This window comes from Burkholderia sp. MSMB1835 (assembly GCF_001526365.1).
Taxonomy (GTDB): domain Bacteria; phylum Pseudomonadota; class Gammaproteobacteria; order Burkholderiales; family Burkholderiaceae; genus Burkholderia.
This window is the reverse complement of sequence record NZ_LOYP01000042.1, coordinates 1-230,686: the sequence shown is the minus strand read 5'-3', so window position 1 is coordinate 230,686 and position 230,686 is coordinate 1. Positions and strand designations below refer to the sequence as shown.

General features: G+C 64.8%; 197 protein-coding genes and 3 pseudogenes (1 of these 200 cut by a window edge). 107 read left to right on the top strand and 93 right to left on the bottom strand.

What is annotated here, in order from left to right:
- The 4 genes from shc to WS96_RS17315 all read right to left on the bottom strand — a co-directional run.
- On the bottom strand, positions 1-933 hold the 5' portion of the coding sequence (shc, locus tag WS96_RS17330; RefSeq protein WP_059834063.1) for a squalene--hopene cyclase. Its footprint begins 1,041 nt before the window's first position; 933 of the gene's 1,974 nt are visible here — the first part of the coding sequence; the start codon lies at positions 931-933; its stop codon lies beyond the left edge, outside the window.
- Positions 934-945: 12 nt separating this feature from the next.
- Positions 946-2,199, bottom strand: coding sequence for a hydroxysqualene dehydroxylase HpnE (gene hpnE / locus WS96_RS17325; RefSeq protein WP_059834061.1), 1,254 nt, complete (start codon positions 2,197-2,199; stop codon positions 946-948).
- A gap of 13 nt (positions 2,200-2,212) precedes the next feature.
- Positions 2,213-3,061: a presqualene diphosphate synthase HpnD gene (gene hpnD / locus WS96_RS17320; protein ID WP_059834059.1), complete on the bottom strand. Its 849-nt coding sequence runs from the start codon at positions 3,059-3,061 to the stop codon at positions 2,213-2,215.
- Between the two features lie 257 nt (positions 3,062-3,318).
- Positions 3,319-3,651 (bottom strand): hypothetical protein, encoded by a 333-nt coding sequence (locus WS96_RS17315; RefSeq protein ID WP_059786237.1) that lies wholly within the window; start codon positions 3,649-3,651, stop codon positions 3,319-3,321.
- Positions 3,652-3,842: 191 nt separating this feature from the next.
- Between WS96_RS17315 and WS96_RS17310 the strand changes: the two genes are divergently transcribed.
- Positions 3,843-4,727, top strand: a complete 885-nt coding sequence (locus WS96_RS17310) for an alpha/beta fold hydrolase (protein WP_059834057.1) — start codon at positions 3,843-3,845, stop codon at positions 4,725-4,727.
- 19 nt (positions 4,728-4,746) lie between these two features.
- Here the strand turns inward: WS96_RS17310 and WS96_RS17305 are convergent, their stop codons facing one another.
- The 3 genes from WS96_RS17305 to WS96_RS17295 are packed head-to-tail and all read right to left on the bottom strand — an operon-like array spanning position 4,747 to position 6,669.
- Complete coding sequence (locus WS96_RS17305) at positions 4,747-5,685, bottom strand: GGDEF domain-containing protein (RefSeq protein ID WP_059499602.1); 939 nt, start codon at positions 5,683-5,685, stop codon at positions 4,747-4,749.
- A complete protein-coding gene (locus WS96_RS17300) occupies positions 5,682-6,308 on the bottom strand; it encodes a chemotaxis protein CheC (RefSeq protein ID WP_034205817.1) in 627 nt (208 codons plus the stop codon). Before WS96_RS17300 ends, WS96_RS17305 begins: the two co-directional genes overlap by 4 nt.
- A complete protein-coding gene (locus WS96_RS17295) occupies positions 6,301-6,669 on the bottom strand; it encodes a response regulator (RefSeq protein WP_011548759.1) in 369 nt (122 codons plus the stop codon). Before WS96_RS17295 ends, WS96_RS17300 begins: the two co-directional genes overlap by 8 nt.
- A gap of 482 nt (positions 6,670-7,151) precedes the next feature.
- On the opposite strand from WS96_RS17295, the gene WS96_RS17290 reads away from it, so the two are divergent.
- A complete protein-coding gene (locus tag WS96_RS17290) occupies positions 7,152-9,401 on the top strand; it encodes a hybrid sensor histidine kinase/response regulator (protein WP_034205816.1) in 2,250 nt (749 codons plus the stop codon).
- A 58-nt stretch (positions 9,402-9,459) separates the two neighbouring features.
- Here the strand turns inward: WS96_RS17290 and WS96_RS17285 are convergent, their stop codons facing one another.
- Positions 9,460-10,014 (bottom strand): NADPH-dependent FMN reductase, encoded by a 555-nt coding sequence (locus WS96_RS17285; protein WP_034205815.1) that lies wholly within the window; start codon positions 10,012-10,014, stop codon positions 9,460-9,462.
- A gap of 378 nt (positions 10,015-10,392) precedes the next feature.
- Here WS96_RS17285 and WS96_RS17280 point away from each other — a divergent pair, with 378 nt between their 5' ends.
- Together WS96_RS17280 and WS96_RS17275 are read left to right on the top strand one after the other, a co-directional pair.
- Complete coding sequence (locus tag WS96_RS17280; RefSeq protein WP_059834055.1) at positions 10,393-10,992, top strand: RNA polymerase factor sigma-70; 600 nt, start codon at positions 10,393-10,395, stop codon at positions 10,990-10,992.
- On the top strand, positions 10,970-11,185 hold the full coding sequence (locus tag WS96_RS17275) for a zf-HC2 domain-containing protein (protein ID WP_034205813.1): 216 nt from the start codon (positions 10,970-10,972) through the stop codon (positions 11,183-11,185). The genes WS96_RS17280 and WS96_RS17275 overlap by 23 nt, the downstream gene beginning before the upstream one ends.
- A 136-nt stretch (positions 11,186-11,321) precedes the next feature.
- On the opposite strand, the gene arsC is transcribed toward WS96_RS17275, so the two are convergent.
- Positions 11,322-11,678, bottom strand: a complete 357-nt coding sequence (gene arsC / locus WS96_RS17270) for an arsenate reductase (glutaredoxin) (protein WP_034206293.1) — start codon at positions 11,676-11,678, stop codon at positions 11,322-11,324.
- Positions 11,679-12,662: 984 nt separating this feature from the next.
- Here arsC and parA point away from each other — a divergent pair.
- The gene (gene parA / locus WS96_RS17260; protein ID WP_006480195.1) at positions 12,663-13,325 is read left to right on the top strand and encodes a ParA family partition ATPase; all 663 of its coding nucleotides are present in this window, start codon (positions 12,663-12,665) and stop codon (positions 13,323-13,325) included.
- 23 nt (positions 13,326-13,348) lie between these two features.
- Entirely contained in the window at positions 13,349-14,410 is a 1,062-nt protein-coding gene (locus WS96_RS17255) for a ParB/RepB/Spo0J family partition protein (RefSeq protein ID WP_034205811.1), read from the top strand.
- 91 nt (positions 14,411-14,501) lie between these two features.
- Here WS96_RS17255 and WS96_RS17250 read toward each other — a convergent pair whose 3' ends face one another.
- Complete coding sequence (locus tag WS96_RS17250; protein ID WP_034205810.1) at positions 14,502-15,869, bottom strand: replication initiation protein; 1,368 nt, start codon at positions 15,867-15,869, stop codon at positions 14,502-14,504.
- A gap of 1,819 nt (positions 15,870-17,688) precedes the next feature.
- Here WS96_RS17250 and WS96_RS17245 point away from each other — a divergent pair.
- Positions 17,689-18,870, top strand: coding sequence for a DNA-binding protein (locus WS96_RS17245; protein ID WP_059834052.1), 1,182 nt, complete (start codon positions 17,689-17,691; stop codon positions 18,868-18,870).
- A gap of 135 nt (positions 18,871-19,005) precedes the next feature.
- On the opposite strand, the gene WS96_RS17240 is transcribed toward WS96_RS17245, so the two are convergent.
- From WS96_RS17240 to WS96_RS17230, 3 genes are all read right to left on the bottom strand, one after another.
- Positions 19,006-20,025, bottom strand: a complete 1,020-nt coding sequence (locus tag WS96_RS17240; protein WP_034205809.1) for a tyrosine-type recombinase/integrase — start codon at positions 20,023-20,025, stop codon at positions 19,006-19,008.
- A gap of 102 nt (positions 20,026-20,127) precedes the next feature.
- Positions 20,128-20,505, bottom strand: coding sequence for a DUF2471 family protein (locus tag WS96_RS17235; RefSeq protein WP_059834050.1), 378 nt, complete (start codon positions 20,503-20,505; stop codon positions 20,128-20,130).
- A gap of 141 nt (positions 20,506-20,646) precedes the next feature.
- Complete coding sequence (locus WS96_RS17230; RefSeq protein ID WP_034205807.1) at positions 20,647-21,258, bottom strand: helix-turn-helix domain-containing protein; 612 nt, start codon at positions 21,256-21,258, stop codon at positions 20,647-20,649.
- Positions 21,259-21,416: 158 nt separating this feature from the next.
- Between WS96_RS17230 and WS96_RS17225 the strand changes: the two genes are divergently transcribed.
- The 4 genes from WS96_RS17225 to WS96_RS17210 all read left to right on the top strand — a co-directional run bounded on the left by WS96_RS17225 (position 21,417) and on the right by WS96_RS17210 (position 25,360).
- Positions 21,417-22,616, top strand: coding sequence for a glycine C-acetyltransferase (locus WS96_RS17225; protein WP_059834048.1), 1,200 nt, complete (start codon positions 21,417-21,419; stop codon positions 22,614-22,616).
- A 13-nt stretch (positions 22,617-22,629) separates the two neighbouring features.
- Entirely contained in the window at positions 22,630-23,658 is a 1,029-nt protein-coding gene (gene tdh, locus WS96_RS17220; RefSeq protein WP_059786253.1) for an L-threonine 3-dehydrogenase, read from the top strand.
- Positions 23,659-24,211: 553 nt separating this feature from the next.
- On the top strand, positions 24,212-24,817 hold the full coding sequence (locus WS96_RS17215) for a TetR/AcrR family transcriptional regulator (protein ID WP_059834046.1): 606 nt from the start codon (positions 24,212-24,214) through the stop codon (positions 24,815-24,817).
- Between the two features lie 63 nt (positions 24,818-24,880).
- A complete protein-coding gene (locus WS96_RS17210) occupies positions 24,881-25,360 on the top strand; it encodes a nuclear transport factor 2 family protein (protein WP_034205803.1) in 480 nt (159 codons plus the stop codon).
- A gap of 478 nt (positions 25,361-25,838) precedes the next feature.
- On the opposite strand, the gene WS96_RS17205 is transcribed toward WS96_RS17210, so the two are convergent.
- Positions 25,839-26,924, bottom strand: a complete 1,086-nt coding sequence (locus WS96_RS17205) for a tartrate dehydrogenase (RefSeq protein ID WP_059786257.1) — start codon at positions 26,922-26,924, stop codon at positions 25,839-25,841.
- Positions 26,925-27,039: 115 nt separating this feature from the next.
- Here WS96_RS17205 and WS96_RS17200 point away from each other — a divergent pair, with 115 nt between their 5' ends.
- Positions 27,040-27,963, top strand: coding sequence for a LysR substrate-binding domain-containing protein (locus WS96_RS17200; RefSeq protein ID WP_059834044.1), 924 nt, complete (start codon positions 27,040-27,042; stop codon positions 27,961-27,963).
- Positions 27,964-28,028: 65 nt separating this feature from the next.
- Here the strand turns inward: WS96_RS17200 and argC are convergent, their stop codons facing one another.
- On the bottom strand, positions 28,029-28,970 hold the full coding sequence (gene argC, locus WS96_RS17195; RefSeq protein ID WP_059834042.1) for an N-acetyl-gamma-glutamyl-phosphate reductase: 942 nt from the start codon (positions 28,968-28,970) through the stop codon (positions 28,029-28,031).
- 121 nt (positions 28,971-29,091) lie between these two features.
- Between argC and WS96_RS17190 the strand changes: the two genes are divergently transcribed.
- Positions 29,092-29,976 carry a LysR family transcriptional regulator gene (locus tag WS96_RS17190; protein WP_034205799.1) on the top strand — a complete coding sequence of 295 codons (885 nt, stop codon included), beginning with the start codon at positions 29,092-29,094 and terminating at the stop codon, positions 29,974-29,976.
- Positions 29,977-30,017: 41 nt separating this feature from the next.
- On the opposite strand, the gene WS96_RS17185 is transcribed toward WS96_RS17190, so the two are convergent.
- The 4 genes from WS96_RS17185 to WS96_RS17170 all read right to left on the bottom strand — a co-directional run bounded on the left by WS96_RS17185 (position 30,018) and on the right by WS96_RS17170 (position 33,465).
- On the bottom strand, positions 30,018-30,482 hold the full coding sequence (locus tag WS96_RS17185) for a hypothetical protein (protein ID WP_059786260.1): 465 nt from the start codon (positions 30,480-30,482) through the stop codon (positions 30,018-30,020).
- A 60-nt stretch (positions 30,483-30,542) separates the two neighbouring features.
- Positions 30,543-31,760: a patatin-like phospholipase family protein gene (locus WS96_RS17180; protein ID WP_034205797.1), complete on the bottom strand. Its 1,218-nt coding sequence runs from the start codon at positions 31,758-31,760 to the stop codon at positions 30,543-30,545.
- A 126-nt stretch (positions 31,761-31,886) separates the two neighbouring features.
- The gene (locus tag WS96_RS17175; RefSeq protein WP_059786261.1) at positions 31,887-32,672 is read right to left on the bottom strand and encodes a 3-hydroxybutyrate dehydrogenase; all 786 of its coding nucleotides are present in this window, start codon (positions 32,670-32,672) and stop codon (positions 31,887-31,889) included.
- 52 nt (positions 32,673-32,724) lie between these two features.
- Complete coding sequence (locus WS96_RS17170; RefSeq protein WP_006485181.1) at positions 32,725-33,465, bottom strand: acetoacetate decarboxylase; 741 nt, start codon at positions 33,463-33,465, stop codon at positions 32,725-32,727.
- A 432-nt stretch (positions 33,466-33,897) separates the two neighbouring features.
- On the opposite strand from WS96_RS17170, the gene WS96_RS17165 reads away from it, so the two are divergent.
- Entirely contained in the window at positions 33,898-34,479 is a 582-nt protein-coding gene (locus tag WS96_RS17165; RefSeq protein WP_059834040.1) for an undecaprenyl-diphosphatase, read from the top strand.
- Positions 34,480-34,503: 24 nt separating this feature from the next.
- Here WS96_RS17165 and WS96_RS17160 read toward each other — a convergent pair whose 3' ends face one another.
- The 3 genes from WS96_RS17160 to WS96_RS17150 all read right to left on the bottom strand — a co-directional run bounded on the left by WS96_RS17160 (position 34,504) and on the right by WS96_RS17150 (position 36,462).
- Positions 34,504-34,737 carry a hypothetical protein gene (locus WS96_RS17160; RefSeq protein WP_034205794.1) on the bottom strand — a complete coding sequence of 78 codons (234 nt, stop codon included), beginning with the start codon at positions 34,735-34,737 and terminating at the stop codon, positions 34,504-34,506.
- Positions 34,738-34,891: 154 nt separating this feature from the next.
- Positions 34,892-35,713: a siderophore-interacting protein gene (locus WS96_RS17155; protein ID WP_059834522.1), complete on the bottom strand. Its 822-nt coding sequence runs from the start codon at positions 35,711-35,713 to the stop codon at positions 34,892-34,894.
- A gap of 38 nt (positions 35,714-35,751) precedes the next feature.
- Positions 35,752-36,462 (bottom strand): PadR family transcriptional regulator, encoded by a 711-nt coding sequence (locus WS96_RS17150; RefSeq protein WP_059827881.1) that lies wholly within the window; start codon positions 36,460-36,462, stop codon positions 35,752-35,754.
- A gap of 279 nt (positions 36,463-36,741) precedes the next feature.
- On the opposite strand from WS96_RS17150, the gene WS96_RS17145 reads away from it, so the two are divergent.
- From WS96_RS17145 to WS96_RS17115, 8 genes and pseudogenes are all read left to right on the top strand, one after another.
- Complete coding sequence (locus tag WS96_RS17145) at positions 36,742-39,399, top strand: AAA family ATPase (RefSeq protein ID WP_156443654.1); 2,658 nt, start codon at positions 36,742-36,744, stop codon at positions 39,397-39,399.
- A 431-nt stretch (positions 39,400-39,830) separates the two neighbouring features.
- Positions 39,831-40,256, top strand: a complete 426-nt coding sequence (locus WS96_RS17140) for a helix-turn-helix domain-containing protein (protein ID WP_063906183.1) — start codon at positions 39,831-39,833, stop codon at positions 40,254-40,256.
- Between the two features lie 225 nt (positions 40,257-40,481).
- On the top strand, positions 40,482-41,120 hold the full coding sequence (locus tag WS96_RS17135; protein ID WP_082720283.1) for a TnsA endonuclease N-terminal domain-containing protein: 639 nt from the start codon (positions 40,482-40,484) through the stop codon (positions 41,118-41,120).
- Complete coding sequence (locus WS96_RS17130; RefSeq protein WP_059834034.1) at positions 41,117-43,108, top strand: Mu transposase C-terminal domain-containing protein; 1,992 nt, start codon at positions 41,117-41,119, stop codon at positions 43,106-43,108. Before WS96_RS17135 ends, WS96_RS17130 begins: the two co-directional genes overlap by 4 nt.
- Positions 43,098-44,132: a TniB family NTP-binding protein gene (locus tag WS96_RS17125; RefSeq protein ID WP_175824234.1), complete on the top strand. Its 1,035-nt coding sequence runs from the start codon at positions 43,098-43,100 to the stop codon at positions 44,130-44,132. Before WS96_RS17130 ends, WS96_RS17125 begins: the two co-directional genes overlap by 11 nt.
- Positions 44,113-44,496 (top strand): annotated as a pseudogene (locus tag WS96_RS34900) (hypothetical protein); the annotation flags it as partial. The gene WS96_RS17125 and the pseudogene WS96_RS34900, both read left to right, overlap by 20 nt.
- A 120-nt stretch (positions 44,497-44,616) precedes the next feature.
- The gene (locus WS96_RS32530; RefSeq protein WP_257128011.1) at positions 44,617-45,720 is read left to right on the top strand and encodes a hypothetical protein; all 1,104 of its coding nucleotides are present in this window, start codon (positions 44,617-44,619) and stop codon (positions 45,718-45,720) included.
- A complete protein-coding gene (locus WS96_RS17115) occupies positions 45,717-45,911 on the top strand; it encodes a hypothetical protein (protein WP_059834028.1) in 195 nt (64 codons plus the stop codon). The genes WS96_RS32530 and WS96_RS17115 overlap by 4 nt, the downstream gene beginning before the upstream one ends.
- Positions 45,912-46,135: 224 nt before the next feature.
- Here WS96_RS17115 and WS96_RS17110 read toward each other — a convergent pair whose 3' ends face one another.
- Positions 46,136-46,423 (bottom strand): helix-turn-helix domain-containing protein, encoded by a 288-nt coding sequence (locus WS96_RS17110; protein WP_059834517.1) that lies wholly within the window; start codon positions 46,421-46,423, stop codon positions 46,136-46,138.
- A gap of 154 nt (positions 46,424-46,577) precedes the next feature.
- Here WS96_RS17110 and WS96_RS33725 point away from each other — a divergent pair, with 154 nt between their 5' ends.
- A complete protein-coding gene (locus WS96_RS33725; protein WP_156443653.1) occupies positions 46,578-46,940 on the top strand; it encodes a hypothetical protein in 363 nt (120 codons plus the stop codon).
- 124 nt (positions 46,941-47,064) lie between these two features.
- Positions 47,065-48,147: a type VI immunity family protein gene (locus tag WS96_RS17105; RefSeq protein ID WP_059834515.1), complete on the top strand. Its 1,083-nt coding sequence runs from the start codon at positions 47,065-47,067 to the stop codon at positions 48,145-48,147.
- A 111-nt stretch (positions 48,148-48,258) separates the two neighbouring features.
- Here the strand turns inward: WS96_RS17105 and WS96_RS33720 are convergent, their stop codons facing one another.
- The 3 genes from WS96_RS33720 to WS96_RS32525 all read right to left on the bottom strand — a co-directional run bounded on the left by WS96_RS33720 (position 48,259) and on the right by WS96_RS32525 (position 50,928).
- The gene (locus WS96_RS33720) at positions 48,259-48,834 is read right to left on the bottom strand and encodes a hypothetical protein (protein ID WP_156443652.1); all 576 of its coding nucleotides are present in this window, start codon (positions 48,832-48,834) and stop codon (positions 48,259-48,261) included.
- 109 nt (positions 48,835-48,943) lie between these two features.
- On the bottom strand, positions 48,944-49,666 hold the full coding sequence (locus WS96_RS33715; RefSeq protein ID WP_179949951.1) for a DUF4436 family protein: 723 nt from the start codon (positions 49,664-49,666) through the stop codon (positions 48,944-48,946).
- A gap of 953 nt (positions 49,667-50,619) precedes the next feature.
- Positions 50,620-50,928, bottom strand: a complete 309-nt coding sequence (locus WS96_RS32525) for an H-NS histone family protein (RefSeq protein ID WP_082720280.1) — start codon at positions 50,926-50,928, stop codon at positions 50,620-50,622.
- A gap of 1,431 nt (positions 50,929-52,359) precedes the next feature.
- Here WS96_RS32525 and WS96_RS17095 point away from each other — a divergent pair.
- Both WS96_RS17095 and WS96_RS17090 read left to right on the top strand, forming a co-directional pair.
- Positions 52,360-52,737, top strand: coding sequence for a DUF3592 domain-containing protein (locus tag WS96_RS17095; RefSeq protein WP_059834025.1), 378 nt, complete (start codon positions 52,360-52,362; stop codon positions 52,735-52,737).
- Between the two features lie 18 nt (positions 52,738-52,755).
- Positions 52,756-53,328 carry a hypothetical protein gene (locus WS96_RS17090; RefSeq protein WP_059834023.1) on the top strand — a complete coding sequence of 191 codons (573 nt, stop codon included), beginning with the start codon at positions 52,756-52,758 and terminating at the stop codon, positions 53,326-53,328.
- Here the strand turns inward: WS96_RS17090 and tssF are convergent, their stop codons facing one another.
- Positions 53,329-55,206 (bottom strand): type VI secretion system baseplate subunit TssF, encoded by a 1,878-nt coding sequence (gene tssF, locus WS96_RS17085; protein WP_059834020.1) that lies wholly within the window; start codon positions 55,204-55,206, stop codon positions 53,329-53,331.
- Positions 55,207-55,339: 133 nt separating this feature from the next.
- Here tssF and WS96_RS17080 point away from each other — a divergent pair, with 133 nt between their 5' ends.
- The 9 genes and pseudogenes from WS96_RS17080 (at position 55,340) to WS96_RS17055 (ending at position 71,328) form a co-directional block, all read left to right on the top strand.
- Positions 55,340-57,475, top strand: a complete 2,136-nt coding sequence (locus WS96_RS17080; protein ID WP_059834513.1) for a type VI secretion system Vgr family protein — start codon at positions 55,340-55,342, stop codon at positions 57,473-57,475.
- A 2-nt stretch (positions 57,476-57,477) separates the two neighbouring features.
- Positions 57,478-57,981 (top strand): DUF6484 domain-containing protein, encoded by a 504-nt coding sequence (locus WS96_RS33710; protein WP_156443650.1) that lies wholly within the window; start codon positions 57,478-57,480, stop codon positions 57,979-57,981.
- Positions 57,982-58,001: 20 nt separating this feature from the next.
- Positions 58,002-59,141 (top strand): DUF2169 family type VI secretion system accessory protein, encoded by a 1,140-nt coding sequence (locus tag WS96_RS32515; RefSeq protein WP_082720278.1) that lies wholly within the window; start codon positions 58,002-58,004, stop codon positions 59,139-59,141.
- Positions 59,138-60,214, top strand: coding sequence for a hypothetical protein (locus WS96_RS33705; protein ID WP_156443649.1), 1,077 nt, complete (start codon positions 59,138-59,140; stop codon positions 60,212-60,214). The genes WS96_RS32515 and WS96_RS33705 overlap by 4 nt, the downstream gene beginning before the upstream one ends.
- A gap of 14 nt (positions 60,215-60,228) precedes the next feature.
- Positions 60,229-61,797, top strand: a complete 1,569-nt coding sequence (locus WS96_RS17070; protein ID WP_257128010.1) for a PAAR-like domain-containing protein — start codon at positions 60,229-60,231, stop codon at positions 61,795-61,797.
- The gene (locus WS96_RS17065) at positions 61,794-62,822 is read left to right on the top strand and encodes a WD40/YVTN/BNR-like repeat-containing protein (RefSeq protein WP_218920984.1); all 1,029 of its coding nucleotides are present in this window, start codon (positions 61,794-61,796) and stop codon (positions 62,820-62,822) included. Before WS96_RS17070 ends, WS96_RS17065 begins: the two co-directional genes overlap by 4 nt.
- A gap of 47 nt (positions 62,823-62,869) precedes the next feature.
- Positions 62,870-64,120 (top strand): HEAT repeat domain-containing protein, encoded by a 1,251-nt coding sequence (locus WS96_RS17060; protein WP_156443648.1) that lies wholly within the window; start codon positions 62,870-62,872, stop codon positions 64,118-64,120.
- A 271-nt stretch (positions 64,121-64,391) separates the two neighbouring features.
- A pseudogene (locus WS96_RS32510) lies at positions 64,392-64,787 on the top strand (IS5 family transposase); the annotation flags it as partial.
- A 76-nt stretch (positions 64,788-64,863) separates the two neighbouring features.
- Positions 64,864-71,328 (top strand): NACHT domain-containing protein, encoded by a 6,465-nt coding sequence (locus tag WS96_RS17055; protein WP_059834010.1) that lies wholly within the window; start codon positions 64,864-64,866, stop codon positions 71,326-71,328.
- 331 nt (positions 71,329-71,659) lie between these two features.
- On the opposite strand, the gene WS96_RS33700 is transcribed toward WS96_RS17055, so the two are convergent.
- The 4 genes from WS96_RS33700 to WS96_RS17040 form a co-directional block, all read right to left on the bottom strand.
- Positions 71,660-71,827 carry a hypothetical protein gene (locus WS96_RS33700; RefSeq protein WP_156443647.1) on the bottom strand — a complete coding sequence of 56 codons (168 nt, stop codon included), beginning with the start codon at positions 71,825-71,827 and terminating at the stop codon, positions 71,660-71,662.
- 13 nt (positions 71,828-71,840) lie between these two features.
- Positions 71,841-73,394, bottom strand: a complete 1,554-nt coding sequence (locus tag WS96_RS32505) for an anti-phage dCTP deaminase (RefSeq protein ID WP_082720276.1) — start codon at positions 73,392-73,394, stop codon at positions 71,841-71,843.
- Positions 73,395-73,896: 502 nt separating this feature from the next.
- On the bottom strand, positions 73,897-74,292 hold the full coding sequence (locus tag WS96_RS17045; protein ID WP_059834511.1) for a hypothetical protein: 396 nt from the start codon (positions 74,290-74,292) through the stop codon (positions 73,897-73,899).
- Positions 74,293-74,923: 631 nt separating this feature from the next.
- A complete protein-coding gene (locus WS96_RS17040) occupies positions 74,924-75,880 on the bottom strand; it encodes a LysR family transcriptional regulator (protein WP_059834006.1) in 957 nt (318 codons plus the stop codon).
- A gap of 258 nt (positions 75,881-76,138) precedes the next feature.
- On the opposite strand from WS96_RS17040, the gene WS96_RS17035 reads away from it, so the two are divergent.
- From WS96_RS17035 to WS96_RS17025, 3 genes are all read left to right on the top strand, one after another.
- Positions 76,139-77,050 (top strand): DMT family transporter, encoded by a 912-nt coding sequence (locus tag WS96_RS17035; protein ID WP_059834004.1) that lies wholly within the window; start codon positions 76,139-76,141, stop codon positions 77,048-77,050.
- A gap of 62 nt (positions 77,051-77,112) precedes the next feature.
- Positions 77,113-78,138, top strand: a complete 1,026-nt coding sequence (locus WS96_RS17030) for an alpha/beta hydrolase (protein WP_059834002.1) — start codon at positions 77,113-77,115, stop codon at positions 78,136-78,138.
- 100 nt (positions 78,139-78,238) lie between these two features.
- Entirely contained in the window at positions 78,239-78,601 is a 363-nt protein-coding gene (locus tag WS96_RS17025; RefSeq protein WP_059834000.1) for a hypothetical protein, read from the top strand.
- A gap of 106 nt (positions 78,602-78,707) precedes the next feature.
- On the opposite strand, the gene WS96_RS17020 is transcribed toward WS96_RS17025, so the two are convergent.
- Both WS96_RS17020 and WS96_RS17015 read right to left on the bottom strand, forming a co-directional pair.
- Positions 78,708-79,229: a DUF2867 domain-containing protein gene (locus tag WS96_RS17020; protein WP_059834509.1), complete on the bottom strand. Its 522-nt coding sequence runs from the start codon at positions 79,227-79,229 to the stop codon at positions 78,708-78,710.
- 140 nt (positions 79,230-79,369) lie between these two features.
- Entirely contained in the window at positions 79,370-79,951 is a 582-nt protein-coding gene (locus WS96_RS17015) for a TetR/AcrR family transcriptional regulator (protein ID WP_059833998.1), read from the bottom strand.
- A gap of 255 nt (positions 79,952-80,206) precedes the next feature.
- On the opposite strand from WS96_RS17015, the gene WS96_RS17010 reads away from it, so the two are divergent.
- Positions 80,207-81,337, top strand: a complete 1,131-nt coding sequence (locus WS96_RS17010) for an alpha/beta fold hydrolase (RefSeq protein ID WP_059833996.1) — start codon at positions 80,207-80,209, stop codon at positions 81,335-81,337.
- Positions 81,338-81,494: 157 nt separating this feature from the next.
- On the opposite strand, the gene WS96_RS17005 is transcribed toward WS96_RS17010, so the two are convergent.
- The 5 genes from WS96_RS17005 to WS96_RS16985 all read right to left on the bottom strand — a co-directional run bounded on the left by WS96_RS17005 (position 81,495) and on the right by WS96_RS16985 (position 86,427).
- Positions 81,495-82,586: a porin gene (locus tag WS96_RS17005; RefSeq protein ID WP_059833993.1), complete on the bottom strand. Its 1,092-nt coding sequence runs from the start codon at positions 82,584-82,586 to the stop codon at positions 81,495-81,497.
- A gap of 161 nt (positions 82,587-82,747) precedes the next feature.
- Positions 82,748-83,470, bottom strand: a complete 723-nt coding sequence (locus tag WS96_RS17000) for an SDR family NAD(P)-dependent oxidoreductase (RefSeq protein WP_059833992.1) — start codon at positions 83,468-83,470, stop codon at positions 82,748-82,750.
- Positions 83,448-84,569 (bottom strand): 2,3-butanediol dehydrogenase, encoded by a 1,122-nt coding sequence (locus tag WS96_RS16995; protein ID WP_059833990.1) that lies wholly within the window; start codon positions 84,567-84,569, stop codon positions 83,448-83,450. The genes WS96_RS17000 and WS96_RS16995 overlap by 23 nt, the downstream gene beginning before the upstream one ends.
- Position 84,570: 1 nt before the next feature.
- Positions 84,571-85,875 carry an MFS transporter gene (locus WS96_RS16990; RefSeq protein ID WP_059833988.1) on the bottom strand — a complete coding sequence of 435 codons (1,305 nt, stop codon included), beginning with the start codon at positions 85,873-85,875 and terminating at the stop codon, positions 84,571-84,573.
- Between the two features lie 18 nt (positions 85,876-85,893).
- Positions 85,894-86,427, bottom strand: a complete 534-nt coding sequence (locus WS96_RS16985) for a 2,4'-dihydroxyacetophenone dioxygenase family protein (protein ID WP_034205782.1) — start codon at positions 86,425-86,427, stop codon at positions 85,894-85,896.
- Between the two features lie 177 nt (positions 86,428-86,604).
- Here WS96_RS16985 and WS96_RS16980 point away from each other — a divergent pair, with 177 nt between their 5' ends.
- Positions 86,605-87,585: a helix-turn-helix domain-containing protein gene (locus tag WS96_RS16980; protein WP_059833987.1), complete on the top strand. Its 981-nt coding sequence runs from the start codon at positions 86,605-86,607 to the stop codon at positions 87,583-87,585.
- Between the two features lie 138 nt (positions 87,586-87,723).
- On the opposite strand, the gene WS96_RS16975 is transcribed toward WS96_RS16980, so the two are convergent.
- Positions 87,724-88,671, bottom strand: a complete 948-nt coding sequence (locus WS96_RS16975; RefSeq protein WP_059833985.1) for an aldo/keto reductase — start codon at positions 88,669-88,671, stop codon at positions 87,724-87,726.
- Positions 88,672-89,034: 363 nt separating this feature from the next.
- On the opposite strand from WS96_RS16975, the gene WS96_RS16970 reads away from it, so the two are divergent.
- Positions 89,035-89,280: a hypothetical protein gene (locus WS96_RS16970; RefSeq protein WP_257128009.1), complete on the top strand. Its 246-nt coding sequence runs from the start codon at positions 89,035-89,037 to the stop codon at positions 89,278-89,280.
- Positions 89,281-89,487: 207 nt separating this feature from the next.
- Here the strand turns inward: WS96_RS16970 and WS96_RS16965 are convergent, their stop codons facing one another.
- Positions 89,488-90,108 (bottom strand): LysE/ArgO family amino acid transporter, encoded by a 621-nt coding sequence (locus tag WS96_RS16965; protein ID WP_059833983.1) that lies wholly within the window; start codon positions 90,106-90,108, stop codon positions 89,488-89,490.
- Between the two features lie 111 nt (positions 90,109-90,219).
- On the opposite strand from WS96_RS16965, the gene WS96_RS16960 reads away from it, so the two are divergent.
- Entirely contained in the window at positions 90,220-91,113 is an 894-nt protein-coding gene (locus WS96_RS16960; protein ID WP_034205777.1) for a LysR family transcriptional regulator ArgP, read from the top strand.
- 46 nt (positions 91,114-91,159) lie between these two features.
- Here the strand turns inward: WS96_RS16960 and fnr are convergent, their stop codons facing one another.
- From fnr to WS96_RS16940, 3 genes are all read right to left on the bottom strand, one after another.
- Positions 91,160-91,906, bottom strand: coding sequence for a fumarate/nitrate reduction transcriptional regulator Fnr (gene fnr / locus WS96_RS16955; protein WP_027809557.1), 747 nt, complete (start codon positions 91,904-91,906; stop codon positions 91,160-91,162).
- Positions 91,907-92,009: 103 nt separating this feature from the next.
- On the bottom strand, positions 92,010-92,477 hold the full coding sequence (locus tag WS96_RS16950) for a universal stress protein (RefSeq protein ID WP_034205776.1): 468 nt from the start codon (positions 92,475-92,477) through the stop codon (positions 92,010-92,012).
- A gap of 513 nt (positions 92,478-92,990) precedes the next feature.
- On the bottom strand, positions 92,991-93,398 hold the full coding sequence (locus WS96_RS16940; protein WP_059833979.1) for a DUF3005 domain-containing protein: 408 nt from the start codon (positions 93,396-93,398) through the stop codon (positions 92,991-92,993).
- A 278-nt stretch (positions 93,399-93,676) separates the two neighbouring features.
- Here WS96_RS16940 and WS96_RS16935 point away from each other — a divergent pair, with 278 nt between their 5' ends.
- A complete protein-coding gene (locus tag WS96_RS16935) occupies positions 93,677-93,910 on the top strand; it encodes a hypothetical protein (protein ID WP_006480138.1) in 234 nt (77 codons plus the stop codon).
- A gap of 137 nt (positions 93,911-94,047) precedes the next feature.
- On the top strand, positions 94,048-94,968 hold the full coding sequence (epsC, locus tag WS96_RS16930) for a serine O-acetyltransferase EpsC (protein ID WP_059833977.1): 921 nt from the start codon (positions 94,048-94,050) through the stop codon (positions 94,966-94,968).
- A gap of 36 nt (positions 94,969-95,004) precedes the next feature.
- Here epsC and WS96_RS16925 read toward each other — a convergent pair whose 3' ends face one another.
- The 3 genes from WS96_RS16925 to WS96_RS16915 all read right to left on the bottom strand — a co-directional run bounded on the left by WS96_RS16925 (position 95,005) and on the right by WS96_RS16915 (position 97,465).
- On the bottom strand, positions 95,005-95,808 hold the full coding sequence (locus WS96_RS16925; RefSeq protein ID WP_059786327.1) for an SDR family oxidoreductase: 804 nt from the start codon (positions 95,806-95,808) through the stop codon (positions 95,005-95,007).
- Positions 95,808-96,443 (bottom strand): GTP cyclohydrolase I FolE, encoded by a 636-nt coding sequence (gene folE, locus WS96_RS16920; protein ID WP_034205773.1) that lies wholly within the window; start codon positions 96,441-96,443, stop codon positions 95,808-95,810. Before folE ends, WS96_RS16925 begins: the two co-directional genes overlap by 1 nt.
- Before the next feature lie 95 nt (positions 96,444-96,538).
- Positions 96,539-97,465 (bottom strand): LysR family transcriptional regulator, encoded by a 927-nt coding sequence (locus WS96_RS16915; protein ID WP_059833975.1) that lies wholly within the window; start codon positions 97,463-97,465, stop codon positions 96,539-96,541.
- A 163-nt stretch (positions 97,466-97,628) separates the two neighbouring features.
- Here WS96_RS16915 and pobA point away from each other — a divergent pair, with 163 nt between their 5' ends.
- The 7 genes from pobA to WS96_RS16880 all read left to right on the top strand — a co-directional run bounded on the left by pobA (position 97,629) and on the right by WS96_RS16880 (position 104,592).
- Positions 97,629-98,861 (top strand): 4-hydroxybenzoate 3-monooxygenase, encoded by a 1,233-nt coding sequence (pobA, locus tag WS96_RS16910; protein WP_059833973.1) that lies wholly within the window; start codon positions 97,629-97,631, stop codon positions 98,859-98,861.
- 142 nt (positions 98,862-99,003) lie between these two features.
- On the top strand, positions 99,004-99,720 hold the full coding sequence (locus tag WS96_RS16905) for a 3-oxoacid CoA-transferase subunit A (protein ID WP_034205770.1): 717 nt from the start codon (positions 99,004-99,006) through the stop codon (positions 99,718-99,720).
- A 20-nt stretch (positions 99,721-99,740) separates the two neighbouring features.
- Positions 99,741-100,397 (top strand): CoA transferase subunit B, encoded by a 657-nt coding sequence (locus WS96_RS16900; protein WP_059833972.1) that lies wholly within the window; start codon positions 99,741-99,743, stop codon positions 100,395-100,397.
- 88 nt (positions 100,398-100,485) lie between these two features.
- Positions 100,486-101,859: a 3-carboxy-cis,cis-muconate cycloisomerase gene (locus tag WS96_RS16895; RefSeq protein ID WP_059833970.1), complete on the top strand. Its 1,374-nt coding sequence runs from the start codon at positions 100,486-100,488 to the stop codon at positions 101,857-101,859.
- Positions 101,859-102,644 (top strand): 3-oxoadipate enol-lactonase, encoded by a 786-nt coding sequence (gene pcaD, locus WS96_RS16890; RefSeq protein ID WP_059833968.1) that lies wholly within the window; start codon positions 101,859-101,861, stop codon positions 102,642-102,644. Before WS96_RS16895 ends, pcaD begins: the two co-directional genes overlap by 1 nt.
- A gap of 10 nt (positions 102,645-102,654) precedes the next feature.
- Complete coding sequence (pcaC, locus tag WS96_RS16885; RefSeq protein ID WP_006480129.1) at positions 102,655-103,041, top strand: 4-carboxymuconolactone decarboxylase; 387 nt, start codon at positions 102,655-102,657, stop codon at positions 103,039-103,041.
- A gap of 192 nt (positions 103,042-103,233) precedes the next feature.
- Positions 103,234-104,592 carry an MFS transporter gene (locus WS96_RS16880; protein WP_059833966.1) on the top strand — a complete coding sequence of 453 codons (1,359 nt, stop codon included), beginning with the start codon at positions 103,234-103,236 and terminating at the stop codon, positions 104,590-104,592.
- 131 nt (positions 104,593-104,723) lie between these two features.
- Here the strand turns inward: WS96_RS16880 and WS96_RS16875 are convergent, their stop codons facing one another.
- The 3 genes from WS96_RS16875 to WS96_RS16865 all read right to left on the bottom strand — a co-directional run bounded on the left by WS96_RS16875 (position 104,724) and on the right by WS96_RS16865 (position 106,666).
- A complete protein-coding gene (locus tag WS96_RS16875) occupies positions 104,724-104,972 on the bottom strand; it encodes a hypothetical protein (protein WP_034205765.1) in 249 nt (82 codons plus the stop codon).
- 110 nt (positions 104,973-105,082) lie between these two features.
- The gene (locus WS96_RS16870) at positions 105,083-105,700 is read right to left on the bottom strand and encodes a LysE family translocator (RefSeq protein WP_059833964.1); all 618 of its coding nucleotides are present in this window, start codon (positions 105,698-105,700) and stop codon (positions 105,083-105,085) included.
- Positions 105,701-105,883: 183 nt separating this feature from the next.
- Positions 105,884-106,666 (bottom strand): TetR/AcrR family transcriptional regulator, encoded by a 783-nt coding sequence (locus WS96_RS16865; RefSeq protein WP_059833962.1) that lies wholly within the window; start codon positions 106,664-106,666, stop codon positions 105,884-105,886.
- Positions 106,667-106,784: 118 nt separating this feature from the next.
- On the opposite strand from WS96_RS16865, the gene WS96_RS16860 reads away from it, so the two are divergent.
- The 7 genes from WS96_RS16860 to WS96_RS16830 all read left to right on the top strand — a co-directional run bounded on the left by WS96_RS16860 (position 106,785) and on the right by WS96_RS16830 (position 115,597).
- Complete coding sequence (locus WS96_RS16860) at positions 106,785-108,479, top strand: bifunctional 3-(3-hydroxy-phenyl)propionate/3-hydroxycinnamic acid hydroxylase (RefSeq protein ID WP_059833960.1); 1,695 nt, start codon at positions 106,785-106,787, stop codon at positions 108,477-108,479.
- Positions 108,480-108,486: 7 nt separating this feature from the next.
- The gene (locus WS96_RS16855; RefSeq protein WP_059503573.1) at positions 108,487-109,557 is read left to right on the top strand and encodes a VOC family protein; all 1,071 of its coding nucleotides are present in this window, start codon (positions 108,487-108,489) and stop codon (positions 109,555-109,557) included.
- A 36-nt stretch (positions 109,558-109,593) separates the two neighbouring features.
- Entirely contained in the window at positions 109,594-110,550 is a 957-nt protein-coding gene (locus WS96_RS16850; protein WP_034205760.1) for a fumarylacetoacetate hydrolase family protein, read from the top strand.
- Positions 110,547-112,508 (top strand): acyl-CoA synthetase, encoded by a 1,962-nt coding sequence (locus WS96_RS16845; RefSeq protein WP_059833958.1) that lies wholly within the window; start codon positions 110,547-110,549, stop codon positions 112,506-112,508. The genes WS96_RS16850 and WS96_RS16845 overlap by 4 nt, the downstream gene beginning before the upstream one ends.
- A 215-nt stretch (positions 112,509-112,723) precedes the next feature.
- Positions 112,724-113,449, top strand: coding sequence for an OmpW/AlkL family protein (locus WS96_RS16840; protein ID WP_059786345.1), 726 nt, complete (start codon positions 112,724-112,726; stop codon positions 113,447-113,449).
- Positions 113,450-113,852: 403 nt separating this feature from the next.
- The gene (locus tag WS96_RS16835; RefSeq protein WP_034205757.1) at positions 113,853-114,344 is read left to right on the top strand and encodes a DUF2844 domain-containing protein; all 492 of its coding nucleotides are present in this window, start codon (positions 113,853-113,855) and stop codon (positions 114,342-114,344) included.
- A 5-nt stretch (positions 114,345-114,349) separates the two neighbouring features.
- Positions 114,350-115,597 (top strand): DUF3443 domain-containing protein, encoded by a 1,248-nt coding sequence (locus WS96_RS16830; protein WP_082720274.1) that lies wholly within the window; start codon positions 114,350-114,352, stop codon positions 115,595-115,597.
- Between the two features lie 132 nt (positions 115,598-115,729).
- Here the strand turns inward: WS96_RS16830 and WS96_RS16825 are convergent, their stop codons facing one another.
- The 3 genes from WS96_RS16825 to WS96_RS16815 are packed head-to-tail and all read right to left on the bottom strand — an operon-like array spanning position 115,730 to position 118,200.
- On the bottom strand, positions 115,730-116,464 hold the full coding sequence (locus WS96_RS16825; RefSeq protein ID WP_059833956.1) for a polysaccharide deacetylase family protein: 735 nt from the start codon (positions 116,462-116,464) through the stop codon (positions 115,730-115,732).
- A gap of 24 nt (positions 116,465-116,488) precedes the next feature.
- Entirely contained in the window at positions 116,489-117,049 is a 561-nt protein-coding gene (locus WS96_RS16820; protein ID WP_059834505.1) for a hypothetical protein, read from the bottom strand.
- A complete protein-coding gene (locus WS96_RS16815; protein ID WP_059833954.1) occupies positions 117,046-118,200 on the bottom strand; it encodes a glycosyltransferase in 1,155 nt (384 codons plus the stop codon). Before WS96_RS16815 ends, WS96_RS16820 begins: the two co-directional genes overlap by 4 nt.
- Before the next feature lie 580 nt (positions 118,201-118,780).
- Between WS96_RS16815 and WS96_RS16810 the strand changes: the two genes are divergently transcribed.
- From WS96_RS16810 to WS96_RS16800, 3 genes are all read left to right on the top strand, one after another.
- Positions 118,781-120,088 (top strand): dicarboxylate/amino acid:cation symporter, encoded by a 1,308-nt coding sequence (locus WS96_RS16810; RefSeq protein ID WP_034205754.1) that lies wholly within the window; start codon positions 118,781-118,783, stop codon positions 120,086-120,088.
- Between the two features lie 452 nt (positions 120,089-120,540).
- Positions 120,541-122,475 (top strand): SMP-30/gluconolactonase/LRE family protein, encoded by a 1,935-nt coding sequence (locus tag WS96_RS16805; protein WP_059833952.1) that lies wholly within the window; start codon positions 120,541-120,543, stop codon positions 122,473-122,475.
- 270 nt (positions 122,476-122,745) lie between these two features.
- On the top strand, positions 122,746-125,631 hold the full coding sequence (locus WS96_RS16800) for a beta-propeller fold lactonase family protein (protein ID WP_059833950.1): 2,886 nt from the start codon (positions 122,746-122,748) through the stop codon (positions 125,629-125,631).
- A 235-nt stretch (positions 125,632-125,866) separates the two neighbouring features.
- Here the strand turns inward: WS96_RS16800 and WS96_RS16795 are convergent, their stop codons facing one another.
- The 14 genes from WS96_RS16795 to WS96_RS16730 form a co-directional block, all read right to left on the bottom strand.
- Positions 125,867-126,943, bottom strand: a complete 1,077-nt coding sequence (locus WS96_RS16795) for a MerR family transcriptional regulator (protein ID WP_059833948.1) — start codon at positions 126,941-126,943, stop codon at positions 125,867-125,869.
- A gap of 119 nt (positions 126,944-127,062) precedes the next feature.
- A complete protein-coding gene (gene xylB, locus WS96_RS16790) occupies positions 127,063-128,529 on the bottom strand; it encodes a xylulokinase (RefSeq protein ID WP_059833946.1) in 1,467 nt (488 codons plus the stop codon).
- Entirely contained in the window at positions 128,526-129,461 is a 936-nt protein-coding gene (locus WS96_RS16785) for an AraC family transcriptional regulator (protein WP_034205746.1), read from the bottom strand. The genes xylB and WS96_RS16785 overlap by 4 nt, the downstream gene beginning before the upstream one ends.
- Positions 129,462-129,490: 29 nt before the next feature.
- Positions 129,491-130,684: an ABC transporter ATP-binding protein gene (locus WS96_RS16780; protein WP_059833944.1), complete on the bottom strand. Its 1,194-nt coding sequence runs from the start codon at positions 130,682-130,684 to the stop codon at positions 129,491-129,493.
- Positions 130,685-130,687: 3 nt separating this feature from the next.
- Entirely contained in the window at positions 130,688-131,722 is a 1,035-nt protein-coding gene (locus tag WS96_RS16775) for an NAD(P)-dependent alcohol dehydrogenase (protein WP_059833942.1), read from the bottom strand.
- 10 nt (positions 131,723-131,732) lie between these two features.
- Complete coding sequence (locus tag WS96_RS16770; protein WP_059833941.1) at positions 131,733-132,563, bottom strand: carbohydrate ABC transporter permease; 831 nt, start codon at positions 132,561-132,563, stop codon at positions 131,733-131,735.
- 11 nt (positions 132,564-132,574) lie between these two features.
- Positions 132,575-133,534, bottom strand: a complete 960-nt coding sequence (locus WS96_RS16765; RefSeq protein WP_257128008.1) for a carbohydrate ABC transporter permease — start codon at positions 133,532-133,534, stop codon at positions 132,575-132,577.
- A complete protein-coding gene (locus WS96_RS16760; protein WP_373557901.1) occupies positions 133,518-134,783 on the bottom strand; it encodes an ABC transporter substrate-binding protein in 1,266 nt (421 codons plus the stop codon). The genes WS96_RS16765 and WS96_RS16760 overlap by 17 nt, the downstream gene beginning before the upstream one ends.
- 210 nt (positions 134,784-134,993) lie before the next feature.
- Complete coding sequence (locus WS96_RS16755; protein ID WP_059833937.1) at positions 134,994-135,956, bottom strand: amidohydrolase family protein; 963 nt, start codon at positions 135,954-135,956, stop codon at positions 134,994-134,996.
- Between the two features lies 1 nt (position 135,957).
- Entirely contained in the window at positions 135,958-136,905 is a 948-nt protein-coding gene (locus WS96_RS16750) for a YncE family protein (RefSeq protein ID WP_059833935.1), read from the bottom strand.
- Between the two features lie 51 nt (positions 136,906-136,956).
- The gene (locus tag WS96_RS16745) at positions 136,957-138,249 is read right to left on the bottom strand and encodes an MFS transporter (protein WP_059833933.1); all 1,293 of its coding nucleotides are present in this window, start codon (positions 138,247-138,249) and stop codon (positions 136,957-136,959) included.
- 97 nt (positions 138,250-138,346) lie between these two features.
- Positions 138,347-139,264 carry a dihydrodipicolinate synthase family protein gene (locus tag WS96_RS16740; protein WP_059833931.1) on the bottom strand — a complete coding sequence of 306 codons (918 nt, stop codon included), beginning with the start codon at positions 139,262-139,264 and terminating at the stop codon, positions 138,347-138,349.
- 8 nt (positions 139,265-139,272) lie between these two features.
- Positions 139,273-140,445: an L-rhamnonate dehydratase gene (locus WS96_RS16735; protein WP_059792118.1), complete on the bottom strand. Its 1,173-nt coding sequence runs from the start codon at positions 140,443-140,445 to the stop codon at positions 139,273-139,275.
- 48 nt (positions 140,446-140,493) lie between these two features.
- Positions 140,494-141,549, bottom strand: coding sequence for a 4-hydroxythreonine-4-phosphate dehydrogenase PdxA (locus tag WS96_RS16730; protein WP_059833929.1), 1,056 nt, complete (start codon positions 141,547-141,549; stop codon positions 140,494-140,496).
- 115 nt (positions 141,550-141,664) lie between these two features.
- Between WS96_RS16730 and WS96_RS16725 the strand changes: the two genes are divergently transcribed.
- On the top strand, positions 141,665-142,612 hold the full coding sequence (locus tag WS96_RS16725) for a LysR family transcriptional regulator (protein ID WP_059833927.1): 948 nt from the start codon (positions 141,665-141,667) through the stop codon (positions 142,610-142,612).
- 95 nt (positions 142,613-142,707) lie between these two features.
- Here WS96_RS16725 and WS96_RS16720 read toward each other — a convergent pair whose 3' ends face one another.
- The 3 genes from WS96_RS16720 to WS96_RS16710 form a co-directional block, all read right to left on the bottom strand.
- Positions 142,708-143,979, bottom strand: a complete 1,272-nt coding sequence (locus WS96_RS16720) for an MFS transporter (protein WP_059833925.1) — start codon at positions 143,977-143,979, stop codon at positions 142,708-142,710.
- 384 nt (positions 143,980-144,363) lie between these two features.
- The gene (locus WS96_RS16715) at positions 144,364-145,449 is read right to left on the bottom strand and encodes an ATP-binding protein (protein ID WP_059833923.1); all 1,086 of its coding nucleotides are present in this window, start codon (positions 145,447-145,449) and stop codon (positions 144,364-144,366) included.
- A complete protein-coding gene (locus WS96_RS16710; protein ID WP_059833921.1) occupies positions 145,446-146,183 on the bottom strand; it encodes a response regulator in 738 nt (245 codons plus the stop codon). Before WS96_RS16710 ends, WS96_RS16715 begins: the two co-directional genes overlap by 4 nt.
- Before the next feature lie 443 nt (positions 146,184-146,626).
- On the opposite strand from WS96_RS16710, the gene WS96_RS16705 reads away from it, so the two are divergent.
- From WS96_RS16705 to WS96_RS16615, 19 genes are all read left to right on the top strand, one after another.
- Positions 146,627-148,111, top strand: coding sequence for a flavin monoamine oxidase family protein (locus WS96_RS16705; RefSeq protein WP_059833919.1), 1,485 nt, complete (start codon positions 146,627-146,629; stop codon positions 148,109-148,111).
- A gap of 10 nt (positions 148,112-148,121) precedes the next feature.
- The gene (locus WS96_RS16700; RefSeq protein WP_059833917.1) at positions 148,122-148,781 is read left to right on the top strand and encodes a c-type cytochrome; all 660 of its coding nucleotides are present in this window, start codon (positions 148,122-148,124) and stop codon (positions 148,779-148,781) included.
- Positions 148,782-148,816: 35 nt separating this feature from the next.
- The gene (locus tag WS96_RS16695; RefSeq protein ID WP_059833915.1) at positions 148,817-149,491 is read left to right on the top strand and encodes a hypothetical protein; all 675 of its coding nucleotides are present in this window, start codon (positions 148,817-148,819) and stop codon (positions 149,489-149,491) included.
- A 73-nt stretch (positions 149,492-149,564) separates the two neighbouring features.
- Positions 149,565-150,185 carry a TetR/AcrR family transcriptional regulator gene (locus tag WS96_RS16690; protein WP_059833913.1) on the top strand — a complete coding sequence of 207 codons (621 nt, stop codon included), beginning with the start codon at positions 149,565-149,567 and terminating at the stop codon, positions 150,183-150,185.
- 243 nt (positions 150,186-150,428) lie between these two features.
- Positions 150,429-151,262, top strand: a complete 834-nt coding sequence (locus tag WS96_RS16685; protein ID WP_059833911.1) for a phytanoyl-CoA dioxygenase family protein — start codon at positions 150,429-150,431, stop codon at positions 151,260-151,262.
- Positions 151,263-151,279: 17 nt separating this feature from the next.
- Positions 151,280-151,693, top strand: a complete 414-nt coding sequence (locus WS96_RS16680) for a RidA family protein (RefSeq protein WP_059833908.1) — start codon at positions 151,280-151,282, stop codon at positions 151,691-151,693.
- Positions 151,694-151,908: 215 nt separating this feature from the next.
- A complete protein-coding gene (locus tag WS96_RS16675; RefSeq protein ID WP_059833907.1) occupies positions 151,909-153,276 on the top strand; it encodes a DUF1329 domain-containing protein in 1,368 nt (455 codons plus the stop codon).
- Positions 153,277-153,354: 78 nt separating this feature from the next.
- A complete protein-coding gene (locus tag WS96_RS16670) occupies positions 153,355-155,199 on the top strand; it encodes a DUF1302 domain-containing protein (RefSeq protein WP_059833905.1) in 1,845 nt (614 codons plus the stop codon).
- Between the two features lie 54 nt (positions 155,200-155,253).
- Positions 155,254-157,614: an efflux RND transporter permease subunit gene (locus WS96_RS16665; protein ID WP_059833903.1), complete on the top strand. Its 2,361-nt coding sequence runs from the start codon at positions 155,254-155,256 to the stop codon at positions 157,612-157,614.
- Positions 157,615-157,645: 31 nt separating this feature from the next.
- On the top strand, positions 157,646-157,930 hold the full coding sequence (locus WS96_RS16660) for a hypothetical protein (RefSeq protein ID WP_059833901.1): 285 nt from the start codon (positions 157,646-157,648) through the stop codon (positions 157,928-157,930).
- Between the two features lie 31 nt (positions 157,931-157,961).
- On the top strand, positions 157,962-158,930 hold the full coding sequence (locus WS96_RS16655; RefSeq protein WP_059833899.1) for a WD40/YVTN/BNR-like repeat-containing protein: 969 nt from the start codon (positions 157,962-157,964) through the stop codon (positions 158,928-158,930).
- A 43-nt stretch (positions 158,931-158,973) separates the two neighbouring features.
- Complete coding sequence (locus WS96_RS16650; RefSeq protein WP_059833897.1) at positions 158,974-160,452, top strand: flavin monoamine oxidase family protein; 1,479 nt, start codon at positions 158,974-158,976, stop codon at positions 160,450-160,452.
- Positions 160,453-161,124: a c-type cytochrome gene (locus WS96_RS16645; protein WP_059833895.1), complete on the top strand. Its 672-nt coding sequence runs from the start codon at positions 160,453-160,455 to the stop codon at positions 161,122-161,124.
- A 173-nt stretch (positions 161,125-161,297) separates the two neighbouring features.
- Entirely contained in the window at positions 161,298-162,428 is a 1,131-nt protein-coding gene (locus WS96_RS16640) for a saccharopine dehydrogenase family protein (protein WP_059833893.1), read from the top strand.
- Between the two features lie 42 nt (positions 162,429-162,470).
- Positions 162,471-164,024 carry an AMP-binding protein gene (locus tag WS96_RS16635; RefSeq protein ID WP_059833888.1) on the top strand — a complete coding sequence of 518 codons (1,554 nt, stop codon included), beginning with the start codon at positions 162,471-162,473 and terminating at the stop codon, positions 164,022-164,024.
- 25 nt (positions 164,025-164,049) lie between these two features.
- Positions 164,050-165,291 (top strand): thiolase family protein, encoded by a 1,242-nt coding sequence (locus WS96_RS16630; protein WP_059833886.1) that lies wholly within the window; start codon positions 164,050-164,052, stop codon positions 165,289-165,291.
- A gap of 11 nt (positions 165,292-165,302) precedes the next feature.
- The gene (locus WS96_RS16625; protein ID WP_059833885.1) at positions 165,303-166,787 is read left to right on the top strand and encodes an NAD(P)/FAD-dependent oxidoreductase; all 1,485 of its coding nucleotides are present in this window, start codon (positions 165,303-165,305) and stop codon (positions 166,785-166,787) included.
- 168 nt (positions 166,788-166,955) lie between these two features.
- Complete coding sequence (locus WS96_RS16620) at positions 166,956-167,630, top strand: TetR/AcrR family transcriptional regulator (protein WP_179949056.1); 675 nt, start codon at positions 166,956-166,958, stop codon at positions 167,628-167,630.
- Positions 167,631-167,801: 171 nt separating this feature from the next.
- Positions 167,802-169,091, top strand: coding sequence for an acyl-CoA dehydrogenase family protein (locus WS96_RS16615; RefSeq protein ID WP_034205721.1), 1,290 nt, complete (start codon positions 167,802-167,804; stop codon positions 169,089-169,091).
- Positions 169,092-169,223: 132 nt separating this feature from the next.
- Here the strand turns inward: WS96_RS16615 and WS96_RS32485 are convergent, their stop codons facing one another.
- Positions 169,224-169,379, bottom strand: coding sequence for a DUF3309 family protein (locus tag WS96_RS32485; protein WP_034185249.1), 156 nt, complete (start codon positions 169,377-169,379; stop codon positions 169,224-169,226).
- Positions 169,380-169,582: 203 nt separating this feature from the next.
- Here WS96_RS32485 and WS96_RS16610 point away from each other — a divergent pair, with 203 nt between their 5' ends.
- The 8 genes from WS96_RS16610 (at position 169,583) to WS96_RS16575 (ending at position 181,999) form a co-directional block, all read left to right on the top strand.
- A complete protein-coding gene (locus WS96_RS16610) occupies positions 169,583-170,257 on the top strand; it encodes a histidine phosphatase family protein (protein ID WP_059786423.1) in 675 nt (224 codons plus the stop codon).
- A gap of 19 nt (positions 170,258-170,276) precedes the next feature.
- Positions 170,277-171,308: a phosphotransferase gene (locus WS96_RS16605; RefSeq protein ID WP_059833883.1), complete on the top strand. Its 1,032-nt coding sequence runs from the start codon at positions 170,277-170,279 to the stop codon at positions 171,306-171,308.
- Positions 171,309-171,388: 80 nt separating this feature from the next.
- Entirely contained in the window at positions 171,389-172,153 is a 765-nt protein-coding gene (locus tag WS96_RS16600) for an SDR family oxidoreductase (protein WP_059833881.1), read from the top strand.
- 7 nt (positions 172,154-172,160) lie between these two features.
- Positions 172,161-172,919, top strand: a complete 759-nt coding sequence (locus tag WS96_RS16595) for an SDR family NAD(P)-dependent oxidoreductase (RefSeq protein ID WP_059833879.1) — start codon at positions 172,161-172,163, stop codon at positions 172,917-172,919.
- Positions 172,920-172,958: 39 nt separating this feature from the next.
- Entirely contained in the window at positions 172,959-174,203 is a 1,245-nt protein-coding gene (locus WS96_RS16590) for an acyl-CoA dehydrogenase family protein (protein ID WP_059833877.1), read from the top strand.
- A gap of 61 nt (positions 174,204-174,264) precedes the next feature.
- Positions 174,265-175,170, top strand: a complete 906-nt coding sequence (locus WS96_RS16585) for a LysR family transcriptional regulator (RefSeq protein WP_059833874.1) — start codon at positions 174,265-174,267, stop codon at positions 175,168-175,170.
- A gap of 146 nt (positions 175,171-175,316) precedes the next feature.
- On the top strand, positions 175,317-176,513 hold the full coding sequence (locus tag WS96_RS16580; RefSeq protein WP_059833872.1) for a M48 family metalloprotease: 1,197 nt from the start codon (positions 175,317-175,319) through the stop codon (positions 176,511-176,513).
- Positions 176,510-181,999 carry an AAA domain-containing protein gene (locus tag WS96_RS16575; RefSeq protein WP_059833871.1) on the top strand — a complete coding sequence of 1,830 codons (5,490 nt, stop codon included), beginning with the start codon at positions 176,510-176,512 and terminating at the stop codon, positions 181,997-181,999. The genes WS96_RS16580 and WS96_RS16575 overlap by 4 nt, the downstream gene beginning before the upstream one ends.
- A 200-nt stretch (positions 182,000-182,199) precedes the next feature.
- Here WS96_RS16575 and WS96_RS16570 read toward each other — a convergent pair whose 3' ends face one another.
- The 4 genes from WS96_RS16570 to WS96_RS16555 form a co-directional block, all read right to left on the bottom strand.
- Entirely contained in the window at positions 182,200-183,327 is a 1,128-nt protein-coding gene (locus WS96_RS16570) for a J domain-containing protein (protein WP_059833869.1), read from the bottom strand.
- A gap of 86 nt (positions 183,328-183,413) precedes the next feature.
- The gene (locus tag WS96_RS16565; protein ID WP_034205712.1) at positions 183,414-183,731 is read right to left on the bottom strand and encodes a DUF4148 domain-containing protein; all 318 of its coding nucleotides are present in this window, start codon (positions 183,729-183,731) and stop codon (positions 183,414-183,416) included.
- A gap of 210 nt (positions 183,732-183,941) precedes the next feature.
- Positions 183,942-186,320, bottom strand: coding sequence for a DNA polymerase II (locus WS96_RS16560; RefSeq protein WP_059833867.1), 2,379 nt, complete (start codon positions 186,318-186,320; stop codon positions 183,942-183,944).
- 184 nt (positions 186,321-186,504) lie between these two features.
- Positions 186,505-187,488, bottom strand: a complete 984-nt coding sequence (locus WS96_RS16555) for a LysR family transcriptional regulator (protein WP_230624855.1) — start codon at positions 187,486-187,488, stop codon at positions 186,505-186,507.
- A 100-nt stretch (positions 187,489-187,588) separates the two neighbouring features.
- On the opposite strand from WS96_RS16555, the gene WS96_RS16550 reads away from it, so the two are divergent.
- A complete protein-coding gene (locus tag WS96_RS16550; protein ID WP_059833865.1) occupies positions 187,589-187,963 on the top strand; it encodes a nuclear transport factor 2 family protein in 375 nt (124 codons plus the stop codon).
- 164 nt (positions 187,964-188,127) lie between these two features.
- On the opposite strand, the gene kdgT is transcribed toward WS96_RS16550, so the two are convergent.
- A complete protein-coding gene (gene kdgT, locus WS96_RS16545; RefSeq protein WP_059833863.1) occupies positions 188,128-189,150 on the bottom strand; it encodes a 2-keto-3-deoxygluconate transporter in 1,023 nt (340 codons plus the stop codon).
- A 215-nt stretch (positions 189,151-189,365) separates the two neighbouring features.
- Between kdgT and WS96_RS16540 the strand changes: the two genes are divergently transcribed.
- Complete coding sequence (locus WS96_RS16540) at positions 189,366-189,746, top strand: hypothetical protein (protein ID WP_059833861.1); 381 nt, start codon at positions 189,366-189,368, stop codon at positions 189,744-189,746.
- An 18-nt stretch (positions 189,747-189,764) separates the two neighbouring features.
- Here WS96_RS16540 and WS96_RS16535 read toward each other — a convergent pair whose 3' ends face one another.
- Positions 189,765-191,369, bottom strand: a complete 1,605-nt coding sequence (locus WS96_RS16535; RefSeq protein WP_059834503.1) for an EAL domain-containing protein — start codon at positions 191,367-191,369, stop codon at positions 189,765-189,767.
- A gap of 350 nt (positions 191,370-191,719) precedes the next feature.
- On the opposite strand from WS96_RS16535, the gene WS96_RS16530 reads away from it, so the two are divergent.
- Positions 191,720-192,091, top strand: a complete 372-nt coding sequence (locus WS96_RS16530; protein WP_230624854.1) for a hypothetical protein — start codon at positions 191,720-191,722, stop codon at positions 192,089-192,091.
- 22 nt (positions 192,092-192,113) lie between these two features.
- Here WS96_RS16530 and WS96_RS16525 read toward each other — a convergent pair whose 3' ends face one another.
- The 4 genes from WS96_RS16525 to WS96_RS16510 all read right to left on the bottom strand — a co-directional run bounded on the left by WS96_RS16525 (position 192,114) and on the right by WS96_RS16510 (position 196,457).
- Positions 192,114-192,419: a hypothetical protein gene (locus WS96_RS16525; RefSeq protein ID WP_034205704.1), complete on the bottom strand. Its 306-nt coding sequence runs from the start codon at positions 192,417-192,419 to the stop codon at positions 192,114-192,116.
- A gap of 111 nt (positions 192,420-192,530) precedes the next feature.
- The gene (locus WS96_RS16520; RefSeq protein WP_059833859.1) at positions 192,531-194,156 is read right to left on the bottom strand and encodes a histidine-type phosphatase; all 1,626 of its coding nucleotides are present in this window, start codon (positions 194,154-194,156) and stop codon (positions 192,531-192,533) included.
- Between the two features lie 182 nt (positions 194,157-194,338).
- Positions 194,339-194,773: a phosphatase gene (locus tag WS96_RS16515; RefSeq protein ID WP_059833857.1), complete on the bottom strand. Its 435-nt coding sequence runs from the start codon at positions 194,771-194,773 to the stop codon at positions 194,339-194,341.
- A 325-nt stretch (positions 194,774-195,098) separates the two neighbouring features.
- The gene (locus WS96_RS16510; RefSeq protein ID WP_059833855.1) at positions 195,099-196,457 is read right to left on the bottom strand and encodes an NAD(P)/FAD-dependent oxidoreductase; all 1,359 of its coding nucleotides are present in this window, start codon (positions 196,455-196,457) and stop codon (positions 195,099-195,101) included.
- 100 nt (positions 196,458-196,557) lie between these two features.
- On the opposite strand from WS96_RS16510, the gene WS96_RS16505 reads away from it, so the two are divergent.
- The gene (locus WS96_RS16505) at positions 196,558-197,511 is read left to right on the top strand and encodes a LysR family transcriptional regulator (RefSeq protein WP_059786465.1); all 954 of its coding nucleotides are present in this window, start codon (positions 196,558-196,560) and stop codon (positions 197,509-197,511) included.
- Positions 197,512-197,558: 47 nt separating this feature from the next.
- On the opposite strand, the gene WS96_RS16500 is transcribed toward WS96_RS16505, so the two are convergent.
- On the bottom strand, positions 197,559-197,753 hold the full coding sequence (locus WS96_RS16500) for a hypothetical protein (protein ID WP_034205699.1): 195 nt from the start codon (positions 197,751-197,753) through the stop codon (positions 197,559-197,561).
- Between the two features lie 192 nt (positions 197,754-197,945).
- On the opposite strand from WS96_RS16500, the gene WS96_RS16495 reads away from it, so the two are divergent.
- A complete protein-coding gene (locus tag WS96_RS16495) occupies positions 197,946-198,863 on the top strand; it encodes an AraC family transcriptional regulator (RefSeq protein WP_059833853.1) in 918 nt (305 codons plus the stop codon).
- Between the two features lie 324 nt (positions 198,864-199,187).
- Positions 199,188-200,075 carry an NAD(P)H-binding protein gene (locus WS96_RS16490; protein WP_059833851.1) on the top strand — a complete coding sequence of 296 codons (888 nt, stop codon included), beginning with the start codon at positions 199,188-199,190 and terminating at the stop codon, positions 200,073-200,075.
- Between the two features lie 23 nt (positions 200,076-200,098).
- Here WS96_RS16490 and WS96_RS16485 read toward each other — a convergent pair whose 3' ends face one another.
- Entirely contained in the window at positions 200,099-201,301 is a 1,203-nt protein-coding gene (locus tag WS96_RS16485) for a benzoate/H(+) symporter BenE family transporter (protein WP_059827745.1), read from the bottom strand.
- Between the two features lie 190 nt (positions 201,302-201,491).
- Positions 201,492-202,517, bottom strand: a complete 1,026-nt coding sequence (locus WS96_RS16480; protein ID WP_059833849.1) for a fatty acid desaturase — start codon at positions 202,515-202,517, stop codon at positions 201,492-201,494.
- A 244-nt stretch (positions 202,518-202,761) separates the two neighbouring features.
- On the opposite strand from WS96_RS16480, the gene WS96_RS16475 reads away from it, so the two are divergent.
- Positions 202,762-203,586 carry a phosphate/phosphite/phosphonate ABC transporter substrate-binding protein gene (locus WS96_RS16475; RefSeq protein WP_059833847.1) on the top strand — a complete coding sequence of 275 codons (825 nt, stop codon included), beginning with the start codon at positions 202,762-202,764 and terminating at the stop codon, positions 203,584-203,586.
- Positions 203,587-203,631: 45 nt separating this feature from the next.
- Here WS96_RS16475 and dbpA read toward each other — a convergent pair whose 3' ends face one another.
- The 6 genes from dbpA to WS96_RS34530 all read right to left on the bottom strand — a co-directional run bounded on the left by dbpA (position 203,632) and on the right by WS96_RS34530 (position 209,989).
- Positions 203,632-205,029: an ATP-dependent RNA helicase DbpA gene (dbpA, locus tag WS96_RS16470; protein WP_059786486.1), complete on the bottom strand. Its 1,398-nt coding sequence runs from the start codon at positions 205,027-205,029 to the stop codon at positions 203,632-203,634.
- On the bottom strand, positions 205,026-205,223 hold the full coding sequence (locus tag WS96_RS16465; RefSeq protein ID WP_006483193.1) for a hypothetical protein: 198 nt from the start codon (positions 205,221-205,223) through the stop codon (positions 205,026-205,028). Before WS96_RS16465 ends, dbpA begins: the two co-directional genes overlap by 4 nt.
- A 450-nt stretch (positions 205,224-205,673) precedes the next feature.
- Positions 205,674-207,320: a malate dehydrogenase (quinone) gene (gene mqo, locus WS96_RS16460; RefSeq protein ID WP_059833845.1), complete on the bottom strand. Its 1,647-nt coding sequence runs from the start codon at positions 207,318-207,320 to the stop codon at positions 205,674-205,676.
- A gap of 631 nt (positions 207,321-207,951) precedes the next feature.
- Positions 207,952-208,374, bottom strand: a complete 423-nt coding sequence (locus WS96_RS16455; protein ID WP_059833843.1) for an NUDIX hydrolase — start codon at positions 208,372-208,374, stop codon at positions 207,952-207,954.
- A 286-nt stretch (positions 208,375-208,660) separates the two neighbouring features.
- Positions 208,661-209,530, bottom strand: coding sequence for a mechanosensitive ion channel family protein (locus WS96_RS16450; RefSeq protein ID WP_059833841.1), 870 nt, complete (start codon positions 209,528-209,530; stop codon positions 208,661-208,663).
- Between the two features lie 186 nt (positions 209,531-209,716).
- Positions 209,717-209,989 carry a hypothetical protein gene (locus WS96_RS34530; protein WP_257128007.1) on the bottom strand — a complete coding sequence of 91 codons (273 nt, stop codon included), beginning with the start codon at positions 209,987-209,989 and terminating at the stop codon, positions 209,717-209,719.
- Between the two features lie 24 nt (positions 209,990-210,013).
- Here WS96_RS34530 and WS96_RS16445 point away from each other — a divergent pair, with 24 nt between their 5' ends.
- From WS96_RS16445 to WS96_RS16430, 4 genes are all read left to right on the top strand, one after another.
- Positions 210,014-211,204 (top strand): M23 family metallopeptidase, encoded by a 1,191-nt coding sequence (locus WS96_RS16445; RefSeq protein ID WP_257128006.1) that lies wholly within the window; start codon positions 210,014-210,016, stop codon positions 211,202-211,204.
- Positions 211,205-211,689: 485 nt separating this feature from the next.
- Positions 211,690-214,989 carry an autotransporter outer membrane beta-barrel domain-containing protein gene (locus WS96_RS16440; RefSeq protein WP_059833837.1) on the top strand — a complete coding sequence of 1,100 codons (3,300 nt, stop codon included), beginning with the start codon at positions 211,690-211,692 and terminating at the stop codon, positions 214,987-214,989.
- A 667-nt stretch (positions 214,990-215,656) separates the two neighbouring features.
- Complete coding sequence (locus WS96_RS16435; protein ID WP_082720273.1) at positions 215,657-218,482, top strand: two-partner secretion domain-containing protein; 2,826 nt, start codon at positions 215,657-215,659, stop codon at positions 218,480-218,482.
- 323 nt (positions 218,483-218,805) lie between these two features.
- On the top strand, positions 218,806-220,560 hold the full coding sequence (locus tag WS96_RS16430; protein WP_179949949.1) for a ShlB/FhaC/HecB family hemolysin secretion/activation protein: 1,755 nt from the start codon (positions 218,806-218,808) through the stop codon (positions 220,558-220,560).
- A gap of 74 nt (positions 220,561-220,634) precedes the next feature.
- Here WS96_RS16430 and WS96_RS16425 read toward each other — a convergent pair whose 3' ends face one another.
- Together WS96_RS16425 and WS96_RS16420 are read right to left on the bottom strand one after the other, a co-directional pair.
- Positions 220,635-221,462: a fucose-binding lectin II gene (locus WS96_RS16425; protein WP_059833831.1), complete on the bottom strand. Its 828-nt coding sequence runs from the start codon at positions 221,460-221,462 to the stop codon at positions 220,635-220,637.
- Positions 221,463-221,586: 124 nt separating this feature from the next.
- Positions 221,587-221,976 carry a fucose-binding lectin II gene (locus tag WS96_RS16420; RefSeq protein WP_059833828.1) on the bottom strand — a complete coding sequence of 130 codons (390 nt, stop codon included), beginning with the start codon at positions 221,974-221,976 and terminating at the stop codon, positions 221,587-221,589.
- Positions 221,977-222,845: 869 nt separating this feature from the next.
- Between WS96_RS16420 and WS96_RS16415 the strand changes: the two genes are divergently transcribed.
- The 7 genes from WS96_RS16415 (at position 222,846) to WS96_RS16385 (ending at position 229,805) form a co-directional block, all read left to right on the top strand.
- Positions 222,846-223,361 (top strand): hypothetical protein, encoded by a 516-nt coding sequence (locus WS96_RS16415; protein ID WP_155294398.1) that lies wholly within the window; start codon positions 222,846-222,848, stop codon positions 223,359-223,361.
- Positions 223,362-223,479: 118 nt separating this feature from the next.
- Positions 223,480-224,889 carry a circularly permuted type 2 ATP-grasp protein gene (locus tag WS96_RS16410; protein ID WP_059833826.1) on the top strand — a complete coding sequence of 470 codons (1,410 nt, stop codon included), beginning with the start codon at positions 223,480-223,482 and terminating at the stop codon, positions 224,887-224,889.
- A gap of 61 nt (positions 224,890-224,950) precedes the next feature.
- Positions 224,951-225,898, top strand: a complete 948-nt coding sequence (locus WS96_RS16405) for an alpha-E domain-containing protein (RefSeq protein ID WP_034205681.1) — start codon at positions 224,951-224,953, stop codon at positions 225,896-225,898.
- 12 nt (positions 225,899-225,910) lie between these two features.
- Positions 225,911-226,711 carry a transglutaminase family protein gene (locus WS96_RS16400; RefSeq protein WP_059833824.1) on the top strand — a complete coding sequence of 267 codons (801 nt, stop codon included), beginning with the start codon at positions 225,911-225,913 and terminating at the stop codon, positions 226,709-226,711.
- Positions 226,708-227,535, top strand: coding sequence for a peptidase (locus WS96_RS16395; RefSeq protein ID WP_059833822.1), 828 nt, complete (start codon positions 226,708-226,710; stop codon positions 227,533-227,535). Before WS96_RS16400 ends, WS96_RS16395 begins: the two co-directional genes overlap by 4 nt.
- A gap of 251 nt (positions 227,536-227,786) precedes the next feature.
- The gene (locus WS96_RS16390) at positions 227,787-228,455 is read left to right on the top strand and encodes a MarC family protein (protein ID WP_034206280.1); all 669 of its coding nucleotides are present in this window, start codon (positions 227,787-227,789) and stop codon (positions 228,453-228,455) included.
- 309 nt (positions 228,456-228,764) lie between these two features.
- Complete coding sequence (locus WS96_RS16385) at positions 228,765-229,805, top strand: hypothetical protein (protein WP_257128004.1); 1,041 nt, start codon at positions 228,765-228,767, stop codon at positions 229,803-229,805.
- A gap of 57 nt (positions 229,806-229,862) precedes the next feature.
- Here WS96_RS16385 and WS96_RS16380 read toward each other — a convergent pair whose 3' ends face one another.
- Together WS96_RS16380 and WS96_RS16375 are read right to left on the bottom strand one after the other, a co-directional pair.
- Positions 229,863-230,081 (bottom strand): hypothetical protein, encoded by a 219-nt coding sequence (locus WS96_RS16380; protein ID WP_059833818.1) that lies wholly within the window; start codon positions 230,079-230,081, stop codon positions 229,863-229,865.
- A 324-nt stretch (positions 230,082-230,405) separates the two neighbouring features.
- Positions 230,406-230,686: pseudogene (locus WS96_RS16375) on the bottom strand (amino acid permease); the annotation flags it as partial.

Genomic DNA, 230,686 nt, shown 5'->3' with positions numbered 1-230,686 from the left:
CACGACGAGCAGCTTCTCGACCGACTTGCGCGCGAGCGCGCGGTTCGGATGGTCTTCCGCATAGCCGAGCACGTCGTACATCATCACCGCGTTGGCCATCGCCGGATAGATCGCGCCGAGGCCATCCTCGCCGTTCAGGCGCTCGTCGACGAACGACACGGCCTGACGAATCGCGCGTTCGCGCGTATAGCTCGGGAACAGGCCGTCGACCGCGCGCAGCGCATGGTCGACCACGCGGAAGAACGCGAACCAGCCGGCGCTCTGGTGCCCCTGGCGCGGCAGCAGCCCGGCGTTGACGGGCGGATCGATGAACAGCTCGTCGATGCGCACGCCGCGCGGGTTCTTCGCGAGCGGACGCTTCGCGTTCAGCACCAGCAGCGGCACGATCACGGTGCGCGCCCAGTACGACACTTTCGACAGGTGGAACGGGAACCACTGCGGCAGCAGCATGATCTCGACCGGCATCATCGGCACCGCGCGCCACGGAATCGCACCGTACAGCGCGAGCTGGATGCGCGTGAACACGTTCGACATCTCCGCGCCGCCCATCGCATGGATGGCCTTGCGCGCGCGCTGCATGTGCTCGGCGTTCTCGTCGTCGCCGATCACCTTCAGCGCGAAATACGCCTTCACGCTCGCGCTGATGTTCGGCGCGCCATCGGTGAACAGCGGCCAGCCGCCGTCGGCCTGCTGGATGCGGCGCAGATATTTGCCGATCTTCTGTTCGAGCTCGAGGTTCGGCGTCTCGCCAAGATAGTGGACGAGCAGCACGTATTCGGCGGGAATCGTCGAATCGGCTTCGAGTTCGTAGACCCAGTGCCCGTCCGGTTGCTGCGCGGCCAGCAGCGCGTCGGTCGCACGCGCGACAGCCGTGTCGACGCCGGCCGGCACGGCGCCGGCGGACAAGGTAGCCATTTCGGTGAGATCGTTCATCGGTCCCTCTGTTTATTGCGTCTGGAGCACGTCCGCGGCCAACTGGCCGGAACGGATCGCGCCCTCGATCGTGGCGGGCAAGCCGGTGGCAATCCAGTCGCCCGCGAGTACAAGATTGGTCCAGCGCGTGCGCACGGCCGGACGCTTCATTTCCTGCGACGGCACCGCCGCAAAGCCCGCGCGCGGCTCGACGACGAGCTGCCACGCGGGAATGGTTTCCGGGTTCGCGCCGCTCACGCGCGCGACGTCTTCCCAGATGCGTCGCGCGAGTGTGTCGCGCGGCAGGTCGAGCCAGCGGCCCGCATCGCGGATCGTCGCCGCGAGCAGACCGTCGCCGGTCCGCACCGCATCGACGACACCGTTGACGACGGTCGTCTGCAGCGAATCGCCGGCCGGCTTCCCGAGCGCGAAATACGCGGTCACGACCGCGCTGAACGTATCGGGCGCGGCGAGTTCGGGCACGAGCGGCTGCGCGACTTCGGGCGGCACGGCCAGCACGACCGCGTCGCCCGGCGCGAGATCGATGCGCTCGCCGCCGACCGACACCGCATCCACCGCATTGCCGTGCGCGCCGAATTCGAACGCGTCGAGCCGCGAATTCAGGCGGATCTGCGCACCGCCGTGCTGCAGCATCCGCAGCGCCGGTTCGACGAACGCGCTGCCGAGCCCGCGGCGCGCGACGAGCGGACGGCAGCCGGGCCCGCCCGCCGCAAACGTGCCGCACAGCGCGGCGCGCGCGAGTTCGGCGCTCGCGTGGCGCGGCTCGATATTCAGCACCCCGACGAAAAACGGCCGCAGCCAGCGATCCCACAGCACGCCGTCGCATCGCATCGTCTGCGCGAGCGAGCGGCCCGTGCGCGCGAACGCGAGCGGGGCGAGCGCGAGGTAGTCGAGCGGCGTCGTGCCCGGCGCGCGCGATGCGGCATCGAACAGCCACGACGGCCAGCGGCCGTTGCCGAAACGCAGCGTCCAGCGCTGCTGCGACGCGATGTCCACAACCGGGCATTCAGCCAGCGCGGGCCCCGCGAGCTGATCGGCCGCGCCGATCGCGCGCAGGTAGCGCTGCGTCGCGGGCTGTCCCGCGAAAACCGTGTGCAGCCCGCTGTCGAGCGTCGTGTTCAGCGTCCCGTCGAACCACGAGCGGCAGCGGCCGCCCGCGTGTGCGTGCGCGTCGTGCAGCACGATGCGCCGCCCGCGACGTTGCAGTTCGACCGCGGCCGACAGGCCCGCGAGTCCTGCGCCGATCACGTGGACGGTTCTGGGCATCGCGTCGGCCGACTCAGAACAGCGCGTAGCGCGCGGCGATCATCAGCATGCGCGCCTTCGGCTTGCGCAGCGGCGCGCGCGGCGCGGCAAAGCCGCGTGCGATCGCGGCGTCGAGAATGCAGCGATAGGCGCCCGACATGATGCGCGGCGCCTTCACCTGCGCACGCAGGCACGTGTCCATCACCGCGTCGGCCTGACGGAAGTGCTCGAGCGCGCGCTCGACGAGCGTCGCGCACACGCGCGGCAGCGCCGGATCGCGCACGATCGTCGCCGGATCGGTGATCGCGATGCCTTCGCGCGCGAGCAGTTCGCGCGGCAGGTAGCACCGGTTGATCGCCGCGTCGTCGTCGATGTCGCGCAGGATGTTCGTCAGTTGCAGCGCGCGGCCGAGGTGGTGCGACAGCGCGATCCCTTCGGCTTCCGGCATCCCGAAAATGCGCACCGACAGCCGGCCGGCCGCGCTCGCCACGCGATCGCAGAAGAGGTCGAGCGTCGGCTCGTCGGGCGCGCAGATGTCTTGCTCCGCGTCCATCGCCATTCCGTCGATCATCGCGTGGAAATCGGCGCGCTGCAGGTTGAACGCGCGGATCTCGCGATCGAGCGCGGCCAGATGGCGCGGGGGGCGCCCGGCGAAGCATGCGTCGATGTCCGCGCGCCAGCGATCGAGGCCCGCGTTGCGCTCGGCGCGCGGCAGGTCGCTGTCGGCGATATCGTCGACCGCGCGGCAAAACGCGTAGACCTGGAACATCGCATCGCGCTGCGCGGCCGGCAGGATGCGCATCGCCAGATAGAAGGAGCTGCCCGATGTGACGGCAGCGGCGTCGGTTTCTTGTTCGTCCACGACGGAATGGGAAACGGCCAAGACGAGCTCCACGGAGACACCCACGCGGGGCGATTGAAGAAGCCATGCCCGGCTGGGATGGTCAGGGCGTCAAATGCGTGCGAGATATGCGAACGATCGACGCAGACAGGCACAAATTACCGGCCGGAAGCCGGAATTGGCCGAAAGTATAGCAATCTTTGAAGTTCGATGGCGGACACGCGCCATGTGGGGCGGGGTGTCGAGCGCCGTCTGGCGCGCGTGCGGCCCGCTTTGGCGAACGGACGCCGCGCGGCGCGTCAGCCGTACACGATGTCGCGCTGCAGATCGAGCGCGATGAGCCCCATTTCGCGGGTGAGCTGCAGCATCGAGCGGCGCTCGAGGCGCGAGCCCATGAAGCTCGTCACGCGGCCGTCGGGCTCGGCGGTGAACTGGAAAACCGCGCCGCCAGTGCCGAACCACGCGCCCGGCACGTCGGGCGATTCCTGCCAGTCGATCTGTTCGAACACCCGCGCGATGCCCGCGCGCACCTGGTCGCCCGGGCCGATCGGCGGCGCGACGTCGCCCAGATCGTCGAGCGAATAGGGGCCGGGTTTGTTCGGCTTCCGGTAGAAGAGATAGTCGACGTTCATGGGGCGCAATCGCAGGCAAAGCAACAAATTAGCGCGCTTCGGCACAAATTCAAATCGGATCCGGACGAATTGTCGCCTGCGCGACACAACGGGACGGTTCGTTGCCGGTCGGGAAACGCGGGCGCGCGATCGCGTCTCGATGCCGGCGGGTTCGTCTAAGATGACACCTTTCTCGAAAAAATACGGACACCATGGAGACGAACGACACCGCCACCCCGCAGTCCGATCATCCCGTTTTCGTGCTCGTGCACGGCGCGTGGCATGGCGCGTGGTGCTACGCCCACGTGGCGGCCGCGCTCGCCGCGCGCGGCTACCTGTCGATCGCGCGCGACCTGCCCGCGCACGGCATCCATGCCCGCTTTCCCGCGTCGTATCTCGCACGGCCGCTCGACAAGGATGCCTTCGGCGCCGAGCCGTCGCCGGTCGCGAACACGACGCTCGACGACTACGCGACGCAGGTGATGCAGGCCGTCGACGACGCGTACGCGCTCGGCCGCGGCAAGGTCGTGCTGGTCGGGCACAGCATGGGCGGCCTCGCGATCACGGCGGCCGCCGAACGCGCGCCGGAGAAGATCGCGAAGCTCGTCTATCTCGCGGCGTTCATGCCCGCGTCGGGCGTGCCGGGCCTCGACTACGTGCGCGCGCCGGAAAACCGGGGCGAGCTGCTCGGCCCGCTGATGCTCGCGAGCCCGCGCGCGGCCGGTGCGCTGCGCATCGATCCGCACAGCGGCGACGCCGCGTATCGCGAATCGATGCAGCGCGCGCTGTTCGAAGACGTGTCGCAGGCCGACTTCGACGCGGTCGCGAACCTGATGAGCTGCGACGTGCCGGCCACGCCGTTCGCGACCGCGATCCCGACGAGCGCCGCACGCTGGGGCGCGATCGACCGCCACTACATCAAGTGCCTGCAGGATCGCGTGATCCTGCCCGCGCTGCAGCAGCGCTTCATCGACGAAGCCGACGCGTTCGCGCCCGGCAACCCGACCCACGTGCACCAGCTCGACAGCAGTCATTCGCCGTTCGTGTCGCAGCCGGCCGTGCTGGCCGGCGTGCTCGCCGACATCGCGAAAAGCTGAGCGGGACGGGCGCGCTCGGTCACGCGTACGCGACCGACCGATCGCGCCCGAGCCGCTTCGCACGATAGAGCGCGGCGTCGGCTTCGTTGACGAGCACGTCGCAGCTCAGCGCGCCGGCTTTCGCGCACGCGGCGCCGACGCTCGCCGTGACCGGCACGCCGACGCCCTCGGCATCGACCGGCATGCTGCCGATCGCCTCGCGGACCTTGTCGGCCACCCGCATCGCCTCGTCGAGATTCGTGCACGGCAGCAGCAGCGCGAATTCCTCGCCGCCGAAGCGGCCGAACGTATCCTGCGCGCGCACGATCGACGCGACCCGGCGCGCCGTCTCGCGCAGCACGGCGTCGCCCGCCGCATGCCCGAAGCGGTCGTTGATCGTCTTGAAGTGGTCGAGGTCGAACAGCAGCACCGACAGGTCGCCGCCGTAGCGCTGCCAGCGCAAGAATTCGTCGCCGAGCCGCGCCTCGAAGAAGCGCCGGTTCGCGATGCCGGTCAGCCCGTCGCGATTCGCGTGTTCGCGCAGCTTCGCGACCGCTTCCTCGCGCTCTCTTTGCATCACGCTCACGTGCGTGACGTCCGAGATCGTCACGCACACGGCCTCGACGTCGCGGCCGCGCGTGAGCGGCATGAACGTGCAGTCCTGCTGCATGTAGTCGACGCCGCCCGTGATCGGCCGGTCGTGCTCGAAGCGGAACAGGTAGGGCCGCTGCTCCCACGAGCTGAAGGCGAAACTGCCGAGCTGAAACACGCTCTCGAGCTTGCGCGACAGCCATGCGCGCGGCAGGTCCGGAAAGCAGTCGAACAGGTTGCGGCCGATCACGTCGGCGGCCGGGATGCCGCTGTGGTCCTGCATGAAGCGATTCCACATCAGGACGGTCATCGAACGGTCGAGCACGAACAGGCCGAAGCCGACCCGCTCGATCACGAGGTCGCTCAGCGACGGGGCGGCGGCCGTCATAGCGCGGACAGCAACGCGTCGAGCGCGTCGCCCATCAGCCGGATCGAATCCTCGGCCATCAACATCACGAAATGCGCGCGGAACGTGTGATCCTCGAGCCCGAAGTTCACCTCGAGCAGCAGCGCGACGCTCCACCCCAGTTCGTTCGGCTGGAAGACGTCGTCGAACGACACGTTCGCGCCGAGCAGCCCCGGCGGAAAGAACACCGGCTTGCGGCCGAGTTCGTCGAGGATCGACGCGACGCAGGCGCCCATCAGCACGTTCGCGACGTCGAACACGAGCTCGTCCGGCGTCGCCATCCCGCCGTACACGCCGTCGCCGAACGTGCGGTCGACGACCGACATGAGCCGCGCGACGCCCGCCGTGCGGCACAGCACGATCGCCTCGCCCTTGATGTCGGAACGGAAGCCCTGGCGCACCGCGGTCACGTTGTCGTGGATGCCCGTCATCTCGCGCAGCGCGGCGCCCGCGTCGGCCGCTTTCACGACGCGCACGCGCGGCACCGACAGCTCGATGAAGTGCCCGAGCAGCAACGCAAGCCGCGCGGCGGCGCGGCCCATTGCAAGATTGGCGATTTCCTGCAACGCGTCGCGTTGCTCCGCCGTGAACACCGATTCAGGCATACAACCCATACTCCTTGAGAATGGGCAGCAATGCCTCCGACGTCACGGGCTTGGCAACGAATGCGATCGCGCCCAATTCGCGCACGCGTGCTTGCGCCTGCGGCTGGATATCGGCGGATACCACGATCACGAACGTGTTCAGATCTTCGTGGCGCAGTGTTTCCAGGACCTGATATCCGCTCATGTCGGGCATCGTCAGGTCCAGAAACATCACGGAAGCTTTGCCGTCACGATAGAGCGCCAAGGCCTCGCGACCATTCGCTGCATACGCGACGTCAACGTCCCAATCTCCCGGCAGCGCCTTTGTCAGAAGTTTGCGAGCGAGCAGCGAATCGTCGGCAATTACAATCGGCAAAGGCATGGGGCGATGCGGTATACGGAATGGTCTCTCTCGCGTTAACGACCGCGCGGCGCATTTCTTGAGTGCCATGCGTTTCGGGCGCGGGGCAACCGCCTTGCGGCCGCGCACGGGCGCCGCGACGCAGGTGCGCGCGACGCACCGCGCGGCAATCGCCGGCGGGCGCATGTATCTGTCATAGGGGAAAGCAAGGCGCGATTCTCGGAGTAAACCGGAGGCGATGCAACTCGCCATTTTCACCATTTCGAACAGAATCGGTCCGATCGCGCGCCATTCCGAAAACAGCCGCGACCATTTTCGAGATAAGCACGCAAAATTTTTCCTTGTGTACGTTTGCGCTGCCGGATTCGTCGCGTTTTCAATCTGACGGAATCTGACGGTTTCCGGCGGGCGGATTCGGCGGATCGCGTGCGTACGGCGCCGCACGGCGGGCCACCGCAACTCGTTTATGATGGCAGGCACCTCTGCTTCACCCCCTTTCCTCGATGACGTCCGAACGGCCTGCCGCTCCCCAAGCTTCCGCCCCCCCTCCCGCCGACGACTGGCAGGACGACGGCAGCTACGCGTCCGGCGCCCCCGAGCACGATTTCGCGGTGCGCCGCGTGACGCTGATCGTGCTGCTCGTCGCGGCCATCGTGCTGCCGTGCATCTACGTGGTGGTGATGGCGTACAACGACCTGAAGGCGCGCGAGGCCGCCGCGAGCGACGTGACGATGCGCACGGTGCGCGTCGCCGAGGAGCATGCGCTCAAGGTGTTCGACCTGAGCGAAACGCTCGATGCGCGCATCGTCGACCTCGTGCAGGACATGGACGACGCGACCGTGCGCAGCAAGGAATCCGACATCCACGAAGCGCTGAACACGATCGGCGGCGGTTATCCGCAGGTGGCGGCCGTGTCGATCTTCGGCGCGAGCGGCATGCTGCTCGCCAACAGCCTCTACTATCCGGCGCCGTACGCGTCGATCGCGAACCGCGACGACTTCGCCGGCATCCGCGACGGCAAGGTCATCGAACACATCTCGCGGCTGATGATGGGGCCGCTCAAGCTCGAGAACATTCCCGTGTTCAACACGGGCGTCGCGCGACGCCATAGCGACGGTTCGTTCGCCGGCATGGTGTCGATCGCGCTGAAGTCGTCGTATTTCAACGCGTTCTACCGCGACCTGCTCGGCGGCGCGAACACGCCGATGACGATGGCGCTCGCGCGCTCCGACGGCGCGGTGATCGCGTCGTATCCGCCGCCGCCGTCGCTTGCGCACACCGACCGCTCGGTCACGTTCGGCAATACGCACAACGATCCGCGCGCGGGTGTCGTGCGCGTGCGCCACGACGGCGCGAGCAGCGAGATCGTCGCGTATCGCCAGGTCGGCAGCTATCCCGTCTACGTGAGCTGCGCGTACCGCACGTCGGCGATCTGGCATGAATGGTACGAACACCTGAGCGTGCTGTTCCTCTCGATGTTCGCGCCGTCGGTCGCGCTGTGGTCCGTGATCTGGCTATCGCTCAAGCGGCTGAAGGCGGAAGAGCAGGCGTGGGACCGCTGGCAGGCCGAAGCGTCGATGCGGCGCTCGATCGAATCGGCCTACCGGCAGTCGCGCAAGATGCAGGCGCTCGGCAATCTCGTCGGCAGCGTCGCGCACGACTTCAACAATCTGCTGATGATCATCTCGAGCAACGTGCAGATCGCGCGGCGGCGCGGCGTGCAGCATCTCGACAAGGAGCTCGACGCGATCGAACGCGCACTGAAGAACGGGCAATCGCTCACGCGCCAGTTGCTCGGCGTCGCGCGCAAGCAGCCGCTGCACAACGAAACGATCGACGTCGGGCAATGGGTCGGCACGTGCCGCGAACTGCTGAAGACGTCGCTCGGATCGAAGTCGTCGCTGGTCGTCTCGATCGAGCCGGGCGTCTGGCCGATCCGCGTCGACGTCGCGGAGCTCGAGCTCGCGGTGATCAATCTCGCGGTCAACGCGCGCGATGCGATGACGACCGGCGGACGCTTCACGGTCGGCGCGCGCAACGTCACGCTGCGCCGCGAGGACGGCTTTCCGCTGACCGGCGATTTCGTGCAGATCTCGCTCGACGACACGGGTTCGGGCATGGCGCCCGACGTCCTCGCCCGCGCATTCGAACCGCTGTTCACGACGAAGCCGCAGGGGATGGGGACGGGGCTGGGCCTGCCGCAGGTATTCGCGTTCTGCGAACGCTCAGGCGGCCTCGCGACGATCGACAGCGCGGTCGGCGCGGGTACGTCGGTGCGTCTGTACCTGCCGCGCGCGCGCGCCGAGGATGTCGTCGCGCGGCCGGCGGCCGGCGCGCACGACGCGGGGGGCGGCGCACACGCGGGCTTGCACGTGCTGCTCGTCGAGGACAACGGCGAAGTCGCGGCCGGCACGGAAGCGCTGCTGTCGCTGCTCGGGCATCGCGTGACCTATGCGCCCACCGCCGACGACGCGTTGCGCCTGATCGAAAGCGCCGCGGCGAACGACGCGTTCGATCTTGTGATTTCGGACATCCACATGCCGGGACGCCTGAACGGCATCGACCTGGCCGAAGCGATCGAAAAGCGGCCGGGGAAGCTGCCCGTGATTCTCGTCACGGGTTACGCGGAGGAACTCGACCGCACGCGCACCGTCAACGTCCGCGTGCTGTCGAAGCCGTTCGACATCGCGCTGCTCGACGAGATCCTGCTGGGCATCCGCGAAGCGCGCGACGCACGACACACCGGCGCGTGACCGACTGCGTGCGGCCGGCGCGACGGCGTGAACGGGCGCGTCGATCGGCCCGCCGACGTCAGGCCGATTTCAGCAGGCGCACCCAGCCCGCATAGCGATCGACGAAGGCCTGCAGGAACTTGCGGGTGTCCTCGCTGACGATCTGCCCCTGGTCGTCGATGCGCGCCGGATCGTGCTTGATGAACATCTCGGGCTGACCGAGCGTCTTCACGTCGAGGTACGCGAGCACGTTGCGCAGGTGCTGCTGCGCGAGCGCGGTACCGACTGCGCCCGGCGACGTGCCGAGCACCGCGCCCGGCTTGCCCGACCACGAGTTGGAACCCCACGGGCGCGAGCCCCAGTCGAGCGCATTCTTCAGCACGCCCGGAATCGACCGGTTGTATTCGGGCGTGACGAACAGCAGCGCGTCGGCGGCCTCGATCGATTGCTTGAAGCGTTTCGCGACTTCGGGGAAATCCGCGTCGTAGTCCTGGCTGTACAGCGGCAGCTCGCCGATCTCGACGAACTCGAACGAAAAATCGGCGGGGGCGAGCGAGATCACGGCGTGCGCGAGCGCGCGGTTCGTCGAAGCGCTGCGCAGGCTGCCGACGACGACCGCAATACGATAGGACATGGCATTCTCCTTCCGGTGAGTGAGGAATCGGATCGATTGCTTCCGAACGGGCGACAAAGGTCTGTTTATAGGCAAGCCAGCCCGCGAGCCGTCCCACGGGGCCGTCCGGCCGACTTTCCACAAGGTTTTCCACAGAAATTGTGGATAACTCGACCGTTATGTTCCGACGTTACAGATTGCCGCCGCGCGGCGATGTCGACGCGCGCGACAACGCGCGACACGGTTCGGCAAGCATAGCGCAGCGCGGGGGCCGGTTTCGTGAATTCGTGACGGAACATTGCGTTGCAGGCCGGCACCGCGCCCAGTAAGCTGCTCGCACCGCGACGCGCCCGCTGCGCGACGCTCGCGCGATTCGCTTCGAGACACTGCCAACCAGACATGCCGTCCGCATACGACGACCCCACCTATCTCGCGCAACTGCGGCGCGACCTGCTGCGCTTCGCGCGACTCCAGCTCCGCGATGCCGACGCGGCCGAAGACGCCGTGCAGGAAGCGCTGGCCGCCGCGTGGTCGCATGCCGGCGATTTCGCCGGGCTGTCGGCGCACAAGACCTGGGTATTCGGCATCCTGCGCAACAAGCTGATCGACGTGCTGCGCGCACGGCAGCGGATGGTGAGCCTGAGCGCGCTCGATGCGGAGCTCGACGGCGAATCGGTACTCGATCGCGAACTGTTCAAGGAGAACGGGCACTGGGCCGCGGATGCGAAACCGCGACCGTGGCCGAAACCCGAAACGCTGTTGCAGCAACAGCAGTTCTGGACGCTGTTCCAGGTCTGCCTCGACCATCTGCCCGAGCAGATCGGCCGCGTGTTCATGATGCGCGAATTCCTCGACGTCGAGATCGCGGACATCTGCAGCGAGTTGACGTTGACGACGAATCACTGCAGCGTGCTGCTGTACCGGGCGCGTACGCGCCTGCGAACCTGCCTGAGCGAAAAGGGAATGACGACCGAAGATGCTGCCGGGGAAATGTACTGACGTGACACGACTGCTGTCGGATGCGCTCGACCGGCATCTGACGCTGCACGAGCGCCTGCAGGTGCGCGTGCATTTGCCGACCTGCAGCGGATGCCGCGCCTATCGCGGACAGATCGCGCTGTTGCGGACGGCCGCGAAAGCGGCGGCGGGGCAAGGCCCGGACGATGACGATGGGTCGCCCGGTGGAGCGTAGGCGCCGCGGTGTCGACGTAGCGTTCCGGCGGCGGCGAGCAGATTACCCGGCGATCGCGTCGGCCTGGACTGCCGTTGCGTGTGCCGGGTTGGACCCGGCCACGTTGACGCAATAAGAAAAATACGCCGGGCAAGAATTATTCGAACAGCGCTTTCACCGACTCGGGCGGGCGACCGATGGCCGCCTTGCCTCGGTACACGACGATCGGGCGTTGCAGCAAAATCGGATGAGCGACGATCGCCGCGTAGGCTTCGGCGTCGGTCAAATCTGCGCGGGCCAGATTCAACGTCTGGTACGGCTCCTCGCCGTCGCGCAGCATGTCGCGAACCGGACGGCCGAGCTGCCGATGCAGCGTTTCCAGTTCCTCGACCGTCGGCGGCGTCTTCAAGTACTCGACGACGTTCAGCGGCGCGCCGGCGGTATTCAGCGACTCGACCAACGTCAGCGTCTCGCGGGACTTCGAGCATCGGGGGTTGTGGTAGATCGTGATCATCATTCAAGCCTGGATGGTGGAGCCCTGTATTGTAGCCAGTCTGCATCGGGCGCTCGGTGGGGTGGTTCGACCGAGATCGGGGTGGCTTTCCTTTCGACAGGTCGCTGAGACGGTTCGGTTTGGCGATGCGCGGTGATCGGGAGAGGGACGTGCGTCAGGTCCGGGAAGACGCCTCAAAGAGTGGTTCTGTTTATGCGCATAAAGTCGGGGCGGCGTGCTTCGCGGACGAGGAATCGCGGTTAGCCCAGCCAATGCTTCGTGGGCGCTGCCTTTTCGGAAGGCATGCATGATGGCGAGCAAGGCGGTTGGTTTATGCGCATAAAGCCCGTGAGCGTCGAGCGAGGTACTGGCGCGACGCTGGGTCGGGTCGGGACACATGTCGAAGCGATACAGCACCCGGCAATCGCTGTATCGATAGGCCGGCCTGCCACGGCATCGTCGCGCGACCGACCCGAGCGAGGTTTCCGTGTGCGGGCACTTCGTCGCGAGCACCCGTCGCGTCCGGTTTATGCGCATAAACACTGCGGCCCGACCGGACGTTGCCTCGATGCGTGTCATTCCTCTCAACCACACCCCTTGTGGGCACGCATCGCACTCGGGCTCGCAGATCACTCCTCTCCCTTGCAAATGTCGGGTGCTCCCGCGACGGCGTTACTCGCCTCGGCCCTCCGGCGACTTTATGCGCACAAACTCCCGGCTTGCAGGTAACGCCGCTCGTCCAGCGAAAGGGCAGCGCACCGAGGCATCTTCGCGACGAGCGGCGCTCCGACACAGTAGTCGCGAGGGTCAACATCGAGCGGTCTGCCTTCGGCATCCGCCTCGTCGTCGCCAGCACAACACTCAACCGCGCCACCCATCGCCATCACCTCGTTTATGCGCATAAACCGATAGTCCGAATGGCCAACGCGTAGTTGTTGAACGACAATTTCATTGAAATTCAAATATCGTCCTGTAGAATTCCAACGACCCAAACAGGAGTGAAAATTGGCCGCGGAAATCATTGCAGTCACTCAACAAAAAGGCGGCGTCGGCAAAAGCACGATTGCCATGCATCTCGGCGCCGCGTTCCATGAAAAGGGGAAGCGCGTCCTCGTCATCGACGCAGACCGCCAAAACACGCTGGTGCACTGGTCGAGCGCATCCGGCGACAGCGACAACGGCATCCCGTTTCCGGTCGTCAATCTTGCCGAAGCCGACGGCCAGATCCATCGCGAGATCAAGAAGTTCATCAACGACTACGACATCATCGTCGTGGACTGCCCGCCGTCGATCACCGAGAAAGTCTCCGGCGTCGTGCTGCTGGCCGCATCGATTGCCGTGATCCCGACATCGTCGTCGCCGGCCGATTACTGGTCGAGCGTCGGGCTGGTCAAGCTGATTCAGCAGGCGCAGGTGATGAACGAAGACCTCCGCGCGGTCTTCCTGCTGAACAAGACCGAAGAGAAGCGCATGCTGACCCGCGAGCTCAAGCGTGCACTCGAGGAACTCGGCTTCCCGCTGCTGAAGACGCAGATTCCGACTCGGGAAGCGTACAAGCAGGCGATGGCGCTCGGTCAGACCGTCCTGCAGATGAACGATCGCGGCGGCAAGCTGGCCGCCGCCGAAATTCGCGCATGTGCCGACGAAATCGTCGCCATGCTGCCCTGACTTTATGCGCATAAAGGAGTCACATGAAACCTTCCCAATTTGCCAAAGGATTCCAAGCGCGCCCGGATATCACGACGAGCGAAAAGCGCACGGCGCTTGATCGGCTCAATGCGATCGACGGCATCGTCAAGTCCGAGACGCCCGCCGCCGCGCCGACCAAATCCGCGAAGAAAGACATCGCACCGCCGCCTGCTCCGGAATTCACGATCGATCCGTCGATCGACGAATCGCAGCAATATCGCGCGTGGCGCCTCGAGAATCGCTATGCGCCGGGGCAAGTGATCGAGCTCCCGCTGAAGGCGATCAAGCACAGTCCGTTCAACCCGCGTCACTTCTACCTGAAGTCGTCGATTGCCGAACTCGCGGTCAACCTCGCAAAGCAGGGGCAGCAGCAGGCGATCCACGTGATCCCCGATTACGACAATCCGGGCACGTATTTCGTGAGCGACGGCGGCCGTCGCGTGCGGGCGCTGAAGGAGGCGAACAAGGAGTCGGTCAAGGCAATCGTGATCGACGTGCCGATCGGCATCCAGAGCTACAAGCTCGGCTACGATCTCAACGTTCAGCGCGATTCGCAGACGGTGTTCGACAACGCTGTCGTGTGGCGCCGCTTCCTCGACGAAAAGCATTTCCAGAGCCAGAAAGAACTCTCCGAGCATCTGGGTCTCGACGAGTCGACGGTGGCCGTCGCGCTGTCGATCGGCAAGTTGCCGGAAGCGATCATGCAGGAAATGGTCGCGCGCCCGGATCGCTTCGGATCGAACATGGCCTATCAGGTCGGCCGCTATCACAATGCGCGCGGCACCGAGGCGACGCTGCGGCTGATCAACAAGATCGTGTCGGACGATCTCAGCACGCGCCAGGTGTCGGACATCGTCAAGGGCCGCGTCGCGGCACAGGAGACGCCGAAGGCCGCGGGCCGTCAGCGCTATGCGCAGCGTCTCGAGATCAAGCTCGGCGGCAAGTCGGTCGGCGACCTGAAGTCGTATGGCGAAGACCGCATCGAACTGCGCCTGCGCGGCCTGCCGAAAGACAAGCGTGACGCGATCCTCGAGCAGCTCGAGCGGATGCTGTTGTCGGAATGATGGAAGCGGCCGGCAGGGCCCGATGAGGACGCCGGCCCCACCCAGGCAGGGTTAGGACCGGCGGCGGCCCGTCAGCGGGCCTGAGCGGGCCTCAAGCGGCCCGCGACTGGTTCAGCGTGAACGACAGCAGATCGCCATCCGTCGGCTCGCCCCAGGTCTTCTGCGCCAGCCAGTCGAAAAAGGCCGTCTCGGCCAGCTTGGAATCGAGGCCGCGCTTGCGCCAGTCGTCGCGCAGATGCGAGCCCATCGTCGGCAATGCCTCCGACTCGAACGACTCGCGCGCCACTTCACGCTCCGCGTCGCCCTGCTCCTCGTACAGCACCTTCGCTTCCTTGCGACGGAACGCCGCGAACTCGCTCAGCAAGCGAGCCTTCAGATCGTCCGGTTGCGCCGCCGCGACCTTCGCGGACGGCATGCCGGCCGGCAGCGCGTCGACCGACTCGACCGGCGGCGCATACCCCTTCTTCAGCGCATCCTTGAACAGCGCCGGCGCGCTGCGCACCGGCGGCAGCGTCGTGCTGCGCATCCGCTGCTCGGTCATCTGCAGTGCGGCGCGAATCCGGTTTTCCTCGCTGTCCGCATAGAGCGTCTGCGCTTCCTTCAGCGGAATCCCGAGCTTCACCATCCGGTCGACCAGCGTGCTGTCGAACACGTTCGGGTGTTCGTCGAGCGCGAGCATCGGCTGCTTGCGCTCGGTCACGCGGAACTGGATCTCGGCAACCCGACGCCCTTCGCGATGCTCGATCAGCTCGACGAAGATGTTGGTGACCGCGTTGACTTCCGCGATCGCGGGCCGCAGGTAGTCGCGCTTGAAGTACTTGTACTCGCGCTTCGCTTCGTCGCCGGCTTCCGTGTCGGGCGTGCCCGACAGGATCGGCCGCCACCATTCCCACGGCTCGCGCATCGTCAGGTGGCTCGGGTTAGTCAGGTAGCGCACGCAGATCTCGTACAGCGCGAGACCGGCGCTGCTGCGCAGCTGGCTCTGGAACTGCAGGCTCAGGCGCGCATACTGGACCGGGTCGAGCAGTTTCTTCTTGATCTTCGGTGCGAACGAGAATTCGACCCACACGCGGCGGGTCGTCGGATCCTCGAGAATTTCCGCATCGGCGATCAGCGTGGAGATCCCCCACTTGCGGCCCGGCTTCTGGCTCGAGGTGCCCGTGCTCCATTCGACCTGCACCGACACCATGCGGCGCAGGTGTTCCTTCACCAGCGCGGTGTCGTTCGAATCGAAAGCGGAGTTGGCGACGATGTCCGACAGCAGCGCGCGATACGTGTCGCCCGAGTCGTCGGCCTGCTGCGCGACGGCCAGCAGGACATTGAACAGCTTGCGAGTGAGGAGCGTGATCTTGCCGCTCTTCGGCTGAATGGCGATCGCCTCGACGGCCTTTCGCAATTCGGCTGAACTGGCACTCACCACATCCACATCGGTTTTCTTGGCGCGCTTCGTCGTGGCCATACGTCGGGTCGGAGGAGAAGTTTCCCGGAAGGATAGCGCCTGCGGTGATGTGCGTCCAGAACGACATGCTCACCATAGCCGGTGAAGCGTGCCGGCAAAACGGCGCTCACCCGAACCGCTCCCGAAAAGGCTCACCGGTCCGCCAGTGCGGCGTTCCGGACTCTTCCAGACGTGCCGCGGCATGCGCCGATTCACAGAATTTCACCTGTGCACGACACGTGCGAAATTGGCTCCCGTATCGGCTCACCTTTCGATTTGTCGTAATTTTGCGACTTCACAACCCGTGAGTCCGACACAGGGTCGCAATTGCTCAGCCGTTCCTCGCCCCGCGCCGCACATCGGCCTGTATGCATGTACAGGCGCGGCTCCCCGGGAGACCGGTTCGGCTTCGACACGCGGAAAACCGCCGGCGAAACCGGCACGTGCGGCCCGATCGGCGGGCGCTCGGCCAGTCCGGGCGCGCATTGTACAGTGCCGAATCGTGTCCGGTCCCGAAAATGCTCACCTCAGGCACAGTCTGTTGATTCGACCGGATGCCGACGAAGGCCCGACACACGCGGGACTGGCTGCCAACAGCTCCCGAAAACGCTCACCTTTCGGAGAAAATGCGGCACAGCAGCGGGCACGGAAATGGCTCCCGAAAAACCTCACCGTAACCGGCGCGGTATCAAAAATCCCAATCGGTTCCGATACTTATGCATGGAAGGCATTTGGCTGTGCAGCGCAGGGTTCCCCCGAAAAGTCTCACCTTTCGACCGAGATCCTTCATACGACAACCGTATGTCGGCCCCCGAAAAATCTCACCTGTGCCAAAAGGTGGCACAGCAAAAACGGGATTTCTTCCAGTCCTGGCGGGCTTTTCGGCGAATTCGGCCGGTCACGTCTCCCGAAAAGCCTCACCTTTGACCATTTTTTCAGCAAATCCGGCTCCTGAAAAATCTCACCTGTGAGTCGAGTCGCGGCCTGTGGTCCATGCCCCGAAAAAGCTCACCTTAAGGAGATCGGAGCAGGAAAACCCGGATTTCCCTCCCGAAAAACCTCACCTTTGGGGCATCACAGGCTCTGGAGCGCACTTTTGCTGTGCAAAATGGCGTTCGCGTCCCGGAAATCCTCACAGCAAATTCCCGTGGAGTCCCGTGAAACCTCACCTTTCGTCAAATCTGCCCAAAAGATGGGCAGAATCGGGGCGCGAAGCAGGTCCTGCAAATTCTCACCTATGTCTGCACAGGCAGAAAACTGTGCAGACAGGCGCCGCGCGGCTTTCGTGGCTGTGTGGCCCCGAAAACCCTCACCTGTGGGAAAACTCGTGTTTTACTGTGATCCCGAATCCGCTCACGACCTTTCCTGCAACGGCTCACGCAGCTCCCTGAACCCCATCACGTCAGCTCCCGCAGAAGATCACCTTGGCTCCCGTAAAACTTCACCTTGTCGGCCGGAAAGCCTTACCCCATAAGGCTGTGCCGTGGCGTTAACGTTTTTAACTAAGGGTTCAAGGGTGTTTACTTCTAATACTCTCAAGACATCGGCCGACGAGTTTTCCACAGACACCCCAACCCCTGAACACCCACGGGCAACCGGATTCGCCGTCATGTGAAACAAATGCCCAAATTGGGGGCCTGCTGGAAATTGCTTGTAGAACAAGGGTTTGGCCGACTTTCTTCGCTTTGTTTCACGGAATCCCGGGCCTCCTTCAGCAAGATCGGCTCGCAAACCCGATTTCCGTGCAAAGCGACGTAAATTCACAACGGACCCTCGAAACAAGTATCAACAAATACGTATTTCGTTATGATTGCCACATTCATTGTCTGTGAGTGTTGCCATGACCCTGGACGAAATGCGTCAAGTCATTCGGGAAGAACTGGAGTCGCTGCGCGCAAGCGGTGCACGGCGCCAGGAATTGTCGCTGCACGCGTGCAAGCGCTTGTTCTTCGATCTCGGTATCCGGCCGTCGGCCGCCAACGTCCGCGATCTCACCCAGACCGGCAGCGCCAGCGATATCCCGAAAGACATCGACCATTTCTGGGAACGCATCCGTTCCGCGTCCAAAATCAGACTCGACGGCGCGGCGATTCCTAAAGCCGTCGAGGAAAAGGCCGGCGCGTTGCTCGGCGCACTCTACGAAGAGGCATTGAAAGCCGCCCGCGACAGCCTCGATGGAGACCGGGAACAGGTTCGCGCCGACATGGCGGACGCCGAGCAGCGATTGCGGGACGCAACCGTCCGCCAGGAAACGCTCGAGGGAGCGCTCGCGCGCGGTGAAGCGAGAAACGAGCAATTGCAGGCACGGGTGACCGAACTCGAGGTGCAGCTCGCGTCGCAAACCACCCACGGTTCGGCAAGCGAAGCCACGTTGCTCACCACAGTCGCCCGACTGGAAAAGGAACTGGCCGCGGCTGCCAGCCGGATCGATGCCGAACAGGCACAGAACGCCGCGCTGCGCGACCGCATCGATGCGCTGCAAGCCGAATTGCAGCAGCGCACCGAGCACTACGCGCAACAAATCAAGGATGCGGTGGCCGAAGCCGAACGCCGTGTCAAGCCGATGCTGGTCGAACTGGACTCGTTGCGCAGCATGGCGTCGACCTACCAGAGCGGGTTGCGCGACGTTCAGCGCAAGGAGTTCGATTTCCTGCAGCAATTGAGTTCGGCGAAGGCGCGTGCCGATCGGCTCGAAGAACAGTTGCGCGCTCAGAGCGACGAACTGGACCGCGCAACGCGCGACATGAGCTCGTTGCGTGCGAACCGCGGAATGAATCCGGAAATCGCCGGGTTGCTGCGGCGCCTGGCCGACGCCGGACAACTGGATGCGGATGCGTATGCCGCGATCGGCACCTCGTTGGATCACGAGATTCCGGCGCCGACCCGGTGCCCGCATTGCGATGGCGAGCCGGAACTGTCACATGGCGACGAGGGTTTCGAAGTCACGTGCCCCGAGTGCGAGCACGCGTCGGGCGCATGGCCGTCCCGCTTCGAAGCCGCCGCACGTTTCGCGCATACCTGACCCGAAGGCCGGCAACGCTGCACAGGTGAGAGGATCCGGGAAGCCAGCGGTGAGGATTTTCGGGAGCTGTGAAAGGGTGAGGCTGCGCCACGCAAGGCTGCTCACGGATCGATCCGCGTGAGCAGCCGTTTCCGATCAGTGAGTTTCGTCGCGGTCGGACGCATCACCGCTGCTATCGGCCAGCCCGTCGCGCCAGTTTTTCCATGCGCGATGCAGGCGATTCGACGAGATCGGCCGCATGAAGCCCAGCCATTTGCCGACGCGCTCGGGCGGCACGTCGTGCTCGAACAGTTCGGCCGCGTAGGTGTTGCGCAAGGTTTGCGGGCTTGCACGCGCGGTGCGTGACGACGTGAGCCCGGCCGACTCGACGATCGCGTCGATCGCGCGCAGCATCGTCGCCTTGTGCATCGGCCGCCCGGCATGCGATGCGGGGAACACGAGCTCTCCCGGAATCTGCTGGCGTTTGCGTTCGGTGAGCCAGGCTTCGAGCAACGCGATCGCGAACGAGGCCAGATGAGTGTCGCGCGCGTAATCCGGATGCGTCGACTCGATCCGCAGCGACGTCGTGCTCGTATTGATGCAACTAATCGTAAGTGCGCGCGCTTCTCCGGTTTTGATGCCGGCACCGAGAAACGCGGCGACGAGCGCCCGGTCGCGACGTTCCTTCCAGTACGCGGAACCCGATACGCCGATCGGCGAAAACAGATACGCGAGCAACGTCGCGCGCTCCGCCGGTGTGAGGAAACCGGTCGGCTCGTTGTCGCGGGCCTTGCGCCAGTTCGCTTCGCCATCCTGAGCAATGAAGCGGGCCGGATTGGTCGATGCGTACTCGGTGCGGCGGACATGATCGAGCACACGCTCGATCAGTCGAAGATAGCGCATCCGCTGCGTTTTCTTGATCGGCAACTCGCCGACGAAGTTCGCGATGGTCGGCGTATCGACCGTCGCCAGGTTCTTTTGATGTGCACGCATCCACGCGAGAAACGCGCCCCATTGCGCGCGATAGACATCGGCCGACGAGCGGCGATAGTCCTGCATGGCCAGCCACGCGTCGAACGCGGCTTCGGGCGAGACGACCCAGTCGGACGCATCGCGGTCGAACAGATCCTTTTCTTCCGGCGGGGCAGTGGTGTCGGGAGAGGCGGGAAGGGACATGGTATTAATTCCGTTAGTTGCGTATATGGTAGCCCTTTCCGCAACGTATCGGGCAGCAAGCGGGTGAGCCGGCCGCGGTGCGCCGCGGCCGGGGCTGGGCCATCAGTCGCCCCACGCCTTGGTTTGGCGGTGAGCGCGCGCGGGACGCGGGGTATCGTGCGTCGTTGCCGCGGCTTCGTACGCGAGAACGGCGAACGAAAAGACCGCGGGCAACGCATTCGAACGCCCGAAGTCGATCGGATCGTCCGTTTCGGGAAACGTCATGTCCGACGGCCGTTCGAACAGTTGACGCATGCCGGCGTCGTGCCGGCTGGCGAAGCCGAGATCGGCGAGCGCTTCGGCTTCGATCGCGTGCAGCAGGCGCCACGTCAGCGGCACGCGCTGGCGGATGTAGCGCCCGGCGATATGGCGAACGATCAATTCGAGGTCGTGCGCGGCAGCCTTGAAGCTGAGCGCGGCCAAGTCTTGTTCTTCTGTCATTGCAGGCTCCTGTCGACCGGGGCGGGCGCCTCGGTGCGCCCGTTCCGGCCCTTGCATGGCGGAATGTCCGTTTACTGTACAAACATACAGTACTTTCCGCAACTGGCCTGCGATTGACCTTTTGGCCGGCTATACGCGCCGTCAGCGATGTATCACGATCAACAAGGCCCGCGCTTCGGTCTTGCCGGGATTGCGGATCGCATGCGGCTCGTCGGCCGGGTAGCGCGCGGTGTCGCCCGCCTTCAGGCGCCGGCTGGCCGCGGCGGCTTCGATTTCCATCGCGCCCTGCAGCACGGTGAGGTGCTCGCGCGTGCCGGGTTCGTGCGCGTTCGATACCAGTGCGCCGCCGCCCGGCAGCGTCAGTTCATACCACTCGAACTTGCCGGCGAGGTCGATCGGGCCCCATACGCGCAACTGGTACCGGCCGTCGTGGCCCGCGAGCGTCGGAATGTCGTGCGGGCCGTCCACGCGGATCGTCTCGGGCGCCTTCGGTTGCGAGAACAGTTCGTCGAGCGTGATGCCGAGCGCGTTTGTCAGCCGCCACGCGACGGCGATCGTCGGGTTGGCCTTGTCGCGTTCGATCTCGGAGAGCATCGATTTCGATACGCCGGCTGCGCGCGACAGGTCGTCGAGCGTCAGCTTGCGCTCGTTGCGCAGCCGCTGGATCTGCTCGCCCACGCGCGGCGGGGTCGCGGCCGGCGGCTGCGGGGCGGCGTCGGCACGCGTGCGCCGCGATCCGGAGGAACTTGCCATTTGGATTCCGTTCGCTTAGAGTTGTTCGATATTTCGAATTCTAGTTCGGAATATCGGATAAATGCGGTCAACCGAACGACCGACTATAACAGTAGCAGGCCGCAGCGCCGCCACGAGCCGTGCGCTGCGGAATGCGAATCCCTGTCAGGAGCTTTGCGATGCGTGATGCCTTTCTCGCCCAGGTGCGCGGGACGCTCGACCAGATCCGCGCGGACGGTTTTTACAAGACCGAGCGCGAGATCGCGAGTCCCCAGGCGGCAGCCGTGCGGCTCGCCGGCGGCGCCGGCGTGCTCAATTTCTGCGCGAACAACTATCTGGGTCTGGCGAACGATTCGCGCCTGATCGACGCGGCGAAAGCCGGCCTCGACCAGGACGGCTTCGGCATGGCATCGGTGCGCTTCATCTGCGGCACGCAAACCGTCCACAAGCAACTGGAAAGCGCGCTGGCCGCGTTTCTCGGCACCGAGGACAGCATCCTCTATTCGAGCTGCTTCGACGCGAACGGCGGGCTGTTCGAGACGCTGCTCGACGAGAACGACGCCGTGATCAGCGACGAGCTGAATCACGCGAGCATCATCGACGGCATTCGCCTGTGCAAGGCGAAGCGTCTGCGCTACAAGAACAACGATCTTTCCGACCTCGAGGCGAAGCTCAAGGAAGCCGACGCCGCGGGCGCGCGCCACAAGCTGATCGCGACCGACGGCGTGTTCTCGATGGACGGCATCATCGCCGATCTCAAAGGCATCTGCGATCTCGCCGATCGCTACGGCGCGCTCGTGATGGTCGACGATTCGCACGCGGTCGGCTTCATCGGCACGCACGGCCGCGGCACGCCCGAGCACTGCGGCGTCGAAGGCCGCGTCGACATCGTCACGGGCACGCTCGGCAAGGCGCTCGGCGGCGCGTCGGGCGGCTATGTCGCCGCGCGTCGCGAGGTGATCGAGCTGCTGCGCCAGCGCTCGCGCCCATATCTGTTCTCGAACACGCTCACGCCGAGCATCGCCGCGGCGTCGCTGAAGGTGCTGGAGCTGCTCGGCAGCGACGAGGGCGCGACGCTGCGCGAGCGTGTGCGCGAGAACGGCGCGCGGTTCCGCAAGCAGATGACCGAAGCCGGCTTCACGCTCGTGCCCGGCGCGCATCCGATCATCCCGGTGATGCTCGGCGATGCCCAGCTCGCGACGAACATGGCCGACAAGCTGCTCGGCGAGGGCGTCTACGTGATCGGCTTCTCGTTCCCCGTCGTGCCGCGCGGCCGCGCGCGCATCCGCACGCAGATGAGCGCCGCGCATACGCCCGAACAGATCGACCAGGCGGTTGCCGCGTTCGTGCGCGTCGGCCAGTCGCTCGGCATCGTCTGACGGAGGCGCGACCATGAAAGCACTGGCAAAGCTCGAACGCGGCCCCGGCCTCACGCTCACGCGCGTGAAGCGCCCCGAAGTCGGCCACAACGACGTGTTGATCAAGATCCGCCGCACGGCGATCTGCGGCACCGATATCCATATCTGGAAGTGGGACGACTGGGCGCAGAAGACGATTCCGGTGCCGATGCACGTCGGCCACGAATACGTCGGCGAGATCGTCGAGATGGGGCAGGAAGTGCGCGGTTTCGCGATCGGCGATCGCGTGTCGGGCGAAGGCCACATCACGTGCGGTTTTTGCCGCAACTGTCGCGCCGGGCGCCGGCATCTGTGCCGCAACACGGTGGGCGTCGGCGTGAACCGCGAAGGCGCGTTCGCCGAATACCTGGCGATTCCGGCGTTCAACGCGTTCAAGATTCCGCCGGAGATCTCCGACGATCTCGCGTCGATCTTCGATCCGTTCGGCAACGCGACGCATACGGCGCTGTCGTTCAATCTGGTCGGCGAAGACGTGCTGATCACCGGCGCGGGCCCGATCGGCATCATGGCCGTCGCGATCGCGAAGCATGTCGGCGCGCGCAACGTCGTCATCACCGACATCAACGACTATCGGCTTTCGCTCGCGCGCAAGATGGGCGCGACGCGCGCGGTCAACGTCGCGCGCGAGTCGCTGCGCGACGTGATGGCCGACCTGCACATGACCGAAGGCTTCGACGTCGGTCTCGAGATGTCCGGCGTGCCGAGCGCGTTCACGAGCCTGCTCGAGGCGATGAATCACGGCGGCAAGGTCGCGCTGCTCGGCATCCCGCCCGCGCAGACGGCGATCGACTGGAATCAGGTGATCTTCAAGGGGCTCGAGATCAAGGGCATCTACGGCCGCGAAATGTTCGAGACCTGGTACAAGATGGTCGCGATGCTGCAGAGCGGCCTCGACCTGTCGCCGATCATTACGCATCGCTTCGCGGCCGACGACTACGAGCAAGGCTTCGCCGCGATGCTGTCCGGCGAAAGCGGCAAGGTGATTCTCGACTGGACGGTCTGAGTCGCGTGTCGAGACGGGGCAGCGCGGCGCATTCGCCGCCTGCCCCGTGTTCGTTCGTACGCGCACCGTCGAACCTCGGAAGCGCGATTCGACGGTTGAGGTGAGATTATTCGGGAGCCGTGTCTGCGCGCCGAATCGCCACACGATCCCGCGCCGGTGACGGGCAATGGCACGTTCGCTTCACCTGTCGACACGCGCGCCGCTTCTTTCCGTCACGCCATTCGGCGCCCGTTTCCCCTCTTCCATACCCTCCCCCGCTTCGCTTGGCGGGCGAGCGCTCGCACGCACACCGTGTGCGATATCGTGCCGATCCGGCATATTAACCGTGAGTCGCACGCAGCGTCGCGACTCACTGATGCACGATGCGATCGACATCGGTCGATCTCGATCGGTGCGTAGACCGCTACCTGATCCGTTCACCCTTCGATCCGCCGGGTCGGGCCGAAGGCTCGACGTCACGCGCCGGCGCGTCGGCCACGATTCGGCCCTCCCACCGGCAGGGCCATTTCATCCGGTTATTGACGAAGGAGAACGATCGTTCTACCGTAAACCCATGAACACATTTCCCGACACCTCCGGCGAACCCGGCGTTCGCGACCGGCTGCTCGACGCGGCCGAAGCGCTGATCTATTCGGGTGGCATCCATGCGACCGGCGTCGATGCGATCGTCAAGCGATCCGGTGCGGCACGAAAGAGCTTTTATTCGCATTTCGAATCGAAGGAGGCGCTGGTCGTCGCCGCGCTCGAACGTCGCGACGAGCGCTGGATGCGCTGGTTCGTCGACGCCACGCTGGCGCGCGGCAAGACGCCGCGCGCGCAACTGCTCGGCATGTTCGACGTGCTGCGCGACTGGTTCGGGCAACCCGACTTTCACGGTTGCGCGTTCCTGAATGCGTCGGGCGAGATCCCCGACGCCGACGATCCCGTGCGCGTCGTCGCCCGCATGCACAAGGCGCGCCTGCTGGCGTTCGTGCGCGAGCGCTTCGACGCCCTTGCCGACGAAACCGGCATCGAGCGCCGCGGGCTCGCCCGCATCGCGCGTCAGTGGCTCGTGTTGATCGACGGCGCGATCGGCGTGGCGCTCGTCAGTGGCGATGCAAACGCCGCGCGCGATACGCGCGCGACGGCTGAACTGCTGCTCGATACCGTGTCGCGGTAGTCGGCGCAGCGAATCCACCCGGCTGCGTGCATGCGCAGCCCGAACCCTGAACAGGAGCAACCCATGTCCGCTTCCCCCGAAGTTCGTCCGCCCGTTCCGCCGTTCACGCTCGAAACGGCGCGCCAGAAGGTGCGCGCCGCCGAGGACGCATGGAACACGCGCGACCCGCAACGCGTGTCGCTCGCCTATACGCCGCAAAGCCGCTGGCGCAATCGCGCGGAGTTCGTGACGGGCCGCGACGAGATCGTCGGGCTGCTGCAGCGGAAGTGGACGCGCGAACTCGATTACCGCCTGATCAAGGAGCTGTGGGCGTTCGGCGGCAACCGCATCGCGGTGCGCTTTGCGTACGAGTGGCATGACGATGCGGGCAACTGGTTCCGTTCGTACGGCAACGAGAACTGGGAGTTCGATGAAAACGGCCTGATGGCGCATCGTCACGCGAGCATCAACGATCTGCCGATTCGCGAGGCGGACCGTCTTTATCGCTGGCCGCTCGGCCGTCGTCCGGACGATCATCCGGGACTGTCCGACCTCGGGCTGTGATGCGCGTCTGCGTTCGACGGATCGGCGAACGCATCGGCCAGGTTCAATGGTGAGGAAATTCGGGAGCCGGCCGCTGAAGGTGAGATTTTTCGGGACGAGGTGAAATGTCGCGTCGAGCTGTGTGCGTTGAACAGATCGACGCGACATCGCACGAGTCAAGCGATGCATGCGTCGAAGTGCTGCGGTGTGCTTCCCTGCGTGATGCATCTCACCGATCGCGCCGATGCGATCGTGCATCGACGATCGGTGTGGGCGAGCGCGCAGTGCAACTCACCGATCGGATCGTCTTTCGACTTTCAAGGAACAACCTCACGAGCCGTGCGCGTTGCGAGGTGCCGTGGCTCACCGTTCGATGTCGCCGCCGACGCATCGGCGGCGTCCGCACAAGTGCGTAACGGCATCGCGTGTCGCTCACCGCAGACGGATGCTCGAGCGCAGCGCAGCGCAGCCCGGCGCGAACGTCGGGCACGACCTTCACTCACCCCGCAATCCGCGCGGCGATCGCCTCGCCCACTTCCTGCGTGCCCGCGTGGCCGCCGAGATCGCGCGTCCGCGGCCCCGTGCGCAGCACGTCCTCGATCGCGGCGACGATCGCATCGTGCGCGTCGCGCTCGCGGCCCGTGCCGTTACCGAGGAAGTCGAGCATCATCGCGGCCGACCAGATCATCGCGATCGGGTTCGCGATGTACTGCCCCGCGATGTCGGGCGCCGAACCGTGTACGGGTTCGAACAGCGACGGGAACGTACGGTCGGGGTTCAGGTTCGCCGACGGCGCGATGCCGATCGTGCCCGTACAGGCCGGCCCGAGATCCGACAGGATGTCGCCGAACAGATTCGATGCGACGACGACGTCGAAGCGATCCGGCTGCAGGACGAACCGCGCGCACAGGATGTCGATGTGCTGCTTGTCGACCGCGATCTCCGGATAGCGTTCGGCCATCTCGGCCGCGCGCGCGTCCCACCACGGCATGCTGATCGCGATGCCGTTGCTTTTCGTCGCGACGGTGACGCGCTTCGCGCGCCGCTGCGCGAGCTCGAACGCGAATTTCAGCACGCGCTCGGTGCCGTGCCGCGTGAAGATCGACTGCTGCATCACGACTTCGCGCTCGGTGCCTTCGAACATCGTGCCGCCGACCGACGAATATTCGCCCTCGGTGTTCTCGCGCACGATCATGAAATCGATGTCGCCCGCGCGGCGGCCGGCGAGCGGCGACGGTACGCCGTCGAACAGGCGCGCGGGCCGCAGGTTGATGTACTGGTCGAATTCGCGGCGGAATTTCAGCAGCGAGCCCCACAGCGAAATGTGATCGGGCACCGTCGCCGGCCAGCCGACCGCGCCGAACAGGATCGCGTCCATGCCCGACAGCTGCGCTTTCCAGTCGTCCGGCATCATCGTGCCGTGCTGCGCGTAGTAGTCGCAGCTCGCCCAGTCGATCTCGACGAAGTCGAAACGCACGCCGAAGCGCGCGGTCACGGCGTCGAGCACGCGCAGGCCCTCGGGCATCACTTCGCGGCCGATGCCGTCGCCGGGGATCACGGCAATCCTGTAAGTCCTGTCGGTCATGCAAATCTCCTTGGCTGTTCGGCCGGCTGCCGGGAAGACAGCGGCCCGTCACGTCATTCTATTTATTTCCATATGGATTAAAATCGCGCAAAAGTTAATCGACTTTCCACGAATCGTGAACAAATCGCCGAACCTCGACGATCTGCGCGTGTTCAGCGTGGTCGTCCGCCTCGCGAGCTTCAGCGCGGCCGCCGAGCAGCTCGCGGTGTCGCCCGCGTACGTCAGCAAGCGCGTCGCGATGCTCGAGGCGCAGCTCGGCACGCGCCTGCTGCATCGCTCGACACGCCGCATGACGGTCACCGAAGCCGGCGAACGCGTGCTCGCGCGCGCCGAAAAGATTCTCGACGACGTCGATCATCTCGTCGAGGACGTGTCGACCACGCGCACGGTGCCGCGCGGCACGCTGCGCATGTCGAGCAGCTTCGGCTTCGGCCGGCACGTCGTCGCGCCGGCGCTGCTCGACTTCAGCGCGCGCTATCCGCAACTGAACGTGCGGCTCGATCTGTTCGACCGGCTCGTCGATGTTGCCGGCGAAGGCTATGACCTCGACGTGCGCATCGGCGACGAGATCGCCGATCATCTGATCGCGCGCCGCCTTGCCGCGAACCATCGCGTGCTGTGTGCGTCGCCCGACTATCTCGCTCGCCGCGGGATGCCGCGCTCGCTCGCGGATCTGGCCTCGCACGACTGTCTCGCGATCAAGGAGCGCGATCATCCGTTCGGCGTATGGCGACTGAACGTGCGCGGCGAAACGGCGACGGTGAAGGTCGGCGGCGCGCTGTCGACGAACCATGGCGAGGTGGCCGTGCAATGGGCGCTGGCCGGGCGCGGCATCGTGCTGCGCTCGATCTGGGAGGCCCGGCCGCTGATCGAGGGCGGCGCATTGTGCCGCGTGCTGCCGGATGCGATCCAGCCCGCGAACATCTGGGCCGTGTATCCGGAACGCGTCGCGGCATCGGCGAAGGTGCGCGTGTGCGTGGATTTTCTGGTGGAGGCGCTGGCCGGCCTGGATGCCGCCGCGGGTCACGATACGGCCTGAAATCGGCTAAAGGTGAGCTTTTACGGGGACGTGCGCAGGCACCGTCGACGGTGCCTGCGGGCGCGTCACGCCGCGTGTCGCGCGCCGAGCATCAAGTCGAGATTCTGCACGGCGGCGCCGGATGCCCCTTTGCCGAGATTGTCGAACACGGCGGACAGCAGCACCTGGGTGCCGTCTGCGTTGACGAACACGCCGAGCCGCAGATCATTGGTGCCGTTCAACGCTTGCGGATCGAGATGCGTTGCCGCGCGTGCGTCCGCGAGCGGCATCACGTCGACGTGACGCGCATCCGCGTAGTGATGCGCGAGACAGGCATGCAACCGCTCGCCCGTCACCCCGGCCGGCAGCAGGCGCAGCTCGATCGGGATGGTGAGCACGATGCCTTGCCGATAGGCACCGTAGGCCGGCACGAAGAACGGGCGGTGCGCGAGCCCCGCGTGTTGCCGGATCTCGGGCACGTGCTTGTGCTCGAGTGCGAGGCCGTAGACCTGCAGCGGCAACGCGCGTGCGGCGGCGTCGCCCGATTCGAATGCATCGACGGCGGCCCGCCCGCCGCCCGAATAACCGGACACCGCATGGATGCTCACCGGGTAGTCGCGCGGCAGCAGCCCGGCCTGCAGGAGCGGACGAAGCAGGCCGATCGCGCCCGTCGGATAGCAGCCCGGATTGGTCACGCGCTTTGCCTGCGCAATGTGTCGCGCCTGTCCGTCGGCCATCTCGGGAAAGCCGTAGATCCATTCGGGCTGCGTGCGATGGGCCGAACTGGCGTCGATCACGCGTACCGCCGGATTCCGGATGAAGCCGACCGCTTCGCGCGCGGCCGCGTCGGGCAGGCACAGGATCGCGATATCGCACGCGTTGAGTGCGTCGGCGCGCCGCGCGGGGTCCTTGCGTTCGGCGGCGGGAAGCGTGAGCAGCCGCACGTCGGTGCGCTCGCGCAGACGCGCGTGAATCTGCAACCCGGTCGTGCCCTGGTCGCCGTCGATGAAGACAGTGGGGAAGCTCATGATGGTCGTGTTCGTCGCGTTCGGTCGTCGGGGGAAGCCGTATCGTCCACCGAACGCCTAGAATAGGAAAAGTTGAATTTGCTGATCGTCCGATTCAGCTTTTCTGAACGAGAGGTGTGTGATGCGCGAGATCAGTCTGGACCGCCTGCGTACGCTGGTCGCGATCGCGGACCAGGGCTCCTTCGTGGCGGCGGCGCAATGGCTTCATCTCGCCCCGCCGACCGTCAGCCTGCATGTCGCCGAGCTGGAAAGCCGCGTCGGCGCGCCGCTGCTGTCGCGTACCCGCGGCAACGTGCGCCCGTCCGTGATCGGCGAAGTGCTGGTGGAGCGGGCGCGGCGTCTGCTGGCCGAAGTCGAATCCACGCTGGACGACGTGCAGCGACAGGTGCAGGGATTGACCGGGCGCGTACGCCTCGGCGCATCGACCGGGGCGATCGCGCATCTGTTGCCGCAGGCGGTGGCCGGATTGCGCGCGCAGCATCCGGATATCGATGTGCAGATCGCGGTGCTCACGTCGCACGACACGCTGTCGCGCATCGCACAAGGCACGCTCGATGTCGGGTTGGTCGCGCTGCCGCAAGCGCCGGTCGCGGGACTGACGATCCGCCCGTGGCGCCGCGATCCGGTGATGGCTTTCCTGCCCGCGGACTGGCCGCTTCCGGCCCGGGTGACGCCGGCGTATCTGGCCGCGCGGCCGCTGATTCTCAACGATGCGACGACGCGCCTGTCGCGGCTCACGACCGAATGGTTCGCGCTCGGCGGCCACCGGCCCGAGCCGCGGATCGCGCTCAACTACAACGATGCGATCAAGAGCCTGGTTGCCGCAGGTTACGGCGCGACGCTGCTGCCGCACGAGGCGGGCGCCCCGTTGCCGGATGCGCGCATCGTCATGCGGCCCCTACGCCCGGCGTTGTGGCGCGAGCTGGGGATTGCCCATCGAGCCGGCCCGGTCGAACGGGCGACGCAGCATGTGCTCGATGCGCTGCGGGCGCTCGGCGCGCGATAGCGGGCCGTCGCGCGGCCGGGCCGTGCGGCCCGCACGCGCGTTCAGAGCCGGTTGTCCTTCGCGAGCATCAGCACGCGCGCCCAGCGCTGCGCATCGCGCTTGTCCATCATCGGCAGCTTCCATTCACCGCGCACGGCGTCGCGCACGCGCACGACGAGATGCCAGCGGCCGTCGATCGGTGCGGCCTCGCAACCGTCGAGCTGCGACAGCGTATAGCGGCCGTCCGCGCCGTCATGCGACAGCCACAGCAGCCCTTGCGTCGCGGACACGCGCAACTCGCCCCATGCGCGATGCACGATATGCGTCCAGCCTTGTTCCTTCGTGTTCGGTGCGATGTCGCGGCGGCGCTTGAGCCACCACGCGATCAGTGCGATCAGGAGCGCGGCGGCCAGCACGGCGGCCGCGATCGCGACCGGCTGGCCGAACTGCGCGGCGATGACGTGAAACAGGTGAACGGCGCCCCATCCCAGGGCGATGAGCGCGAATAGCGCAATGAAAATCGGCATGTCGAATCGGAAAGGAGGACGGGCCGGCGCATGCAGCGCGCCGGCCCGTTGCACACGGCATTACCGGCGGCGGTGAATGTCGTGCGTGACGAAGCCCGCGTCGTTGACGGGCAGCGCGAGGCCGTCCTTCACCGCGAGCGTCTTGCGGATGTCGTCGAGACCCGCGGACCAGTGGTCGCGCATCGTCGACAGACCGAACTGATAGTCCTTGTAGTGATGCTCGTACGCTTTCTGCTGATAGATCAGGTGCTGGATGTTGTACTTCTTCCCGCTCGACATCTCTTCGGCCTCGACGCACCACGGGTCGTTCTTCCGTTGCTCTTCCGGCACCTGGTCGAGCACGTGGCGCAGCACGTTGCGGTAGCGCTGTTCGCGTTGCAGCGTATCGGTGACGAAACGCGTGCGGCTCGAATACTGCACGTCCTTCGTGCGCTCGGCGACGTCGGCCATCGTGCGCGGCAGCGGCCCGCGCGCGCTCCACAGATCGACCTGGAACGCGAGCGTGTCGCGGCGCGGCCGGGCGCGGAGCACTTCCATCAGCGGCGTGTTCGACACGACGCCGCCGTCCCAGTAGTACTCGCCGTCGATCTCGACGGGCGGGAACGCGGGCGGCAACGCACCGGACGCCATGAAATGCTCGGGCGCGAGACGGATGCGCGAGTTGTCGAAGTACACGAAGTTGCCGGTGCCGACGTTGACCGCGCCGACCGACACGCGCGTCTCGCCCGAATTGATCCGGTCGAAGTCGCACAGTTTCAGCAACGTCGTGCGCAGCGCCGACGTGTCGTACCAGCTGATTTTTTCCGGATGGTCGGACACGCCGGGCAGCGGCGGCGGAAAGCGCGGCACGAAGAAGCCCTGCTGGCCCTGCATCATCGCGCTGGCGGCCTGCGACGCGGTGAAGAACGTGCGGATTTGATCGATGCTGTTGAACAGCGCGAATTCGAACGCGGCCGGAATCGCCGGAAAGAACGCCGGCTGGCAGATCGTTTCCCAGAATTCGCGCAGGCGCTCGACGCGATGCTCGGGCGCGTTGCCGGCGATCAGCGCGGTGTTGAGCGCGCCGATCGAGATGCCCGCGATCCAGTCGAGCGGAATGCCTGCTTCATGCAGCCCTTCGAATACGCCGGCCTGATACGCGCCGAGCGCGCCGCCGCCTTGCAGGACGAGCGCGATCGTTTCGTACGGCAGCGACCGCGCAGCGGCCGGCGCACCGGCTTCGTGGTGCAGGTCCGCCGCATCGACGGCCTGCTTTTCTGTACGCGCGTGCGGTTTCATCAGTTGCTCCGAGAAATCCCGCCGTGGACGGCGGTGATGGACGGCGTGGCGTCGATCGACGACGGCTCGCCATCGCAAGAATGACGGCGGCGCGGAAACTCGCCCGCCGCCGGGGAAGCGCCGGCGTTACTGCATGAACCAGCCGTGGCTGACGATGAACGACTGGCCCGTGAGCGCGGCGCTCGGGAATGCCGACAGGAACAGCACCGTCTGCGCGACGTCCTGCACCGTCGTGAACACGCCGTCGACCGTGTTGCCGAGCATGACCTTCTTGATCACTTCCTCTTCGCTGATGCCGAGCTCCTTCGCCTGCTCCGGAATCTGCTTGTCGACCAGCGGCGTACGCACGAAGCCCGGACACACGACGTGCGAGCGCACGTTGTGCTTCGCACCTTCCTTCGCCAGCACGCGCGCAAGGCCCAGCAGCCCGTGCTTGGCCGTCACGTACGCCGACTTCAGCGGCGACGCTTCGTGCGAGTGCACCGAACCCATGTAGATCACGACGCCGCCGCGATCGTCCTTGTACATGTGCTTGAGCGCGGCCTTCGTCGTCAGGAACGCGCCGTCCACGTGGATCGCCTGCATCTTCTTCCAGTCGGAGAACGAATAGTTCTCGATCGGGTTGACGATCTGGATACCGGCGTTCGACACGAGGATGTCGATCGAGCCGAACGCTTCGGCCACCTTGTCGATGCCGGTGTTCACGGCTTCCTCGCTGGTCACGTCCATCGCGACGCCGATCGCCTTGCCGCCTGCCTTGTTGATCTCGTCGGCGACCGCGTTCGCGCCGTCCTGGTTCAGGTCGGCGATCGCGACGGCCGCGCCTGCCTTGGCCAGCTCCAGCGCGATTTCCTTGCCGATGCCGCTCGCGGCGCCCGTGACGACGGCGGTCTTGCCATTCAGGTTGCTCATGTTCGAATTCCCGTAGTAAAAGGATTGACAGGGAGAAAGGACTGCGGACGCGTTACTGGGCCAGGTAATCGTAGACGACTTCGCCGAGGCCCAGCGTCAAATCCGCGACGAGGTGGCGTGCTTCGACGATCTCGAGCACGGGCAGATCGGCCACCGGCGCGAGCGCGTGCGGCGCCAGCTCGAGCGATGCGGGGCCCGTCCACGCGCCCTTCATCTTGATGTCCTGCATGTAATAGCGCACCAGTTCGCAGACGCGCGCGGTGCCGTCGACGTGCGGGATGATCTTCAGCAGGAAATTGGGGCCGGCGAGCCGCTTCGTCTGCTCGTCGATGTCGAGCTCCTTGTGCTTGTAGCCCATCGTGCCGGTCGCGACGCGCACCTTGCCGTAGTCGAGCGTGCCCAGGATGTGATCGGTGTTCACGTGCAGCGTGGGCGACGCGAGCTTCTTCGGGAAGCCCCACAGCTCGCGGCCGCCGGCGATCGGCGGGTGATCGTCGAGATACATCGCCAGCGTATAGCCGCCCGCCTGGCCGTTGTATTCGACGGGAATCACCTGGCCGCTTTCGGTGTAATCGCCGAAGCCGGTCGAATCGGCCATGCGGATGAATTCGTAATGCACGAGCGGCTCGGTGACCTGCAGCGGCTCGGGGACGATTTCGCGGAGGCGGTCCGGATCGGTGCGGTACGTGATGATCAGAAACTCACGATCGACGAAACGGTACGGACCCATCGGGAACGCAGGGCTGGTCAACGGCATCGCAAACGCTTTCGATCGGACATCGCTGGGTTTCATGCGGACTCCTTGTTGTTGATCGCTTCGTGGATGAGTGGTCGTAATCGTATGCCTGTGCGTTGCCGTTGTGCGATGCCGCATCTGGAATTAATTGTTGCCGATTTCGAATAATTCGACGCGTAAATATTGAGATGAACGATGCAAACGGCCTGATGGCACGCCGGCCGGGCGATGGTGGCACGTATCGATGACGCCATCATGTGAAAAAGGTGAGCCTTTACGGGAGGGGTGGTGAGCTTTTACGGGGACGTTCGCGCGGCAGTATGACAATTGTGTGAACTTGTGTTGCAGTGCAGGCTCTAAGTGCGTTCGCCGCACGGCCTTGTCCAGGCGACTGCCGCATTAAGCATCGCTTAAGCGGCCACGCCCTAGCATTCGTTCGCATCCGGCCGGGCAACCGGCCGATCTTTTACGCGCCACGCAACCGGATTCATGCAGAACCTCAATCTCGCCCTCTTTTCCGCCATCAATGCCGGGGGTGCACCGCACCCGGGCGTTGCCCGCCTCGCGATCTTTGCCGCCGACTGGCTCGTCTATGCGCTGCCCGCGATGCTGCTGCTGACCTGGATCGTCGGCGCGCGTCCCGCGCGGCGTCAGGCGATCGAAGCCGGCGTGGGCGTATGCGTGGCGCTCGTGCTCGCGCAGCTGCTCGGGCATGTGTGGTTCTCGCCGCGCCCGTTCATGGCCGGCGTCGGCACGCAGCTGATTCCGCACGCGCCGGATAGCTCGTTTCCGAGCGATCACATGACGTTCGCGTGGAGCATGGCGGTCGGGCTGCTGCTCGGCGGCACGACGCGGGTCACCGGTTTCGTGATGGCCGCGATGGCCGTCGCGATCGCATGGGGGCGCATCTATGCGGGCGTGCACTGGCCGTTCGACATGGCGGGCGGCGTGCTGGTCGGCACGGTCGGCGCGCTGGCCGCGCACCTGTACGGGCAACGCGTGACCGCGCTGCTCGAACGGCTCGGCGATTCGGTGTACGCGGCTGTGATGGGGCGCCGGCAGGCGCCGTAAGCGAAAGAAAGCGGCAGGACGCGGTCAGCCGGACGAGCCGGCAGTGCGGGCCGATTCGGCCGAGGCGGACGGGCCGCCGCCCGCGTCGTGCAGTTCGGGCGTATCGGCCGGATGCCGCGCGGCATCGCGGTCGCGGGCGCTTTCCGTCAGGATCGCGCACATCGCGACGAACAGCGCGAGAACGACTGCGGCGAGGCCGCAATAACCGGCGATCTTCAGGTGGCGAAGGAAAGGCGAAGCGTGGCTTTCTTTTGTCATGACCGGGCGCTCCTGGGCGGGCTGCGGCGGCTGTCGCCCGACAGCGGCGTCGCAGACGTAGATATATACCAGCCGCGATGCCGATGCCAAGCCCGCCGCTGCGCCGGCGCCACGATTGTTTCAGCCGCCCGGCAAGCGGGCGCGCATCTTCCGGTCAGTCTTCCAGCGTTTCGTGCACGGCCGCCGCGCCGCGTTTCCAGTAGGCCGCCGCGCGGATGCGCGACTTGTCGACGCCGCGTTCGCCGGTCAGGTGCTGACGCACCGCGCGCATCGACAGCGCTTCGCCGGCCGCCCAGACGTAGCCGTCGCCGGACGACGGCAGCGGCAGGTCGCGCACGGCATTGAGCAGCGCGTCGCCGTTCGCCGCGTCGGCTTCGGCGCGAAAGCGCCAGATTTCATGCACGTCGGCGCGCGTATCGAACGAGATCTGCGCGGTGCGATCCGCGACTTCCAGCACGACCGCCGCGCGCGCACCGGCCGGCAATTCCTCGAGACGCCGCGCGACGGCCGGCAGCGCCGTATCGTCGCCGATCAGCAGATGCCAGTCGAAATCGGTCGGGACGACGAACGAACCGCGCGGGCCGCCGATGCCGAGCCATTGGCCGACGCGCGCCTGTGCGGCCCACTGCGAGGCAGGGCCCGGATGGTTCAACACGAATTCCAGATCGAGTTCGCAGGTGGCGCGGTCGAAGCGGCGCGGCGTGAAGTCGCGCGCGACCGGCTTGGGTTCGCCTTCCGGAAACTCGGGGCCGTTCGTGCCGAGCGTCGGCAGCGCGGGCCGCTCCGCGCCCGGCGGCGGGAAAAAGACCTTCACGTGATCGTCGAACGACGCGGATTCGAAATCGGCGAGGTCGGCGCCGCCGAGCGTGACGCGCAGCAGATGCGGCGTCACGGTATGCACGCGCAGCACCTGCAGCAGGCGGAACTTGAGGGGGTGGCGCACGCGGGTGACGGTGCGCTCGGACGTGTTCTGCATCGATCCGTTCTCCTTGAGTGGTGGGGCGGCGGCGCGGATCACGCGCCGGTGCCGCCCTCGATTTCGGCCGTCGCGCGGCGCATGATGGCCGCGATGCGGCGCTGTTCGTCGGCATCGGCGGCGCTCTTGTGCAGCAGCGCGCGCTTGAGGGCGAGACGCGCCTCGACGAATTCCGGCAGCCAGCCGGCCTGCGACTCGTCCTGCGCTTCGCTGCCCGCCGATTCGCCGGCGAACGCGCGGCGCATGAATTCCATCTTGCGAGCGAGGTGCGTGAGGCGCGCGAACAGCGTGTCGACGCGTTCGCGCTGCGCGTCGAGATGCGCGCGGCCTGCGTCGGTCAGCGCATAGCGCTTGCGGTTGCCTTCCGCTTGCGACGCGACGAAGCCGACTTCCTCGAGATACGTGAGCGCCGGATACACCATGCCGGGGCTCGGGCTGTAAAAACCGTTCGAGCGCGTGTCGAGCGCCTTGATCAGTTCGTAGCCGTGGCTCGGCTGTTCGGCCACCAGCGCGAGCAGCAGCAGCTGGAGATCGTCGGAGCTGAACTGGCGGCCGCGCGGCATGCCGTCGTCGCCGAAATCGCCAAAGCCGCCGCGCCCGCCCCGGCCGCCGAACGGGCCGCCACCGAACGCATCGTGGCCGCGACGGTGGCGGCCGATTGCGTACCAGAGACCGGCGAACCAGTCGGGGCGGGCATGCGCACCATGACCGTCGCATCGGGCATGGCCGCGGAAGTGGTTGTGTCGCATGATCGTGTCCTATATGTCGTAAAACATATCTAAAGATATATATCGAAAGATAGGGCGTCAAGGGGAATTATTGGGGTGGGATGGGAGTGCGGGGCGGTTGTAGGTTGGCAAAAAAGGTGGCCTTTTTTGCAGAATTTGAACAAAACTATTGATTTTTTTATTCAATAGTTGTTGGTGCGCTTCCCAACGTTTTTGTCTGGTCGGGCCGACTAGTCAGGCTTAAAGTAAGAGCCAAAATGCCGCAGGGGGCTTGTGCGGCGACTTCGGGGGAATAAGAAGATGGGCTCTGCCAAGCAGGACTATGTTCTTTTTTTGCGCTGGCTCCACGATCCGCAGCAAGGTGTCAACGAGGCGGCGAAGCGCTTTGCCAATATGGTGTTGGCCAATTTCGACGAGATCGCCGCCACTGCCCGGCAACGGAATGCGCGATCGGCAGCTTTGGCCGGTTTGGCTCGCCGGCACCTTGCGGCGAGCCCCGCTGAACTTCCCGAGATTGATATGCCTGCAGCAGCCGAAGAATGGCCATGGCGGCGACTCAAGGAACTGACCGTCGGCCCCTTTAGAGGCTTCCGGCGCGAAGAGCAGTTCGATCTTCGCAGACGAGTGATCCTGTTCTATGGGCCAAACGGTAGCGGGAAGACCAGTCTTTGCGAGGCACTGGAACGTGGGCTATTGGGGGCGGTTGAAGAGGCGGAACTCAAGCGTATCGACGAGCGGCGATATCTCGCGAATATCCATACGCGCAACTTTATTGAGCCGCGCCTCGTCGCGACGACCGCGAATGGCGATGACATTCCGGTGATTGCCGACGCTGACCGCTATCGATTCAGTTTTATCGAAAAAAACCGGATTGATGCCTTCTCCCGGATGGCCGCCCGGCCGCCGGCGCAACGTACTGAGCTCATCGCGGCGTTGTTTGGCATGGACAAGTTCAACGACTTTGTCGGCCATTTCAACGAGCAGATGGATGCTGAACTTGTTCTTCGAAGCGACAAACAGACGGCGTTGCGACTCAGACGTGAAGGCATCGCTCGTGACCAGGCGACCGCACGTGATGAAGCCCAGACGTTAGCCCGACATGATGAGGACGATGCACGCTACGCACAGGGCTATCTGGTGGGGACGACCTATGCGCGGTTAAAGGAAATCATCGGTACGCCAGAGGCACCTGGGCGCTTGCGGGAACTCAATCACCTTCTGAATGCTGTGCCTGCACGCATCATCGGGCTGACTCGAGAGACGTTAATGCTTGCCTATGAGGCGATTGATGCAATTGCTGCGGAGTTGCGTCAAACAACCCAGGACTTGGCGCGAAGAAGCAGCCAGGTATCCTTCAAAGACCTGTATACAGCGGTCACTGCGTTGCAGGCTGGCGAAGGCGACCATTGTCCCGCATGTGATACGCCGCTTGATCGCGTCGTTCGCGACCCGTATGAAAAGGCGCGCATTGGTCTGGACGAACTTCGGGATCTGGCTGATTTGCAGGAGCGCCAAAGGACGAAGAGGGAAGCGCTGGTTGAGTCGTCACGGGAACTTCGAGAGCATTTGAATCAGATCTATCGCTACCTCGAGGGGCAGGATCGAACGCAGTCCGAGGTGGGGCAGTATCTTGGTCGCCTCCCAAGGCAACCAGACGGTGATACTTGGTGGACGGAGATCTATGGATCGAATGCGGCCGGCGAAGGCGTCGTTCCATCGCTGGAGCAGATCGCAGCCATCGTGGACGAGATGGAGCAGCGCGACGTGGCGGCGAGAGTGCAGATCGACGAGCGGTCCGCTCGTGTGCGGGAACGGGATGCGCTCCTTGAATGCCAACGCCATGTCGAAGCGCGCGAATTGCAGCGAAAGATCATCGTGGACGCCGCCTTAGAAGCGCGTACACGGGTCGAACAGTTTGAGCTGGCAAACGCTGCGCTGATCGCGGAGGCCGAGCAGGAGAGGCAGGACATCGATCGAGACCAGCCTATCAAGGCCGCCTACGACGATTTTATCCGCCAGCTACGCCACTTCCGTGACCAGTTGCCGGGCCTGTTGATTGCCGGCCTCAACGATCTGACGATGGAACTGTATAACGAGTTCAATCACCTCGATCACGACGATGACAAGCTCGCGGCCTTGTATCTCCCATTGACCAGTGAGCAACGAATCGAGATTGCCTTTCGAGGCGCGCCAGAACAGCGGGTTGATGCGCTGGTCGTCCTGAGCGAAGGGCATGTGCGCTGCCTAGGGCTGGCAATCCTACTGGCCAAAAGCATCAACATTGGCAGTCCGGTTGTGATCTTTGACGATGCGATCAACGCGATCGATCACGATCACCGCAATGGGATACGGCAGACCATCTTCGACGGAGATCGTTTCCTTGAGTCGCAGATTCTGGTCACGTGCCACAGTCATGAGTTCATCAAGGATATCCAGAACAGCATGCCGCGCGAACGGCGTACGGACTGCCAGGAATATCTGCTGATGTATCACGATGGAGATCATCATCCGCGTGTTCATCCGGACGTCGGTAGCGCCAACTACCTCGTGCGTGCGCAACAGGCGCTGGCTCGCTTCGACTCACGTGAGGCGCTTTCATACGCGCGCAAGGGGCTCGAAATGCTTGCGAAGAAGAGCTGGAAGTGGCTGAAATCCCATGACATGGGTGAGCTGACGCTATTGGTTGATGGACCAGGTAATGAGCCTACGTTGAGAGCCCTATGCGAAAGCCTGCGGAGGAAGCTGCGAGATACTCCGGTCTTCGTGCACCCGAGCAAGGAGCCGCTGCTCGGTGCGTTGGACGCGATCCTCGGTATCCCCTCGAATTTGATCTGGACGTACCTGAACAAGGGGACCCACGAGGAGGCCGATCGAGATGATTTTGATCGGGAGCAGGTGGCGTTGGTGATACGTAGTCTTGAGCAGATAGACGAACTGGAGCTGCGACCAAACCGCTGAACAGGCGGCGTCGGAATAAGGAAGCTTAGTTCAATCATTGTCGACCGATGTGTTGATGGGCACCCAAAACTGACCCAGTAGGTTCGACTCAGGGATCGGCAGGGTCGATGACGCGCTGGCACCCACGGCGATTGAGTGATCGCGCCCCCATCGTTTAGAGACGTCTGATCGACAGAGTATCGAGCGTCGGAAGCGGTCTCTTAATGTGTCGTGCCGGGGCGACGTAGGTCTTTCGCGGGTGGCGTCAATGCTGCTCGTTTCCGCAACTGCGCGCATTGCGCATGGGCCTGCGGTGCGGCAGCGCGGTCCTCTGTATCCTATAGTGGGCTGTATAGGATTCTTCTTTAAAATCAAAGGCTTACATTTGACTTGGCGAGCCGGGATGTTGTACCATCTCGGCGTACTTAGATGCTCTCCACCGAGTTGAACCGTTGAGCCCATTTTCCGAACGACTACGCGCACTCAGACTTCGCTATGGCATCCGTCAGAAGGATTTGGCAGTTGCCATGGCGCTTGAGCAAAGCTACGTCTCGGCCCTTGAGCTCGGCACGAAGGGCCCTCCTTCGCCGGCTATCGTTGACAGGCTGTCAGCGTGTCTGCGGCTTACGGAAGACGAACACGCAAGTCTGCACGATGCCCTGTTGCTCTCGCAACGGCACTTCACGATTCCTCATACGGCGTCTGCCGACGTATATCGTCTCTGCAGCGAGCTTTGGCACGACCTGGACAGGCTGACCGATGCGCAAGTGCGCGTGATTCGCGATGTCATCGCAATGCGAAGAGGAATGGGCCAGGAGGTGGAGCGACCGATTGTTGGTCGCGTGGTCAGAAGAGGCAAGGAGGACGCCAAAATGTAAAAAGCGAGACAAACCCAAAGGCTTGCCCCGCTTCTTGTGTGGGCTGGACGCACCACTAGTTGACGCCGGTAGTTTCGTCCAGATGATCCATATCGTCAAGCCTTCTTCCCTTCCGTTTGTATCCATCGACCACGCGTAGCACGCGTGGCGGGGTGTACTTACGTCCGAAATTTGGTGCTATCCGTACCCGCGTGAAGAGCGGGCGGATCTCCTATTGCCTGAACCATGAAGAAGACGACTACTGCGCGCAAAGTGCTGACCCGATCTGGACGACGTGTTCGCTACTTGTATCCCTCCACCAAGAATCGCGCGCTCGTACAGTGTGAATCGCGGCTTGAGTTCGATGCGGCCATGCACTTCGAATTTTCGCCGGACGTCGTACGCTATCGCGAGCAACCAACTGAAGTCACTTATCGCGATCGCAACGATCGAATGAGGAAGTACTTTCCCGATTTCGAGCTGACGATGAGCAATGGAGCGTCAGTGCATGTCGAGATCAAACCTTCGTCGAAGCTACGTCAGGTTGACCTGCGTGAGCGGCTGCAAGATATCGCGCAGCACTACGCGCATCGAGGTCAGTCGTTCAAGGTTTTGACCGAGCGCGACTTCGGAGGTGCAGCAAGAATTGCCAATCTTGAGCGCTTGAATTATCACCGCCGGCCTGCGCCGTACGGATTCGAACGTGAGGAGCTTTTGCTACGTCTAGCGCAGGTTCAGCCGCTGACGTTCGGCCGTGCGACTTCAATCGCCGGGAGTGAACTGACAATCATGCGCCTGCTGTCAGCAGGTTGCCTGGAGTTCGACCGCGATACCGCGTTGACGAATTCGACCATGCTTCGCTTCGCGTCGGAGGAGCAATCATGATCCGATTCACATTCAAGAAGGGGTTGGTGTTTCGAGAAGGACTCAAGCGATGGACGATCATTGGCCGGACGGCATTCGGGAAGGTGAAGCTCGAGTGTGACGAGGGCGAGCCACGCACAATGAGTCGCGACGAACTTTACCAAGCGGTTTTGCTCAACACGATGTCGCTCGATGAGCAAAGTCTGAATGTTGATCCGAACGTGCTGTTTACGGCCGTTCCACGCGATCTCTCTACCTTCCCGAAACACCATCAGCAAAGTGCACGGCGTCGGCACATTTACATGCAGAGGCTGACGGACAGTTTCACGGATACGAACGCGTGGATACGCGAACAGACCGCGAAGATTGCTGCAGAGATCGGCGATACGGTGGTGCCATCGGTCAGCAGCATCAAGCGCTGGTGGAGACAATATCGATACACGCGATGTGTTACCAAGCTGACGGATCGCAGAACGAATAGCGGGCGTCGACGCGATGATGTCATCCAGATGTTATTTGAGGAGGCTGTTCACGAGATATACCTCGACCCGCAGAAGCGCTCGGGACAAGATGTCTACGGTAGACTTGTCGAGAAGGTCAACCAATACAACAAGAATAGACCTGGTCAGACACCGCTCGCCTGCCCTGTTGAGTCGACTGTCTATCGATGGTTGAGGAGTCTCGACCAGGACATTGTCGACGCAGCCCGTCTCGGGAAAGACACGGCGGATAGAAAGACTCGCTGGGTGAAGGGAATGGCCACGGCCGATTTTCCCTTGCATCGTGTCGAGATCGACCACACGCCTCTGGATGTCCTGGTGATCGACCTGGCCACGAACCTGCCGTTAGGCCGGCCGTGGATCACGGTTGCTATCGACCGATACAGTCGAGTAATTCTTGGCTTCTATATAAGCTTCCGGGCGCCGTCCGCACAGTCGGTGCTTCAGTGCCTCAAGCGAGCAATCTTGCCGAAGGCGGATTGGGGGAAAGTCGTCAGCTTGCATCGAGAGCACCCGGGATACGGTATCCCGTATCTCGTTGCCGTCGATAACGGCATGGATCTTCACGCAGATGCGGTGCAGATGGTGTGCGGAGAGATGGGCATCTCTATGCTCTATTGTCCGGCCGGGCAACCGGAGTTTAAGGGAGCCGTCGAACGTGTGATCGGTACGATCCAGCGCTCCGTGATGCACAAGCTGCCCGGAACTGTGTTCTCTTGCGTTGATGAACGCGGAGACTATCCATCAGAGAAGCTGGCTGCGATCGATCTAAAGACGCTGACGCAGATTCTCATCAAGTGGATCGTCGACGAATACCACCATACTCCACATCGTGCGCTAGGCATGACGCCGGCTGAAAAATGGCAACAAGGAATCGCGAACACGCGGGTTGAGCTGCCGGCATACCCGCAACAGCTCGATATCTTGACAGGACTGCCGGAGAGTCGAACCGTCTGGCACTACGGCGTCGAGCTTGATGGTTTGTACTACAACAACGAGCACCTTCAAGTCCTGCGTAGCCGGGCACGCAACTATAGGATGCAAGTACTGTTGAAGCGCCACGAAGATGACGTCAGCTACATACACGTCTTTGACGACGAAGCTCGAAGCTATTTCAAGGTACCCGTTACGCATCGGTTCGCGAACTATGCCGAAGGCCTGACCTTGCACCAGCATCTTTTGATTCGCCAACGCACCAGGCTCGTTCATGGAAATAAGTGGAGCGATGAGCACCTGATACGCGTGAAGGCCGAGATTCAATCCATGATTCGACAGGCGTTGCGAGGGAAGAAACTACGAGAGCGCAAGCGTGCCGCGTCTCTAGATATTGTGGATAGCGAACAGGTATTTGACAACGGATCGGAGAATCGACGTCGCTCACGTAAGACCGGCCGTTCGCGCTCCCCTGATTCGCAACGACAGACCTTCGATTCCTTCGAAATCGGACCGTTGCCGGATCTGAATGGATCACCGAACCCTAAGTACCAAGGAGATGCTCGTGCGTACTGATACTCAGACAACCAAAAGAGATCCGCTTGAGTTTCTCGCGACGATTGGTCTACCTGAGGACGCGAAGAAGTCGCGTGCCCTCGTCGTCAGATTCTCGATACGAAAAGAACTCATCCACTACGACCGATTTTGCAACGCGTTGCGACGGATCGCCGGGATCCATCGTCAATGGCGCTCGGTTTCACCGGGGGCTCGCGCGTTGGCATTGTTGGGGCACACCGGAACGGGGAAATCCACGATTCTGAGGTTCTATGCTAGTCAATTCGAGCGGTTTGAAACGACAGAAGGCCCCGTTATTCCGGTGCTCTATGTCGTTGTACCGTCCAGACCCAGCATCAAGAACCTCGCACAGGCGATCCTTGACGCCCTCGGGGATCGGGTATGTAGGCGCTCGGCGGAGGATAAGACGGTTTACCTCGTGGAGCTACTCAAGCAATGCAGAGTCGAAATGCTGATCATCGATGAGTTTCAACATTTTGCGGATGCCGGACGTATCGCAGAAGCAAACCGTGCAACCGATTGGTTGAAGAACCTTATGGAAGCCAGCGGTGTTACGGTGGTCGTAGCGGGTCTGCCGAACAGCGCTCAGGTCCTGAAGGCTAATCCGCAGTTAACTCGGCGATTCTCTGCAATCCATGAAGTGCGTCGGTTTGACTGGACGGTTCCCGACGATCGACGAGAGTTCGGTGGCGTTCTGAAGTACATGCACAGTCGCCTTCCGTTGCCTTGCCCCGACCTGCACTCCTCGGAATTTGCAATGAGGATGTATGTGGCTTCCGCTGGCGTGATCGACTACGTTGCCAAGATCATCGATGGCGCGGTCGTTCTTGCTATGGAGTGCGGTAAGACGACGCTGAGTCTCGCATTGTTCGAGCAAGCTTTTACCAAGGAGGTGTGGTCGGGCGGGACGCATAGACTCAATCCCTTTCATCCAGATGCCGAACTACGTGACCTCGTTGGTACAGACGAGCCGTTCTGGTATCTCGCTCACGACGTGAACGGCGATGGCACGAAATTACTATAAGCAATCGGCGTCTGCCGCAATCGCTTCCCTACCTAGGTTGCTTATGCATCCCGTTATTCAGGTTGGGGAGGCGAGCTCGGCCTATATGAAGCGCATCGCGATCAGCAACGGGATATCACTAGATCACCTCTACAGACTTGGCGTAGTTCTTGATGGTGAGGTCCTTGAGCAAGCGCTGTCCTGGGATAGAGTCGCACCCCCGGTCGAGTCGCGGCGATATTTGACTAGCCTGATCAGTTTGCGTCGTTCAGCGCCGAGGGCGTGGTTGATCAAGTCGGCTCGATGTTGCCCGCTTTGCTTACGCGAACAGTCGCTTTGGGCGGCAGAGTGGGAATTGCGTCCATATCTAGCATGTACCAAGCATCGATGCTGGCTGATTGATCGATGTGGTGCGTGTCATCGACCCATCGCGTGGACCAGGAAAGCGCTACTTCGCTGCGATTGTGGTGAGAGGTTTGCCGATGCGTGTACGTTGCCTGCACCAATGAAGTTCACGGAACTCGCTTCGCTGATCGCCCGCAAACTCCCAGGTTCTCGAGGTGAGCCGACAGCATTCGATGAGCTTTCGTTGGATGACATGATTGACCTCGTGGTGTGCTTCGGTAGCCAGGCCAATAGCGGAAAGGGGGAAAGTCGGAGCAAGGCATGGCTCATGCGCGAAATGAGTAATGCCATCACAGTCCTTGAGCCCTCGACTGATGCACTATCGGCTTGGCCATCTGGGTTTCTGGCGCGTCTAAATGCAATGCACAAGGAAAGAGGTGACGAGAAAGGGTGCATCGCATTCACTTTCCGCAGCGTCTATAGCTATATTATTTCAACCCAAAAACGACAGGAACTCGGATTCTTGAGAGATTGTTTCTTACAGTATCTCGTTGATCATTGGCCGTGGCCTTCGCTGGATCGAAAAAACTCCCCTGTAGACGCCATTGCGTCTCGATTGCCTTGGATGTGGGCCGCACATGCGGCTCGTGAACTCAATATGAGGGAGGGGAAGCTCAAGGAGTTGGCCGAGAAGGGGCTAATCGAGGTCAAATATCGGCCATCTCAAAGCGAGAGGATGTTGCTGGCTGTGCGGCGCGAAGACCTACCCAAGATTCGACAGATCTTGCATGAGCAGGCAGGCATCAAGGCGTTGCGGAATCTTGGGATATCGATTCGACGGCAGATCGTGTTGCTCCCGCTCCTTTTTCCGGAGGCTCAAGGAGATACCGTACAGTTTCACAAAGGAGAACAAGTGCAGGTATTGAGATCCAGTATCGAAAAGCTACTCAAGCTTGCCGAGGATTTGCCGGTCATCGACTATGAGGGTGCCGAACATGTAGCGTTGGCACGGGTACTTCGATCGTGTGCTTGGCGTAATGAGATGATCGAGCATCTCTTTCGGATGATTCTCCGTGGCGAGATGAAGCCGGAGGCCGTGCTCAAGGGTAAGCCAGGGTTCACTGGATGGCTGTTTTCTCGAGAGGCGCTGGAAAGAATCAAGCTTGAGGGCTCGCTGACACGGCTGAAGGCATATTCGCAGGCAGGCGCCAACGCGCTTCCCGCGCTGGCGCCACCAAACCGGACGATATCGACGTCATCGTGAAGGCAGTTTCACCCACGTCCGTCACCGTCATCCTCGTCAGCCCCAACACGCAGACAGCAGATTTCGAGAAGCTCGACGTACGGTGGGGCCGCGTTGGTGGGATCGTCGTGATGGCGGCTTGGGCCGGCTTCGAGAACCCGGTGCAGTCGCTCGTCAAGAGCGGATCGTCGCCAGCGGCAAGCTTCGGCTGATCGACCCGAATGTGGATTCTTTGCGGCGCGGCACTTGTTTCGGGCGTGTCGCAACGATCCAGGAGATAGCGCAGAAGGCTTTCCTCAAGCCGCGGGAGGTGGTGTGGCGGTTCACTGCAACAGCGTCGCCCGAACCAGATGGACGCCCAGGCAAATGGAGCTTGATTAAGGTGCGCCGCCGCCTTCACCGGCGTAGGCAACGTTCCTTTGCGCGGATGGCATCTCTATTCGACCTTCTGGGTCTTCGCGATAGGGCTGGGGTCGGGACGTTGCAGCAAAATGTGGGCCGCCACGCCCAACGCATCGGCTAGGCGCTCAATATTGTCAAGCGAGACATTGATCCGCGCCCGTTCCACTTGGCTGATGAATGTTCGATCGAGCTCTGCTGCGAATCCGAGTTGTTCTTGACTCAGCGAGTTTTTGACCCGAACCGCGCGCACGTTGAAGGCGAGCACATCCCGCAACGACACAAGTCGTTGATTTGGATCGGGACCTTTGAGCGGGGCTGGCATGCCCACTATGGTTCCGATATGATGCGTTAGCATCCACGGTGTTTGCATCACATAACGTCTGGCATGGTCGAAGCGAGGAACGACGGAGGCGTCGACAGCTTGCGGGTCATGCTAGGTGAGTCGACCACTGACAATCGCAGAATTCGGGAATACGATGAAAAGGATCTGTGTTGGGCTCATCGCACTCGCCGTAACAGGCGCCGTGAATGCGGTAGATTGGAAGCATTATCAGAATTTCAAAGATTCACTGGAATTCAAGTATTGGCTAACCGGTGTCACCGACGGATTCTATGCAGTAAACGAATCCTTGACAAAAGACCCCAGAAAGGGAGTGTTTTGCTTGCCATCAAGTGTCGATCTGGATATGAAAAACAAGCTATCGATCCTGGATGATTATCTGTTGAATGCACCAGGTGCGATGTCGGTGGTTAACAATCCTCCGCCTGGAACCAATGTTTTTCAATTGATCAGCCTTGATTATTTGCATGCCTTGTCCACGCGTTTCCCGTGCAAGTAGCCTTAATTGGGTGTGGGCAGGAATTGAATATAGAGGATTTAACGCACAGGTCGTTTGTGTGCGAAAAGATCAAGATCGACGTACACGTGGCCAATAGATCACGCGACCGAAATTGCACAGAATCATCGACAAAAACTTCTTCGATCTGGCCAAGGAAAATCAAGATCTGGCCCTTATCGCCAACGGCTTGCTCGAACCTCGGTACGCGACAGGTGGCATCGGCGCAGCGCTCGTCGTACGTGCTGCGCTGTATTTCGAGCGCGCCTACGACACGTCCGTGCGTGCCGCGATTGCCGAGTGCTTTGAACAGTATGTCCAGGCTGTACCCGACAAGTTAACGTTTGTCTGGAATAACGGTAAGGCCGCACAGGCGATCACGATGGCGAAGCCAATAGCAGTGCTTGCCACTTTATTGACGCCTGAGGATCGTTTTGACTTCGACTACGTCGGGGGTAAAGAGCCGACTGACGCGAGCCTCTATCGGTTCTCCGTGGTAGGTCTGCGGCAGCGGCAGGAAAAGGCCGGAAACCGAGGATTCAACGCGTTGTCATTTTCCTGGCCGTCGGCTAACGTACTGTCGAATCCTGACGCGTTCGTGAAGCTCTTCTTTGACGCGGCGAGTCGACTTGGCGCGGCTCACGGACACGCAGGTTTCGCGGTCAATCTCTCGCCCACGAGCGTCAATCAGAACGAATCCACCGAATATTTGATCTCGCGCATGTTGCCAGGCCTCGATGTGGGCGTGCCGAGCGACCTCGCAACGCGTCAACTGCAGGGGAAGATAAAAACGGTGGATTGGCTGACTGCCATTGATCAATCGATGCTCGACGCCGTGGGCGGCCTCTCGCGACTGCGCTCCGAGTTGCCTCAGGAATGGTTCGCGATCGGAGACTACGGCCACGGTATTGTGGTCCGTGCCGGAGTCATACCTGATTCAGGAGCTTCCGACGTCGACAGTCAACCGCCCGTTGTACCACCTGCCTATATTGTGCTCGATCACGCATTGCGCATGATCCGGACGAATGACCTCGATGCGTTGCAACACGGTTCTGTGAGCGGAGAGGCGGCGACCTACAATACCGCCAAGTCGACGACCGAATGGCTACGCCGTTACGAAGTAAGCGACGAACTGCTGCAGAGTGCCCAAATAGCCATTCTCCAGACGCCCAAGTTATCTGAAAACAACGAGATCTTCCACCGAGGTTAATTTCCCTTGTTCCTTTCAGCCTAAGCGAGGCTGCGATCTACGGGGGGCATCAACTCGAGTGTGGACAGCCGGTCCGAGCACACTTGGTGACCAACTGACAAGGGTCTGAGTTTAGGCAGCAACTCGATGCGATTCAACGCTTTGTCGTAATCGGCTTTTTGCGAAAGCCGCCTTTTTTTCGATTTCCATCGCCGCGTCATGTGCCTTTTGAAAGCATCGAGTATTGTGATCCACTTTTTCGCCCATCTCGGTGAGGTGCAGGACTTGGCGAAAATTTCCCCAAAAAATATTCATCTGACCGTACATTTCACTGCAAGCCTCAGAGGCTTCGGACGCATGAAAATCAACGATCATTCTGATTTCGTCGGCTTTCTCGCATAATGAAAAATATTTTCCATTGAATTCGTCAACAGACATTGATGCGCTCCACATGATGTTGAGTCCAGTTATGGAGAATTCTCGAGCTATATGACTCAGAAGTTTATGTGCAGTGGCTAGTTGAATGGCTGCAGTTTCATTGGATTTCGTCAGTAGATCGATTCTGGATTTTTCCTTGGCAAGTGCGAGTTGAAATTGATTATTGATATCTAGGTTGATTGTTTGGGTTCGGCTCGTGATGAAAACGCCGACAAGGGCCAAAATGGCCCCGGCTACGCCGGCGAATGCAGTCAGATAAATAGGTTCCATCGGTTCTCCAAAAAAATCAAAATGTAGTTGCAAGTTACGAAAATCGTGACCGATGCGAAAGGACGTGTGCTATCCGCTTCGGTGCTTGTGCGCTGACGTTGAGAGGCGGTCATTTCGGTCCATGGGGGCTGCGCTTCCAGAGCGGAATAAAAGCGACCGCGATAATAACTAACGCCAAGATAAAATCGAAGGGCAATAGACTTCCAACAGACGGTGGTGGGCCAATCAGGTAGGATCGCAGGGTCGCCATACCAAGAATCGCCGCGATGAGTTCCAGTCCGGCTGGTTCCTGCGGTCGACGCCAGACGTATAAGACAGGCGTGGCCGAGATGGCAAGCAACGAAAAAACGAACCCGATATACCAGAAGCTTCGCTTGATGGTAAATCCACAGGAACGCATCCCAGAGGATTGATTGCTCTGACTTGTGAAGATATCGAAGCGTGCTGGTGTCGCATCATCCACGCCGATGTCGCGTCGTGCGTCCCATCCAGACTCGCCATCGAAGCGAACACTTAGCTCCAACGGGACACTTGCGACTGGTTGTCCAGACTGCGTTTGCAGATTCAATTGTGCCGATTTTATGCCCACCCAATATTGGTCGAAAGGGTAATTTCGAAGGGATCCGATGCCGATAGATCGTTCTTCGATATCCATCTGATAAACCGCGATCGAACCAAGCCTGGTTTCGACTGGACGGGAAATGGATACCGGTAGCCCGGCAAAATGTATATTTCCGTCTTCTGACATCGCGGGAAGGCTGGCCCATCCTCTCAGCGACTCGGGGGCGGCTTTCGGCCACAGCCAGACCGGAACATACACCGAACCTTTCATACGGAATTTTCCACCCGATCCCCCCTCGATATGCAGATGCACTTGTCCGCTGCCTTCTGGAGATGAGCTCGCGCGACACTTGTCTCGTCCGTGTGTATCGAATACGTCGGTCGGGGCCCACAGTAGATATCCCGCGACAGAAAAAATAAAGGATACTAGTGTGAAAATGGAAAAAATCTTCCCAAAATTTACTTTCATGCGGTCAGGATAATTGTGGAATTCGACGTTCCAAAATTTCTGCTGGGTGCTTCAATGTTATCTTCCCTGCCCCGAAATGCGATGTGGAGTCAGGGGCGAGCCGGCAATTCATCGCTTACTTTCTCCAGCGTTTCCTCCTCGCGATAGTGGAGCCTACAAGGATGGGTGTGGAAAAATTCGCTTAAGCATTCGTCGAAATTATCGTACATCTGAGATCGATTTTAATCAATGCAATGTGCGCTAATTTTTCGGTGCGCCGTTGATTGTCGGTCGATCTAAATCGGCCTGGAGATTTGTGGCGACGAATTTGGGCGGGAATTCTGGGTGCGGCGCGCTATAGATCTTCGGTTGTTGTGAATTAATATCGATATAAATGGAAGGTCCGTTGGCGACGTGGCTATGTGTCCTGGTAAGCGCTGTCGACCGAGCGCGAGTTGCGCAGAAATATCAACGTATTCGGCGGCGGTTGCCAGAATCGATTGCTTGGTTTCGTGAATGCGGACTTGAGGTAATTGGGATGACCCAAGCTGAATCGGGTGGTCCGCTATGAGAGGCTGCTTGGCTACCGTACCCTTCGAGGTAGCCGTGCTTGGGGGAATCTTGAACGACGCGCATGTTTGTTCGACGGTCGAAGGCTGCGCCATTGCTCGTAGTGCGGAGCTAGGGTCCACACATCGGATATGCACTCTCGCGCTATGTTGAGCGCAGCATCGTCGACCGATCGATCGACGATGAGGATCGAAAAAATTGCCGCCTTATTCGACCTCAGCGGCGACAATCAGAAAGCGATCGCGGTTCTTCGCCTTGGCGATCCATTGAGGCGGCTTGCCGCGGCCGCTCCACGTAGCACCGGTCTTCGGATCCTGATACTTCGGAGCCGCAGGCGCACGCTTGCCAGCGACGCTCCCACGCTTTCGCCCGAAGATCTGCTCAGGCGTAATACCATATTCCGCCACTTGTTCCCGAATCGCCGCAACAATCGTTTCAAGTTCTGCGAGACGTGCAGCCTCTGCCTGTTGCGCCAACGCATCCGCCTGTGCTTTCAGTTCAAGGTAAGTTGCCATAGGCTTGGGGAGTTCGTTTAGTTAAAAAGCGAAGACTAGCCCCCAAACTTCATCGGGTCAATCCGATACGAAATCTCCCCAACGTTGAAGTGTGTCCACGGGTAAGCTAGCAGGCATCGTCGAAGGAATGCTACCGATGTGAGGAGCTGCATTGTCCGCCGATCAATTGAAGCGCTTGCGCAAGGCGCTCTCGCCATACGGATTGAAGCTGCTCGAGACAGAGTGGCTCGGCTGGCATGCACGATATCGATTCCGCTGTCCAAAGGGCCATGAAGTGAGCCGATCGGGCTCTCATCTTTTCTACCACCTCGTGACCTGCCCTGCCTGTAGAGCTGACGAAGCTTTACAGCACCTTCAACGCCTCGCGCGTCAGGCAGGTGGCCGATGTCTGTCGGACCGATATGTGGGGCGATCGGCACGCTATAGATTTGCTTGCCGTGAGGGGCATACCTTTGAAAAGTCTGTCGGTAGTTTGGAGAAAGGGGCATGGTGCGTACTGTGCGCGCATGCCAAACATTCGAAACGCATGGCCGCCCCCGACGGGATGAACCGAATGCGCAATGTCGCGCGTTCGCACGGCGGCAAATGCTTGACGAAAGTCTACACAAAACTTTCAGACCGCTATCGCTTCCGGTGCGCGGAAGGTCATGAGTGGGAGACGGTTGGTCTTGAGGTCATGCGCGGTGCATGGTGCCGCATCTGTTCGAATCAGCAGAAGGTCCACGCGTATCGCCTCAAGGATGGGATGGCTCGCTTACGCGCGTGCGCCGCGAACCACGGCGGAAGCTGCCTTTCCCAAGTTTATGAAGGAAGCAAGGCAAACTATCGGTTTCGATGTAAGGCCGGTCACGAATGGGAAATGTTAGGTGCGCGGATCTTTCGTGGAGCATGGTGCACGGAGTGCCAGCATGAGGCGAAGCGATTTGGTATCGACCTCATGCGTCAGTTGGCAGCCGGTCACGGAGGGCGCTGCCTAACCAATTCCTACAGGAATACAACTACCCAACTGGAATGGGAGTGCGCACTAGGGCATCGCTGGTGGGCTTATCCAGGAGCAGTCGTTCGAGGTCATTGGTGCGCCGCCTGCAGTCACAATGCGGCCAAACTCGGTATCGACCTGATGCGTACGATCGCGGCCGAGCGCGGAGGAATGTGTGTCTCCACAAGCTACATGAATAGTGCGACAAAGCTGGAGTGGGAGTGCGCACGGGGCCATCGTTGGTTAGCTACGCCCAATTCTATCCGGCGCGGCCACTGGTGTGCTCGCTGCTATTTCGTCAGCATCACAACTACAGACAAGACGCGTCGAAAGCGGCGTCATGAGGTTGCCTAACGCCTGCGCCGATTTGATAGCCGGCGATGCGCTAAAATCCAGCGCAGATAGGCTGCGGTCAAACTCCGCATGTTGAATGAAAGAAATCGAGAGGGCTCATGGTCAAGGCTATCCTAGGCATTGTGATGGGGATCGGTTTTCTCATAATCGCGGCCTTCGTCGCGTGGTCGACTCACGAATTTCTCCAGACGGCGATTGCCGTACCCGGGGAAGTTGTCAGCCTGAATGCAGGCGGGAGCCATCCCCAGATCGAATTTGTCACCAAAGCAGGCCAGCGCGTCTCCTATCCGCAGGGAGGGATGATCTACGGCATGAAGGTCGGCGATAAAGTGACCGTGCTATATCAGGAGGACGCTCCTCTGCGATCCGCCACGATCGATCGATTCGGCGCAGTTTGGAATTGGACGTTGATGGCACTGATCTTCGGCGCCGGCTTCATTCTCTTCTCGCTGATGAACCTGCCATCCAGAAAATAAACGACTTGAGAGGGCCACGTGTCAATTTTCAGGCATAGCGACTGGACATACAAAACTGGCGCAACTGGTGGTGTCAGTCTCGAACTTGCCGTTGCTTCGGGCGGCACGATCGTCCTGGCGGATCCCGGCGGTCAACTGTTCGACTTCTATTACGGCGGTCTTGGGATCGGATATGGCCTTGGACTCCGAATCCCGAAGATCAAGTTGCCTAGGTTTTCGATACCTGAGATCAAGATTCCGAAGATCGCCGGGCACGAGGTCGGGGGCGCAGGTTCGCTCAAGTCCTTTGATAGCGCTGGCTTGATATACATGTTGCCGGCGTTTGACGGCAAAGAGCTCTCCAAGTCGGATTTTCAAGGGGCTACGGTCTATCTCGACGGAGGCGTCGGCGTCGGGTACGGCAAGGCAGGTACGGCCATGCTTCTTGGTATCAATCCCGCACAACTTGCGCTCGGATTATCGAGCCCCGCAATGATGTGGCTGGCAGAGAACGCAATTGCTCACGCGCGGGCCGCCCTGGTGATGGGCGGGACGACTGTGGGCCTCATAGCTGGAGGCGGCGCAGGCATTTTGGTCGGTTATCTGCATTAACTAGATCAGCGGCCGTGTTCCGATTCGCGCCGGACAGCGTCGAAGTTCGCGCCCCGTCTGCGAGGAGCAAATAACCAGCTCGATGTAGCTGTTCATCGCAGCATACGGGGCAAACAACCTGTCCAACATTCGCGCGAACAAGTGCAACGTGACGTCGCGCAATGCTGCCTCATCGAGAGAGACGACAATCTCGACACCGCGGACGAACGACGGGAACGCGCCATCGGGTGACATCCATCTGATCGCGGGGCGATGGTCCAGGTCGGTGATCGCATCGATGCTCCGTTGCGCGATGATGCTCGCGCGCGGCGCGTGCAGTCTTAGAAAGTCTTTAAATGCCTTCAGCCCCGTTTGCGTGAGATCGAACGGGTGCAACGACATGCCCGCAAGGATCCGCCACAATGCGTCGTGGCCGCGCGGCAGTGTGCTCGGCAAGGTCGGGCGCGTAAGCAATCTAATGGGGCACGCTAACGCCGCGCCCTCGTGCAGCAGGTCGCTGTCGCGTGCACCGATTGGCAACCGGGCGGGCAAATCTCCGTTGGTAGCCGTGACGTCGACATCGACTTGCGGATGTTTCAGTTGCGCAGAATGGCCCTCCAGTCCGACGAGTGATAGCAGCAGTGGCGCGCGCGTTGTTCCAGTTGCTGCGTACGGATCGCGAAACGCAGCCCAGTATGCAATCGCGGGATCAGGGGCGCGAGCATGGCTGAACGCCCGGTAAGGCAATACGTTCGTACGTACGTGGCGACTGGTCAATGGCGAGCCCCTCTCTTGTTCAGCCTCCAAGCGATCGCCTAAATGAACGGCATCGATCGAGTACACGTCGAGCGGGGAGCCGGTCTCCAGCGGCTCCGGTGTGACGGGGTATGCCCTATCAGCGCTTGTCAACTGGATCGGAATCGCATCTCGCTTGAACAGATTGACCACCGGTGTGCAGTACAACCGAAAGGACGAGGCATCGAGTTCAGTCAGTACCTGTGCTGCGGCGGATTCGGCTGGTGTGTCGAGGATTGCGAGATGCAACGTCAGTCGCTTTGCCGCTGGCGTGCGTGCGGCCCGCCGAATTCGTCCTAGATCGATGTCAACAAAGTCGAATTTTTCGGGGAACGCGAAGGACTCGATGAGCGTTTGGTACGCATCCGATGTAGTGGTCGATTCTTTCGGCAACAGGCATTCATTCTCGCCAAAACCTACCGATTCGATCGGTATCCTAGATAATGCCGCCCACCGGCCGCTCTCATCTACCTCAACAAATGCGGCGCCGGCACGTAGCAGCAAAGCATCGGTGAGCGCAGCAACGCACGGCCGATCACCGGACAGGTGAACACGAACTGTACCGGACGGGATTGCCTCATCGAATATCTCAGTCGGCGTCGCACTGGCGAACTCGATCGAGAGTATGCCTGTGACACTGGGCGGGAGTCGGACGGCCGCTGGGACGAGCGTGGCCGGAGCATAGCGCACCGAGTGAACTCGTAACGGGGACAACGTGACGTCATAGATAGTTTGAAACCGGTACGGTGCCGCGTTAGCATCGAGCAGCGTGCCGCGCGGCATCGTGAACGGCGTTGTCAACTGGCCGAAGAGATCTCTCGGATCAAACTGCGCGATCGCGCACGAAGGCACGGTGCGAAGATACTGTGGATACAGCATCTCCAGCAGCGATTCGGTGAATTCCGGATAGGTGTCCTCAAGCTTTGCATCGACACGCGCGGCCAACAATGCAAACGTCTGGATCATCCGGTCGACATGCAGATCGCCCTGCCCGTTTGCAACCCCGAGTCGGGCGCCGATCTTCGGATAGCGTCGTGCAAATTCCGTGACGCCACGTAGCAGCAAACCGACCTCGTATTCGTAGTGAGGCAACAGGTTATCCATTCACCTTTCCTACAGCTCCGTCCCCATATATGAGGTACAAGAAACACAAAACTTGATCTTTTCGGCGGCCGGCAGTTTAAAATCCACCGACGAATAATATCCTGCCACTCCGATGCAGGGTTCTGAGGGCGCCATGCAACTGTCAGATATTCCAAGTTTTTTTGGGCTACAGAGCAATCGGCTGTTCACCATCCAGACGCCTATGAAGGGCCGATCTGACTTGGTGCTTGTCGATTTTCACGGTACCGAAGGCTTATCTCAAAACTTCGAGTTCCACGTTCGGCTCGCCTCTCAAGACTCGAACATTGAACTGAAGAAGCTGATCGGTCAGCCTGTGACGATTACGTTACAGCTTACCGATGCGCTGGCGAGCTCGGAAGAACGGTATTTCCACGGCTACGTAGCCAACTTCACCCACCTCGACCACGACGGTAGCTTCACCGTTTACAGCGCGACACTCGTGCCATGGCTTTGGATGCTCTCGCGCAGTCGCGACATCCGGATTTTTCAGGAAGAGAATACCGAAGCAATTCTTTCAAAAGTCTTTCGAGACTACGGAAAGATCGCGTCGTTCGAGTTCCGGTTGTCTAAGGCGACCAAGAATCGCAGCTACTGCACGCAGTACCGTGAAACCGACTTGGAATTTGTCGAGCGCCTCATGCAAGAAGATGGCCTGTTCTTCTTCTTCGAGCACGCGAAAGACGGTCACAAGCTGATCATCTCGGATAACTCGATCGCGGCGAAGCCGATCAGCGGCCGCAGTCCGGTGTTGCAATACACCAAAGGCGAGGCGCTCGACAATCTGGCCGTCATCACGTCGTTCCAGGCGAGCCGGCAACTGGAATCCAACAGTATTGGGTTGAAGACGTTTGATTACAAAGCACCGCACGCCCGCCGGTTTGTTTCGGGCGGAACCGAAGTCAACCAGGGTGAAGTGCCGTCGTACGAAGTCTACGACTACCTGGGCGAACATGGGTTTGCGGACAGCGATCGCGGAGAAGCGTTGACGCGCTTCAGAACGCAGGCGCTTGCGGCACACAGCAAGGTCTTCATCGGAACGAGTACAAGCCGGCGGTTGGCGCCATGCCAATACTTCGAACTCGACGATCACTACGACCACAGCAATGCCAAACAGGAGGATCGACAGTTTCTGCTGACGACGATCACCCACAGCGGAACGAACAACTATCAGGCCGGAGAAGGCGCAGCGAACTACCAGTGCAGTTTCACCTGCATCCGCAAGAAGATTCCGTATCGGCCGGCGTTCACGATCGAGCGACCGTCGATCATCGGTCCGCAAACGGCCATCGTCGTCGGTCCCGACGGGGAGGAAATTTACACGGACAACCTGGGCCGTGTGAAGGTGCAGTTCCATTGGGATCGGCTGGGCAAGCGCGATCAAGGCAGTTCATGCTGGGTACGCGTCGGGCAACCGTGGGCCGGTCGCGGATTCGGGATGATCCAGATCCCGCGGATAGGTGACGAGGTGGTCGTAATTTTCCTCGACGGTAATCCGGATAGACCCCTGATCATCTCGAGCGTCTACAACTCCGCCAACATGCCTCCATGGGGATTGCCTGCGAATGCTACACAGAGCGGGATTCTCACGCGTTCGACCAAAACCGGCAACGTCAACACGGCCAACGCCATTCGCTTCGAGGACAAGAAGGGTTCGGAGGAAGTCTGGTTGCATGCTGAAAAAGATCAGCGCCTCGAGGTCGAGCACGACGAGTCGCATTGGGTTGGAAACGATCGAAAGAAGAACATCGATCACGATGAGACGGTGCATGTCGGCCATGACCGAACCGAGACGGTCGACAACAATGAGACCATCACGATCGGCGTGGATCGTACCGAACGCGTTGGCAGCAACGAGACTCTGACGGTTGGAGGTAACCGAAATGAGACGATCGAAGGTTTGCAGAATCTTCTGATCGCGCTCACCTCAACCGAGACGATCGGACTCGCCAAGGCGCTGACGATTGGCGCCGGCTACAACGTGGCCGTTGGCGGTGCAATGAATACGGTTGTCGGGCTCGCGCAGGCCGAAGAGGTTGGTCTTTCCAAGACAACGCTGGTTGGAAAGACCTGGACCATTACTGCTGGCGATCGGTTGGAAATCAAGGTGGGCAAAGCACATCTTGTGATGGATAGCGACGGGACGATTTCCATCAACGGCCACGAGATCAACGTTGGAAGCACTGGCGAGCAGCACTATAAGGCCGACGGTGAGATCAACATGAAAGGCAAAAAAATTCTGGGGAACTGATTATGAATACTCGCCTACCCGATTCCCTTCGTGTCGAGATTGAAGGTACGCTTTCCGAAAGTGCATCGAAACCGTTATCGACGAAACCGGACGATCTGCGGTTTGGCGTCGTGCTTGCACGAATTCGTGGCACCAGAGAGGACGGTCGAGTTCAGATCAGTTTCCTCTCGGCTGATCTGCCGGATGCGTGGGCGCAGTGTTTGTTCCCGCTTGACGAATCCTCAACAGATTGTACTTGTGTAGTGCAGTTCGTTGGTGGCGATATAACGCAGCCGATTGTTATGGGTTTGTTGCTAGAACCGACCTCGAGCGATAACGATGACGGCGCTACTGCAGTGGCTGGCAAACGGATCGTCATCGAAGCACAACAAGAAATCGAACTTCGCTGCGGTGATGCGCGGATCTTACTGACGCGCGACGGTATTGTTCAGATTCGCGGCACGTATGTCACCAGCCACGCGAGTGCGACGCAGCGCATTCGAGGTGGTTCGGTCCAGCTCAACTGACGCGACGAGGAGACGTCGCAGTGGACATCGTGAATGGAAGCAAGCACGTCTTAGTCGAGGTCTCTACTGCCCTCGATGTCGAGGGGCGTGAGCATCTGATTATCGTTGCGAAGGCCACATACGGCATACCTGCTAATGACCGAGCGGCTACGCCGATCAAAAGCCAACCGTTCGTTATGGCTGACATCTACGCCGGTGAACCTGGTCTATCAGCGTCACTCTATGAAGCGGACTTCGTGTTACGGAAACAGCGGTGCGACGTGCTGTTTAACGCCAACGCCTATGCATCTGGTCAGAGTCCCGTGACGCAATTGGATGTTCGAGTTCAAGTCGGCGCAATGAACAAGACGTTGCGTGTGTTTGGCGATCGCTTCTGGGAAAAGCGGCTGACCGGCATTAAACCGGGCAAGCCCGCACCCATCATGCGTGTGCCGTTGCACTATGGGAAGGCCTACGGCGGGGTTCAGATTGTCGAGGGCGATAACGGAACGCAATCGTTCACCCACAGAGGGAATCCAATAGGCATCGGGTATGGGCCATCGAGCAAAGAGATGGTCGGCGTTCCCATGCCGAATATCGAATCTGTTGACGACCCAGTTCAATCTCCAAAGAAGGATTACCCGCCTCGTGCACTGTCAGCAATCAGTCGATCCGATCCGAAGCGAGCCGCATATGCAGGAACATATGATGAGCGATGGCGCCGTGACGTCTTCCCGTTTCTGCCAGAAGATTTTGACGACCGCTACTACCAGTGCGCACCGGAGGACCAACAAATCGAATTTCCTCGGGGCGGTGAGACCGTGGAACTGCTCAATCTGATGCAAGGCAGGCCCCATGTTCGCTTCAAGCTCCCGAAGCTGAGTCAGATGCCAGTTCGAATTCTGGGAACTGACTATCAGGTACACGAACCAGAAGTGCATGTCGATACGCTGTATTTCGAACCAGACGAAGAGCGTTTCAGCGTCGTCTGGCGCACCAGCATTCCACTTCAACGCCGCATACAGGAGATTGATACGGTGGCCGTCGGACCAATCTGCAAAAACTGGTGGATGGCGAAAATCGGGGGCGCGGCTGGATGCACCGGGTGTGGCGGTAAACGCAGCACAAAATCGGCACCTGACGACTGTGAAGACGAGATCACGTTGGTCGAAAAATTATGATTCCTCTTTCGATTCAAGAAATCGGGATGTGCTGCGCAGTCGGCCATTCATCGCTATCGGCCAGTGCTGCGATCCGTGCGAACATCAATCACTTCCGGGAGACCCGCTTCGTCGGCTTTGATGGGGAACCGATTGTTGGTGCCTATCTGGACGGAATCGAAGAGTGGGGGCCTGCTCGACTGGCCAAGATGTTTCGCACTGTTGTCGAAGAATGCCGCACCAGTTCTGGCGTGCGCTGGTCACCCGAAACAACGGCACTGCTGTTGCTGGTGCCTGAACCAAGCCGCCCCGGGACCGACGATGACTGGCCCGATGAGATCTTGACCTCTTGTGCTCAGGAAACGGGCCTCTCTTTTAGCCGACTATCGCGAATCTTGCGTACCGGAAAGGCTGGAATTGGAGAGGCACTCTTGCTCGCGCACTCGTTGCTGAACGAGCAGCGGGTTGGGCATGTGATGGTCTTGGGCATTGACAGCTATCTGCACGCAGATGTTGTCGTCCAGCATCTCGAGGGTGAGCGAATTCTCTCAACTGAAAACCGCGACGGATATATTCCTGGCGAAGGAGCCGGCGCAGTTTTGTTAGGTCTAGACGATGGAGCTCCAGGGCGGCTGCTAATTACTGGCATCGGATGCGCTGAGGAGGACGCGCGGATTAGCCAGTTAGAGAAGCCAATTCGCGGCTTGGGGCTCAAGAGAGCGATCCGCGATGCAAGCCAAATGAGTGGTTTCGCTGTCAGTGAGTGTGCTTTCCATATGAGCGATATCAGTGGTGAGTCGTACTACTTCAGAGAAGCGTCGCTAGCGATCGCAGGTAGTTTGGAAATGAAGGTAGAGAGCTTCCCTCACTACACTCCGGCAAGCAGCCTTGGGGAAACAGGTGCTGCAGTCGGGCCGTTGTTGCTCGCTTACCTTAGTGCAATCTCCGGTCGCTGGGACAGTCCTGGCCATCGAGGTCTTCTTCACTTCAGCAATGACGACGGACGGCGGGCCGCCGTCATGGTCGAATATCGGCCGGATCCCTTCCACAAGAACAATGACGCGAGCTTTGTCGCATCAGGGGTAGGACGGTGAGCACGAACGTATATGTGAACAATCGCGAGGCCTGTTCGAAAGCGGCCAACGGCAAGTCCACGGCAGCGTTCCCGGACCCGTGCTGGAGTCCGCCGAATCCACCCGCCGGTCCTATCGTTGTGCCGTATCCAAACACGGCATACGCGAGAGATCTCGCAAACGGCACGAGTACGGTATTTATCTGTGGCTCAATGGTTGCACAGGCCGACACATCGTATTTTGCGAAAAGTATTGGTGACCAGGGGGCAACGGAATCGCTACCGAAAGGTGTTGCAACCGGCGCAATTGAAGGCAAGGCGTATTTTATTTCATGGTCGCATGATGTGATGTTTGAGGGTAAAGGGGTTCCTCGGCATGAAGATCTGATGACGCACAACCACGCTTCAGATCCAGGGAACACTCCGCCGCACATTTATATGGACAGCGATGCGATTCGACGCGATTGCTCTGGGGAGCTTAAGAAGGTTCAGGACGCTTGTAAAAAAACTGGCGATGATAAGGTACCGAAGCACGCCGTCTTGAACAAATTCCTGAGCCCGAAGACCCTGCAAAAACTTGATCAGCTTGAAGGCGATATCAAGAAAAAGCTCGAGAGCAATAGCGATACGGCTTGGATGGAGCATTGCACTGGGCTCTGGATCAAGCCTAGTGGCGGCGTCAAGGATGTGATCGACAAATTCAACAGCTTGCTGAAAGACATGACGTCCGACTTCAAGGACACTGTGAAGAACATGCTGACCCCCTTGGTCGACAAGGTGAAAGCCGAGGTTGAACAAAAAGTTGGACAGGCAGCTGCGAAGCGCGGAGCAGAACTCGGGGAGCGGGCACTGACGCGGTGGGGCGTAGGCGCTGTCGCGGGTGGTGGTATCTTCGATGAGGTAACTGAAATTGGTGCGACAGCATGGAACGCCTATGACTGGGCGAGTACCGCTTATCAGGGTTACCAGCTCAGCAAAGAGGCGTACAAGGCCGTTCAGGAAATCGGCGACATCAAGGATATGGTTGGACAGGCTTCGAAGGAACTTGAAGCGCTAGCTTCCGATGCAGCCAAGATGTCCCCGACACAGGCCATGGCCACCGGCATGGGCGTTCTGTCGCGCTTCAACGCATGCACGCGAGCACGCCGCTGTATCCTCGTTACCTATGACGAGACTAAAGCGCCGAAGAACCTAAACGGGAAAGGCTGTTGCCCAGGGCAAACGGGACACCACATCCTCCCTGATGAAATGACAAAGGGCGGGCGCTGCCCAGGATACGACAAGAACTCGGCACCGACGGTTTGCGTGGAAGGCACGAACAACAATAACGGTTCCCACGGCCTTATCCATAAGGCGATGGCTATCATGATCAAAGACCATACTTCTGGATTGTTCGGGAGCAACACACTGTCGTACGAAAAGGCGCGGGACTACGGCATTAGAAGCATTCGAGATACTTTTCCAGAGTCTCAGTGCAGTAGGAAGTGCCTGAAAACCCAGTTGGACTCGTACTATCGAAGTAAATGCAACCAGGACCTGCCTGCGGTTTCGGGAAGCTCCGGCGGTGGTGGGCAGGACGATAGCGCAACGGATACCGAAAAATGAACTCTGAAGGAAGCGGCATGATCACGGACCGGGAGTACAAGAACAGTCTGCATGGGTACTACATTACAGACTGTGTTGTCCGGAACCGAGACTACTTTCATTTCGCGGTGCGGAATGAGGCCGAAGGTGAGGACGCTAGTCCCTTGTCGGAAGAGAAAGTATCGAAGAAGATTGTCGGGTTCTATCTCGATGAGCCACTCGACAAGCGGATGGGGTCACGTGGCCTCACCGGGTTCGGCATGCTTCATGTCGGCGCGGCCAAACTGCCATCTGGGAAAGACCAGGTCGTTGCGGTCGACGACGGCGGGCAAGTATACGCAAGCGGCGGCGGACGGTCCGAAGTCGAAGCCGCCATTCCGATTAGTAAGGAAGGGCCTCGACGTGGTGGAATTCGACGCATCCGCATGATCGCGGGCCGGCTATATGCTGTCGGGGGATATAACACGGCATGCTTTAGAGCCAACGTCGGTGACTGGACATCTTTGTGCCTCAATCTGCCCATCCCCGATCCTGACAACGTCGACGCCGTCGAAGATGGAAGCTTCGCGGACATCGACGGGTTTTCGCACGACGATCTCTATGCTGTGGGCGGACGCGGCAATGCATGGCGCTTCACCGGTTCGAAATGGAAGCGCGTACCGTTGCCGACCAACATGCTGCTGACGTCCGTCTGCTGCACGCCGGATGGGAATGTATATATTGGAGCGCAGTCGGGAACGATCTTCAAAGGTCGCGAAGACACCTGGGTCATGATTCACCGTGGCGATATGACGTTGCCGTTCAAGGACATCGTGTGGCACGCAGGCAAGCTCTGGTGCACGTCCGATTACGGTGTGTGGAACATCGTCGACGACAAGGTCGTCGACGTCGAGCTACCGGCCGAAATCAAGGTATGCGCTGGTAATCTATCGGCCGCGGATGGAATGATGCTGATGGCAGGGGTACACGGCGCAGCGTATCACGACGGGATTGAATGGCGGCTGATCTTCAACCGCTTCGAGATGGATGAACGGGCCACTCGATAATGACGGTTCCTACGGTTGCAAGATCTCCTGTTATACGACCATTGCTGATGCGGCATGCACAGGATGCCGCGTTCTACTGGGCTCAGAGCGATAGCAGTTTATGTTCGCCGACAGTGTCGATCAAGAAATTGGCATCGTTTCATAGTCTGCTTGAGGCGAACCTCGATGGACTGCGTGTGGCGGGCGACGCCGGAATGCTGATGGCGCGCAGAGAGCTTGATCGCTGGAAATCCCAGGGCGACGCGTTCGTATACGGAGTGCTCTCGCTCGAGAGATACGCCGACAGCCAGTTTGAACCTGCGTGGGATTTGCTCGACGAGCATGCAGAGTCGACTGTATACGGGTTCAGTTGCGCGATCTCATGGGCGTCGCGTAAGGCGGTCTTCGCCCGACTCGAGCAATGGAAAGCGGCCGCTCACTCGCTTCCGTTGGCGCTATCGGTATTCGCGCGGCGGGAGCTTGCTTTGCCGATCGCCTCACCGGACGTGGCTCGATACTTCGATCATGAATCGCATTGGGTGCGGGTCGCGGCGTGCAATCTCGCAGCAGAACTCCCTGTTGCATCCGCTCGAGATTTCCTTCTTCGCGCACTCGATGATGACGACCTAGGCGTCCAAATCGCCGCTGCTGACGCTTTGTTGAAGTTTGGACGTGATACAAGAGTGAGGCAACGACTCGTCGACATGGTCGGGCGATGCAAGCTATTGGCTGAGGAGTGGCGCGGTTTGGCAAAGCAAATCGCACTTGCGCGACTGGACCGACTAGCCAGATACCTTGGGCATGCGGTGAACTGTGGCGACCATGAGGCCCGCGAAATATTTGAGGCGCTTCCCGCTGAACTAAAAATGCCGTTCGTCGCCCATCATGGTGATCCGGTGTTTGTCGACGATCTTGTCGCGCAGTTGTCCGAGAACAGATTGTCTGACACCGCATTTCAGGCGATGCATTTAATTACTGGCATCGATTTGGATGACAGCCAGTTTCTGGTTAGAACGACACCGATGCCCGATAAGGATTCGGACGAGGACTCCTTGCAGCAGCTTGATTCGGCGCGGTTGCAACCGGACCATAGCGCAATAACCGACTGGTGGGATAAAAACCGGGCTCACTTCAGGAGCGGAACTCCGTGGCTGGTAGGGTCGTCGGCTTTGAACCACGAACATATCGGCCGGATCTTTCATTTGGGATCGCAGTTGCAACGGTTCGCGGCTCAAATGCACGCGTTTTCGCATGGCATTTCGATTTCCAAGTTGGACATCCGAACACCCATGTGGCGGCAACCGGTGAATTCTGCTTAGCTGGTTGATCGGACCTATGGCGTCGCACGTGACTCTTCTACCGCATTTCGGAACTAGGATCAACATAGCTTGCTGCTCAAGTTCATAAAATCATCAGCCGGCACGACCGAGAGTTATCTCACTTTCTTAGCAGGCCGTTGAAATACCTCGGTCGGTCCTGCATGATGTAGGTTCCCGAGATCAAGGAAGAACAGGCCGATGCGAGGTGCGGGCGGTTGCAACGAATCGTTGTTCAGCACGGTGAGGCTAGAAGAATTTGTTCCGCAGACGCATCGCTGCGATCCTGACTGGCGCGAACGTCAACGATGTTACGCAGTTGCAGCCGCTGATCTACGCGATTCCATCGATTCGCGGCCTGCGCGGCCACCCGATTCAACGGCCTCGCGTGGTCTACGCCGATCGCGGATACGACTCCGAGCGGCATCGGCGAGCCCTGCGCAATCGCGGTATCCAGCCAGTGATCGCGAAGCGCCGGACCGGACACGGCAGCGGACTCGGCAAGTATCGTTGGGTGGTCGAACGCACTCCCTCCTGGCTCCACAGTTTTCGTCGCTTACGCACTCGCTTCGAGCGACGGGCTGACATTCACGAAGCATTCCTGAAACTCGGTTGCTCGCTTGTCTGTTGGAACATCTTCAGGCGTATCGAGCAGCCCTTTTTGAACTAGCCTCTTAGAAGTTTCCGACTAATAGCCTCGTTCTCGGGACTTCCAGTATTCTTTCGGGAACTTCAGTGGGATCGCGATGGCAAAGGTACGAAAGGCGTTCGACAGCGTGCGGGCATCTCGGGATGGCCATGAATTCCATGAAGCTTGGGTAGCACGTAAATGTCTGGGACTGTTATTGCCCAGAGACGATCTTGTCGGTATCGCCATCGAAGGATTTGGCACAGAAGATCAGAAGCTTGTCACTGCCGAGGCCAATGAAATTGCCGATGCGGTGCTGTACTTTGGTCGGCGCGCGACGTTCTCCGAAGCGAGGCAGGTCGTAGTCGTACAGGTGAAGTATTCCAAGGCTGCGGAACTTAAGCCTTTCCGTGCTTCCGATGCCAAGAAGACTTTGGATAAATTCGCGGGAATCTATCGCGCGCACAAGCGCAACCATGGCACCGAGACAGCGCGCGACAAGCTTCGCTTCGAGCTGGTTACGAATCGCCCGATCGCAGCAGTCTTCACCGACGCGCTGCTTGGTCTGGCTCGAGGCAACCTACTCGACGGTGAGACGAAAGAACAGGCAACTCAAATCACAGCTGCTTGCAAGCTGAGAGGCAAGGATCTCGCTGAGTTCGCGGCGCGCGTCGTGATGGTCGGTTTGACCGGCGATCTGCGGTCCAACAAGGAGCAGCTGGCCATCACGCTGGCTGATTGGTCACCGGCACGTGATCACATGGCGGCCATTCGCCTCAATAGCATACGAGAGATGGCGCGAGATAAGGCTGGGCTCGCGAAGCAGCACCGCAACGTAATCGCACGCACCGATGTCTTCGCTGCGCTTCAACTTTCCGATGACCGTGACCTGCTACCTTGTCCGGCAAGCTTTCCGGAGGTGGGTGCGATCGTGGATCGCGTGCAATTGGACGATGCCATCGCTCGGATCCCCCGACTCACCAAGCCATTGGTCATCCACGCTGAAGGTGGCGTTGGCAAGACTGTCTTCATGACCTCCCTAGCGTCCCGACTGTCGTCGTCGCACGAGACAGTGTTGTTCGACTGCTTCGGCATGGGGCAATACCGCGCGCCTGACGATGCCAGACACTTGCCCGGACGAGGACTCGTCCACATTGCCAATGACTTGGCTTGCCGCGGCTTGTGCGATCCGCTACTACCCTCGACGAGCAACAGCGAAGACATTGTTCGTGCGTTTCGCGTGCGCTTAGAGCAGGTGGTCGCCACACTACGCCTCGGCTCGGCCGACCGGCAACTAATCTTGTTCTTGGACGCGATCGACAACGCGAACGAACTCGCACGTGATCGTGGCCAGGATGCTTTTCCGAAGCTACTGCTCCAAAGCCTGGAACACGGGATACTAATTCCGGGCCTGCAGGTGGTGGTCAGCGCACGCAGCCATCGACGCCAAGCTGCGACAGGCGGTGCGTCCTGCGAAGAACTGGAGCTTCGGCCGTTTACGGAGCCCGAAACGCATACGTTTTTGGGTTCCCGTATTTCGAAACTGACAGAAGCGATGGTGCAGGTCGCTCAATCCCGCTCGCTGGGAAACGCACGTGTCCTCGAGCACTTAGCCAAGGAGCCTGACCTACTTGCGCCGTCTGAGATCGGGAAGTTCATTGAGCTCGACGACTTGATCCGACAGCGCATCTCGGATGCGCTGGTCGAGGCGAGGAGGTTGGGCAACACCGACGCGAACATTCGAGCGTTTCTCGCGGGCTTGGCTACGCTGCCGCCACCAGTACCTCTTAAAGAGTTTGCTCAGGTCAATGGCATGCCTGAGGGCGCCGTAAGGAGCTTCGCTGCCGACTTGGCCCCCTTGCTTGAACAAACGAGCCATGGGCTGATGTTCCGTGACGAGCCAACGGAGACTTTGATTAGGCACGATTACGCCGCCGATGCAACGACGTTGCGTATCCTGGCGGACAATCTTCTCGCGATGCAGTCGACTTCGGTCTACGCGGCCACGACCTTGCCGGAACTGCTCCTGCAGTTGTCGGATGGCGATCGCCTGTTTCAACTGGCGTTTGACGAAAGGTTGCCGACAGCGATCACCAGCAAGGTTGGGCAGCAAGCGATCCGCCACGCGCGCTTGAGGGCGGCGGTCGGACACTCGGTTCGTGAGAGCGAACTCGATCATCTGGTGCCGTTGTTGGTTGAAATGTCTACGCTGGCTTCGGTAGATCAGCGCGGGACCCAGTACCTGCTGGATCATCCTGATCTCGTCGTGACCGCGCGGGATATCGACTCATTGCGACGCCTGTTCGAAGCTCGGACCAAGTGGGCAGGGTCTCGCCATGCACGCCTCGCTATTGCTCACGCGCTTATGGGCGAGAGCGCTGACGCCGTCCGACATGCGCAATGGGTCTCCGAGTGGCGCGCGCACTACTATCAGCAAAAACCCGACCATTTTCAGGACCGTGCCAGTCCGACGGTTATGGATATGGCGGCAATCCCGTTTTGCCATTTAGCGAACGGCAACGGTGAGGCGGCGGCGCATGACTTAGAGGGGTGGATTGACTGGTACGCCTATGATGTCGCGAAGGCGACGTTTGAAATGGCGAGTCGCCCCGAATCTAGGCTCCTCTTCGCCCCCGATGTTATGGACCGGTACTTGGCCAGCCTGAACACGTTCGGGCCGCTGGCGGCGGCCGTTCGGTACGCGACTAGCGACGAGAATCGTAGGCGTGACCTCATCGTCACTCTGGCTAGAGTGTGCGCTAACGAGAAAGCGGTCGATCTGGGCAAAGACCACCATCGAACCGGCCAACCGGCAATCGTTCGAGGCCTTCTCGAGGCTGCAGCGGCCGCCATCGCGCTGGAAATGCCAGTGGAGGCCAAGGCAATTGTTGATGCGTTGCCTCCTGTGCCGCCGACATTGCACTCCTTTCGGGAGCCCCATTGGGCCGGTGAGGTCTACCCGTTTGTGGCGCGGCAGGTTATCGGGTGTATCGCGGACGGTGAGCCGATCGATGATCGGCACTTGCTACCACGCGAACTGATCGAATTTGCTCAAAAAGTTCCGGCCGACACCCGCGGAAGCGAATTCCGCAAAGCACTTCAAGCAGTGCTCGAATCGGAATACCGAGCGAAGGGCGAGTCGCCTGATGCCAAAGAACGGATCAGCTACGATGACAAGACGTCGGCGGAGCGCTTCCTCGATCAACACCTGTCGACTTGGGTGAAAGTCGCGAATGCGTTCGCACAGGCCTTGGGTAGTGGACACGGTCGTGCTGCGGCCACCCTGTCGCCACTGACGAGTTTGTGGAAACAGCTCCGCGTCAAGGAAGACCATTACTCCGGTAGCAAGAATACCCAGCGACAGCACAACGCGGTTGGGGAGCGTCTATTGACCCTCGCGCTCGTTGCAAACCTCGACGCGAACCCATCGGAACTCTCGACGTTCGTTACCGCTGCCGCCGAACCCGGGACAACGCCGGTGCCGAAGATCATTGAGCTGGTGGAACTGCTGGCCGCTCGCCCGGCCTTCCAGGCATTGGCCGGTGCGCTTGCTGTCAAAGTGAGCACCGCGATAGAACAGGAAAATGAAGTGGGAGCGCGCGCGGAGCATTTTGCCCGCCTCGGCCAGGCCTTGGCTGTGGCAAGTCCCTCCGAGGCGGTTGAGTACTTCAGGCGGGGCCTGGATCAGTTGGACGCAATCGGCTCCGGTGATTACCGATTCGTGGACGGACTGATGCACCTCGCCAGCACGCTGAAAGGCGACCATATTGACGATCGAGATAGTCACGCCTTGTCCAACATCTGCGAACTCAATCTTGGGGAGGAGCGGAAGTTCCACTGGGGCATGTTTGGAAATGCGATGTCTAGGGCGTCTGGGCTGAAAGGTTTGGCGAAACTGGCGCGGTGGCAAGACCGCGATCGAATTTCGCTCGATTACACTTTGCTGCCCTATCTGCGAGCTTTAGTCGAAGATGACCAGCTCGATCCTGACCTCGCCGTGATTTTGCTGCGACTTTCCAACCCTGCCGAGCTCTATGTCTGTGGCACCGAGCAGTTGGTTGCCACGCTCGAGACCAAGGTCTATAGGCACCAAGTGCTCCTGGTGCGCGAACTCGTTGCTCAGTATCTGCAGAATAATCCAGGCTCGTTGAGCTCTGAAACCCCACGCGTTCTCGCACAGTTCGCAAAGAATGTGTTGGGCGAAAATTCGCGGGAATGCGGTTACCTTTTGGCTGCAGCTGAAAGGATCGAGGTGGCGTGTGACGACTACAACACGCTCAATAACTGGCGTCCATCCGAACCCAGGCACAGTGCAGTCGAACGGCAGAGCGAGGAAGCAGCAGCTCGGACTGCTGTCTTGGCCCTCGCGGCCGATCTGAACCCACTCGATGACGTTTCGGTGGCTCGCGCGCTCGACGCGGCCTGTGCCGTGCGAATTGGGATGAGATTCTCGCGTGACGTACTTGATGTGCTGAGGGCGAAAGTCGCATTTTCGGACTGGCCGCAGTACATCAAGCTCATCGCACGTCAAGGTTTGCTCGATCTATACGACAAGGAATATGAACTTCGGCAGTGCAAGGAGCAGTGGTCTGGCGCATCTTTGGCTGTAAGTAAGGCATTGCGGGACTGCGCTGAAATCATCGTATGCGAAAACGCGCTCGAGTTCATCTCGTCGGACTATTTGTCGACGTATCACGTCAAGGCGTTTCAGGATGTCTGTGGCGTTGATCGCTGCACGCTGTTGATGTTTCTGATTCGAGAGCTATCGCATCCGAAATCCCCCGTTCCTGCATCCGTATGGCTCAATTTTGCTGCGGAGTTCAACGAGCTGGCGATGCCGGGCGTGGGTCAGACGGCGCTGACTCGTCTGCTCCAAAGCGGTCCGGCGAAGCTTGCTTCCAGTGCCGAGGATGGTCCTTGGAAGCCAGAGCTGTATTCGAACGGCGACCCTGTCGAAACGACGGCTGGGTTGATCTGGTTTGTGTTGGGTTCTCCGGTGGGCGAGCGACGATGGATGGCAGCCCACAGTTTGCGTACCGCGATTCGGTTAAGTCGTGCTGACGTACTGGACGCTGTCATCACGCACTTCGATCGACGTTGTTCTCCCTGTTTTCAGGCGCCCGAACTGCCGTTCTACTATTTGCACGCACAGCTTTGGCTTTTGATCGCCATGGCTCGGATCGCTCTGGAAGCGCCTGCTGAGATCGCACGGCACAGCACATTTTTGGAGAAGATCGCCTTTGATCCATTGGACAAACATGTGCTTCGCAAGCACTTCGCCGCTCGGGCGCTGAACGCGTGCGTGCAACGCGGAGAGATTACGCTGTCAAAATCCAAGATGAAGGTATTGGACGCGGTCAATTGTTCCCCTTATCCGTTCAAGCGGTCGAAGGACTATGTAGGCAATTCATATCGGCGATCGCGGCCCGAAGGTGTCGACAGACCCAAGCCGGAGTTACATCTGGACTATGATTTCGACAAAGACGACGTCGCGCACATGGCCAACCTATTCAGACATCCGCATTGGGAAACGGTGGATGCCGTGACTGTTTGGGTGCGTCGACATGACGCCGGCATCACGCACATGCACGAAACAAAGGGCAGATTGCAGTCTGGTCGTGACTACGTCAGAGGCATCAACCCCGACTATCACACGTACGGAGAGCAGCTATGCTGGCATGCGTTGTATGGCGTCGCTGGCGATCTACTCGCTGGGCACCCTGTCGTGCGCGGACCGTACGACGACAACGATCCGTGGGGAAAATGGCTTGGGCGTCAGGTTCTAACGCATGCGGACGGCCTATGGTTGGCAGATGGCACGGATTGGCAGCCCGTCGATACGTGGAACACGCTGCGTGTCGCGGGTCAGAAGGGTGTCGAACTGACAAGTGATTCAGCGACATTGCAGGCGTTGCTCGGGATCGAGTCGGCAGTTGGCGACTGGTTAGTTGTGGACGGAGACTGGAATTCAACGGAGGGCATTGGTATCTGCGTGATGTCTGCTTTAGCGCCACGCGGTGAGAGTGTCGCCTTGGCCGAGGCCGTCGCCGCGGCAGATCCCTTTCAAGCCTATTTTCCGCGACTTCGACCGTATGAGGACGACGATGCTTCCGAGGCGCAGCGGAACGCGCCATACTTGCCGTGGATCGTGGTTCCAGATGATGATGCTCGGCTGGATGAGGCCGATTCGCTGGGCGCGTCGACGGCCGCCTCGCGTCGACGACTGAGCCAGGCAGCCATCGGCTTTGGGCAGCTTACATCGACCGATGCGTTTGGCCGTGCGTGGGTGAACCCATCACGCGAGGTGTTGGTGCGCTCTGAAGTGTGGATGGACTCTAGCCACAGGCGAGAACGCCGAGCTATGGGAGCACGACTCCTCTGCCGCGCATCCTTAGTTCACGACTATCTCGCTGCGAACGACGCGGATCTTCTCTTGTTGGTTCGCTTACGGAGCTATAACGAAGGTTATGGTCGCGAGCGCTCTCGCTACTGGCACACCACCGGGGTCGTGCGCGTGACTCCGTCGCTAGCGGTCAGTTTCCACCCAGGCCGAACCAACGAACTGCACGAATCGGAATACTAGCGGTGCATGATTTAACTCGCTGGCAGGTGTTGCCAGGCTGACAAAACTCCGCTTCACGCGCATAGCGAAAGTGCTAGCGCGGCAGAGTGTCCGCCGTTGCTGATAGCTGCTTGATATAAGTGCCCGTTCATCCAGCGGGTGTCTAAAGAGGTGGGGCGGAAAACTTACTGTGGAACGACGTCCAAGCCAGTAAGTCCCGCTCCCTGTTTTCTGTCACCGCATCTAAGGCTGATGCAGTGGTCAAGTATTATGAAAATCATAAAGGCACTTAATCTCTTGGTTACTTGCCAAATATAATCAAGCGCCAGTGCGCTATACTTTATAAGTATGGCTATGCCTTGGGGCGCACTTCTTTATCAGGACTCGATTTTGTTTCAGATGTCTTGCTCTCTGGAAGTGATGCCACAGCGACATTTTTCATCCACGCTGGCCATTGAGCAACGTCCTTCTTTGAAGCTTCAAATTGCGCCAGAAACTTGGCCATCTGCTCATTGTTCATATGATCGCCTCTTTCAGTCGATTGACGCAGTACTGTCTATAATTATATCCTCTACCAGGATATATGTCAAAACAAATCGCTTCAGCTTGGGTTGTTTTGCAATTTCGTCTCTGTCTAAAATCTGACCTTTTGCATTCTTTCTGTCCGTTGTCATTGTAAATAGCTCCATGTATCGCCGGGGAGCTACTCCAGAAAAGGCGCGAAAAGATGCTTTGCTACGTGGTAATTCACTTGGTTCGATGAAAATTGAATCGTCGTAAAGTTCGGCAGTTCGGCTTTTGTCGTAAGGTTCGATGAATACGACTTCAGATAATCCACTCGATAGAATATGTCTTGCGCAGATGTGGCATGGAAACGTTGTGCAGAAAAGTCTATTTCCGGATAGGGGAATTCCATTTCTTGCTGCTTGAGTAATTGCTGCCATTTCGGCATGAACCGCTCGGCCAAATTCTATTACATCAAAGAGCTTGGAATTTTTTAGATAATTTCCATTGCCGGTTAGACTTTCGTTGGTTAACTCAATGTCGCTCTTTGTTTCTGCTTCGTTGGAAAGCCATTTAGCTTCGCGAAGCTTTGAAAAAATCTCCTCGATTAATTCGCGCTTGATGGTCACATTTGAGTCATGCCCTAACTCGAAGTCCCGTGTGCATTGGCTGTCTTCTTCCCAATAAAGGCCGCCTCCGAATTTCGGAACTTCATTGCAACCAGTGGACAGCAAATCACCGTCTCTCGAAATTACTGCTGCCCCAACTTGTCGCGATAAATCTAGCGACCGTAGGGCGGCCGCTTGGGCAAAAAACATTCCTTGTTCGTCGCGGGTAGGAGAAATGTATGGATCGCCGAAGATGAGGCGGATTAATCTGCGAATATTTTCATCAATCCCTGCCGCTGAGCCACTTGTTATAAAATAATCAGCAATTGGGAATGTCGCCCCAACGCTTTGGCCATATTTTTTTCCGTCTTCTTCTGCATAGTCTCGATTGATGAGCTCGACAGCATACTCTTCAGCTTTTGTGCGAATCTGGGGCGATTTGGCGAATTTTCGCTCCATGTGTTTGATGCGTGCGGCTCGAGGAGAATAGACGGAAATGAGTGTAAAAGCTTTTCCGTAAACATCACGATAAAGTTCAACTTCTTCGGGTCTTTTGAACGAGCGGATTATATAGGCAACTCGGGGTGCGGGTTGCTGACGATCACCCGTTTTTTCTTCCCGTGTTGCTCGTATTTTCGCGATTCCGAGTCGACCAACTATGTCAGCTTGCTGAGTTTTACTTCGTAAATCTGTACCTAGGGACATCAACTTACTGATGCGGTCGTATTCATTGCTGGGGTTAAATTTTTCCTTTATGAAGCTTGGAATGAGGTCGCTAAGCGAAATGACGACAGGCTCATAATCAACTGCCATCAGCTGAGATTTGAGTGAGTTGCATACGGCAGTCAAATCGACACCGGTTGGACCAACTAACCCAAATACTAACTCGATGTCATTCGTCGGATTTGATCGCTTTTCGGCTTGGCCGATAGCGACGAGTTCATGATTTGTCCCCGTTTTTTGATTTTTCTTCATCTCTTTTTGCTCGCTTCCATGGTCAAGGTCGGCGCTCGCTCGGTATTTAGATGATCATGGCGTCATCTTGAGGAATTTCTTAATAGGTGACTTCCCGAGATGCCGATGGCCGATGCCAAGATCTGAGCGCGACTGGGTGATCGTGAATCTGCTCCTGGAGGAGGTCGGTGTCGGCAGATGCATCGAAGCGGTAAGGGGTACTAGGGCCCTTGATTGCTTTTTTGTTGACGACTGTTAGGGACTGTTGGCGCAGTGTGGGGCCGACAGTAAAGAAAGGATGCCGACAGTATTTTCGTTCTTGACCCGCTATTGGCAGATTCGCTCTATGGCGCGCGGCATGCTTCACTCAACGGGGATGCGTAAAATGCCAGTGACCTTAGCTCGGACCACTACTTGGGAGCCTTGTGCAAACTGGTCTCGCGGGACATCGTTGCGAGGAAGTCCAGCATAGCGAATTGGCCCGGGCGTATCGGTTCATCATTCGAGCGATTGCACCCTCAGCTTATCCGGCCCCACTAATTTCGAGAGATCTTATATAGGGCAGCAGATCTTCCGTACGCCCTTCCGACACAAGCTGTTCAGCAGTCTTGTAGTCAAAGGGTGGCAGCGGTTCATTGCGAAACCAGAAGAGCGTGCTCTGCACGTCGCCGGAGATATCGGTTGCTGCCCGAATGGTCCGAAGCGCCTCTCGAAGGAACTTCTGCACGCTCTCCGAGCCCGCCAAGCGGCTCACCGTGTTGCGGTGTACATGGGCCAGCCGCGCGAGCGTCTGCATATCGATGTGCAAGGCGACAGCGAAACGCCTTGCCGAGATGATCGGAGCGATGCTCGTCGGTTCTCTCAATGACGCCATGAATTGGGCGAGATCGCTGGAACTGCCGGTAATGTCGGATTCCATGGTGGCGTCCAGTTGCACACTATATGCACATTTATAGCACATGTGCACCCACTTCGGCCTGCATATCTCAACCTGGCAGGGCAAGGAAAGCACGGATGCGGCTCAGAGGAGTCGATTCGACCTTGTCGGCAACGTTGAGATTGCGCGGCCCAATATCAGCGCAAGTTTTTGATTTTTATTGGATTTTTGAATGCCTTTCGTACAGAGTTCAACTTTTCTGCGAATTCTGTAGGGAAAGGTCACCTTTTCTGCCACTCCTTCGCGAGGAAATTCGCAGAAAAGATGATCAAGTCATTGATTTGCATGGACCGTCGAGATCACCTTTTCTGCGAACCTACAGCGGTGCCGAGTGGCGGGTTGTAGGGCCTCAATCCCCAAACCGGAATCCGAAGTCGATTCGAAGCCGGTTACGGCCACGCGCTATACCGCGATGCAGGCGCACGGGTAAGAAGGAGTCGGCGATCTGCCCAACGCGCCGGGTTTGGCGACGTACCGGTAGCGTCGAGGCGCGCGCCTCGAACGCTTGCAAACGGACGACACGGGCTCGATACGATGGCCATGTGCGTGGTACGGAGCGATCCGCGGCTTCGCGTGGATGCTGCTCACACGCGCCGGCAGCGTGCTTGCGGACTCAACCGCCCCTTTCCACAAACAGCGGGTCGATATTCGCGTTCAAGCGCTCGGCACCGCGCCAGGTCCGGCTGTCGACGATTTCGTCGACCATCCCGACGATCATCCGTTTCCCCTCGAGCACCGCTTGCGAATGCGAGCGCGCCGTATTTTCACAGAGCGCCCAGGTGATGTAGGCGCCCCGGATCGGACTCCACGAGATCGACTCTTCCCAGAACGCATTGCCGCTGACCGCGCAACATGGCGTCACGGTGTCGGCGATGCCGCCCCGGGCGAGTTCCATCGAGAGATGCATCGCATCGAGTTCGAACAGGATGTCGAGTTCGACGTTGCGACGGACCATCGCGTGCTCGATGGTCGAGCGGATGACGTTCTGTTTTCCCGCCAGCGCGAGTTTGCGATCGCCGAGACGCGACAGCGGTACCGCCTTGTCGGGCCTCAAGCCGGCGTCCCTGGCGCTCACGAGAACGAGGGGCTCCCGAACGAGTGGTGTATGGACATAGCCCTGCGGCGGCGACGCTTCGAACGGGACGATAGCGAGATCCAGCATGCCCGAATGCATGACATCGCGCAGCTCGTGGCTCACGCCCTCGTGAACACGAAGCCTCACGCGCGGATAGTCGGCGACCAGCCGCGCCACGAAGTTCGATGTGAAGAGATTGCGCCAGGACGGTGCAACGCCTATCGCCAACTGGCCCGCGGCGCGGTCGCCGACCTGCTCGACCAAGGCGGTCAACTGCCGAAGAATGGGTCTTGCTCGCTCCGCCAGCAGCATGCCGGCCTCGGTCGGCTGAACGCCGCCCCGCGTTCGCGTAAAGAGTTTCGCGCGAAGTTGATGCTCGAGCAGCGCGATGTGGCGCGACAGCGCCGGCTGGGAGAGCCGCAAGTCGATGGCGGCCTTGTTGATACTGCCGAGTTCGGCCACACGCAAGAAGTACTCGATAAGACGGGAGTCCACTGGCGCCTCCGTGAGTTCCGGCTCGATCCATTGCAGAAGTAAAGCAGGCGTAACACCGTTATTCAATAGATGGATAACGGTGATAGAAACGCCACATTATCGGGATAACGAAGCGTTCGCTAGCATTGAAGCAATCACATACGAGGTCATCGACCGAAACAGTCCCATGGCAACCCCTTGTATCGAGCATTTCAGGAGCTTGTGCCTCCGTAGCAAGGACGCGACGATCGCCGCATTCGGCAGGCGGAAGGGCAGCCCGTGACGGCGGCAACCACGTCCCGTGCCAGTTGGAGTGCCCGTCGCGGCTGGGTCGCGCTCGCCGTCGGCTATCAATGGTTCTACAACGGCGCCAATTTCCTGGCTTTCAAGGTCGCCGGGAACGCGTTGCATCCGCTGATGGTGGCGACATTGCGCTTCTCGCTCGCGGCGCTGGTCGTTGCGCCTTTCGCGCTGGCTCGCTGGCGCCGTTCGCCTGCGTCGGTCCGCGAGTCGGGTGGGGCGGCGTTGATCGGCGTCATCATGCTGGTGGCCAGTCAGGCGCTCGCGATCTGGGGCACGCATTTTCTGCCGGCAGGGGTGGCCGCGGTATTCGGTTCGTCTTCGCCGCTCTTTCTGGCGTTGTTCGCATGGGCGGTGTTTCATCGGCCGCTGACAGGCCGTCAGGTCGCCGGGGTCGCCATCGGCTTTGCCGGTCTCGCGCTGATGGGCTGGACGTCTGCCACCGGCGGCGACTTCCGCCCGATGGGCGCCGCACTTGCGCTTGCCGGGACGGCCGCGTGGGCAGCCGGATCGCTGCTTGCGCCGCGACTGGCGTTGCCTCGCGATCCCGTCATCAGCCTGGCGATACAGCTGATATCGGCCGGTGCGGTGCTCGGCGCGATCGTCGCGGTGTCGGGGATCGCTGCGACGACGCATCTTGCGCGCGTATCGCCGGCGGCATGGGCTGCACTCGCGTTTCTCGTCGTGGCGAGCACGCTGATCGGTTACGCCGTGTTCCTGACGCTCAACGCCCAGGTCTCGACGACGCTCGCCAACACCTTCAACTATGCGGCGCCGGTGATCGCGCTGGGTCTCTCGGCGCTCTTGCTGCACGAGCCGTTGACGCGCGTGAAGCTGATGGCCGGCGGCATCGCGTTGGTGGGGGTGGCGCTGATGATCGAACGCAAGTAGCCCGGCGAACGGCAGCCCTTTCGCCTTCGGCAAACCTCTGAAATCAACCGGAGCTTCGGATCATGACGGAGACATCTCGACACTCGCTGGTATCGCGCACGCTCGACGTGACGGGTCGGCCGACGCACTATCTCGAGAGCGGGCCGGCCGAGGGACCGCCGATATTTTTTCTGCATGGCTGGCCGAGCTTGAGCTTGATGTGGCGCGCCCAGATGGAGGTCTTCGCCGCCGACGGCTGGCACTGCGTCGCGCCGGACCTGCGCGGCTACGGCGGCTCTTTTGCGCCTGAAGCCAACGACGCCTACACCATCGAGGCCGTTGTGAAGGACATGACCGAACTCCACGATCATCTCGGCGGCGAGCCCGCGATCTGGGTGGGGCACGACTGGGGTAGCGTCGTGGCCGCCGAGTTGTCCGCACATGAGCGCGAGCGCAGCCGTGGCGTCGTGCTGACGTCGCTGGCCTATCAACCCGACGGGCACGCGCTGAGCACGGTCGTTCCGCTGATCGACCGGACGATTTATCCTGCCGACGCGTATCCCGATGGCCAGTGGGACTACTACCGCTACTACACGACGCATTTCGACGCGGCGGTAGCCGACCTGGATGCGGACCGGACAGCATCGCTGGCGTCGATTTTTCGACCGGGCGACCCTGACGGGATCGGCAAGGTGTCGCCGAATGCGGTCGTCACGCGCAATGGAGGGCGTTTCGGCGCCGCGCATCGTGCGCCGCCGACTCGCCCCGATCCGGCTCTGTGGCCGCCGGCGGACTTTGACGCGCTGGTAGCGTCGTTCGATACGCATGGCTTCCGTCCCGCCTGCGCGTGGTATCTGAACGACGAGGCCAACATCGCTTATGCACGCAGCGCGCCGGATGGCGGCCGTCTGTTGCAGCCGGTACTGTTCGTCAACGGCGAATTCGATCAGATTTGCAGCATCACCGGAAATCGCCAGGGCGACCCCATGCGTGCGGCATGCGCGGACCTGACCGTGACGACGATGCCGGCGGGGCATTGGTTGCCGCTGGAATGCAAGGCCCGGCACATCGAAGCGCTTCGCGCGTGGCTTCGAAGCAAAAACCTTTGATGCAGCGAGACATCGCTCGGACCGCGAACCGTAAAATGCCGGAACGAGCGCCGGCCGCGACGGCGGCGTCAGGTATCGTCAGCGACATGTGGATCCGAAGATGGGCTGGATTGATCGAATCAACGCGCGATTGACCCGCTTCGCCCGCCGCCATGAGCCCGCGAGGTACATCGAGGCCGATGGCGTGCGACTGGTTTTCCCGAACGGCACGGAAAAGCGGCTGCCCTTCGCTGTGCTCGTCGGCGCGCGGGCCGAACTGCGCGACATCTTCGTGGGCGACATGGTTGTCCTGATGCTGCGCTTCGACGACGGCACGTGCGTCGAGTTCGGGCAGGACGATCCGAACTGGTGGGCGCTGATGGAGGGGCTCGACCGCTCAGGCCGCATCGCCAGGCCCTCCGCCGAATGGCAGCTCGAGGTGATCGCCGCCTCGGGCGATTCTGCCGCCATCGACTTGATGTAGCGGACCTGGCGATATCGACATGCTCTGCGCCCACCTGGCGGCGAGCGGGCGTGCGATGATCCGGTGGATCCGGTGGAAACGGATCGCGATGCCTCGTTCCTCGCCGCTACCGGCCGGGCCATCCGAGCTTTTGTGCCTGGTCGAGCGAGGCTCGCACGACCAGGCGATGGAAAGGCGCGATCACGCCGAGATAGGCGCGGCCCAGCGGACGATTGTAGAAGACGAGCGTAGTGAGTATCAGTTGCCGGGGCCGATCCTCGGAGGCAGGCTGCACGAGAACCGACACGCGGAAATCGAGATGGGCGTCGTCCTCGCCGAGAATGATCTCGTCTTCGTGCCGTTCGAACACGCGGAAAATACTGAGCCGATCGTCCTTCGCGGCTTTCAGGTCGATCGTCGTTTTAAGGCCGAAGGGCCGGACGGCAATGTCGCGAATTCCCTGCAGCATGGCGATCCATTGGGGTTGTCCTGCGAAGACGTATCGCGCGAGAGATTCTGCGTCGTTGCAGGCCGTCGCCGGCAACTCCACCGAAAATGCGTCGACAAAATCGGCGGTGCCGTACGACCGGCTCAGCCTCGAGATCGCCGGCGGGCCGACCTGCTCGGCCTTTTTCGGTTGCTTCTGCATGCCCACTCTCCCTGCGTTCACGTTGTCCGGCTGCCTCGGCGCGACCCGAATGGACGCAGTCGAGAGAATGAGCGCGACGTGTTCTCGCTTGAGCCGACGCAAACCGATCGTGGCGGTCCGGCAATGAGCATCGGACCGGATCACCGCTCCGGAGCGGCCCACCTTTGGACGCTGATCTCTGCCAGCGCTTCGAATACAGCCGGCGTGCGTTCCAGGCGGGCGATCGTGCGTGCGCCTTCGAGGGCGGCCACTAATGCGGCCGCGGCAGAGGATGCGCGCGCGGGAACGAAACCGCACCCCCTGAAATGCTCGGCAATAATCGCGGTCGATTCGGCAAATCCACGCGCCACGCGTTGGGTCAGCTCGGCGTCGAGCGCGGGCAGTTCATTCGCGAGATTCTGCATCAGACATCCATACTGGAAATCGGAGGCGACCATTTCGGCCGCGAACGCGCTGAAAAGTCGATGAACGAAATCCAGCGCATCGCCCGCCGTACTCGCCGAGATATCCCGTAATACAGCCATTCGCTTCGCAACATAATTGTCGATTGCTTCTTCCGCGAGTTGCGCCTTGCCCCGTGGGAAATGAAAGTAGAACGACCCTTTAGGCGCGCCGCTTTCTTCGAGTATCTGGGTCAAGCCGGTCGCGGTGTAGCCCTGGATGCGGAATAGGCGCTCGGCCGTGGCAATGGCGCGAGCGCGCGCGTCAGTCTTGCGTGTCATGCCGACAACCTACCACGTTCCGCTTGACGTCGCTATGGCGATCGCCATAGTATGGTGATCACCATATATCGGAGGCGAGCGATGTCCCGTTACGCAATCCCGCCATCGGCCTCCCGACGAGCGGTGCTGGCGATGGGCGCGGCCGGCCTGGTTGCGGCGTTACTTCGACCGGCCCGCGCAACCCCTCAGGGAGGAGCTGATTTGGGCACGTCGACATATGGCGAAGGAACGCTTCCCGGCGGGGTTCGCTCGCGCATGATCCATGGGGTCAACGGCCTCGATGTCCATGTTCTCGAGGCCGGTTACGAAAGTCCCGGCCGGCCGCTCGCGCTGCTTCTGCACGGCTTTCCGGATCTGGCCTACGGTTGGCGACACCTTCTCCCGATCCTGGCTGACGCCGGATATCACGTCGTTGCGCCCGATCAGCGCGGTTTCGGGCGCACCACCGGCTGGGTGAACGACTATGACGCCCCTCTGGAGCCATTCGGTCTCCTGAATATGACGCGCGATGCCCTCGGACTGGTTTCGGCGTTGGGATATCGGCGCACGACGATGCTCGTCGGGCACGACCTCGGCTCGCCGGTCGCGGCCTATTGCGCGCTGGCGCGACCGGACGTCTTTCCGTCGGTCGTGCTCATGAGCGCACCGTTCCCCGGTCCGCCGGCCCTTCCGTTCGACACCGCGCAAAGCGACGCACCGTCGGCTCGTCCGAACACCGAGAACCAGAAGTTGGCGGCCGCGCTGGCATCGCTCGACCCGCCGAGGGAGTATTACCAGCAATACCTGAGCACACGGCAGGCGAACGACGACATGTGGCACCCGCCTCAAGGCTTGCACGCCTTTCTTCGTGCGTTCTTCCATGTCAAGAGCGCGGACTGGCCGGGAAACAAGCCGTATCCGCTGAAGGCGCGGACCGCCACGGAGCTTGCACGGATGCCCACCTATTACGTGATGGATCTCGGCAAGACGATGCCCCAGACCGTCGCGCCATTCCAGCCGTCCGCCGCCGAGGTCCGGGCCTGCAAGTGGCTGACCGAGCCGGAACTCGCGGTGTACACGGCGGAGTATGGCCGCACGGGATTTCAAGGCGCCCTGCAGGCTTATCGGGTCTTTTCCGATCCCGATCTGAACGCCGAGTTGCGCCTGTTTTCGGGCAAGACGATCGATGTTCCATCGCTCTTCATTGGCGGAAAGAGCGATTGGGGTACCTATTCGGCGCCGGGCGCGCTCGATCTGATGAGGACGAAGGCGACGACGAGAATGAGTCGCATCGAGCTGATCGACGGCGCCGGGCACTGGATTCAGCAGGAGCAACCGGATCGGCTCGGCGAGCTGCTGGTCGCCTTCGCCAAGGAGGTCGGCGCGGCGGAGCGTGCCGGCGATTAGTTCGCGAGCGGCGGCCGTCATGGCATCGGCTTCCGGCCCCGCGGCCTTCGAACGCCGAGGGAAACGTGAAGGACGACGGACGAACGCAGCGGCCGAACGGCGGCGCGCGTTCGTCGTCTGCCGCGCGGAAGCCGGAACGCCGGCGGCCCGCGCCGGATCAGAACCGCGTACTGAATCCGATCCGCGCGATCGACTGCAACGCGCCGCTCGCCGCGCCGTCCGCGTCCATCACGCCGTTGATCTGCGCGTGGCTGCCGCGGCTTGCGCGTTGATGCACGCCCGCGACGTACACCATCGTGCGCTTGGACAGCCAGTACTGGACGGCAGCGAGGAACTGATGCGCGTGCGCGTTGTCGAGCGTGTCGTTGCCTTTCATGTACGTGTAGCTCGCGCCGATCACCCATACCGGCGATGGCCGCCAGGTGGCGCCGGCTTCCGCCGACCACGCGCCCGCGCCGTTCTGCGCGTTGCGCACGGTCGTGAAGAGCGCCTTCCCCGTGACCGCGCCGACCGTGTAGTGCACGCCCGCGCCCCAGTTGCGCACGCTGGTGGGCGGCAGGCCGTCGGCCGCGCCGTATTTCTGGTTCGTATAGGCGGCGCCCGCGCCGAACGGGCCGTTGTCGTAGCTGACGCCCGCGCTGACCGTGTTGTTCGCGCCGATCGATCCCGCGACGTTGCCGAAGCCGTACAGCGCGCCGAAGGTCAGGCCCGACAGCGACGGGCTCGTGTACTTGACCGAATTCGCGACGCGGTTGCTGCCGGCGACGCGGTCCCAGTCGAAGGCGCCGGTCGGGTTGTTCGGCAGCGCGAGCCGGTCGAACGGCCCGTTGCGAAAGCCGTACAGACCGACGAGATCCTGCGCGATCTCGTTGCCGCCGGCAGCCAGCGAATCGACCATGAACTCGTACTGGTTGCCGAGCGTCAGCGTGCCGTAACGGTCGTTCTGCAATCCTACATAGGCCGTGCGCGCGAACAGCCCGCCGCCGATGATCGAGCCGTTGCCAAGCGAATACTGGTTGACGAGCCGGAAGATCGCACGCGTGCCCGCGCCGAGATCCTCCTTGCCTTCGAAGCCGAGCAGGTTCGGAAAGAAGATGTTGTCGTCGAATTTCGCGGCGCCGTGGCCGCCTTGATTGCCGACGTAGCTGATGCCGGCATCCATCAGCCCGAACATCGTCACGCTGCTCTGGGCGAGCGCGGCGGCCGGAAGCGTGCAGGCCGCGAGCGCCAGAAAGGTCTTTTTCGTCATCTCCAAAGTGCTCCTCACATGGTCCGATCGAGTCGGATATTTTTTGTCGGACTACTGATTGATATGAAGAAACCCGAGCCGGGCGACCCGGTTCGGCGACAGTCGAAGAGTGCCGCGCAATGTGCATCGACAGGTCGCGTCGATCCGCCGTGCTCGGCGTGCTAGACCGTCGAATACCCGCCGTCCACCGGTACGATCGCGCCGGTGACGAACGACGCGCCGGGCGAGCACAGGAACAGGATGACTTCCGCGACTTCGTCGGCCGTGCCCCAGCGCCCGAGCGGCGTGCGCTCGAGGATGCGGCGCGACGCCTGCGTGTCGGCCATCAGAGCGCTGCTGAGCGGCGTGTCGATCCAGCCCGGTGCGACCGCGTTCACGCGGATGCCGCGATCGGCCCACGCTTGCGCGAGCGAGCGCGTGAGTTGCGCGATGCCGCCCTTGCTCGCGCTGTACGCGGGCCGGTCCTTGCTGCCGAAGTACGTGTACATCGACGCGACATTGACGATGCTGCCGCCGTTTGCCGCCAGCGCGGGCCGCGCGGCGTCGGATGCGCGCATGACCGACGTCAGGTTCACGTTCAGCACGTGCTCGAACTGGTCCATCCGGTACTCGTCCGCGTGGCGGCTGATGCCGACGCCGTTGACGAGCACGTCGAGCAGCGGCAGCGCGGCGATCGTGCGCGTCAGGGCGGCGCCGTCGGCCACGTCGAGTTCGACGCAGCGGATGCCGGCATGCACGGGCGCATGCGGGCCGGTCGCGTCAAGCCCCAGCGCGACGACCGATGCGCCGGCCTGGGCGAAGCGCAGCGCGGTGCGCGCGCCGATGCCCGATGTGCCGCCCGTCACGACGACCGACTGCCCGTCAAACGCCCACTGACGATTCATGCTCGACACTCCCGATGGTGGAGGCGCGACGGGCCGGCCGCTGCGCGGGTGAAACGAGGATCTTGATCTGCGTGCGGTCGGCGAGCAGTGCGTCGAAGCCGTCGGCGACGGCATTCTCGAGCGAGACGGTGCGGGTGACGATCGACGTGAGGTCGAGCGCGCCCGACGCGACGATGCGCAGGAGGTCTTCGTACGCATGCCGATAGCCGACGCTCGCGGTGAAGGTCAGCTCGTCGTTGACCGCGCGAAACGCGTCGAAACCCGCGTGCGGCATCAGGCCGACCATCACGACGCGGCCGCCCTTGCGCAGTGCCCGCATCGCCGATTCGAACGTGGCCTGCAATCCGGCCGCTTCGAAACTCGTATCGACGCCGAGCCCGCCCGTGGCCGCGCGAATCGCGTCCTGCAACGCGGACGCATCGAGCCCGCGCGCGTCGAACGCATGCGTCGCACCGAAGCGCGTGGCGGCCGCGAGCCGTTCGGGCGACACGTCGACGGCGACGATCGTCGCCGCGCCCTGCAGCTTCGCGAGCATGATCAGCAGCAGGCCGATCGGCCCGAGCCCGAACACCGCGCAGGTCTCGCCGAGGCGCAGCTCCCCGCGCCGCAGCGCGTGCAGCGCCACGGCGGCCGGCTCCATCACCGCGGCCTGTTCGAGGCTCACGCCATCGGGCAGGCGATGCAGCATGTAGGCCGGCACGACCGCGAAGTCGGCCATCCCGCCGTCGCCCATCAGCCCGGCGAATCCCATCGATACGCACAGGTTGTACGACCCCGAGCGGCAGTACGCGCACTGACTGCAGCGATACTCGGGCTCGACCGCGACGCGGTCGCCCGTGCGCAGCGTCGTCACGCCTTCGCCGATCTCGACGACGGTGCCGCAGAACTCGTGGCCGAGCGTCAGCGGCGCGGTGCGGCGCGACAGCGGATGCGGCGCGTCGACCGGAATCGCGTGCGGGCCGTCCGCATATTCGTGCAGGTCGCTGCCGCAGATGCCGCAATACGCGACCGCGATGCGCACGTCGCCGGGGCCGACATGCGGCGTGTCGATTTCCACGAGACGGACGTCGCGCGGGCCATGCCATTGAAGTGCACGCATGTCAGCGTCCTCCGAGGTTCCGCGCATCGAGGCGGCCGGCGGCGGCGCCTGCGAGCGCGCGCTTGCGCAGCACGGCCGGCGCGGTTTCGACGAGGCCGAGCGACAGCACGCACGCGAGGACCGCGCCGGCGGTCGACGTCCACATCGCGAACTGCAGGCCGTACCGGTCCGCCGCGAAGCCGGCGACGGTCGGCGCGACGAAGCCGCCGATCAGCTCGCCGGCGCCCATGATCAGCCCGAGCGCGCTCGCGATCGCGTGCGGCGGCACGGTTTCGGCGGGGATCGTCGCCATGAACAGCGTGAAGCAGCCGAGGCCCGTGTACGTGACGAACACGAGCGCGCCGAGCGCCCAGACCGAGCCGACGTGGATCAGCACGACCGGGCACGCGGCCGCGATCAGCGCGAACACGATCATCGTCGGCTTGCGGCCGATCCGGTCGGAGACCGCCGGCACCGCGAAGCCCCAGAACACCCACGCGGCGCCGAGGCAGGTCATCACGACACCCATGTCGGACGGCGACAGACGGCGGCTTTCCACGAGGAACACCGGCGCGAACGAGATGATCACGACGAACCACGTGAGGAAGAAGCAGCTGATCAGCACGCACAGCAGGATGTTGCGCTCCTTCAGCAGCGCCCAGCGGCTGACCGTCGCGCCGGCGGCGGCCGGTGCCGCGGCGATATCTGCCTGCGCGCGGCGCACGCCGCCGGGCGGTACTTCGCGCACCCAGCGCCAGATGCAGAACGCGATCAGGAAGCCGGGAATGCACGACACGTAGAACGCCTCGCGCCAGCCGTATGCGGTGGCGATGCCGATCACGACCGGCGGGCCGATCATCGCGCCGAGCAGGCCGGCGGCCGAGCCTTGCAGCAGGCCCATGTTCAGCCCGCGGCGGCTCGGCGTCGAACTCTCGACCATCAGCGATTGCGACAGCGGCAGCACGGGGCCTTCGGCGATACCCATCAGCGCGCGAAACGCGATCAGGCTCGCGAAGCCGCCGACGAGGCCCGACAGCGCCGAGCACACGGAAAAGCCGAGCACGGCCGCGATCAGCAGCGGCTTGCGCGTGCCGCGCGCGTCGGACCATGCGCCGGTGACGGCGCCCGACAGCGCCCACGTGAGCGCCAGCGCGGACGACACCATGCCGAGCTGCGTGTTCGTCAGGTGCAGCTCGGCCGACATGAACGGAAACAGGAACGACAGCGCGAGGCGGTCGAAGAACACGAAGCCGAACGTCATGAACAGGATCAGCAGCAGCCTGTTCTCGTACGTCCATGCGGGGCGGGAGGAGGACGGGGAAATCATCGCGAGCCTCGCTGCGCGTCAGCGGAACAGCTTCTCGATCGCTTGCGCGCCGAGGCCGACCTTCTCGTAATGCGCCTTGCACATCGCGATGTACGAATGCACGTCGAAGTAGCCGTCGGGATTGCCGGCGTCGTCGAGCCAGATCAGCGGGCCCTTGACGATGAAGAACGCGCGCATCGGCTCGGGGTGATCGAACGCGACGAGCGTGTGGCCTTCGCCCGGCGTCTCGTACACGAAATCGCCGCGCGTCGCGGTCCATTCGTGTTCGAGGTAGCCCCATTTCCCCGACAGCGTGTACGCGAACACCTCGTGCGGGTGATAGTGCCGGTTCACGAGCCCGGCTTCCTTCGCCATCAGGATGTCGCACCATTTGTTCTGCGACGGCGAGATCCACAGCGGCCGCGACGAAACCGTTTCGGTGAACGGAACGTAATAGCGCTCGTCGTCGGTGGCCGCGTTCGGGATGTAGGCTTCGGGCAGCGCATCGGGCTTGAACGGATTGGCAATCGCCGGGATGTTTTGCCAGAATTCGGATACGGCTTTGTCGACCACGGTGTGTCTCCTGGTGTAGGGATGTCGTGGGCTCGACTGTAGCCAGCCGGTGCGCGCCGCTCTTGACTGGGCCGGACGAATTGCTTGACCGCGCCGGACATTGCATCGCACCAAAAACCAGACGGACCATCCCCCAATTCGTGCCGCCGCGCACGACAGGCGCCAGCAGGAGGCGACGTGACGAATTCGACCGTTTTTTCACGCACGCGAGGCTCGACGGCCGACGTGCCGGCGCGCGACAGGATGGCGTACTGGGATGCGTTCAACGCGGCGACGCTGGTCGGCCTGCGCTGCTCGTCGCTGTCGCCGGCCGGGCTCGACGTCGAGAAGACCGACATCGCGCTGCCGGGCCTCGGCATCGCCGACATCAGCGGGCAGGATCACGTGATCGAGCGCAGCCCCGCGCTGGTGCGCCAGTTGCCGAAGGAGTCGCTGTTCGCGTGTCAGATCGTGAGCGGGCGCGCATATTTCATCCAGCGCGATCGGTGCCTGCTGGCGGAAGCCGGCGATATCGTCGTCTACGACACGCGCGTGCCGTATCTGTTCGGATTCCTGACGCCGATGCGGCAACTGCTGATCGACATCCCGATCACGACATTCGACGACCGGCTCGATGCGGAACTCGCCGCGCTGCCGCTGCGGATCGCGCCGAAGCCGGGCGCGGGCGCGATGCTCGGCGCGACGTTGCGCGCGAGCGTCGAGCGATTCATGAAGACGCCGGTCGAGCGCGACGCCGAGCGGTTCGCCGAGCACACGCGCACGCTGATCGCGGAGCTCATCGACGCCGAAGTGAACGGTGCGGGCGCGTCGCGCGCGTCGCTGTCGTATCTGCTGACCGCGAAGCAGTACATCGCGACGCATCTCGGCGAACCGGAACTCGGGCCGCAGGCCGTCGCCGATGCGGTCGGGCTGTCGCTGCGGCATCTGGGCCGCCTCTTCGCGGCCGAAGGCGAGTCGATCACGCAGCACATCTGGTCGGAGCGGCTGTCGCACGCGCATCGCGAGCTGACGGATGCGCGGCTGCGCAAGACGAGCATCGGCGAGATCGCGTTTCGCTGGGGGTTTTCGAGCCAGGCGCACTTCAGCCGCGCGATCCGCGAGCGCTACGGTGCGTCGCCGATGGCGCTGCGCGAAGCGGTGCGCGCGGCCGCGGGGTGATGCCGGTTTTCCGAGGGCTCCGCGGCGCGGTCGACGCGAGCGGCCGCGCGAGTCAAGACATCCGTGCGGCGGTGGGATCAGCGCCGCCGATTGACTTCGACGAAGACGACGGCAGCGTGCCCACCGTCGTCACCGGCTTCAGGGCGCGCTGGCTTCGTCGATTCGGCGGATGTCGTCCTGATCGAGCGTGACGCGGATCGCGTCGCCGAGCACGGCGAGCTGCGCGAGCGACGTCGCGCTCGCGATCGGCGCGGTGATCGTCGGCCGCGCGATCTGCCACGCGAGCGCGATCGCGGCCGGCTGCGTGCCGTGCTTCGCCGACACGGCGTCGAGCGCGGCGAGGATGCGCAGGCCGCGTTCGTTCAGATAGCCGGCGACGCGATCGCCGCGCACGCTCTTCTTCAGGTCGGCCTCGCTGCGGTACTTGCCCGACAGGAAGCCGCTCGCGAGCGCGTAATAGTTGACGACGCCGAGCTTCAGGTCGCGCACGACCGGCTCGAGATCGCGTTCGTAGTCGGCGCGGTCGAGTAGGTTGTATTCGGGCTGGATGACCTGATAGGCGGGCAGCCCGTCGCGCGTGCTGATCGCGGCGGCTTCGCGCAGGCGCGCGCCGCTGTAGTTCGACGCGCCGATGATGCGCACCTTGCCGGCGTCGATCAGCGTTTGATAGGCGCCGAGCGTTTCTTCGAGCGGAGCCGTGTCGGCCAGATCGCGATGCGAGAAATACAGGTCGATGTAGTCGGTCTGCAGCCGGCGCAGCGAATCGTCGACGGCTTTCAGGATGTTGTCTTTCGACAGCCCCGCGCGGGCGTCGAGCAGGCCGACCTTGGTCGCGATCACGACCTGCTCGCGCTTGCCCGAGCGCTTCAGCCACTTGCCGATGATCGTTTCCGATTCGCCGCCGTGATTGCCGGGAACCCACGCCGAATAGACGTCGGCCGTGTCGATGAAGTTGATGCCGGTGTCGGCGAGCGCGTCGAGCAACGCGAACGATGCGTTTTCGTCGACGGTCCAGCCGAAGACGTTGCCGCCGAACGCGAGCGGCGAAACCTGGATGCTGGATGTACCGAGGGTGCGATGTGCCATGTTCTGCTCCGATATCTGCAGGGTGACGGGAGGGGACTGCGCGATTGAAGCCGGTCGCGTTGAGACGGCGCAGCGCGTGGCGAGGTTCCGCTGGCGACGCGCCAACCTGCAGGTTTTGCGCTCGGGTGCCGGCATGGCGGATGACGCGACGTGATCATGGCGGCGAGAGCCGCTCGAGCGGCGGTCCGGCCACGCACCAAATATTGTATTTATTACCGATTTTCGTGAAGGACGAAGGGAAGGCGATGGCCGCCGTGTTCGACGAGGCGGCGCAGGGGCAGGCATTTCCGGAGGCGCTGGCGCTGGGGCCGGCGGAGAATTGGCGGCGAATGCAGAAAGCGACTCGAATGAAATCGCCCCGGGATGGCATGGTGCGAAGGCGAGATCGCGATCGCGCGCCCGCCCGTCACGGGCAAGAGCGGCGGCATCGTGCTGCACTTCTTCCCCGACGGCCGGGTGGAAGGCGACATGGATTGCGGAGTCGACGGCCCGGACCCGAAGGCGGCCCTTTCGAAGCGCGACGCGCGGCGCAAGCTGACCGATCGCGCGTGCCTGAAGGAAATTCCCAGTCCGTTCCATGGGCGCAAGAAGCCGCCCCAGTGGCATTGACGCTGGACGCCTGGCCGGAATCTCTCCCATTCGACGCATCGCGCGATTTCGCGCCGGTCAAGGATTCGATCCGCAGCGGGCACGCTCGATCCGCTGCGGGGCGGGCAATGAAAGGAGGGACCGAAGCCCGGCGGTTCACGGCCGGCTTAGATGGCACGGGCAACGACTACGACCCGAACGACGGAATCGGCCGCGACACTTCCCTCCCTACCGCAACTGCACGGCCGCGAGAAACAGCACCATGCTGCCGATCGCGCCATCCAGCACGCGCCACGCGACCGCCTTGCGGAACCACGGCGCCAGCAATCGCGCGCCATAGCCGAGCCCGACGAACCACACGACGCTGGCCGTCATCGCGCCGATCGCGAACGCGAGCCGCCCGTCTTCCGGCTCGCGCGCGCCGGCCGTGCCGATCAGCAGGAACGTGTCGAGATACACGTGTGGGTTGAGCCACGTGAACGCGAGCGTCATCAGCACGATCGCGAGCGCGCTCTGCGGCGGCGGCGCGACCGCGTCGCCGCGCACGTCGAGCGTGTCGTGGCCCGGCTTGAACGCGCGGCGCAGCGCGTTGATGCCGAACCACGCGAGATACGCGAGGCCGACGTACAGCACCGCATGGACGAAGGTCGGATAGCGTTCGACGAGCACCGATGCGCCGCCGACGCCCGCGCCGATCAGGATCATGTCGGACAGCGCGCACAGCAGCACGATCTTGCCGACGTGCGAGCGCATGATGCCCTGGCGCAGCACGAACGCATTCTGCGCGCCGATGGTGACGATGAGCGACGCGCACAGTGCGGCGCCGTGGGAAAAAGCGAGCCAGTTCATGATGAGGGGACAGCCGTGGAAGCGGTAGACGAATGAATCGGGTAGCGCTAGTCTGCGAGCAGCACGGAAATAAGAGAAGCTAAATCACCTAATGCAGATTAAGGAAATCTAATGCTCGACTACGCGTTGCTCGATGCGCTCGCGGCCGTGATCCGCCACGGTTCGTTCGAGCGGGCGGCCAAGGAGCTGAATATCACGCCGTCGGCGGTGTCGCAGCGCGTGAAGCTGCTGGAGGAGCGGGTCGGCAGCGTGCTCGTCAAGCGCGGGCAGCCGTGCGTCGCGACCACGTCGGGTGCGCTGCTGTGCCGGCATACCGAACGCGTGCAGTTGCTGGAAGCCGAACTGGGCGGCCGGATGCCGGCGCTGCCGGGCCAGATCGCGAGCGCGTGGCCGACGTTGCGCGTGGCCGTCAACGACGACAGCGTCGCGACGTGGTTCATCGACGCGGTCGGACCGTTCTGCACGGAACGCGAGACGCTGCTCGACCTCGTGATCGACGATCAGGATTACACGGCCTCGCGCATCCGCGACGGCAGCGTGCAGGGGGCCGTGACCGCGCAGGCGGAGCCGATCCAGGGATGCCGGTCGGAGCGGCTCGGGCGGATTCGCTATCGCGCGGTGTGCGCGCCGGCGTTTTACGCACGTTATTTCGATGCGGGGATCACGCGCGATGCGCTGCGCCGCGCGCCGTGCGTGATGTTCAATCCGAAGGACGGGTTGCAGGCGCGCTTCATCCGGCGCGTGACGCGTGCGGATCTCGATCCGCCGCAGCATTGGATACCGCACGTCGCGGGCTATTTGCGCGCATGCGAAACGGGATTGGGATGGGGGATGTGCCCGGACCGGATGGTCGATCGCCAACTGGCGGCGGGTGAATTGATCGACATGTCGCGCGGGCGAACCATCGACATCGATCTGTACTGGCAGAGCTGGCGTCTGTCGATCGGCTGGCTCGACGATTTCAGCGCGGCGCTGAAGGCGCGTGCCGCGCTGTTTCTCGATTGACCGGCGACGTGACGCAAGCGGCGCGCGAGGCGCGCGCCGCGCGGTGTCAGAGGTGCTGCAGGCCGTCGAAGTCGACGATCTGCACGTGGCGGCCCTGCATTTCGATCAGGCCGCGCTTCTGGAATTTCGACAACGTGCGGCTGACCGTTTCGAGCGTCATGCCGAGATAGCTGCCGATGTCTTCACGCGTCATCCGCAGGTTGAATTCCGACGGCGAGTAGCCGCGCTTCAGGTAGCGCGACGAGACGTCGAGCAGGAAAGCGGCGACGCGCTCTTCGGCGTTCAGCGAGCCGAGCAACATCGTCTGCGACGTTTCGCGCACGATCTGTTCGCTCATCAGCTTGTGCATGCGCAACTGCATCGAGCCGGCTTCCGAGCACAGCGCCTTGAGCGCGCTGTACGGAATCACGCAGACCGAGCTGTCTTCCAGCGCGACCGCGGTGCGCGGGTGCGTGTCGTCGCAGATGCCGTCGAGGCCGAGCGCTTCGCCGGCGAGGTGCAGGCCCGTGACCTGTTCGCGGCCGTCGTGGCGTGTCGCGACGGTTTTCAGCGAACCGGAGCGCACCGCGTACAGGTTGTCGAATGCGTCGCCTTCGCGGAACAGCGCTTCGCCGCGCTTGACCGGGCGTGCCGCGCAGATGACCGACTCGAGGCGGCTGAGCGCTTCGGGCGCCAGGCCCTGCGGCATGCACAGGTGCCGCATCGCGCACGACGAGCAGTGCGGGGCCTGGCGGGGAGCCCAGCTACCGGCATGGGGCGTGGCGGCGGGGCGGGTGGCGACGGGCGTCAGCATGATCGTTTACTCCGGCGTTGAATCGACGAAATCATTGTCCCACCGCAAGTTGCCGCTGTCGGGTGACAAAACGTCGCGACCGGCCACGCCCGCCGAACGCCGCTCAGGCGGCCGGCTCGTCCGCGTTGGCGGCCGCCGGAATCAGCAACACGGGCAGCGTCGCGTGGCGCACGCATTGTTCGGCGATGCTGCCGAGCACGAGGCGGCGAAAGCCGCGGCGGCCGTGCGTACCGAGCACGAGCAGATCGGCGCCGAACGTCTTCGCGCCGTCGAGGATCAGCGACGATACGTCGTTGAGCGACGTCGCTTCGTTCAGCCGCGTTTCGCCTTTCACGCCGGCGGCCTGCATCAGCTTCGCGAAATCCTGCGCGAGCGCGTTGCCCTGCGCGACGAGCTGATCGCGCAGCACCGACGGATCGTAGCCGGGCACGTTGTAGTAGATCGCGGCGTTCTCGACGACGTAGAACGGCTGCAGCTCCGCGCCGTGCGCTTTCGCGAGCGCCAGCGCGGCATCGAACGCGTGGCGGGACGTGTCGCTGCCGTCGACGGCAACCAGAATACGCTTGTACATAGTGTCTCCGAGTGGCGGGTTGAAACGCAGTCGGCCGGATGGCCGATCGGCCGGGCCGGGCAATGCGCAATGCTGCGAGGCAGAGTAAACCAACGGGCACGATCGTGCAGCGAGATGCCCGCCGTGCCGCGCGGCCTTGCCGTTCCTGTCGCCGTCGCGCATGGCCATGCGCGCGACGCATGCCGCACCGCGCGACGCGGGGTGTGTGTTCGGCCGCATCGTCGGCGACAACGCATGCGCACGCATCGATCCGGCACGGCGACCATGCCGATGCGCCGCACGCATCGCCATTCAATCGCATTCGCGCCGGGGCGAGCCATGACTTCGGTCAATGCATGTGCGTCGATGCGATGCGCGACATGCATGACGCCGACTGCCGATGCCCATGCGCGGAATCGTTCGCGCCGGCACCGTACGAGCGCGTATCGGTGCGCGGTCGACTCGCACGCGCCGATTCACGCCATCGATCGACGGCGGCTCGCGAACGAACGGTCGATTCAAACGCCGTACCGGTTATCCCGGCGCGACCGTCAACTCGATGACGCGCTCCGGCCGGCGGCCGTGGCCGGGCCAGTACGCGCTGCCGTGCATCCGGTGAACGGGACCGTACGGCGCGGCGACCGCGGGCGGCGTGTCGAAGCCTTTCTCGATCACCCGGTAGCCGGCGCGCAACGCGAACGCCGGATGATTGCCGTCGGCTCGGCTGTCGAAACCGGCGAAGCCGTCGCCGGCTTCCGGCATCGCGTTGACGAGCGACGCGTTGCTGCGCGTGACCTGGTCGGGCGAGATCGGCCCGGCTCCGGCGAGGCGCGACGCTTCGCGGTTCTTGCCGTCGGTGTCGACCGTGCTGTCGTGCGTGTCGTCGTTGTCGAGTTCGATGCTGCGCGGGCGCGCGTGCGCTGTTCGAGCGGATGATTCCATCGCGGCTCTCCTGGCGGCGATACGCTCCGGATCAAAGCAAATCCCGTTCCGGGCGCGACGGGAAAAGGCGCGCGGGCGATCGCCGCGGTCGCGCGGCGCGCACTGATTTGTCATGATTTATTTCAGCTAGAAGACGCGTTTTCTACAGAGTATGATTCTTTTCCTGCGAAGCGGCGACAGGGGATGAAGTCTCGCCGTCTCTGCCCGCGCCGGGGCGCCGCAGCACCCTTAAAGACGGGTAGTGAACAACAAAGCAAGGGACTAGAGGTGGCGGACTCATGCAAGCGACTACTGCCTTCACGCACCGCGGTTATCTGTTGAATTGCGCGCCCGCACGCGCCAGTGACGGTTCGTTCAAGCCCTACGTCGTGATCTCCCGATCGAGCGACGGGGAGCTCGTCGCGAACCGTTTTTTTCCGATCGAGCTCCAGTTCAACGACGAAGGCGACGCGATCGCGCACGCGCGCGACTGGGCCGTACGCTGGATCGACGCGAGCAGCATCTCGATGTGACGCCGTCGCGCCGATGCGGCGTCGGCCGTCCGGCCGATCCCCAAGGTGCCGCCCCCGGACAAGAAACGCGGTAATCTTGCGGAACCCGTCACTTTATTAGCGGCCGTGCAACCGAGCGCGGCTGCCCGCATTGGCCTATGTCGACATCACCCGCCCGTCAGTGGGGCCTCGAAGAAATCGTCGCCGGCTTGCGCGAATCGCGCGAGGAACTCCATCGCACGCGCCATCCGCGCGGCATCCGCGAACTGCCGTCGCGCGATGCGATCTGCAAGATTGTGACCGGCCTGCGCGCGTCGATGTTTCCGACACACTACGGCGCGCCCGACCTGACCGACGAAAGCGTCGACTACTACGTCGGCCACACGCTCGAAAGCACGCTGCGCGTCCTGGCCGAGCAGATCCGCCGCGCGTTGCCTTTCCTGCCGGAGCATGTCGATACGCCGTTCGCCGAGCTCGACGAACGCGCGTTCGAGATCGCGCGCGAATTCGGCCGGCAGTTGCCGGCGATCCGCGCGCTGCTCGTCAGCGACATCCAGGCCGCGTACGCGGGCGATCCGGCCGCGCAGCACATCACCGAGATCCTGCTGTGCTATCCCGGCGTGCTCGCGATGATGCACCATCGGCTCGCGCACGCGCTGCACCAGCTCGGCGTGCCGCTGCTCGCGCGGTTCATTAATGAAATCGCCCATTCGGCGACCGGCATCGACATTCACCCCGGCGCGCAGATCGGCCCGAGCTTCTTCATCGACCATGGCACTGGTGTCGTGATCGGCGAAACCGCGATCATCGGCGAGCGCGTGCGCGTGTATCAGGCCGTCACGCTCGGCGCGAAGAGTTTCCCGGCCGATGGCGACGGCGCGCTGGTGAAGGGCAACGCACGGCACCCGATCGTCGAGGACGACGTGGTGATCTATGCGGGCGCGACGATTCTCGGCCGCGTGACGATCGGCCGCGGCTCGGTGATCGGCGGCAACGTGTGGCTCACGCACAGCGTGCCGCCCGGCACGAGCGTCGCGCAGGGCAAGGTCCGCGAAGGCGGCAGCGCCGAGAAGCCGTAACACGGCGGGCGGTTGGCGGCGGGCGCCGCGCGTGCGTCAGTGCTTGCCGTCCGGCGAGCGGTGCTTGTACAGCACGTCCTGGTCCACGCGGATCAGGTTCTGGCCCGCATCGACGACGAAATCCACGCCGTTGTACGCATTGCCCGTCAGCAGCAGGATCGCGCTCGCGACGTCGTCGGGGCCCGCGATGCGCGCGAGCGGCGTCGATGCGCGGCTCGCGTGTTCGAAGTCGGCCTGCGTCTGATCGTCGCTCGGCAGCATCAGCCCCGGGAACACCGCATTCACGCGCAGCACCGGCGCGGACGACAGCGCGAGCATCTGCGTGAGGTTGCCGAGCGCGGCCTTCGCGACCGTATAGCTGAAATGGTCGCGATGGAAGTTTTCCTTGATCTTCTGGTCGACCACGTTCACGACGACACCCTGCGTGCCGGCCGCGCGGGCCCGCTCGTAGAACGCACGCGTGAGCAGGATCGGCGCGCGGCAGTTGACGGCCCATGCCTGGTCGAACGCCGCGAGATCGAAGCTCGGGAAATGGTCCTGCCAGAACACCGACGCGTTGTTGACCAGCACGTCGAGGCGCCCGAAGCGCGCATAGACCCGATCGATCAGCGCGGCGATCTGCGCGGCGTCGGACAGGTCGGCCTGCAGCGCGGCCGAATCGTGCCCGCGTTCGGCCATCGCGCGGGCGGCGGCCTGCGCGGCATCGGCCGAACGGTCGTAGTGCACCGCGGTGCGATAGCCGTGCGCGGCGAAATACTCGGCGAACGCGCGCCCGGCCCGGCGCGCGGCGCCGGTCACGAGCACGACGGGCGCGTGCGCCGTTTGCTTCGTCTGCTCCATCAGGTATTCGTCAGGTTGACCGAGGAAGGATTCGCGACGATCGACAGGAATTCGCGACGCGTCGACGGATCGGTGCGGAACGTGCCGAGCATGCGCGACGTGACCATCTCGACGCCCGGCTTGTGCACGCCGCGCGTCGAGATGCACTGGTGCGCGGCTTCGAGGATCACGCCGACGCCCTTCGGCTGCAGCACGTCGAACAGCGTGTCGGCGATCTGCACGGTCATCTTTTCCTGGATCTGCAGGCGCTTCGCGAACGCGTCGACGAGACGCGCGAGCTTCGAAATGCCGACGACGCGATGGTTCGGCAGATACGCGACGTGCGCGCGGCCGATGATCGGCACCATGTGGTGCTCGCAGTAGCTCTCGAAGCGGATGTCCTTCAGCACGATCATTTCGTCGTAGCCGTCGACTTCGCTGAACGTGCGCGCGAGGATGTCGCGCGGCTCCAGCGCGTAGCCGGCGAAGAACTGCTCGTAGGCGCGCACGACGCGTGCGGGCGTGTCGAGCAGGCCTTCGCGCGCGGGATCGTCGCCGGCCCAGCGCAACAGTACGCGCACGGCGTCTTCCGCTTCTTCACGGCTCGGCCGCGAGGCGACCGGCTGGGCCTGTGCGGTTTTCTTTCCCTTACCCATGTAGTGGCTCCATCGAAGGCCGCCTGCGGCGGCCGATATCCGGGCATTGTTTCATGCTTTCGCCGCGCGTGCGTGCGGCCGCCGCGCCCGCTTCCTCACTTCGGCCATTCGTCCTGCTCGTCGTTGAACAGCGACGCGACGACGCCGCGCAGCCACGCGGTGCGCGGGTCGTTGTGATACTTGCGATGCCAGTGCTGCTTCAGGTCGAAGCGCGGCAGCGCGAGCGGCGGCTCGACGGGCACGATGAACGCGTGCTCGGCCGCATACGCATAGCCGATCGCGTGCGGCACCGTCGCGATCAGGTCGGTGCGGCTCAGGATGAACGGCAGGCTCATGAAGTGCGGCGTTTCGAGCACCGCGCGGCGGTGCATGCGCTGCTTCGCCAGATATTTCTCGAGTACTTCCTGGCTGCGCCCTTCGGCGCGCACCACCGCGTGCCCGCACGCGAGGAACTGCTCGACCGTGAACGGCGGCGCCTGCTCGAACGGATGGCCGCGCCGCATCAGGCAGACGAACCGGTGCGTGAACAGCCGCTGCTGGAAGAAGTTGTTGCCGTCGAGATCGGGGAAGTAGCCGACCGCGAGATCGATCGACCCGGCTTCGAGGCCGCGGCCGACTTCGTCGTGCGCGAGCGAGACCGAACGCAGGTTCGCGCGCGGCGCAAGCGTCGCGAACGCCTGCAGCAGCTTCGGCAGGAACACGATCTCGCCGACGTCCGACAGCGCGATCGAGAACGTGTGCGTGCTCGCGGCCGGATCGAAATCGTGCGGCGCGACGAGGCCGCGCTCGATCTGCGCGAGCGCGTCGCGGGCGGCCGGCAGCAGCGCGAGCGCGCGCGGCGTCGGCTCCATCCCGCGCGACGTGCGCACGAACAGCGGATCGCCGAAGTACTCGCGCAGCCGGCCGAGCGCCGTGCTCACGCGCGGCTGGCTCACGCCGAGCAGGTCGCCCGCGCGGCTCACGTTGCGCGTGTCGTCGAGGGCGACGAGGTAGGGAATCAGGTTCAGATCGAGCGCATCCATCGTCGGACCAGTATCGCGGAAACGTATACAACTTATCTCGGCAATCACGTTGCCGCATAGTCGGGAAAGCGCTGAAATGCGTTCACTACTCGAACCAATGTTCAATTTCGCATAGGCCCGAAGCGTGCGCGCAAGCGCCGATCGCGGCCGTCAGGAGACAAACATGCGCACCCAGGTCGCCATCATCGGCGCCGGCCCGTCCGGCCTTCTGCTGTCCCATCTGCTGCGCCTGCAAGGCGTCGATTCCATCCTCGTCGAAGCGCGTTCGCGCGAATACTGCGAGAACCGCATCCGCGCCGGCGTGCTCGAGCAAGGCACGGTCGACACGCTGAACGAAGCCGGCCTCGGCGAGCGGATGCGCCGCGAAGGGCTCGAACATCACGGCATCGAGCTGCTGTTCGACGGCCAGCGTCATCGCATCGACCTGTCCGAGCTGACGGGCGGGCGCGCGATCACCGTCTACAGCCAGCACGAAGTCGTGCGCGACCTGATCGCGGCCGGCGTCGAACACGGTCATCAGATGCATTTCGAAGTCAGCGACGTCGCGCTGCACGACGTCGAAAGCGAGCGTCCGTTCGTCACGTTCAAGCACGCGGACGGGCGGGCCGATCGCATCGACTGCGACTATATCGCCGGCTGCGACGGCTTCCACGGCATCGCGCGCCAGACGATTCCGGCCGAGCGGCTGAAGACGTTCGAGCGCGTCTACCCGTTCGCGTGGCTCGGCATCCTCGCCGACGCGGCGCCGTCGCTCGACGAGCTCGTGTATGCCCATCACGACAACGGTTTCGCGCTGTTCTCGATGCGCTCGCCCACGGTCACGCGCCTGTACCTGCAGTGCAAGCCGGATGAAGACCTCGCCCAGTGGTCCGACGCACGGATCTGGGACGAACTGCACACGCGCTTCTCGAACGACACCGGCTGGACGCCGACCGAGGGCCGGATCACGCAGAAGAGCGTGACGCCGATGCGCAGCTTCGTGTCGGAAACGATGCAGCACGGGCGCCTGTTCCTCGCCGGCGACGCCGCCCACATCGTGCCGCCGACCGGCGCGAAGGGCATGAACCTCGCGGTGGCCGACGTTCGCGCGCTGTCTCGCGCGCTCGGCGCGCGCTACCGGACGGGCGACGCGACGCCGCTCGACGCCTATTCGGCGACCTGTCTCGAACGCGTATGGCGCGCCGAGCACTTCTCGTACTTCATGACGAACATGCTGCATGCGTCGCCGGACGATTCGCCGTTCGTCAATCGCCTGAAGTTTGCCGAGCTGAAATACGTGACGCGTTCGCGGGCGGCCGCGCAATCGCTCGCCGAAAACTATGTCGGCCTGCCGTTCGACGACGCGACGGCCCCCGAGGCAACCCGCCTTGACAACGCGCTGTGCGCGCCTCTATGATCGGCCATCGTTCGCTAATCGAATCTAGGTTCGAATAGCGAACAAAAGCCGGGGTCGACGAAGGCCTCCGGCGCGGCACGCGGCACGCGCGTGTCCCCTCGACAGGCCGCGCACGAGCCGCGGGTTCGCATCAGGAAGAGACATGGTCAACAAGATTTTCGAATCGCTTCAGTCGGCGGTTGCCGACGTCCACGATGGCGCGACGATCATGATCGGCGGCTTCGGCACGGCCGGCATGCCGTCCGAGCTGATCGACGCGCTGATCGAACAGGGCGCGCGCGACCTGACGATCGTCAACAACAACGCGGGCAACGGCGAGACGGGTCTCGCGGCGCTCCTGAAGGCGAAAAAGGTGCGCAAGATCATCTGTTCGTTCCCGCGCCAGAGCGATTCGCAGGTGTTCGACGCGCTGTACCGCGCGGGCGAGATCGAGCTGGAACTCGTGCCGCAGGGCAACCTTGCGGAGCGCATCCGCGCGGCGGGCGCCGGCATCGGCGGTTTCTTCACGCCGACGGGCTACGGCACCAAGCTCGCGGAAGGCAAGGAAACGCGCGTGATCGACGGCAAGCCGTATGTGTTCGAGACGCCGATCCACGCCGATTTCGCGCTCGTGAAGGCGTACAAGGGCGATCGCTGGGGCAATCTCGTGTACCGCAAGACCGCGCGCAACTTCGGGCCGATCATGGCCAGCGCCGCGAAGGTCGCGATCGTCCAGGTGTCGGAAGTCGTGCCGCTCGGCGCGCTGAACCCGGAGCACATCGTGACGCCGGGCATTTTCGTCCAGCGTGTCGTCGAGGTGCCGCAGGCCGCGCACGCGGCCGAACTGGCCGCCGAACACGCTGCATCGCAAGCCGCCTGATCGCCTTGAGGAAAACCGACATGAAACGACTGACCCGCGATGAAATGGCCAAGCGCGTCGCCCAGGACATCCCCGAAGGCGCGTACGTGAATCTCGGCATCGGCGTGCCGACGCTGGTGGCGAACCACCTCGATCCGGCCAAGGAAATCTTCCTGCACAGCGAGAACGGCCTGCTCGGCATGGGCCCGGCGCCCGCGCCCGGCGAGGAAGACGACGAGCTGATCAACGCCGGCAAGCAGCACGTGACGCTGCTCACCGGCGGCGCCTATTTCCACCACTCGGATTCGTTCGCGATGATGCGCGGCGGCCACCTCGACTACTGCGTGCTCGGCGCGTTCCAGGTGTCGGCTGCCGGCGACCTCGCGAACTGGCACACGGGCGCGCCCGATGCGATTCCGGCCGTCGGCGGCGCGATGGACCTCGCGATCGGCGCGAAGCAGGTGTTCGTGATGATGGAGCACCTGACGAAGCAGGGCGAGAGCAAGATCGTCGCGCAGTGCTCGTATCCGGTCACCGGCGTGCAATGCGTGAGCCGCATCTACACCGACCTCGCGGTGCTCGACGTGACGGCCGACGGCCTCTTGGTGAGCGAGATCTTCACCGACCTGTCGTTCGACGAGCTGCAGAAGCTGACCGGCGTGCCGCTGATCGACGCGACGCAGAAGGCCGCCGCCTGAACGGCAAGCATGCCGGTGCGCGCTTTCGAGCGCACGCCGGCGCGCTTGGGTAGACAATAGGCGCACGCCGTTTCCCCATTCCGATGCCATGCTCGAAGACAGCGCCCGCCTGACCTCCCTGATCTGCGGCACCGAGCCGCTCAACCGGATCTGGTCGCCCCGCGCGACGATCCAGCGAATGCTCGACGTCGAGGCCGCGCTCGCTCGCGCGCTCGCCGCGCAGCAGGTGATTCCCGCCGCCGCGGTCGCGCCGATCGAACGCGCGTGCGACGCCGGCCGGCTCGACGCCGACGCGCTCGCGCACGGCGCGGCGCTCGGCGGCAATCTCGCGATTCCGCTTGTCAAGCAACTCACCGCGCAAGTGAAGGCCGACGACCCCGAGGCCGCGAAGTTCGTCCACTGGGGCGCGACGAGCCAGGACATCATCGATACCGCGACCGTGCTGCAGTTGCGCGACACGCTCGACGCGCTCGAACCGATGCTCGACGAAGCCTGTGCGTCGCTCGCGGCGCTCGCGCGCGCCCATCGCGCGACGCCGATGATCGGCCGCACGTGGCTGCAGCAGGCGCTGCCCATTACGCTCGGCCTCAAATTCGCTCAATGGCTCGATGCGCTGCTGCGCCATCGCGCGCGTTTTGCCGAGTTGCGCGAACGTGCGCTCGTGCTGCAGTTCGGCGGCGCCGCCGGCACGCTCGCGAGCCTGCGCGAACACGCAGCCGGCGTGAGCGCCGCGCTCGCGGCCGACCTGAAGCTCGCGGTGCCGGCCGTGCCGTGGCATACGCAGCGCGACCGCATCGCGGAAGCCGCGTCGTGCTTCGGGATGCTGATCGGTACGCTCGGCAAGATCGCGCGCGACGTGTCGCTGCAGATGCAGACCGAAGTCGGCGAGCTCGGCGAACCGGCCGCCGCCGGCAAGGGCGGTTCGTCGACGATGCCGCACAAGCGCAACCCGGTCGGCTGCGCGGCCGTGCTGACGGCCGCGGTGCGCGCGCCGGGCCTCGTTGCGACCGTGTTCGCGGGGATGGTGCAGGAGCACGAGCGCGCACTCGGCGGCTGGCAGGCCGAATGGGATGCGTTGCCCGATCTCGCACGCCTGACGGGCGGCGCGCTCGCGCAGATCGCGCAGATCGTCGCGGGCCTCGACGTGAATACGGAGCGCCTCGCCGCGAACCTCGACCTCACGCACGGGCTGATCCTCGGCGAAGCCGTGATGCTCGCGCTCGGCGACCGCATCGGCCGGCTCGATGCGCACCACGTCGTCGAGCACGCGTCGAAGGAAGCCGTGCGCACCGGGGCGACGCTGTTCGACGTGCTCGCCGCCGATGCGACCGTGTCGGCCCACCTGTCGCGCGACGCGCTCGCGCGGCTGCTCGATCCCGCACATTACGTCGGCGAGGCGCAGGCCTATGTCGATGCCGTGCTCGCGCTGCATGCGGGTGCGAAACAACCAGGAGAACATTGATGCCTTTCGCCACTGTCAACGGCGTGAAACTGCATTACCGGATCGACCGTGCCGCACGCGACGACGCGCCGTGGCTCGTCTTCTCGAATTCGCTCGGCGCCGACCTGCAGATGTGGGCGCCGCAGATTCGCCCGCTTGCGCAGCACTTCAACATCCTGCGCTACGACACGCGCGGCCACGGCCACTCCGACGCGCCGGCCGGCTCGTACACGATCGAGCAACTGGCGGGCGACGTGATCGGCCTGCTCGACCACGTCGGCATCGAGTGCGCGCATTTCTGCGGCATCTCGATGGGCGGGCTGACCGGCGCCGCGCTGGCCGCACGCTACCCGTCGCGCATCGTGCGCGCGGTGCTGTCGAATACCGCCGCGAAAATCGGCTCGCCGGAAGTGTGGGCGCCGCGTGCGCAGAAGGCGCGCGCCGAAGGCATGGCCGCGCTCGCCGACGCCGTGCTGCCGCGCTGGTTCACCGACGCATTCGTCGAACGCGAGCCGCGCCTGTTCGATGCGATCCGCGACACCTTCGTGCATACCGACAAGGACGGCTATGCGGCCAACTGCGACGCGCTGAACGCGGCCGATCTGCGCGAGGAAGTGAAGGGCATCGCGTTGCCGGTGCTCGTCGTGACCGGCGCGAAGGACATGTCGACGCCGCCCGAGCAGGGCCGCGCGCTTGCCGCCGCGATTCCCGGTGCGCTGCACGTCGAATTCGACGCCGCGCACATTTCGAACATCGAATGCACCGCCGGTTTCAACCGCGCGCTGCTCGATTTCCTGATTGCATGAGGTGCCGGCGATGGACGACCAGGAACGTTATGAAGCAGGGATGAAGGTGCGTCGCGCCGTGCTCGGCGACGCGCACGTCGACCGTTCGATCGAGAACCGCACCGAAGTGACCGACGAATTCCAGAACCTGATCACGCGTTATGCGTGGGGCGAGATCTGGACCCGCGACGGGCTGCCGCGCCATACGCGCAGCTTGCTGACCATCGCGATGATGGTGGCGTTGAACCGTGGCGAGGAACTGGCGCTGCACCTGCGCGCCGCGCGCAACAACGGTGTGACGCGCGACGAGATCAAGGAAGTGCTGCTGCAGACCGCGATCTATTGCGGCGTGCCGGCCGCGAATTCCGCGTTCCATCTCGCGGACAAGATCTTCAAGGAGCAGGATGCAGCCGGTTAAAGGCCGGCGGTGATCCGATCGGGCGGCCCGCCGAGGTTGGCGGGCCGCCGTCGATGAAGAACGCACCGGCAGCGAATCGGTGCGTGAACGAAGGAAAGGCGCGGCCACGAGGCCGCGCTTGTTGCATATATCAACGTTGCATGGGACCGGAAGGCGCCGACGCGCGCGTTTCGGCCGACAAGGAGACTAGCGATGAATCGCGCACCCGTGGTCGATGTCCAGACCTTCATCAACGAGCAGCCGTTCGGCGGCTTTCAATGGCTCGTTTTCCTCATGTGTTTCGTGATCGTGCTGCTCGACGGCTTCGATACGGCCGCGATCGGCTTCATCGCGCCGTCGTTGCTCGGCGAATGGAACCTGACCAAGCCCGATCTCGCGCCCGTGCTCAGCGCCGCACTGTTCGGCCTCGCGTGCGGTGCGCTCGTGTCCGGCCCGCTGTCCGACCGGCTCGGCCGCCGCTCGCTGCTGCTCGGCTCGGTGTTCCTGTTCGGCGCCGCGTGCCTGATGTCCGCGTTCTCGAACACGATCGGACACCTGACGATCCTGCGTTTCGTCACCGGCGTCGGGCTCGGCGCCGCGATGCCGAACGCGGTTACGATGATGGGCGAATTCTGCCCGGACAAGCGCCGCGCGACCGTGATCAACCTGATGTTCTGCGGCTTTCCGCTCGGCGCCGCGTTCGGCGGTTTCCTGGCCGCGTGGATGATTCCGCATTTCGGCTGGCGCAGCGTGCTGGTGCTCGGCGGCGTGACGCCGCTGCTGCTCGGCGTGCTGTTGCTGCTGAAGATGCCGGAATCGGTGCGCTTCATGGTCGCGAACGGCCAGGGCATCGACAGGATCCGCGCGACGCTCGCGCGCATTTCGCGCGACGCGCTGAACGCCGGCTCGTTCGCGTTGACCGAAGCCGCGCCGCAGACCGGCGGCAAGGGCCTCGGCGTCGTGCTGTCGCGCTCGTACATCGTCGGCTCGGTGATGCTGTGGCTCGCCTACTTCATGGGGCTCGTGATCTTCTACGCGTCGATCAACTGGATGCCGATCTTGCTGAAAGATGCGGGCCTGACGCCGAAGAGCGCGACGCTGATCTCGGCGCTGTTCCCGCTCGGTGGGGTGGGCGCCGTGCTGTGCGGCGTGCTGATGGACCGCTTCAACGCGAATCGCGTGATCGCCGTGTGCTACGCGCTGACGGCGGTGAGCGTGTATGCGATCGGGCAGGCGGCCGGCAACGTCGGGCTGCTGGTGCTGATCGTGTTCGTGGCGGGCGTGCTGATGAACACCGCGCAGTCGTCGATGCCGGCGCTGGCCGCCGCGTTCTATCCGACCGAAGGGCGCGGCACGGGTGTCGCGTGGATGCTCGGCGTCGGCCGGTTCGGCGGGATCGCCGGGTCGTTCCTCGTCGCCGAACTGACGCGCCGGCACTTCTCGTTCGCAGGGGTGTTCGCGACGATCGCCGTCGCGGGCGTGCTCGCGTGCGTTGCGCTGCTGATCAAGCAGATGGCGCGGCCGCATGGCGTTGCGCAGCCGGCCGGCAAGATCGAGTCGCTCGGGCATTGAGCGGCGTTCGGGCCGGGCGATGCACCGGCGCCGAGCATGATCGATTCAGGCCGGTCGCACGCCGACCGACCGGCGCACGACGACAGACCGGGCCGCGTTCGCGGCCCGTCGACATTCCAGCCGTCGCACCGCTACTCCTCCGCGTCGTGCTCCTTGACGAAGTTGCGCAGGTACGCGCGCAACGCGGCTTCCCGGCCGCGATGATCGTCGTGGTTCGCGGCGCCCATTTCTTCCTCGTCGCCGAACAGCGTCGGCGGCGCGCAGTACGTGCCGACTTCGATGTTCTCGCGCAGCACGCGGATATCGTGCGTGAGCGGGTGATACTCGGCGATCCAGTGCATTCCTTCGATGTACTCGCCCGTTCTCAGCATTGGCTTCATCGGCAATCTCCATGCAGAGCGGCGGCGCAACCGCCGAAGCGGTTGCATGCGCCCGTACCGAAAGGGTACGCCTGCCTCACGTGAAGCTCAACGGGCGGGCTTGCGAGCGCTCAGCGCGGCAGCAGGTGCGCGACGAGCGGGTACAGCGACAGGATCAGCAGTACGGCCATCGTCACGTTGAAGATGCGCAGCGCGCGGGGATTCGACAGGAAGCGCCGCAGGCCGAGGCCGAACGCGGCCCACAGGCAGATGCACGGGAAGCCGATCAGGATGAACACGACGGACATCCAGGCGGCGTTCATTCCGTAGTCGGCGGACAGGCGGATCGTCGTCGCGGCGGTCAGCACCATCATCCACGCCTTCGGGTTGACCCACTGGAACGCGGCGGCTTCGATGAACGTCATCGGGCGCGGCTTGGCGCCGTGCGCCTTCACTTCGCCGGACGTGCCGATCCGCCAGGCGAGGTACAACAGGTACGCGACGCTCGCGGCTTCGAGGATCGTGTACAGCAGCGGCAGGCGCTTGAACGCTTCGCCGAGGCCGAAGCCGACGCAGAGCATCAGGATCGCGACGCCGATGCTGATGCCGAACAGGTGCGGCACCGTGCGGCGGAACCCGAAGTTGACGCCGGACGCGAGCAGCATCGTGTTGTTGGGGCCGGGCGTGATGGACGTGACGAGCGCGAACAGCATGCCGGCGGGCAACGCGCTGAGGGTGAGGAATTCCATCGCGGATTCTCCATTCGGTTCGAGGCTGGGATGGAGATCAGTTTAGCGACGGTTTTCTGTACAGTACCGGTACAGTTGGCTTGACGAATGCCGGTACGGGGAGGGGCGAGTGCGTGACGGCGACCGTCAGTGCTACGCGGGTACCCGGCAGGGTTCTGCCTATCACAGGCGAACGATAGGCCGCTAACGTTCTTGCGATTCGTTGGACCCAGACGTCCCAGCGGGCGGCAATGGGCGATTCGCAATCTCTATCGCTTCAGTTTGCGGCACACCCAAGGTCTGCAACAGGGATGAAGCTGCGCGCTCGGCAAAGCCGTTCTGACTGTACCCGATCATGTTCAACATGTCGGTAACCGGCTTCTCGTCCGCATCGAATCGGAGCTCGATCGCAATGGCGGTCAGTACCGCACCCCCGACCGTGATCACGCTCATCAGCGGGTCACTTGCCGAGAATCTCCCCGCGAGGATGCCTTTCTGAATATCCCTCAACAACCTGGGTCCGAGGCCGCGGCTGAGCGCTCGCATGGACAACCCTTCGCGGAGGAGAAATTGTCCCCAAACCGGCTCACTTCTGGCTCGCAGCAACGTATGGCGCAGCGATACAGAAATGATCTCGGCGGGGTCGGTGAGGTTGCCTGCAATGCGGTCCAGGGTATCCGCGAACTCCTCGAACACGATTTCCAAAACCGCGGCATGAATCGCTTCTTTCGATTCGAAGTGGTTGTAGAACGACCCGAACCCCACGTCCGCGGCTTCCGTAATTTCATTGATCGCGACGCCTTCCATCCCCTTTTGCGCCATGAGTACAAAGGCGGCATCCAGCAGGCGCGCCCGCGTCTCGCGCTTTCGGCGCGCGCCTCGAGGCTCGCGAACCTCAGGGCTCGACGGCGCTTGCCCGTTCGAGAAGACGGCCGGCGACGGTGTTCTGGTGCGACGGGAAGAAGTGTTGGGCATCGGCGTGCGCATGGATTCGGTGTTTGAGTATACGTTCGAACGTCAAAATTGACAAAATCATCAATTATGATTTCAATGTCATAAAGGCGGCCAGCAGTGGCCAGTCTCAAGAACTGGAGATGGAACGGTGGTGGAGACAAACCTGACGTGCGAGCCGGGCGTCCATGAAGGCAACGACGGCATGAGCTCTTCGGGCGGCCGCGACTTGCCGTCGGATGTAGACGTGCTCGTGGTGGGCTGCGGTCCCGTCGGCGCGGCGATCGGTGCGCTTCTTGGCCGGGACGGCGTGCGCGTGCTTGTCGTCGACAGGGCGGCGGAGATCTTCATGGCGCCACGTGCGATCGCGCTCGACAACGACGCGCTTCGCATCCTGCAGTACATCGGGGTGAACGAAGCCGACCTCGATACAGTGGCGATCCCGTACGTCCGGATGCGCTCTCCCTGGTTCGGAGAGTTCGGGCGCATCAATACGCTGGGGAGCATCGATGGCCATCCGAAGCTCGTGACGTTCTATCAACCGGACCTGGAGCGATGCTTGCGTTCGCGACTAGCCGCGCACCGCACGGCCCGAATGGCGCTCGGTGTGACGCTCGTCTCGCTCGACGAGCACGCCGATTACGTCGCCGCCACGCTCGACAGCGGGCCGGGCGCACGGCACGTCGTGCGCGCCCGCTACGTCGTCGGTGCCGACGGCGCCAGCTCGATCGTGCGCCAGCTGATCGGACAGGATTTCAAGGGCAAGACGTTCGCTGAGGACTGGTTGATCGTCGACGCGCGAAACGTGCGCCGACCCATCGACCATGTCGAGTTCATCTGTGACTATCGGCGGCCAACGCCTCATATGACCGCACCCGGGGGGCGCGAGCGTTGGGAGTTCATGCTCCATCCCGACGAGACGCGAGAAGAAATGGAATCCGACGAACGCATCCGCGAACTGCTCGCGCCGTGGGGCGGCATCGAGGACATGGTGATCGAACGCAAGGCCGTGTACCGTTTTCATGCCCGAACCGTCACGACGTTCAGCAAAGGGCGCGTTTTTCTCGCGGGTGACGCCGCCCATATCACTCCGCCGTTCGTTGGCCAGGGGCTCGTCGCCGGCCTGCGCGATGCCGCGAATCTCGGCTGGAAACTGGCGTGGGTCGTCAAAGGCCACGCAATCCCGAAAATCCTGGATTCCTACGATCAGGAACGACGACCGCACGCCAAGGCGATGATCGGCGTCGCGAAATTCATGGGCAAGCTCGTGATGCCGCGAAACGCCGGGATCGCGTTGTTCACGCATGGTCTGATGCGATTGACGCGGCTCGTTCCGCCGCTACGAAATCACTTCGACGAACTCGGGATCAAGCCGAAGAATGCGTTCCGGAGCGGTCTGTTCGTCCCCGGCCATTCGTCCACGCGGCTCGTGCGCGGCGCAGCCCTGCCGCAGGGATGGCTGCGCAGGCACGATGGGACGATCCGCCTGAGCGACGACGTGTTCGGTAGTGGTCTCGCGCTGATCGGATTCGGACGGGATCCAGGCGTCGAACTCGACGCCGGCGCGCGAGCCGCGCTGATCGCGGCGGGCGGTGTCGTGGTGCAGGTCGTGCACCGCGGGCAGCGCCTTCATCGCATCGAGGACGACGGATGGGAGGACCTGGACGGTACGTTCATGCCGGGTGTCGTGCGGTTTGGCTGGGCGGCCGTGATTCGGCCGGACAAAACGGTCCTGCACGAAGGCCCGGTGGCCGACTCGACCCGTCTGGTTCTCGAATCCCTGCGATTGCTTGGTGCACGCACCTCGTTTTCGTCGCTGTCCGATCACATTGCCCAGCCGATTTCCTGAGGCCCCCATGAAGCTCACGACTGCACAACCCGCACGGAGTCCCCAGCCGACGACGAAGGCTCGGGCGCTTTCCTATTTGATGTTCGAGCGTCCCGATCTCGAACGGGCCGAACGATTTCTCAACGATTTCGGCCTGCGAACGGTATCCCGTGACGGCGAATATCTGTTTCTCCGAGGCACGGCCGCCACACCGTTCTGCTATGTCGTCCGGCAGGCTGAAAAAAATCGTTTCGTCGGCTTCGGGCTTGAAGTTGACGGTATCGACGCACTGCGAAAGCTTGCCGACGTGCCGGGCGCGTCGGACGTGGAGCCGTCGCCGTGGCCCGGAGGCGGCCATCGCGTCACGCTCGTCGATCCGTCGGGTTTTCGTGTCGACGCGGTCGCGGGACAAGCGCGGGCCGGCGCCCTGCCGCACCGGTCGGCGTTAGCGTTCAACTCGCCCGATTCCATCGTTCGCGTGAACGATACCCAGCGTGCGCCGCTGGCGGCGCCGGAAGTGATTCGCCTCGGTCATGTCGTGCTCGAACTCGCCGATTTCCAGGCGACTTGCGCGTGGTACACGTCTCACTTCGGTTTCATCCCGAGCGACGTTCAGGTGTTGCCGGATGGATCGCCCGCCGTCGCGTTCTTGCGGCTCGATCGCGGGGCGACCCCCACGGATCACCATACGCTGGCATTGGCACAGGGATTCGCAGCGCTTTACAGCCACTCGGCATTCGAGCTGGTGGACGCGGACGCCGTCGGGATCGGGCAGCGTGTGTTGAGCGAAAAAGGATGGACGCACGCATGGGGGATGGGTCGTCACATTCTCGGCAGCCAGGTCTTCGACTATTGGCAGGACCCTTGGGGCGACAAGCACGAACACTATTGCGATGGGGACATGTTCACGGCGGACGTGGCGACGGGCATCCACGAAGTTAGCCGTGAAGCGATGTCGCAGTGGGGCCCCCGGATGCCGCGCAGCTTCACCAAACCGAAGATCACCGCCGCAAGCATCGCATCGCTGATCCGAAACCTCCGGGCCAGTCCGGACGTCACGTTTGCGAAGCTGCGCACGCTCGCGAAGCTGTTTGCGTGACCTTCATCTTCACTCAGACCTGTTCGAGGCATCTTCATGGCATTGCACGTCTTGCACTACCGGCATCAGCGGCGCGCCCAATGGGGCGTGGTGAGGCACCACCGGATCACGCCGATACCGGGCGACTACCCGACGACCGGCGAATTCGTGCGAGCACATCGGATCGATGACCTCGCCGCGCTCGACGGAGAAACGATTCGCGAATCGGACGTCGAGTGGCTGTCGCCGGTCACGCGCAATCAACGGTTCGTTTGTCAGGGCGCCAACTATCGCCAGCACATGATCGAGTCCGGCATGAATCCGGATGCGAAGTCGTTCAACATGATCTTCACGAAGGCGACGAGCTGCATCGTCGCCGCCGATTCCGACGTCATCCGGCCGCAACATGTGCGGTTTCTGGACTACGAGATCGAACTGGGGCTCGTGCTTCGCCGCGATATCACGTCCCGGCAAGCCATCACGGACACGAACCTGCACGAGTACGTGGCGGGCCTCGTGATCGTCAACGACTATTCCGCACGCGATATCCAGATTCCTCAAATGCAGTTTTACAAGGGAAAAAGCTATCGGACGTTCGGGCCCGTGGGGCCGTATCTGTGCCTGCTGGATTCAAGCGATATCGCGCGGCTGCGCGCGCTGACACTGACGCTGACCGTGAACGGGGAAGTGCGCCAGAGCGATTCGACCGCGAACCTCGTGTATGGTCCGGCCGAAACGCTCACGGAGCTTTCGGGGGTTCAGGATCTGAACGCCGGTGACTTGCTTGCAACGGGCACGCCGTCCGGATGCGCGCTCAGCATTCCGTCGCCGGCGAAGCAACGGGTTGCCGCGTTGCTGCCGGAGCACATGAAGTGGCGGATCTTCGCGAAGGTTCAGGCCGCGCGCCCGCAGTACCTGAAGGCCGGGGATCTGGTCGAGTCGCGGATCCGGAGCAGGGACGGGGCAATCGACCTCGGTGTGCAACGCAACCGAATCGTGGACGAGCTCGCATGAACGCCATCGCAACCGAAGCGGACGTGCTTCGGATCGAAAACCAGGGGCCGCCCGCCGACCTCCCGGCCAGCACTTACGAGATGATCGGCCGTGGTGCGGCGATCGACCCGACCGCGCCGGCCTTATCATTTTTCCTGCGCGCCGACGATCATCGCAAGCCATTGCGCTGGAACTATGCGGCGCTTCTGCGGGATATCACCCGCGCCGCGAACATGTTTTCACGCCTCGGTATCGATCGCCACTCGGTGGTCGCCTACGTGCTGCCGAATTTGCCGGAAACGCATTTCGTCATCTGGGGAGGCGAAGCGGCCGGGATCGTGTGCGCGATCAATCCGTTGCTGGAGGGGCCGGCGATCGCATCGCTGCTCAAGGCCGCAAACGCAAAGGTGCTGGTGACGCTGGCGCCTTTTCCGGGAACGGATATCTGGTCGAAGATCCAGCCCATCCTGAGCGAGGTGCCATCGCTGCAAAGCCTCGTCCTGATCGATCTGGCCGAGCGTGTGCAGGGGTGGCGCCGAATTGCCGCCCGCGCGATGCAGCGTCGAGAATGCAAACGGTTGCACCGGCGCGCGGGCGTGCGCGGTGCCGTTCCGCGCCACGTCGAGATCCATGACTTCGACAGTGCGATGTCGCGTGAATCCGGCGATTCGCTGCTGAGCCCACGGCGTTTTGAAGCCGACGACATATCGTCTTACTTCTGTACGGGCGGCACGACGGGATTGCCGAAAATCGCGATTCGCCGGCACGGCAACGAGGTGGCCAATGCCTGGAGCGTCGGGCAGGTCGTCGGCGCCGGGATGGGCCCGGGGAAGACCGTGTTCTGCGGACTGCCGCTGTTCCATGTCAATGCCGTGCTGGCAACCGGCCTGGTGCCGTTCTCGCGCGGCGCACATGTGGTGCTGGGTACGCCACAGGGCTATCGCGGCGACGGCGTCGTCAAACGATTCTGGGAAATCGTCGAGCACCACAGGATCAATTTCTTCAGCGCGGTGCCGACCTTGTATTCGGCGTTGCTCGACGTGCCCGTCGACGGCCGGAACATCGACTCGCTGGAATATGGACTTTGCGGTGCCGCGCCGATGCCCGTGGAAGTATTTCGCCTGTTCCAGGATCGCACCGGGGTCCGGATCCTCGAAGGCTACGGGCTCACCGAGGGCGCATGCGTAAGCAGCGTCAATCCGCCAGGCGGCGAACGGCGTCTCGGTTCGATCGGCTTGCGCATCCCCGGCCAAATGATGAAGGCGGTGATACTCGACGACGCCGGCCGCTACGTGCGCGATTGCGTCGAGAACGAAGTCGGTGTGCTGACGATTTCCGGGCCGAACGTGTTCGCGGGCTATCTTCAGGAAGATCAGAACAAGAGCCTGTGGCTCGATCTCGGCGACGGCCGGCAGTGGCTCAACACCGGGGATCTCGCGCGACGCGATGCCCAAGGCTACTTCTGGCTCACGGGCCGCCGCAAGGAGCTCATCATCCGGGGAGGTCACAATATCGATCCGGCGACGATCGAAGAACCGCTGCACCGCCACCCGGCAGTGCAAATCGCTGCGGCAATCGGACGTCCCGACGTGCATGCTGGCGAGCTGCCAGTCGCATACGTGCAGTTGAAAGCCGGCGCAACGGCAACCGAGACGGAGCTCGACACGTTCATACGCAGCATGATCGGCGAGCGCGCCGCGATACCGAAGCGGATTCATATCGTCGATGCGATGCCGCTTACGGCGGTCGGCAAGATCTTCAAGCCCGAACTCAAACGATGGGAGACGTTCGACGCGCTGGTCTCCGCGCTGAAGGATGCCGGCGTCGAGGGTGCGCGGGTGAGCATGGTGGACGACCCGTCGCGCGGGCTCACCCTGCATGTGGCGCTGAGCGATCACGCGCAGATTGCGAAGGTCAATACGGTGATGGGCCGCTTCCCGTTTGCCTTTTCGACTTCTGTCGAACCCGAACATCACTGATTGTCGATTCTCGGAACGTTTGGGGTTGAAGTAAGCAAATAACTTAGGAATTCGAAGTTAATGAAGAAAGGGATTTTTCTTGACGAAGCAGCACCCGATGCTTTTGGCCTCGTGTGTCATAAGCGCAGGACCAGCCCGAAAGTCATGCCTGGCGCACGAGGATGAAGACAGGTTTCACGATTCTTGAACACCAACACAAAAATCTGGAGACAAACATGAAACGGATCAGCGCAGGAACCGTCGTACTGGTCGCGGCCATCTCTGGCGCGCATGCCCAATCAGCCGGTCAGTGGGTGGTCAATGCCGGCTGGTCCCATTTTGCGCCGCAGGGGGCGGCGGATCCGCTGACCGTCAATGCGCTCGGCCAGTCACAAGTGATGACCGGCAGCGGTGGGGAGATCGCAAGCGGCGATACGTTCGGAGTGACCGCAACGTACTTCCTGACCGACCATATCGCGGCGACGACGGTCATGGGTTTTCCGCCGACATGGCACTTGAACGGCGCAGGTACGCTCAGCGGTTTCGGCGAGCTGGGGACCGCGCGGGCCTGGAGTCCGGCGATCATCTTCAACTACTACTTCGGCCAACCGAATGCACGGTTCAGGCCGTATCTGGGCGCCGGCGTCACCTACACGTGGTTCAGCAACATCAAGCTCAGCAATCCCGTTTCCACCGGCCAGATCTATTTCTCGCCGACCGTCGGGACCGCGCTCGAGGGACCGACATCCGTGTCGCTCAGTCATTCCTTTGCGCCCGTCGTCAACGGCGGCCTGACCTACAACATCGATTCTCACTGGTCGATCAATGCGTCGGTGGCGTATTCGTGGGTATCGACACGCGCCACGCTCACTACCCGGTCATCCGTCGGCACGGTCACGAGCACCAGCAAATTCCGGGTCAATCCGATCGTGACGTTCCTGTCGGTCGGATACCGCTTCTGAACCGCATTAGCCAGGACACGTCGCACGCATGTTGCAGTCGCCGCCCAGCGCGGCGACGTGACGATCGCCGTCGAGTTTCAGCGTCGCATGGCCCGACCGCGGACGTTTCGTGATCCTTGCTCGCGACATGCGTCGAGTGCGATCGGAATGTTGAGGATTGCTAACCCGAAAGATGAATATGACACCGACGTTAGGAAACGTTCGAGTACGCGCTCTATCGACATAAATGACAAAAGTATCAATATTGAGTTTAATGTCAATAAATGTTGTGGCCAGCCCCTGTGGGGCGCCTGGTTACCGATCGCGGCGACCAAGGCGTCGAGGGTTACTTGATTCCAAGGGAGCGCACTCGCAGCGGAGGCGTCCCGAACCGTCATACGCGGGTGTTGTTCGGGAGGGAAATGTGAAGTCGATTAGCTATGCTTACGCCGCTGCGCTCATCGCGGGATTGGCAACGCCACATGCGCATGCCGAACTGGGCGGCGCACCGATATCGTTGCCCGCCGCCGATCAGGCCGCGAAAGTGCGTGTGATGCGGCCTGCGAATCGAGCGGCCGATGGCCTGACGGCGAATCCAGCCGTTTACATCGTCCGTGAAACTACGCTCGGATCGGGAACCGTGATTCGCGAATACACATCGGGCGACGGAATCGTCTTCGGCATAGCGTGGCAAGGGCCGACGATTCCCGATCTCGGGTCGTTGCTCGGCGGTTATCTTCGCGATTACAGCGCGGGCGTGGAAGTCGCGCATGCACTTCGTGGCTGGCGTACGCCGGTATCTGTTTCGGCGCGCAATCTCGTGATCAAGACAGGAGGGCACATGGGGGCATTTTCCGGGCAAGCCTGGTTGCCGCCCGCGCTTCCGCCCGGCCTGACCGGCAACGATATCCTGTAACTCCCATGAAAATGATCATGAGCATTTTTCGTACGGTCGTCCGGTGGTTCAGCATATTCAGCTTGATGACCGTCTCGGCAGCTTTCCTCGTTGCGTGCGGCGGCGGCGATTCAGGTTCCGGCGAAACGGGCGCCAGTAGTTCTGGCGCATCGGACGGCAACACCGGAAATACCGCAATCGTTACGGTTGCGCGAGGCGTTGCACGCGTCGTCAACATTCCGACCGTCAACATCAAGATTTGTGCGCCCGGAACGTCACGCTGCCAGGTGGTGTCCAATGTGCTCGTTGACACCGCATCGTATGGCTTGCGGATCGTACGTGATGCAATTCCAAGCGTTATCGACAGCCTGCCTAAAACGACTACAAACGACGGATCGACGCTTTCCGAATGCGGCAAGTTCGTTTCGAGTTATACGTGGGGCACGGTTCGAACGATTGACCTTTCCATTGGCGATGAACGTGCGAGTTCCTTGCCGGTGCAGATCATCGGCGATCTTGCCACGGACAACGTGCCAAGTTCGTGTACAAACGGGAATGAAGCTGCGAACTCGGCCACGGCTCTTGGTGCAAACGGCATTCTTGGAATTGGTCCGGCGCCCTATGATTGTGGTGCACCCTGTGTGAAGGTCGCGTCGTTGAGCAACTACTACTCGTGCGCGGACGGAAACTCGAGCTGCGTACAAGTCACCGTGCCGCTATCGCAACAGATCAGCAATCCTGTCGGTCAGTTCGCCGCAGACAACAACGGCGTGATTGTAAAAATGCCGCAGATTTCGGAAGACGGTCGGGAAAGCGTGACGGGCTCGTTGATTTTTGGCATCGGCACTCAAGGCAACAATGCATTCGGCGCCACCACGAAGCTGATGTCAACGACGACGGGTGATGTGCCAGGAGCGTTCCTTTCCAGAAAGGTCACCGCGTTCTTCGATACTGGATCAAATGCGAATTTCTTCGATGACTCGGCGCAGATTGCGTGTGCCAAGAACACGCAATTCTACTGCCCGTCAACGACGACCACCTATGCTGCGACTCTGGTTGGGCTCGACGGCACAGTGAGCATGATTTCCCTGTCCGTTGCTAACGCAGATACGTTGTTCTCGAGGAATTCAACATATGCATTCAATGACGTCGCAGGTCACTTCGGCTCGTCCTCTTGGCTAGATCTCGGGCTGCCATATTTTTACGGTCGAACGATCTATTTTGGCCTGGATCGTTCGGCGGAAGGCGGCTCTGCGCCTTACGTCGCATACTGATGCCTTGAGGCGGGCCGGCAACCCATCAAGATACTTGTCATTGATCTGCAATCGGTTGGAAATTGAGTCACCGAAGGAGAGGGGTATCGGATCGGGGTGATACCGGCTCGTCCAGTCGATCTCCTCAAGCGGCTATCGGCACCCCGCTATTCGCCCCTTCATGCACTTGAACCACAGCCTCACCGCCCCGACCCCGCCCGCCACCGGAATCCGCGGCAACAGAAACGGATCGTCGGCCGCGCCTGCGCATCCGCGCCGGGTCGTCGTCGCATTGTCGTAACCGGCAGCGATGACCTGATCGCGTACGCGTGCGTCGAGATCGCCGTACGGATAACAGAACGATTCGACGCGCTGGCCACTCAGCATTTCGAGTTGCCGCTTCGATTCGGTCAACTGAAACGCCGAGACAGGCGCGGACACATGCGACAGCGCGACGTGATCGAGCGTATGCGAGCCGATTTCGTGGCCGTGATCGCGCCACACGAGCATGTCCGCGCACGTCATCAGCGGCGAGCGCGCGGTCGGCGCACCCGCGTCCCAGTCGTTCGCGCCGCCGAACCGGCCGGCGACGAAGTAGCAGGTCGCGGTGAACCCGAGCGCGTCCAGCACGGGCATCGCATGCGTCAGCACGTTGAGAAAGCCGTCGTCGAACGAAATGCCGAAGACCTTGCCCTGCCGCTCCCCGCGCAGGTACGGCTGCAGTTCGCGCACGCTCAGGCCGCGGTAGCCGAGCCGCTTGAACAGCGTCATCTGGCGGCGGAATGCGTCGGGCGCGACGCTCAGGCTGCGCAGCCGGTCGGTCGGCGGCGGCAGCGGGCGGATCTGGTGATACATCAGAATCGGATAGCGTGGGGTGTGCGCAAGCATCGGGCGGATCGCAGGAAAGCGGGGTTACGCCGCCTTGCGGAAAATCCGCAGGGACTTGAAGTCGCCGACCTCGGCGAAATCGGCACGAGCGGCCCACTGCGCGATGATCGGCGCGGCCTTCCGGTAGGCCGACGAGCCCTTGTAGAACAGCAGATGGCCGTTGGGCGCGGTATGACGTGCGAACAGGTCGAGCACCGCTTCGTCGGTCTTCGCGCCGTAGCGGCTGTTCGCTTCGTCGCGGAACTCGCACAGATGAAACAGTGTGACGGCGTCGAACGTCGGCAGCAGGCTCGAATTGCTCGTATAGATGTCGCCGAAATACGCGAGGTAGGTCTTGCTCACCTCGGGCTGCCGCGTGACGAGATCGACATACGACTTGTATTCCTTCGGCGATGCCGTCACGCCGAAGACGGTGTTGTTCAGATGCGGCCGCGCGCATTCGACGCCTACGTGGTGGTGGCCGCCGGTACCGAAGTGATAGATGCGGATGCCCTTGAGGCGCACGGATTCCAGCCATTCGACGAAGTGCACGTCGCACGGACATTCCTGCGTGCGCAGGTCCCAGTACTTCTTCCAGATATTCATCGCCATTGCGTGGATCTCAAGGAGGTCGCCCAGCGGTACGGGTTGTGTCGAACCGATTTCTGATAGACGGACAACGTCGCGTCGACGAACGCGTCGAACGAGAATTCACGCTTGCCTTTCAGCCGCGCGCTGCGCCCCATCGCACGGACGCAGCCGGGTTCCTGCACGATCGCGCGCAGGACCGCTTCGATCGCCGCGGGCTCGCGCGGCGGGACGACCCAACCGTCCACGCCCGGTTCGACGTTCTCGGGCAGCCCGCCCACGCGCGTCACGATCGCGGGGCAGCCGAGCGACATCGCTTCGCGGCACGCGTACGACAGGCTCTCGTGGTACGACAGCACGAACGACACGTCGATGATCGAGAACGGCGCCTGCACATCGTCGAGCCGTCCGGTGAACGCGGTGCGCGACGCCATGCCGTGCCGCGCGAGTTGCGCGCGCTGCTCGCCGGACGGTTCCGCGCCGACCAGCAGTACGCGAAACCGCTCGCGCTCGGTTTCGGGCAGGCGGCCGAGCGCGGCGATCAGGTCCATCCAGCCTTTTTCGGGCGCGGTGCCGGCGCTGCTGCCCAGCACGATCGCATCCGCGCCGGCCGCGCCGAACAGCGCGATCTTGTGGCGGCGGATCTCGTCGGCCGCGGGGCGTTCGGCAGCCGGCCGGCGTACGCCGTGCTTGACGACCGTGACGTTGCCGTACGGCGAGCGCAGCGCGAGCATGCTCGCGACGTAGTCGCTGACCGCGATCGTATGGTCGGTCGCCAGCCGCGCGCGCAACTGGTTGCCGAAGCTGTCGGCGCGATAGGTGTTGTGCTTGGTCAGCACGACCGCGGGCCGATACCGGCACGCGAGCAGCGCCAGCATCACCTGCCGGTGATCGGCGGACCCGTTCACGTGGATCACGTCGAAGCGCTCCGCGACGATCAATCGATGCAGCCGCAGGATCTCCCGGCACAGCCGGTTCCAGCGCGGCTTGAATTCCATGTCGAAGATGCCCACGTCGGGGCTGTCCTTCAGCAGTCGCGACAGGCGGCTGCCTTGCGGCGACGCCACGGTCACGCGGTGATGGCGGCTCATCGCGACGGCGAGATCGCGAACGTAGGTGTCCTGGCCGCCGCCATAATCGCCGTGGAAGTTGGTGTACAGAATGTTCATCACGATGCCGCTTTCTCTTCGCCCTTCATTTACAAGGATTACTGATGAAATGAAGGGCTCGACCTGATGGAACGGAAGCAATGACGCGAACGCGATGCCGCGTCTCCGGCTCGAGATTGCGTGTCGACGTCAAGACATGGCGTCAACGCGAATCATTTCCAAATATTACAGATCGTTTACGTGGCGTAGTGTCGAGGTCTGCGCATCTTTGTGCGAATGTGTCGCGATCGCTGGATCGTGTCGTCTCCTGCGTGACGATCTCCGGCGATCGCGACCGGCACGGCGGTCCCGACCGGTACCTTCCCGCGACCCGAAATTCCCCGGCATCCGACCGCGCCGAAAGCAGGCCGGACCGGCGACACGATCCTTTTTGCGGCGACACCAGGACGCAAATCAACCGATGTCGCTTTCAGATTTGAAAGCCGGCCCACCATTTGCGTTAGAATGCCCCCCCTTGTCCGCCCAGGCGATCGCCCGAAGCGGACAAGTCGCCCGCTTGGAGACACAGGTTTCGATTCGCAGCCGGACGCGAATGATGGGCCAGCCGTTAGCAACATACGCTTTGTAATTTGGATCACTAATGAAAAAGAAGCACAACATTACCAAGTACATCGTTGTCGCGATGATTCTTGGCATCGCCGTGGGTTACGCCTGCCATAGCGCGTTTCCCGACCCGAAGATGGCGAAGGAGGTCGCCGGTTACGTGTCGTTGCTGTCCGATGTGTTCCTGCGCCTGATCAAGATGATCATCGCGCCGCTGGTGTTCGCGACGCTGACCGTCGGCATCGCGCAGATGGGCGACGGCAGCGCGGTGGGCCGCGTGGGCGTCAAGGCGTTCGGCTGGTTCTTCATCGCGTCGTTCACGTCGCTGCTGCTCGGCCTGCTGACCGCGACGCTTCTGCAGCCGGGCAGCCACCTGAGCCTGCCGCTGCCGCCGTCCGATGCGGCGCTCAACCTGAAGACCGGCGCGTTCACGCTGAAGGATTTCGTCGTGCATCTGGTGCCGAAGTCGATCGCCGAAGCGATGGCGAACAACGAAATCCTGCAGATCGTCGTGTTCTCGATCTTCTTCGGCACCGCGCTGTCCGCGCTCGGCGAATCGGGCAAGCGCCTGATCGGCGTGATCGACGATCTCGCGCAGGTGATGCTGAAGGTGACGGGCGCGGTGATGGGGTTCGCGCCGGTCGCGGTGTTCGCGGCGCTGGCGTCGACGATCACGACCGAAGGGCTCGGCATCCTGCTCACGTTCGCGAAGTTCATGGCGAGCTTCTATCTGGCGCTCGCGCTGCTGTGGGCCGTGCTGACGCTGGCCGGCGTGACGTTCCTCGGCAAGCGTGCGTTCACGCTGCTGCGGCTGATCCGCGAGCCGTTCCTGCTGTCGTTCGCGACGGCCAGCTCCGAGGCCGCGTATCCGAAGCTGCTGGACGCGCTCGACCGCTTCGGCGTGAACCGCAAGATCTCGAGCTTCGTGCTGCCGATCGGCTATTCGTTCAACCTCGACGGCTCGATGATGTACTGCACGTTCGCGGTGCTGTTCATCGCGCAGGTGTACGGCATCCATCTGCCGCTCGGCACGCAGATCACGATGCTGCTGATGCTGATGGTGACGTCGAAGGGGATGGCGGGCGTGCCGCGCGCATCGCTGGTCGTGATCGCGGCGACGCTCAACCAGTTCAACCTGCCCGAAGCCGGATTGCTGCTGATCATGGGCGTCGACATGTTCCTCGACATGGGGCGCTCGGCCACCAACGCCGTCGGCAATTCGATCGCGGCGGCTGTGGTCGCGAAGTGGGAAGGGCAGCTTGGCGAGCCGCGCGACGAGGCGGATTCGGATGGCGACGCCGGGCTCGAGCAGGCGCAAGTGCGGGAAACGGCGACGTCCGCATGATGCCCTCGCCTGGAAACTGATGCGAGCCGGCCGGGATTCGACATGGATTCCGGCCGGCGCGCGACACGCTCCGCCGGTCGTTCCCCCGACCGCATCCGGCGATTCGCCCGATTCGCCGAGTCAACCCTTCGTTCTATCCGCCTTTGCCATATCGATACGTTGCACCCGACTCGGCGGCGTTATTCCCGCAGGCAAAAGCCGGATTTTCCCGATCTCGAATCGTGCCGTAAGTGAACGTTCACTGCATCGGCGACACACGCCTGTTCGGGCGGTCCGCAATTTTTTTCGATTTATATGACGTTATGCTCGGCGTGGCCGAGTAGCGAATGCGCGCCCCGATGTAATACCGACCGGGCCGGATGACTCAGCGGAAGTATTTACGCATGACCGGTTTTCAAGCCATCCGGCCGTCCTTCATGTGCATGACGCCACCATTCAGGAGAGCCACCGCCATGGTCGTCCGAAAACCGATTCGGGCCGTACTGCTCGCCGCCGCGATTGCGACGATCGCGCCGGCCGGATATGCGGGCAATACCACCGACTGGATCGCCAACACCTACGGCACGCTCGCCGCCCATGTCGGCAACGTCGCGCGTTCGATGTGGGTCGCGCCCGAAGGCGTGATTTACACGGCGTCGATGTGGGACGAGGATGAAGGCGGCGTCGCGATCTACCAGAACGGCAAGAGCATCGGCTCGATCGGTGCGCATTCGGAATTCCAGGGCAGCGCGATCACCGGCAACGCGACATCGCTGTTCGTCGCGCTGCAGCCCGGCAAGACGTACGGTAGCGGCGCGGTGGGGCGCTACAACCGCGCGACGAAGTATCGCGACCGCGTCATCCAGATCAGCGCGGCGACCAACCAGCCGCGCATCGACGTCGTCACCGGGCTCGCGACGGCCGGCTCGTTGCTCTATGCGAGCGATTTCTACGGCAATCGCGTGCGCGTGTTCACCACCGATGGCGTATGGCAGCGGGACATCGACGTGTCGGCGCCGGGCGCACTCGCGGTGGACGGCGCAGGCAACGTGTGGGTCGCGCAGAAGAATGCGGGCTCGATCGTCGGCTTCAGCCCGGCCGGCGCGCTGCTGAATACGATCCGGATGCCGGCCGGCTCGCACCCGTCGGCGCTGTATGTCGATGCGGCGGCCGGGCAACTGCTGGTGGGCGACGAAGGCCCCGACCAGAACATCAAGCGTTATTCGATCTCGGGCCGGCCCGCGCTGGCCGGCACGTTCGGCGTACGCGGCGGCTATCTCGACACGACGACGGGCATCAAGGGGCAGGTCGGCCCGCAACGCTTCACGCGCATCGTCGGGATCGGCAAGGACAGCGGCGGCAACCTCTATGTGCTCAACAATCCGTGGGGCGGCAGTTGGGATCTCGGCCGCAACGGCGCGACCGACATTCATGCGTACGGCAGCGGCGGCAATCTGCGCTGGACGCTGCAGTCGCTGAACTTCGAAGGCATCGCCGCGCCGGACCCGGTCACGGACGGCGCGCTGTTCTACGGCGGCACGCACGTATACAGCGGCAGCGCGGGCGGCAAGTTCGTCGCGAACACCGTCGATCCGTTCACGTATCCGTCGGACCCGCGCATCAACATGAGCGATACGCAGCGCGACGAACACTTCGGGCTGCTCACGTCGGTCGGCCCGAACCGGATCCTCGTCGCGGCCGGCCAGAATCCGCCGGTCTTCTACTTCTATCACTTCAACGCGGCGAACGGTTACATCGCGATTCCGGACGGCTCGATTCCGGGCCCGGCGTTCAACACGACGCAGCGCGTGACGGGCGGCTTCAGCCTCGACAGCCAGGGCGGCGTATGGGCCGGCCTCGACAAGACCGGCGCGATCACGCATTACCCGCTGACCGGCTTCGACGCGAACGGCAAGCCGTCGTGGGGGCCGGGCGTCGCGACCCGCATTCCGGCCAGCATCCAGCCGCTCACGCGCATCGTCTATCTCGCGGACAGCGACACGATGGTGCTCGCGCAGGGCGCGCTCGGCAGCAACGACTGGACGTCGATCGGCACGCGCATCGAGGTGTATCACGGCTGGCGCGCGGGCAATACGACGAAGCCGGACCCGGTGATCACGCTGCCGCACAGCGGCGCGAAATCGATCGACGCGGCGGGCAATCATCTGTTCGTCGGCTACTGGTTCAGCAGCAGCGGGCCGCTGTGGCCGAACGTCGACGCGTTCAATCTGACCACCGGCAATCTCGACACGACGCTCATCAACACGAGCCCCGCGACCGTCGACACCAGCAGCGCGATCGATGCGATGTACAGCATCCGGGCATACCGTCGGTCCAACGGCGAGTACGTGGTGATGAAGAACAACGTGAAGGGGAACAGCATCACCGTGTATCGGTGGACGCCGTGACGGGCACGCGCCGATCTCGGCGGTGACAATACGATGGCTGTCATCGAAACGCCTTCGCTGTAACGATGTGTAATTGTCCGGGCCGCAATGGAACCGGTCACGTGCTTGACATTGGGCGGCGATGTAATTCCCGCACGTCGACGATCGCCGACGCACCGTATTTCGATCGATAGTACGGGCTCCCGCCGCTGCGCGATACGGCCAGACGACGCCACGATCATGCCGGACACGTCAGACGATACTCGCCCCACACCAGTACAGAGGATTCCTATGAAAGATATCCAGGTCAAGCGCGCGCTCCGGCTCGGCGCGATCATGTCGGCCGTGCTGTTTGCATCGCAGGCATATGCGGACGGGTTCAACGCCGCCGATGCCGCCCGCGTGCCGAGCGGCCAGTTCGTCACGCCGCTGGCCGTGCGCGGCGCGGTGCGGCAATTTCTGAATCCCGGGCTGACGGCCTATCCGCATTTCGTCGCGGGGGAGGCCGTGCGCTCGCAATTGAACCCGGACGGCAAGACGCTGGCGATCATCACCGCCGGTCAGAACTCGCTGTACAAGCCGGACGGCTCGGTCGATACCGCAGCGTCGACGCAGTTCATCTTCCTGTACGACGTCGCGGGCGCGAACAAGACGCACCCGGCGCTCAAGCAAGTGCTTCAGCAGACCAACGCGTTCGTCGGCCTGGTGTTTTCGCACGACGGCAGCAAGCTCTATGCGACCGGCGGCAGCGACGATGCGGTTTACGTGTATGCGCAGCACGGCGGCGCGTGGGCGCTGTCGACCACGATCGCGCTCGGCCACGGCGGCAAGGGCGTCGGCATTCGCGTGCAGCCGAACGCAGCCGGTCTCGCGCTGTCGGCCGACGGCAAGACGCTCGTCGTCGCGAACAACTACAACGATTCGATCAGCGTGATCGATACCGCGACCGGCAGCGTGCGCTACGAGCATGACTTGCGTCCGTTCTTCTCCGGCAACGAAGGCCGTAGCGGCGATGCCGGCGGCACGTTCCCGTTCGCGGTCGCGATAAAGGGCAACGGCATCGCATACGTATCGTCGGATCGCGATCGCGAAATCGTCGCGGTCGACGTGTCGTCGCCGTCGCATGGCCGCCTCGTGAAACGCATCAAGCTGGATGGCAACGCGCTCGGCATGACGCTCGACGCGTCGCAGTCGCGGCTGTTCGTCGCGCAGGACAACGCCGATCAGGTCGCGGTGATCGACACCGACAGCAACGCGGTCGTGAACCGGATCGATGCGCGCGCGCCGGCCGGCGTGCTCCCGCACGGCCAGGCGCATACGGGCGCGGCAACGTACGCAGTGACGCTGTCGCGCGACGGTCGCACGCTGTATGCGACCAACGCCGGCGCGAACGAAATCGCCGTCATACCGCTCGTCGGCGAGCGCGCGTATCGCGTCACGGGTTTGATCCCCACCGCGTTCGAGCCGCACGACGTGACGTTCAGCGCCGACGGCACGTGGATGTACGTCGTGAACGGCAAGAGCACGACCGGCCCGAACCCGGATCACCTGTTCGGCGCAACGCCGGCGCAGGCAGCCGCGTCGCACGCGTCGAACGAATATCAGTTCCAGCTCGAGCGCGCGTCGCTCGTGAGCGCGCCGGTGCCGGCGGCCCATGAACTGCCGATGCTCACGCAGCAGGCGGCCCGCAACAACTTCTATCGTCCGGAAGACAACGACCGCGACAACGAAGTGATGGGCTTCTTGCGCCGTCACATCAAGCACGTGATCTACGTCGTCAAGGAAAACCGCACGTTCGACCAGGTGCTCGGCGACATCGGCAACGGCGCCGACGGCGATCCGCGGCTGGCCCAGTTCGGCCGCAACATCACGCCGAACTTCCATCGTCTCGCGAGCCAGTTCGTGACGCTCGACAATTTCATGAACCCGGGCGACGGCAGCATGGACGGCTGGTCGTGGGCGCTGCAGGGGCGCGTCACCAACACGGAGACGATCACCCAGCAGATCAACTATGCGGCGGTCAATCGCGGCCTGTCGTACGAGAGCGAAGGCACCAACCGCAGCGTGCCGGTCAACTGGGAAACGGTGCAGCAGCGCGACGCGGTGGCCGGCCCGGCCGGCACGACGAACTACAGCAACGCGGCGGCGGCCCTGCCGGGCGGTGCGGCGAACCTGCTGCCCGGCACGGGCAACCATGCGTCGTCCGATGCGCCGTTCGGCCGTCAGCGCGGCTACATCTTCGATGCGGTGCTGGCCGGCGGCGGCACCGTCCGCAACTACGGCTTCCTCGTGAACAACGTCGGCAGCATCGGCACGGCCGCGAACCCGATCGTCGATCCGCATGCGGCCGGTGTCGTGCAGGCCGCCGCGCTCGATCCTCGGCTCGCGCCGATGACCGACGTGTACTTCCGCGGCTTCGACCAGACGTATCCGGATCAGTGGCGCCTCAACGAGTGGAAGCGCGAGTTCGACCAGTACGTCGCGAGCGGCAACCTGCCGACGCTGTCGCTGGTGCGTCTGTCGCACGATCACATGGGCGCGTTCGGCACGGCGTTCGCCGGCGTGAATACGCCGGAAACGCAGCAGGCGGACAACGATCTGGCCGTCGGCCGGCTCGTCGAGGCCGTGGCGAAGAGCCCGTATGCGAACGACACGCTGATCGTCGTAACCGAGGACGATGTGCAGGACGGTCCCGATCACGTGGATTCGCACCGCGGGCCCGCGTACATCGTCGGGCCGTATGTGAAGCAGGGCGCGGTGATCCGGACGCGCTACAGCCAGGTCAACGCGCTGCGTACCATCGAGGACGTGCTCGGTACGCAACACATGAACCTGAATACCGCGTATCAGCGACCGATGACCGACGTGTTCGACGTGCATGGCCCGGCGTCGTGGAGCTATACGGCCGTCGCGTCGACGGCGCTGAAGAGCACCGGGTTGCGCGTGGCCGAAGCGGCGGCCGAGAACGCGCTGCAATACGCGGCCGGCCCGGACGTCACGCCGACGCACGACGCCGCGTACTGGGCGAAGGTGACGGCGAAGTTCGACTTCGACGATGCCGACGAAGTGCCGGCGGATCAGTTCAACCGCGTGTTGTGGAAGGGGATGATGGGCGCGCGGCCGTATCCGAAGCTGCGCGGTGTGACGCAGAAGGTCGCGAGCCGCGACGGCGATTGATCGTTCGGGCGGTCGAGGTGGAAGCGGGCCCTTCCGTCGGGAGGGCCCGTGTTTTTAGCGGGGCGCGTGGCAACTGCGGGTATCGCCGGCTCCTGATGGGGCCGCGCGGCGTCACGCGTGCCAGATCATGTTCGCTCGGGGAAATTCAACCTCTTCATCAGCCGTACGTGCAACTGTTCGGTCGATTCGATATCGTCGAGTTCGATTTCTACCCGTTCGTCGCGCGCCATCACGTTCACCGACGGACAGGTCGCGAAGTATTCATCTTCTGCCCCGGACGAAGCATGGCGGCGCGCGCTTCCGGCCACCGCGCAATCCGCTCCCGCACCTCCGGCGCCGCGAGGCACGTGGCCACGGCCTCATACCCCGGCGCGCCCGGGTAAGGCGCCACGCGCGCAGGCGGGCTGTGATTGGCCGGGCACAACAGGATGGTTTCGTCGGGGCCGACCGCTGCCAGATCGAGGATCGCCGTCGAGCGGGTCAGCAGGAACAGCGGCCGCATGCCGGCGGCCGCGCGTTCGCGCAGATGCGCGATCAATGCCAGTTGCGTGGCGCGGTCGAGGCCTTGTTCGATCATGTCGACGATCCGCACGCGCGGGCTTTCCGCTTCGAGGCTGACGAGCAGTGCGGTCAGCGCCGCCGACGGCGTCGCGCCGTTGTCGACGAGCAACGCCGACGTGCGGTCGACGCGCGACTTCAGTTCCGGATCGGCGCGCAATGCGTCGGATGCCGCGGCGCAATCGTCGTCCAGCCGATCGAGGCCGACGAACACGGCGCCGGGCAACGCATCGGCCAGCCGAAGCGCGAGCCGCGTCTTGCCGCTCCCCAGCGAGCCGATGATGTAGTTCAACGGCCGGATATCGCGACACTCGAACCGTTCGCCGCCCCACGGCCACGGCAGGCTGAACGCGACCCCCGCGTCCGTTTCGCCGAGCAGCCGCGTCAGGTCGCCATCGGCCGGCATCCGGCCGCGCGCGAGGTCGGCGCGCATCGCGCGCACGCCGTCGAGCTTGCTCACGAGCGCTCGAATCCCGTGATCGAGCGCCGCTTCGTGAGCAGCCAGCACGGCGTCGAGATGGCGCGCGTCGCCGTCGAGGACGCTCGCCACTTGCGCGAGCCCGAGGCCGAGCTTGCGCAGCGCCGCGATGTCGGCGGCACGCGCGAGGTCTTCCGGGCCGTACGCGCGGTATCCGGCCGGCGTGCGTGCCGGCGTGACGAGGCCCTGCCGCTCGTACAGCCGCAGCGCCTTGATCGAGACGCCGAGCCGCGCGGCGGCGGCCGATGCGTTCAGACGCGGTGAGTCCGTACCCATCCGTCACCTCCTTGCCGTCGATTCGTTGCGCTCAGCATAAAGGCGATCCCAAGGGCCGGGTCAAGCGCGCCTGACCGATAAAACGCTCCGAACGGCGAAGCGGTACGTCGCCCGAGCGTTCAGTCGGCGTCCTTGAACTCGTCCCGCAACGCGCGATACAACCGCCGATAGCGCGCGAGCCGCCCCGCCAGTAGATCGGCCGACGCGGCATCGGGCACGACCGTCTCCGCGACGGGCGGCGCGACACAGACTTCCCCCAGCGTGTCGCCCGTCGCCGCAAGCCGCGCGAGCCGCGCCGCGCCGAGCGCCGCCCCGACCGCGCCGTCCGCATGGCGCTGCATCGCGAGCCCCGTCGCATTCGCGCACAGCCGCGCCCAGAACGCGCTCTTCGAGCCGCCGCCGATGAACGACACCGCGTCGAGCGTCGTGCCGGCCGCGCGCAGCGCGTCGTAGCCGTCGGCCATCGCGAACGCGACGCCCTCCATCACCGCATACGCGAGATCGTCGGCGTCGTGCTCGTTCGACAGCCCGAAGAACACGCCACGCGCATGCGCGTCGTTGTGCGGCGTGCGCTCCCCGCCCAGATACGGCAGGAACAGCGGCGCGCGGGCCGGATCGGCGCGTTCGGCGCGCGCCGCCAGCGCGCCGGGCGTCGTGCCGTGCGCGCGCGCGAGCCAGTCGAGGCTCGCGGCGGCCGACAGGATCACGCTCATCTGGTGCCAGCGCCCTTCGATGCAGTGACAGAACGCGTGCACGGCGGCGTCCGGGTTCGGCGCGAAGCGGTCGTTGCCGGCGAACAGCACGCCCGACGTGCCGAGCGACAGAAAGCCGCTGCCGGCGCCCGTGACGCCCATGCCGATCGCGGACGCCGCGTTGTCGCCGGCGCCGCCGGCGATCGTCACGGGCCCGGCGATGCCCCAATCGCGCCGCAGCGCGTCGCGCAACTGCGCGGCGGCCGCGTTGCCTTCGACGAGGCGCGGCATTTGCGCGCGCGACAGGTCGGTGGCGGCGAGCATCCGGTCGGACCAGTCGCGGCGCGCACAGTCGAGCCATAGCGTGCCCGACGCGTCGGACAGGTCGGACACGAATTCGCCGGACAGGCGCCAGATCAGGTAGTCCTTCGGCAGCAGCACCTTGTGCACCGCGCGAAACACGGCCGGCTCGTATTTCGCGAGCCACAGCAGCTTCGGCGCGGTGAAGCCGGGCATCGCCATGTTGCCGGTGATCGCGCGCGATTCCGGCACCAGTGCCTCGAGCTCGACGCATTCGGTGCCGGCGCGCGTGTCGTTCCACAGGATCGCGGGGCGCAGCACCTGATCCGCGCGGTCGATCAGCGTCGCGCCGTGCATCTGGCCGGACAGTGCGATGCCGCGCAGCGCGGCGAAGCCGGCCGGGTGCGCGGCGCGCACCGACGCGATCGCGTCGAGCATCGCGTGCCACCACGCCTGCGGGCTTTGTTCGGACCAGTGCGGATGCGGCCGGCTGATCGACAGCGTGGCCGAGCCGGTCGCGAGGGGGGCCGATCGGGAATCGGTGAGGAGAACCTTGACCTCGGACGTGCCGAGATCGATGCCGAGATATGTCACGTATGAAGCGTCCTGTCTGGGGCGCGCGGCGGCGCGCGTCGCGGGGGCGGCGCGTCGTCGCGGCCGTGCGGTTCGTTGAGCCGGTGCAGCGCGCGGAACTTCGACGGCGGCACCTGCTTCATCGCGAGAAACTGACGGTTGAAGTTCGACAGGTTGTTGAAGCCAACCCGGTAGCAGATGTCGGTCACCGTCAGGTCGGAAAACATCAGCAGCTCGCAGGCCTCGTTGATGCGCAGCCGGTTCAGGTAGCGCACGAACGACGAGCCGGTGTGACGCCGGAAAAATCGCGTGAAGGTGCTGACGCTCATGCCGGCGAACGCGGCGACGTCGGTTTCGCGCAGCATGCCGGGCAGGTTCTGCTGCAGGTACGACAGCACCTGGTTGATGGTCGACGACATGTAGTGCTGCGCGTCGCTGCGGTAGCCGGGCCCCGCGAGCACGCGCCGCTCGCGGCACGACGACAGCCGGTCGAACAGCGACATCAGGATCTCGACGCGCCGGCAGCCGTGCGCGTTCGCGAGTTCGAGCATCAGCGGCGCGACCTCGATGCCCACGCGGTCGGGAAACTGCACGCCGCGCGCCGCGTCGTCGATCAGGTCGATCACCGGCTGCAATTCGCTGAACGCGCCGACCATCTTCTCGATCGCATCGCGCGAGAACTGCAGCACGACGTCGCGCGACGGCACGCGTTCGCCGTCGGCGAGCTCGCTGACCCAGTTGTGCGGCAGATTCGGCCCGGTGACGATCAGGTTGCCGGGGCCGAAATCGCCGATGTGGTCGCCGACGAACACCTTGCCGCGCGACGCCTGGATCAGATGAATCTCGTACTCGGGATGGAAGTGCCACTTCGCGACCGAATGCGGATAGTCGTGGACCCACGCGCGGAACGATTCGTCGCGGTGGGTGGGAACGATCTCGAGATCCGGGTTCATCGTGTGCTCCGTCGGGGCGTGCCGGCGTGCTACGAACGGGACGTCGACCAGCCCGTCGCGGCAGGCGGCGTGGCGCGCGTCGCGGCCGCCGGCGCCGCCGCGTGCGCGATCGGGTTCGTATCCGGCAACGCGACGTTGCGCTCGGTGCCGGCGTCGAACAGATGCAGGGCTTCTTCGTCGAAGCGCAACGCTACCACGGCGCCCGGCGCCGGAGCCATCGGGGCCGGCACGAGGGCCGCGCACGGCTGGCCGCGCCAGTCCAGCGTGACGAGCGCCTCGGCGCCGAGCAATTCGACGAGTTCGACCGTGCCGGTCAGCGTGAGCGTGCCCGGGGTCAGATCGTCTTCGGAGACTAGCCGTAGATGGTTCGGGCGAATCGCGGCCTTCACCTGCCGGCCGTCCTGCAGCCGCGCGAAGCGTGAAGACGCGAGCGGCCAGCGCGTGCCGTTGCAGTCGAGCAGCACGGTCGTGCCGACGCGCGCGATCGTGCCGTCCGCGAAGTTCATCGCGGGCGTGCCGACGAACCCGGCCGCGAACACGGTATGCGGCTGGCCGTACAGCTCGGCCGGCGTGCCGATCTGCTCGATGCGGCCGCCGCGCATCAGCACGACGCGATCGGCGAGCGTCATCGCTTCGAGCTGGTCGTGCGTGACGTACAGCGTGGTCGTCTTCAACTGCCGGTGCAGCCGCTTGATGTCGCCGCGCAACTGCGTGCGCAGCTTCGCGTCGAGATTCGACAACGGCTCGTCGAACAGGAACACGGCGGGCGTCTTGATCATCGCGCGCGCGATCGCCGCGCGCTGCTGCTGGCCGCCCGACATCGCGCGCGGACGGCGCTCGAGCAGTGCGTCGAGGCTCAGGATGCGCGCGACGTCGCGCACGCGGCGGTCGATCTCGTCGGCCGGCACCTTCAGGCGCCGCAGGCCGAACGCGATGTTGTCGTACACCGTCATGTGCGGATACAGCGCGTAGTTCTGGAACACCATCGCGACATTGCGCTCGCGCGGCGGCAGGTCGTTGACGACTGCATCGCCGATCGCGAGCTCGCCGCCGGTGATCGCTTCGAGGCCCGCGATCATCCGCAGCATCGTCGACTTGCCGCAGCCGGACGGGCCGAGCAGCACGATGAATTCGCCGTCGGCGATCTCGAGGTCGAGCGGATGCAGCACGGCGGGGCCGCCGTCGTAGTGCTTCGACAATGCGTGGCAGACGATTCGGGCCATGGCTCAATCCATTTCGATCTGAATCTTGACGTCGCGCGGCTGCCCGCTCGCCGCTTCCTCGAACGCGCGCACGCCTTCGGAAAACGGGAACGTGCGCGAGATGAACGGCTTCACGTCGATCGCGCCGGATGCGATCAGCGCGAGCGCGCGCGGGAAGATGTTCGCGTAGCGGAACACCGATTCGATGCGGCCTTCCTTCGCCTGCAGCGCGACCACGTCGAGCGGCACCGGCGCCACCGGCATCCCGATCAGCACCGCGCAGCCGCCGGGGCAGATCAGCTCGACGAGGCCCGCATACGCGTTCGCGCTGCCGCTTGCCTCGAACACGACGTCCGCGCCCCAGCCGCCCGATGCGTCGGCCACCGCGTCGGCGAGCGGCTGCGTGCGCACGTCGACGGTCGTGACGGCCGGATTGCCGGCGAACAGCGCGAGCTTGTCCGGCACGACGTCGGCGAGGATCACGCGCGCGGCGCCGCCGGCAAGTGCGGCGAGCGCCGTCATCGCGCCGATCGTGCCGGCGCCGATCACGACCGCAAGGTCGCCCGGCTTCATCGCCGCCTTCTTCGCGGCCTGCAGGCCGATCGACAGCGGCTCGACGATCGCGCCTTCGGCGAACGACACGTTGTCGGGCAGCCGGTACGTGAACGCGGCCGGATGCACGACGAACGGCGTCAGGCAGCCGTGGACCGGCGGCGTCGCCCAGAAGCGCACGTCGGGATCGAGGTTGTAGAGGCCGCGCAGCGTCGCGGGCGAATCGAGGCGCGGCACGCCGGGCTCCATGCACACGCGGTCGCCGACGCGCAGGTGCGTGACGCCGGCGCCGGTCTCGACGACGGTGCCGGACGCTTCGTGACCGAGCACCATCGGCGCATCGACGCGGAACGGGCCGATTCCGCCGTGAACGTAGTAATGCACGTCGCTGCCGCAGACGCCGACCGTATGAACCTTGATCCGGACGTCGCCGGGGCCGACCTCTTGCGGCAGGTCGATGTCGCGCAGCGCGAGCTCGCGCGTGCGTTCGAGTACGAGCGCTTTCAACGTGTTCTCCTTATTTTCCCTTGACGATCGAATTGAGCAGCCGGCTCAGCATGCCGACGAATACGAGCGGCGGCAGCGCGAGCAGCACCGTCGACGCGTTGATCACGCCCCACGGCACTTCCTGGCCGAGCGACGTGAACGCGGACGCGACCACCGGCAGCGTCGCGCTGCGCGACGACGTGAGCGCGAGCGCGATCATCAGTTCGTTCCACACCAGCACGAAGCTGAACACGATGCCGCCGAGCAGCGTGCTCGCGCACACCGGCAGCGCGATATGCCAGAACACCGCGTACGGGCCGTAGCCGTCGAGCGCGGCGGCTTCCTCGATCTCGCGCGGCAGCCGGCGAAAGACGGGAATCGACAGCCACGTGATGGTCGACAGCGTGACGAGCAGGTACGTGACGATCATCGACAGCTTCGTGTCGTACAGCCCGAGATCGACCCAGATCGCGATCAGCGGCAGCGCGACCGCGACGGGCGGCAAAAAGCGCAGCGACAGCAGGAAGAACTGGATGTCGCGCTTGCCGCGCACGGGGTAGCGCGCGATCGCATACGCGGCCGGCACGCCGAGTAGCGCGCCGATCAGCACGGCCGCGCCGACGATCGCGATGCTGTTGCCGAGCCCGATCAATACTTCGGGGCTCGACAGCACCTGTTCGTAGTTCGCGAGCGTCGGCGTGAAGAAGAAGCGCGGCGTCGGCGTGACGATGTCGAGCAGGTGCTTGAGCGAATTGAGCACGGCCCAGAACAGCGGGAACGCGGCGACGATCAGGAGCGCGCCGGCGATCGCGACGGTGGACACGGTGGCGGCAGGGCCGCGGCGAGCCATTCGGCGAGCCATTCGGCGTGCCGTCAGTCGTCCCATTTGTTGACCCTCTTCCAGATGAGCGTGAAGACCAGCGTGGTCGCGACCATCATCAGCACGGCCATGCCCGACGCATACGACACCTTGCCGGCGAGGCCGATGCCCTGCTGGTACGCGTAGAGATCGAGCGTTTCGGTCGCGATGCCGGGGCCGCCCTTGGTCATCACGTAGATCAGGTCGAACGAGCGCAGCGATTCGACCATCTTGATGAACACGAGGCTCACGAGCGGCGCCTTGAGCATCGGCAGCGCGATGTACGCATGCACCTGCCACGTCGTCGCGTAGTCGAGCCGCGCGGCTTCGAGCGGCTCGGGCGGCAGCGTCTCCAGCAGCTTCAGGATCACGACCGCGAAGAACAGTCCCCACTGCCACACGTCGACGAGCGCGACCGCATACAGCGCGAGATGCGGATCGGCGAGGAACGCGGTGTGCTCGACGCCGAGCGTGCCGAGCAGCCAGCTCAGGATCCCGGTGAGCGGCGCGTACATGAACTTCCAGATGAACGCGGCCGACACGCGCGGCAGCAGCACCGGCATGATCAGCACCAGCGACGCGACGCGGCGCCAGCGACCGTGCACGCGCTCGAACAGGAACACCGCGAGCGCGATGCCGACCAGCACCGCGCCGGCGACCGTGACGACTTCCCACAGCACCGACACCTCGATCGCGTTCAGGAAGCGCCGGTCCGACGCGAGCCGGACGAAGTTGCGCAGGCCGACGTATTCGCTGTCCGGGTAGCGCAGCACGCGGTTGCGCAACGCGAGGTTGATCGCGGCGATCGTCGGGACGAGGCTCAGGACCGCGAGCAGCGCGAGCGTCGGCGCGAGGAACACCCACGGCAGGCTCGTGCGGTCGCGGCGCGCGCCGGCGCGTCGGGCCGAGGACGGGGAAGGGACGGGGCGGACGCCGAGCGCGCGTCCGCCGGCGCCGTCATTTGCGAGCGACATGTTCGAGCGCGTCCTTCGCGTACTGGTCCGCGTCGTCGAGCGTGCCGCGGATGTCCGTCTGCGTGCCGGTGAACACCTGTTCGAGCGCGATGCCGAGGTTGTCGCCGATATCCGGCCACTGCGGCGTACGCCAGATCGTCACCTGCGTGACGGGGTTGGTGTCGTTCAGCCCGGCCTGGATCTGCGGCGCGACGTGCTGCTTGAAGTACGGGCTGGCGATCGTGCTCGAGCGGTTGTAGTCGCTGAACACGCCGTTGCGCAGCCGTGCCTGCTCCTGGTCCTTGCTGGTCGCCCACGCGATGAAGCGGCCGGCGGCCATGCGCGTGCAGTCGTCCTTCGCGCCGACGGCCGAGATCGCGAAGCCGTGACCGTACGCGGCCGACGGCAGCGGCGCGGGCGGCCGCGTGTAGCCGACCTTGCCGGCCACGCTCGACTTGCTCGCATCTTCCATCCAGTCCGCGAACGGCGTCGATTCGATCATGAACGCGACCTTGCCGGAGCGGAACGCTTCGAGCGCGTTGCTCCAGTCGTAGGTGGCGGCGCCCGGCGGCGCGTACTTGAACAGGTCGCCGTAGAGCTGCGTGGCCTTCACGGCGGCCGGCGAATTGAACGCGGGCTGGCCGCCCTTGTCGGTCCACGCGCCGCCCATGCCGAGCATGAACGGCGACCAGCGCCACACGTTCATCCCCGAGCCGCGCTGGCCGCGCGCGACCCAGCCGTACAGCTTCGGCGGCGCGTTGAGCTTCTTGATCGCGGCGACGAGCTGGTCGAGCGTCTTCGGCACGGGGATGTGCGCGGCGTCGAGCAGGTCGCGGCGGTAGAACAGGAAGTCGCCGCCGCCGATCAGCGGCGCGAAGTACGCGACGCCGTTGTAGCTCGCGACCGCGCGGCGGCCGGGCAGGAAGTCGTCGTAGTCGTATTCCTTCGGGTAGTACTTGAGGAGCGGCACGATCCAGTTGGCCGACGCGAATTCGGCGACGTTCGCCTCGTCGACGTAGTAGATCTGGTAGGAGCCCGCGCCGGTCGACGCGTCGAGCCGCGATTTCGCGCGGCGGTCGTTCTCGCCGAAATAGCTGATCTCGACCTTCGTGCCGCTCTTCTTCTCGTAGTCGGCCAGCGATTTCTCCATCACCGACAGGCCGAGGCTCTTCTGCGCGAGCACCCGAAGGGTCGGCACCTTGCAGACCTGCGCGGTTGCGACGCCCGGCAGACAGGCGCCGAGCAGCACGCCGGCTGCGACGATTCGCATCTTGTTCACCCGTGTCTCCTTGATTCTGCTTGTTCGAATGCCGCCGATGACGGCAGGAACAATGGTGTGACGCGGGCGATGCGATCACCACATCAAAAGAGTTCGCGAACCGATACTTTTTGCTCAGGTCGGGTCGTGCGATGCACAAAATGTGGTGGTCGGGGCGGAAGAGCGGGCGCGGTGCCCGACCGACGGGCGGTCAATGCGGCGTTACCCGCGCGACGGACGCTGCGGCGCATCGTCGAGCGCAATCCGGTAGACACGCAGCGCGTTGTCATGCCAGATCGCGCGGCGCGCGGGGCCGTCGAGATGCGCGATCGCGCCGGCGAACGTGCGCAGCAGCGCGGGATAGGACACGCGCAGCCCCGCCACCGGGAAATTGCTGGCGAACAGGCAGCGCCGCCAGCCGAAGATCGCGATCGTGTCGCGGATGATTCGCGCGTTGTCCGCGTCGTTCCATGCCGCATCGCGCAAGCCGAGCTCGGAGATTTTCACGGTCACGCGCGGCAACGCGGCGAGCGCGGCCATGCCGCCGCGCCAGCGCGCGAGCCCGGCTTCGGAACGATCCCACGGCAGCCCCGCGTGTTCGAGCACGACGTCGACTTCGGGCGCATCGGCCAGCATCGCGGCCGCGTCGCCGAGATGCCAGAACGGCACGCGCAGATCCCAGCTCAGGCCGTGCGCGGCGAGACGTTCGAGCGCCGCCGGCCAGCGCGGGTCGTGCAGCGCGCCCGGTTCGTCGATCGATGCATCGGGCGCTGCCGCGGTGCGCGGCTTGAAACGGACGCCGCGCACGCGCGGCCATGCGGCCTGTTCGGCCAGCCGTTCGTCCGCATCGCCGGCCAGCAGGTCAACCCACGCGACGAGCGCCGACGGCAGCGCGTGCGCGGCCGCGACCTCGTGCAGCCAGCGCGTTTCCGCGAGCGCCTCGTCGCGCGCACGTTCGGCCTCGACGTGCACGCTGGCGACGAGCGGCGCGCATCGTGCCGCGCGCCGGAAATCGTCGACGCCGAAGTTGCGGCACAGCGCCGCGTAGTCGCCGAACATGAAGCGCGCCGGGTCGTAGTGCGTCTGCAGCCACGGGTAGTGCGCGCCCGCATCGAGTCGCCACAGATGGTGATGCGCATCGACGAGCGCGTCGGGCATGCCGTCGGGCGGCGCGTCGTCGCGCATGTCAGAGCGCGCCGGCGAGCACGTACGACGCATCGGGCTCGCGCAGCGTCGGCAGCGCACCGACGAAGCGCCATGCGTCGAGGTCGAGTTCGCGCACATGGTCGTCCTGGAACGATACGTATGCGACGCGCCGCGACGGATGAAACGACAGCGCGGTCGGGTTCGCGGGCAGCGCGATGCGTTCGATCTCCTCGAGCTGGCGCGCGTCGAATACCGAGATCGACTGCTCGCCCGAATTGGTCAACAGCAGCAGGTCGCGACCGTCGGGCGCGCTCGCCCGGTAGATGCGGTTCGGATCGCTGCGGGTTTTCACGCGGCGGCGGCAGGTCATCGTTTCGGTGTCGATCTCGACCAGCGTGTCGTCGCCGCGATTCGCGACGAACAGCGTGCGCTCGTCGCTCGACAGCGCATTGCCTTCCGGGCGCGGGCCGGGCATCACCGCGCGCGGCGCGACCGTCGCGTCGCGCGGATGGAGTTGCGTGACCGTGTTCGACAGCAGATGCACGCCGTACGCGCGGCTCGCGTCGCGCGTGAGCGTCACGAGGTGCGTCTTCACGCCGCCGGACGGCACGGCCATGTTCGGTACCGATTGCCGGGTCGGCTCGTCGAATACGAGCAGCATGTCGTGCGCCTCGCTCATCGCGTACAGCCGGCCGTCGCGGTCGCTCGCCATCCCGTGCGGCCGGTAGTACGGCCACAGGTCGAGCATGCGCGTGTGCGTGCGCTCGACGAGATCGATCTCGGCGATCCGGTGATCGCCTTCATGACCGCGCGACCACGCGGTCTCGATCCCGAAAATGCCGACGTACGCGTAGCGGTCGTTCACGTCGACGGTGAACTCGTGCGGAAAGTTCGGCAACACGATGTGCTTGAGCGCGGCGTGGGTTTCGAGATCGTAGAAGCTGAAGGTGTGGGCGCATTTCTGCACCAGCAACAGGATGTCGTTCATGGTGTGTCTCCGTTGTTTCGTTCGCGTGCCCGCCGTGTGTCGGCGCGCGCGTCAGTCTTCGCAGCGGCGGGGCAGCGTCAGCGCGAGCAAGCCTGCCACGGCCAGCGTGACGGCGAGGCTGTACACGCCGGCCGCCGCGCTCACGTGCTGCGTCAGCACGCCGACCGCATACGGGCCGCAGAAGCCGCCGAGGTTGCCGAGCGCGTTGATCAGGCCGCGTGCGCTGCCGGCCGCTTCGACGCTGCAGAGCTTCGGCGGAATCGCCCAGAACACGCCGGCCGCCGCCTGCAGGAAGAAGCCGCAGCCGATCAGGAACGCGAACGACACGGCCATCGACGCATGCGTGAGCACCGACAGCGCGAGGCACGCGGCGAAGCCGACGAGCGGCAGCAGCACGAACAGCCGCCGCTTGCCGGTCCGGTCGGACCAATACGACGTGACGAGCATCCCGATCACCATCGCGACGTACGGCAGCATCGCGAGCAGGCCGATCCTGCCCATCCCGCTGTGCGTGAGGTTTTTCAGCAGGGTCGGCAGCCACATCGTATAGCCGTAGATGCCGGCCTGATAACAGAAGTTGATCGCGATGAGCAGCCAGATCGTCGGGTGGCGCAGCAGCGCGCCGAACGAGGCGGCCGCCGGCGTGCCGGCCGCGCGCTTGCGTTCCTGCTCGTCGCGCAGCGCGTCGAGGATGTACGCCTTCTCGCGTGGCGACACCCAGCGTGCGGTCTGCGGGCCGTCGTCGGCGAACAGCATCCACACGACCAGGCACAGCAGCGACAGCGCGCCCGCGCTGAAGAACAGGTGATGCCAATCGTACGCGGCGAGGATGAAACCGGACAGCGGTGCGGTGATCATGCCGGCGAGCGGCACGAACAGGATGACCATCGCATTCGCGCGGCCGCGTTCGCGATCGGGAAACCAGTGGCTGACCATCGTCAGCACGACGGGCAGCATCCCGCCCTCGGCCACGCCGAGCAGGAAGCGTAGCGTCAACAGTTGCCACGTATGGGTGACGAGCCCGGTCAGCGCCGACAGCACGGCCCAGCTCACGAGCGACCACGCGATGAAGGTCTTGCCGCTGCCGAGCGCCGCATGCCGGCCGCCGGGAATCTGCAGGAACAGATAGCCGAAGAAGAAGATGCCGCCGGCGAGGCCGGCCATCGTCGCGTCCATGCCGAGATCGGCGTTCATCCCGCCCGGCATCGCGAACGCGATGTTCACGCGGTCCATGTAGGAAATGATGCAGGCGAGCAGCAGCGGCGGGATCACGCGCAGCCAGCGGCGGCGCGGAATGGCTTCGCCGGCTTCGTATGCCGGGGTCGCGGGGTTCAGCAGATTCATGGTGTCTCCGTCCATCCGATGAGCGGCGGCGGCCTTCTGTCGGGCCGCCGTCACGCCGATGCGCAACGCACGCGCGTTGCGGGTGAAAAAACGATGTCTAGCGCCCCCAGCGCAGCACGAGCGGGTCGAGCCGCCGCGCGGTGTCGAGCAGGCCGGCACGTACCTGCGGATGCAGCTCGGGCCAAGGCGCGCGCGGCCGGTCGCACGCGATCACGCCGCCTTCCTTCATCAGCGCCTTCGCGGTGAGGAAGCCCGACTGGCGGTTCTCGTAGTTGATCAGCGGCAGCCAGCGCGCGTACTCGTCGTACGCGTCGTCGCGACGCCCGGCGAAATACGCGTCGGTGATCCGGCGAATCCCGTCCGGATAGCCGCCGCCCGTCATCGCGCCGGTCGCGCCGGCATCGAGGTCGGCGAGCAGCGTGATGCCTTCCTCGCCGTCCCACGGCCCTTCGATCGCGTCGCCGCCGAGCGCGATCAGCTCGCGCAGCTTCGACGCGGCGCCGGCCGTCTCGATCTTGAAGTACGACACCGCGTCGATCTCGCGCGCGAGCGTCGCGAGCAGCGACGCGGGCAGCGCGACGCCGCTGGCCGGCGCGTCCTGGATCATCAGCGGAATGGCGAGGCCGTCGGCGACTTCGCGGAAGTACGCGCGGATCTGCGCGTCGGAGACGCGGAACGTCGCGCCGTGGTACGGCGGCATCGCCATCACCATCGCGGCGCCGAGCGCCTGGGCGTGCCGGTTGCGTTGCGCGCAGATCCGCGCGCTGAAGTGCGACGTCGTGACGATCACCGGCACGCGGGCCGCGACGTGCTCGAGCGTGGTGCGCGTGAGCAGATCGCGTTCGTCGTCGCCGAGCGCGAACTGCTCGGAATAGTTCGCGTGGATGCAGAGGCCGTGCGAGCCGGCATCGATCATGAAATCGATGCAGCGGCGCTGGCCGTCGAGATCGAGCGCGCCGTGCGCGTCGAAAATCGTCGGCACGACGGGAAAGACGCCCTGGTAGCGTGTGCTCATGGCCGGCCTCACTCGACGATGTCGAACTGGTCGAGGAATTCGGTCTTCAACGTGAGGCCGAGGCCCGGCACGTCGTCGCGCAGTTGCAGGAAGCCGTTCTCGGCCACCGGCTCGCCGTCGAAGATGTAATAGAACAGCTCGTTGCCGACCTCGACGTCGAACATCGGGAAGTACTCGCTCATCGGCGACGCGAGCGTGCTCATCGTCAGGTGGTAGTTGTGCATCTGGCCCGCGTGCGGAATCACCGGCACGCTGTAGGCCTCGCACAGCGCGTTGATCTTGTGCGCCATCGTGATCCCGCCGACGCGGTTCGTGTCGTACTGGACGACCGACACGGCCTTGCGGTCGAGCAGCTGCTTGAAGCCGTACAGCGTGAATTCGTGCTCGCCGCCGGAGATCGGGATGGTCGTGAGCCGGTTCAGTTCCGCGTAGCCGTCGATGTCGTCGGCGATCACCGGCTCTTCCAGCCAGCGCGGCTGGTACTTCTCGAGCTTCGGCAGGATGCGCTTCGCATACTCGAGGTTCCAGCCCATGTAGCACTCGAGCATCAGGTCGTTGTCGTAGCCGATCACCTCGCGGATCGCCGCGACCGACTTCAGGTTCTCGACCACGCCCTGCTGCCCGTGCGCGGGCCCGTAGCCGAAGCGCATCTTGAACGCGCGGAAGCCTTCCTTCAGGTACTGCTGCGCTTCCTCCTGCATTGCCCTCAGGTCGGTGCGGTAGAGCTTCGAGTAGTAGCAGGGGATCCTTTCCTTGGTGCGGCCGCCGAGCAGCTTGAACACGGGCTTGCCGACGCTCTTGCCGAGGATGTCCCAGATCGCGATGTCGACTGCCGAGATCGCGGCCATGCCGATGCCCTTGCGGCCCCAGGCGTGCGTCGCGCGGTACATGCGCTGGCTCAGGTACTCGTAGTCCCACGGGTCCTGGCCGATCACGAGCGGCGCAAGGTACTGGTCGACGATCGCCTTCGCGACGTGCGGCGCGAGCGCGACGTTGCCGAGGCCGACGATGCCGTCGTCGGTTTCGACTTCGACGACCGTCCACGCATGGAAGCGGAACGTGCTCATCGTTTCCTGCGGCGCATACAGCAGGTCCATCGCGTTCGAGCAGAAGTTGCCTTGCGGCGGGACGGTCTTGCCTTTCCACTGGAATACGCGGGCGCGTACGGATCGGATCTTCATGATGGTGTCTCCGGAATCGATGTCGTCGGTGTAGAGGGCGTGCGAGCGTCACGCCGAAACGATGGGCGAGCGCCGCGCGGCGCCCATTCGGCACGCGATCTGCAGCGCCTGCCAGGACGCGCCGACGTCGGCCGTGCCGCGGCCCGCGATGTCGTACGCGGTGCCGTGCGCAGGCGTCGTGATCGGCACAGGCAGCCCGCCCTGCACGGTCACGCCGCGCGAGAAGCCGAGCAGCTTGATCGCGATCTGCCCTTGGTCGTGATACATCGTGACGACCGCCTGGTAATCGCCGGCCTGTGCCTTCAGGAAGATCGTGTCGGCCGGGAACGGGCCGTGGAACGGCGCGTCGGTCGGCCAGTCGCGCGCCTGCAACCGGCGCACGGCCGGCTCGATGACGTCGACTTCCTCGCGGCCGCAACTGCCGCCGTCGCCGCCGTGCGGGTTGAACGCGGCGATCGCGACCTTCGGCGCGGCGACGCCGTTCGCGAGCAGCGACCGGTAGATCAGCTCCGACGCCTGTTCGATCCGTTCGATGCTCAGCTGGGCGGCCGCATCCTTGAGCGGAATGTGCGACGAGATCCGCGCCGTCCACAGTTCGCCGAGCGTGTTGAATTCGCAGAAGTAGCCGGTCACGCCGAGCGCTTCGGCGAAGTGGTGCAGTTCGTCGTCGTGACGCAGGCCGCCGAGCTTCATCGCGTACTTGTTCAGCGGTGCGAAGCAGATCGCGTCGACGTCGCCGGCGCGCGCGGCGTCGAGGCAACGGTCGAGCACCGTCAGCGCCGAGCGGCCGCCGGCAGCGCTCGCCTGGCCGACCGTGACCAGCGCGGGATCGACCGTATCGACCGCGACGAACGCGGCGCGCTCGGTGGATGGCCGGCCGCGCACGGCGGCGAGCGACGCGACGGGTTCGACGTCGACCTCGACGCCGGCGACACGCTGGCCGGCTTCCCACAGCCAGCGATCGCCGATCAGTACGAGGTTCGCGCGGGCGGTCGCGTCGGGGCGGGCGAGCAGTTTCGCGATCAGTTCGGCGCCGATGCCGGCGGGGTCGCCGAGCGTCAGCGCGACGACGGGCAGGGCGGCGTCGGTCGAGGGGGTGTGCATGCGGTGTCTCCGGTGGCGGCGCGCGGCCGTTGGTCTATGGGGTTGATGCTAGGTAGACGGAATGAGTCGGTAAATTGAAAACTCTTGATGAATCGATAACCTGGAGTAATCGAAGATGGGCTCGATCGACCGACGAGATTCGACCCCGCAACTGCTGAACCGGCTGCGGATGCGGCAGATCGCACTGCTGCTGGCCGTGGACGAATGCTCGACGCTGCGCGCGGCGGCCGAGCAGATGGGCCTCACGCAACCGGCCGCGACGAAGATGCTGGCCGAGCTGGAGAGCGCGCTCGGCCAGCGGCTGTTCGATCGCGTCGGGCGCGGGCTCGTGCTGAATGCGGCCGGCGAGCGCGTGCTCGGCTATTTCCGCGGCATCCGCGGCAGCATGGAGGCGCTGAACCGCGAGCTCGGCGAGCTGCAACTGGGCAGCGCGGGGCGGCTCGCCATCGGCAGCATCATGGCGGCGTCGCCGGGGCGGCTGACCGAGGCGCTGGTGCGGTTGAAGGCGCGTTATCCGCTGCTCGCGATCGACATCGCGGTGGATACGAGCGACCGGCTGATGCCGCAGCTTCGCGAAGGCGTGCTCGAAGTGGTGATCGGGCGCAACGCCGGGACCGACTGCGACTTCCGCGTGGTCGACGACGAGGCGCTCGCGATCATCGCGGGCCGCGGCCATCCGCTCGCGGGCGCGGGGTCGGTCGAGTTCGACGCGCTGCTCGATTACGCATGGATCCTGCAGCCGGCCGGCAGCCCGGCGCGCGAGGTCGTGGAGCGCGAATTCCGTGCACGTCACCAGCCGATGCCGCGCGGGCTCGTCGAAACGGGCTCGATCCTGACCACGATGAACCTCGTCGACCGTTCGTCGATGCTCGGCGTGATTCCGCTGACGGTCGCGCAGCGCAACGCGGCGCACGGGCTCGTCGCGATCATCGACTACACGCTCGAGCAGAAGCTGCCGTCGTACGGCAGCCTCGTGCGGCGCGACCGGCCGTTGAGCATTCCCGCCCAGCAGTTTCTCGCGCTGTTTCACCAGGACGCCGTGGGCGCGGACGGCGGCGCCTGATCCGGCGGTGCGCCGCCGCCCCGGTCACGCGTCGCGGAACGCGGCGATGCGTGACGACGGCGCGGAAGGGACGACAGAGGCAGCCAAGACCGGCTTCAGCGTGCCGACGGCGCGGCGGGCGCGTCGCCGAGCGCCGGCATCGAGTCGGACAGCGCGCGGTCCGGCCGAATCCGCAGCGCGGCGACGATGCCGAACAGCAGCATCGCGACCGAGCCGATGAACGGCACCGTCCAGCTGCCGGTGCGATCGACGAGATAGCCGAACAGGATCGGCGACAGGATTCCCGAGATCGCGGAACCGGCGTTCATCATCCCGCTCGCGATGCCGGCATGGGCCGGCGCGATATCGCTCGGCACGGCCCAGATCGGCCCGATCGTCAGTTCGAGGCACAGGAACGATCCCGACAGGCACAGCGCGACGCCGGCCGTCGAGTGCACGAACGCGAGCGGCAGCAGGCACGCGAGCGCACCGACGAAGCTCGTCACGATCACGCTCTGGCGCGACAGCGCGAGGTTGCCGGTCTTCCGGTAGATGCGGTCGCAGAGCCAGCCGCCGAGCGTGTCGCCGACCACGCCCGCGAAGAACACGCCGGACGCGAACAACGCGGTCGATTTCAGGTTGAGGCCCTGGCCGTTCAGGAAAAAGGTCGGCAGCCACGTGAAGAACAGCCACGCGGTCCAGCCGTAGCAGAAGTAGACGAAGATGGTCGGCGCCATCCGGCGCGACAGCGGCCCCCACGGCGTGGGCCCGGAGGATGCGGTGGCGCGGCGGGCGCGCGTGCGGCCATCGTCGTCGCCGAGCGGATGCTCGCGGAAACCGGCGATCCACCATGCGAGCCACGCCAGCGTGACCGCGCCGATCACGAAGAACGCCGCGCGCCACGACAGCCACGTCATCAGCGCGGCGACGATCGGCGGCGTGACCGCGTTGCCGAGCCGCGAGAACGAATGCGTGAAGCCCTGCACGACGCCGCGCCGCTCGCGCGGGAACCACTGCGTGATCGCCCGGGCCTGGGCCGGCAGCGTCGCGCCTTCGCCGATGCCGAGCAGCAGGCGCGCGGCGAACAGCAGCCCGAGGCTGTGCACGAGCCCGGTCGCGAACGTGGAGACGACCCAGATCAGCCCGCAGCCGATCAGCGTGATGCGGGCGCCGAACCGGTCGGCGATCCAGCCGCCGCCGATCTGGCAAATTGCATACGAATACGCGAACGCGGAGAAGGCGACGCCAAGCTCGGTATTCGACAGCCCGAGTTCGGCCTTGATCGCGCCGGCCGCGGTCGCGAGATTGACGCGGTCGACGTAGAGGATGAACGAAAGCGCGCACAGCAGCCACAGCGTGTGGCGCCGTTGACGGTGGTCGGTGGGCATGTGTCTCACTCCATGTGCGTGCGCGGCGTTGCAATGACGCTGCGTTCACGGGCGAGCCCAGCATCGCGCGGCGGTGAAGACACTGTCCAATGAATCTTTGGGATCAATCGATAACCGCAGGTATTCATTTCCGTTTCGGCCGCACGTGTCCGCGCGGCGCGCAAGCGGGCGACCGCGCGGATCGAGGCGCGGGAGGCATTGCGCGAGGCGGCCGTCGGCATGCCGCCGACAGTCGACCGCGCCGGCGCCGTGCGCGCGGTGGTCGCGTACGGTGCGGCCGGAGATGGGAACGGTATCGGCGATGAAATACACGGCGCCCGGATTCGGCCCACCGCTCGAACAGGTCGGGCGCGAACCGCGCGCATGAGCGGCAAGGCCCGCGCGTCAGGTCGGGAAGCGCTCGCTGTCGGCCGCCGGCACGAGATCGTCGGGCCACTGCACGTCGAACCGCGTGCCGCCCGCGCCGGTCGGCACGCACAGCGCCTCGCCGCGATGCGCATGCGCGATCGCCGCGACGACGGCGAGCCCGAGGCCGGTGCCGCCGGGTTGCGACTCGTCGACGCGCCGGAACGCCTGGAACACGTGCGGCGCGAACTCGGCGGGAATGCCCGGGCCGTCGTCCTCGACGCGCAGCCGGCACGTTCCGTTCTCGATGCGCGTCTGGATCCGGATCGCGCCGGGCACCGCATGGCGGCGTGCGTTCTCCAGCAGCGCGAGCAACGCCTGGCGCATGCGGACCGGGTCACAGCGCATCCGACGCGGGTCGAGATCGAGTTCCGGATGCTGGCCGGCGGCCTGCAGCGCGTGCGCGAACACGTCGACCACGGCGCGCACTTCGGCGGCGAGATCGGTGTCGCGGATCTCGATGCTCAGGTGGCCGCTGTCGGCGAGGCTGACCACGCGCAGATCCTCGATCAGTCGCGTGAGCCCTTCGACCTGCGCGAGCAGGCTGCGGTACAGCGCGTCGCTCGGCGTGAACACGCCTTCGGCGAGCCCCTGCAGCCGGCCGCGCAGCACGGTCACGGGCGTGCGCAGCTCGTGCGCGATCGCCGCGTTCCAGAAGGTTTGCTCGTCGGTCACGCGCTGCAGTTCGCTCGCGAGCGCGTTGAAATTGTCGGCGAGCAGCGCCGCTTCCTTCAACGAACGGTCGCCGGCGACCGCGCGTGCGCCGAGATCGCCGCGCGCGACGCGGCGGATGCTGTCCGTCACCGAATTCAGCGGCACGAGGATGCGGCGCGACAGGTTGATCGCGACGATGACGGCAATCAGCAGGCCGACCAGCGTGGTCGAGATGATCCACACCCACTCCGGCCCGCTCGGGAGCCAGCTCTGCGGCTGGAACGACTCCGGCGAGTACTGGTACAGCAGATAGTAGAACGCATAGGCCGTCACGACGATCAGCACCGTGATGCCGAAGGCGATCGCGCCCATCGTCAGCGCGATCTGGCGGCTCAGGCCATCGAGTCTCACTCGCCGCTCCACAGTTTGTAGCCGACGCCGCGCACGCTGGCCGGCACGCCCGCGACGCCGAGATCGTCGAGTTTCTTGCGCAGCTTGCTGACGTGGCTGTCGACCGTGCGCTCCAGCGCGTCGCCTTCCGGCAGGCAGGTCGCCATCAGCTCGGCGCGGCTGAACACGCGGCGCGGCGCGCGCGCGAGCTGCGCGAGCAGCTTGAATTCGGTGAGCGTCAGCACGAGCGTGTGGCGCGCGCCGTCGACTTCGACCGTCGCTTCGTGGTGCTCGAGATCGATCTCGAACGGCGCGGCGCGCAGCACGCGCTGCTCTTCCTGGCGCGAGCCGCCCATCGACCGGCGCAGCACCGCCTGGGCGCGCGCGACGACTTCGGCCGGGTTGAACGGCTTGACCACGTAGTCGTCGGCGCCGATGCGCAGCCCGGTCAGCTTGTCGATGTCCTGGTCGAGCGCGGTCAGCATGATGACCGGCGTATCGCCGCGATGGCGGATCTCGGCGAGCACCTTCCAGCCGTCGACGTGCGGCATCTGCACGTCGAGCAGCACGAGGTCGGGCTTCAGCGACAGGTGGAGTTCGAGCGCGCGGCGGCCGTCGGCGGCGTGCACGGTACGCAGCCCGTTGCGCGCGAAATAGGCCATCAGGATCTCGGCGATCTCGGGTTCGTCCTCGGCGATGAGGACGAGCGCCTGTGCGCGCTGGCCGGCGCCGGGAGATGAAGAAAATTCGGGCATGGCCACTCGTTCGGATCTATCGGGGTTCCATCGAATCGCCATACTACCGCACGGCCCGCGCAACCGAACGGAGACGGGCGAGACCGCGTCGATCGCCGTTGCGTGCGCCGGCTTTCCGCGACCTTTCGGAAGCGCTGCGATGCGTTGCCGACAGGGGAATACCCTGTCTTTTTTTTTCGATCTTGTTTTATGTATCATGACCTAACTTTTGCAACATGTACTAATTAGGGGCACCGGAAAATCCATATCGGTACGGAGCAGTACGGCGTGTGTCCAGGCAGGAATGCGAACCGGATTCGCGCGCCCCGTCCGAGGGGCGCTCGGGCCGGCGGCAGGTGAAGCGGATTGGGATCGCATCCCGTCGTCAGACTCCGCGCGAACGATGGCCGCTTCCCGGCACGGGGGCCGGCGTTCGCGCCCATCGCAGGCGTCATTTACCGATCATGTCCAGGAAGTCATCCATCAGCGGGTCGGCCGACCTGCAGCGCAGGCAGTGGCTCAAGGTCGCGGGCGCGTCGGTCGCGGCGGGCGGTCTTGCACTCGGCACCGCGCGGGCGAAGGCCGATTCGGCGCCTGTCGCGGGCCAGGCCGGCGACGTCGTCGATGTCGCGATCGTCGGCGCCGGGCTGGCCGGCCTGACGGCGGCGCGCGACCTGCGCTACGCGGGCTGCGAATCCTTCGTCGTGCTGGAGGCGCGCGACCGCGTGGGCGGCCGCACGCTGAACTACGACGTTGGCGGCGGCTTCGTGACCGAAGTCGGCGGCCAGTGGATCGGCCCGGGCCAGACGGCGATCGCCGATCTCGCCCGCGAGCTGGAAGTCGGCACGTTCCCGAGCTACTACGCGGGCAAGACGGTGATCCTCGGCGGCGACGGGCGCGCCGAGATCGACCTGGCGGGCACCTTCGGCACCGACGAGGCCGTCGCGGCGAAGCTCGGCAAGTTGTCGCGCGACGTGCCGTCCGGTGCGCCGTGGACGTCGCCGAAGGTCGGCGAGCTCGACCGGCTGTCGGTCGGCGACTGGCTCGCGACACAGGGCATCAAGGCGGAAGACCGGATGGGCTGGAACGCATCGATCTCGCTGTCGGGCGGTGTCGCGCCGGCGAAGATGGGGCTGCTGCACTTCCTGTCGATGATCAACTCCGCCGATTGCGATTACGCGCAGCTCGACTCGATCAAGCACAGCGCACAGGAAACGCGGTTCGTCGGCGGCTCGCAGCGCCTGAGCATCCGGATGGCGCAGCAACTGGGCGACAAGGTGCGGCTGTCGTCGCCGGTGCGGCGGATCGTCGGCTGGGATCGCGACGTCGTCACGTTGCAGACCGATCGCGGCACGGTGCGCGCGAAAAAGGTCGTGATGGCGCTTCACCCGGCGCTGTGCCACCAGGTGCAGTTCGATCCGCCGCTGCCTGAAAGGCGCCACGCGCTGCAGCGCGCATGGCCGGCCCATTCGCCGGCGCGCAAGACGGCGATGGTCTATCGCCGCCCGTTCTGGCGCGACAAGGGCTTGAACGGCCACATCTTCCAGACCGACGGGCCGATCTTCTGGGCTTACGACAATTCGCCGCCGGGCGGCGAGATCGGCGTGATCAACGCATTCGTCCGGAATGCGCTGATGCCGTCGGATCTGCAGGCCGCGCAGCAGATGCACATGGATCTCTATGCGCAGGCGTGGGGCGACGAAGCGCGTGCGCCGGTGTCGTACCACGATCGCGACTGGGGGCTCGCCGACCCGTGGACGATCACGTGCGTGTCGGCGATCCCGCCCGGCTTCTGGAGCGCGCACGGCGACGCGCTGCGCGCGCCGTGCGGCAACCTGATCTGGTCGGGCACCGAGACCGCGAACATCTGGGCCGGCTACATGGACGGCGCCGTGCGCGCCGGTCACCAAAGCGCGCTTCAGGCGCTCAATGCGCTGCGTCGTGCTTAGGAGAGCGAAGATGAAGAAACGCATGCTGCTCGTCGCGGCGCTCGTGGTGATCGGTGCATTGCTGGCGCTCTACGGCCCGACGCTGCTCGGCTTCTATCGCCTGCAGCGCCATATTGATACGGCCGCGCAAGCCGATGACGCCGACGGCGGCCCGTGGCCGCGCGTGACCGACGCGTGCATGGGCTGCCACGGCGTGAAGGGCACGTCGCTCAGCCAGGCGTATCCGAGCCTCGCCGGCCAGCCGGCGCAATACGTGGCCGCGCAGCTTCGCGCGTTTGCGGGCGGGCAACGCACGAACCCGACGATGGGCCCGCTCGCGATGACGATGAGCGAGGCCGAGATCACGCGTGTGGCCGGCTATTACGCGAAGCAGGCGCCGCTGGACAACCGCTATTTCAAGCCGGATGCACGACTGCGCACGAAAGGCGAGCAATTGGTAACGGGCGGCGCGTGCGCGGCCTGCCACGGTGCGCGGTTGACGGGGCAGGCGCAGTTCCCGCGGCTGGCCGGGCAGGGTTACGACTATCTGCTCGCGCAGCTCGACGCGTTCGCGACGGGCTCGCGCAGCGAGGCGACCGGCACGATGCAGCGCGTCGCGCAGGCGATGTCGGCGGACGATCGGGCGGCGGTGGCGACCTATCTTGCGAGCCTCGCCCCCGGCAGGCAGTGAATCAACGGCAGCAATCGACTTCGGGAGTTCGAACCATGGATCACAGATCACTTGTCCTTTGTCTTGCCAGCGCGACGCTTGCGATGACGACCGGCGTCTACGGCTTCAAGTTCGTGCGCAAGCGCAACTTCCTGCTCGGCTTCGAGTGGTGGATCGTGACGATCTCCGCGTCCAACGCGGTGATCTTCTTCGCGACCGAATCGCCGGTGTCGTACTTCGTTTCGCACTTCCTCGACGCGTTCTCGCGCGGGTTCGGGATGCCGGTGATCGCGGTTGCGGGCCTGATGGCCGTCACGCACGGCTACCGGCCGTCGCTGCGGCAGGACGTGACGCTGTTCGTGCTCGCGACGCTCGGGACGGTCGCGCTCGTGGCCGGTGTGTTGCAGCACGCGCTGCCGTACTTCTACGTGGCGATGTGGACGCTGATGTCGATCTATCTCGCCAGCTTCGTGTGGCGGCTCGTGCGTGCCGGCCATACGCTCCATGCGCTGACGACGACGTTCGCGCTCGTCGCGTCGCAGGCGATCGCGTGCATCTACGATTTCTACAAGATCCCCGGCGAGGAAACCAACGTCGTATTCAACTTCTACGTACTGGCGTTGCTGACCTGGTCGTACCTGACCGCCGCGCTCTATCACGCGTATTGCGCACTGGAGCGCGACGCCGGACCGAACAACGTGAACGCGAACGTCCTGTCGTATCCGAAATGAGTCGCGCTATCGCGGAAGCGGAGACGGCTCGCGCCGGTTGCAGGTCCGGCCGCCGCGATCGCGGAGCGCACGGATGGCCCGGGTTCGCCTGACCCGCGCCGAGCGGCGCGATGCGACGCGCGAACGCCTGATCGACGCCGCGCGCGCGATCTTCGCGGAGAAGGGGTATGCGGCCGCGAGCGTGGAAGACATTGCCGCGGCGGCCGGGCATACGCGTGGCGCGTTCTACTCGAACTTCCGCGGCAAGGCCGACGCGCTGTTCGAGCTGTTGCAGCGCGATCAGGCCGAGGCCGCCGCGGCATTGCAGCGGATCGTCGGTTCGCATGACCCGGCCGACGACGCGCAGCACGCGATGCTCGCGTACTGGCGAAGGGGCACGACCCGGTCTGCAGCGCGCCTGATGTGGCTCGACGCGCAGCTCCAGGCGGCGCGCGATCCGCGGTTCCGCGCGCGCTTCGGCGTGTTGCTGCGCGAGCGGCAGGCGCTCGCGGCCACGTGCATCGACGCGTATGCGGCGCGGGCCGGCGTGTCGCTGCCGTTGCCTGTGCCGGTGCTGGCGCTCGGCCTGACCGCGCTGTGCGACGGCATGCAGTCGTGCGGCGCGGCCGACGCGCGAAGCATGGTCGAGGCGCTGGCCGACGCAGTGTTGGTTGGCTTCGTCACGCACACGGTGTTCGACCGCGTGCGCGGATGAAGGCGCGAAGAAGCGGCGGCCGTGCGTTGTCGTGTGCGTGTATGAAGGCCGAAAGCCGATTGTCATGACGGGCCGGCGGCGGGCGGCGACATACGTTCGATCATGCAGACGAAACAGGGAATACCCCGTCTTTTTCTTTTCATTATTTTTGTCATGATGACCTAACATAGTCATCGTGTTCTACTGGTGGCCGGCAATGAAGACGAACCGCCGGCCGTGGCTGAACGAATCGGGAGATGAACGATGGATGCAATGACGCGCAAGGCGTTCTTCGAGGACGGAGCCGTGGTCGTCGAAGGCGTGCTCGACGACGAGCAACTCGCGCAATGCCGCGCGGTGTTCGACTGGGGGATGGAAAACCCGGGGCCGATGGCGACGACGCTGCTCGACGGCACCGAATACAAGTCGCACAACGACAACGCGAACCCGTATGCGAAGGCGCGGCTCGACGCACTCGTCGGCACGCTGCCGTTCGGGCAGTTGTTCGCCGACCTGTGGGGCTCGAAGCACGTGTGGTACTTCGCCGAAGAGCTGTTCATGAAGGCCGGCGGCAAGAGCGCACGCTCGCCGTGGCACCAGGACACGTCGTACCTGCCGTGGCAGGGGATGCATTTCGGCAACGCGTGGATCAGCTTCGAGCACGTACCGAAGCGCAATGCGCTCGAGATCGTGCGCGGCTCGCATCACGGTGTGCGGCATGACGGCACGACGTTCCAGAACGCCGACGATCCGACCGACCCGTTGCATGGCGGCGACGTGTGGCCGCGCTTGCCGGACATCGAGGCCGAGCGCCGTGCGGCGCCGGATGCATACGACATCCTGTCGTGGGAAACGAAACCGGGCGACGTGCTGCTGCTTCATCCGGGCGTGCTGCACGGCGGCGGCGCGGTCGACGCCGATTTCCCCGATCGCCACACGCTCGTGCTGCGCTTTTTCGGCGACGACGCGGTGTTCAGTCCGCTGCCGGACGAAAGCCGCTCGGGATTCACGCCGGCCGGCGTGCTGTTCGTCGAGGAACTCGCCGCGCTGAAGGCCGGCGATCCGTTCCGCGCGCCGTGTTTCCGTCAACTCGTCTGAACCGGGAGATTTTCATCATGACAGCCACTCCGAAGCGGCAATCGATCGTGCCGGCAGCGTTTCAGCCGTGGTACGACGCGTACCACTTCTCGCCGGCGACGCGCGTCGGCGACACGATCTGGGTGTCGGGCCAGGTCGGCCTCGACGCGCAGATGCAACCGGCCGACGGCGTGCAGGCGCAGGCGCGGATCGCGTTCGAATGCCTGAAGACGATTCTCGAGGAGGCCGGCGCGAGTCTCGCCGACGTCGTCGAACTCACGACCTTCCATACGGATCTGCAGCGCGAGACCGAAGGCTTCGCAGCGGTCAAGGACGTGTATTTCCCCGACCGTTACCCGTCCTGGACGGCGGTAGGCGTCGCGCAACTGGCGTTGCCGGGGCTGTGCGTCGAGATTCGCGCGGTGGCGGTGGCCGGGTCCGGCAAGGTCTGACGGAAGGCACGACGGTTTTTCGCCGATTCTGCGTTCCATTCGAATCGCAGTCCTGACGAAAAATACCGCAATGGCAGTCGAGCGGCAAGCGAGCGGCCGGAGAAACCCCGGCCGGCGCGGCCAGGTGCGACGTCGTCGTCGACTGACGGCGACGATCGAAACAAACGAGGTTTCGTCCGGAATGGGCGAGCGAAGGCGGAGCAGCAAGGAGAACCATGATGAAGAAGCATCGTTTCTGGACCACGTCCGCGATCGCGGCCGCTGCATGTGTCGCGATCGGCACCGCCGTCGCGGCGGACGATCTGACGCCGGCCGGCGCCGACCGCTCGGCGAGCAAGGACGGCGCGGTGCCGGCTTACGCGGGCAAGCAGTCGCCCGACGCGGGCTGGGAGTGGGGCAAGGTGCGCGGCGATTTCTGGAAGCATCGCAACGAGAAGCCGCTCTACTCGATCGACGCGGCGAACGTCGACAAGTATGCGGACAAGCTGTCGCCCGGCCAGGTCGCGCTGATCAAGCAGAAGAAGGGCTACCGGATGGACGTCTATCCGTCCCATCGCGAATGCCAGTTGCCGGATGCCGTCGAGCAGAACTCGAAGGCGAATCTCGCCGCCGCGAAGCTGGATGCGAGCGGCGAGAACCTCGCCGCGGCCGCGTTGCCCGGCGTACCGTTTCCGCAACCGAAAAGCGGCATCGAAGCGATCCTGAACTACGAGATGCGCTATCGCGGCGAAGGCGTCGACTGGGCGCAGGTCGCCACGACGATTTCACCGCGTCCGGGCAGCAGCGAATGGATCGACGCGGTGGGCCCGCAGACGTATTACTTCCCGTCCGGCAAGCTCGGCAAGACGTCGCCGCAGGAGGTCGATCAGCTCAGCACGGCCGTCTACTTCCAGATGAATTCGCCGGCGGCGCTGGCCGGCCAGGCGTTCGTGCAGCGCCAGTACTTCAACAAGCCGTCGGAGACGTACTACTACTTCCCGGGCCAGCGCCGCGTGCGACGCATGCCGGCCTACACGCACGACGCGCCGCTGATCGGCTTCGAGAACCAGTACCTGATCGACGAAGGCAACATGATCAACGGCTCGCTCGACCGCTTCAACTGGAAGCTGGTCGGCAAGAAGGAAATGATCGTGCCGTACAACGCGTTCGGCCTGTACCGGTTCAAGAGCAAGCTGCACGACGTCGCGACGCCCGACGGCGTCGCCGCCGCGAGCCGGCGCTACGAGACGCATCGCGTGTGGGTCGTCGAGGCGGCGTTGAAGCCGAGCGCGCGGCACGTCGCGTCGAAGAAGGTGTTCTATCTCGACGAGGACAGCTGGCTCGCGCTCGTCGGCGAGGACTACGACGCGCAGGGCAAGCTGTGGAAGGTGCGGGAAAGCTACCCGATTCCGGTGTGGGAGCTCGGCGGCACCTGCGACAACGAACCGCTCGCGCAATACGACATGATCAACGGCCGTTACGTGTTCGACGCGTCGTCGATCGGCCAGGGCAAGGACGTGCGCTGGCTCGAGCACGCGGACGATCCGCGCTTCAAGCAGGATTTCTATACGGCGGAATCGCTGCGCTCGGTCAGCGAACGCTGACGGCGACCGGCAGACGGATACAAGGGCCGGCGCGCGCAACGATCGTGCGCCGGCATCGAACAGGGGCGGAGGCGGATCATGGAACCGGCACGATTATTCAGGAATGCTACGGTATCGTTGGCGATGGCGGGCGCCGCGACGTCGAGCGCGTATGCGTACGATTTCACGGCGGGCGGCGGCGCCGTGCAGGGCTCGTGGGTGACGAACCTGACGGCGGGCGCCGGCATCCGGACCAAAAACCCGAGCTGCTCGCTCACCGGCGACCCGAACGCGTTCGGCTGCGGTGCGGGCGCGAACACGAACCAATGGGGCTACGCGGACGACGGCGATTTGAATTATCGCAAGGGCCAGCCGTTCAGCACCTACATCAGCGCGACCAGCGAGTTGCTGCTGAAGATGCCGAGTGAAGGGTTGAAGTTCATGGTGCGCGGCACCGGCATGTACGACTTCATGGCCACGAACACGAACCGCACGCCGTTGTCGAGCACCGCGGCCGCGCAGGTCGTCTACAACGCGCAACTGCTCGACCTGTGGGCGCAGAAGGATTTCACGATCGGCGGGCGCAACGCGCACGTGCGGCTCGGCAACCAGGTGATCAACTGGGGCGAGAGCATGTTCGCGCAAAGCGGCATCAACGCGACGAACTCGATCGATGCGCAGAAGCTGCTGATTCCCGGCTCGCAGCTCAAGCAGGCGCTGCTGCCCGCGCCGATGGCGAGCTTCGCGGCCGACCTCTCGCACGGGTTCAGTACCGAAGCGTATTACCAGTTCCAGTGGAACGGCAACCGCTACCCGCCGGTCGGGTCGTACTGGTCGGTGACGAACGGCTTCGGCCGCGGCGCGGAGCCGTTCACGATCAACACGAACAACCTGAACGTGACCGGCCCGAGCGCGGGCACGATCGCCAACGCGATCGGCGGACCGGGCGCGGCCGGCAACCAGGACACGCTCAACGCGATCAGGAACGGGCTCGTGAACGGCGCCTACGCCGGGCCGCCGTTCAATGACATCGGCCTGCCGAGCACGACGACCCTGCCGGCGAAATACCGGCCGCAGTTCGGCGTGAAGTTCAACTACTCGCCGCGCGCGTTCGACGCGAACTTCGCGTTCTACTACCTGAACTACACCGACAAGTCGCCGGTGCTCGCGTCGCTCGCGAACGGCACCGAGCAATGGTCGTATCTCGGCCGGCGCCAGTTGTTCGGCGTCAGCGCGAACTTCGGCGTCGGGCCGTGGGCGATCGGCACCGAATTGTCGTACCGGCCGCGCGATGCGGTCGCGCTGTCGGGGTGCTACGGCGCGGGCGGCCCGCTCGACCTGAACACGAACGGCGTGGCGGGCGTGGACTGCCAGCAATGGGTCGACAAGAAGAAGTTTCAGTACGACATCAACGGGCTGCTCGCGCTCACGCGCAGCGAGTACCCGTTCCTGAAACTGCTCGGCGCCGATTCGGCCGCGCTGACGTGGGAACTGACGTGGATCTACTACCCGGGGCTGAGCTCGAGCGGCGTCACGCGCACGGTTGGCGGGCAGACCGTCACGCAGGTGCCGCAGACCGGCTACCTGCCGTGGCTGAACAACGGGTCGGCGGCCGGCTATCCGATCGGGATGGGCCAGGGCACGTCGAGCTCGGTGGGCGCGACGATCGACTTCAACTGGACCTATGACGGCTCGCTGATTCCCGGCTGGCAGGTCACGCCGGGCGTGACGTTCTCCGACGGCCTGTACGGCTACACGCCGACCTTCACCGCGAATTACATGCAGGGCGCGAAGTCGCTGAACGTCTACGTGCTGTTCAACCAGAACCCGCCGAACTGGCAGGCCGGCATCAACTTCACCGCGTTCTGGGGCGGCCACAACACGGTAGGCCAGCCATATGCGGACCGTAATTTCGTCGGCTTGTTCGTCACGCGGAATTTCTGACGGCGGCAGGTGGCAGGTGGCGTACGCCACCGGAATACATGAAGGGGTAACGTCGTGCTCAATCGTCTGGTCAGTCGCCTGGAAAGGCTCTTCTTCGGTCACCGCGCGATCGTGCTCGCGGCGATCGCGTTGTTCACCGTCGCGATGGCCGTGTTCGCCGTGCAACTGCGCATGGATGCCGGCTTCGACAAGCAGATGCCGATCGGGCACGAGTACATCCGCACGTTCCAGCAATACCGCAACGACCTGCTCGGCGCGAACCGGATCACGGTGGTCGTGCGCGCGAAGCACGGCTCGATCTGGTCGAAGCAGGGGCTGACGCGGCTGTACGACGTCACGCAGGCCGTCACGTACCTGCCGAACGTCGACCGGATCGGCGTGCGCTCGCTGTGGACGCCGAACGCGTTCGTCAACGAAGTGACCGACGAAGGGTTTCGCGCCGAGCCGATCATTCCCGGCACGGTGACGCCCGACCAGTTGACGCCCGACATCGTGGCGCGCGTGCGCCGCGCGACGACGCTCGGCGGCTACGTCGGCACGCTCGTGTCGCACGGCGAGGACAGCGCGATGATCACGGCCGAGCTGAACGAGCGCGACAGCGCCGGCAAGGTGCTCGACTACGTCGCGTTCAATCGCCTGCTCGAAGACAAGATCCGCAAGCCGTTCGAGGATGCCGGCTACGAGATCCAGATCATCGGCTTCGCGAAACAGATCGGCGACATCGCCGACGGCGCGACGGCCGTGCTCGGCTTCTGCGCGATCGCGCTCTTGCTGACCACGCTTGCGGTGTACTGGTACTGCCATTCGGTGCGCTTCACGGTGCTGCTGGTCGCGTGCTCGCTCACGTCGCTCGTGTGGCAGTTCGGCACGTTGAAGCTGCTCGGCTTCGGCCTCGATCCGCTCGCGGTGCTCGTGCCGTTCCTCGTGTTCGCGATCGGCGTGTCGCATGGGGTGCAGCAGGTGAACTTCATCGTCCGCGAGATCGCGCACGGGCGGAGTTCGTTCGATGCGGCGCGCCACAGCTTCAGCGGCCTCTTGATCCCCGGCGTGCTCGCGCTGATCACCGCGTTCGTGTCGTTCATCACGCTGCTGCTGATCCCGATCCCGATGGTGCGCGAGCTGGCGATCACCGCGTCGCTCGGCGTCGCGTACAAGATCGTGACGAACCTGATCCTGCTGCCCGTCGCGGCATCGTGCTTCAACTTCACGAAAACCTATGCGGACGCTTCGCTGAAGCGCGCGCAACAGCGTGCGAAGCCGCTGCGCGTGCTTGCACGCGTGGCGGAGCCGAAGGTTGCGGGCGTCGCCGTCGCGCTGACGGTGGCGATCTTCGCGCTCGCCGCGTGGCAGAGCCGCGACCGCGTGATCGGCACGCTGCAGCCGGGCGCGCCGGAGCTGCGCGCGGACGCCCGCTTCAACCGCGACGCGACGTCGATCGCCGGCAACTACGACATGGGCCTCGACTGGCTGACGGTGGCGATCGAATCGACCGGCAACGCGTGCGACAACCCGGCGGTCGGGCTGTACGAGGACGACTTTTCGGCCGCGATGAAGACCGAGCCGGGCGTCGTGTCGGTGCAGTCGTATTCGGCGATGCTGCGCGCATACAACCAGGGCTACAACGAGGACTTCCCGAAGATGAACGTCGTGCCGATCGCGCCCGAGAACTACGGTGCGGTGTCGGTGGACGTGTCGCGCCTGAAGGGCTTCATGAGCCGCGACTGCGGGATGACGGCCGTGCACCTGTTCCTGACCGACCACAAGGCGACGACGATCAACCGCATCCTCGACGACGTGAAGCAATACCGTGCATCGCATCCGTTCCCGGGCATCACGGTGCGGCTGGCCGCCGGCAACGCGGGCGTGCTCGCCGCGACCAACGACGAAGTCGAGAAGAGCGAGCTGCCGATGATGCTCTACGTGTATGCGGCGATCCTGGTGCTCGTGTTTCTCGCCTATCGCGACTGGCGCGCGATGCTCGCCTGTTGCGTGCCGCTGTCGGTCGCGACCTTCATCGGCTACTGGTTCATGAAGGAACTGCAGATCGGGCTGACGGTCGCGACGTTGCCGGTGATGGTGCTGGCGGTGGGGATCGGCGTCGACTACGCGTTCTACATCTACAACCGGCTGCAGGTGCATCTCGCGGGCGGGCAGGACATCGTGAAGGCGGTGCAGCACGCGATGCTCGAAGTGGGCGTGGCCACGATCTTCACCGCGATCACGCTGGCGATCGGCGTCGCGACGTGGAGCTTCTCGGCGCTCAAGTTCCAGGCGGACATGGGCAAGCTGCTCGCGTTCATGTTCATCGTGAACCTGGTGATGGCGATGACCGCGCTGCCCGCGCTCGCGTCGCTGCTCGAGCGCTGGTTTCCGCGCCGCAAGCCGGCTCGCGCACCGGGCCTGTTCAGCCACTGAAGCCGACGAACATTCCGACGGAGATCCAGTCATGGTCAAGACCTTTGCTGTGTGCGGCGCACTTTGCGTCGTGGCGACAGGCTTCGCACGCTTCCACGAAACGGTTGCGCAACAGCCCGCGCCGGCCCGCGCGTTCGCGACCGACGCGCAACGTGTCAGCGTGCGCCACGCCACGGGCGATGAACCGGCCGTGGCGCCGTCGTCGAACGACGGCGACGCCGGACTTCAGGCGGCGGCCGCGCAGGGTACCGACAAGCCGCCCGTCGTCGCGCTCGGCGTCGCGCATGCCGGCTGGTCGGTGCTGTTCAGCCACTGATGCCCGCGCACACCATCACGGAGGTTCATCGATGATCAAGACACTCGTTGCCTGCACCGCGCTCTGCGCGGCCGCCGCGGCCCTCGCTCAACCGCAGGACGGAACGGTGGCGGCCTGGGCCGCGAAGCCCGCGCATGCGTGGGCGGCGCCGACGCACCGGATGCTGATGGACGCGGCGCGCGCCGGCGCGCGGATCGTCGCGGTCGGCGAGCACGGCATCGTGCTGCTGTCCGACGACGACGGCAAGACCTGGCGGCAGGCGCGATGCGTGCCGGTATCGGCGACGCTGTCGGCCGTGTCGTTCGCCGACGCGAAGCACGGCTGGGCCGTCGGCCAGTGGGGGGCGATTCTCGCAACCGACGACGGCGGCGATACGTGGGTCACGCAGCGGCTCGATACGTCGGTCGACCAACCGCTGTTCTCGGTGCTGTTCACGAACGCGCGGGACGGCATTGCCGTCGGCCTGTGGTCGCTGATGCTGCAGACGCACGACGGCGGCAAGACGTGGGTACGCACGACGCTGCCGAAGCCGCCGGGCGGCGGCAAGGCCGACCGCAATCTCTATCGCGTGTTCGCCGACGCCGCGCAGGCGCTCTACATCGTCTCCGAACAGGGGATGGTGCTCAAGTCGGCCGACGGCGGTGCGAACTGGACCTATCTGCCGACGGGCGGCAAGGGCACGTTGTGGTCGGGCGTCGCGACGCCGGACGGGCGGATCGTGGTGGGCGGGCTGCTCGGCAGCCTGTTCGAGAGCCGCGACGGCGGCGCGACGTGGGCGGCGCAGCACACCGGCACGCGCAGCTCGATCACCGATCTCGTCGCGACCGGCGGCGGCCTGACCGGCGTCGGGCTCGACGGCCTCGTGCTGACGCAGCGCGTGGCCGGCGGCCCGTTCGACGTCGTGCAGCGCGCGGATCGCGCGACGCTGACCGCCGCGCTGATCGACGCGCGCGGCAAGCCGGTGCTGTTTTCGCAGGACGGCGTGCTGGCCGCGCCATGAGTCGAATCGATCGAGAAAAACGAGGAAGCATGGAGCATTCGAAATGAAGCGCAAGGACAAGCCGGACATGCAGGCCCGGCGGCGGATATTGCGCGCCGCGGCCGCGGGCGCCGCGTCGCTCGCGGCCGGCGAGGTGTCGTTCGCCGAAGGCGCGGCGTCGGTATCGGCCGATCGCGGCGTGTTCGATGTCGTCGTCATCGGCGCCGGGCTCGCGGGGCTGACCGCCGCGCGTGACCTGAAGCGCGCCGGATGCGAATCGTTCGTCGTCGTCGAGGCGCGCGATCGCGTCGGCGGGCGGACCTACAACCACGATCTCGGCCGTGGCGTGGTGTCCGAAGCCGGCGGCCAGTGGATCGGCCCGGGGCAGACGGCGATCGCCGATCTCGCCCGCGAACTCGGCGTCGATACGTTCCCGACGTATTACGCGGGCAAGACCGTCGTGCTGGCCGGCGACGCGCGCGTCGCCCAGGATTTTCACGGCGGCTCGGGCGGCGACGACGCGATCGGCGCGAAGCTCGGCGTACTCGCACGCGGTGTGCCGTCGCGCGAACCATGGACCGCGCAGCACGCGGCGGAGCTCGACAAGCTGACCTACGGCGACTGGCTGCTCAAGCAGGGCGTGACCTACGAGGACGGCTACTTCCTCGGCCTCGCGGCAAAGCTGTCGCTCGGCGGCGCGCCGGCGCAGCTCGGGTTGTTGCACTACCTGTCGATGATCAATAGCGCCGATTGCGACTACGCGAAGCTCGAATCGACCAAGGGCGGCGCACAGGAAACGCGCTTCGTCGGCGGCTCGCAGGTGTTGAGCCTCCGAATGGCGAGCGAACTCGGCGCGAAGGTGCGACTGTCCTGCCCGGTGCGCAAGATCTCGGGCTGGGATCGCGACGTGGTCGACGTGCAGACCGATCGCGGTGTGCTGCGCGCGCGGCGCGTGATCGTCGCGCTCAACCCGGCGCTGTGCCAGCAGATCGCGTTCGATCCGCCGCTGCCGGAAGGCCGCGCGCAGTTGCAGCGGAACTGGCCGGCGAATGCGCCGATGCGCAAGACGGTGCACGTGTACGACCGGCCGTTCTGGCGCGACGGCGGCTACAACGGACAGATCTTCGAAGTCGGCGGCCCGGTGTTCATGGCGTACGACAACTCGCCGCCGGACGGCTCGGTGGGCGTGCTCGCCGCGTTCGTCGCGCCGGGCGCGCTGCCGGCCGAACCCAAGGCGGCCGAGCGAACGCTGTCGGCCATCTTTGCCCGCGCACTCGGCGACGAGGCGCTGCATCCGACGCAGTTCCACGACTACGACTGGGGCCGCGTCGATCCGTGGACGCTGCAGTGCATCCACCCGCTGCCGCCCGGCTTCTGGACGAAATGGGGCAAGTTCCTGCGGCCGGAGGCCGGCCGGCTGATCTGGTCGGGTACCGAGACGGCCGACCTGTGGCCCGGCGCGATGGACGGCGCTGTGCGCGCCGGGCATCGCGCGGCGTTGCAGGCGCTCGGCAAGCTGGCCGGCCGCGGCGGGGAGGCCTGAGTGAAACGAACCTGGATGATCGGCGCCGCGCTGCTGTTGGCGGGCGGCGCGGCGGCCGGCGTGCTGTACGGCCCGGACCTCGTCGACGGCATGCGTTACCAGAAGGCGATGGCCGCGATCGGCGAAGCCGACAAAGCCAACGGCGGCGCGTGGCCGCAGGCTCAGGAGACGTGCTTCTTCTGCCACGGCGCGCATGGACAGTCGCAGAACGCGTGGTATCCGTCGCTGTCGGGCCAGCCGGCCCCGTATATCGCCGCGCAACTGCGCGCGTTCGCCGCGGACCAGCGCCGCGACGCGTACATGGGGCCGCTTTCGCGCGAACTCGACGACGCGAAGATCGACGCGCTGGCGACCTACTTCGCGCGACAGGCACCGGCGCGCAACGAACCCGTGCCGGTGGACGCGGCGCTCGACAAGCGGGGAATGGCGCTCGTGGAGGCGCGAAGCTGCCGCGCGTGTCACGGCGCGGCGCTGACGGGCAAGGATCCGGCCCCGCGCCTCGCCGGCCAGGGACAGCTTTACCTGGAAGCGCAACTGGCGGCGTTCCGCTCGGGCGAGCGGCACGATCCGACCGGTGCGATGAACGGGTTGGCCGCGACGTTGTCGGGCGACGACACGCGTGCCGTCGCGCACTATCTGGCCGGCCTGTCGCCGGACGGGGCGGCCAGATGATGCGGGAAAGGCGTGAGGGCCGGGAATACCCTGCCTTTTTCTTTGTCGTTTACTTTGCCATAGTGACCTAAGATTGGTAATGTGTTCTATAAAAGAACGCGCCGGATACGAAGCAGCAGTACCCGACCTCGAACCGAACCGGTTCTCGACAATTCACGTTTCAGGAGACAAGCATGGCTAAGCACCCCGTCGTCGTTTATGGCGCAAGCGGTTACACCGGCATGTTGATCATGGACTGGCTGATCGACCAGAACATCCCGTTCACGGCGGTCGCGCGCAATGCGGCCCGCGCGAAGGACATGATGGCGCAGCGCGTCGTGCGGCTCGAATCCGCGCAATACGAAATCATCGAAGCGGAGCACGACGTCGATGCGCTCGTGAAGGTTTTCCGCGGTGCGAAGGTGGTGTGCAACACGGTCGGGCCGTTCTCGAGCTTCGGGCTCGTCGGCGTCGAGGCCGCGCTGAAGGCCGGCTGCCACCACCTCGATACGACCGGCGAACAGTCGTATATCCGTGCGGTGCGCGACGAATTCGGCGAGCAGTATCGCCAGGCCGGCCTGCTGGTGTCGTCGTCGAACGCCTACATGTACACGTTCGCCGAGATCGCCGCCGAGCTCGCGCTCGAAACGCCGGGCATCGATGCGCTGGAGACGGCCACGCTGACGCGCGGCCCGCGCGGTGCGGCCGGCGTGAGCATCGGCTCGACCGCGACGATCTTCGACGGCGCCCGCCACGAGTCCTGCTACCTGTGGGAGAAGACGCTCGTGCCGCACGCCGCGGACGCGTCGTTTACCGTCGCGACGCCCGAGCTGATGCAGCCGGTGTTCTGCCTGCCGTGGGGCGGCACGTCGTTGCCCGTTTATTTCGAGCACGATGCGCGCGTGCGCAGCTGCATCTCGTGCGTGGGCTTCTACGACAACAACGTGATGAAGCTGGTGCACCAGTTCGGGCAGAAGTGGGAAGCCGAATACAAGCACCTGCCGCGCGAGCAGCAGGACGAGGTGCTGAAGCAGGTCGTCGCGTCGACCACGCCGACGATGCCGCCGCGCGAGCGCACGACGATCCAGCGCAGCGTCGATGTCGCGATCGGCCGCGGCCAGCTCGCGGCGGTGCGCGCGACCGTGCACGGCGTCACGCCGTACATCTCGACGGGCGCGATTCACGCGGCCGGCGTGCTGAAGCTGCTCGACGGCGATACCGCGCGCACGGGCTTCGCGTCCGGCTCGAAGGCATTCGGTCATCGCTACCTGCTCGGCTTCCTCGAACAGCGCGGGCTCGCGCGCGCGACGGTCACGCAACTGTGACGGCCGCCGCCGCACCGGTACAGACCCAACGGAACTTGTGACATGGCCATTATCGATTTCTACGACCGCGGGTGGCGGCTCAATCCCGACGGCATCGCGTACATCCAGGACGAGCGCAACTACACGTTCCAGGAGATCGGCGAGCTGTCGTGCCGCATCGCCAACGGCTTGCTCGCCGCCGGCTTCGCGAAGGAGGCGAAGGCGGCGGTGTGGGCCGACAACGACGTGATCGGCTGGAGCTGCGCGCTCGGGATGTGGCGCGCCGGGCTCGCGTACATCCCGGTGAACGGCCGCAACGCGGTGGCCGAGAACCAGTACGTGCTCGATGCGTTCGACTGCGAAGTGCTGTTCTTCCATCAGGCGTTCGCGGACGCGATCGATGCGCTGCGGCCGAGCCTGCCGAAGATCCGGCTGTGGGTGTGTCTCGATGCCGACCTGCCGTGGGCGCCGTCGCTGGCGGCGTGGAGCGAGCGCCAGCCGGCGACGCCGCCGGTCGTCGATTACGCGATGGACGACGTCGTCGCGCTGTCGGCCACGGGCGGCACGACGGGTGCGCCGAAGGGCGTGATGAACACGCATCGTTCGCTGCAGACGTACTTCGCGCAATTCATGATCGCGATGACGTACGACGATGTGCGCCCCGTGAATCTCGCCGCGGCGCCGATGACGCACACGGCCGGCATGATGTCGCTGCCGTGCACCGCGCGCGGCGGCACGGTGGTCGTGCTGCCGAAGCCCGACCCGGTATTGCTGCTCGGCGCTATCGTCAAGCATCGCGTGACTGAGTTCTTCCTGCCGCCGACCGTGATCTACCGGCTGCTCGATATCCCCGGCATCGAGCAGGTCGATTTCTCGTCGCTGCGCTACTTCCTGTACGGTGCCGCGCCGATGTCGGTCGAGAAGCTCAAGCGCGCGATCGACGTGTTCGGCCCGGTGATGACGGGCGGTTACGGGCAGACCGAGGCGCCCGCGTCGATTTCGTACCTGACGCCGGCCGAGCATTTCGTCGACGGCAAGCTGGCGCACGACACGCGACTCGCGTCGGTCGGCCGTCCGAATCCGCTGGTGCGCGTCGAGATCGTCGGCGAGCGCGGCGAGTTGCTGAAGCAGGGCGAGACCGGCGAGATCTGCGTGCGCGGCGATCTCGTGATGAAGGGCTACTACCGCGCGCCGGACAAGACGGCCGAGACGATCGTCGACGGCTGGCTGCACACCGGCGATATCGGCCATCTCGATCGCGACGGCTATCTGCACATCACCGACCGCAAGAAGGACATGATCATCAGCGGCGGCTTCAACGTCTATCCGAGCGAAATCGAGCAGGTGATCTGGGCGCATCCGGCCGTGCAGGACTGCGCGGTGATCGGCGTGCCCGACGACAAGTGGGGCGAGGCCGTGAAGGCGGTCGTCGAGCTCAATGCCGGGCAGCAGGTGAGCGCGGAAGAGCTCGTCGCGCTGTGCAAGGAGAAGCTCGGCTCGGTGAAGGCGCCCAAGAGCGTGGACTTCGTCGCCGCGCTGCCGCGCAGCACGGCCGGCAAGGTGCTGAAGAAGGATCTGCGCGAACGGTACTGGCAAGGCCAGCAACGCAGGATATGAACCTGCTTCATACGGATTCCATACGATGAGCAACATCTACATCGCCGGCATCGCGATGACCGTGTTCGGCCGGCATCTCGAGCGCAGCCTCGACGACCTGGCGAGAGAGGCGCTGCAGCGCGCATTGCGGGACGCCGGCTGCCACGCCGATGCGATCCGCACCGCGTTCTACGCGGGCATCACCAACGGCGCGCTGCAGGGGCAGCTGTCGATTCCCGGCCAGGTCGTGTTCAGCAAGATCGGCCTCGAAGGCATCCCGGTGTTCAACGTCGAGAATGCGTGCGCGTCGGGCAGTACGGCCGTGCACCTCGCCGTGCGGCAGTTGCAGTCGGGCGCATGCGACGTCGCGCTCGCGCTCGGCGCGGAAAAGATGAACGTCGCGGACAAGGCGAAATCGTTCGCGCTGTTCGAGGCCGGCTGGGACGTGTCGCGCGTCGACGAGAATTTCGCGATGCTCGCGCGGCTCGGCGAAGGGATCGAGCCGCCGCCCGGCTCGGAATCCGACCGCCCGTACAGCCGCTTCATGAAGATCTACGCGGCGCTGTGCCGGCATCACATGCGCACGTACGGCACGACCCAACGGCAGATCGCCGCCGTGTCGGCGAAGAACCACGGGCATTCGGTGCACAACCCGTACTCGCAGTTCCGCCAGCCGTTCACGATCGACGAGGTGCTGTCGGCCGCACCGATCACGTACCCGATCACGCTGCCGATGTGCGCACCGCTGTCGGATGGCGCGGCGGCCGCCATCCTCTGCACGGAAGAAGGGCTGAAGCGCATCGGCGCCGATCGCAGCCGCTGCATCCGGATCGCCGCGAGCGTGATCCGCAGCTTCACGCGGCGGCGCATCGACGAGCCGCACAAGCACATCGGCCGGCTCGCCGCATTCCAGGCGTACGAGCAGGCCGGCGTGGGGCCGGAGGACATGGACGTGGCCGAAGTGCACGACGCGTCGGCGATGGGCGAAATCATCCAGGCGGAGAACCTCGGCTTCGTGCCGCTCGGCGAAGGCGGGCCGGCCGCCGAGCGCGGCGAGTTCACGCTCGGCGGGCGCATCCCGATCAACACGTCGGGCGGCCTCGAATCGAAGGGGCATCCGCTCGGCGCGACCGGCATCGGTCAGTTATACGAACTGGTCACGCAGTTGCGCGGCGAAGCGGGCGCACGGCAGGTGGACGGCGCCCGCCATGCGATCCAGGAGAACGGCGGCGGCTTGCAGGGCGTCGAAGAGGCGGCACTGGCGATTCACATTCTCAGCAGGGATTGACGGAGACGGACATGGGCGACGCACACGGCGCAATGGCGCTCGGGCAAGTGGCGCAGACAGGGCGGACGACGCGACCGGCGTCGGGCGGGGTCGGTGCGGCAGCGGCGATGCAGGCGGCGGGCACCGACGCGGACGGGGCGCTCGTGCGCTGGGGCGAGGAAATGCGCGCCGACGCCGCGTTACGGAAATATCGTCCCGCCGGCGGCTGGATCGAACCGCCCGAGCGCGCGCAACCGGCGCTCGAAGGCGACGTGCAGGCGGACGCGATCGTCGTCGGCGCCGGCTTTGCCGGCCTGTCGACCGCGCTGGAGCTGGCCGCGCGCGGCGCGAGCGTCGTCGTGCTCGAACGCGAGTTCGCGGGCTTCGGCGCGAGCGGGCGCAACGCCGGCTATCTCGCCGGCGGCCAGGGGCTCGAATACGAGCTGTTTCTCAAGCGGGTCGGCCACGAACAGGCGAAGCGGATCGTCGGCTTCTACGACGAAGGCGTCGCGTACGTCGAACGCAAGCTCGCCGAATACGCGATCGACTGCGACTACCGCGCATCGGGCATCATTCGCGCGGGCGTGCATCCGTCGCAGGAAAAGCGCCTGCGCGAGAGCATGGCCACCGGGATCGAACTCGGCTCGCCTGCGCAGTTTCTCGATGGCGCGGCGATGCGCGAGCGCGGGATTCCGCCGGCGTTCCTGTTCGGCGCATACGTGCCGGGCGGCGGCACGCTCGATCCCGGCAAGTACGTGACGGGCTTGCGGCGGGCTGCGCTCGCGGCCGGCGTGAGACTTTACGAGAACACCGCGCTGCTCGAATTCGACGCGGGCGAGACGGTGCGCGTGCGCACCGCGCGCGGCAGCGCGAGCGCGCCGGTGCTGGTGCTCGCGACCAATGCGTACACGCCGCAACTCGGCCTGCTCGGCGACAAGGTGATGCCGCTGCGCGTATCGGCGCTCGAGACCGAGCCGCTGTCCGACGCGCAGCTCGCGGCGCTCGGCTGGCCGAATCGCGAGGGCATCGTCACGCCGCATCTGACGATGGAAAGCCACCGCCTGACCGCGCGCAACACGCTGTTGCTGACGACCAAGCGGCTGCATTACGTCTACGGCTCGCAGACGCCGAACGTGCCGGACGGCGACACGTATCGCGCGCTTCTGAAGACGCTGCACGCGCGCTTTCCGCAACTCGGCGACGTGCCGGTGCGTGCTTGCTGGAGCGGCTACATCTCGTTCGCGGGCGATGCGTTGCCGGTGGTCGGCGCGGCCGGCGCGCACGGCAACGTGTTCTACACGGCCGGGTGCTCGGGGCACGGCGTCGGCACGCAATCGCTGATCGGCCGCGTGCTGGCCGAGCGCATTCACGACGGGCGATCGCCGCTGCTCGACGCGTTGACGCACAAGACGCCTTCGGTGCCGCCCGAGCCGCTGCGATGGTGTGCGATGACCGCGATGCTCGGCGTCGCGAACCTGCTCGACGAACGCGTGAATCGCAAGGTGCGGCCGATGTAGCGGCGCATGCGGTCGTCGCGACGCGAAAACGCGCATCCGGCCGGGCCACCCGACGGAAGGGGCGGCTCGATGGAAAATGCAGCTCGCATCGGGTATAGTCGTTGGCGCTCCGTAAGGGACGGAGCGCCCATTCGACGAAGCCGAAACGCCCTCTTCACGACGAACACGATGACAGTGTCCAACGAGCCGCGCAGCACGAAAAAGCGACGCACCTCGACTCCCGCCGCCGCAGCCGGCAACACCGACGGCTTGCGGGCGCAGGGCCTGCGCACCCGCAACACGATCATTCGCGTCGCACGCAAGCTGCTGCTCGACGGCGGCCCGCTGGAATTCTCGCAGCGCGCGGTTGCCGCGGCGGCGGGCATCAGCGTCAGCAATCTGCAGTACTACTTCCCGACCCGCATCGCCGTGTTGCGGGCCGTCATCGAACCGGTCATCGACACCTATCTCGACGACATGAAGCGCGCGATGAGCAGCGAAGCGTCCCCGCGCGACGTGTTCGAAGAGATCATGCAGCGCTCGATCGCCGATGCGAAGGATGCCAAGTACAACGCACTGTTCCGGCATTTGCTGTCGTTTGCGGCTACCGATGCCGAATGTTTCAAGCTCTACGACGAGTGGTACACGACGCTGACGCGCGACCTCGCGCAACTGCTGCGCGCCGTCAATCCGGCGTTCAGCGCGGCCGACAGCCGGCATGCGGCGACGATGCTGATCGCGCTGGCCGACGGCCTCGCAATGCAGTACGGCACCGGGCGGCTGACGCAGGCGCTCGATGCGTATTTCCTCGCGACGTCGCGCGCGATCGCCTACGGCACGCTGACGGGTCCGGCCGGCAAGTAACCGCACGCGCCTGCAGCGGCCAAGCGAACCGGGACAGGGGAATACCCTGTCTTTTTTTTGCTTCCTGTGTTTGTCATGATGACCTATGTTTGGTATGTATTACTAGATGTGGGATGGCCTGGCGCGTCCGCTGCCGGGCCGACATGATTCGAGTCCAGGAGGAGAACGGAGATGATTCGTCTGAACAAGTCCGCGGCGCTGCCCGCGGTCGGCATGACCGGCTTCGAGACGCCGCTGAGCGAAGAGGAAAGCGCAATCCAGCACACGGTTCATCGTTTTGCGCGCGATGTGCTGCGGCCGATCGGCCGCGAGCTCGACCGGATGACGGCGGAGGACGTGATCGCCCCCGGCTCGCCGTACTGGGCCGCGATCGTCGAGAGCGCGAAGCTCGGGCTCGATCCGCAGCTGATCGCGCAGTTTCCGCCGGAGACGGCCGTGCGCATCGAGTCGTTGATCGGCGAGGAGCTCGGCTGGGGCGATTCGGGCCTCGCCGTGTCGATCGGTGCGGCCACGATGCCGCTGATGATGGCGCACACGGTCGGCAACGCCGAACTGATCGAGATGTGCGCGGGCAAGGTCGGCTGCTGGATGAATACGCAGCCCGATCGCGGGTCGGATGCGGCGATCCTGTATCGGCAGGAGCTCGCCGGGAACGGCCGGCAGCCGGTCGGCAACGTGACCGCGAAGGTCGGCGCCGACGAGATCGTGATCAACGGGCAAAGCTCGGCGTGGATCTCGAACGGCTCGGTCGCGCAGGTCGCGCTCGCGTACATGGCGGCCGACTACGGCGACGGCTTCTACGGCGAAGGCGAGCGCAGCGCGTTCACGAACGGCATCGCGATGATCCTGCCGCTCGATTTGCCCGGCGTGTCGCGCGGCAAGCCGCTCGACAAGATCGGCCAGCGCGCGCTGCCGCAGGGTGAGATCTATTTCGACAACGTGAAGGTGCCGAAGCGCTTCGCGGTCGCGCTGAAGGACGACTATCTCGGCAATCTCGCATCGACGTGGTCGTATGCGGGCACGCACATGTGCCAGGTGTTCGTCGGCGCGGCGCGGGCCGCGTTCGAACTGGCGCTCGCGTATTGCCACGAGCGCAAGCAGGGCGGCGCGCTGCTGATGGATCACCAGATGACGCACCTGCGCATCGGCGAGATGCTGCGCCGGCTCGAAATGGCGCGCGCGATCGCGCGCCGCAGCCTCGCGTTCTCGCGGATGTCGCCCCAGAGTCATCCGTATGCGACCGCGCAGGCGAAGGTGAGCGTGACCGAGGAGGCGATGAAGATCACGCACGAGGCGTTTCAACTGTTCGGCGGCAACGGCACCACGCGCGAATTCCCGATCGAGAAGCTGTTCCGCGACGTGCGTTCGGCCTTGATCGAGGATGGCGAGAACTACATCCTCGCGTCGCGCCTCGGCGTGCTGGCGGGCCAGCTTTACGAGAACGGATGGACGCGCGAATAAGCGGGGGGCGAACGGGCCGCGCGGCCGGGCTTTCCGTTGCGGCTTACTTTCGCGTGTAAAGAAGACACGGCGGCCGGATCGGCCCGCTGGAACGGAACGCGCGTGCCCATGCAGCGGCACGCGCGTCCGGACTCAGATGCGACCGAGCAGCACCAGTATCACGACAATGACGACGATCAGCCCGACGGTCCCCGACGGCCAATAACCCCAGCTTCGGCTATGCGGCCATGAAGGAAATGCTCCGATGAGCAGCAGAATCAGAACGATGATGAGGATCGTACCGAGCATCGCATCCCTCCTGAATTTATTCGACACGGTGTGCGCCGGCGCAATTCGCGTGCCGCGACGCGGGCGCGGGTGAAAGCTGGCGCAAGCGCATTGTTCGAATCCCGAGAATTCATGCGATGAATACCGATCGATTCAGAAAATAAATTTCAAAAATGCACGCCTGGTCGCTATGCTGGGCCTTCGGTTTCCCTCAGGCGAGCGCAATGGCTGAACTCTTTCTGGTACGGCACGGGCAGGCGTCGTTCGGCACCGACGACTACGACCGGCTGTCCGCGGCGGGCGACCAGCAGGGCGTCTGGCTCGGCGAATACTTCGCGCGGCAGGGCCTGACGTTCGACCGCGTGATCTGCGGCACGATGAACCGCCATGCGCAGACGGTCGCCGCGATCCTGCGCGGAATGGGCCGCGAAGGCGTCGCGGTCGACCGCCATCCGGGCCTGAACGAATACGATTTCCACGGGCTGTTCGCGGCAGCCGCCAGCGACTATCCGGAGATCGCGCGGCTCGCGGCCGGCTCGATGAAGGAACACTTCCGCGCGCTGCGGCAGGTACTGCACCTGTGGACCGAGGACAAGCTCGGCGATGCGGCCCCTGAAACCTGGGCCGATTTCCAGCAGCGCGTGGCCGACGCGCGCGCCGCGATCCGCCACGGCGGCGGCCAGCGCGTGCTGGCGGTGAGTTCCGGCGGCCCGATCGCGGTCACCGTGCAGCAGGTGCTCGCGGCGCCGCCGTCGAGCGCGATCGCGCTGAACCTGCAGATCCGCAACAGCAGTCTTTCGCAGTTTTTCTTCAACGCCGACGCGTTCCATCTCGCGTCGTTCAACGGCATCCCGCATCTGGAGGATCCCGAACGACACGCGCTGCGGACCTACGGCTGACCCACGAACGATCGCGACGATGACGAACCCTTCCCCGCAACTCGACGTAGTCCGCCTCACGCGTTATCTGGAAACGCACGTGCCGGGCTTCGAAGGCCCGGTCGACATGGAGAAGTTTGCCGGCGGCCAGTCGAATCCGACTTTCCTGCTGAACGCGAAGAGCGGCCGCTACGTGCTGCGCCGCCAGCCGCCGGGCGAACTGCTGAAATCCGCGCACGCGGTCGACCGCGAATTCCGCGTGCTGCGCGCGCTGTCGGGCACCGCGGTGCCGGTCGCGCATCCGTATCACCTCTGCGAAGACCGCGACGTGATCGGCAGCCTGTTCTACGTGATGAGTTTCGAGGATGGCCGGATCTTCTGGGATCCCGCGCTGCCGGAACTGCCGAAGGCCGAGCGCGCGACCTGCTACGACGCGCTGCTGCAGACGATGGCCGCGCTGCACGACGTCGATGTCGACGCGGTGGGCCTCGCCGACTACGGCCGCCCGGGCAACTACTTCGAACGCCAGATCGGCGTGTGGACGAAGCAGTATCGCGCGGCCGAAACCGGACGCCTCGACGCGATGGAGACGCTGATCGACTGGCTGCCCAAAGCGTGCCCCGAGGACACGGGCCGGCCGGCGCTGGTGCACGGCGATTTCCGGATCGACAACCTGATGTTCGCGCGTGACGGCTATCGCGTGCAGGCCGTGCTCGACTGGGAACTGTCGACGCTCGGCAACCCGCTCGCCGACCTCGCGTATTTCTGCATGTGCCTGCGGCTGCCGTCCGGCGGGCAGGTGCGCGGGCTGGCGGGCCAGGATCGCGCGGCGCTCGGCATTCCTGACGAAGCGGCGATCGTCGCGCGCTACTGCGAGCTGCGCGGCATCGCGCCGATCCGCGACTGGCATTTCTACCTCGCATTCAGTTTCTTCCGGCTCGCGGCGATCGCGCAGGGCGTGAAGGCGCGCGCGCTGCAGGGCAACGCATCGAGCGAGCAGGCGCTGCGCGTCGGCGAAATGGCCGGCCGGCTGGCCGAAATGGCCGTCGGCGTGATCGACGCGCATCGCTGACGGCGCCGCGAAGCGCTACGCATTGCCGCGAAGCGCCGCACGGCGACACGACATCCCAATCAATGGAGGAGCACAGCAACATGGCAACGAACCTGTTCGACCTGACGGGCAAGATCGCACTGGTGACGGGCGCGAGCCGCGGCATCGGCGAGGAAATCGCGAAGCTGCTCGCGGAGCAGGGCGCGCACGTGATCGTATCCAGCCGCAAGCTCGACGACTGCCGGGCCGTGGCCGATGCGATCGTCGCGGCGGGCGGCCGCGCCGAGGCGCTGGCGTGCCACGTCGGGCGTCTGGAGGACATCGCCGCGACGTTCGAGCATATCCGCGGCAAGCACGGCCGCCTCGACATCCTCGTGAACAACGCGGCCGCGAACCCGTATTTCGGGCACATCCTCGATACCGATCTCGCCGCGTACGAGAAGACCGTCGACGTGAACATCCGCGGCTACTTCTTCATGTCGGTCGAGGCCGGCAAGCTGATGAAGACGCACGGCGGCGGCGCGATCGTCAACACGGCGTCGGTGAACGCGCTGCAGCCGGGCGACCGGCAAGGCATCTACTCGATCACGAAGGCGGCCGTCGTCAACATGACGAAGGCGTTCGCGAAGGAATGCGGGCCGCTCGGCATCCGCGTGAACGCGCTGCTGCCGGGCCTCACGAAGACCAAGTTCGCGGGTGCGCTGTTCGCCGACAAGGACATCTACGAGACGTGGAAGGCGAAGATCCCGCTGCGCCGCCACGCGGAGCCGCGCGAAATGGCCGGCACCGTGCTGTATCTCGTGTCGGATGCGGCGAGCTACACGAACGGCGAATGCATCGTCGTCGACGGCGGCCTGACGATCTGAGCGCGCGATGAAACTCGACAGCTACGCCGGGCAGGCCGTGATGATCACCGGCGCCGCGAGCGGCTTCGGCGCGCTGCTCGCGAGCGAACTCGCCGCGATGGGCGCGCGGCTCGCGCTCGGCGACCTGAACGGCGAGGCGCTCGAGCGCGTGGCCGCGCCGCTGCGCGCGGCCGGCACCGACGTGATCGCGCGGCGCTGCGACGTGCGCGTCGAAACGGACGTGGCGGCGCTGGTGCATGACGCCGTCGCGCGTTTCGGGCGGCTCGACGTCGGCATCAACAACGCGGGCATCGCACCGCCGATGAAGGCGCTGATCGACACCGACGAAGCCGATCTCGACCTGAGCTTCGCGGTGAACGCGAAAGGCGTGTTCTTCGGGATGAAGCATCAGATCCGCCAGATGCTCGCGCAGCGCGAAGGCGTGATCCTGAACGTCGCGTCGATGGCCGGGCTCGGCGGCGCGCCGAAGCTGGCCGCGTATGCGGCGTCGAAACATGCGGTGGTCGGGCTCACGAAGACGGCCGCGCTCGAATACGCGCGCCATGGCATCCGCGTGAATGCGGTGTGCCCGTTCTACAGCACGACGCCGATGGTCACCGACGGCGATATCGGCGAGCGCCAGGATTTTCTCGCAAAGGGCTCGCCGATGAAGCGGCTCGGCCGGCCCGACGAAGTCGTCGCGGCGATGCTGATGCTGTGCGCGAAGGAAAACACCTATCTGACCGGGCAGGCCGTCGCCGTCGACGGCGGTGTCTCGGCCTTCTGAACCGAACGAACGGAACACGACAATCTCGAGGAGTCGATCATGGACTTTGGCTACACCCCGAAAGTGGAAGCGCTGCGCGAACGCGTGCGCGCGTTCATGGACGCGCACGTCGTGCCGCGCATCCGTCAGTGGAACGACGAAGTGCACGCGGGCCGGTATCCGGTGTCGTTCATGGAGGAACTGAAGGAGCGCGCGAGAGCGGAAGGCCTGTGGAACCTGTTCCTGCCGCACCTGAAGGACGACGAGCCAGGCACGGGCCTGACGAACCTCGAATACGCGCCGCTCGCCGAGATCATGGGGCGCGTGAGCTGGGCGTCGGAAGTATTCAACTGCAACGCGCCGGACACCGGCAACATGGAGCTGCTGCACATGTTCGCGACGCCCGAGCAGCGCGAACAGTGGCTGCTGCCGCTGCTGCGCGGCGAAATCCGTTCGGCGTTCGCGATGACCGAGCCCGACGTCGCGTCGTCGGATGCGACCAACATCACGACGCGTATCGAGCGCGTGGGCGACGAGTACGTGATCAACGGCCGCAAATGGTTCATCACGAACGCCGCGCATCCGAACTGCCAGATCTTCATCGTGATGGGCAAGACCGATCCCGATGCCGAATCGCACCGGCAGCAAAGCATGATCCTCGTGCCGCGCGACACGCCGGGCGTGACGGTCGTGCGCAACATCACGGTGGTCAATCACCTCGCGCCGGAAGGGCACTGCGAGATCACGTTCGACGACGTGCGCGTGCCGGCGCGCAACCTGCTCGGCGAGGAAGGCAGCGGCTTCGCGCTCGCGCAGGCGCGCCTCGGGCCGGGCCGCATCCACCACTGCATGCGTTCGATCGGCGCGGCCGAGCTGGCGCTGGAACTGATGATCGACCGCGCGCAGTCGCGCGTCGCGTTCGGCAAGCCGCTGAACCGGCACGGCACCGTCGGCGAGTGGATCGCGCGCTCGCGCATCGAGATCGACCAGGCGCGCCTGCTGGTGCTGAAGGCCGCGTGGATGATCGACAAGGTCGGCGCGAAGGCCGCGCGCAAGGAGATCTCGATGATAAAGGCGCTCGTGCCGACCGTCTACACGAACGTGTGCGACCGCGCGATGCAGGTATTCGGCGCAGCGGGCTTGAGCCCGGATACGCCGCTGGCCGACCTGTGGACCTGGGGCCGCGCGCTGCGCTTCGCCGACGGCCCGGACGAGGTGCACCTGCAGGCGATCGCGCGGATGGAGATCAAGGACGGCGAGCCCGGTGCGACGGCGCCGTACCTGACGCCGCCGCCGCGCGGCTGAGCGGGGCGACGTGGACGAACGAACGGCGCCCGCCGTAAGATCTCGGCAAGGAGATCCGGCGATGCGCCTTTCGAAGATTGATCTGAACCTGTTCGTCGTATTCGAGGCGATCTACAACAAGCGCAACCTGACGCGTGCGGCCGAGGTGCTGAATCTCACGCAGCCGGCCGTCAGCAACGCGCTGGCGCGGCTGCGCAAGACGCTGAACGATCCGCTGTTCGTCAGCACGCCGGCCGGGATGATGCCGACGCCGATGGCCGAGAACATCGTCGGCCGCGTGCGCGAGGCGTTGCAACTGCTCGATTCGAGCGCGCACGAAGGCGACGTGTTCGATCCGGCTTCGTCCGAGCGCGTATTCCGGCTCAGCATGAGCGACCTGACCGAAGCGCTGCTGCTGCCGGCGCTCGGCGAGTTGCTGCAGACGCATGCGCCCGGCATGCACGTGCGCAGCTACACGATGGATCGACGCGAAGTCGCGACCGCGCTCGCGAACGGGTCGGTCGACCTCGCGATCGACGCGCCGCTGATCGGCGACCCGCACCTGCACCAGGCGCTGCTCGTGCAGGACCGCTACGCGTGCATGATCCGCGACGATCACCCGTTCAAGGGCGATACGCTGACCATGGACGACTACCTGTCGATGGGCCACATCCACGTATCGAGCCGGCGCAAGGGCAGCGGGCACGTCGACGCGGAACTGACGCGGCTCGGGCTGCGCCGCAACATCCAGATGCGCGTGCAGCACTACATGGTCGCGCCGCTGATCGCGATGCGCGGCGATCTCGCGCTGACGGCGCCGCTGCGGCTGCTGCGGCGCTATCCGGCGCGGATTCTCGAACTGCCGTTCGAGATGCCGGGGCTCGACTACTTCTGCTACTGGCATCGCAGTGCCGATCAGGATCAGGGCAGCCGGTGGCTGCGCGAGCAGTTGATGACGCTGATGGGCGGGATGGGGGAGGGGCGGTGAGGAAACGCCGTGCATGCGGTCGTCGCCGTCGACGCGATCGGCCGCGCGCACCGTCCTGAGCGGTGGCCCTCGATAAGGCGTTTTTCGACAGTTGCGGCGACGTCATCCGTCGGTAGAATCGGTACTTCCCTACCGGAGTGCCTCGCATGGACTCTCACGCCCCGAATCGCCACGCGCTGGCGCCGCTCGCGTACCACGAAACCGTAGCCGACTATTTGCGCCGGCACGAGCCGGACGTCTGGCGCTGGACCGGCGAGCGCCAGACGCATGCCGAACAGCTCGAATCGCTGCGCGCTTCGTTGCTGCGGGAAACCTACCGGATCGACGCCGATGCGCACGGCAACGTCCATGCCGCCCTGGCGCTGGCGATGGAGCGGCTCGGGATCGTCGACGTGCCGGCCACGCTCTATCAGTCGCCAGGCACCCAGATGAATGCGTCGCTCGTATTCGTACCGGGCGAGATCCACATCCTGTTGCAGGGCCCCGTTCTGGAGCGGCTGGCACCGGAGGAGCTGCTGGCGATCCTCGGGCACGAGCTCGCACACTATGTGCTGTGGTCGCTCGACGGCGGCCGGTTCCTGACCACGGACCGGATCCTTAACGATGCGGTGGCCGCTCCCGGCGGAGCCGACAGCCATCGCGAGACGTTTCGGCGTTATGCGTTGCACACCGAACTCTTTGCCGATCGCGGGGGCGCATTGGCTGCGGATGCGGTGGCGCCCGCCGTTTCGACGCTCGTGAAGGTGCAGACGGGCATCAGCACGGTGGATGCCGCGGCTTATCTGCGTCAGGCCGCCGAGATCGAATCGAACGAATCGGGCGCCAGCGCGGCATTGAGCCATCCCGAGACCTTTATCCGGGCCCGTGCGCTTGCGTTGTGGTGGGACGGCGAGGCAAGCCTCGACAACTGGATCGACACGCGCCTGCACGGCCCGCTTTCGCTGGAGCGGCTCGACCTGCCGGGCCAGGCGCGCCTGCAGGCGCTGACGCGCGGATTCCTCGCGCATTACCTCGATGGCGCGTCGCTGGCCAGCGATGCCGTACTGGCCCAGGTGCGCATGCTGTTCCCGGACTGGCGCGACGATGAGCCCGTCGCCGGCCCGGATGCATTCGACGCGGCAGGTGTCGACGACAGCGTGCGCAGCTACCTGAACGCCCTGATGATGGATCTCGCGCTGGCGGACCCCGATCAGCGCGACGTGGCGTTGTTGCGCGCCGGGCAGGTTGCCCGGTCGCTCGGCAGTCTCGACGCATTGCAGCTCAACCTCCGGCGCGACGCGGGCCTCGGCAAGCGCGAACTCGAACGCTACAAGCGGCAACTGGCCGAGGAGAAGGACGCATGAACGACAGGATCGCCGACGGTGCGCCGCGCACGCTGCGTACGCTGATTGCCGCGCAGGCCGGCGCGGCATTGTCGACCGACGACGTGCTCGTGCTGGTGCTGCCGTTGTTCGCGCAGGTGGCGGAACTTCACGCGCAGGGCAAGGTGGCGTCGCTGGACGCGGACAGCATCGTGATCGACGAAGGGGGCGGCCTGGCGCTGCGACGCCCCGACGGCGAAGCGCCGCAGATGGACGTCGGCGCCGTGCATCGCGTCCAGCCGCACCCTGCGTCGGGCCTGAACATCGTCGGTGCGCTGCAACTGGAGCACACGCCCGATGGCCATCACAGCCAGACCGATCTTGCATTGCAGCTTGACGCAGCGGCTCCGGTTGTGCGGCCCGTCTATTTGCCAGGGTACGCGAGCTGGGAGCGATCCATCGGGCATCACGACGAGATCACCGACGTGTTCATGCTGGGGATGGTGCTGGCCAGCCTCGCATGCGGGCTGAACTTCGAAACCGAAAGCGACCTGCGCGCGTTCGTCGAGCATCGACGCAATCTGTTCGTGCTTCATGAACGGCTGCATCCGATCGTTGCGGCGGCGATCGTCGAAATGACGGAAGTAAACCGCCATGATCGCGCGACCGACGTGGCCGCGCTTGCGATGCGCCTGCGCACCTGGCGCGAGCAGCCGCTCGGCCTGGACGTCGAGCGTGCATTGGCCGGGGCGACAGGGGCGGCGTCGCGCCGCGGTGCAGTGCTGACGCACCTGCGCGACCGCTTGTTCGATCTGTCGCGTCGCAACCGGCTGCTGCATTTCCGGCCGACCGCGGCGACCGTCAACCTGACCGTGGCCAGCGTGCCGCTGATGCTGCATATCGAAAGCGTGCGCCCGGAGCACATCTGCACGTGGGGCGGACCGTTCGCCGCCGACCTCGTGGCCGGCAAGGCGGTGGCGTTACAGCAATGGCTGCGGTTCGACGATCAACCGTACCTGCCCGCGTCGCTGGACCGGCTGATCGCCGATACTCGCCGCGAACGGGCCGAATTCGGCTTCAGCAACCTGCGTCTCGTGATCGCGTTCCTGCGCTGGCACAACCTGAAGGACGCCCCCGACGAGCGTATCGTCTCGCCGCTGCTCTGGTTGCCGGTCGAACTCGTCAAGCGCAAGGGCGTGCGCGATCAGTACGTGATCCAGTGCGCTGGCGGCGACGCCGAATTCAATCCGGCGCTGCGGCACCATCTCAGTCAGCTCTACGACATCCGGTTACCCGAGACGGTCGACCTGGGCAAGATCACGCTGGCTGAGATTCATGCGGATATCCTGACGCAGATCCGGAGGTCGGAACCCTCGGTCGAGCTTCGGCTCGTCGACAAGGCGTCCGTACGGCTGGTGCGCCAGAAGGCACAACAGCGCATGCAGCAATACCGACGGCGGAAGCCCGCGGCACGTGCAGGCGGTTCGCACGGCGGTCGGCTGCCCTCTTTCAGCTATGCGCAAGACGATTACCGACCGCTCGGCCGCGCGTTGTTCGAGGAATGGGTGCGGCCGAGCGAACTGCCGCAGCGTTTCGAGGCCGGCGCCACGCCGGGCGCCAGCCTGCGTCGGCCGCAGATGGCGGGCGCAGCGGCAGAGGCCGTCGACGAGCGGCAGGGTTACGTGCTGCAGGAATCCGACGGGCATCGCTATGCGTGGGATTTCGATCTGACGCAGGTCACGCTGGCCAATTTCAACTACAGGAAGATGTCGCTGGTGCGTGACTACGCGCAACTGCTCGACGAGACCACCGCGAATCCCGCCTTCGACCGGGTGTTCTCGATCGAGCCGCGCGAGGTCGAAGCGTCGGCGGCCGCGCCGCTGCCGGCAGGAGAGCAATGGAACGTGGTGGCTTCCGATGCGACCCAGAATGCGTCGGTGAGCCTGGCGCGCAGCCAGCGCAGCTTCATCATCCAAGGGCCGCCGGGCACCGGCAAGTCGCAAACCATTACCAACCTCATCGCCGATTACGCGGGGCGTGGCAAGCGTGTGCTGTTCGTATGCGAAAAGCGTGCGGCGCTGGACGTGGTGTTCCACCGGCTCAAGCAGAGCGGGCTGGACGCGCTGTGTTGCCTCATCCACGATTCGCAGTCGGACAAGAAGGCGTTCGTCGCCGATCTGAAGAGCTGCTACGAGCGATGGATCGCCCAACCGCACGACAGCGAAGCGCTGCACGCACGACGAGCGGCGTTGATCGATGCGCTCGACGTACAGCAGCGACGCATCGATGCATTCGAAGCGGCGATGGCGGCTGCGCCCGACGCGCTGGGTGGCAGCGTGCGCACCTTGCTGCGGCGGCTGGTCGCGCTGCCGGCGGTACCGGATGTCGGCTTTGCTTTGCGCGAGCGCTTGCCGGCGCTGGCCGTTTGGGACCGGCATGGCGAGCTGACCCGGCGCGTGCATCGTGCGATGCGCGAACGGTTCGGCGCGAACAGTCTGGCCTCGCAACCTTTCGCACGGCTGTCTGCGGCGCTGCTGGCCGACGAGCGGGCATTCGGGCGGGTCGAGCAACTGTGCCAGGACGCCGACGCGCTGTTCGACGCGCTCGATCCGGTGCTCGACAGCACGGTGGCGTCGATCGGACACGCCACGGCGCTGTCGCGCGCATGCGCGATCGCAGCCGATTGCCAGTGGCTGATCGATACCGGCCTCGCCGCGCATCTCGACGTGCTCGATCCGGCGTCGTCCGCGCAGACGGTATTGCGAGAAGCCCGCGATGCGTTGTCCGCGCACGCAGACGCGCTCACGGCCGCGCAGGCTGCCACCGTGCACTGGCGAGACAAGCTGTCGCCGGGCGATACCGTGTCGGCGCTCGCACTCGCGCGCCGGCTCGAGGCGTCGGCGATGCGATGGCTGCAGCCGGCATGGTGGCGGTTGCGCGGCGAGCTTCGGCGTCGCTACGACTTCGCGCAGCATGCGGTGCATCCCGGCTACGTCAAGGTGCTGGAGCAGCTTGCCGCCGAGCAGGCCGCGGCTGCGGCACTCGACGCAGCCGATGTCGAGTGCCGCAAGCGCTATGGCGTGAGCGAAATGGCGGCGTTTCTGCGCGCGCTGGCCGAGCTGGAGGCGCGGCTGGCGTCGGACGGCGATCTGCGCGAACGGATCGCGAATCTGCGTCAGGCGGTCGATCCGCTTGCTGCCGCGCGTATCGATGCCGGCGCACGCGAGGCCCTCGACAAGCTCGAGCGTCGCATCCGCGACAACCTGGTCATGGACGATGACGTGTCGCTGGCCGAAATCGCCGAGGCGCTGCGCGATCTTCGGGAGGGACTGGACGACCTGCCTGATTTGCTGCCGCTGTTGCGTGCGGTCCACGCGGCCGACCCCGCCTATGCGGCGACGCTGCAGTCCGTCGACCTCGCGCCCGCGGAGCTGGAGGCGCTGATTGCCGACGAGGCGTTGCGCCGCCTGGAGCGCGAGAATCCGGTGCTCGCGCGATTCGGCGGCGTGGCGCTCGCACAGGCCGCGCGTGCCGCGGCCCGGATCCAGCGCGAATTGCTGACCGTGAATGCCCAGGTCGTGAGCGCGACGTTGCATCGGCAGTTTGCCGACCACGTGCGCCAGTCGTCGTTATCGGCGACGCAACTCGATGCCGACGGCAAGACCTTCAAGAAGCGCTACGCAACCGGCCGGCGCGAGCTCGAACACGAGTTCGGCAAAAGCATGCGCCACCGTTCGATCCGCGATCTCGCCGATGACGAAACGGGCATGGTCGTCAACGACCTGAAGCCGATCTGGCTGATGAGCCCGCTATCCGTATCCGATACGCTGCCGCTGTCGCCCGATCTGTTCGACGTGGTGATTTTCGATGAGGCCAGTCAGATTCCCACCGAGGAAGCCGTGCCTGCGCTCAGCCGTGCCCGTCAGGTCGTGGTGGTCGGCGACGAGATGCAGTTGCCGCCGACGAGCTTTTTCACGGCAGCGGGCGCGGATGGCGACGACGAGATCGTGATCGAGGAAGAGGGCGAGCGCATCGCCATCAATCTCGACTCCGACAGCTTGTTGAATCAGGCGGCGCGCAATCTGCCCGCGACGCTGCTGGCGTGGCACTACCGCAGCCGGCACGAAGCATTGATCAGCTTCTCCAATGCGGCGTTCTACGACGGTCGTCTCGTTACGATTCCGGACCGCGTGCTCGAGCGCGCCGACGAGGACGGGTGGTCGGTGCGGTCGAGCCAGGACGATGCCGGCATCGTGGGCGCCGATGCGTTGCTCGCGCGGCCGATCAGCTTCCATCGGCTCGACGACGGCGTGTACGTCGAGCGGGGCAACGTGCCCGAAGCGCGCTATATCGCGTCGCTCGTACGCGAGATGCTGCGCCGGGAGACGGGCCTGAGCCTCGGCATCGTCGCGTTTTCCGAGGCGCAGCAGAACGCGATCGAAGCGGCGCTGGAGGCACTGGCGGCCGAAGACGCCGACTTCGCCACGCGGCTCGAGCGCGAGTACGTGCGCGAGGACGACGACCAGTTCAACGGCCTGTTCGTGAAGAACCTGGAAAACGTTCAGGGCGACGAACGCGATGTGATCATTCTCAGCATCTGCTACGCACCGGGCCCGGACGGCAGAATGCTGATGAATTTCGGGCCGATCAACCAGCGTGGCGGCGAAAAGCGTCTGAACGTCATCTTCAGCCGCGCAAGGCACCGGATGGCGGTGGTTTCCACGATTCAAGCCGATGCGATCACGAACGTGCACAACGACGGCGCGGCCGCGCTGCGGGCATTCCTGCAATTTGCGCAGGCGAGCGCCACAGGCCAGTTCGACCGTGCACAGGCGGTGCTCGGTGCGCTGAATCAGGGTGCGCGCGATGCGTTCACGCGGCGGACATCGCCTGACGCCATTCGCGATGCGTTGGCCGAAGCACTGCGCGCACGCGGTCACCAGGTCGATATCGACGTCGGCCGTTCGCAATTCCGCTGCGACCTGGCGATCGTCGATTCGTCGAAGCGGGACTACGCGCTTGCGATCCTGCTCGACAACCCAGCCCATGTCGTGACCGATACGGCGGAGCGCTATGTATTCCGGCCCGGCATCCTGCGCGGCTTCGGCTGGCGTGTGCTGGACATCCCCGGGAAAGATTGGCTTGATGACCCGGCCGCGGTGCTGGCGCGCATCGAGGCAATGCTTGCTGACGGTGAAGATCGAGCACTCGATCAGGAAATCGAGCTGCCGCCGCCGGTTGTTCAGACGCCCGCGCAGGAGGCGGAAACTGTGCAGGGCGAGACTGCAGCGGCGACTGGCGTGCCGACGGAACGCGTGAGATCGCTGCGATTCGAGCAAGGCACTTCCAGCAAGTTCTGGCGCGCCAGCCTGCGGGGCACGGAGCTGAACGTGACGTACGGTCGGATCGGATCGGCAGGACAAGCCAACCTCAAGCAATTCGAAACCGTCGAGCGTGCACAGCGCGAGATGGACAAGCTGGTGGCGGAGAAACTGCGCAAGGGCTATGTCGAAGACCCGGCCGGGTGATGGCCGGCGTCCGATACGCCGCTCACGCAAGCGTTCCGCACGCAACTGCGGTCCGACTTCACGTTTTCGACGTTCCTCGCGTGGATCGACGGCGTGTTCGATTTGACCGGACGAAACGGGGCGATCCCGGGACGCCGGGTGTTCACGCGGGGCGGATGAACGGGGATAGCGGCGGCGCGCGGATGCGTGCCGCCGTATCGTTAGTATGAATCGTCGTCGAAGCGAGACGCCGCCGGCCGGCGCTTCATGTCCTTCAGCCAGCGCCTGACGTTGTCCGGATCCTCGAATTCGCGCAGCGCGACGGCCAGGTCCTGGTTGCTCCGCTGCATGCCGGCAATGTCGCGCGTCAGCATGCGCAGCACGGTATCGGGCGCGACCTTGGTGGACGACGCGATCCCGTACGTGCCCCTGAAATCGTTCTCGACGTGCACGATCTCCCGATCGAGCTCGCGCAACTGTTCCTCGAGGATGCCGTTGTAGCGCGTCAGCCGCGCTTCGCCGAGGCCGTCGATCGCGCGCCGGTCGATCTGTTCGATTTCCAGCTGCAATTCCAGCAACTGCAGCAGGTTGCCCTTGTCGTAAGCGTGATTGACGCGCTGCATCAGCGCGGTCTTGCGTGTCTGTTCGTTCGGATCGGATTCGCGATCGGGGTGCAGCGCGCTGGCCAGCTTGCGATAGATTTCGCGGATCGATTTGTTCGATTCGGCCTGTTCGGCCTCGATCCGCGCCTGCGCGGCCGATTGCTTCGGTGCTTTCTTGCGCTTCGCACGCTGCGCCTCGCGGGCCGCGTGAGCGGCCATGTCGCGCTCGAACTGGGCGTCGAGTTCGGCCTGCATCCGCTCGGCGAGTTCGTCGGGGGACAGCGAGTCGAGATCCTCGGGCGATGGCGACTGCGATTCGGGTTCCCGTTTCGGTTTCGTCGACTCGGGAGCGGCCGTTGCGTTGCCGACGTGGTCGGATCCGGCATGCCGGTGGTAAATCACCTTCAACGCCGCGTCGTCGCTGGTGTGCAGCAAATCGCGCGCCATGTCGACGATCAGGTCGGACAGCGTGCGCTGCTCGGCCTTGCTCAATCCCTTCTGCAGGAACGCGTCGTCGAGCAGATGGATCAGCCGGATGCGCAGCGCCGTTGCCTCCTGTTCGAGCGGCAATAGAGCGTCGACGAACTTCTTCTGGAACGCCGGCATGACGGCTTCCCACGCACCGAGACGTTCGCGCCGCTTTTCGATTTGCTCGACGAGCGTATTGAACGTCTTCTGGGCTTTCGACAGGCTGGCTGTCTCGTGGCTGGGCGCGATGGCGACCGCGGCACCGCGACGTCCGGTCATGATCGATGTCCTCCGGCCGCGGCGGGAGGCGCGGCAGGCCGGTATTTTAGCCGGATGGGTGCGCCCCCGAAACGGCTCGCGGCGCGTTAGCGCTTCATCGTCGCAGCCGCCGGCGCGCCCGAGTCCATGCCCGGTGCGCCGTTCGCCCCGTAGGCGGCTTCCGCGCTTTTGCGTTCCGCGAGGCGCTTGGCGGCGAGGCGTTCCTGCGCGGCGACGATGTCGCCCGGATAGTTGTCGCCGTCACCGGCGACCGGCTCGTAGCCGACCGACTCGAGATCGAGCAGTTCCTGGCGCACTTGCGCGCGCGTGAGCGTCGAGTGCGACGATTGTGCGTACGACGCGGCCGGTGCGGTGAGAAGGGCGGTAGCGGTGACAGTGGCGATGGCGGCGATGATGGATTTCACGGTTTCCTCGGACGATTTCGTTGCGGTTTGCTGAACCGACGAGGAAAGTTTAGGAACCTTGACCGGCCTGATAAATGGCGATTCCAGGCGAACTGTGTTCCAGAATGAGTGAGAGTGCGCGATGCTGACGGAACGCGATGGAGATCGACGTCATGTGAAAGCGCGATGCGACGACTGCGCTGACGCGTGTTCCGGCGCGTCATCGTTCCGTCAGTCGCCGAACAACTGCCCCTGCCCGGAGATCACGCGTTCGAAATCGTCGCGCAGGAACGGCAGGATCGCATCGGCGACAGGCTGAAGCTGACGGCTCAGATAGAACGCATAGTCGATCGGCGAACGCATTGTCTCCAGCGGCTCGGGGCCGGCCGTCGTCATCACGTAGCTGATCCAGCCGCCGCGCTGATACTGCAGCGGCCGGCCCTGCGCGAGGTTGAACTCGTCGGCGATGCGCGCTGCGCGCACGTGCGGCGGCACGTTGCGTTCGTACTCGCGCAGCGGCCGGCGCACGCGCTTGCGGTAGACGAGCTGGTCGTCGAATTGGCCGGCGAGCGTGCGCCGCACGTAATCGCGAATGAAATCCCGGTACGGCTCGCGCCTGAACACGCGCCGGTACAGCTCGCGCTGGAACTGCTGCGCGAGCGGCGTCCAGTCCGTGCGCACTGTCTCGAGCCCCTTGAACACGAGATCCTCGCTACCGTCGGCCGTCGCCGCGAGGCCCGCGTAGCGCTTCTTGCTGCCTTCTTCCGCACCGCGCACGGTCGGCATCAGGAACCGGCGGTAATGCCGTTCGTACTGCAGCTCCAGCGCGCTGTCGAGGCCGAATTGGTCGCGCAGGTGCGCATGCCACCAGCGATTCACGTGCTCGACGAGCGCGCGGCCCTTGGCGCCGGCTTCGTCGTCGTCGTGCGCGCGGCCGAGCCACACGAAGGTCGAATCGGTATCGCCGTAAATCACTTCGTACCCCTGCGCTTCGATCAGCTTGCGCGTGCGATGCATGATCTCGTGTCCGCGCATCGTGATCGACGACGCGAGGCGCGGGTCGAAGAAGCGGCAGCCGGTCGAGCCGAGCACGCCGTAAAACGAATTCATGATGATCTTCAGCGCCTGCGACAGCGGCGCGTTGCGCTGCCGCTTCGCGTCGTCGCGGCCCTCCCACACGCGGCGCACGATGTCGGGCAGGCAGTGCGCGGTGCGCGAGAAGCGCGCGCCGAGAAAGCCGGGCACCGATGCGTCGTCGCCGGGATTCGCGAGCCCTTGGATCAACCCGACGGGATCGATCAGGAACGTACGGATGATCGACGGATAGAGGCTCTTGTAGTCGAACACGAGCACCGAGTCGTACAGCCCGGGGCGCGAATCCATCACGAAGCCACCGGGGCTGTTCTGCCCCGTCACGTCGCCGAGGTTCGGCGCGACATAGCCGAGCCGGTGCATGCGCGGCAGGTACAGGTGCGTGAAGGCTGCCACCGACCCGCCGGTGCGGTCGGCCGCGAGCCCCGTGACGCTCGCCCGTTCCAGCGAGAAGGACAGCAGGTCGGCCTTGTCGAAGATGCGCGTGACGAGTTCGCAGTCCTTCAGGTTGTAGCGCGCGAGCGCGGGCTTGTCGTGATCGAAGCGGCGCTGGATCTCGTCCATGCGCTGGTACGGATTGTCGATCGACTTGCCTTCGCCGAGCAACGCTTGCGACACGTATTCGAGGCTGAACGACGGGAACGTCCACGTCGCCGATTTCAGCATGTCGATGCCGTCGAGGATCAGCCGGCCGGCCGCGCCTGCGAAGAAGTGGTCGGGCTGCTGGCCGTGCGCGCGCCAGTCGAGCACGCTGCCGCCGCGCCCGAGCTTGAGCGGCACGCCGTATTGCTCCGCGTGCGCATGCAGGATGCGCAGGTCGAACTGCACGAGGTTCCAGCCGATCACCGCATCGGGATCGTGTTCGTCGAACCAGTCGTTCAGGCGCGCGAGCATCGCGGCCCGGGTGTCGCAGTAGTCGAGGCGGAAGTCGACGGCGCTCGCGTCGGCATCGCTATTCGGCGGTCCGAGCATGTAGACCTGCCGTTGTCCGCAGCCTTCGAGCGCGATCGAATACAGCTCGCCGTGGACGCTGGTTTCGATGTCGAGCGACACGCAGCGCAGCGCCGGGCGGTAGCCGGTCGCGGGCTTCAGCTCGGCGCCGGTCAGCGTGCCGTCGCGGCCGGGCTGGCCGCGAAACTCGACGCATGCGGTGATGAAGCGCTCCATCGCATAGCGATCGGGCGGCTGCACGTCGGCTTCGTAGACGTCGACGCCGGCCGCCGCGAGGCGCTTCTGCAGCCCGGACAGATGGCGATAGCGCCGGCAATAGAGGCCGACGACCGGGCGCCGGCTGAAATCGCGCAGCGCGAGCGGGCGCAGTTCCGCGTCGCGTTCGCCGGCCAGCGTGCGTTCGGCGAGCGCCTGCTGTTCGGCCGGAATGAACGCGACGGCTTCCTGCGGGCGCAACCGCACGCGGCGCGGACCGTGTTCGGTCGCCAGCCAGAACTCGATCTCGATACCGGATGCGGTGTCCCGCCAGTGGCGGGTAAGGATGAAACCCTGCTCGAACGCCGTCAAAACGCTTGCTCGTCGTGGATGCCCAGGCGGCGGATTTTAGCGCTTGAACGGCTGTCGTGCCGCTGCGGGCGCTTGGCAACAGGCGGCAGGAAGCCGTCGAGCGATGCGGATGCGGCGCAACGGAAGCGACGGCATGGCGATGACGGCCGAGGTAGACGGCCAGGCACCCGACGGACAACGGACGCTATTCGCGACGCAGCGCTTCGAGCACGGTTGAGGGCGACCGCTGGCCGGCGCCATAACCGTTCGACTGTAGCCTGGGCATCATGCCGACCACGAAGTCGATGAACGCCCTTACCTTGGCCGGGACGTGGTTTCGACTGGGATAGTAGACGTAAAGAGGAAACGTCTCGTCGCACCAGTCCGTCAGAACCGGCTCCAGCGTGCCCGCACGCAGGTGCGTGTCGATTCCGAGGTCGATCACCTGGGCGATCCCGAAGCCGGCGAGGCAGGCGCCGATTTTGGTTCCCGCATCCGTGACGGTCAGGGTGCCGCTGACGGCCACTTTCACTTTCTCGTCGTCGCGCCAGAACTCCCAGTCGAAGGGTCTGCCGGTGGCCGGGTCGATCGCGAGGATGCATTCATGGCCGCCGTCGACGAGATCCTGCGGCGACCTCGGCCGACCGCGCTGCTCCAGGTAGGACGGCGCGGCCAGAGTCAGTACCCGCGGACTGTATAGCCTGCGGCAGACCAAGGTCGAAATGGACGGCGGTCCAAATCGGATGGCGAGATCGAATCCCTCGCTGACCAGGTCCGAGAGATCGCTCCGGGTTTCGAGCTTCAGGTGAAGCGCGGGGTGATCCTTCATGAACCGGGTCAGCTCCGGGGCCAGCACGAGGCGTGCGAACACGGCATCGCATGCGACACGGAGCGTTCCGTTGACGACCGAGGTCTGATCGGAGGCGTCGACGGCCGCCTCTTCGATTCCCTGGAGTAACGGCAGCACCTTCGACAACAACGCATGGCCGGCGTCCGTCACTTCGACGTGCCGGCTGGTGCGATGCACGAGCTTTGCGCGCAAGCGGTCCTCCAGTCGCTGGATGGCGCGACTGACCGCCGGCTGAGTCTTGCCCAGACGCGATGCCGCACGGCCGAAACTGCCGGATTCGGCCAGGGCTGCCAGGACGAGCAAGCCGCTGACCAGTCCTCCATCGAGGTCTTCCATCATCCATGTGTTCCTGTAATGGCAGCGATAACCGGCGCGCCGTAGCCGCGGGCGGGAAGGATCGCTCACTATACGAGCCGTTCACTACCGAGGAAAGCCGACAATGACCCAGACCCAAGCCGTCGTCGCTTTGATCGACGATTATTTCAACCTCGCTTATGAGCCGCAGAGCCGTGACTTCGACAAGATTTTCCATCCGAACTGCTTCGTTCAGTGGCTGGATGAAGGCCAGTTGCGCACGCTGTCGTCGTCGGAGTACGCGGCGCTCATTCACGGGAGGCCCAGTCCTCGATCGACCGGCGCGCCGAGAGACGAGGCGATCCTCTCGATGGAGCACGTCTCCGACAGCCTTTCAACGGCCACGGTGCGGGTGCGGATCGGCAACCGGCTGTTCAACGATCACTTCGTCATGCATAAGGTGGAGGGCGACTGGCTGATCTCGACCAAGGCGTCCGCCATCGTGCGTACGTTCGACTGAAGCGCAGCGCGGCAGTGTCCGGTTTCGTCGGCGTGCGACAAGATGCGCGCCGACACCGACGAATGAAAACCGCGGGAAATTCATCGATTTCCCGCGGCTTTCATGCTGCCGAGCATTGACCGACTTGAAGCGGGCGCCTGAGGCCCGACTCGAACCGGCACTGCTCAAACATGCCCTTCATGCTCGATCGGGCTGCCATGCGCGGGCCGTGCGGCCAGCGACGGCAGCGGCGCACCGCTTGCCCGCGCCGCCCGCTTTGCCCACATCGCCGTCAAAATCGGCACGAGTATCGCGGTCACGAGGCACGCGGTCGCGACGATCGCGGTGGCCGCCGGCACCATCGGCTTGAACTTCGGAATCATCTCGCCGATGATCGCCGGGTTCGCGACCGCGGCGCCCGCCGTCGACGACGCGGCAAGCCCGGCCGTTCCATTGCCGCCGCCCAGGACCTTGTCGGCGAGCATCAACGGCACGCCCGTCACGACGATCACCGCGAGCCCGAGCGCGATGCCCGGCAGCCCGCTCTTCGCGATCACGTTCAGATCGATGCCGTTGCCGAGCGCGAAGCCGAAGAACGGAATCAGCGGATGCACGCAGCGTCCGAACAATTCGCGCAGCTCCACATCGAGGTTGCCGAGCGTGAAGCCGATCAGGAACGGCAGCACCGCGCCGACGAAGAGCCGCGTCTCGAACACCGCGACGCCGGCCGCGCCGAGAATCAGCATGCTGACGAGCGGCCCCGATTCGATCGACATCAGCACGAACGCGCCGGCTTCTTCCCGGGTGCCGTACTGCTGCATCACGGCCGCATAGAGGCCGCCATTGGTCATGTCCATCGACGTCGTGATCGCGAGCAGCGACAGGCCCGCGAACAGGCCCGTGCGGATGCCGTCATCGGGGATGAAGCGCGCGGCGATCACCGTCGCGAGCCATGCGGCCGCGATTTTCGTCGCGAGCAGCGTGCCCGATTTGCGCAGCACGACGCCCGTCGCGCGCAGGTCGATCGTCGCGCCCATGCAGAAGAACCAGACGGCGAGAATCGGCACCGTGCCGGCGATCAGGCCGTTGGTGAACGAGCCGAAGTACTTCCCGGCGTTCGGCGCGAACGTGTGCACGCACGCGCCCAGCAGCATCGGGACCAGCATGAGTCCGCCCGGAATGCGGTCGATGGCCTGTTTCAGCTTCACGTCTCCTCCGTGGACGTCGATGCGTCCCGTTGTCGAATGATGTCTGCTGACTGACTATAGGACAGGATTCGGAACGATGGTCCGTTTTTGTGAGTTTCGATGGTCGTCGTATCATCCGGAAGCGGTGGGGGTCGTAGCGACCACGGTCGCACAGGATCAAGCGCGCGTCGGTTGCGAACCGGCAAACCGAGAAAACGATACGGCGTAGAGGGCGAATGACGAAGACGACAATGGCGCTGCGCATGGGCATCGCGATGCTGGTGCTCGGCGCGAGCCTGGACGTGCACGGCGCGCACGCGAAGAGCTCGGTCGATTGCGGGAAGCTCGACGCAGTCGCGAGCGGCCCGGACGACAACTTCCGACCGCCGACGTCCGGCACGGTCGTCGGGGCGGGGCGTGCGTATTTCTACTCGGCGCCCGACGCGCAGTGCGTCACGAAGCGGACCTTCATCGTCCCTGGCGATTCGGTGACCGTCTACAAGTCGCACGGGCGCTGGTACAACGTCATGTACGTGAACGGCAAGACCGGCGACGACGTCGAAGGATGGATCGAGCAGGGCCGCGTGCACCTCGACGGTCAATACGGCGCGCAGTAGTCGCCGTCGGCGGCGCCGCTACACCGTCGCCGACGCGAAATCCCGCGTCAGGTGCGCCGCGCGCATGGGTCGCTGATACAGATAGCCCTGCGCGTACTGGATCCCCACCGCATGCAGCGCGCGATGCTGCGCTTCCGTCTCCACGCCTTCCGCGATGATCTTCAGGCCATAGTGATGCGCGACGGCGGCGATCCCCTCGATCAGCCTCGCGCTGCCGTGGTCCAGTTGCGAGACGAACTGTCGGTCGATCTTCACGTAGTCGAACGGAAAGCGCGACAGCATGTCGAGATTGCTGTGATGCGTGCCGAAATCGTCGATCGCGAACTTCGCGCCTTTCGACCGCAGCGCCTGGAAGATCTCGGTGGTGCGCGCGTTCTTCTCGAGCAGGATGCGCTCGGTGACTTCGAGCACCAGCGTGAAGCCGGGCGGCAGCGCGCGGATCGCTTCCTCGACGACGGCCACGAAGCGCCCGCGCTCGAGGTCCTGCGGCGCAACGTTCACGGCGATGCGCAGCGGCGCGGACGGCGTCAGCGCGGTCAGCTCCGACACGGCGGTGCGCAGCACGAATTCGGTGACCTTCGGCAGCACGGTGCTCGACTCCACCTGCGGGATGAACACGGCCGGGCTGATGGCCCCCCACTTCGGATGGTGCCAGCGCAGCAACGCTTCGACGCCGACCGTCCTGCGCGTCTGCACGTCGACGATCGGCTGGTACACGACATGGAATTCGTTGCGCCGGAGCGCGTGGCGCACGGCCTTCAGCAACAGCCGCCGCGGCGCCATCGCGAGCAGGTACGCGGCCATCACGAGGCTGTCGGCCAGCAGCACGATCGTCGCGCAGATCAGCCGGTAGTGGCGCTGGACCTGTGACGCGTAGTGCGCCGAGGCGACGACCGACACCGTGAACGGCCAGTGCTGCGAAGCAATCGTGCTGCCGCCCGCGGGGCCTGCGTCCGTTTCCGGCGTGAACTTCCCGTGCTGATCGAGACGGCCCGAACCGGCGATCGACAGCACGGCCGTCGCCGGTTCATTGCCGGTGCCGTGGGCGAGCGCGTCGGCCACGTAGTCGCCTTCGATCAGGTACAGGACGCCCGCGCCGCGCGCGGTGGCGCGAAACGCGGACAGCACCGGAATGTCGTGCTGGAACGGCGTCTGGCGCAGCAGCGTGACGACCGTCGATCCCGGTTCGGGTTCGCGTGCATAGGCGGCGAGCGGCAGGTCGATCGAACCGAGCGCAGACGAGCACATGACGCGCCCGTCGTTCACCAGCGCGACCGCACGCAAATAACGCAGGCGAGTGCCCACTTCGGCCAGCGTCCGGAACACCGTCGCACAGGGCCGCCCGACGAGTGCGGTCAGCTCGTCCGCGTGCCGAAGGCGAACGCCGTCCAGGATGCGGTCCACGGAGGTCACGATGTCGTTTGCCACGACGCGCTCGTGCGCGGTGACGGCATCGCGCGCGTAGCGGTCGGCCAGCACGATTGCAAACGCGGGGACGAGCACGCAGATGATCGCGGCGGCGAGAAACACGACGCGAGGCCACGCGCCGCTGCGCTGGAAAACGGGTTTCGAGCCGCGGGGGCGTGCCCACGGTCCTGCGGTCGCCTTTGGTGTTGTACGCATGGCGCGGCAAATCGAACCGGTCGATGTGCAAACGGCGCGCATGCCGCATGCCTGATTCGGGCCATGCGGCTCGCGCGCCGGTTTCGGGACGCCGGTCGAGTCGGCCGTTGCGACGGGCATCGGCACGAGCCTGTCGCGATCGGCCATCTATCCGGCAGCATTCCGTAATAACATGCTCGCATCGAGCATGTATATGGACGCAGCGTACCGAAAAAAGCCCCGGCCGCACAGTGTGTGCAGCCGGGACGAAAGACACCGTCTCTTGGCACGAGGATGGTGCGCGGCAAGTATAAGATGCGGCGCGCCATCGCGAAATATTGTTGTCTAAATATTGATGAGATTTCGCGATTGTGTCTCAAAAAGAAACATTTTCATGTGGTGCCGTTGTCGGCCGACTGCCGCCGGCGTGTCAAAACCGGAGCGTTGCGATGGAGAAAATGCCGCCCCCGGTCATCGTGACCGACGGCGCCGCCGCGGCGGACGGTGGTTCACTGTGGATTCGGATCTCGGTGGACGGAGCTGCTCGCGACTATTCGCTCGATCGCGCGCTCGCGTCGCGCGGTACGCCGCGTTACGACAGCATCCGCGGCGCGCATGGCGTGCTGTCGAACGAAGAACGGCAGGAATTGCGGGTGCTGCTGGAACGCATTGCCGACCCCGGGATGTGGGCCGGCATCGTCGGCGCGTTCATCCAGGTGCTGAACCGCCCCGACGCATCATGAACGATGCGGTGCCGACGGCGATTCAGAAATCGTTGCGCATCTTGTGGAGCAGGCCGCTGGGCGACTGGTGCGTGTCCACGGCGGTGAGGACATCGGTCAGGAACCACGGCAGGTTCAGTTGCGTGTCGGAATCGCCGACGCAGACGCGGATCGGCGGCGCGCTGGAGGGGGAGCGGGCGCCTTGCGACGCATCCCGCGACGGCACGCAATTCTTTGCGTATGCCTGAGTCGGGGCCGCCGAGGCGGCGCCGGATGGCGCGCCGGCGATAGCCGGCACGCCGATGGTGGCAAACAGGGTCAGGACGGCGGCAAGCGCGACGCGTTTCATGAGAGTCCTCCGACGATGCTCGTTCGACCGACCGAGCCGCCGCGAGTTCGTTGGCGCGAGATGCCGGCCGGCCGCACCGCTGCAGGCTGCGGCGCTGCGCTTCACTTCACTTCACTGATACCCGTAACACTGCTTCAGCCCCGCGTAGTCGTAGAAGTGGCTGCCCGGTGCGATCTTCGCGCCGTCGCACGCGGCCTGGAAATCCGTCTCGCGCTCGTTGTACAGCATCTTCACGATGATCCGCGACCCGTTGCGATAGACGTCCCACTGCATGTTCGCGGCCATCGGCGACACCTGGTCGCCGCGCCACGGGTTGTTCGCATACGTGTACGTCTGTGCCTGTGGTGTCGGCACGAACACGTTCTTCAGATTCATGATCGACGCGAACGGAATCACGATCTCCGCATGCGTGAAGCGCAGCTTCGCGGCGTGCGTCAGGTCCCCGCGCGCGATTGCGTCGACTTCGCCGAAGAAGTCGTCCTGCAGCACCTTCGCCATCCGGTACGTCACCGGGTTCGCTTCCTGGATGCCGGGCCCTTTCTGATAGTAGTCCTCGGCATCCTGCAGATACGCGAGATACTGCGCCTGCTCGGCGCCGATGTACTTCTCCATCGTGACGCCGCCGGTTTCCGCGGTCATGGCGGGCGCAACCTGCAACAGGTTGTACAGCACGTTCACCGCGTCGACGGCCGTCGCGATCTTCGTCTTGCCGTCGCCCTTCAGCGTGTTGGTGAATTTGCCGTCCGACGACGTGAACGCATAGGTGCCGGTGTTCGCGAACGTGTAGCCGTCGGAGCCGAGCTTCGCGATGAAGGCCGGCGACACGAGTGCGGACAGCACCGTCTGCGCGACGTCGGCCGCCTGCGGCGCGGCCTTGATCGCCTTCAGCTTCGCGGCCACCGTCGCGTCGTTTGCATAGGCCTGGTACGCCTGGCTCGCCTGATAGGTCGCGTAGTACGGATCGCTCGTGTCGGTCACGAGATCAGTGGCCGGCTTCAGCGAGTGGAAATACAGCAGGAAACGGTTGGTGCCGGCCGGCTGCGCGACCGGTGCGCTCGCCGGATAGCCGGCCGGCGCGGCCGGCAGCGTGATGGCCGGCGCCAGTGCCGGCTGCGCGGCGACGAGCGCCGCCGAGAAATACGTCGAACTGTCGACCGCGCGATCCTGGCCCGAGTTGACGACGACCACCTGCCGGTTGCCCGTCGCGAACAGCGCGGGCAGCCGCTGCGCGAGACGCGCGGCGAGTTGCTGATGTTCGCGGATGCCGGTTTGAGTCAGGTTGCCGTAACCGGGTGTCGAGATGCCCTGCACGCCGTAGCCGAGCAGCGCATTGGCCTTCATCATCGCGTACGTGTCGGCCTTGAGCTGCGCGCCGAGCGTGGTCAGCGCGCCGTCGGCCTCGGCCTTGGCCAGCATCGCGTAGATCGCACCGTCGTACTTGAAGCCCGACAGCCCGCGCGAGCCGTGACGTGCGACGAGTTCGGTATAGACCGGCGCGTAGCCGGCCGGCGGCGCTTCGTACGTTGCGGCGTCCTGCTGCGGGCGGTACGGCGTCTTCGTCTGGTAGTAGGTCGCGGGTGCCGGGGCCGGCGCGGGCTCAGGCATGGGCTGCGGCGCGGGCGCCGTGCCGTTGTTGTCGGCCGACGTGGCAGGCGGCGTCGAGTCATCCCCGCCGCAAGCGGCGAGCAACAGGCAGGCAATCGTGAGAGCGGCGGCGGTGCGGATCGGGCGTGTCATCGTGGCGGGCAACGGACGGGACGATGCGCATGCGCGTCGTCCCGTCGCCGGGGGAAAGTGGTCGAGCCCCGCAGTGTTGCAAGCGACTTTGACAGCAGAATGTCAGGATGCGGTCGGGCAATCGTCGGATTGCCGCCGGATCGACGACGATGGCCGGCTCGAGCCGGCCCGGGCGCTGGCGTTCAGTGCAGCCCGGCCGATGCGATCGAGCGCACCGTGTCGGTGATGTTCACACAGCGCGACAACCCGAAATGCTCGGCTTCGCGGCGTTCCGGTTCGCTGCTCGCGACGCCGACCGCGCGCTCCCGCGGCACGCCGAGCGCCTGCAGCGCGACATCGAACGGATGCCGATTCGATCGGGAGTCCTGTTGATCGGTGTCCGTGACGACGACCGAGAAGCGGTCGAGGTTCGCGCGGCCGAACTGGCCTTCGAACATGTCGTTGAGCCGCGCGGCCGGCAGCGTCGTGACGAGGCCGAGCCGATATCCTTCTTCCGATGCCCGGTCCAGCCAACGGAGGATCGCGTCGCGTTGATGGCGCGACTCGCGCGAATCCGGCGTTGCTTCGATCTGCGCGAATGCTGCGTCGAGACGGGTGACGATGGCTTCGATGACCACGGTGATTCCTTTTCAGAAACGTGATGATCCGTTCGCCGACGGGAATGCCACACACCTTAGCGTCGATGCGGAAAACGCGACCAATCAATATTTATAGCCGACTCATACGATTCGACTTATGAATGGGGTGGCGGGCCAGAGCGGGCGCGGGATCCGCGTCGCACGGCATTTCACGCACGAATTGCATCGCATCGACGGCTTCGATGCGATGCACCGGCGTGGCGCACATTCGGGCTGCATCGCGCATATCCATATGGAAAAACGGCATATCGGACGATGCGCGCCCGATATGCCGCGCTGCGAGGCTGCGTGCGAACGGCGACGATCAATGCAGCTTGATCGACGGCTGGTTGCGGCTTTGCAGCCAGTGGCTCAGCGACTGGAACAGCGCGCGCTTGATGCCGACCACGCTGAACAGGTGCTTGCGATACAGGAACTTGTACAGCCCGATCGCCGCCAGCCCGTCGACGATCAGCGAGCGCGAGCGCATGCCGATATCCGCCTGATACACGGCGCCCGCATGCCCGAGCGACACGACGGTGCCCGCATCGCGGAACGTGAAGCCGGGCACCGGCTTGCCGGCGACGCGGCGTGCGAATGCGTCGACCAGATACACGGCCTGCTGGTACGCGACCTGCGCACGCGGCGGCAGGAACCCGCCTGCACCGGTCGACGGGCACGCGGCGCAGTCGCCGAACGCGTACACGTGCGGATCGTCGGGCGTCTGCAGCGTGTCGGTCACGATCACCTGGTTCGACCGGTTGAGCGCGATGTCGCCGATGTCCCGCAGCATCGCGGGGCCGGCGACGCCGGCTGCCCAGATCGTGATGTCGCTCGCGAGGCGTTCGCCGGTTGCGGTCGTCACGGCATCCGCGCCGACTTCCGCCACGCGCGTATCGGTCAGCACGTCCACGTTCAGCGCGCGAAGCTGCGCGTGCATCTTGCCGGACAGCCGTTCGTCGAGCGCCGGCAGGATGCGCGGGCCGCCTTCGATCAGCCGGATATGCACGTCGCGCGCGGACACCAGCGCCTTGAAGCGATACGTCGTCAGTTGCTGGACCGCATGCCGCAGCGCGGCGGCCAGCTCGACGCCCGTTGCGCCCGCACCGATCACGTTGATGCAGATCGGCGCGCCGCGCCGTGCCGGCTGCTGCTCGGCCAGGTGATTCGCCTTCGTGCAGGCAGCAAGGAACTTTCGGCGGAAATCCTCGGCCTGGTCGAGGTTTTCGAGCGGCAGCGCATGATGCGCGGCGCCCGGCACGTTGAAGTAGTTCGTCACGCTGCCGACCGCCAGCACGAGATCGTCGTAGTCGAGCACGCGTTGCGGCAGGATTTCCGTGCCGTCCGCATCCTGCACGGCCGCGATCGTCGCCGTGCGCGCCGCGCGATCGACCCGCTGCAGCGCCCCCTGCACGAAGCGAAAGCCGTGGCGCTTCGCCTGCGCCGCGTATTCGATCGTGTGGGAAGCCGGATCGCGATGGCCCGATGCGGCTTCGTGCAGCAGCGGCTTCCAGAAATGCGTCGGATAGCGGTCGACGAGCACGACCTCGGCCTGCCCGCGGCGTCCGACCGTATCGCCGAGACGCGTCGCGAGCTGCAGGCCGCCGGCGCCGCCGCCGACGATCACGATGCGCGGCAGGCGCGGTGCGCGGTCCGTTGCAAGGTTGGGCGTGGTGTAGTCCATGTTCGGCTCCCGCTGAATGACGATTCGGATGACATTGCTCAGGAACCGACGATATAGTTTCGAACCCACTCGAACAATTTAATGTTTATAAGCAACTCATATGTATTCACTTATAGGAAAGACCGCGACGTTCCGGCAGTTGAAGGCGCTGGACATGATTGCGCGGCTCGGCAGCGTGTCGCGCGCGGCCGAGGAACTGAACCTGACGCAGCCGGCCGTGTCGCTGCAGGTTCGGCTGCTCGAGGAGGCCGTGGGCGCCGCGTTGCTGCAGCGAGTGGGGCGCGGCGTGCAACTGACCGCGGCCGGCGAGATCGTGGCGCGCTACGCGCGCGAGATCCTGCATCTGTGGAGCGAGGCCGGCGACGAAGTGGCCGCGCTGACGGGCGATCTCGGCGGCACGTTGCGGATCGGCGCGATCACGACGGCCGAATACCTGATCCCACCGCTGCTCGTCAAATTCACTGCCACGCGTCCGCACGTGAAGACGTATTTCAAGGTCGGTAATCGCGACGACATCATCCGCATGCTCGCGACGCATGAAATCGATCTCGCGGTGATGGGCAGCGCACCGAAGGAATTGCGTACGCATGCGGTCGAGTTCGCGAAGCATCCGATGGTGTTCGTCGCGGCGCCCGACCATCCGCTGATGCGGCGCAAGCGCGTCGCGCTGAAGGATCTCGAATCCGCGCACCTGCTCGTGCGCGAACGCGGCGCCGGCACGCGCTCGACCGTCGAGAGCCTGTTCAAGAACGCGGGCCACCGCTTTCATGTGGGCTCCGAACTGTCGAGCAACGAGGCGATCAAGCAGATGGCCGAAGCCGGGCTCGGCGTCGCGTTCCTGTCGTTGCACGCGTGTGCGCTCGAACTGCGCACGGGGCTGCTTGGGCAACTGCCGTTTCCGGGCAACCCGATCGAGCGCGAATGGTATGTGGTGACCCTCGCCGACCGGCGCATCTCGCAGGTGACGGGGTTGTTTCGCGATTTCCTGATCAAGCAGGGTGCGCCGGTGATCGACGGCGCGACGGTGGCGCCGCACGAGCGGCGGCGCAAGTAGGCGGCCGCAAGTAGGTGACGCAAGTAGGCGGGGTGTCGACCGGTCGGTCAGACGAGCCCGAAATCGTCGTTGCTGTCGGGAATCGACGCGAGCAGCCGTTCGAGCCGGTACCAGCCGACGATGCGCAGGCACCACGCGGCGATGGCCGGGCGGCCGTGGCGTGGGTGGGGGCCGGCTGAAGGGCGGGCGGCGCAGGGCGAGCGCGCGACGAACGCCGCGCGTTGCGGGCAGTAATGGGGCATGACGGGCTCCGTAGGTGTCGGATGAGCCGATCGTAAGCGGGGCGGCGCCCGTCGGCGCGCACGCAAGGATCGTCCCGAGCAGAAACGGATGATCTTTTTGTGCTCGATGCGCAGACGGCCGGGCACGGCCGGCACGCCGGCGCGAAACGCGTCACAATGCGCATTCGTCACCCGATCTGGTGGAGACCCTCGATGAGCGATCCGATTCTTGCCGCGCCGACGGACAACGGCGTCCCGGTCAGCCTGCGCTCCAGCCGCGGGCTCGGCTGGCAGGGCTTCGGCGCGTCGCTGCTGGAGATCCGCGCGGGCACGTACCGGATTCCGGCAGCCGAGCATCACCGGATCGGCGTGCACATCGGCGCGCCGGTGCGGGCGGATTGCGTATGCGACGGCGAGCGCGTGTCGCGTATCCAGGCGCACGGCGACGTCGACGTGATTCCGGCCGGCCTGCCCGGCCAGTGGACCGACAGCGCCGACTGCCGGATTCTGCACATCGCGCTCAGCGACACCTTCGTGCGGCGCACGGTCGAGCAGCTCGAACTGAAGCCGTTGCACGCGCAGATTCGCCGGCGGCTGCAGGTGCGCGACCCGCGGCTGCAGCACATCGCATGGGCGATGGCCGCCGAACTCGAAGCGGAAGACGCATCGGATCCGCTCTATGCGGAAAGCCTGTGCACGGCGCTCGTCGCGCGGCTGGTCGACGGCCAGCCCGCGTTTCGCGAACGCCGGCGCACGCTCGCGCCGAAGGCCGCTGCGCGCGTGATCGACTATGTCGAAGCGAATCTCGATCGGCGCATGACACTGGCCGAGCTCGCGGCGCTCGTGTCGATCAGCGTGCCGCATTTCAAGGTACTGTTCCGCGAAACGCTCGGGATGCCCGTGCATCAATACGTCGTGCGGCGGCGGGTGGAGCGCGCGAAGGCGCTGCTGCTCGAAGGGAGGCTCAGCATCAGCCAGATCGCGCTGGAAGCCGGGTTCGCGCATCAGAGTCACATGGCGAACTGGATGAACCGCGTGCTCGGCGCGACGCCGACGGAGATTGCGCGGTCGGGCGCGCGGGGCGGGTTGCGGCTGGCCTATGACGGCGAGGATGGAGGCAGGGACGCATAACGGAACAGCGATGCACGGGCGTTTCGTTCGATCCGACGGCAATTGTCCGACAGGGTGTCGGACAATTGCCGCGTTCGCTTCTCCGGCGCCCACGAGCGCTGTCGAAGCGCGACGCGTCGGATGTGAGCGGCGGTTCGTTTCAGGTGGGTTGTGCCTCGTGATCGGCAGATCGCCCGACGCGACGCGATCGGTGTCGCATCGAGCAGCGCATGGCCACGGCTGTTCATCCCGCCATCCTTTCCTGCTCGATTCATCCGTCCGTGCGCGCCACCCGGGCCGCGCATGCCGACAATCGCAGCACTTCCATCCCCCAAGGAGCGAATCGTGTTCGTGATCTTCGGCGCATCCGGCAACGTCGGCCAGTCGACCGTGACGACCTTGCGCAACGCAGGCCATTCCGTGCGCGCGGTGCTGCGCGACGCACGCCATCGTGAACGCTTCGTGCAACTCGGCTGCGATGTCGCGATCGCGGACCTGACGGACGCGCACGCGATCGCCGCGGCGATCGACGGCGCGCAGGCCGTGCAGATGCTGTGTCCGGTGCCGGTTGCCGATCCCGATCCGGCCGCGACGATGACGCGGACGATCGACGCGGCGACCGCCGCGCTCGCAGCGAATCCGCCGCCGGCGCTGCTCGCGTTGTCGGACTACGGTGCGGAGCTTGAAGGCAATACGGGTATCACGCGCTTGTTCCATGACTTCGAGGAGCGACTGAAGACGATTCCGACGCAGTTGACGCTGCTGCGCTCGGCCGAGCATGTGCAGAACTGGGCGCGCGTGCTGCCGGTCGCGCTGGGCACCGGCGTGCTGCCGAGCTTCCACCATCCGGTCGACAAGGTGTTTCCGACGGTCTGGGCGCCCGACGTGGGCGTCGTCGCGGCGCGGCTGCTGCTCGATGCGCCGGAAGGCCGTGGCGGGCCGCGTATCGTCAGCGTCGAAGGGCCGCGGCGGGTGAGCGTGACGGCGATCGCGGATACGTTGGGCGCGGCCGCGGGCCGTGCGATCGTCGCGCACGAACTGCCGCGCGACACGTGGAGCGCGACGCTGCTGCGCGCCGGGCTCGGCGAACGCCATGCGCAGCTGATCGTCGATTTGTACGACGTGCACAACGCGGGGCGGATCGACGTCGAGGCCGACGTGTCGGAGCGGGTGTACGGTACGACGCCGCTGGAGGAGGCCCTCGCGCAACTGGTGCGCCGGCATGCGCGTTGAGCGAAGCGTCGGCGCGCGGCGTGTCACGCAGGCCGTCGCACCCTGTTCAACACCGCATACGACAGGGATCCGATCACGATCCCCCAGAACGCGGACCCGAGCCCGAGCCACGTCATTCCCGACGCGGTCGCGAGGAACGTGATCACCGACGCTTCGCGATGGTTCTCGTCCTCGAAGATCCCGTGCACGTTCGCGCCGATCGCGCCGATCAGCGCGAGCCCCGCCAGAATCGCGACGAACGCCTTCGGCAGTGCGAAGAACACCGTGACGATCGTGCCGGCGAAGAGGCCGCCGATCAGGTAGAACGCGCCGTTCGCGAGCCCGGCGACGTACCGTCGTTCCGCGTCCTCGTGCGCGTCCTTGCCGGTGCACAGCGCCGCGGTAATCGCCGCGACGACGATCGTGATCCCGCCGAAGCACGCGACGACCAGCGACATCACGCTGGTCGCCGTAATGATCGGGCGCGCCGGCGTGCGATAGCCGGACACGCGCAAAATCGTCATCCCCGGCAGGAACTGGCCGGTGAGGCTGACGACGACGAGCGGCAGCGCCAGGCTGAGCGTCGTGCCGAGCGTCCACTCGGGGGCGATGAAGATCGGCCGCGCGAGGCTCGGCGACACGTTGCCGAGATGCGTCATCCCGAGCAGCGTCGCGAGCGCGGCGCCCGTCAGCAGCACGAGCACGATGCTGTAGCGCGGCAGCAGGCGCCTGAAGATCACGTAGGCCGCGATCATCCCGAACGCGAGCGCGGGCTGCGCGGACGCGGCCGAGAACGCATGCATGCCGAACGGCAGCAGGATGCCGGCCATCATCCCGCAGGCGATGCCGCGCGGGATGTGGCGCACCAGCCGGTCGAAATAGCCGGAGACGCCGATCGCCAGGATGATCAGCGCAGCCGTGATGTACGCGCCGACGGCCTGATTGAGCGTCAGTTGCGGAAACAGGCCGACGAGCAGCGCGGTGCCGGGCGCCGACCACGCGGTGACGACCGGCACCTTCAGCTTCCAGCTGGCGACGAGGCCCGACACGCCCGCGCCGATCGAGATCGCCCAGACCCATGACGACACCATGTCGTTGGACGCGTGCGCGGCCTGCGACGCCTGGAAGAAGATCGCGAGCGGGCCTGCATAGGAAATCAGGACCGCAAGAAAACCCGCGGTGATCGCGGAAACGGACCAGTCGTGGCCGAGCGTGCGGATCGCGCCGGGTGGGGTGTTCGGTTGCATCGTCGTCGGGGAATGCGGCGCGCGGCCGGGCGGCGGAGCCGGGGCGAATGATGGTTGGAAGCCCGGATGAGCCGCCATTCTGGACATTGCCGACGCAATTGGCAATTCGGGCGCGGCCGAGCGGCATTGTCGGCATTTCGTAAGAATTGGCGCGCAAGCCCGGAGGGTCGACAGCGCGTGCCGGGCGACGTCACGTGCTGATCTGCAACACCTCGTCGACCACCGCCACTTTGATCCCGCTGCCCGTCGACAGCGACGCCGTGCCCTCGCCGAACGGATGCACGGGCGGATCGGTCGGCGTCCACGCATGGCGTGCGAGCAGTTCGCGATAGCCGCCGCGGATCACGAAGCCCCCGCATTTACGCGCGTAGGCGTCGCGTCGCATCCGGTACGCGCGCGGCAGGTCGTACCACGGCAGCTTCGGCAGGTCGTGATGGACGAGGTGATAGTTGTTGTTCAGGTACAGCAGCCGCATCGCGAACCCGGCTTCGTTGATCGCGATGCGCGCCTTCGGATGCGGTGCGGCGCGATGCTCGTACAGCGAGCGGATCATCGCGAGCGACAGCGCGGGCCATGTCACGAGCAGCAGGTAGTACCACCACGGCACGCCGATCGCGCAGTGCAGCCACGCGAGCAGCGCCGCCACGCACGCAGCATGCGTCGCCCACATCGGCAGATAACGGAAGTCGCCGCGCCGGAACGCGGCGAACGCCTCGCCGAACGTCGCGGCGATGGCCAGCGGCGGCCCGACGACGATTCGTCCGGCGAAAGTCTTGCGCGCGACCGTCAGCGCCCGGCGCCAGCGTGGCAGCCGCGCCCAGCGTGCGCGCGTCACGTAGTTCGTTTCGGGATCGACGCCCGGCACGGTCAGGTCTTCGTCGCGGTGATGGTCGAGGTGCGTGTCGCGATACAGCGTGTACGGATACCAGACGGTCAGCGGCGGATAGCCGAGCAGCTTGTTCACGAACGCGGAACGCGTCGGGTGGCCGTGCAGCAGTTCGTGCTGCAGCGACAGATGCCACGCGCCGAGCAGGATCAGCGGCGGCGTCGCGGCGGCGAGCGACAGGCGCCCGTCGCGCACGAGCAGCAGCACGGCGAGCCAGCCGCCGTAGATGACGACGACCAGCAGCCAGGTCGGCCACTCGGTGCGGGCGGTGAAGCGGGCGTCGAGCGCGGCGATCGCGCGCGCGTGGTCGACGTCGAAATATTCGGCCATGGCGTTGAGGCGGGGTGGATCGGGCAGTGCGGGGAACGAGCGAGGGAACCGGGGCGCTCGGCCCGGGTGCGCTGGTGTCTCGCGGATCACGGTCGACCTGCACGGCGTCGCGCGCGGTGGCGGCGCCGACAGGCATTCGAACGGTACCGGGGCGGCGCGGCAACGCCAACCAATCGATTCGCATTTGCTTATCGTGCCGGCGCCGATAAGCATCGGGGCCGCCGCCGATGCGTAGAATGTCCGCATGAAGCCCTGGATCGCAGTCTTGCCGATGTACAACGTGACGCCGCGCCACACGACCCTGTGGCGCGCGCTGCTGCGCGACGCGCTCGATGGGTTCGCGAACGCGGGCGGGCCCGCCGGCGTCGCGCTGCCCGACGCGCCGTTCGACGACCTGCATGCACTGTGGCGGCGCGACGATCTGCTGCTGTCGCAGACCTGCGGCTATCCGTACCGGATGCTGGGCCTGTGTGATGCCGTGCGATTGGTCGCGACCCCGGCGTTCGACGCGCACGGTTGCGACGGCGCGCGCTACAGCAGCGTGCTGGTCGTGTCGGCGCGCGCGCATGCGGGCGGCGCGACGACGCTCGCCGCATGCCGCGGATTGCGAGCTGCCTTCAACGGCGAGGATTCACACAGCGGGATGAATGCATTCCGGCACGCGATCGCACCGCATGCGCGCGACGGCCGGTTTTTCGGCTCGGTCACGCCGTTCGGTTCGCACCTGAACGTGCTGCGTGCGCTGGCGTCGGGAGAGGCCGATTGCGCGGCGATCGACTGCGTGACGTTCGCGTACGTCCGCGACGCGCTGCCCGGTCTGCTGACGGATATCCGGATCGTCGGCACGACGGCATCCGCGCCGGGATTGCCGTTCATCGCGTCGCGGGCGCTGGCGGACACGCAGGTCGGTGCGTTGCAGGATGCGCTCGATCGCGCGGTCGCGGCCGATGCGGAGCGCGCGCGCGTGCTGAGGCTGAAGGGATTCGACCGGCTGTCGCCGGCCGACTACGACGCGATTGCGCGGTTCGAGCGGGAAGCCGTCGCGCACGGCTATCCCGAACTCGCGTGACGCACGGGGCGCGGCGCCGCCGCGGCCGTCCGCCCCGCGGCCCGCTTACTCCTCGTCCATCAACCGGACCTTGACCCGCTTGCCCTTGATCTTCCCGGCATTGAGCTTGCGCAGCGCGTCGCGCGCGACGCCGCGCTCGATCGCGACATAGGTCGAGAACTCGGTCACGTTGATCTTGCCGATCTGCTTGCCGTCGAACCCGGCGTCGCCGGTCAGTGCGCCGAGCACGTCGCCCGGACGAATCTTGTCCTTGCGGCCGCCGAGAATCTGCAGCGTTTCCATCGGCGGCAGCAGCACGCTGTCGTCCGCCGGCGTCAGTTCGGCGAGCGGATGCCATTCGACATCGCGCTTCTGCGCCTGTTCGATCGCGCCGACGCGGCCCATCTCGTCCATGCTCGCGAGGCTCAGCGCCCAGCCGTCCTGATCCGCGCGGCCCGTGCGACCGATGCGGTGCACGTGCACTTCGGGGTCGGGCGTCACGTCGACGTTGATCACCGCTTCGAGCTGCGCGATGTCGAGCCCGCGCGCGGCGACGTCGGTCGCGACCAGCACCGAGCAGCTGCGGTTCGCGAACTGGATCAGCACCTGGTCGCGCTCGCGCTGATCGAGCTCGCCGTGCAGCGCGAGCGCGTGAAAGCCTTGCGCGTGCAGCACGGCGAGCAGATCGCGGCACTGCTGCTTGGTGTTGCAGAACGCGATCGTGCTCACCGGCCGATAGTGGTTCAGCAACTGGCCGACCGCATGCAGCCGCTCGTCCTCGGTCACTTCATAGAAGCGCTGGCGGATCTTGCTGTCGTCGTGGCGTTCCGCGAGCTTGATTTCCTTCGGATTGCGCAGGAACTGTTGGCTCAGCTTCGCGATGCCGTCCGGATAGGTCGCGGAGAACAGCAGCGTCTGGCGCGTCGTCGGGCACATCCGCGCGACCTTCGCGATGTCGTCGAAGAAGCCCATGTCGAGCATCCGGTCGGCTTCGTCGAGCACCAGCGTAGTCAGCGCGTCGAGCTTCAGGTTGCCGCGATCGAGGTGATCCATGATGCGGCCCGGCGTGCCGACGACGATATGCGCACCGTGCTCGAGGCTCTGCGCCTGCGGACGCATCGGCGTGCCGCCGCACAGCGTCAGCACCTTCACGTTTTCCTCGGCGCGCGCGAGGCGGCGCACTTCCTGCGCGACCTGGTCGGCGAGCTCGCGCGTCGGGCACAGGATCATCGCCTGCACGTCGAAACGGCGCGCATCGAGGCGCGCGAGCAGCGCGAGCGAGAACGCGGCGGTCTTGCCGCTGCCCGTCTTCGCCTGCGCGATCAGGTCCTGGCCGGCCAGCGCGACCGGCAGGCTGGCCGCCTGGATCGGCGTCATGTCGACATAGCCGAGCTGCGCGAGGTTCGCGAGCGTGGCGGGCGTCAGCGGCAGCGCGCTGAACGGCGTGGCGGTCGGTTGGGTCAAGACAGGTCTCCGAGGTAGGGGCGGCCTTCCATCTGCTCGTAGACGACGTTGCCTTCGTCGTCCTCGAAGCGTTCGAGATAGTTGCGGGCGCCGCACAGCGGGCAGCGGAACAGCAGCCCCTGGCCCTCGTCCTTGATGACGACGTCGGACTGCTCCCACTGCGTGCCGCAGCTCTGGTTTCGGCAGGTAAACACGGTCTTTCTCCAGCTGAATTCGGTTGTGCGCCCTTTGTGGGCGGGCGCGGGCGTCGCACGGCCGCGGCGCTCGCGTGCACCCGCGGGCGCGGGGCGGTGCGGACGGAGGCGTAAGGGTGCGACGCTGCGGATGATGGATCGGGAGGGCGATTCGGGATCGCGCGTGCCGCAATTCTAGCGGATACCGCGCGCCACACCGGGCCGGATGCGGCGGAACCGGCGCAATCGGGCGATTTCGCCCGGGGTGTCGCGACCGTGCGGCCGGTGGTGCGCACCGGCCGCCGGCCGCCGGGCGCCGACGCAAAAACGGCCATCCTCCCGGATGGCCGCAGATTGCCGCCTGCCGCTCCGCTCTCCGGAGCGAGGGGGGTGTCCACCCTTCCGGCGAAACAGGCCGGAACGGGCAACGGTCGCCCGTCGGATTCGCGTGGCGTGTCGCGGTTCGGCGCGTTACAGCGCCATGTCGGCGGACGCCTTCGCCGGGCGGGCCGGCGCGGCGCTTGCGCCGGACGGAGCCGGCGCGCCCAGGTCGATCTTCGGCGGCGGCGCGAGTTGCAGCACGTCGCTCGTGTAGGTCCATTCCTCGACGACCTTTGCCGGGCTGTCGTTCAGCTTCGTGCCGTAGCTCGGCACGATCTGGCGGATCTTCTGCTGCCACTCGGGCGTCGCGACCTTGTCCTTGAACACCTTCTGCATCAGGTTCAGCATGATCGGCGCGGCGGTCGATGCGCCCGGCGACGCGCCGAGCAGGCCCGCGATGCTGCCGTCCTTCGAGCTGACGATCTCGGTGCCGAGCTTCAGCACGCCGCCCTTGACCGGGTCGCGCTTGATGATCTGCACGCGCTGGCCGGCCTGCCACAGGCGCCAGTCTTCCTTCTTCGCGTTCGGGAAGTATTCCTTCAGCGCGTTGAAGCGGTCGTCGTCGGACAGCATCAACTGGCCGGCGAGGTACTGCACCAGCGGGAATTCGTCGACGCCCACGCGCATCATCGGCGCGACGTTGTGCAGGTTGGTGCTCTTCGCGAGGTCGAAGTACGAACCGTTCTTCAGGAACTTGGTCGAGAACGTCGCGAACGGCCCGAACAGGATGATCTTCTTGCCGTCGATGATCCGCGTGTCGAGGTGCGGCACCGACATCGGCGGCGAGCCGACCGACGCCTTGCCGTATGCCTTCGCGAGATGCTGCTTCACGACCTCGGGGTTGTCGGTCACGAGGAACGAGCCGCCGACCGGGAACGCGCCGTAGTCCTTCGCTTCGGGGATGCCCGACGCCTGCAGCAGGTGCAGCGCACCGCCGCCCGCGCCGATGAACACGAATTTCGCGTCGACCGCTTGCGGCGGTTCATCCGAGTGCAGCTTGACCCACGACACGTGCCACGTGCCGTCGGCGTTGCGCGAGATCTCGCGTACTTCGCTCGACAACGACAGCGTGAAGTTCGGCTGCGTCTTCAGATAGCCGACGAACTGGCGCGTGATCTCGCCGAAGTTCACGTCGGTGCCGATCGGCGTCCACGTCGCGGCCACCTTCTGGTTGCGATCGCGGCCTTCCATCATCAGCGGCACCCACTGCTTGATCTGGTCGTAGTCTTCCGAATACTGCATCCCGCGGAACAGCGGGCTGACCTGCAGCGCTTCGTAGCGCTTCTTCAGGAAGCGGACGTTGTCGTCGCCCCAGACGAAGCTCATGTGCGGCGTCGAGTTGATGAACGAATGCGGGTTCTTCAGCACGCCCTGTTTCACCTGCCACGCCCAGAACTGGCGCGAGATCTGGAACGACTCGTTGATCTCGATCGCCTTCGAGATGTCGATCTTGCCGTCCGCCTTCTCCGGCGTGTAGTTCAGCTCCGCGAGCGCCGAGTGGCCGGTGCCGGCGTTGTTCCAGCCGTTCGAGCTTTCCAGCGCGACGCCGTCGAGGCGCTCGACCATCGTCATCGACCAGTCGGGCTGGAGTTCGTGCAGCCAGACGCCGAGCGTCGAGCTCATGATGCCGCCGCCCACCAGCAGGACGTCGACCTTCTTCGTGTCGGCGGCGTGCGCGGACGATGTCGCGACGCACAGCGCGAGCGCCGACAGTATTACCCGTAACGTTTTGATCACAGCAGATCCCTTTTTCAACTTGGATGCATCGGTTTGCCATGCCGCCCGGCGCGCGGTTCCCGCGGTTTCGTTACGCCGAAACACGGGTCCGGAGATCCGGACCGCGAATCCGGAACTCCGGATCGACGCTGCTCGCCGTTGCATTTGCGCACGCGAAGCCATTCGGAAGGACACCTTCGGATCGGCTTCCCGCGAACCGGCGAGCGCCTGCGCCGCGACGGTGCGTCACGCGTCCGGGCCGTGGCGGCAAGCCCGAGCGGACGGCGCTTCGGGCCGCGTCGAAAGCGGCCGCGTGCGACGCGTTTTGCCAGGGCGGGACGGCAAGGGGCGCGTAATATAACCGAACTCGGACAACGTGTCGCAGACGCTGAATATCCCTGTTTTTGTGGGGTTTTTCGTGCGTCCGGGTTTCCGGAATGGCGAGGCGGGAAAGCGAGATTTCGCGGGAAGCGCAGGGGCGTCGGGCGGCCGACGTCAATGCTTCGCCGGCGAGGTTGATCGGCTGCGCCGTGCGATGGCTCACGGCGCGATCCCGGTGTTCACGTACAAGAGCGGCAGGAAGGCGCTGCCCGCCAGCGGCAGAATGCAATGCGGGGAGGCCGGTATCGCGTGCCAGCCGCAGGCGAAGACCTCAGGCCGCGATATCGGCGAACACGTCGCGGTCGACTACACCGGGCACGAGGCGCGGCTGCCGCAACCACTCGAACGCGAGCTCGACGATCGTCGGCGTCGGCCGGCTGCAATGTAGCGACCTGAGCGATTCGCGGTCGATCCACGCGCAGTGTGCGATCTCCTGCGCGGGACGCGCGATCGCAGCCGGATCGATCTCGGCGAGAAACACGTGATGCAGCTTGTGCGTGCCCGCGATCCGGAACAAGTAGCGCGCGTTGCCGCACGCGAGCCCGGTTTCCTCCTGCAATTCGCGCCGCGCGGCGTCGCGCAGCGATTCGCCGTCGTGCGGCTTGCCGCCGGGCAGCGCCCAGCGGGCATTCAACCGGGCGACCAGAAGGATCCGGTCGCCGCGTCGACAAAGGACGGTGGCGCGTTCTTTCATTTCGGTTTCCTGATTTCATGCCCGCGTCGAACGGCGGACAAAAAGACGCCGCCCGCGAAGGGCGGCAAGGTAAGGACAGTTCGCTACTGCGTGCCGGACGAGATGACCGTTTCGTCCAGCACGGCCATTGTCGCGAGACGATGTCGCGCAGTGAATCGGACGGGTCCGATTCGAAGGCGGATCGGGCGGAAACTCGACCCGGGGCGGTTGCGTACCGCGACGCGGCAATCGGCGCCGTGGTCGTGATGGCGGTGGGGCGCTCCGGGCGCGCCCGCCGCCGCGGCGATTACACGCGTCGGACGCGCGTGCTGTCCGTGCGACGCTCCGCGTCGTGCACGATGTGCAGCTCCCGCGTGCGGATCGGCAGCGCGCACTCCGCATCGGCGAGCGTCTTGCGCACCTGGCGCGCGAGGCGCCAGCGCATCGCCCAGAACTTGTCGGTATGCGTCCACACGCGCATGTTCGCGACGGCCGTGCTGTCGTCGAAGCGCATCACCATCACGTCCGGCGCCGGGTCCTGCAGCACGTCGGGATCGGCCACGGCCAGTGCGTGCAGCGCCTCGAGCGCGCGATCGATATCGTCGTGCACGGACACTTCCACTTCGAGATCGAGGCGGCGCGTCGGGTTGCGCGTGTAGTTGCGGATCGCGCTGCCCCACAGTGCGCTGTTCGGCACGTATTCGCAGATGCCGTCCGGCTTCGTGAGGCGCGTCATGAAGAGCCCGACCTCTTCGACGGTGCCCGCGACGCCCGTGCCGCCGTCGATGTAGTCGCCGACCTTGAACGGCCGCAGCAGCAGAAGCATGATGCCGGCCGCGATGTTCTGCATCGTGCCCTGCAGCGCGAGCCCGATGGCCAGGCCGGCCGCGCCGAGCACCGCGACGATGCTCGCGGTTTCGATGCCGAGCTGCGACAGCGCGCCGACGATCGCGACGATGCGGATGCCCCATACGGCGACGTCGCAGAGGATCGGCCGCAGCGTGTCGTCGACGCGTTCCTTGTTCGAGAGCAGCCGGTTCAGCCAGTTGCCGATGCGTTTCGACAGCCACCAGCCGGCGACGAGCAGCGCCACTGCGGCGCAGAGTTTGATGGAAAGCGTGGACAACGCGTTCCACAGGAACGTCCAGCGTTCCGGATGAAGTTGATCGAGAAACATGACGGGATTCCGGTTGAATGAAACGATGCGCGGCGCGCATGAGCGTGCGCAGGCAGCGTTCGACCATGCACGGCGCGCGATGGTTCGCACGCGTGAGTGGAGGCGGAGTCGTTGTCGTGCCGGATGAACGGTACATCCGGATTTCGTTCCAGTACTAAACGTTGTTCAAGGAAAATAGGATTGGTCCTATTTGCCCGTTTCAAGCCGCCCGATACACTCGATTTCATATTGCCGGATCGCGACGCCTGTTCCTCCGCGATACCCGGTTTTCCCGAATTTCCATTGATAGCGAGTGACGACGTCATGCGGTTCGACCTGCGTTCCCGTCTCGCACGCGAACAAGGTCGATCCGCCCGATGCGGCGTCGCGCGTTTCCCGATGTACCGCGCGCTGTTGCGCGGCGTCATCGCGGCAGCCTGCGTGGCCGGCGCCCAGAGCGCGCCAGCTCAGGGCGCTCACGATGTCGCCCCCTTCGCATTCGCGATGGCGGAAACCACCGACCTTGGCGACGTGCCTTTCTTCAATTCCGCGCGCACGACGTGGGGTGGCCTGCGTGTATCGGCAGCGCCGCTCGACGTCGCGTACGCGCCGCATGCATCGAACTTCTCGTCGAGCGGCGATAGCGACGACCCTGTCGCGCGCTTCGGCGCATGCGTGGCGTACCGCGTGCTGTGCGATACGGCGCGCGGTGCGGTCGAACGCGCGTACGCGACCCGGTTCGATTACGGGCTTGCGTCGCCGCTGCGCGTGCTGGGATCGTCGGCGGCATTCGAGCGGCGTCCCGTCGATTTGACTTCCGCCGAACCGTTCGTGCTCGCGCAGCCCGATCGCGGCGCGCGAGCCGGTGCGATCGATGGCACGCTGCAGGCGTCGCTTGCACTCGCCGAGCTGCCCGACGGCGTTGCCGCGCAGGTCCTGCGCGCGTTGGCCGGCCGTATCGATGCGAAGCAACGCGGCGCGGTCGGCGACACCTTCCGCGTGGCATACGAACCCGACGACGGTGCGGCGGCGCCGGGCCGCGTGCGCGCGACGGCGTTCGACGTCCGTTTCCGCGGCCAGCGGGTTTCAGGTGTGTGGTTCGCAACAGGGGCACACGCGTCGGGCGCCTATTACGACTTCGACGGCATGCCGCTCGCCGGCGCACACTTCGCGATGCCGGTCGCGGCGACGCGGATCAGCTCGCAGTTCGGCACGCGCGTGCATCCGGTGAGCGGTGCGCGTCACGTGCATTCGGGTGTCGATCTCGCGGCGCCGGCAGGTCGTGCCGTCCATGCGTCGGCGCACGGCGTCGTGACGTTCATCGGCACCGAGCCGCGCGGCTTCGGCAAGTACGTGGTGATTCGTCATGACGACGGTTACGCGTCGTACTACGCGCACCTGTCGGCGTTCGAGCCGACGCTGCGAGTCGGCGCGCGCGTCGTGCGCGGCGAGCGTGTCGGCGCGGTCGGCAGCACGGGTACGGCGACCGGCCCGCATCTCCATTTCGAGGTGCGGCGGCACGACCGTCTCGTCGACCCGATCGAACTGGTACAGGCGGCCCGTGCGGCGAAGCTGAAGGGAGAACGGCGCGTGGCGTTCAACCGTGCGACGCATGCCGCGCGGACGCAACTGGCGTCGGCCGCGTGGTCACAGTCGGTCGCGATGTCGGCGACGGTCGCGCCGAGCGCAGGCTGAGCGTCGGTGGGTGCCCGTCCGTCTCGGCCGGCGGCGTGCGCGATCGCGCATTCGCGCGTCGGTTCGCCGGTGCGCCCGAATTCGCACGGCAAGACATCATGCGAAGCAACATCGCTGAATGGCGTATGACCCGTACGCAGTGAATCGTTCGACGAACGATGTCAAATTTTCCGATCGTTTCGGATTGCAACGCGATCGGCATTTCGATGCGGCAACGCAGCCCGGTAAATTTCACCGGTTTCCGTTTGGCCAGCCCGCGAAGTTTGCAGATATCCCGCTTTTCTGCGACGCAGCAAATTTTCCTTCATTGTTTCCCAGTACGAAATTAATCGACCTCTGATTGTCGATATATCTCATTTGGTTCTTGTGATTATTTCGAGACAGGTGCTATAACGCGTTTCACGTACCGATTGATAGCAATAACATCATCAATAAAGGCCGGCGGAACGATGAAAAGAAAAACGAGGCACCTGGGTTTGGGTGGGATGGCGATCCTGACCGGCGCGATGCCGGTGGGCGTCCATGCGGCGTGTTCGGCCACGGCGCCGGGCAGCGGCGCGACGGTCACGTGTTCCGGCGCTGGCATCCCTTCGGTCGTGGCCACGGCCGGCAGTACCAACGTGACGATCAATCTCGATGCGACCGCGACGGGCAGCTATGTGCTGAGCGCCACGCCGACGCCGTTCTCCGTCGACACGTCGAGCGCGATCGCCAACAACGGCAGCGTGTCGATGTCCGGCAACGGCACGGGCGTCGCGAACCGCGGCGCGGCGCTGCTCGGCGTGAACAACGGCAACACGCTCACGAACGGCGCGAGCGGCACGATCTCGACGACGGGCGCGTACAACGACGGGATGGCCGCGAACGGCAACAACAACACGCTCGTCAACAACGGCGCGATCGCGACCACCGGCAACAACGCGTACGGGATGACGGCCGCGTGGGGGCAGAGCAACCCGGGCGCGTCGGGCAACCAGATCGTCAACACGGGCACCGTGACGACATCCGGCAGCAACGCACGCGCGGCATCGCTGCTCGGCGGCAACGGTACGATCACCAACAGCGGCACGCTGACGTCGAACGGCAAGGACGCGCCGGCCGTCTACATGCAGGGCAACAACGACACGCTGGTCAACAGCGGCACGATCCAGACTACCGGCACCGCGACGAGCGGCGGCAGCGTCGACGCGGTCGTGTCGAACACGCTCGGCAGCTCGTTTACCGCGACGATCACGAACCAGGCCGGCGGCAGAATCATCAGCAACAACGGCATCGGCGTGCGCTCGACCAACGGTGCGACGACGATCACCAACGCGGGGCTGATCCAGGGCGGCGGCGGCACCGCGATCCAGGGCGGCAACGGCAACGTGACGCTGATCCTGCAGACCGGCTCGCAGATCGTCGGCACGGCGAACGGTGGCGCCGGTACCAACACGGTGACGCTGCAGGGCACGGGCACCGCGTCGAACGCATTCACGAATTTCCAGAGCCTGACGATGGCCGGCGCCGACTGGACGTGGGCCGGCACCGGCACGTTCTCGACCGCGCTCGTGCAGAGCGGCACGCTGAACCTCACGGGTACGCTCGGCACGACGACGGCGTCGGTCGTCGCGACCGTCAACGCAGGCGCGACGCTGCAGGCGAATGCAGCGAATCTGCCGCTGTCCGTCACCGACAACGGGCTCGTGCGCTTCCAGCAGGACAGCGCCGGCACGTACACGGGTACGATCGGCGGTTCCGGCGCGGTGGAGAAAACCGGCGCGGGCACGCTGACGGTCTCGCCCTCGGCCACCGGCGGCAACACGTATTCGGGCGGCACGACGATCACGCAGGGCACGCTGTCGGTTGCGGCCGACAACGCGCTCGGCGCTTCGTCAGGATCGCTGATCTTCAATGGCGGCACGCTGCAACTCGGCAGCGCGTTCGATCTCGCGGCGAGCCGCGCGGTGTCGATCACGTCGAACGGCGGCACGATCGATACGCAGGGTTTCAATTCCACGATCGCGCAGAACGTCACGGGCGCCGGTTCGCTGACGAAGCTCGGCAGCGGCACGCTGACGTTGAACGGATCGAACAGCTACGCAGGCGGCACGAACGTGAATGCGGGCACCGTGGTCGTCGGCGACGGCACGAGCGCATCGGCGGCGCTGGGCGGCGGCGGGCCGGTGACGGTGGCAGCGGGCGCCACGCTCGGCGGCTACGGCAGCGTGACGGGCAACGTGACGAACAACGGCACGCTCTCGGTCGGGAATGCGCTCGCGAGCCTCGCCAGCGGCGCGACCGGCAATTTCCGGATCAACGGCAGCCTGACCAACGCAGGCCTCGCGCAGCTCGGCGGCAGCGGCGTGGGCAACACGCTGACGGTCGCCGGCAACTACGTCGGGCAGAACGCGACGATCGCCCTGAACACGACGCTCGCCGGCGACGGCGCACCGTCGGACAAGCTGATCGTCAGCGGCGGCGTGGCGAGCGGTGCGAGCACGCTGAAGGTGACGAACGTCGGCGGTGCGGGTGCGCAGACGGTGGCCGACGGCATCCAGGTCGTGCAGGCGACGAACGGCGCGACCACGAGCGCGAGCGCGTTCTCGCTGTCGGGCGGATCGGTCAGCGCAGGCGCCTATACATATTTTCTCGCGAAGGGCGGCGCATCGAACGGCACCGGCGAAAGCTGGTATCTGCGCAATACGGTGCCACCAAAGCCGGAGCCACCGGTCGTGCAGCCAGGTCAGCCGACGCCGCCGACCGAACCGCCGATCACGCCGGCCGAAGGCACGCCCGAATCGATCGTCGAAGCTGTGGACCATGCCGGCACCGGAGGCACGTCCGAACCCGTGTACCGTCCCGAAGTTCCGCTGTACGCGGAAGCGCCGGCTGTCGCGCGGCAGCTCGGGTTGCTGCAGATCGATACCTTCCACGATCGCCAGGGCGAACAGGGGCTGTTGGCCGAGAACGGTTCGGTGCCTGCGTCGTGGGCGCGCGTGTGGGGCGGCCACGGCGACATCAAGCAGAAGGGTGACGTGACGCCGTCGTTCGACGGCACGGTATGGGGGATGCAGATCGGGCAGGACCTGTATGCCGACACCACCGCCAGCGGCCATCGCAATCACTACGGCTTTTTTCTCGGTTTCTCGCGTGCCGTGGGCGATGTGAACGGCTTCGCGCTCGCGCAGCAGGACATGGGCGTGGGTTCGCTGCAGGTCAACGCATACAACCTCGGCGGCTACTGGACGCACATCGGCCCGGGCGGCTGGTACACGGATGCGGTCGTGATGGGCAGCGCGCTCACGGTGCGCACGCATTCGAACGACCACGTGAACGGTTCGACGGACGGCAATGCATTCACGGGTTCCGTGGAAGCCGGCTTCCCGGTGGCGCTGGGCGGCGGGCTGACGCTGGAGCCGCAGGCGCAGCTGGTGTGGCAATGGCTGTCGTTGGGCAAGTTCAACGACGGCGTGTCGGACGTCACCTGGAACAACGGCAACACGTTCCTCGGCCGGATCGGCGCGCGGCTGCAATATGCGTTCGAGGCGAACGGCGTGAGCTGGAAGCCGTATCTGCGGCTGAACGTGCTGCGCTCGTTCGGCACGGACGACAAGACGACGTTCGGCGGCACGACGACGCTCGGCACGCAGGTGGGGCAGACGGCCGGGCAGATCGGCGCGGGGCTCGTCGCGCAGCTGACGAAGCGCGGCAGCGTGTATGCGACGGTCAGCTATCTGACGAACCTCGGCGGCGAGCACCAGCGCACGATTACCGGGAACGCGGGCGTGCGCTGGGCGTGGTGAGGCCCGGCGCGTCGATCGCCGCGGCGGACGACTGCGGGCGGTCCGGCTGCGGCGCGAGCGCTCGATGCTCGCATCTGGCAGCGTATCGTTTGGAGCACAACAGCGTTTGAACCCTGTGGCCGCGCCCACCGGCCACCATCGAACGCCCGCGCCGCAGCCGGACCGTGCGCGGTATCCGGACGGCCGTCTGTCGAAGCCTGCGCTGCAAGCCCCGATCGCCAGTCGCTCGTCGAACCGGAATCGCACGTCGACAGCGTAGCCCGAAGGGCGACGCAGGCCAATCAGCCCGGTCCGAATCCACGCCGGTCGCGACGAACCATCAGGTCTGTCGGCCGAATCGAAGACCCATCGTTCTCCGTGTTTCCTCTCCTCGGCACCATCGGCCGCGGGTCGTTCCCGCGCGCCTTCGACGATTGCATGACCTGAATCGTCCCGCCATCGCCGCATCTTCGTCGCGGAAATGTCAACAACTGTGCGCCCGCGCGCCGAATCATCCCAGTCCGATGGACCCGCCGAAAGTGCCTGCGTAGCATCAAGCGATTGCATCGGTCGCTGTATGTCGTATGCCGGGATTCCGCATCCAATCGGCTCTTTCGGCCCGATGCAACGGAGAAAATCGATGCGTGCGGAATCCGCTCCGTGATCGGCCAGATGAGGAAGCAGGAAAATGAATGAAAAGCAGTCCTTGCAATTGAATACGAGGCGTACACGCCAGTGTGTGCTGAAGCCGCTCGCCGTGTTGATTCCGCTGATTGCGGCCGGCCACGCATATGCGGTTCAAGGCGGCACGATCGCAGCCGGCGCGGGCAGCATCGCGCACAACGGCCCGAACACGCAGATCGACCAGGCGTCGTCGAATATGGTCGTCAACTGGAAGAATTTCGACATCGGCAAGGGCGAGACGGTCAACATCGCGCAGCCGAACGCCAATGCCGCGATCCTGAACCGCGTGCAGTCGGGCGACCTGACGTCGATTCAAGGCGCGCTGAACGCGAACGGGCGCGTGTTCGTCGTGAACCCGAACGGCATCGTGGTCGGCAAGGGCGCGACGATCAATGCGAACAGCGTGGTGCTGTCCGCTGCCGACGTGTCGGACGGCGACTTCATGGCGAATCGCTCAATGACATTGCACAACGACAACGGCGCGGCAGGCACCGTGCGGAACGACGGCTCGATCGTGACGCAGAGTGGCGCGCTGCTGGCGGGCGCGCGCGTGATCAACGGCCCGGACGGGGTCGTGTCGGCCCGGAACGGCAACGTCGCGCTCGAGGCGGGTGACAAGGTGATGCTCCAGCTCGGTCCGGACGGCAACATGGATTCCGTCTACGTCAGCGCAGGTGCGCGGAATGCGTTGGCGGCCAACGACGGAGTGGTATCGGCCCAGAACGGCTGGGCGCGACTCGAAGGCTATACGACCGATGCGTTGCGTGCCGAAGTCGTACGCAATACCGGCCACCTCGAAGCGACGTCGCTTTCGGGGCTGGGTGCAAAGGAGGGCGTGGGCATGGTCAATGTCTACGCCACTGGCGACACGCCGAGGACCGCGGATATTCGTTTCGGCGGCAATATCAGCGCGCGCGATGTCTTCGTCAGCGGTTCAGGCGTGACGCTCGACGGCGCGACACTGCATACTCGCGCCGAAGATGGCACGCGACGCGGAAACGATACGGCCGTACATGCCAATCGGGTTACCGTATCGTCGAACGGCGCGATGTCCGATGGCACGTTGAGAATCACCGGAAGTGGAACGGACGCGACTTATCTTCAGCAGGGTGATCTGGTCGTGACCGACGGTGCCATGAGCGCTTCGGGATTCGATCGGATCGCTCAGAGCGGCGGACTGCTGTACGCAAAAGGCCGCGTCGATCTTTCCGCGAACGAGATCGCACTCGCCGACGTGACGACGCCCGACTTCCTGATGGCGAGAGCGGCAGGTGATCTTACGGTTACCGGAACGGGTACGGTCGATGCTCAACAAGTCGAGTTGAATGCAGGCAACGACCTGAATGTCGACGGACATGTTCGCGTGAGCGGTGTCGGGGGACTGACGGGCAAGAACGTGAATATTGCCGGTGCGGTGACGACGCCTGACGTGGGGCGTGGCGGGTCATTGTTCATATCGACGAGCGAAGGTGGCGGTGGTGTGCTTCGGGTCGACGGCGTGGTTGACGGTCGGCACGTCCTGTTTTACGGGGATCAAGGCGTCGAGCAATCACCGAAAGGGATTTTGCGCGGGGGCCAGTATTTGCGGGTCACGACCAGCGAGAACGGTCACGTGACGCTCAACGGCACGGTCCATGCACCGTCGGGTTATGCCGTCGCGAACTCCGCCAATTCGTCGACCTACTACGCGCCGGGCGACTACGCACCCGGACAGGCACACGGCGCGACCGTCGTGCCGGTCGATCCGGTCGATCCGGTACAACCGGGCCGGGGCGGTTCGATCGTTGCCGGCACGGGCACCATCGCTCAGGACGGCAAGGTCACCGACGTGCAGCAGTCGACCGACCGAATGGTCGTGAACTGGAAGGATTTCGACATCGCACGCGACGAGGCCATCAATTTCCGGCAACCGAATGCGAATGCAGCCGTGCTCAACCGCGTGGCATCCGGCAAGGTCACGTCGATCGACGGCGCGCTGAACGCGAACGGCCGCGTCTTCGTGCTGAATCCGGACGGCATCGTGGTCGGCAAGGACGCGACGATCAACGCGAACGGCGTGACGCTGGCGGCCGCCGACACGTCGGACGACGACTTCATGCAGAAGCGCGCGCTGCGCTTCAACATGGATCCGGCCAAGCGCGGGTTCGTCCGGAACGAAGGGACGATCGCGTCGCGCACCGGCGCGGCGCTGATCGGCCGCGAGGCGAGCAACCTCGCGTCCGGACGGATCACGAGCGGCAACGGCAACGTCGCGCTGGCCGCAGGCGGCGGCGCAACGATGTCGCTGAACGCGGACGGCAGCCTGAACCAGGTCGACGTGACGGATGCGACCGATCGCGCACTGGTGGCGAACGACGGCCGGATCACGGCCGACAACGGTTATGCGAGCCTGCAGGCCTACGCATCCGGCGCGGCCGATGCGGAGGTGGCGCGCAACCGCGGCCAGATCGACGCGATCAACCGGTCGAACGCGAGCCGGTCGGCAACCGGCCTGAGCCGGGGCGACGTGCTGATCAGCGGCCGCAATGCCGATAACGGCGACCAGGGCGGTATCGTCAACATCCGCGGCCGGATCACAGGGCAGAACATCCGCCTGGCCAGCACCGGCGACCTGAATCTGTCGAACGGCGCCACGCTGGGCACGCGAAACGTCGGCCCCGACTACGGCGTGACGCTGGCCGGCCGGCGCGTGGCGATCGCATCGACCGGCGCGACGATCAACGGCGATGCGACCGTGCAGGGTGTGGGCGATAACGCCACGTACGTGCAGGACGGGCCGCTGAACACGTCCGGCCAGTTGTCGATGAGCAACATCAGCACGTCGCGATAAACCGCGCCGCATGCCGCACGGAATGCCTTCCGTGCGGCATGGGCGAACGCGAACGCGACGCTTGCGTTCGCCTTCGCCTTCGCGCGTTCCGGGGCAGGCGATCGTTACGCCTGCCCGCTATTGAATTCATCGGTAGTCGTCGCGGCGCTTGTCGCGATTGCTTCATCCGACGGATGCACGGCTTCGCGCCGCTCGATTTCCGTCACATCCGCTGCAACGCAGGCTTGCGGCGTCGCATCCTGAATCTCTCGAAGCGCCGCATGACCGGAAGCCGCAGCAGGCGTCCGCGCCTGACTTGCGGCTATTTGTTGGCGGAACTCATCATGAAATCGACGTTAACCATGGGTCGTCGCATGGACGGTGCGACGGCGCGCATCTCTGCCTCCGCGTTGCTGCTGTTCGCTGCCGCTCGTGCCGACGGGCAGACCTTGCAGCCGCCCGGGAACGCGGGCCAGTTGCTGCAGCAGAATCAGTCGCTGTTGTCCCCCGGCGTCGACGGCGTGCGCCGGCAGGACGGCGCGGACGATGGGGTCGTCGACGAGCGCGCACGCGCCGCCGGAAGCGGCATGACGACGCTGCACGTCACGCGCTTCGAGTTGAACGAAGCCCTGGGCGAACCGCTCGACAGCGACGTCGCGCGGCTGTTCGCGAGCGCGGCAGGCCGCGATCTGACGTTCGAGCAGATCACGATGGTGCGCATGCAGCTCAACGCGCTGCTGCGTCGGCAGCTCGGCTTGCTGGTGTTCGCGATCCTGCCGGAGCAGGATGCGCGCGACGGAGTCGTGCGTTTCACGGTCGTGCGCGGGCATGTCGAAAGCATCGAACTGCACAATCGCTCGCGTGTGTCGGACGCGACGCTCGAGCGCGTCGTGCCGGGTGCGGGCAAGCGCGGGGCTGCGCTGCTCGCGATCACGCGCCCCGATCTGAGCGACGTGCAGCACGCCGCGCAGATCGCGCGCACATTGCCCGGTGTCGCATCCGTGACGCCGATGCTGACGCAAGGCGAGACCGAGGGCGGCACGCGCGTGGTGCTCGACGTCGCGCCCGAACCGGCCATCGAAGCGACGGCGGTCGCCGACAACGGCGGATCGCCGAGTACCGGACGCTACCGGGTCGGCGCGCAGGTGACGGCGAACAGCCCGCTGGGCATCGGCGATCGCGCGCGCGTGCTGGCCTACAATGCGCCGTCCGCGATTCAGGATCGGGACGGCGCGCATGGCAAGACGTGGATCGGTCTCGCTTCGTACGATGTCCCGCTGGGCGGCGCGGGAACGCGCGGCGGCGTTCAGTACTCTCGCGTTCAATATGCGTTGGGTGGCCCCTTGCAGGATCTGGGCGACGGTTATGCGGACGTGATCGGCGCGTATGTCAGGCATCCGCTGGTATCGACGCCCAAGGACGATCTGAGTGTCGGTGTCGCGTACAACCGGAAGCTGCTGAAGGACTCGTTCTTTTCCTACGCGTTTCGCCGGCGCTCGAACGTGGCGAGCGTCTCGCTGAACGGCTCGCATTTCGGCGACTGGAAAGGGCGGGCAAACGGGCTGCAATATGCGTTCACGGTCGATGCCGGCGACGTGAAACAGCTCGATGTCGGACTGGGCGATCCGTCCACGCAGGGACGCTTCGTGAAGTGGGGCGGCTCCGCCGATTTCACGCAGATGCTGTGGCCGGGCGCCAATATTCGGGCACGAATGAGCGCGCAGTTCGCGAGCACGCACCTCGATCCGTCGGAGCAGATGTCGCTGGGTGGACCGAATGCGGTGCGCGCCTATGGATACGACGCGCCGAGCGTCGATCAAGGCGCAATCGCGTCGGTCGATCTGACGCAGGAGATTGCCGCGGTGCCCGGCCTTTCGGCCCGCGTGTTCGCGGATGTCGGCCGCGGTCAGATCAACAAGTCGCGCTCGCTGGCCGGTGCGGACAACACGTGGAACGCGCGCGGCTACGGCGTGGGGCTGTCGTATCAGTACAAGGCCCGGGCGCGCGTCGACGTGTCTCATGCGTTCAGGGTCGGCGCACCGGCCGGCCAACGGCCGGACGCTGGACAGACATGGGTCACGGCGACGCTCAATTTCTGAGCGTCGCGCTCCCGGATCGCCACGCCATGAGAGCTGGCGATGGCCGGGGCATGCGCCCCGGTGCCGCGCAATCCTCAGCCCAACGGCCAGTTCAGGAACACGATGCCGTCGTTGTAATCGTCATCGGTGCCGTCTTCCGAGCCGACGATCCCGAAGTACGACTTCTTGAAGATGTCGACCTGGCGCGAGCCGAGCCGCGACGGCTTGCCGTTCACCGTCACGATCACGCGCACGCGTCCCTTGCCGGAGTCGAGCACCTTCGTGCCGAGATTCTGGTCCTGGACGCCGGCGCCCTTGAACGTGGCGGCCGGTTGCGGGTTGTCGTCGATGTAGACGTCGATCGTCTGGTCGTTCGCCGCATTGGTGAGCGCGGTCACGCCGAACTTGGTGTTCGGCGGGAGGTTGAACGTGCCGTCGCGTTCGCCGCCGCCGCCGATGTTGCCGGCGCCGCTGCCGCTGCTGCCGGTTTCGGCGCCCTGGTTTCCGCCGGACTGGGATGGCGATGGTGCGGACGCTTCGCCGATCGCGGAAAGGCTGGCGAACGAATCGATATGCATCGTGCTGCCGCGCACGCTCTTCCACTGCGCTTTCACGAACGTGACGTCGCTCGTGACGTCGATCGCGACGACGAGCGTGAACGGCATGCGTCCGCTCGTTTCCGGTGCCTTGGTGGAATGGGTGAAGCAGCCGTCCGCGACCACGCCCTTGTCGGTCGCGACAGCGAAATAGATGCCGGGATAGTTGTTGCCGGTGGCGTACGGCGTCGGCACGTTGAGCGTGACCAGCAGCTTGCCGTCGCGAATGTTTTCCTTCGCGATGTCGAGGCGCAGGCCCGGTATGTCGACGTACGTTTCGGACGTCAGGACGGGCGCGCTATTGATCGAAGTCGAAAGAATGGGCATGAAGGTCTCCGGTGTCGAAACGGGTTTCGATCGAGTCGCCGTGCGCGATTCGATGCGCAATCGTCGAGCCGCCGCCGCAAGCGGCAGCCCGACGACCGCGACTGTCTGCCGATCGTTCGGTCGATCAGCCGATCGGCCACTGCAGCACGACGATGCCGTCGTTGTAGTCGCTGTCGTGACCGTCTTCCGACACGACGATCCCGAAGTTCACCGTGAACGGCGAGCCGTCCGACTTCTTGCCGGTGATCGGCGCGAGCCGCGCGTCGGTGGCCGACGGTTTGCCGTTCGCCGTGATTTCGAAGCGGATCTTGCCGTTGCCGGAATTCAGCGTGGCTTCGCGCGGGCCGTCGCGCGTGGTCAGCTTGTGATAGGCGGCGGGTTCGGTGCTGTCGCCGATGAACAGCTTGATGTGCTGCTGCTCGGCGGCATTCGCGAAGAAAATCGCGCGGAAATCGGTATTCGGCGGAATCGAGAATTCGCCGGCGCGATTCGAGGACGTTTGAGAGTCGGCCATGCTTTCCTCCTGAGGAACGGTGTTTAAGGCGTCTCGCCGCGTCAGGCAAACGTTTGCCGTTTGAAACGCGGTGTGAAAAGCATGTCGAAAAATAAATTGAAAAATATTCGCCGGCGGATTATTTATTGTTCAATCAATTGAAATTGACGGCGAATCGATTGACTTGAATGGAATATATGAAACGATATTGGTGTTTTCGATAAATTGTATCGACGCGAATTGCGTTTCTTTGAATGATCCGTTGTGGCGCCGGTCCGGCTTCGGAGCGGACGCTCGGCGTTCGCATATGGCAGCGTTGCGTTTCAACACCATCAATCTCTGTCGTGGCCGCGCCCACCGACCACCACCGAACGCCCACGCCGAAGCCGGACGGCAAAGGAGAGGGTGCGGCAAGCGGCGAAGATGTGGACCGACTCACTCCGACATGAATAGGGCTTCGCCGATGCCGCACCACGAAAGCATATCGGCGGGCGGCGCCTGCGCCTATCGGACTGGGCTGATTCTGGTGGCCACGCGTTCGGTACGGGTATCGCCGCGAATCCGGCGGCCGCGCAACCGGCGGCGATCGGCGGCTTTCCGATAGCGATGCACGACACGAGCAACTGACCGAGCAGGAGATCGAGCGACGCTGCGACGAGCGTGCCGAAGGTGTCGATTGGCACGCCGCGGTTCCGGTCGTCCGAATGACGAAAGTTATCCATCACCGTGTCGCCGATGAGGCGGATCCGATCGCCGGCCGTGATCGCGTGCCGGCGAAATCAGCCCAGTCCGATTTACTTGCCCGCGTACCGAACGCGATACTGGAATCGGTGAATTTCCATTCAAACGAGCGCGGTGCGGTTTGCCGAGGACGTACTCCTATGGACATCATGGGCTATCGACACATCATCGGGCGGCTGGCGACACGGGTCGCGCATCCGTTCGCAGGCGTGCGGCTCCAGTGCGGGCCGTGTGCCCGGCGCCCTGCCGTCGTGGTGGCGATGGCGGGATCGATGTTCGGGTCGATGTGCGTCGCGGCGCCTCACGCGCACGAGCTGCGGCGGCCGGCCGCGATCGGGATGCACGACGGCGCGAATACCCCGCACCCCGGTTTCATCGCGCGTCCGGCCGCCGCACCCGGCGGTGCGGCGCCGAGCGGCTCCGACGAAGCGAGCCGAAAAGCGCGCGAGTCGGCCACGCTGGCGGCGGCTCACGCCAAGGCGCGCTATCCGCGCAAGCCCGACGCGTCGTCCGACACGGCGAAGGCGCTCGGCATGACCGATGCCGAGCTGGCGTCGTGGCTCATCGACATCCGCCGGCAGGCATCGGCCCCGATCCTGCGGCCGCAGCGACGCGGCGAGGCCGAGCTTCACCCGATGTATCCGGCGCGCCCGACCGACTCCTGACGCCGCCCGCGCCTTCTTCCAACGACCGGCCGCCCGCCGGTCGCATGCCCCGCCCATTTCCCGCGCACGCTTCGCCGTGCGCCGGCGACGGCGCATCCAACCATAAACGGAGACCCGCATGCAGTTCTACGACGAAATGCATCTCGAAGGCGGCGCCGTGCGGCGCCACTACGAAGCGTTCCAGCATTGGCTGAGCGAGCAGACCGACGACACGATGCGCCGCAAGCGCGCGGAAGCGGATCTGATGTTCCGGCGGGTCGGCATCACGTTCGCCGTCAACGGCGACGAATCGGGCGGCGAGCGGCTCATTCCGTTCGACCAGATTCCGCGCATCGTGCCGGCCGACGCTTGGCGCACGCTCGAAGCCGGCCTGCGGCAGCGCGTCGAGGCGCTGAACCGGTTCCTGCACGACATCTACCACCGCGGCGACATCGTGCGCGCGGGCATCGTGCCGGCCGCGCAGATCTACGCGAACGCGCAGTACCGGCCCGAAATGCAGAACGTCGAGGTGCCGCGCGACATTCGCGCGCACATCGCAGGCGTCGACCTCGTGCGGGCCGGCGACGACGGGGCGTTCTACGTGCTCGAGGACAACCTGCGCGTGCCGTCGGGCGTGTCGTACATGCTGGAGAACCGCAAGATGATGATGCGGCTCTTTCCCGATCTGTTCGTGCGCAACCGCATCGCGCCCGTCGCGCATTATCCGGACCTGCTGCTCGACACGCTGCGCGCGAGTGCGCCGGACGGCGTCGACGATCCGGCAGTCGTCGTGATGACGCCGGGCATGTACAACTCCGCGTATTTCGAGCACACGTTCCTCGCGCAGCAGATGGGCGTCGAGCTCGTCGAGGGCAAGGACTTGTTCGTTGACGGCGGGCACGTGTACATGCGGACGACTCACGGGCCGAAGCGCGTCGACGTGATCTATCGCCGGCTCGACGACGATTTTCTCGATCCGCTCGCGTTCCGCAGCGATTCGGCGCTCGGCGTGCCGGGGCTGCTCGGCGCGTATCGCGCGGGACGCGTGACGATCGCGAACGCGATCGGCACCGGCATCGCCGACGACAAGTCGATCTACCCGTTCGTGCCCGACATGATCGCGTTCTATCTCGGCGAGCAGCCGATCCTGAACAACGTGCCGACCTACCAGTGCCGCAAGCCCGACGATCTCGCGTACACGCTTGCGCATCTGCCCGAGCTCGTCGTCAAGGAAGTGCACGGCGCGGGCGGCTACGGGATGCTCGTCGGCCCGGCCGCGACCCGGGCCGAGATCGACGCGTTCCGCGCGCGGCTCGTCGCGCAGCCGGACAACTACATCGCGCAGCCGACGCTTGCGCTGTCCACCTGCCCGACCTTCGTCGAAGCCGGCATCGCGCCGCGCCATATCGACCTGCGTCCGTTCGTGCTGTCGGGCCGCACCGTGAAGATGGTCGCGGGGGGGCTCACGCGCGTCGCGCTGAAAGAAGGCTCGCTGGTGGTGAATTCGTCGCAGGGCGGCGGCACGAAGGACACGTGGGTCGCGGGCTGAGCCCGAAGCGCAGGGCCGCCGGATGGAGCGACGGCCGGAATCACAAGACACAGGAGGCAGCATGCTGAGCCGCACCGCGGATCATATCTACTGGATGGCGCGCTATCTGGAGCGAGCGGAGAACACCGCGCGCATCGTCGACATCAATCTCAAATCGCTGCTGCTGCCGCAGGGCGCCGAACGGCAGCGCCGCACGCTGCGCGCGCTGCTGCGCTCGGTCGAACTCGAACCCGCGTTCGCGGCGAAACATGGCGAACCCGCGCCGGAAACCGTCATCGCGTTTCTGGTCGCCGATCGCGACAACCCGTCGAGCATTTACGCGTGCCTGCGCAGCGCGCGGGAGAACGCGCGCGCGGTGCGCGGCCTGTTGACGACGGAGTGGTGGGAGACGATCAACCACACGTGGATCGAGTGCGTCGAGCAGCTCGGATCGGATGCGCTCGCGTCCGATCCGCATGGGTTCCTCGAATGGGTGAAGTCGCGCGTGCACCTCGCGCGCGGCGTGTCGATCGGCACCGCGATGCGCGACGACGCCTATTACTTCTCGCGGCTCGGCACGTTTCTCGAGCGTGCGGACAACGTCGCGCGGATGCTCGACGTGCGCTTTCTCGACATCGAACAGGCGACGGCCGACACCCCCGACGAGATCGACGAGTTCTATTACTGGACGTCGATTCTCACGTCGGTGTCGGGCATGGAGATTTATCACAAGGTCTATCGCGACGTCGTGACACCCGAGCGCGTGGCCGAACTGCTGTTGCTGAACCCCGCGATGCCGCGCTCGCTGCGCGCGGCGATCGACGATTTCTGCATGACGCTCGACAAGCTGAAGAACGCCGCGTCGGCCGAATGCGAACGCGAGGCCGGCCGACTGCGCGCGGAACTGCACTACGCGGATATCCGCAAGATCCGCGCGCAGGGGCTGCACGCGTTCCTGAACGAATCGCTCGAGCGCGTCTATGCGCTCGGCAACATGGTCTCGCGCGCCTTCATGATGTCCGCGAGCTGAATCGAGGTTTCCATGTATCTGACCATCCGACACGACACGATCTATCGCTATTCGGCGCCGCTCACCTATTCGATCCAGCAGATCCGGATGACGCCGCCTACGCTGCCGTCGCAGTACGTCGCGGGCTGGCGGATCGCCGCGCCCGGCGCGCTCGACGCATCGACCGACGCATACGGCAACGCGCTGCATTCGCTGGTCGTCACGCGGCCGCTGACCGAGATCGCGCTGCACGCGCACGGCGCGATCGACACGCAACCGCTCGACGACGGCCGGCTCGGGCTCGATCCGGGGCCCGTGCCGGTCGAGCACTACACGTGCCCGACGCGGCTCACCGAGGCCGACGACGCGATCCGCGAACTCGCCGTGCCGCTCGGCGCGGGCGACGGGCCCGATGCGTTCGTCGCGCTGGCCGAGCGGATCGCGGGCACGGTTGCGTACCGGCAGGGCGTCACGGCCGCGACGAGCACGGCGGCCGATGCGCTGGCGCTGCGCCACGGCGTATGCCAGGACCACGCGCATCTGATGCTCGCATGCTGTCGCGCCGGCGGCGTGCCCGCGCGTTACGTAAGCGGCTATTTCGATGCGGGCGACGTCGAGCATGCCGCGAGCCATGCGTGGGTCGACGTATGGGTGCGCGAGATCGGCTGGGTGTCGATCGACGTCACGCACGCGCGCTTCGCGGGCGAAGCGTATTGCAGTGTCGCGACGGGGCGCGACTACGAAGCGGCGGCGCCCGTGCGCGGCATGCGCATCGGCGGCGGCGAAGAATCGCTCGACGTGAAGGTGGACGTGCAGGCAGGAGGCGCGCAATGACGTACTGTGTCGCGATGCGCGTGGACGAAGGGCTCGTGTTCCTGTCCGATTCGCGCACCAACGCGGGCATCGATCACGTGAGCACGTTCCGCAAGATGGTGCTGTTCGAGGTACCGGACGAGCAGGTCGTCGTGCTGCTGTCGTCCGGCAATCTCGCGATCACGCAGGCCGTGACGCAGCATCTGGCGTCGCAGCCGAAGACCGATCCGCAGTCGATCTGGCGCGTGCGCTCGATGCACGATGCGGCGCGGCTCGTCGGCGACGCGGTGCGGGCCGTCCACGCGCGCGACGCGCAATCGCTGCGCGAATTCGGCGTCGATTTCAACTGCAGCTTCATCGTCGGCGGGCAGGTGCGCGGGGAGGCGCCGCGACTGTTCCAGATCTATGCGGCCGGCAACTTCATCGAGGCGTCGACGCTGAGCCCGTATGTGCAGATCGGCGAAGCGAAGTACGGCAAGCCGATCATCGAGCGGATGCTGTGCGAAGCGATGTCGCTCGCGGACGCGACGAAGTGCGCGCTGATCTCGATGAACTCGACGATCCGTTCGAACGTGTCGGTCGGCTTGCCGGTCGATCTGCTGGTGTACGAGCGCGATACGCTGAGCGCGACGAAGTTCGCGACCTTCGACGAACACGATCCCTATTACGGGATGCTGAATACGACGTGGGCGCAGCGGCAGCGGGCGATGTTCGACGAGATTCCGAATTTGCCGTGGGCGGAAGTGGGCACGGTGGCGCCGCCGAAAGTGGCGCCGGGGCGGACGGCGTTGCGGGACGGCGCGGAGGGCGACACGAGCACGATGTGCGCGCGAGGGGGCGAGTAGGCGGGCCGCTTTCCCGCGCGGTGCGTTGCCGTTCCATCGAGCGCGGCGATTCGCGGCTGGCATCCCGGCACCGCAAAATCAGACTCGACTGATTCCGATTCCCCTTCGTCTCCACGACAATTTCAGTTCCACGAGGCGCCGGGCATGGCCCCTGCCGCTTCGTGGAAACGATCTGCGATTGCGGCCGCTCCTGTCGAGCGGCCGTTTTTTTGCGTCATGTCACGCTACGTCAACGGAGAACCATGGTGACGATGTCGGTTGAACGACTGATTCCTGAAATCCTGTTCGGCTTCACGGGCCTGGTCGGCATCATCAATCCGATCGGCATGGCTTTCGTGTTTCTCGAGCGCACGCAGTCGCTGACGGAAGCCGAGCGTGCGCAACTGACGAAGAAGCTGGCGATCAACGTGTTCGGCACGCTGCTCGTGATCTTCTTCGTCGGCGCGCCGGTGCTGAACTTCTTCGGTATCTCGATGGAGGCGCTGCGGATCGGCGGCGGGTTCGCGGTGGCGGTCGCCGGCTGGTCGATGCTGAATGCGCCCGACGTGCCGGGCGGCTCCGCGCCGGCGCAGGGCGGCGATCTGCAAAGCCTGATGTCGCGCGCGTTCTTTCCGCTGACGGTGCCGCTCACGATCGGCCCCGGTTCGATCGCGGCCGGTATCGCGCTGCACGCGAACCGCACGCGCGGCGTGGCCGACTATTTGATGTCGGGGGTGATTTCGGTGGCGGTAGCCGCGCTGGTCGCGCTCGCGATCTGGCAGATCTATAGCCGCGCGACGACGCTCGCCCGATATCTCGGCGCCGACGGGACGAAGGTCGCCATGCGCGTGTCGGCGTTCCTGCTGCTGTGCGTGGGCGTGCAGATCATGCTGACGGGCGTGTCGGAGTTCGTCCGTACGGTGGGCGCGCAGGCGGGGTGAGCGTGCTGCAGCCGTCATTCGCCGATATGAGTCGCGCGGCAGCTGACGCCCGCCCTGGCGGCGTCGAACGTCGACGGTCGAAAAGGCGATGCACGGCACCGATCGCCGCCGGACGGCTCCGATCGACACGGCCCGATAGGGCGCGCGGAGCCCGGCATGCGGGCGCGGGGAGATCGACAGCAACCCGGTGAAGATTAGGACTGGTCCGATTTAGTCGCTGCGAAGGAATGCCTAAAGTGGCGTTGGCTATGGCGTCGCGATCGCCCCGCGGCGAACGGCGACATCGTCACCGCACGGTATGCCGGGCGCATGGCCCGACGTGCCGTTGCGGGCAGTCGTTCGGCCGAACGCTGCGCGTCGCCGATGGCCGGTGATCGCGGACTGGATTGGTGCCGAACGACCTGGTCGCCAATCTCCGCGTTTTGGCTGCATTCGTTCATCACAGCCGGGCCCACAGCGATTCACCGCTTACCTGCCGGGCGATACGGGAGTCTCGTCGTGCACTACAACATTTGCATCGCCCGGCCCGAGGGCTACGCGCATTCGGGCGCGTTCACGGAACTCGCCGAAGTCATCGCTTACGGGCTGGAAGATCTCGGTCACGGCGTCAGCTTCAGCGAGAACAACATGATGGCGGGCGCGCGCAACATCGTGATCGGTTGCCATCTTGCCGATCCCGGCGCGACCGGGCACGTCCCGAACGACACGATAATCGTCAATACCGAGCAGCTCCATGTCGACGAACAACCGTGGAACCAGAACATCTACCGCTGGACCGCTCGTTACGAGACGTGGGACTACAGCAAGCGGAACATCGCGAAGCTGCGCCACCTGGGCATCGGGCATGCACGCTACTTGAAACTCGGTTTCCATCCGAAGCTGCGTCGTGTTGCGCATGACGTAGAACAGGACATCGACGTGTTGTTCTACGGCACGATCGGGCCGCGGCGAGCGGCGATACTCGACGCGTTGCGGGCGCGCGGTCTGACAGTGGGTGTCGTGAGCGGAGTCTACGGCCAAGCGCGCGACGCGTACGTCGCGCGTGCCAAAGTCGTGCTGAACCTGCATCACTACGCATCCCACATCTTCGAGATCGTGCGTGTGTTCTATCTGATGACGAACGGCAAGGCCGTAGTCGGCGAGGTGTCGCCGACCACGGCGGTCGACGACGACTATGCGGGCGGATTCCATGCAACGTCATACGACGGGCTGGTCGACGCATGCGTCGAGCTGGTCCGGAATACTTCACGGCGTCGGCTGCTGGAGGCGGAGGCGCTCAGAACGATACGCCGGCATTCGCAGGCACGCGCGCTTGCGCCGCTGCTGAGACCGGAGCCGACGGCTGCGTAGCAGCGCGGACCCGGCGCACCCGACCGTATCCGGTACGGGTCCGTTCGAGTCGACGCGCTACGCCGGGTCGATCGTGAAATTCGCGAACGCGTAGTGCGCGCGGCACGTCCACAGCGTGTCGCCGCCGCGATGGAACACCGCGACGCCGTCGCGCACGGTCATCCGCGCGCGCGGATACACGGCGCCGTGGCCGTTGACGGCCGCGGCGAGATCGTTGCGTTCCTTGCAGGCGGCCCAGTATTCGCCGTCTTGCAATGTCGTCTGTCGTGAGTTCATGTCGACTCCGAGCGAGATCGGTAAGGCGGTGGGGCGTACGCGCGACAGGCTCCGATGCGGACGCTCGACGCTCGCATATGGCAGCGTTATCGAGTTGCAGCAAGATCAGCGCCCTTCAAAGCGTGGCCGCGCCCACCGGCCACCATCGAGCGCCCGCATCGAAGCCGTCGCAGGCGGACGGTGCGCGAGATCCGGAATCGCGTGAGCGTTGCCCGGTGAGGCGCGCTCAGCGCCGTCGATCCGGTACCGCGCAAAACAAGCTTATCGTCGAAGGCACCGTCGGCCTATCGGACTGGGATGATTCGGCAGGTGGGCAATCGACGCTCAAAGCCCCCACGCAAGATAGTGCGACACGCCGATCGTCAGCGCGGCTCCGATCAACGCCGCATACGGCATCGCATTCAGCCACCATGCGCGCTTCGGCACGTCGAGCGCCATGTCGCGCTGCATCTGCGCGGGGAAGCGGCCGCGGTCCTGCCAGTAGTGGCGATAGAGGAACACCGGCACGATCAGCAGCATCGCGATCAGCCCGTTGCGCAGCGTGCCTTCGCCTTGCAGGTTCGCGCCCGCGCCGACGTAGACGAGGTTCGCGTAGCCGCAGATCG

Coding starts and splice junctions, on each gene's coding strand:
- WS96_RS16610 (WP_059786423.1), top strand. CDS start 169,583: ATGGCTGAACTCTTTCTGGTACGGCACGGGCAGGCGTCGTTCGGCACC.
- argC (WP_059834042.1), bottom strand. CDS start 28,970: ATGAGCTTCCCCACTGTCTTCATCGACGGCGACCAGGGCACGACCGGG.
- WS96_RS16620 (WP_179949056.1), top strand. CDS start 166,956: ATGACAGTGTCCAACGAGCCGCGCAGCACGAAAAAGCGACGCACCTCG.
- WS96_RS16420 (WP_059833828.1), bottom strand. CDS start 221,976: ATGGCCGACTCTCAAACGTCCTCGAATCGCGCCGGCGAATTCTCGATT.
- WS96_RS16410 (WP_059833826.1), top strand. CDS start 223,480: ATGCAGTTCTACGACGAAATGCATCTCGAAGGCGGCGCCGTGCGGCGC.
- WS96_RS16760 (WP_373557901.1), bottom strand. CDS start 134,783: ATGCGAATCGTCGCAGCCGGCGTGCTGCTCGGCGCCTGTCTGCCGGGC.
- WS96_RS16935 (WP_006480138.1), top strand. CDS start 93,677: ATGCAAGCGACTACTGCCTTCACGCACCGCGGTTATCTGTTGAATTGC.
- WS96_RS17065 (WP_218920984.1), top strand. CDS start 61,794: ATGAACTCTGAAGGAAGCGGCATGATCACGGACCGGGAGTACAAGAAC.
- WS96_RS16810 (WP_034205754.1), top strand. CDS start 118,781: ATGAAAAAGAAGCACAACATTACCAAGTACATCGTTGTCGCGATGATT.
- WS96_RS16690 (WP_059833913.1), top strand. CDS start 149,565: ATGGCCCGGGTTCGCCTGACCCGCGCCGAGCGGCGCGATGCGACGCGC.
- WS96_RS17235 (WP_059834050.1), bottom strand. CDS start 20,505: ATGACAGAAGAACAAGACTTGGCCGCGCTCAGCTTCAAGGCTGCCGCG.
- WS96_RS17310 (WP_059834057.1), top strand. CDS start 3,843: ATGGAGACGAACGACACCGCCACCCCGCAGTCCGATCATCCCGTTTTC.
- WS96_RS16770 (WP_059833941.1), bottom strand. CDS start 132,563: ATGGCTCGCCGAATGGCTCGCCGCGGCCCTGCCGCCACCGTGTCCACC.
- WS96_RS16380 (WP_059833818.1), bottom strand. CDS start 230,081: ATGAACTCACGACAGACGACATTGCAAGACGGCGAATACTGGGCCGCC.
- WS96_RS16850 (WP_034205760.1), top strand. CDS start 109,594: ATGGCATTGCACGTCTTGCACTACCGGCATCAGCGGCGCGCCCAATGG.
- WS96_RS17060 (WP_156443648.1), top strand. CDS start 62,870: ATGCGGCATGCACAGGATGCCGCGTTCTACTGGGCTCAGAGCGATAGC.
- pobA (WP_059833973.1), top strand. CDS start 97,629: ATGCGCACCCAGGTCGCCATCATCGGCGCCGGCCCGTCCGGCCTTCTG.
- WS96_RS16425 (WP_059833831.1), bottom strand. CDS start 221,462: ATGCCCATTCTTTCGACTTCGATCAATAGCGCGCCCGTCCTGACGTCC.
- WS96_RS17255 (WP_034205811.1), top strand. CDS start 13,349: ATGAAACCTTCCCAATTTGCCAAAGGATTCCAAGCGCGCCCGGATATC.
- WS96_RS17010 (WP_059833996.1), top strand. CDS start 80,207: ATGATCCATGGGGTCAACGGCCTCGATGTCCATGTTCTCGAGGCCGGT.
- WS96_RS17225 (WP_059834048.1), top strand. CDS start 21,417: ATGCGTGATGCCTTTCTCGCCCAGGTGCGCGGGACGCTCGACCAGATC.
- WS96_RS16650 (WP_059833897.1), top strand. CDS start 158,974: ATGAAGCGCAAGGACAAGCCGGACATGCAGGCCCGGCGGCGGATATTG.
- WS96_RS16580 (WP_059833872.1), top strand. CDS start 175,317: ATGGACTCTCACGCCCCGAATCGCCACGCGCTGGCGCCGCTCGCGTAC.
- WS96_RS16400 (WP_059833824.1), top strand. CDS start 225,911: ATGTATCTGACCATCCGACACGACACGATCTATCGCTATTCGGCGCCG.
- WS96_RS33715 (WP_179949951.1), bottom strand. CDS start 49,666: ATGAAAGGTTCGGTGTATGTTCCGGTCTGGCTGTGGCCGAAAGCCGCC.
- WS96_RS17155 (WP_059834522.1), bottom strand. CDS start 35,713: ATGCAGAACACGTCCGAGCGCACCGTCACCCGCGTGCGCCACCCCCTC.
- WS96_RS17135 (WP_082720283.1), top strand. CDS start 40,482: ATGAAGAAGACGACTACTGCGCGCAAAGTGCTGACCCGATCTGGACGA.
- WS96_RS17170 (WP_006485181.1), bottom strand. CDS start 33,465: ATGAAACCCAGCGATGTCCGATCGAAAGCGTTTGCGATGCCGTTGACC.
- WS96_RS16615 (WP_034205721.1), top strand. CDS start 167,802: ATGATTCGTCTGAACAAGTCCGCGGCGCTGCCCGCGGTCGGCATGACC.
- epsC (WP_059833977.1), top strand. CDS start 94,048: ATGTCGACATCACCCGCCCGTCAGTGGGGCCTCGAAGAAATCGTCGCC.
- WS96_RS16585 (WP_059833874.1), top strand. CDS start 174,265: ATGCGCCTTTCGAAGATTGATCTGAACCTGTTCGTCGTATTCGAGGCG.
- WS96_RS16685 (WP_059833911.1), top strand. CDS start 150,429: ATGGATGCAATGACGCGCAAGGCGTTCTTCGAGGACGGAGCCGTGGTC.
- WS96_RS16405 (WP_034205681.1), top strand. CDS start 224,951: ATGCTGAGCCGCACCGCGGATCATATCTACTGGATGGCGCGCTATCTG.
- WS96_RS16635 (WP_059833888.1), top strand. CDS start 162,471: ATGGCCATTATCGATTTCTACGACCGCGGGTGGCGGCTCAATCCCGAC.
- WS96_RS16435 (WP_082720273.1), top strand. CDS start 215,657: ATGAATGAAAAGCAGTCCTTGCAATTGAATACGAGGCGTACACGCCAG.
- WS96_RS17110 (WP_059834517.1), bottom strand. CDS start 46,423: ATGCCAGCCCCGCTCAAAGGTCCCGATCCAAATCAACGACTTGTGTCG.
- WS96_RS17000 (WP_059833992.1), bottom strand. CDS start 83,470: ATGAATCGTCAGTGGGCGTTTGACGGGCAGTCGGTCGTCGTGACGGGC.
- WS96_RS16640 (WP_059833893.1), top strand. CDS start 161,298: ATGGCTAAGCACCCCGTCGTCGTTTATGGCGCAAGCGGTTACACCGGC.
- folE (WP_034205773.1), bottom strand. CDS start 96,443: ATGGGTAAGGGAAAGAAAACCGCACAGGCCCAGCCGGTCGCCTCGCGG.
- WS96_RS16820 (WP_059834505.1), bottom strand. CDS start 117,049: ATGAATATCTGGAAGAAGTACTGGGACCTGCGCACGCAGGAATGTCCG.
- WS96_RS16855 (WP_059503573.1), top strand. CDS start 108,487: ATGAAGCTCACGACTGCACAACCCGCACGGAGTCCCCAGCCGACGACG.
- WS96_RS16510 (WP_059833855.1), bottom strand. CDS start 196,457: ATGGACTACACCACGCCCAACCTTGCAACGGACCGCGCACCGCGCCTG.
- WS96_RS16605 (WP_059833883.1), top strand. CDS start 170,277: ATGACGAACCCTTCCCCGCAACTCGACGTAGTCCGCCTCACGCGTTAT.
- WS96_RS16830 (WP_082720274.1), top strand. CDS start 114,350: ATGAAAATGATCATGAGCATTTTTCGTACGGTCGTCCGGTGGTTCAGC.
- WS96_RS17210 (WP_034205803.1), top strand. CDS start 24,881: ATGTCCGCTTCCCCCGAAGTTCGTCCGCCCGTTCCGCCGTTCACGCTC.
- WS96_RS16720 (WP_059833925.1), bottom strand. CDS start 143,979: ATGCCCACCGACCACCGTCAACGGCGCCACACGCTGTGGCTGCTGTGC.
- WS96_RS16415 (WP_155294398.1), top strand. CDS start 222,846: ATGGGCTATCGACACATCATCGGGCGGCTGGCGACACGGGTCGCGCAT.
- WS96_RS16815 (WP_059833954.1), bottom strand. CDS start 118,200: ATGAACATTCTGTACACCAACTTCCACGGCGATTATGGCGGCGGCCAG.
- WS96_RS16550 (WP_059833865.1), top strand. CDS start 187,589: ATGACCCAGACCCAAGCCGTCGTCGCTTTGATCGACGATTATTTCAAC.
- WS96_RS16960 (WP_034205777.1), top strand. CDS start 90,220: ATGCTCGACTACGCGTTGCTCGATGCGCTCGCGGCCGTGATCCGCCAC.
- WS96_RS16385 (WP_257128004.1), top strand. CDS start 228,765: ATGGCCCGACGTGCCGTTGCGGGCAGTCGTTCGGCCGAACGCTGCGCG.
- WS96_RS16450 (WP_059833841.1), bottom strand. CDS start 209,530: ATGTTTCTCGATCAACTTCATCCGGAACGCTGGACGTTCCTGTGGAAC.
- WS96_RS33700 (WP_156443647.1), bottom strand. CDS start 71,827: ATGAACAATGAGCAGATGGCCAAGTTTCTGGCGCAATTTGAAGCTTCA.
- WS96_RS17230 (WP_034205807.1), bottom strand. CDS start 21,258: ATGGCAAGTTCCTCCGGATCGCGGCGCACGCGTGCCGACGCCGCCCCG.
- WS96_RS16600 (WP_059833881.1), top strand. CDS start 171,389: ATGGCAACGAACCTGTTCGACCTGACGGGCAAGATCGCACTGGTGACG.
- WS96_RS16445 (WP_257128006.1), top strand. CDS start 210,014: ATGGCGGAAACCACCGACCTTGGCGACGTGCCTTTCTTCAATTCCGCG.
- hpnE (WP_059834061.1), bottom strand. CDS start 2,199: ATGCCCAGAACCGTCCACGTGATCGGCGCAGGACTCGCGGGCCTGTCG.
- WS96_RS16950 (WP_034205776.1), bottom strand. CDS start 92,477: ATGTACAAGCGTATTCTGGTTGCCGTCGACGGCAGCGACACGTCCCGC.
- WS96_RS16785 (WP_034205746.1), bottom strand. CDS start 129,461: ATGAACCCGGATCTCGAGATCGTTCCCACCCACCGCGACGAATCGTTC.
- WS96_RS16570 (WP_059833869.1), bottom strand. CDS start 183,327: ATGACCGGACGTCGCGGTGCCGCGGTCGCCATCGCGCCCAGCCACGAG.
- WS96_RS16655 (WP_059833899.1), top strand. CDS start 157,962: ATGATCAAGACACTCGTTGCCTGCACCGCGCTCTGCGCGGCCGCCGCG.
- WS96_RS16745 (WP_059833933.1), bottom strand. CDS start 138,249: ATGAATCTGCTGAACCCCGCGACCCCGGCATACGAAGCCGGCGAAGCC.
- arsC (WP_034206293.1), bottom strand. CDS start 11,678: ATGATCACGATCTACCACAACCCCCGATGCTCGAAGTCCCGCGAGACG.
- WS96_RS16555 (WP_230624855.1), bottom strand. CDS start 187,488: ATGATGGAAGACCTCGATGGAGGACTGGTCAGCGGCTTGCTCGTCCTG.
- WS96_RS17285 (WP_034205815.1), bottom strand. CDS start 10,014: ATGTCCTATCGTATTGCGGTCGTCGTCGGCAGCCTGCGCAGCGCTTCG.
- WS96_RS17180 (WP_034205797.1), bottom strand. CDS start 31,760: ATGAAACCGCACGCGCGTACAGAAAAGCAGGCCGTCGATGCGGCGGAC.
- pcaC (WP_006480129.1), top strand. CDS start 102,655: ATGGACGACCAGGAACGTTATGAAGCAGGGATGAAGGTGCGTCGCGCC.
- WS96_RS17215 (WP_059834046.1), top strand. CDS start 24,212: ATGAACACATTTCCCGACACCTCCGGCGAACCCGGCGTTCGCGACCGG.
- WS96_RS16905 (WP_034205770.1), top strand. CDS start 99,004: ATGGTCAACAAGATTTTCGAATCGCTTCAGTCGGCGGTTGCCGACGTC.
- WS96_RS16520 (WP_059833859.1), bottom strand. CDS start 194,156: ATGACACGCCCGATCCGCACCGCCGCCGCTCTCACGATTGCCTGCCTG.
- pcaD (WP_059833968.1), top strand. CDS start 101,859: ATGCCTTTCGCCACTGTCAACGGCGTGAAACTGCATTACCGGATCGAC.
- WS96_RS16680 (WP_059833908.1), top strand. CDS start 151,280: ATGACAGCCACTCCGAAGCGGCAATCGATCGTGCCGGCAGCGTTTCAG.
- tssF (WP_059834020.1), bottom strand. CDS start 55,206: ATGGATAACCTGTTGCCTCACTACGAATACGAGGTCGGTTTGCTGCTA.
- WS96_RS32505 (WP_082720276.1), bottom strand. CDS start 73,394: ATGAAGAAAAATCAAAAAACGGGGACAAATCATGAACTCGTCGCTATC.
- WS96_RS16575 (WP_059833871.1), top strand. CDS start 176,510: ATGAACGACAGGATCGCCGACGGTGCGCCGCGCACGCTGCGTACGCTG.
- WS96_RS17190 (WP_034205799.1), top strand. CDS start 29,092: ATGCGCGAGATCAGTCTGGACCGCCTGCGTACGCTGGTCGCGATCGCG.
- WS96_RS16975 (WP_059833985.1), bottom strand. CDS start 88,671: ATGGCACATCGCACCCTCGGTACATCCAGCATCCAGGTTTCGCCGCTC.
- WS96_RS16995 (WP_059833990.1), bottom strand. CDS start 84,569: ATGCGTGCACTTCAATGGCATGGCCCGCGCGACGTCCGTCTCGTGGAA.
- WS96_RS17015 (WP_059833998.1), bottom strand. CDS start 79,951: ATGACACGCAAGACTGACGCGCGCGCTCGCGCCATTGCCACGGCCGAG.
- WS96_RS16395 (WP_059833822.1), top strand. CDS start 226,708: ATGACGTACTGTGTCGCGATGCGCGTGGACGAAGGGCTCGTGTTCCTG.
- WS96_RS17020 (WP_059834509.1), bottom strand. CDS start 79,229: ATGCAGAAGCAACCGAAAAAGGCCGAGCAGGTCGGCCCGCCGGCGATC.
- WS96_RS17185 (WP_059786260.1), bottom strand. CDS start 30,482: ATGCCGATTTTCATTGCGCTATTCGCGCTCATCGCCCTGGGATGGGGC.
- WS96_RS16625 (WP_059833885.1), top strand. CDS start 165,303: ATGGGCGACGCACACGGCGCAATGGCGCTCGGGCAAGTGGCGCAGACA.
- WS96_RS16730 (WP_059833929.1), bottom strand. CDS start 141,549: ATGCACACCCCCTCGACCGACGCCGCCCTGCCCGTCGTCGCGCTGACG.
- WS96_RS17250 (WP_034205810.1), bottom strand. CDS start 15,869: ATGGCCACGACGAAGCGCGCCAAGAAAACCGATGTGGATGTGGTGAGT.
- WS96_RS16755 (WP_059833937.1), bottom strand. CDS start 135,956: ATGCGCGACGACGCGCCGCCCGACGGCATGCCCGACGCGCTCGTCGAT.
- WS96_RS16390 (WP_034206280.1), top strand. CDS start 227,787: ATGTCGGTTGAACGACTGATTCCTGAAATCCTGTTCGGCTTCACGGGC.
- WS96_RS16805 (WP_059833952.1), top strand. CDS start 120,541: ATGGTCGTCCGAAAACCGATTCGGGCCGTACTGCTCGCCGCCGCGATT.
- WS96_RS32530 (WP_257128011.1), top strand. CDS start 44,617: ATGAAGTTCACGGAACTCGCTTCGCTGATCGCCCGCAAACTCCCAGGT.
- WS96_RS16630 (WP_059833886.1), top strand. CDS start 164,050: ATGAGCAACATCTACATCGCCGGCATCGCGATGACCGTGTTCGGCCGG.
- WS96_RS16795 (WP_059833948.1), bottom strand. CDS start 126,943: ATGGGTACGGACTCACCGCGTCTGAACGCATCGGCCGCCGCCGCGCGG.
- WS96_RS33705 (WP_156443649.1), top strand. CDS start 59,138: ATGATTCCTCTTTCGATTCAAGAAATCGGGATGTGCTGCGCAGTCGGC.
- WS96_RS16670 (WP_059833905.1), top strand. CDS start 153,355: ATGGAACCGGCACGATTATTCAGGAATGCTACGGTATCGTTGGCGATG.
- WS96_RS17045 (WP_059834511.1), bottom strand. CDS start 74,292: ATGGAATCCGACATTACCGGCAGTTCCAGCGATCTCGCCCAATTCATG.
- WS96_RS16870 (WP_059833964.1), bottom strand. CDS start 105,700: ATGGAATTCCTCACCCTCAGCGCGTTGCCCGCCGGCATGCTGTTCGCG.
- WS96_RS16485 (WP_059827745.1), bottom strand. CDS start 201,301: ATGCAACCGAACACCCCACCCGGCGCGATCCGCACGCTCGGCCACGAC.
- WS96_RS16525 (WP_034205704.1), bottom strand. CDS start 192,419: ATGAAACGCGTCGCGCTTGCCGCCGTCCTGACCCTGTTTGCCACCATC.
- WS96_RS16675 (WP_059833907.1), top strand. CDS start 151,909: ATGATGAAGAAGCATCGTTTCTGGACCACGTCCGCGATCGCGGCCGCT.
- WS96_RS17130 (WP_059834034.1), top strand. CDS start 41,117: ATGATCCGATTCACATTCAAGAAGGGGTTGGTGTTTCGAGAAGGACTC.
- WS96_RS16915 (WP_059833975.1), bottom strand. CDS start 97,465: ATGGATGCGCTCGATCTGAACCTGATTCCCTACCTCGTCGCCCTCGAC.
- WS96_RS17025 (WP_059834000.1), top strand. CDS start 78,239: ATGGGCTGGATTGATCGAATCAACGCGCGATTGACCCGCTTCGCCCGC.
- WS96_RS17080 (WP_059834513.1), top strand. CDS start 55,340: ATGCAACTGTCAGATATTCCAAGTTTTTTTGGGCTACAGAGCAATCGG.
- WS96_RS16540 (WP_059833861.1), top strand. CDS start 189,366: ATGACGAAGACGACAATGGCGCTGCGCATGGGCATCGCGATGCTGGTG.
- WS96_RS16705 (WP_059833919.1), top strand. CDS start 146,627: ATGTCCAGGAAGTCATCCATCAGCGGGTCGGCCGACCTGCAGCGCAGG.
- WS96_RS17205 (WP_059786257.1), bottom strand. CDS start 26,924: ATGACCGACAGGACTTACAGGATTGCCGTGATCCCCGGCGACGGCATC.
- WS96_RS16505 (WP_059786465.1), top strand. CDS start 196,558: ATGTATTCACTTATAGGAAAGACCGCGACGTTCCGGCAGTTGAAGGCG.
- WS96_RS16880 (WP_059833966.1), top strand. CDS start 103,234: ATGAATCGCGCACCCGTGGTCGATGTCCAGACCTTCATCAACGAGCAG.
- WS96_RS17175 (WP_059786261.1), bottom strand. CDS start 32,672: ATGAGCAACCTGAATGGCAAGACCGCCGTCGTCACGGGCGCCGCGAGC.
- WS96_RS16695 (WP_059833915.1), top strand. CDS start 148,817: ATGGATCACAGATCACTTGTCCTTTGTCTTGCCAGCGCGACGCTTGCG.
- WS96_RS17150 (WP_059827881.1), bottom strand. CDS start 36,462: ATGCGACACAACCACTTCCGCGGCCATGCCCGATGCGACGGTCATGGT.
- WS96_RS17160 (WP_034205794.1), bottom strand. CDS start 34,737: ATGACAAAAGAAAGCCACGCTTCGCCTTTCCTTCGCCACCTGAAGATC.
- WS96_RS16940 (WP_059833979.1), bottom strand. CDS start 93,398: ATGGAATCATCCGCTCGAACAGCGCACGCGCGCCCGCGCAGCATCGAA.
- WS96_RS16725 (WP_059833927.1), top strand. CDS start 141,665: ATGGGCTCGATCGACCGACGAGATTCGACCCCGCAACTGCTGAACCGG.
- WS96_RS17280 (WP_059834055.1), top strand. CDS start 10,393: ATGCCGTCCGCATACGACGACCCCACCTATCTCGCGCAACTGCGGCGC.
- WS96_RS16475 (WP_059833847.1), top strand. CDS start 202,762: ATGAAGCCCTGGATCGCAGTCTTGCCGATGTACAACGTGACGCCGCGC.
- WS96_RS33725 (WP_156443653.1), top strand. CDS start 46,578: ATGAAAAGGATCTGTGTTGGGCTCATCGCACTCGCCGTAACAGGCGCC.
- WS96_RS16875 (WP_034205765.1), bottom strand. CDS start 104,972: ATGAAGCCAATGCTGAGAACGGGCGAGTACATCGAAGGAATGCACTGG.
- WS96_RS17275 (WP_034205813.1), top strand. CDS start 10,970: ATGCTGCCGGGGAAATGTACTGACGTGACACGACTGCTGTCGGATGCG.
- WS96_RS16740 (WP_059833931.1), bottom strand. CDS start 139,264: ATGAGCACACGCTACCAGGGCGTCTTTCCCGTCGTGCCGACGATTTTC.
- WS96_RS16840 (WP_059786345.1), top strand. CDS start 112,724: ATGAAACGGATCAGCGCAGGAACCGTCGTACTGGTCGCGGCCATCTCT.
- WS96_RS16455 (WP_059833843.1), bottom strand. CDS start 208,374: ATGAAAGAACGCGCCACCGTCCTTTGTCGACGCGGCGACCGGATCCTT.
- WS96_RS16480 (WP_059833849.1), bottom strand. CDS start 202,517: ATGGCCGAATATTTCGACGTCGACCACGCGCGCGCGATCGCCGCGCTC.
- WS96_RS17295 (WP_011548759.1), bottom strand. CDS start 6,669: ATGCCTTTGCCGATTGTAATTGCCGACGATTCGCTGCTCGCTCGCAAA.
- WS96_RS33720 (WP_156443652.1), bottom strand. CDS start 48,834: ATGGAACCTATTTATCTGACTGCATTCGCCGGCGTAGCCGGGGCCATT.
- WS96_RS16735 (WP_059792118.1), bottom strand. CDS start 140,445: ATGAAGATCCGATCCGTACGCGCCCGCGTATTCCAGTGGAAAGGCAAG.
- WS96_RS32525 (WP_082720280.1), bottom strand. CDS start 50,928: ATGGCAACTTACCTTGAACTGAAAGCACAGGCGGATGCGTTGGCGCAA.
- WS96_RS16700 (WP_059833917.1), top strand. CDS start 148,122: ATGAAGAAACGCATGCTGCTCGTCGCGGCGCTCGTGGTGATCGGTGCA.
- WS96_RS17245 (WP_059834052.1), top strand. CDS start 17,689: ATGACCCTGGACGAAATGCGTCAAGTCATTCGGGAAGAACTGGAGTCG.
- WS96_RS16535 (WP_059834503.1), bottom strand. CDS start 191,369: ATGCGTACAACACCAAAGGCGACCGCAGGACCGTGGGCACGCCCCCGC.
- WS96_RS16780 (WP_059833944.1), bottom strand. CDS start 130,684: ATGGCCCGAATCGTCTGCCACGCATTGTCGAAGCACTACGACGGCGGC.
- WS96_RS16430 (WP_179949949.1), top strand. CDS start 218,806: ATGAAATCGACGTTAACCATGGGTCGTCGCATGGACGGTGCGACGGCG.
- WS96_RS16660 (WP_059833901.1), top strand. CDS start 157,646: ATGGTCAAGACCTTTGCTGTGTGCGGCGCACTTTGCGTCGTGGCGACA.
- fnr (WP_027809557.1), bottom strand. CDS start 91,906: ATGCTGACGCCCGTCGCCACCCGCCCCGCCGCCACGCCCCATGCCGGT.
- WS96_RS16765 (WP_257128008.1), bottom strand. CDS start 133,534: ATGTCGCTCGCAAATGACGGCGCCGGCGGACGCGCGCTCGGCGTCCGC.
- WS96_RS16970 (WP_257128009.1), top strand. CDS start 89,035: ATGGCATGGTGCGAAGGCGAGATCGCGATCGCGCGCCCGCCCGTCACG.
- WS96_RS16590 (WP_059833877.1), top strand. CDS start 172,959: ATGGACTTTGGCTACACCCCGAAAGTGGAAGCGCTGCGCGAACGCGTG.
- WS96_RS16495 (WP_059833853.1), top strand. CDS start 197,946: ATGAGCGATCCGATTCTTGCCGCGCCGACGGACAACGGCGTCCCGGTC.
- tdh (WP_059786253.1), top strand. CDS start 22,630: ATGAAAGCACTGGCAAAGCTCGAACGCGGCCCCGGCCTCACGCTCACG.
- WS96_RS16710 (WP_059833921.1), bottom strand. CDS start 146,183: ATGCCCGAATTTTCTTCATCTCCCGGCGCCGGCCAGCGCGCACAGGCG.
- WS96_RS16990 (WP_059833988.1), bottom strand. CDS start 85,875: ATGATTTCCCCGTCCTCCTCCCGCCCCGCATGGACGTACGAGAACAGG.
- WS96_RS17165 (WP_059834040.1), top strand. CDS start 33,898: ATGCAGAACCTCAATCTCGCCCTCTTTTCCGCCATCAATGCCGGGGGT.
- WS96_RS16500 (WP_034205699.1), bottom strand. CDS start 197,753: ATGCCCCATTACTGCCCGCAACGCGCGGCGTTCGTCGCGCGCTCGCCC.
- WS96_RS17145 (WP_156443654.1), top strand. CDS start 36,742: ATGGGCTCTGCCAAGCAGGACTATGTTCTTTTTTTGCGCTGGCTCCAC.
- WS96_RS16925 (WP_059786327.1), bottom strand. CDS start 95,808: ATGGAGCAGACGAAGCAAACGGCGCACGCGCCCGTCGTGCTCGTGACC.
- WS96_RS17095 (WP_059834025.1), top strand. CDS start 52,360: ATGGTCAAGGCTATCCTAGGCATTGTGATGGGGATCGGTTTTCTCATA.
- WS96_RS16825 (WP_059833956.1), bottom strand. CDS start 116,464: ATGCTTGCGCACACCCCACGCTATCCGATTCTGATGTATCACCAGATC.
- WS96_RS17005 (WP_059833993.1), bottom strand. CDS start 82,586: ATGACGAAAAAGACCTTTCTGGCGCTCGCGGCCTGCACGCTTCCGGCC.
- WS96_RS16865 (WP_059833962.1), bottom strand. CDS start 106,666: ATGCGCACGCCGATGCCCAACACTTCTTCCCGTCGCACCAGAACACCG.
- WS96_RS17315 (WP_059786237.1), bottom strand. CDS start 3,651: ATGAACGTCGACTATCTCTTCTACCGGAAGCCGAACAAACCCGGCCCC.
- WS96_RS16800 (WP_059833950.1), top strand. CDS start 122,746: ATGAAAGATATCCAGGTCAAGCGCGCGCTCCGGCTCGGCGCGATCATG.
- WS96_RS16750 (WP_059833935.1), bottom strand. CDS start 136,905: ATGAACGACATCCTGTTGCTGGTGCAGAAATGCGCCCACACCTTCAGC.
- WS96_RS17305 (WP_059499602.1), bottom strand. CDS start 5,685: ATGACGGCCGCCGCCCCGTCGCTGAGCGACCTCGTGATCGAGCGGGTC.
- WS96_RS16900 (WP_059833972.1), top strand. CDS start 99,741: ATGAAACGACTGACCCGCGATGAAATGGCCAAGCGCGTCGCCCAGGAC.
- WS96_RS17300 (WP_034205817.1), bottom strand. CDS start 6,308: ATGCCTGAATCGGTGTTCACGGCGGAGCAACGCGACGCGTTGCAGGAA.
- WS96_RS33710 (WP_156443650.1), top strand. CDS start 57,478: ATGAATACTCGCCTACCCGATTCCCTTCGTGTCGAGATTGAAGGTACG.
- WS96_RS17290 (WP_034205816.1), top strand. CDS start 7,152: ATGACGTCCGAACGGCCTGCCGCTCCCCAAGCTTCCGCCCCCCCTCCC.
- WS96_RS17030 (WP_059834002.1), top strand. CDS start 77,113: ATGACGGAGACATCTCGACACTCGCTGGTATCGCGCACGCTCGACGTG.
- WS96_RS17055 (WP_059834010.1), top strand. CDS start 64,864: ATGGCAAAGGTACGAAAGGCGTTCGACAGCGTGCGGGCATCTCGGGAT.
- WS96_RS16965 (WP_059833983.1), bottom strand. CDS start 90,108: ATGAACTGGCTCGCTTTTTCCCACGGCGCCGCACTGTGCGCGTCGCTC.
- WS96_RS16595 (WP_059833879.1), top strand. CDS start 172,161: ATGAAACTCGACAGCTACGCCGGGCAGGCCGTGATGATCACCGGCGCC.
- WS96_RS17240 (WP_034205809.1), bottom strand. CDS start 20,025: ATGTCCCTTCCCGCCTCTCCCGACACCACTGCCCCGCCGGAAGAAAAG.
- WS96_RS32485 (WP_034185249.1), bottom strand. CDS start 169,379: ATGCTCGGTACGATCCTCATCATCGTTCTGATTCTGCTGCTCATCGGA.
- WS96_RS16845 (WP_059833958.1), top strand. CDS start 110,547: ATGAACGCCATCGCAACCGAAGCGGACGTGCTTCGGATCGAAAACCAG.
- WS96_RS16895 (WP_059833970.1), top strand. CDS start 100,486: ATGCTCGAAGACAGCGCCCGCCTGACCTCCCTGATCTGCGGCACCGAG.
- WS96_RS16440 (WP_059833837.1), top strand. CDS start 211,690: ATGGCGATCCTGACCGGCGCGATGCCGGTGGGCGTCCATGCGGCGTGT.